Source organism: Blastopirellula marina, from assembly GCF_002967765.1.
Lineage (GTDB): Bacteria > Planctomycetota > Planctomycetia > Pirellulales > Pirellulaceae > Bremerella > Bremerella marina_A.
The window spans coordinates 346,029-576,714 of record NZ_PUHY01000004.1 but is presented as its reverse complement, the minus strand read 5'-3'; the positions used below and the strand labels follow the sequence as shown (position 1 = coordinate 576,714).

The 230,686-nt window shown below is 53.9% G+C and carries 178 protein-coding genes and 1 tRNA gene (1 of these 179 running past the window's edge); 94 read left to right on the top strand and 85 right to left on the bottom strand.

What is annotated here, in order from left to right; translation table 11 throughout:
- Positions 1-245 precede the first annotated feature (245 nt).
- The 7 genes from C5Y83_RS03690 to C5Y83_RS03660 all read right to left on the bottom strand — a co-directional run bounded on the left by C5Y83_RS03690 (position 246) and on the right by C5Y83_RS03660 (position 5,845).
- Positions 246-1,949 (bottom strand): leucine-rich repeat domain-containing protein, encoded by a 1,704-nt coding sequence (locus C5Y83_RS03690; RefSeq protein WP_105328290.1) that lies wholly within the window; start codon positions 1,947-1,949, stop codon positions 246-248.
- A gap of 80 nt (positions 1,950-2,029) precedes the next feature.
- A complete protein-coding gene (locus C5Y83_RS03685; protein WP_105328289.1) occupies positions 2,030-2,446 on the bottom strand; it encodes a DoxX family protein in 417 nt (138 codons plus the stop codon).
- Between the two features lie 102 nt (positions 2,447-2,548).
- A complete protein-coding gene (locus C5Y83_RS03680) occupies positions 2,549-3,118 on the bottom strand; it encodes an SRPBCC family protein (protein WP_105328288.1) in 570 nt (189 codons plus the stop codon).
- Positions 3,119-3,148: 30 nt separating this feature from the next.
- Entirely contained in the window at positions 3,149-3,631 is a 483-nt protein-coding gene (locus C5Y83_RS03675; protein ID WP_105328287.1) for a DUF1579 domain-containing protein, read from the bottom strand.
- A 38-nt stretch (positions 3,632-3,669) separates the two neighbouring features.
- Entirely contained in the window at positions 3,670-4,071 is a 402-nt protein-coding gene (locus C5Y83_RS03670; RefSeq protein ID WP_105328286.1) for a YciI family protein, read from the bottom strand.
- A 104-nt stretch (positions 4,072-4,175) separates the two neighbouring features.
- Positions 4,176-5,426: an RNA polymerase sigma factor gene (locus C5Y83_RS03665; RefSeq protein WP_105328285.1), complete on the bottom strand. Its 1,251-nt coding sequence runs from the start codon at positions 5,424-5,426 to the stop codon at positions 4,176-4,178.
- 50 nt (positions 5,427-5,476) lie between these two features.
- A complete protein-coding gene (locus C5Y83_RS03660) occupies positions 5,477-5,845 on the bottom strand; it encodes an STAS/SEC14 domain-containing protein (protein ID WP_105328284.1) in 369 nt (122 codons plus the stop codon).
- Between the two features lie 335 nt (positions 5,846-6,180).
- On the opposite strand from C5Y83_RS03660, the gene C5Y83_RS03655 reads away from it, so the two are divergent.
- Positions 6,181-6,897, top strand: coding sequence for a hypothetical protein (locus C5Y83_RS03655; protein WP_105328283.1), 717 nt, complete (start codon positions 6,181-6,183; stop codon positions 6,895-6,897).
- A 9-nt stretch (positions 6,898-6,906) separates the two neighbouring features.
- Here C5Y83_RS03655 and C5Y83_RS03650 read toward each other — a convergent pair whose 3' ends face one another.
- The 5 genes from C5Y83_RS03650 to C5Y83_RS03635 all read right to left on the bottom strand — a co-directional run bounded on the left by C5Y83_RS03650 (position 6,907) and on the right by C5Y83_RS03635 (position 12,058).
- Positions 6,907-9,117 (bottom strand): acetylxylan esterase, encoded by a 2,211-nt coding sequence (locus C5Y83_RS03650; RefSeq protein ID WP_105328282.1) that lies wholly within the window; start codon positions 9,115-9,117, stop codon positions 6,907-6,909.
- A gap of 84 nt (positions 9,118-9,201) precedes the next feature.
- Positions 9,202-9,372: a hypothetical protein gene (locus C5Y83_RS29550; protein ID WP_199194972.1), complete on the bottom strand. Its 171-nt coding sequence runs from the start codon at positions 9,370-9,372 to the stop codon at positions 9,202-9,204.
- Between the two features lie 43 nt (positions 9,373-9,415).
- Entirely contained in the window at positions 9,416-10,105 is a 690-nt protein-coding gene (locus tag C5Y83_RS03645) for a hypothetical protein (RefSeq protein WP_105328281.1), read from the bottom strand.
- 94 nt (positions 10,106-10,199) lie between these two features.
- Positions 10,200-10,721 (bottom strand): hypothetical protein, encoded by a 522-nt coding sequence (locus tag C5Y83_RS03640; protein ID WP_105328280.1) that lies wholly within the window; start codon positions 10,719-10,721, stop codon positions 10,200-10,202.
- A 56-nt stretch (positions 10,722-10,777) separates the two neighbouring features.
- A complete protein-coding gene (locus tag C5Y83_RS03635; RefSeq protein WP_105328279.1) occupies positions 10,778-12,058 on the bottom strand; it encodes a CCA tRNA nucleotidyltransferase in 1,281 nt (426 codons plus the stop codon).
- A 135-nt stretch (positions 12,059-12,193) separates the two neighbouring features.
- Between C5Y83_RS03635 and C5Y83_RS03630 the strand changes: the two genes are divergently transcribed.
- Complete coding sequence (locus C5Y83_RS03630) at positions 12,194-12,538, top strand: rhodanese-like domain-containing protein (protein WP_105328278.1); 345 nt, start codon at positions 12,194-12,196, stop codon at positions 12,536-12,538.
- Between the two features lie 3 nt (positions 12,539-12,541).
- Here the strand turns inward: C5Y83_RS03630 and C5Y83_RS03625 are convergent, their stop codons facing one another.
- The 3 genes from C5Y83_RS03625 to C5Y83_RS03615 all read right to left on the bottom strand — a co-directional run bounded on the left by C5Y83_RS03625 (position 12,542) and on the right by C5Y83_RS03615 (position 16,008).
- Entirely contained in the window at positions 12,542-13,438 is an 897-nt protein-coding gene (locus C5Y83_RS03625; RefSeq protein WP_199194971.1) for a ThuA domain-containing protein, read from the bottom strand.
- Positions 13,439-13,540: 102 nt separating this feature from the next.
- Positions 13,541-14,695, bottom strand: coding sequence for a DUF481 domain-containing protein (locus C5Y83_RS03620; RefSeq protein ID WP_105328277.1), 1,155 nt, complete (start codon positions 14,693-14,695; stop codon positions 13,541-13,543).
- A 284-nt stretch (positions 14,696-14,979) separates the two neighbouring features.
- Entirely contained in the window at positions 14,980-16,008 is a 1,029-nt protein-coding gene (locus tag C5Y83_RS03615) for a hypothetical protein (protein WP_105328276.1), read from the bottom strand.
- Between the two features lie 347 nt (positions 16,009-16,355).
- On the opposite strand from C5Y83_RS03615, the gene C5Y83_RS03610 reads away from it, so the two are divergent.
- The gene (locus C5Y83_RS03610) at positions 16,356-16,616 is read left to right on the top strand and encodes a hypothetical protein (protein ID WP_146117609.1); all 261 of its coding nucleotides are present in this window, start codon (positions 16,356-16,358) and stop codon (positions 16,614-16,616) included.
- A 102-nt stretch (positions 16,617-16,718) separates the two neighbouring features.
- Here C5Y83_RS03610 and C5Y83_RS03605 read toward each other — a convergent pair whose 3' ends face one another.
- From C5Y83_RS03605 to C5Y83_RS03595, 3 genes are all read right to left on the bottom strand, one after another.
- On the bottom strand, positions 16,719-17,660 hold the full coding sequence (locus C5Y83_RS03605) for a glycosyltransferase family 2 protein (RefSeq protein ID WP_105328274.1): 942 nt from the start codon (positions 17,658-17,660) through the stop codon (positions 16,719-16,721).
- Positions 17,661-17,812: 152 nt separating this feature from the next.
- The gene (gene ligA, locus C5Y83_RS03600) at positions 17,813-19,831 is read right to left on the bottom strand and encodes an NAD-dependent DNA ligase LigA (protein WP_105328273.1); all 2,019 of its coding nucleotides are present in this window, start codon (positions 19,829-19,831) and stop codon (positions 17,813-17,815) included.
- A gap of 65 nt (positions 19,832-19,896) precedes the next feature.
- Positions 19,897-20,271, bottom strand: a complete 375-nt coding sequence (locus C5Y83_RS03595) for a cupin domain-containing protein (RefSeq protein WP_105328272.1) — start codon at positions 20,269-20,271, stop codon at positions 19,897-19,899.
- A gap of 176 nt (positions 20,272-20,447) precedes the next feature.
- Here C5Y83_RS03595 and uvrA point away from each other — a divergent pair, with 176 nt between their 5' ends.
- The 7 genes from uvrA (at position 20,448) to C5Y83_RS03560 (ending at position 30,528) form a co-directional block, all read left to right on the top strand.
- On the top strand, positions 20,448-23,282 hold the full coding sequence (gene uvrA / locus C5Y83_RS03590) for an excinuclease ABC subunit UvrA (protein ID WP_105328271.1): 2,835 nt from the start codon (positions 20,448-20,450) through the stop codon (positions 23,280-23,282).
- An 11-nt stretch (positions 23,283-23,293) separates the two neighbouring features.
- Entirely contained in the window at positions 23,294-24,097 is an 804-nt protein-coding gene (locus C5Y83_RS03585; protein WP_146117608.1) for a hypothetical protein, read from the top strand.
- The gene (locus C5Y83_RS03580; protein WP_233207075.1) at positions 24,070-25,140 is read left to right on the top strand and encodes a ThiF family adenylyltransferase; all 1,071 of its coding nucleotides are present in this window, start codon (positions 24,070-24,072) and stop codon (positions 25,138-25,140) included. The genes C5Y83_RS03585 and C5Y83_RS03580 overlap by 28 nt, the downstream gene beginning before the upstream one ends.
- Before the next feature lie 120 nt (positions 25,141-25,260).
- Entirely contained in the window at positions 25,261-25,842 is a 582-nt protein-coding gene (locus C5Y83_RS03575; RefSeq protein ID WP_105328269.1) for a hypothetical protein, read from the top strand.
- Between the two features lie 141 nt (positions 25,843-25,983).
- Positions 25,984-27,042, top strand: coding sequence for an aspartyl protease family protein (locus tag C5Y83_RS03570; protein WP_105328268.1), 1,059 nt, complete (start codon positions 25,984-25,986; stop codon positions 27,040-27,042).
- Positions 27,043-27,436: 394 nt separating this feature from the next.
- A complete protein-coding gene (locus tag C5Y83_RS03565; RefSeq protein ID WP_233207074.1) occupies positions 27,437-29,155 on the top strand; it encodes a response regulator in 1,719 nt (572 codons plus the stop codon).
- 179 nt (positions 29,156-29,334) lie between these two features.
- Positions 29,335-30,528: a metallophosphoesterase gene (locus tag C5Y83_RS03560; protein WP_105328266.1), complete on the top strand. Its 1,194-nt coding sequence runs from the start codon at positions 29,335-29,337 to the stop codon at positions 30,526-30,528.
- Positions 30,529-30,547: 19 nt separating this feature from the next.
- Here C5Y83_RS03560 and C5Y83_RS03555 read toward each other — a convergent pair whose 3' ends face one another.
- The 5 genes from C5Y83_RS03555 to C5Y83_RS03535 all read right to left on the bottom strand — a co-directional run bounded on the left by C5Y83_RS03555 (position 30,548) and on the right by C5Y83_RS03535 (position 38,895).
- Positions 30,548-32,530: a vWA domain-containing protein gene (locus C5Y83_RS03555; protein WP_105328265.1), complete on the bottom strand. Its 1,983-nt coding sequence runs from the start codon at positions 32,528-32,530 to the stop codon at positions 30,548-30,550.
- A complete protein-coding gene (locus C5Y83_RS03550) occupies positions 32,527-33,429 on the bottom strand; it encodes a DUF58 domain-containing protein (RefSeq protein ID WP_233207073.1) in 903 nt (300 codons plus the stop codon). Before C5Y83_RS03550 ends, C5Y83_RS03555 begins: the two co-directional genes overlap by 4 nt.
- 45 nt (positions 33,430-33,474) lie before the next feature.
- On the bottom strand, positions 33,475-34,503 hold the full coding sequence (locus C5Y83_RS03545) for an AAA family ATPase (protein WP_105328264.1): 1,029 nt from the start codon (positions 34,501-34,503) through the stop codon (positions 33,475-33,477).
- Positions 34,504-34,618: 115 nt separating this feature from the next.
- Positions 34,619-37,717 (bottom strand): VWA domain-containing protein, encoded by a 3,099-nt coding sequence (locus C5Y83_RS03540; protein WP_105328263.1) that lies wholly within the window; start codon positions 37,715-37,717, stop codon positions 34,619-34,621.
- A 149-nt stretch (positions 37,718-37,866) separates the two neighbouring features.
- On the bottom strand, positions 37,867-38,895 hold the full coding sequence (locus C5Y83_RS03535; RefSeq protein ID WP_233207072.1) for an NHL repeat-containing protein: 1,029 nt from the start codon (positions 38,893-38,895) through the stop codon (positions 37,867-37,869).
- 87 nt (positions 38,896-38,982) lie between these two features.
- Here C5Y83_RS03535 and C5Y83_RS03530 point away from each other — a divergent pair, with 87 nt between their 5' ends.
- The 3 genes from C5Y83_RS03530 (at position 38,983) to C5Y83_RS03520 (ending at position 41,678) form a co-directional block, all read left to right on the top strand.
- Positions 38,983-40,176: an L-threonylcarbamoyladenylate synthase gene (locus C5Y83_RS03530; RefSeq protein ID WP_158262218.1), complete on the top strand. Its 1,194-nt coding sequence runs from the start codon at positions 38,983-38,985 to the stop codon at positions 40,174-40,176.
- Positions 40,177-40,253: 77 nt separating this feature from the next.
- Positions 40,254-40,712: a ribose 5-phosphate isomerase B gene (rpiB, locus tag C5Y83_RS03525; protein WP_105328261.1), complete on the top strand. Its 459-nt coding sequence runs from the start codon at positions 40,254-40,256 to the stop codon at positions 40,710-40,712.
- 396 nt (positions 40,713-41,108) lie between these two features.
- Entirely contained in the window at positions 41,109-41,678 is a 570-nt protein-coding gene (locus tag C5Y83_RS03520) for a hypothetical protein (protein ID WP_105328260.1), read from the top strand.
- A gap of 106 nt (positions 41,679-41,784) precedes the next feature.
- On the opposite strand, the gene C5Y83_RS03515 is transcribed toward C5Y83_RS03520, so the two are convergent.
- Positions 41,785-42,474: a TVP38/TMEM64 family protein gene (locus C5Y83_RS03515; RefSeq protein WP_105328259.1), complete on the bottom strand. Its 690-nt coding sequence runs from the start codon at positions 42,472-42,474 to the stop codon at positions 41,785-41,787.
- 123 nt (positions 42,475-42,597) lie between these two features.
- On the opposite strand from C5Y83_RS03515, the gene C5Y83_RS03510 reads away from it, so the two are divergent.
- From C5Y83_RS03510 to C5Y83_RS03500, 3 genes are all read left to right on the top strand, one after another.
- Positions 42,598-43,245 carry a hypothetical protein gene (locus C5Y83_RS03510; protein WP_105328258.1) on the top strand — a complete coding sequence of 216 codons (648 nt, stop codon included), beginning with the start codon at positions 42,598-42,600 and terminating at the stop codon, positions 43,243-43,245.
- Between the two features lie 73 nt (positions 43,246-43,318).
- On the top strand, positions 43,319-45,034 hold the full coding sequence (locus tag C5Y83_RS03505) for a HEAT repeat domain-containing protein (protein ID WP_158262217.1): 1,716 nt from the start codon (positions 43,319-43,321) through the stop codon (positions 45,032-45,034).
- Positions 45,035-45,249: 215 nt separating this feature from the next.
- Positions 45,250-47,886: a DUF11 domain-containing protein gene (locus tag C5Y83_RS03500; protein ID WP_158262216.1), complete on the top strand. Its 2,637-nt coding sequence runs from the start codon at positions 45,250-45,252 to the stop codon at positions 47,884-47,886.
- Between the two features lie 101 nt (positions 47,887-47,987).
- Here C5Y83_RS03500 and lipA read toward each other — a convergent pair whose 3' ends face one another.
- Positions 47,988-48,881: a lipoyl synthase gene (gene lipA / locus C5Y83_RS03495; RefSeq protein WP_233207082.1), complete on the bottom strand. Its 894-nt coding sequence runs from the start codon at positions 48,879-48,881 to the stop codon at positions 47,988-47,990.
- A 7-nt stretch (positions 48,882-48,888) separates the two neighbouring features.
- On the bottom strand, positions 48,889-49,674 hold the full coding sequence (locus C5Y83_RS03490; RefSeq protein ID WP_105328255.1) for a lipoyl(octanoyl) transferase LipB: 786 nt from the start codon (positions 49,672-49,674) through the stop codon (positions 48,889-48,891).
- 185 nt (positions 49,675-49,859) lie between these two features.
- Between C5Y83_RS03490 and smpB the strand changes: the two genes are divergently transcribed.
- From smpB to C5Y83_RS03440, 10 genes are all read left to right on the top strand, one after another.
- Positions 49,860-50,351: an SsrA-binding protein SmpB gene (gene smpB, locus C5Y83_RS03485; protein WP_105328254.1), complete on the top strand. Its 492-nt coding sequence runs from the start codon at positions 49,860-49,862 to the stop codon at positions 50,349-50,351.
- 184 nt (positions 50,352-50,535) lie between these two features.
- Positions 50,536-51,219: an ABC transporter ATP-binding protein gene (locus C5Y83_RS03480; protein WP_105328253.1), complete on the top strand. Its 684-nt coding sequence runs from the start codon at positions 50,536-50,538 to the stop codon at positions 51,217-51,219.
- Complete coding sequence (locus C5Y83_RS03475) at positions 51,216-52,649, top strand: ABC transporter permease (RefSeq protein ID WP_105328252.1); 1,434 nt, start codon at positions 51,216-51,218, stop codon at positions 52,647-52,649. The genes C5Y83_RS03480 and C5Y83_RS03475 overlap by 4 nt, the downstream gene beginning before the upstream one ends.
- Positions 52,650-52,771: 122 nt before the next feature.
- On the top strand, positions 52,772-54,301 hold the full coding sequence (locus C5Y83_RS03470) for a hypothetical protein (RefSeq protein WP_199194969.1): 1,530 nt from the start codon (positions 52,772-52,774) through the stop codon (positions 54,299-54,301).
- A gap of 40 nt (positions 54,302-54,341) precedes the next feature.
- Entirely contained in the window at positions 54,342-55,025 is a 684-nt protein-coding gene (locus C5Y83_RS03465; RefSeq protein ID WP_105328251.1) for a DUF3299 domain-containing protein, read from the top strand.
- On the top strand, positions 55,025-55,729 hold the full coding sequence (locus C5Y83_RS29740) for a DUF3299 domain-containing protein (protein WP_105328250.1): 705 nt from the start codon (positions 55,025-55,027) through the stop codon (positions 55,727-55,729). Before C5Y83_RS03465 ends, C5Y83_RS29740 begins: the two co-directional genes overlap by 1 nt.
- Before the next feature lie 41 nt (positions 55,730-55,770).
- The gene (locus tag C5Y83_RS03455) at positions 55,771-57,030 is read left to right on the top strand and encodes an MFS transporter (protein WP_105328249.1); all 1,260 of its coding nucleotides are present in this window, start codon (positions 55,771-55,773) and stop codon (positions 57,028-57,030) included.
- 39 nt (positions 57,031-57,069) lie between these two features.
- The gene (gene eboE, locus C5Y83_RS03450; protein ID WP_105328248.1) at positions 57,070-58,248 is read left to right on the top strand and encodes a metabolite traffic protein EboE; all 1,179 of its coding nucleotides are present in this window, start codon (positions 57,070-57,072) and stop codon (positions 58,246-58,248) included.
- Between the two features lie 10 nt (positions 58,249-58,258).
- The gene (locus C5Y83_RS03445; RefSeq protein ID WP_105328247.1) at positions 58,259-58,951 is read left to right on the top strand and encodes a prolyl oligopeptidase family serine peptidase; all 693 of its coding nucleotides are present in this window, start codon (positions 58,259-58,261) and stop codon (positions 58,949-58,951) included.
- A 32-nt stretch (positions 58,952-58,983) separates the two neighbouring features.
- Positions 58,984-59,769, top strand: a complete 786-nt coding sequence (locus tag C5Y83_RS03440) for a DUF4013 domain-containing protein (protein WP_105328246.1) — start codon at positions 58,984-58,986, stop codon at positions 59,767-59,769.
- 188 nt (positions 59,770-59,957) lie between these two features.
- Here C5Y83_RS03440 and C5Y83_RS03435 read toward each other — a convergent pair whose 3' ends face one another.
- Positions 59,958-60,431 carry a hypothetical protein gene (locus C5Y83_RS03435; protein WP_105328245.1) on the bottom strand — a complete coding sequence of 158 codons (474 nt, stop codon included), beginning with the start codon at positions 60,429-60,431 and terminating at the stop codon, positions 59,958-59,960.
- A gap of 181 nt (positions 60,432-60,612) precedes the next feature.
- On the opposite strand from C5Y83_RS03435, the gene C5Y83_RS03430 reads away from it, so the two are divergent.
- The 3 genes from C5Y83_RS03430 to C5Y83_RS03425 all read left to right on the top strand — a co-directional run bounded on the left by C5Y83_RS03430 (position 60,613) and on the right by C5Y83_RS03425 (position 63,456).
- Positions 60,613-61,902 (top strand): glucuronate isomerase, encoded by a 1,290-nt coding sequence (locus C5Y83_RS03430; protein WP_105328244.1) that lies wholly within the window; start codon positions 60,613-60,615, stop codon positions 61,900-61,902.
- Positions 61,903-62,364: 462 nt separating this feature from the next.
- Positions 62,365-62,667, top strand: coding sequence for a hypothetical protein (locus C5Y83_RS29055; RefSeq protein WP_146117606.1), 303 nt, complete (start codon positions 62,365-62,367; stop codon positions 62,665-62,667).
- 207 nt (positions 62,668-62,874) lie between these two features.
- On the top strand, positions 62,875-63,456 hold the full coding sequence (locus C5Y83_RS03425) for an RNA polymerase sigma factor (RefSeq protein ID WP_233207071.1): 582 nt from the start codon (positions 62,875-62,877) through the stop codon (positions 63,454-63,456).
- A gap of 145 nt (positions 63,457-63,601) precedes the next feature.
- On the opposite strand, the gene C5Y83_RS03420 is transcribed toward C5Y83_RS03425, so the two are convergent.
- From C5Y83_RS03420 to C5Y83_RS03410, 3 genes are all read right to left on the bottom strand, one after another.
- The gene (locus C5Y83_RS03420; protein ID WP_105328242.1) at positions 63,602-63,943 is read right to left on the bottom strand and encodes a zinc ribbon domain-containing protein YjdM; all 342 of its coding nucleotides are present in this window, start codon (positions 63,941-63,943) and stop codon (positions 63,602-63,604) included.
- Between the two features lie 129 nt (positions 63,944-64,072).
- Positions 64,073-64,615, bottom strand: a complete 543-nt coding sequence (locus C5Y83_RS03415; protein WP_105328241.1) for a hypothetical protein — start codon at positions 64,613-64,615, stop codon at positions 64,073-64,075.
- 6 nt (positions 64,616-64,621) lie between these two features.
- Positions 64,622-65,314, bottom strand: coding sequence for a hypothetical protein (locus tag C5Y83_RS03410; protein WP_105328240.1), 693 nt, complete (start codon positions 65,312-65,314; stop codon positions 64,622-64,624).
- A gap of 379 nt (positions 65,315-65,693) precedes the next feature.
- Between C5Y83_RS03410 and C5Y83_RS03405 the strand changes: the two genes are divergently transcribed.
- The 4 genes from C5Y83_RS03405 to rimI all read left to right on the top strand — a co-directional run bounded on the left by C5Y83_RS03405 (position 65,694) and on the right by rimI (position 77,448).
- A complete protein-coding gene (locus tag C5Y83_RS03405) occupies positions 65,694-66,473 on the top strand; it encodes an inositol monophosphatase family protein (protein ID WP_105328239.1) in 780 nt (259 codons plus the stop codon).
- 330 nt (positions 66,474-66,803) lie between these two features.
- Entirely contained in the window at positions 66,804-70,229 is a 3,426-nt protein-coding gene (locus tag C5Y83_RS03400; RefSeq protein WP_105328238.1) for a hypothetical protein, read from the top strand.
- A complete protein-coding gene (locus C5Y83_RS03395) occupies positions 70,226-76,708 on the top strand; it encodes a hypothetical protein (RefSeq protein ID WP_105328237.1) in 6,483 nt (2,160 codons plus the stop codon). Before C5Y83_RS03400 ends, C5Y83_RS03395 begins: the two co-directional genes overlap by 4 nt.
- 224 nt (positions 76,709-76,932) lie before the next feature.
- Complete coding sequence (gene rimI / locus C5Y83_RS03390) at positions 76,933-77,448, top strand: ribosomal protein S18-alanine N-acetyltransferase (protein WP_233207070.1); 516 nt, start codon at positions 76,933-76,935, stop codon at positions 77,446-77,448.
- A 55-nt stretch (positions 77,449-77,503) separates the two neighbouring features.
- Here rimI and C5Y83_RS03385 read toward each other — a convergent pair whose 3' ends face one another.
- Positions 77,504-77,986 (bottom strand): YfcE family phosphodiesterase, encoded by a 483-nt coding sequence (locus tag C5Y83_RS03385; protein WP_105328236.1) that lies wholly within the window; start codon positions 77,984-77,986, stop codon positions 77,504-77,506.
- Between the two features lie 71 nt (positions 77,987-78,057).
- Here C5Y83_RS03385 and C5Y83_RS03380 point away from each other — a divergent pair, with 71 nt between their 5' ends.
- Positions 78,058-78,837 carry a lysophospholipid acyltransferase family protein gene (locus tag C5Y83_RS03380; RefSeq protein ID WP_105328235.1) on the top strand — a complete coding sequence of 260 codons (780 nt, stop codon included), beginning with the start codon at positions 78,058-78,060 and terminating at the stop codon, positions 78,835-78,837.
- 14 nt (positions 78,838-78,851) lie between these two features.
- Here the strand turns inward: C5Y83_RS03380 and C5Y83_RS03375 are convergent, their stop codons facing one another.
- On the bottom strand, positions 78,852-79,952 hold the full coding sequence (locus tag C5Y83_RS03375) for an ATP-grasp domain-containing protein (protein WP_105328234.1): 1,101 nt from the start codon (positions 79,950-79,952) through the stop codon (positions 78,852-78,854).
- 347 nt (positions 79,953-80,299) lie between these two features.
- Between C5Y83_RS03375 and C5Y83_RS03370 the strand changes: the two genes are divergently transcribed.
- The 4 genes from C5Y83_RS03370 to C5Y83_RS03355 all read left to right on the top strand — a co-directional run bounded on the left by C5Y83_RS03370 (position 80,300) and on the right by C5Y83_RS03355 (position 84,271).
- Complete coding sequence (locus tag C5Y83_RS03370; RefSeq protein ID WP_105328233.1) at positions 80,300-82,030, top strand: VWA domain-containing protein; 1,731 nt, start codon at positions 80,300-80,302, stop codon at positions 82,028-82,030.
- 356 nt (positions 82,031-82,386) lie between these two features.
- Positions 82,387-82,884: a formaldehyde-activating enzyme gene (gene fae / locus C5Y83_RS03365; RefSeq protein ID WP_105328232.1), complete on the top strand. Its 498-nt coding sequence runs from the start codon at positions 82,387-82,389 to the stop codon at positions 82,882-82,884.
- A 108-nt stretch (positions 82,885-82,992) separates the two neighbouring features.
- Positions 82,993-83,856, top strand: a complete 864-nt coding sequence (locus C5Y83_RS03360; RefSeq protein WP_105328231.1) for a methylene-tetrahydromethanopterin dehydrogenase N-terminal domain-containing protein — start codon at positions 82,993-82,995, stop codon at positions 83,854-83,856.
- 130 nt (positions 83,857-83,986) lie between these two features.
- Positions 83,987-84,271: a hypothetical protein gene (locus C5Y83_RS03355; protein WP_105328230.1), complete on the top strand. Its 285-nt coding sequence runs from the start codon at positions 83,987-83,989 to the stop codon at positions 84,269-84,271.
- A gap of 5 nt (positions 84,272-84,276) precedes the next feature.
- On the opposite strand, the gene C5Y83_RS03350 is transcribed toward C5Y83_RS03355, so the two are convergent.
- The 11 genes from C5Y83_RS03350 to C5Y83_RS03300 all read right to left on the bottom strand — a co-directional run bounded on the left by C5Y83_RS03350 (position 84,277) and on the right by C5Y83_RS03300 (position 96,188).
- Complete coding sequence (locus C5Y83_RS03350) at positions 84,277-85,992, bottom strand: outer membrane protein assembly factor (RefSeq protein ID WP_105328229.1); 1,716 nt, start codon at positions 85,990-85,992, stop codon at positions 84,277-84,279.
- A 59-nt stretch (positions 85,993-86,051) separates the two neighbouring features.
- Positions 86,052-87,674: an outer membrane protein assembly factor gene (locus C5Y83_RS03345; RefSeq protein ID WP_158262215.1), complete on the bottom strand. Its 1,623-nt coding sequence runs from the start codon at positions 87,672-87,674 to the stop codon at positions 86,052-86,054.
- Positions 87,675-87,884: 210 nt separating this feature from the next.
- A complete protein-coding gene (locus tag C5Y83_RS03340) occupies positions 87,885-89,957 on the bottom strand; it encodes an FAD-dependent oxidoreductase (protein WP_105328227.1) in 2,073 nt (690 codons plus the stop codon).
- 138 nt (positions 89,958-90,095) lie between these two features.
- Positions 90,096-90,740, bottom strand: coding sequence for a hypothetical protein (locus tag C5Y83_RS03335; protein WP_158262214.1), 645 nt, complete (start codon positions 90,738-90,740; stop codon positions 90,096-90,098).
- A 104-nt stretch (positions 90,741-90,844) separates the two neighbouring features.
- Positions 90,845-91,555, bottom strand: a complete 711-nt coding sequence (locus C5Y83_RS03330) for an arginyltransferase (protein ID WP_158262213.1) — start codon at positions 91,553-91,555, stop codon at positions 90,845-90,847.
- Between the two features lie 122 nt (positions 91,556-91,677).
- Positions 91,678-93,123: a replicative DNA helicase gene (gene dnaB / locus C5Y83_RS03325; protein ID WP_105328224.1), complete on the bottom strand. Its 1,446-nt coding sequence runs from the start codon at positions 93,121-93,123 to the stop codon at positions 91,678-91,680.
- A 401-nt stretch (positions 93,124-93,524) separates the two neighbouring features.
- Entirely contained in the window at positions 93,525-94,049 is a 525-nt protein-coding gene (rplI, locus tag C5Y83_RS03320) for a 50S ribosomal protein L9 (RefSeq protein WP_105328223.1), read from the bottom strand.
- A 102-nt stretch (positions 94,050-94,151) separates the two neighbouring features.
- On the bottom strand, positions 94,152-94,667 hold the full coding sequence (ssb, locus tag C5Y83_RS03315) for a single-stranded DNA-binding protein (RefSeq protein WP_105328222.1): 516 nt from the start codon (positions 94,665-94,667) through the stop codon (positions 94,152-94,154).
- A 91-nt stretch (positions 94,668-94,758) separates the two neighbouring features.
- Positions 94,759-95,190 carry a 30S ribosomal protein S6 gene (gene rpsF, locus C5Y83_RS03310; RefSeq protein ID WP_105328221.1) on the bottom strand — a complete coding sequence of 144 codons (432 nt, stop codon included), beginning with the start codon at positions 95,188-95,190 and terminating at the stop codon, positions 94,759-94,761.
- A 114-nt stretch (positions 95,191-95,304) separates the two neighbouring features.
- Entirely contained in the window at positions 95,305-95,865 is a 561-nt protein-coding gene (gene pth / locus C5Y83_RS03305; RefSeq protein ID WP_105328220.1) for an aminoacyl-tRNA hydrolase, read from the bottom strand.
- A gap of 41 nt (positions 95,866-95,906) precedes the next feature.
- Positions 95,907-96,188, bottom strand: a complete 282-nt coding sequence (locus C5Y83_RS03300) for a hypothetical protein (RefSeq protein WP_105328219.1) — start codon at positions 96,186-96,188, stop codon at positions 95,907-95,909.
- 489 nt (positions 96,189-96,677) lie between these two features.
- Here C5Y83_RS03300 and C5Y83_RS03295 point away from each other — a divergent pair, with 489 nt between their 5' ends.
- Positions 96,678-97,019, top strand: a complete 342-nt coding sequence (locus C5Y83_RS03295) for a co-chaperone GroES (protein WP_105328218.1) — start codon at positions 96,678-96,680, stop codon at positions 97,017-97,019.
- Here the strand turns inward: C5Y83_RS03295 and C5Y83_RS03290 are convergent.
- Positions 97,016-97,963, bottom strand: coding sequence for a ribose-phosphate diphosphokinase (locus tag C5Y83_RS03290; RefSeq protein ID WP_409994582.1), 948 nt, complete (start codon positions 97,961-97,963; stop codon positions 97,016-97,018). The two genes, C5Y83_RS03295 and C5Y83_RS03290, sit on opposite strands and share 4 nt — an antisense overlap.
- Positions 97,964-98,058: 95 nt before the next feature.
- Positions 98,059-98,811 carry a sugar phosphate nucleotidyltransferase gene (locus tag C5Y83_RS03285; protein ID WP_105328216.1) on the bottom strand — a complete coding sequence of 251 codons (753 nt, stop codon included), beginning with the start codon at positions 98,809-98,811 and terminating at the stop codon, positions 98,059-98,061.
- Between the two features lie 393 nt (positions 98,812-99,204).
- On the opposite strand from C5Y83_RS03285, the gene C5Y83_RS03280 reads away from it, so the two are divergent.
- Complete coding sequence (locus C5Y83_RS03280; RefSeq protein ID WP_105328215.1) at positions 99,205-100,743, top strand: protein kinase domain-containing protein; 1,539 nt, start codon at positions 99,205-99,207, stop codon at positions 100,741-100,743.
- A gap of 32 nt (positions 100,744-100,775) precedes the next feature.
- Here the strand turns inward: C5Y83_RS03280 and C5Y83_RS03275 are convergent, their stop codons facing one another.
- On the bottom strand, positions 100,776-101,639 hold the full coding sequence (locus tag C5Y83_RS03275; RefSeq protein WP_105328214.1) for a uracil-DNA glycosylase family protein: 864 nt from the start codon (positions 101,637-101,639) through the stop codon (positions 100,776-100,778).
- A gap of 186 nt (positions 101,640-101,825) precedes the next feature.
- Between C5Y83_RS03275 and der the strand changes: the two genes are divergently transcribed.
- The 3 genes from der (at position 101,826) to mtnA (ending at position 105,549) form a co-directional block, all read left to right on the top strand.
- The gene (der, locus tag C5Y83_RS03270; protein WP_105328213.1) at positions 101,826-103,283 is read left to right on the top strand and encodes a ribosome biogenesis GTPase Der; all 1,458 of its coding nucleotides are present in this window, start codon (positions 101,826-101,828) and stop codon (positions 103,281-103,283) included.
- A 72-nt stretch (positions 103,284-103,355) separates the two neighbouring features.
- The gene (gene ald / locus C5Y83_RS03265) at positions 103,356-104,462 is read left to right on the top strand and encodes an alanine dehydrogenase (RefSeq protein ID WP_105328212.1); all 1,107 of its coding nucleotides are present in this window, start codon (positions 103,356-103,358) and stop codon (positions 104,460-104,462) included.
- A 4-nt stretch (positions 104,463-104,466) separates the two neighbouring features.
- On the top strand, positions 104,467-105,549 hold the full coding sequence (mtnA, locus tag C5Y83_RS03260) for an S-methyl-5-thioribose-1-phosphate isomerase (protein ID WP_105328211.1): 1,083 nt from the start codon (positions 104,467-104,469) through the stop codon (positions 105,547-105,549).
- Positions 105,550-105,606: 57 nt separating this feature from the next.
- Here mtnA and glnA read toward each other — a convergent pair whose 3' ends face one another.
- The 4 genes from glnA to C5Y83_RS03240 form a co-directional block, all read right to left on the bottom strand.
- Positions 105,607-107,019, bottom strand: a complete 1,413-nt coding sequence (gene glnA, locus C5Y83_RS03255) for a type I glutamate--ammonia ligase (RefSeq protein WP_105328210.1) — start codon at positions 107,017-107,019, stop codon at positions 105,607-105,609.
- Positions 107,020-107,211: 192 nt separating this feature from the next.
- A complete protein-coding gene (locus C5Y83_RS03250; protein WP_105328209.1) occupies positions 107,212-109,833 on the bottom strand; it encodes an MMPL family transporter in 2,622 nt (873 codons plus the stop codon).
- A 153-nt stretch (positions 109,834-109,986) separates the two neighbouring features.
- Positions 109,987-111,669 carry a S41 family peptidase gene (locus tag C5Y83_RS03245; protein ID WP_105328208.1) on the bottom strand — a complete coding sequence of 561 codons (1,683 nt, stop codon included), beginning with the start codon at positions 111,667-111,669 and terminating at the stop codon, positions 109,987-109,989.
- Between the two features lie 616 nt (positions 111,670-112,285).
- On the bottom strand, positions 112,286-114,166 hold the full coding sequence (locus C5Y83_RS03240) for a GntP family permease (RefSeq protein WP_233207068.1): 1,881 nt from the start codon (positions 114,164-114,166) through the stop codon (positions 112,286-112,288).
- A 129-nt stretch (positions 114,167-114,295) separates the two neighbouring features.
- Here C5Y83_RS03240 and C5Y83_RS03235 point away from each other — a divergent pair, with 129 nt between their 5' ends.
- Complete coding sequence (locus tag C5Y83_RS03235) at positions 114,296-115,042, top strand: SIR2 family NAD-dependent protein deacylase (protein ID WP_199194968.1); 747 nt, start codon at positions 114,296-114,298, stop codon at positions 115,040-115,042.
- Positions 115,043-115,053: 11 nt separating this feature from the next.
- On the opposite strand, the gene C5Y83_RS03230 is transcribed toward C5Y83_RS03235, so the two are convergent.
- The gene (locus tag C5Y83_RS03230) at positions 115,054-115,803 is read right to left on the bottom strand and encodes a sugar phosphate isomerase/epimerase family protein (RefSeq protein WP_233207067.1); all 750 of its coding nucleotides are present in this window, start codon (positions 115,801-115,803) and stop codon (positions 115,054-115,056) included.
- 287 nt (positions 115,804-116,090) lie between these two features.
- On the opposite strand from C5Y83_RS03230, the gene sppA reads away from it, so the two are divergent.
- Positions 116,091-117,152 carry a signal peptide peptidase SppA gene (sppA, locus tag C5Y83_RS03225; protein ID WP_105328373.1) on the top strand — a complete coding sequence of 354 codons (1,062 nt, stop codon included), beginning with the start codon at positions 116,091-116,093 and terminating at the stop codon, positions 117,150-117,152.
- 55 nt (positions 117,153-117,207) lie between these two features.
- On the opposite strand, the gene C5Y83_RS03220 is transcribed toward sppA, so the two are convergent.
- The 7 genes from C5Y83_RS03220 to tkt form a co-directional block, all read right to left on the bottom strand.
- A complete protein-coding gene (locus C5Y83_RS03220; protein ID WP_105328206.1) occupies positions 117,208-118,746 on the bottom strand; it encodes an SLC13 family permease in 1,539 nt (512 codons plus the stop codon).
- A gap of 16 nt (positions 118,747-118,762) precedes the next feature.
- Positions 118,763-119,407 (bottom strand): tetratricopeptide repeat protein, encoded by a 645-nt coding sequence (locus C5Y83_RS03215; RefSeq protein ID WP_105328205.1) that lies wholly within the window; start codon positions 119,405-119,407, stop codon positions 118,763-118,765.
- A 121-nt stretch (positions 119,408-119,528) separates the two neighbouring features.
- The gene (locus C5Y83_RS03210) at positions 119,529-121,439 is read right to left on the bottom strand and encodes a TrkH family potassium uptake protein (protein ID WP_233207065.1); all 1,911 of its coding nucleotides are present in this window, start codon (positions 121,437-121,439) and stop codon (positions 119,529-119,531) included.
- Positions 121,440-121,461: 22 nt separating this feature from the next.
- Positions 121,462-122,805, bottom strand: a complete 1,344-nt coding sequence (gene trkA / locus C5Y83_RS03205) for a Trk system potassium transporter TrkA (protein WP_105328204.1) — start codon at positions 122,803-122,805, stop codon at positions 121,462-121,464.
- Between the two features lie 12 nt (positions 122,806-122,817).
- Positions 122,818-123,198, bottom strand: a complete 381-nt coding sequence (locus tag C5Y83_RS03200) for a (2Fe-2S) ferredoxin domain-containing protein (protein WP_105328203.1) — start codon at positions 123,196-123,198, stop codon at positions 122,818-122,820.
- A gap of 149 nt (positions 123,199-123,347) precedes the next feature.
- The gene (locus C5Y83_RS03195) at positions 123,348-126,251 is read right to left on the bottom strand and encodes a hypothetical protein (protein ID WP_105328202.1); all 2,904 of its coding nucleotides are present in this window, start codon (positions 126,249-126,251) and stop codon (positions 123,348-123,350) included.
- A gap of 275 nt (positions 126,252-126,526) precedes the next feature.
- Positions 126,527-128,569: a transketolase gene (gene tkt, locus C5Y83_RS03190; RefSeq protein WP_105328201.1), complete on the bottom strand. Its 2,043-nt coding sequence runs from the start codon at positions 128,567-128,569 to the stop codon at positions 126,527-126,529.
- A gap of 334 nt (positions 128,570-128,903) precedes the next feature.
- Between tkt and C5Y83_RS29300 the strand changes: the two genes are divergently transcribed.
- On the top strand, positions 128,904-129,125 hold the full coding sequence (locus C5Y83_RS29300) for a SlyX family protein (protein ID WP_158262212.1): 222 nt from the start codon (positions 128,904-128,906) through the stop codon (positions 129,123-129,125).
- A gap of 37 nt (positions 129,126-129,162) precedes the next feature.
- On the opposite strand, the gene C5Y83_RS03180 is transcribed toward C5Y83_RS29300, so the two are convergent.
- Complete coding sequence (locus C5Y83_RS03180; RefSeq protein WP_146117603.1) at positions 129,163-130,470, bottom strand: hypothetical protein; 1,308 nt, start codon at positions 130,468-130,470, stop codon at positions 129,163-129,165.
- Positions 130,471-130,971: 501 nt separating this feature from the next.
- Between C5Y83_RS03180 and bcp the strand changes: the two genes are divergently transcribed.
- Positions 130,972-131,448 carry a thioredoxin-dependent thiol peroxidase gene (gene bcp / locus C5Y83_RS03175; protein ID WP_105328198.1) on the top strand — a complete coding sequence of 159 codons (477 nt, stop codon included), beginning with the start codon at positions 130,972-130,974 and terminating at the stop codon, positions 131,446-131,448.
- Between the two features lie 72 nt (positions 131,449-131,520).
- Here bcp and C5Y83_RS03170 read toward each other — a convergent pair.
- Positions 131,521-131,594, bottom strand: a tRNA-Val gene (locus tag C5Y83_RS03170).
- Between the two features lie 442 nt (positions 131,595-132,036).
- On the opposite strand from C5Y83_RS03170, the gene thrS reads away from it, so the two are divergent.
- The 3 genes from thrS to C5Y83_RS03150 all read left to right on the top strand — a co-directional run bounded on the left by thrS (position 132,037) and on the right by C5Y83_RS03150 (position 135,981).
- The gene (gene thrS / locus C5Y83_RS03160; RefSeq protein ID WP_105328196.1) at positions 132,037-134,043 is read left to right on the top strand and encodes a threonine--tRNA ligase; all 2,007 of its coding nucleotides are present in this window, start codon (positions 132,037-132,039) and stop codon (positions 134,041-134,043) included.
- Positions 134,044-134,337: 294 nt separating this feature from the next.
- The gene (infC, locus tag C5Y83_RS03155; protein WP_105328195.1) at positions 134,338-134,871 is read left to right on the top strand and encodes a translation initiation factor IF-3; all 534 of its coding nucleotides are present in this window, start codon (positions 134,338-134,340) and stop codon (positions 134,869-134,871) included.
- A 264-nt stretch (positions 134,872-135,135) separates the two neighbouring features.
- Positions 135,136-135,981 (top strand): glycosyltransferase, encoded by an 846-nt coding sequence (locus C5Y83_RS03150; RefSeq protein ID WP_105328194.1) that lies wholly within the window; start codon positions 135,136-135,138, stop codon positions 135,979-135,981.
- On the opposite strand, the gene C5Y83_RS03145 is transcribed toward C5Y83_RS03150, so the two are convergent.
- Together C5Y83_RS03145 and C5Y83_RS03140 are read right to left on the bottom strand one after the other, a co-directional pair.
- On the bottom strand, positions 135,978-137,327 hold the full coding sequence (locus C5Y83_RS03145; RefSeq protein WP_105328193.1) for a glycosyltransferase family 4 protein: 1,350 nt from the start codon (positions 137,325-137,327) through the stop codon (positions 135,978-135,980). The two genes, C5Y83_RS03150 and C5Y83_RS03145, sit on opposite strands and share 4 nt — an antisense overlap.
- Before the next feature lie 6 nt (positions 137,328-137,333).
- Positions 137,334-137,867, bottom strand: coding sequence for a hypothetical protein (locus C5Y83_RS03140; protein ID WP_105328192.1), 534 nt, complete (start codon positions 137,865-137,867; stop codon positions 137,334-137,336).
- 305 nt (positions 137,868-138,172) lie between these two features.
- Between C5Y83_RS03140 and rpmI the strand changes: the two genes are divergently transcribed.
- The 5 genes from rpmI (at position 138,173) to C5Y83_RS03115 (ending at position 143,726) form a co-directional block, all read left to right on the top strand.
- Positions 138,173-138,379, top strand: coding sequence for a 50S ribosomal protein L35 (gene rpmI, locus C5Y83_RS03135; RefSeq protein WP_105328371.1), 207 nt, complete (start codon positions 138,173-138,175; stop codon positions 138,377-138,379).
- A 161-nt stretch (positions 138,380-138,540) separates the two neighbouring features.
- Positions 138,541-138,897, top strand: a complete 357-nt coding sequence (rplT, locus tag C5Y83_RS03130; RefSeq protein ID WP_105328191.1) for a 50S ribosomal protein L20 — start codon at positions 138,541-138,543, stop codon at positions 138,895-138,897.
- Between the two features lie 150 nt (positions 138,898-139,047).
- Positions 139,048-140,058, top strand: a complete 1,011-nt coding sequence (pheS, locus tag C5Y83_RS03125; RefSeq protein WP_409994581.1) for a phenylalanine--tRNA ligase subunit alpha — start codon at positions 139,048-139,050, stop codon at positions 140,056-140,058.
- A gap of 73 nt (positions 140,059-140,131) precedes the next feature.
- Positions 140,132-142,147, top strand: a complete 2,016-nt coding sequence (gene pheT / locus C5Y83_RS03120; RefSeq protein WP_105328190.1) for a phenylalanine--tRNA ligase subunit beta — start codon at positions 140,132-140,134, stop codon at positions 142,145-142,147.
- Between the two features lie 58 nt (positions 142,148-142,205).
- The gene (locus C5Y83_RS03115) at positions 142,206-143,726 is read left to right on the top strand and encodes a carboxypeptidase M32 (RefSeq protein WP_105328189.1); all 1,521 of its coding nucleotides are present in this window, start codon (positions 142,206-142,208) and stop codon (positions 143,724-143,726) included.
- A gap of 21 nt (positions 143,727-143,747) precedes the next feature.
- Here C5Y83_RS03115 and C5Y83_RS03110 read toward each other — a convergent pair whose 3' ends face one another.
- Positions 143,748-144,014: a hypothetical protein gene (locus C5Y83_RS03110; RefSeq protein ID WP_105328188.1), complete on the bottom strand. Its 267-nt coding sequence runs from the start codon at positions 144,012-144,014 to the stop codon at positions 143,748-143,750.
- Positions 144,015-144,094: 80 nt separating this feature from the next.
- Between C5Y83_RS03110 and bshB1 the strand changes: the two genes are divergently transcribed.
- The 4 genes from bshB1 (at position 144,095) to xerC (ending at position 147,219) form a co-directional block, all read left to right on the top strand.
- Positions 144,095-144,799 (top strand): bacillithiol biosynthesis deacetylase BshB1, encoded by a 705-nt coding sequence (bshB1, locus tag C5Y83_RS03105; protein ID WP_105328187.1) that lies wholly within the window; start codon positions 144,095-144,097, stop codon positions 144,797-144,799.
- A gap of 187 nt (positions 144,800-144,986) precedes the next feature.
- Entirely contained in the window at positions 144,987-145,907 is a 921-nt protein-coding gene (locus C5Y83_RS03100) for a hypothetical protein (protein WP_233207063.1), read from the top strand.
- Positions 145,908-145,956: 49 nt separating this feature from the next.
- Positions 145,957-146,262: a hypothetical protein gene (locus C5Y83_RS03095; protein WP_105328186.1), complete on the top strand. Its 306-nt coding sequence runs from the start codon at positions 145,957-145,959 to the stop codon at positions 146,260-146,262.
- Positions 146,263-146,280: 18 nt separating this feature from the next.
- Positions 146,281-147,219, top strand: a complete 939-nt coding sequence (xerC, locus tag C5Y83_RS03090; protein WP_276527744.1) for a tyrosine recombinase XerC — start codon at positions 146,281-146,283, stop codon at positions 147,217-147,219.
- Positions 147,220-147,232: 13 nt separating this feature from the next.
- On the opposite strand, the gene C5Y83_RS03085 is transcribed toward xerC, so the two are convergent.
- A complete protein-coding gene (locus tag C5Y83_RS03085) occupies positions 147,233-148,024 on the bottom strand; it encodes a DUF4261 domain-containing protein (protein WP_146117602.1) in 792 nt (263 codons plus the stop codon).
- 374 nt (positions 148,025-148,398) lie between these two features.
- Between C5Y83_RS03085 and C5Y83_RS03080 the strand changes: the two genes are divergently transcribed.
- The 6 genes from C5Y83_RS03080 to C5Y83_RS03055 all read left to right on the top strand — a co-directional run bounded on the left by C5Y83_RS03080 (position 148,399) and on the right by C5Y83_RS03055 (position 153,647).
- A complete protein-coding gene (locus tag C5Y83_RS03080) occupies positions 148,399-149,379 on the top strand; it encodes an NAD(P)/FAD-dependent oxidoreductase (RefSeq protein ID WP_105328184.1) in 981 nt (326 codons plus the stop codon).
- Between the two features lie 211 nt (positions 149,380-149,590).
- Complete coding sequence (locus C5Y83_RS03075) at positions 149,591-150,097, top strand: hypothetical protein (RefSeq protein WP_105328183.1); 507 nt, start codon at positions 149,591-149,593, stop codon at positions 150,095-150,097.
- A 20-nt stretch (positions 150,098-150,117) separates the two neighbouring features.
- The gene (locus tag C5Y83_RS03070) at positions 150,118-150,717 is read left to right on the top strand and encodes a hypothetical protein (protein ID WP_105328182.1); all 600 of its coding nucleotides are present in this window, start codon (positions 150,118-150,120) and stop codon (positions 150,715-150,717) included.
- A 130-nt stretch (positions 150,718-150,847) separates the two neighbouring features.
- A complete protein-coding gene (locus C5Y83_RS03065) occupies positions 150,848-152,320 on the top strand; it encodes a potassium/proton antiporter (RefSeq protein ID WP_105328181.1) in 1,473 nt (490 codons plus the stop codon).
- Positions 152,321-152,415: 95 nt separating this feature from the next.
- Positions 152,416-152,763 (top strand): TfoX/Sxy family protein, encoded by a 348-nt coding sequence (locus C5Y83_RS03060; RefSeq protein ID WP_105328180.1) that lies wholly within the window; start codon positions 152,416-152,418, stop codon positions 152,761-152,763.
- Complete coding sequence (locus C5Y83_RS03055; protein ID WP_105328179.1) at positions 152,760-153,647, top strand: aldo/keto reductase; 888 nt, start codon at positions 152,760-152,762, stop codon at positions 153,645-153,647. Before C5Y83_RS03060 ends, C5Y83_RS03055 begins: the two co-directional genes overlap by 4 nt.
- Here C5Y83_RS03055 and C5Y83_RS03050 read toward each other — a convergent pair.
- The 7 genes from C5Y83_RS03050 to C5Y83_RS03020 form a co-directional block, all read right to left on the bottom strand.
- Positions 153,642-153,974, bottom strand: coding sequence for a cupin domain-containing protein (locus C5Y83_RS03050; RefSeq protein WP_105328178.1), 333 nt, complete (start codon positions 153,972-153,974; stop codon positions 153,642-153,644). The two genes, C5Y83_RS03055 and C5Y83_RS03050, sit on opposite strands and share 6 nt — an antisense overlap.
- Positions 153,965-154,846, bottom strand: coding sequence for a metallophosphoesterase family protein (locus tag C5Y83_RS03045; protein WP_105328177.1), 882 nt, complete (start codon positions 154,844-154,846; stop codon positions 153,965-153,967). Before C5Y83_RS03045 ends, C5Y83_RS03050 begins: the two co-directional genes overlap by 10 nt.
- Before the next feature lie 88 nt (positions 154,847-154,934).
- Positions 154,935-155,795 (bottom strand): CheR family methyltransferase, encoded by an 861-nt coding sequence (locus tag C5Y83_RS03040; protein ID WP_105328176.1) that lies wholly within the window; start codon positions 155,793-155,795, stop codon positions 154,935-154,937.
- Positions 155,786-156,868, bottom strand: coding sequence for a chemotaxis response regulator protein-glutamate methylesterase (locus C5Y83_RS03035; RefSeq protein WP_105328175.1), 1,083 nt, complete (start codon positions 156,866-156,868; stop codon positions 155,786-155,788). Before C5Y83_RS03035 ends, C5Y83_RS03040 begins: the two co-directional genes overlap by 10 nt.
- Positions 156,869-156,942: 74 nt before the next feature.
- Positions 156,943-159,111, bottom strand: a complete 2,169-nt coding sequence (locus C5Y83_RS03030; protein WP_158262211.1) for a methyl-accepting chemotaxis protein — start codon at positions 159,109-159,111, stop codon at positions 156,943-156,945.
- A gap of 105 nt (positions 159,112-159,216) precedes the next feature.
- A complete protein-coding gene (locus C5Y83_RS03025) occupies positions 159,217-159,672 on the bottom strand; it encodes a chemotaxis protein CheW (RefSeq protein ID WP_158262210.1) in 456 nt (151 codons plus the stop codon).
- Positions 159,669-162,308, bottom strand: coding sequence for a chemotaxis protein CheW (locus C5Y83_RS03020; protein WP_105328172.1), 2,640 nt, complete (start codon positions 162,306-162,308; stop codon positions 159,669-159,671). The genes C5Y83_RS03025 and C5Y83_RS03020 overlap by 4 nt, the downstream gene beginning before the upstream one ends.
- Positions 162,309-162,633: 325 nt before the next feature.
- Here C5Y83_RS03020 and C5Y83_RS03015 point away from each other — a divergent pair, with 325 nt between their 5' ends.
- The 5 genes from C5Y83_RS03015 to C5Y83_RS02995 all read left to right on the top strand — a co-directional run bounded on the left by C5Y83_RS03015 (position 162,634) and on the right by C5Y83_RS02995 (position 170,241).
- Positions 162,634-163,110 (top strand): hypothetical protein, encoded by a 477-nt coding sequence (locus C5Y83_RS03015; RefSeq protein ID WP_105328171.1) that lies wholly within the window; start codon positions 162,634-162,636, stop codon positions 163,108-163,110.
- A 164-nt stretch (positions 163,111-163,274) separates the two neighbouring features.
- On the top strand, positions 163,275-164,795 hold the full coding sequence (locus tag C5Y83_RS03010; protein WP_105328170.1) for a hypothetical protein: 1,521 nt from the start codon (positions 163,275-163,277) through the stop codon (positions 164,793-164,795).
- 40 nt (positions 164,796-164,835) lie between these two features.
- Positions 164,836-166,107 carry an efflux RND transporter periplasmic adaptor subunit gene (locus C5Y83_RS03005; RefSeq protein WP_105328169.1) on the top strand — a complete coding sequence of 424 codons (1,272 nt, stop codon included), beginning with the start codon at positions 164,836-164,838 and terminating at the stop codon, positions 166,105-166,107.
- Positions 166,108-166,143: 36 nt separating this feature from the next.
- Positions 166,144-169,476, top strand: coding sequence for an efflux RND transporter permease subunit (locus C5Y83_RS03000; RefSeq protein ID WP_105328168.1), 3,333 nt, complete (start codon positions 166,144-166,146; stop codon positions 169,474-169,476).
- 63 nt (positions 169,477-169,539) lie between these two features.
- Positions 169,540-170,241 carry a potassium channel family protein gene (locus C5Y83_RS02995; RefSeq protein ID WP_105328167.1) on the top strand — a complete coding sequence of 234 codons (702 nt, stop codon included), beginning with the start codon at positions 169,540-169,542 and terminating at the stop codon, positions 170,239-170,241.
- Here C5Y83_RS02995 and C5Y83_RS02990 read toward each other — a convergent pair.
- The gene (locus tag C5Y83_RS02990) at positions 170,181-171,047 is read right to left on the bottom strand and encodes a class I SAM-dependent methyltransferase (RefSeq protein WP_158262209.1); all 867 of its coding nucleotides are present in this window, start codon (positions 171,045-171,047) and stop codon (positions 170,181-170,183) included. The genes C5Y83_RS02995 and C5Y83_RS02990 overlap by 61 nt on opposite strands.
- Before the next feature lie 137 nt (positions 171,048-171,184).
- On the opposite strand from C5Y83_RS02990, the gene C5Y83_RS02985 reads away from it, so the two are divergent.
- Together C5Y83_RS02985 and C5Y83_RS02980 are read left to right on the top strand one after the other, a co-directional pair.
- A complete protein-coding gene (locus C5Y83_RS02985) occupies positions 171,185-172,636 on the top strand; it encodes a sulfatase (RefSeq protein ID WP_105328165.1) in 1,452 nt (483 codons plus the stop codon).
- 28 nt (positions 172,637-172,664) lie between these two features.
- Positions 172,665-174,173, top strand: a complete 1,509-nt coding sequence (locus C5Y83_RS02980; RefSeq protein WP_105328164.1) for an arylsulfatase — start codon at positions 172,665-172,667, stop codon at positions 174,171-174,173.
- 109 nt (positions 174,174-174,282) lie between these two features.
- Here the strand turns inward: C5Y83_RS02980 and C5Y83_RS02975 are convergent, their stop codons facing one another.
- Both C5Y83_RS02975 and C5Y83_RS02965 read right to left on the bottom strand, forming a co-directional pair.
- On the bottom strand, positions 174,283-175,962 hold the full coding sequence (locus C5Y83_RS02975; protein WP_146117601.1) for a mu-protocadherin- cell-suface protein: 1,680 nt from the start codon (positions 175,960-175,962) through the stop codon (positions 174,283-174,285).
- A gap of 41 nt (positions 175,963-176,003) precedes the next feature.
- A complete protein-coding gene (locus C5Y83_RS02965) occupies positions 176,004-176,966 on the bottom strand; it encodes a YybH family protein (protein ID WP_105328161.1) in 963 nt (320 codons plus the stop codon).
- Between the two features lie 262 nt (positions 176,967-177,228).
- Between C5Y83_RS02965 and C5Y83_RS02960 the strand changes: the two genes are divergently transcribed.
- The 3 genes from C5Y83_RS02960 (at position 177,229) to C5Y83_RS02950 (ending at position 182,832) form a co-directional block, all read left to right on the top strand.
- Positions 177,229-178,575 carry a sulfatase-like hydrolase/transferase gene (locus C5Y83_RS02960; protein ID WP_105328160.1) on the top strand — a complete coding sequence of 449 codons (1,347 nt, stop codon included), beginning with the start codon at positions 177,229-177,231 and terminating at the stop codon, positions 178,573-178,575.
- 171 nt (positions 178,576-178,746) lie between these two features.
- Positions 178,747-181,362, top strand: a complete 2,616-nt coding sequence (locus C5Y83_RS02955) for a DUF1592 domain-containing protein (protein WP_105328159.1) — start codon at positions 178,747-178,749, stop codon at positions 181,360-181,362.
- A gap of 39 nt (positions 181,363-181,401) precedes the next feature.
- Entirely contained in the window at positions 181,402-182,832 is a 1,431-nt protein-coding gene (locus C5Y83_RS02950) for a DUF1552 domain-containing protein (protein WP_105328158.1), read from the top strand.
- 106 nt (positions 182,833-182,938) lie between these two features.
- Here the strand turns inward: C5Y83_RS02950 and C5Y83_RS02945 are convergent, their stop codons facing one another.
- Both C5Y83_RS02945 and C5Y83_RS02940 read right to left on the bottom strand, forming a co-directional pair.
- Positions 182,939-183,394 (bottom strand): hypothetical protein, encoded by a 456-nt coding sequence (locus C5Y83_RS02945; RefSeq protein WP_105328157.1) that lies wholly within the window; start codon positions 183,392-183,394, stop codon positions 182,939-182,941.
- A gap of 62 nt (positions 183,395-183,456) precedes the next feature.
- Positions 183,457-184,491: a DUF1559 domain-containing protein gene (locus C5Y83_RS02940; protein WP_158262226.1), complete on the bottom strand. Its 1,035-nt coding sequence runs from the start codon at positions 184,489-184,491 to the stop codon at positions 183,457-183,459.
- Between the two features lie 263 nt (positions 184,492-184,754).
- On the opposite strand from C5Y83_RS02940, the gene C5Y83_RS02935 reads away from it, so the two are divergent.
- Genes C5Y83_RS02935 through C5Y83_RS02920 form a run of 4 tightly spaced genes read left to right on the top strand, consistent with a single transcriptional unit; the run spans position 184,755 to position 190,762 of the window.
- Positions 184,755-185,291, top strand: a complete 537-nt coding sequence (locus C5Y83_RS02935; RefSeq protein ID WP_105328155.1) for a sigma-70 family RNA polymerase sigma factor — start codon at positions 184,755-184,757, stop codon at positions 185,289-185,291.
- Between the two features lie 16 nt (positions 185,292-185,307).
- Complete coding sequence (locus C5Y83_RS02930) at positions 185,308-186,933, top strand: LamG-like jellyroll fold domain-containing protein (protein ID WP_158262207.1); 1,626 nt, start codon at positions 185,308-185,310, stop codon at positions 186,931-186,933.
- A 29-nt stretch (positions 186,934-186,962) separates the two neighbouring features.
- A complete protein-coding gene (locus C5Y83_RS02925; RefSeq protein WP_105328153.1) occupies positions 186,963-189,305 on the top strand; it encodes a PSD1 and planctomycete cytochrome C domain-containing protein in 2,343 nt (780 codons plus the stop codon).
- Positions 189,306-189,319: 14 nt separating this feature from the next.
- On the top strand, positions 189,320-190,762 hold the full coding sequence (locus C5Y83_RS02920; protein ID WP_105328152.1) for a DUF1501 domain-containing protein: 1,443 nt from the start codon (positions 189,320-189,322) through the stop codon (positions 190,760-190,762).
- A gap of 3 nt (positions 190,763-190,765) precedes the next feature.
- On the opposite strand, the gene C5Y83_RS02915 is transcribed toward C5Y83_RS02920, so the two are convergent.
- Entirely contained in the window at positions 190,766-196,720 is a 5,955-nt protein-coding gene (locus tag C5Y83_RS02915) for an ATP-binding protein (RefSeq protein ID WP_105328151.1), read from the bottom strand.
- Between the two features lie 405 nt (positions 196,721-197,125).
- On the opposite strand from C5Y83_RS02915, the gene C5Y83_RS02910 reads away from it, so the two are divergent.
- On the top strand, positions 197,126-198,247 hold the full coding sequence (locus tag C5Y83_RS02910; RefSeq protein WP_105328150.1) for a class I SAM-dependent methyltransferase: 1,122 nt from the start codon (positions 197,126-197,128) through the stop codon (positions 198,245-198,247).
- Between the two features lie 12 nt (positions 198,248-198,259).
- On the opposite strand, the gene C5Y83_RS02905 is transcribed toward C5Y83_RS02910, so the two are convergent.
- From C5Y83_RS02905 to C5Y83_RS02895, 3 genes are all read right to left on the bottom strand, one after another.
- Positions 198,260-199,360: an HD-GYP domain-containing protein gene (locus C5Y83_RS02905; RefSeq protein ID WP_105328149.1), complete on the bottom strand. Its 1,101-nt coding sequence runs from the start codon at positions 199,358-199,360 to the stop codon at positions 198,260-198,262.
- Positions 199,360-199,737, bottom strand: coding sequence for an Hpt domain-containing protein (locus C5Y83_RS02900; protein ID WP_105328148.1), 378 nt, complete (start codon positions 199,735-199,737; stop codon positions 199,360-199,362). The genes C5Y83_RS02905 and C5Y83_RS02900 overlap by 1 nt, the downstream gene beginning before the upstream one ends.
- A 213-nt stretch (positions 199,738-199,950) precedes the next feature.
- Entirely contained in the window at positions 199,951-201,153 is a 1,203-nt protein-coding gene (locus C5Y83_RS02895; RefSeq protein ID WP_105328147.1) for an OmpP1/FadL family transporter, read from the bottom strand.
- Between the two features lie 330 nt (positions 201,154-201,483).
- On the opposite strand from C5Y83_RS02895, the gene C5Y83_RS02890 reads away from it, so the two are divergent.
- From C5Y83_RS02890 to C5Y83_RS02880, 3 genes are all read left to right on the top strand, one after another.
- Positions 201,484-202,584, top strand: a complete 1,101-nt coding sequence (locus C5Y83_RS02890; protein WP_105328146.1) for a Gfo/Idh/MocA family protein — start codon at positions 201,484-201,486, stop codon at positions 202,582-202,584.
- Between the two features lie 63 nt (positions 202,585-202,647).
- On the top strand, positions 202,648-204,096 hold the full coding sequence (locus tag C5Y83_RS02885; protein ID WP_105328145.1) for a Gfo/Idh/MocA family protein: 1,449 nt from the start codon (positions 202,648-202,650) through the stop codon (positions 204,094-204,096).
- Between the two features lie 144 nt (positions 204,097-204,240).
- Positions 204,241-205,278 (top strand): LacI family DNA-binding transcriptional regulator, encoded by a 1,038-nt coding sequence (locus tag C5Y83_RS02880; protein WP_105328144.1) that lies wholly within the window; start codon positions 204,241-204,243, stop codon positions 205,276-205,278.
- A gap of 29 nt (positions 205,279-205,307) precedes the next feature.
- On the opposite strand, the gene C5Y83_RS02875 is transcribed toward C5Y83_RS02880, so the two are convergent.
- Positions 205,308-205,748 carry a hypothetical protein gene (locus C5Y83_RS02875; RefSeq protein WP_105328143.1) on the bottom strand — a complete coding sequence of 147 codons (441 nt, stop codon included), beginning with the start codon at positions 205,746-205,748 and terminating at the stop codon, positions 205,308-205,310.
- A 523-nt stretch (positions 205,749-206,271) separates the two neighbouring features.
- Between C5Y83_RS02875 and C5Y83_RS02865 the strand changes: the two genes are divergently transcribed.
- The 3 genes from C5Y83_RS02865 (at position 206,272) to C5Y83_RS02855 (ending at position 208,551) form a co-directional block, all read left to right on the top strand.
- On the top strand, positions 206,272-206,865 hold the full coding sequence (locus C5Y83_RS02865) for a DUF1579 family protein (protein ID WP_158262206.1): 594 nt from the start codon (positions 206,272-206,274) through the stop codon (positions 206,863-206,865).
- Positions 206,866-206,989: 124 nt separating this feature from the next.
- The gene (locus tag C5Y83_RS02860; RefSeq protein WP_158262205.1) at positions 206,990-207,886 is read left to right on the top strand and encodes a DUF4261 domain-containing protein; all 897 of its coding nucleotides are present in this window, start codon (positions 206,990-206,992) and stop codon (positions 207,884-207,886) included.
- Between the two features lie 119 nt (positions 207,887-208,005).
- Positions 208,006-208,551, top strand: a complete 546-nt coding sequence (locus C5Y83_RS02855; protein WP_105328139.1) for a carboxymuconolactone decarboxylase family protein — start codon at positions 208,006-208,008, stop codon at positions 208,549-208,551.
- Positions 208,552-208,632: 81 nt separating this feature from the next.
- Here the strand turns inward: C5Y83_RS02855 and C5Y83_RS02850 are convergent, their stop codons facing one another.
- The 4 genes from C5Y83_RS02850 to C5Y83_RS02835 form a co-directional block, all read right to left on the bottom strand.
- Positions 208,633-210,672, bottom strand: a complete 2,040-nt coding sequence (locus C5Y83_RS02850) for a right-handed parallel beta-helix repeat-containing protein (protein WP_105328138.1) — start codon at positions 210,670-210,672, stop codon at positions 208,633-208,635.
- 128 nt (positions 210,673-210,800) lie between these two features.
- Positions 210,801-212,615 (bottom strand): serine/threonine-protein kinase, encoded by a 1,815-nt coding sequence (locus tag C5Y83_RS02845; protein ID WP_158262204.1) that lies wholly within the window; start codon positions 212,613-212,615, stop codon positions 210,801-210,803.
- A 97-nt stretch (positions 212,616-212,712) separates the two neighbouring features.
- On the bottom strand, positions 212,713-214,446 hold the full coding sequence (locus tag C5Y83_RS02840) for an FMN-binding protein (protein ID WP_105328136.1): 1,734 nt from the start codon (positions 214,444-214,446) through the stop codon (positions 212,713-212,715).
- Between the two features lie 9 nt (positions 214,447-214,455).
- Positions 214,456-216,726, bottom strand: coding sequence for an FAD-dependent oxidoreductase (locus tag C5Y83_RS02835; RefSeq protein WP_105328135.1), 2,271 nt, complete (start codon positions 216,724-216,726; stop codon positions 214,456-214,458).
- A gap of 233 nt (positions 216,727-216,959) precedes the next feature.
- Between C5Y83_RS02835 and C5Y83_RS02830 the strand changes: the two genes are divergently transcribed.
- From C5Y83_RS02830 to C5Y83_RS02795, 8 genes are all read left to right on the top strand, one after another.
- Complete coding sequence (locus C5Y83_RS02830; RefSeq protein WP_105328134.1) at positions 216,960-217,442, top strand: MarR family winged helix-turn-helix transcriptional regulator; 483 nt, start codon at positions 216,960-216,962, stop codon at positions 217,440-217,442.
- Positions 217,443-217,513: 71 nt separating this feature from the next.
- A complete protein-coding gene (locus C5Y83_RS02825; protein ID WP_105328133.1) occupies positions 217,514-218,269 on the top strand; it encodes a glucose 1-dehydrogenase in 756 nt (251 codons plus the stop codon).
- Between the two features lie 12 nt (positions 218,270-218,281).
- A complete protein-coding gene (locus tag C5Y83_RS02820) occupies positions 218,282-218,980 on the top strand; it encodes a pirin family protein (RefSeq protein ID WP_105328132.1) in 699 nt (232 codons plus the stop codon).
- A 36-nt stretch (positions 218,981-219,016) separates the two neighbouring features.
- Entirely contained in the window at positions 219,017-219,445 is a 429-nt protein-coding gene (locus C5Y83_RS02815; protein WP_105328131.1) for a DoxX family protein, read from the top strand.
- Between the two features lie 169 nt (positions 219,446-219,614).
- Positions 219,615-221,036: a sulfatase-like hydrolase/transferase gene (locus tag C5Y83_RS02810; protein ID WP_233207061.1), complete on the top strand. Its 1,422-nt coding sequence runs from the start codon at positions 219,615-219,617 to the stop codon at positions 221,034-221,036.
- A gap of 226 nt (positions 221,037-221,262) precedes the next feature.
- Positions 221,263-223,140 carry a redoxin domain-containing protein gene (locus C5Y83_RS02805; RefSeq protein ID WP_233207055.1) on the top strand — a complete coding sequence of 626 codons (1,878 nt, stop codon included), beginning with the start codon at positions 221,263-221,265 and terminating at the stop codon, positions 223,138-223,140.
- A gap of 243 nt (positions 223,141-223,383) precedes the next feature.
- Positions 223,384-227,295 carry a mechanosensitive ion channel domain-containing protein gene (locus C5Y83_RS02800; protein WP_158262203.1) on the top strand — a complete coding sequence of 1,304 codons (3,912 nt, stop codon included), beginning with the start codon at positions 223,384-223,386 and terminating at the stop codon, positions 227,293-227,295.
- 206 nt (positions 227,296-227,501) lie between these two features.
- Positions 227,502-230,686, top strand: partial view of a hypothetical protein gene (locus tag C5Y83_RS02795; protein WP_105328127.1) — the 5' portion only. Its footprint extends 346 nt past the window's final position; 3,185 of the gene's 3,531 nt are visible here — the first part of the coding sequence; it begins with the start codon at positions 227,502-227,504; the stop codon falls past the right edge of the window.

The window sequence follows — 230,686 nt, the reverse complement described above, 5'->3', positions numbered from 1 at the left end:
CTTTTTGCAGAAGAATACAGACAGACCACGAGCGTTGATCACGCTCAAAGCGAAGAAGGGAAGTCGAAGCAAGATCACTTCGACGACGCTGGCAACTGTCCGTGAATCAAAAGCATGGCTGCGACGCTACCGCCTGGCAGGCAGAGAAACAACAGAAAGATGGTCTTCGATTCCACTACGAATCGCGAGAACGACCTTGAGGAAAGGATACTTCCTGGACAGAAAGGTTCGCACTCGATCAGTGATTATTGAGAATGGTCGGATAATTTGGTTGAGGATGACTCCTCAACCAACGATGCGATTCCGCCGAGATCGATCGATGGTAGTTTGTCGACGTCGATAGAATCGACTCCAGAGACAGGCGTTTTCTTACCAGTCGTGCAACTACAATTGCTGGGGAACTCGTCTTCGTGATGGTACCAAATATACCAGCCCCACTGATTCTCGATATTCGCGTGAAAGCGTTTGTTAATGCGAGCCAGGTCAGCCTCACTACCATCCGCGATGCTTGTCTTCGCAATGTAAATGTGGCGAGTGAAGGAGCCTTTGCCAATTGAATTCAAAGCCCTGTCCGTAACTGCTGTGCCCGACAAATTTACCACAAACAAGTCGTCCAGGTCGAATGATTCGACCCCAGCATCGGTAACCTTAGTTCGCTTAAGATTCAGTTGCTCCAATTTCTTAAGACGCGAGAGTTTGGCAATCGATTGATCGGTCAAGTCGGTGTATTGCAACTGCAAGTCTTTAAGGCTTTGGTGCTCGCCAAGAAACTCTCCACCAACATCTGTGATCTTGGTGTAAGGAAGGTGGAGCGTTTCAAGTCCGGGTAAGCCCGCCAGATTGATCAGTGTCGCATCGGTAATATCGGTTTCACTTAGCTTCAACGATTTCAACGCGTCAAGCTCTGACAAACCGATCAGGTTTTCGTCGATGACATTGCTTCCATTGAGATCGAGTTCTTCCAATTGGGTCAGCGACCCAAGCGATTCTGCCTGGCTCCAGTCGATCCGACAATTGTTCAGTTTCAGCTTCTGTAGTTTCGGAAGTTGGCTGATACTATGCATTAAGCTGGCGGAAACTTCCACATCTTCGAGCGACAACTCTTTCAGATCGACGAAGTGTGCCAGGGATGCAATATGCGCTAAGTCAGCCTGACAGCGACGAAACTCCAACTCTTCCAACCAAGTCCAATTCGTGATCTGCCGGATTACGAAGATCGGCACTTCCATGTTTCTAAGACTCAGCCGACGCAGTTGCGCGGGCGGTTTGTATATGTGATCGGTCGTCCAATCGACGGGACAGTCGGACAATTCCAGATGCTTAATCCGAGGCAATTCAATGAGCCGCGCGATTGCCTCCCGCGAAATCGCGAAGCCGTGCAGACGTACATGCGTTGTACAAGACACTTGAGACAATTCGTCAACGTACGCGACGTCTTTGGTATCGCTCGGTGATGCTGATGTCCCTTGAGATTCAAACGCCGAAATGGAGACTTTCTCGACGTCGTTGAAACGATCTAGGTCATCGACAACTGCTACCAAGTCGCAATGTGAAAACTCAATCGTCTTCAACTGTTCCAGTTCCGCGAGCAAATCAAGTGACTTGGGTGTGACTTTCGCGTTATAAAAATCTGTCCTTACGACGCCCCCATAGCCTTTGTTATGTCCATGAGAACTCCAATGAAAGTCCGGCATCTCACCCTGCGTGCTCCAAATGTGATAAGTCCCGGTAAAATGGACATCACCGATGCCTGTCTGAAAGATGGCCTCCGTTACGTGTTTTTCCTTTTTGTAACGTGCGTGGTTCTCGAGGTATAGTCGTCTATCCGCCTCAAACTCGCGAAACTTATTGGCACCAAAATAGCATAGTACGGCTGCCGGAATGGTGAGTAAGAGCAAGGTCCGTAGCGTAAATTGGCGGCGACGGGACGGTCTTTTGTGGTCACACATGAAGACACCCAAGGAGGAGCATCGAATACTCCTCGTAGGGTATCAGATAACCTTGACCGAAGCGAACGTGTTAACACAAACTACACGCGTCGCCAGGGGAGAAGGTCCCACAGTCGTCGGTCTCGTAGAAAGATTCCGAGCCAGACGACGACCCCAATGATAATGTTGAAGACAAAATTGTCACCGACTCGCCAGTGGGTGATGATGGTGCCGCCCATGTAGCCGGTTAACAAGATCGCTCCCAGCACAGCGGTCTGCGGGACGAAGTAGATCAGCGCGATGGTGGCTTCCAAAATGCCCAGCGGCACCATGATATCCATAGGAATACCTAGCTTTTCAACCCCTTCTTCCATCTGCGGGGAGACGAAAAACTTTCCGACCGCGCTCATGAGGAACAAAAGCGTCACCAAAACCGAAAGTACCCGACCTGTCCAAAGTACAGCCGTGGGAGGTCTTTTCGGGTCAACTACAGGAACTGGGGGAGCCAAATCGTTCATTAGGCGATCCTTGGTTGTGTGTCTTCTCAGCCGCTAATCGAGATGATATCTTCCCGCCCATCTCCGGAGAAACCCGTTGTCGAACGTGGTGACAGAATTGGTCTAAGTGGTGTCCGCAGTTGCTTGCTTTTCCGCGATTTCTTTCAACTGTGTCAGGCCATCCTGAAACTGACCACCGACCATTCGATCCATGTTGATAAACAGGTGAATTAGCTTCCCGCCGAAACCAACATTCCCGGTCATCGCCCATGTCACCGTGGTACTCTCTCCATTCGGCACGAAGGTAAATAACACATCATTCTCGCAGCCAAAAGGCTCTGTCATGGTCAACTGAATTTGAACCGACTTGTTGGGTACGCTCTGGATAATCTTGGTACTTCCCGCACCCGCCTGCGAATTTCCTTTCCACCGCATGACTGCCCCTTCCCCTTGCTCGGGGCCCTCGAAGGTCTTTTCCATCTCAGGATCGATTTGTTCGTAAGGAGACCACGCCTCCCAGGCCGACAAGCGATTGACATGTGGGAAGATCACCTCAGGCGGAGCCTCCATTTCGACCGATCGGGAGACATGAAATTCATTAGGACGTGTGGCCACAAAGATCGCACCACAGATCACCAACAGCAGCACAGCCAAGCCAATATACATACCAACCTTCAAGCGTGAGCGTTTCATTTTGAATCCTTGATTAGGAAAACTGACTGCCTATCCTTGGCGGTAGTAATGGGCCGTCATGAAGTGATGCCACACTTCGTTTTCATCGAGAACTTGCGACTTGAGGGTTCGGTGTCCATCTTCAATGATTTCGATCATATCCTGGTATCGCGCAGTCCCTTCTCCGGTAAAGCTGGGGCCGGTCGCGTCAAGAGTCAGCACTTTTCCAGCATCGTCGAGACGACCATTTTCATAGATCCACAAGTACGTCATCTTGGAACTGAGGAACGTCCCCACGAAACAGTTCTGCGACGGATCGAATCCCAACGTGAATTGCGATAATCCCATCCCGCATTCCGCCTCCTCACCCTCCCCTTCACACACGATCCAGGCCTCTCCCAAAGCGCGAACTTCTTCCGTTCCCTTGGTGATCAACTTAGGCTGTTCCGGCCCCATATCCATTTCCGCTTCCATCGTCCATTTACCGATCAGATTGGAAAGCCAGTGATGCTCTGGTCGAATGTCGATCTGCATGAGAGTGTGTCCTCGAATGAACGTCTTGGAGAGGTTGATTAAAGATTGGCGTCTTTCGCAAACTGCTCTGCCACGGCTGCGATCGCCAAGTTGGTTGCTTCGTCCGCCGGGCGAATTTCGAATGGTCCCATCTTCACGCCTGGATGTTTCGACATCAATTGAATTGCGTGATTCAAGTCGCGAGCTTCCAGTAGCAAGATGCCGCCAATCTGCTCCTTTGTTTCTACAAATGGGCCGTCGGTCACTTCCACTTGATCAGCTTGGTAGCAAAGCGTGACACCATTTTCAGGGGCATCTAGAGCCCCGCCTCCGGCGAAGTGCCCTCCCTGGCGAAGTTCGTTGTCGTAGGCAAAGCACTCCGTCATCAGCGATTCCCGCTCTTCGTCAGGCAGGCTGTTGAACTTGGCCAGATCGATATATCCCAAACAGACGAATTTCATCTGCTTTTCTCCGATTCGCGAGGATAAGTAATTAAGCTGCTTTACCCTCTAGTCGCATAGCGACCTCGTTAATCGACAGGCGTTGGAAAACTTTTCTGAGAAACCTAGGCCAGTTCCTGAATGCGCCGCTCGAGAAATCGCCTCTCAGGTTCTTGCCTGGCAAGTTCCAGTGCCTTTTCATAGGCGTGTTTGGCATCGGCTTTCCGCCCTAGTCGACGGCAAAGATCTGCCTTGGCGGCGTGAGCCAAGTGGTATTGAGAGAGCGTCCCTTGCTCGAGTATGGCTTCGATTAACGGAAGTCCCGTCTCGGGGCCATCCCGCATCGCAACGGCTACAGCTCGATTCAAATCGACGATCGGCGAAGGGCCAACAATTGCAAGAACATCATACAAGGCGATGATTTGCGTCCAATCAGTTTCCTCTGGGGACGACGCTTCGGCGTGGACGGCGGCTATGGCGGCCTGCAATGAGTAAATACCAAACCGACGTGAGGCGAGAGCCTGCTGAATCAATTCCGAGCCTTCGGCGATGTATGCTTGATTCCAGAGGGAACGATCTTGATCCTCCAACAGGACGATGTCCCCCTCCAGAGTCGTCCGCGCCGCACGACGCGACTCTTGAATCAACATAAGACCAAGCAAGCCCTTTGCTTCCGCATCAGGCAGATGCTGCACTAATAACCGCCCCAGACGGATTGCCTCTTCCGACAAGTCACGGCGGGTTACCTTGTCGCCGGAAGACGCGGAGTAGCCTTCGTTAAAGACAAGGTAGATTACCGACAGAACAGCGTCCATCCGCTGTGGCATCTGCGAGACAGTCGGAATTTCGAACGGAATGCCCGCGTCCCGAATCTTTGCTTTTCCACGAACAATTCGCTGCGCAATGGTCGGCGGTGAGGTGAGAAAGGCGCTCGCGATTTCTTCCGTACGAAGGCCACAAACTTCGCGCAAAGTCAAAGCGACTTGAGCACTCGATGCGATCGCCGGATGGCAGCACATGAAGATCAGCCTCAAGCGATCGTCCTCGATGTTTTCGTCATCGACCGGATCGTAAGTGCTGGTACCATCTCCTAATCGCTGAGCGATTTCGCCGAGCGATTGGTCAAATCGAACACGACGGCGGATGGTATCGATGGCCTTAAATCGACCGGTCGAAACTAACCAGGCACGAGGATTGTTGGGGATACCTTCCTCGTGCCACTTTTCTACTGCGGAGGTGAACGCCTCGTGCATGGCTTCTTCTGCTAGGTCGAAATCACCTAGCAGACGAACCAGCGTGGCAAAGACCCGGCGAGATTCCTGACGATAAAGTTCGTCAACCATTTGACGAACTTCTCGCGACTTTTCTTCCACCATGGCGGAAGACGCTCCGTAGTTTTAGAGAAAGCAACTGCGTTAGGAAAAGCCTACTCAGCTTCTTCCACAAGCCACTTCTTGGCATCTTCCAACTTTGTGTGATCGAAATACTTGACCTTGGCGCCCGTGAACGGTTTGCAGAAGACCGACATGCCAGCTTCCCATTTCGATTCGCCGACGATAGCCAAGCGTTTGATGTCGTTCCAATGTTTCATATCAAAGTTAATGTCATCCCAAACGGCCGCCAAAGTCCAACCATGGAAGTCGTGAAGTTCGACCAACAAACGGAGCTTACCGAATTCCTCGATCTGCTTTTCGATTTCAGGGACAAACTTCTCGTAATCTTCGGCCGTCAACTTGCCGCTGATCCGAACGATGGTCAAATCCTTTAAGTGGACGATTTCCAAATTGTCACTCATCGTTTCTAAACTCCCTAGCTGATAGGTGTGGTTGCGGCATTGTCTTAAATGCCATCGACATTCTTTCATTCTACGACACGCCAAGTGGAACGAACAATTCCCAGATGAAACAACTAAGAATCGCAACCGATCACGCAAACTGGATGTGTAAGCAGGGAAAAACAAGCGTCTGTCCATTTGCCGATCTTCGTCAGAGCCCCCAATCATCGAGTCAGAATACAAATGGAACGAGTCATCACTTTTCGCTACTCAGAATCGCAAATCTCTCTTACCATGACGATTGGTTGTTTCGCCCTGTTGGGTGATTTCCGTATCTCTTCCCGTGGGAAAACTCCATGTCTCGTTGGAAGCCGATTCGATTTCATGTTGGTTCACCCTGGGCTGGGTTTACGCTGCGTTTCTCGTTGCCTGTCCCGGCATGGAGTTGGCTGCAAATTCGCTTTAGCACGCTGCTTCTTCTCATCCTCTTGGCCTGTGTCGTCTTCGCCTGGCGCCGCGATCGTGTCCAACTTGAGGAGGAGATTATCGCCTTAAAAGTTCAAATTGCCCCCAAGCAAAAGCAGCAAGTTTCCTGGGGAGTGGAACAGGTACTAGGAGCGCCCGATACTAAAAGCTTTGGCGATCGTCGAACCGCTTGGGCTTCGGAGACGCCCGATGGACAGCAAGAGTGGATCGTGGCTCACTTCGAAAACGAAGTAATGCCGAAGGAACTTCAAATTTACGAAACCTACAATCCCGGGGCAGTCACGAAGGTCTCGCTCTTTACTTCCCTTGGAAATGAGGTAGTCGTCTGGCAAGGCAGCGACCCCACAGCAATCGGCGCAGGCGGAGGGGTCTCTAAGATTCCATTGAAGACGATCTGGCCTACCAAGAAGGTAAAAGTTTATATCGACTCTGCCAACGTTCCCGGTTGGAACGAGATCGACGCGATCGGCTTGGTCGATCTGGATAACCAGACGCAGTGGACGAGATTTGCCGAAGCATCCAGTAGCTATGGAGCCACGTACTCCAATCGCATCGTGATTCGTGGGATGCAACTCGATGTCTTCTGAAGTGAACGCTTATTGAAAGCGGCTCAGTTGACCCAACACCCAATCGATCGGAGTCACGTCGATATCTTCGGTTAAAGATAGACGATCGGCTTGATTCTTTTTCTCGTAAGCATGGCTCACCCACTTCAAGCTTTCAGCGTCTTCTCCCATCACACGCAGCGGTATCGGGGCCGCCATCGCTAAGTAGGCGGGAACATCGCCATATTTTGCTCCGCCAGGAAGCAGGTTCGGGGAACGAATCGAGTCGACTTTGCCGAATCGGAATCCGTCGGTCTTGATCGCTGCGAAATCAAACGCCTTGGAATCCTTTGCCATTACGACGGAAGCCAGCCCAGCCATTGCCGGGTCAAAGGTGATTAGGCCAACTGATTTCGGAGCTCGTTCGTGATTCCGCATGAACGTAGCCATTGCGGCGATGTCGTTGATCCGTTCCGCCGCGACCGCTCGGTTGTAACCCAGCGTATAAGCTGCTGCTTCTCGCGGGTTCTCAACCTTTGGTGCCTGCTCGAATGTTTGCTCGTTGGCGAGAAACTCGCCCTGGTAGATCAAGTCGATGCCTGCCACCGAAACACCTGAAGATACTAACTTGGCAACTTCCGATTTCAAACGCCCATTTTCGGCGAACAATCCATCTTTGCCCTTATCCGAAAGCCACAGCACGGTCTGTCCGCTCCAATTGTCTTTTGGATAAAGGAACAAAGCCGGCAACTGCGAACCATTTTGATCGTTGTGAAGTAAACCGCCAATCAAGAGATAGTCCTCTCGCTGTTCCTTAATTTTCACATCGAACTCGAGGTCGTCCATTGTTGGAGAATTTCGACCGACCATGACATCAAGTGCTGGCTCGGTAATCTCACGGAACTTCGCGAATGCGGTCTCGTCACCACTAAGGAGAGAATTGATTTGTTGCTCGGAAAGGACAGTCCATTCGGCGAGTAGGTCGCGTTCGAACTCCTCGGAATACTCAGGCTGATTCCGGCCAACCCAGACGGTCAGCTCCTTCTCGGTAAGTCTTTTGTAGGGACGTTCCTCAACCGAAGCATTGAGCCCCAACGCATCATTGAACAGTTCGTACATGGCTCGCCGAGAGACGGCATTGTAGTTGTGGCCAAACTCGGTGCGTGCCGTCAGATGAACCTTGTCTTCGGCCCCCATCAATGCATAGAGCCGCTTCAGATCGGGGAACCCTTTGGTCTCGACCTCCTTTGTCCAGTCGTCCGCTGCCGTCAGCCCTTGCGGCTTGGGAGCAAACAATGCAGCAAACTCGACATTGCCAGTTCCGACACGCAAGAGCGTGCAATTCTCGCAGGTGCAGCCTCCTTGCATGGCCGTCGAAACCATTACCGCCGGGAAGACTGCTGCGATTCGTGGATCGATAGCCCCCACGATCATGGTTTGCGTTGCCCCGCCACTGGCACCGGTAACTGCTAACCGCGACTTGTCGACACTTTCCAGCGACTCCAGGAGATCCAAACTTCGAATGCAATTCCAAATCTGCAGCCCCATGACCGATTCTAGGTGCGACTCGGCCTGGGGACTGAAGAATCCCCATCGCTGATTGGTATTCATCTCAGGACGCTGCTTTCCAAACCGATGGACCAGTTCAAAGGAAAGCTGCTGACTATCGGCATATCCCAACATGTCGACTTGCAAGACAACGCAGCCCATGCGTGCTAAATGAACGCAACGTGCCTGCATTGGATTCTTGGCCGTTTCGGCAATCGACTCGGCACCACTTTCGATCTGCTTCTTAATTTCGCCATCATTCGCTTCGTAGAAGCGGCCATTGGTCCAATGCCCATGGGGACAAAGGACGGCCGGAAATGGTCCATCTTTGCCGACTGGCTCGTAGAGGCTTCCCGTAACATAGAAGCCCGGCATGCTTTCGAAACGGACGCCGGTGACTTGGTAACGGTCGAACTTTTGCACGTTGACGCGTTCGAGATTGAGATCCGACTTCGGCGGCATCGGCCAAAGGCCGAGAGCGACCTTCAACTGCGTGCGGACTTCTTCAGCCCGCACCTGCCAAGCTTCTTTGCTTTCGGGCGGACTAAACGGAAAGTAGCCGTCCAGATCTTTCGGCGGAGCAAGCCGAGCATCATCCGGCAGTTGCCCTGCAGGTAAGATCCGAACCGGATCTTGGGCGACGGCAAACGTTGGCAGGATAAGGATGAGCAGCAAAGGCATGCTCATCTTGCGTTTGGTGAATGTCATTGGCATCGCGTAGATCGTCCAATAGGTGGGAATTGCGGGACGAGAAGTGCCTAGCAGTTTACGCCACCCAACGCCGCGATGCGAGCATTTTTAGGACGCTTTGAGCTTTTCGATCTCTTCGCGCGTCTTGACGATTTCCTGCTCGACTGCCTCGACCTCGCCTGGTTCATCGGCTTGAGCTTTGACACCGGCCAACTTCTGATTCAAGGTCTGCATCTTCTTCTGCAGAATATCAAGGCGTTTCTTTTGCTTCTTGTCCATGAAGACTCCAAGAGAGGTGGTTGAAAGAAAGGTGTCAGCCAGGCTAGCTGCTCGCAGGGGAGGCAAGAATGTCTCGCATCTTCTGGAGTGCCACCATAGCTTCAATACCCTGCAGGCCAAAGCATTCGTGCATCAGCATCAAGGCATCGTTAAATCGGTGAGCGACAAGTTCGTGCCGTATACGCATCGCTTTGACGACCACCGAGGTATCCGATTGGTAATTCTTATGAAAAGTCTGGGCCGACTTCATGCCCGAGAACGGAGATAACCCGAGGATTTGCCCAATCAAGTCACCCGCTTCGTCAACGCTACCTTGCTCGATCAGACTGACAAACCGTGCGAACGCGGGTGCTTTGGGGAGCGGCGTTCCCGGAGCTGGCAGTCCGATCAGATCAGGCCGCCCGGCTACATCGGCAACTTCTTCCTCGGGCGTGATCGCCAGAGGAAAGTGTGGCAGGCGTACCGCTTCTTTCTCACTGGGTTCGTCATAACGCTCGAAGGGGGCTTCCCTTGGCTCTTCCGGCTCGCCAGGGAGGTTGGCGATCATTTGGTTGAGGTGTCCCAACTTGTTCCCCATCCGGTCGTAGAGATTCTCGATCTCGCTCAGGAACGACTCTCCTTCCGCGTCGGCCAAGATCTCGTCCGCCTGCTCTAAGATCGCTTCGGTCATGCGAGCGAGCAGGGCATCGCGAGCTTGCTTGAGAACGGCCAAAGCCTCGTTGCGGTCGGACATAACAGGACACCTATGGAGAAGACAATCGCGGGGGGAGCAGCGTCGTGTCAGGGCACTACGCGTCTACCCATCTTAGTCGCTCTGGCCCCCGACGTTAAGAATTCTCGCTACGAGTCTCCGTAGGGGAAGCCGCTGGGGCCTTAGAATCGGCAGAACCAGCACTTTTGGGTACCCGATCGGCGATTCGCAACGAGCCGGCCATCAATACGAGAATTACCGCCAACGAGGCATTCAACTTCAGCCAGAAGCCTTCTTTCTCACGGAACTTCTCGGCGTTCTTGCTGCGTCCTGTCAGCAGACTGGCGATATACAGAATCACGAGGGCCAGCAGCAACTTTGCTCCGGCCACGCCGTGATAGTAATGCTGGGGGAATTTGTACTTCATGGCCTGATAACCAAGGGAAACAATCCCACTTAGCACCACAATCCCGGCACAAATCATCACTACTTTGGCCCATCGCGTCCGAATTGCGTTCTTCAGTTCTGGCTTTTCCGCGAACTCGGTCGCCTGCATCGCTGGGTGAAGAGCAAACACCATATACAAGGTTCCGCCCACTAAAATGATTGCTGGCAAGATGTGGGCCCATCGCAGGACCAGTTCAAACACGAATTCCATCAAAGATGTCCTTCAGTAGTCAGATTTCAAAGTTTGCTTAGTTCTAAGATATTCGTTTAGAGGTTATCCCACTGGACTTTCACAAAGTCCAATGCCTCGGCTGTTGTGGCGATCCGTTTCTCAAGTTGCTCGTCGCGAACTGCCTCCAACACGCGTTGGAATTGAGGTCCTGGTTGGTAACCTGCTTGGATAAGATCTCCCCCGTTTAGCAGCGGTGCGGGATTCAGATCTTCTTCTGGCAGCTCAATACGACTTCGGGCGTAGTCGACCCCTTCGGTTGAAATTGCCTTAGCTCGCTGAATCGCTCGTCCTGCTTCAATCAGCAGGGGCGCCGGCTCTTGGATCAACAACCGCTGGAGCTTGGGCCAGGCAACTTCGTCCGCACGACGAATCAGCCCTTCGTGACGCAAAATCCACTGAATGGTTTTGGTTTCGTCGTTGGTCAGTTTCCATCGTGCCGCGATGGCAGCAGCTGGCTCGACAGGACGATGAGGTTCTCCGTTGAGCACACTACGTTGACATGCATATCTCAGTAGTAGCGCCATAGCAGCACTAAAGTCAGCAACTTGCAGTCGTTCTAGCGATTGATACGTCTCACTCCAACGCAATGCGTGCCCCACCACCGAGTCGAGCTCTGGCAAAAGCTCGTCCATGAGTGTCAGATCCCGCAGCATGCGAACGGCGATCATGCGGTGGTTGTCGACTAACATGCGGCGCATCTCAGCGGCGATTCGCTCGGCACTGACCACGTGAATATGGCTGGCAAATTCCCGAATTGCCCGTTGCGTGGCCAATTCCAGATCAAAGGCGAACGTCGAACTGAAACGTACCGCCCGCAACATACGCAGCTTATCTTCCTCGAATCGGAGATAAGGATTTCCGATGCTACGAACCAAGCCGTTCTTTAAGTCGCGCTGTCCACCGACATAGTCAAGGACCTTTTCCTCAACAGGATCGTAGAACATGCCGTTGATCGTGAAATCGCGGCGCTGGGCATCTTCTTCGGCGCTGCTGAAGCGGACCGCATCCGGTCGACGGCCGTCGGAATAGCCCATGTCTGTCCGGAAGGTAGCTACTTCAACCTGACCCCGACGGCGTCCTCCATTGACGGTAATGACCCCGAACGAGGCACCGATCGGCAAGGTGTGATCATGACCGAAAACATCGCGAACTTCGTCCGGAGTCGCGTTTGTAGCGACGTCGAAATCCTTGGATTCTCGACCTAGTAACAAGTCGCGTACGCAGCCTCCCGCCCATAAGGCCTGAAAACCGGCTTGTTTAAGCTGTTGGACGACTTCGATGGAGAAGGCTCTGGTAGCTGCCAAATCGGGGGGCATAAAGCAATACGATTCAAATGGGTGATGTGCGGTCGAAGGCGTTCAACTTACCAGATACGTTCCTACTGGACGACGCACCGTCTGATCCGATAGATTCGACACTAAGTGAAGCCATATTTTAGAAGAGCGATTTTGATGTCAGATGAAACAAGCCTCCCGATCGAAACCACCTGCCTCGACGTTCAGGGGCTGCAAAAGCAAAGTGCTGAATTCCTTTTGCTCGATTGCCGCGAGCAGAACGAGTTCGATCTGGTGCGAATCGAAGGGGCGACCCTGATTCCGATGAGCGAAATTCAGCAACGGATTGGCGAGCTCGAACCACAGCGTCAGGGGCACATTATCGTCTATTGCCACCATGGTGGTCGCAGTATGCGAGTCACCCAGTGGCTGCGTGAACAGGGCTTCCCCAAGGTGCAAAACATGGCCGGCGGAATCCATGCTTGGGCCCAAGACATCGACCCAAGCATGCCTACCTACTAAGCGTTAAGATTTCGCCGGTTCATAAGGACGTTGCGAAGTCTTGTTGGGTTCGGGAAAATCTTCCGGAATGGGGAGTGTCACCTTTCCCGTGGCAGCCCACTCGGTGCCTCGCAGAAACGTGGCGATGAATCCGGTGCATTCCATCGAATAATCGCCGTGGCCCATCGGCGTGTGGAAAACGCGTCCTTTGTCATAGCTGACGGTCATGATCATTGGTTCGTGACGACCCGTCCCCCCCGTTGCTGGGTCGGAGTAAGCTGTGGCGAGGACTTTCATGTTCTCGGCTGGGCCACGGAGCTGATCATAGAGCTCGTCTTGTGCGTGCAACCAAGCCTTGGGCATCCCCTCAGTGATGGGATGATCGCTGTCTCGGACAACGATCTGAAATGGATGCTGCTTGCCGTGATGTCCTCCGTTGCCGGCGGACTTGTCACGAATCAGCTTTCCCTCTTTATCGAGGTAAACGTAAGGTCCGCTTTTGGCGTTGCGTCCGCCCCAGCCACCTAAGCCGATGATGCGATTGTATTCGTCCCAATCGCTGAAAGCATTGTCCGCGGCGTGAATCACCACCAAGCCTCCGCCACCACGCACGTAGTCAACGAAAGCCTGTTGTGTTTCTTTGGGCCAAGCCTGACCGTTATAGTTGCTTACGACTACGTCATAGTCGGCAAACTTGGGCGAGAAACCTTCGGTCGAGTTCTTTCCAGTCGTGGCAATATCAACGCTGAATCTACCCGTCTCTTCGAGATAAGACTTCATCATCTGCGTCGTTTTGGGCCAGATACCGTGATTGTTCTGCCCATCGATGATAAGAGCCTTCAGCTTGCCCTCATCGGCCTGGGCGATGCCCATCCAGATCAACATCAAAAGACAAGATAGGGCCAACACAGTACGACGCATGAGGTGGTCTCCTTAAGGAATATTCTGAGGGGAAGCGGTGAATCCGCTCTCGGAATTATAAACCACCCGAAAAGGCGATGCGCCACGGGATATCCATTCCGCTTAGAATTCCCACAACAGCAAGCAGGCGTAGTCCAGGTCGTTTCGCTTACGATTATTCGGCGTACTATCGTAGCGATCGTAAGCACTGATCTTCAGCGATAGGCCGTGATCCAAGGCAATCGAGTAGCTCGCTTCATTCGTGAAACGATAACCTTCATTAGCCTCGAACGCTGGGTAGAAGTCGAAATTAAACGTCAAGGTCTGCTTATCGGTAATCTTGTGTGTGAAGTCCGACCCGAATGAACCTTCCGGGATCACCCCCATCTGTGGACTGCCGAACTCCTGCGAAAAACCAGAACCAGCGGATAATGTCCAATCGGTTTTGTCGGTCTTATACGGCTTGTAGCTGAGACCACCATTGAAGACCAATCGCAAGTCAAACGCTTTGAAGGCGTCGTATTCAAGGTTGGTATTCTCATGCAAAGCCCACCGCTCGTGCAATTTTAACGGCCATTCCAAGCGATGCTTGAAGAATGCATTGTCTTGGGTCAAACCGTCCTTGTCGCTGGTCCGCAGGTGTTTGAATTCGGAGGTAAAGATCGTCCTTATCCCTTCACGGCGAATTTTTCCGCCGACACGCAAACTGTTGGAGATCGTGTTACCTGTCTGACCGTTGAATCCAAGCTCCGCACTTTTCTTCCACTTCGCTTCGCCGAACCAGTAGTCGACGTGGCCATACTGTCCGTAAGGGACGTAGTCGAGATAGCCATAGCTTCGTTCCTCTTCCAAATCTTCAATCTCGACCTCTGGCAGTTTTCCAGGTGTCTTTTCCGATTCGGCAGGCTTCTCTTCCTTTGGTTCCTTCTTTTCGGGAGGAGGAACTTCTTCAGCCGGCTTGGCGTCTTTCGGCGCGGTTTCTGTTGGTGTGTCCGAAGGAGATGGCTGATTGGTCGCTTCGGTAGTAGCCGGTTTCGGGGCAGGCAACTCTGGTAGCGGCGGCAATCGCATTATATCGCTGAGCGATGACTGTAGATCGGCCTCAGGTTCCAGATAGTGGACGAACTCCGCCGTATCGGACTCACCTACCGGAGACTCGAAGTAACTTCGTCCAATTTCGCTGTACGCATATTGATCGTCGCCGTGCACAAGCGGGGCTAGTGCCGAGAGAACGATGAAACTCAATACAAATGTGGTTCGAAGGGAGAACCATCCCATGCGGGAACTTCCTAACTGCGGCGTCCGGGGGTTGAAAACGCGAGGACGTCATATAGGAAATTTCCGAGTCATGGCCAAGGTCAATCGTTAGCGCCAAGGACGATCTTTGGTGATAGCAGACGACAGCAGTGCCAGCCAAGAAGCAAAAAAAGAGCGTCCCGTGTTGCGAACAACGCGAGACGCTCTCAATGCTGGCGTACATGGACTTATGACCTCCGTGCCGCCGTATCAAACTGCAATTGTGCGATGGGGTGTTGGCTCGACTTAGCGGCCAAACAATCGTCTTAGCGGACCTCGGCAGCAGTTGGTGCGACAAGGTCGGCAACGTACTGGGGTGCACCCTGACTCAAATGATCCGCAAGACGATGCAGTTCCGAGGAACTCATCGGGAGCAGTCGCTTCGGCGCCATCTGTGCTGCCAGCGTCTGCAACGCGTGCCACGGACTTGCGAGTGAGGACGGAGACGAACTGGGCTTCAGGTTTTGCTCCTGAGCCAGCAGCTCCCCCACGAGGGACTGACCGTCCTCCATGGTGCGTCCCGCACGATTCAATTTTCTTTGCATCGTCAGAAGTTGGTCCAAAGATTGAACCGCAAATTGGGAATCTTCGGTCTGGCAGATTAAATCGGTTTCGATTTGGATCATGTTGTTCGCCACACGTCGTGCTTTTTCCGCGAGATGTTGACCGTCGATCAGATCATCTTGCATGGCAAAAACATTTTTTAAAACCATATCCGCCAAGCGTGCATCTTCGGCCTGCTGCACAATTCGCTGCTGCAAATGCAACAGGTCCGACAACGAAGAACTGGCAAGGCGGCTGTCTTTTTGTGACAGCAAGACTTGCGATTGCAAGTTCACTAACTGGTTGAACGCTTGTTCGGCTTGAATAGCGATCGGGTACTGATCAGAAACGCGGGTGTGCAAGCTGGCGATACGATCCAAAGCGACCTGAGCTTCGTGGATATCGGCATTCATTGTCGAAAGCCGGCTGAACTGAGCTTTGAGCTTTTCGTTCATATCGGCCACGACTTGGACCTGCTCGGTCAATTCTTTCTGCTTGGCCAGTTGCGACAAGAGGTCGACCGTCCCATCAACAGTTTCTTTCGCCTTCGTTAGCTTTTCGACCGTACGATCGAGACGTGAGACGCGAATATTGAGCTCGTGCAGGTGCTCTTCAGAAGGACGCACTGCAAAGACATATACCAAGATCACGCCCAGCATGATCCCAAATGCGAACGAACCCCAGCTGTATGGTTCGTAGCCTTGTTCTTCCCCGTCATATCCTTGGGAATTTCTGCGATATCCGTCCGTCATCTTCCACCTGCCTCCTGCGGCGAGCACGAAATCTGATTGCTACCGTATCCTTACGACAGCACTCGTTATCGTCAGCGTTTGTGCAGGCATAAAGCTCTTTCTAGACTGCCTATTCTAAAATGCGGGGCATCCGTTCCGGTTGTGCCGAACATGCGTGTTGTTCAATGATCGCATTACACATTGGCATTACGGCTCAACTTGCTAGTGATCCGAACGAGGTGATAGCACGTTCTGAAACTAGCGATGTCGCAACGGTTGTTTACTGAATTGCCCTGGACCGGCTATCCGTTACCTGATACCGTCCCACGCCAATCCAAGTTATGGGCGGTTTGCATAAAGGTACGGAAATGAGCAACTTCAATTTCTTTGAATGGATGCGTAACGGGGTTAAATCAGCAGTCCTGTTGGGCGTATCCGATGCCGTGGAAGAAATCGGCATGCCCACCGAAGCCGAGGGCACTGACAACAACGTGCTCGGCTTCCTTCAAAACGCCAAGTCGCAGCAGAAGCTCAGCAATTCGAGCAGTTCCAGCGGCAGCACCCGATCGGGTAGCCGTAAGCGTCTAGGCCGTTCGCTGAAAGATATCGAACCAACATCGTCGAAGTAGTTCGCGACGCCAGATCAATCGCAAGAAAAATGCAAGGCCATCCAATTCAAACGATTTGGATGGCCTTGTTGTCTTCTTGTTCGGGACGAAAGCCGCTTTACGTTACGCCGCTTTGGCCGAGGTAACCGACTTGATCGAAACGCTGGAAGCTTCGGTCTTAGCCGGCTGATGGTCGACCTGCGGTCTTTTAGGATCGAAGATCTGAGGAAACGCTTTTCGCAGACGCCCTCGCCACCAGACCTTGTTCCGCCACAGCGGGACGTGTTGAAAAGTAGGCGTTTCCCAATCCTTGGCGGCAATTCGATCCTGCATCAGTGCTGGATGCGAGCCACCGTAAGGAACACAAGCCTGCATGTCGTAGATATACTCTCCGACCTCTTTCAGCGGATTGTCATTCCGCTGCATGACTTGCTTGCCCTGCTTATCGAATAGGTAAAACTGCTGAAATTGTGCCGTCTTCTCGGCCATCGCCTTGGGAGGCCGGACGTAACCGTAGTGAAACACACGAGCACGAATCGAACTTGAAAAGAGTCGGCGACCGTTCTTTCCAAAGCCGCAGGCATCTCCCACGCTACGAATCTGCCGATCGTTACGCACGATGCGAATCTGGCGTCGGTAGCCAAGCGGATCGCGAATGCTGTAATCGCCACGGAAGTGCAAATAGCGGAAACGTAGTCCTTCAATCCACGGTCGATGCCAGTTGGTTTCCATGGCTCGGCGAATAACCGGGTAATCCGCCTCGTGAATGACTTCGTCTGCTTGAATGTAGAAGCACCAATCGGCATCAGCACAGCGATCCAAGGCCAGATTGGTCTGGTAGGCGAGAACTTCGCCCGCCTTGCGCATCTCGGGATCCCATGGAGTGATTTCGATTTCTATCTTTGGATCGGCAATTGCCTGGAGCACTTCTAAGGAGTTATCCGAGCAATCCCCGACCTGAACGACGAATCGATCAACCAACGGGAGAACCGACTTGATACTCTCGACAAACGGGTATCCAAAACGAACCCCGTCTCGCAATATCGTGAATCCACAAACTTGCATCTATCGCATTCCTTGCGACATTTTGTCAGCGTAACAGGCGCACGCATTTACTCCCGACGGCGCATTCTTCCGTCAAACCGGGGAAGACAGTACCAGATTTGTCAGTTCGGCACTAACCCAATTCGCGCAGGCCCCGGTCATTAGCATGAAAACTAAATGCCTGCGTCGAGCTCTGCTAGCAGTTCCTCGAACTGGGTTTCCGTAAGGATAGGCACTCCCAAAGACTCAGCTTTCGCGAGCTTGCTACCCGCCTTTTCCCCAGCAACCAGATAGTTGGTCTTCTTTGAGACGCTACCCGAAGCTTTACCGCCTCGAGCCCGGATTAGCTCTTCGATTTCGTCCCGGGTGAACTTCGAGAGGGTCCCGGTCACCACAAATGACATTCCATCTAATACGGTCGGTCCACTCTCCGTAGTACGCTTCGTCGCCTCGGTCGAAACGCCGACACCACGCAAGTCGTCGATCGTCTCTTTCCCAAATTCGCTTTGAAAGAACTCCCGCACGGAAGCGGCGATTACATCGCCAATATCTTCGATTTCGGCGATTTCCTCCTGAGACGCATTCATTAATGCTTCTACGGTACCGAAATGCAGCGCCAATCGCTCAGCTCCGCGAGCACCAACGTGCCGGATCGATAGAGCGTTGAGCAGGCGAGCCAGGCCGCGCGACTTGCTATCTTCGGCCGCAGTAACTAGTTTCTCGCCCGACTTCTTCCCCATTCTCGGCAGGGCAGCGATCTGATCCGCGGTTAGCCGGTATAGATCGCCATAGGTATGAACGAGCTTTTCGTCGACCAACATATCGACGAGCTTGTCTCCCAAACCTTCGATGTCCATCGCGTTGCGAGTTGCATAATAGCGAATTCGCTCTTTGATCTGGGCCGGACAACCTTGCCAGTTAGGGCAGCGAATGTAGACGCCTCCTTCGTCTTTCACGACCGTGGTCCCACACGACGGGCACTCTGTTGGAAAGGGAAATGGCGGTAGCTCTTTCTTGCGTTCGTGCTTTTCGGTACGAACGATGTGCGGAATGATCTTCCCAGCTTTCTCCACAACAACCACGTCACCGATACGAACATCCTTCCGCACAATCTCCTCGGCATTGTGCAAACTCGCCCGAGAGACGGTTGTCTCGGCCAGTTCGACCGGTTCGAGGATGGCAACTGGCGTGATCGCGCCCGTCTTGCCGACCTGGACCTCGATGTTGTTGACCGTCGTCGTCGCTTCGTATTTTTCAAACTTGTAAGCAATCAGCCAACGCGGGCTCTTCGCAGTTGAACCGAGCTTATCTCGCTGCTCAAATCGATCGACTTTGAGCACTAACCCATCGACCTCGAACTCCAGTTCGTGCAACGATTCGATAAGTTCCTGGCAATGTTCAATTGCCGAATCGAAGTCGACAAACGATTTCACAAAGGGTGTCGCTGGTAGACCGTAGGAATTCAATTCCTTCAGGAATTCGGTATGCGAAGTTGCCTTCATCCCTTCGACGAAGCCGACGCCATGACAGAACAAGCGTAAATTGCGCTCCGCACAGATACGCGGATCTAAGAGACGGATCGTACCAGCGGTCACGTTCCGGGTGTTTTTATACGCCGGCAGACCTGCCTCGGCCTGTTTTTCGTTGAGTTTGACTAAGTCGGCATTGGTCATATAGATTTCCCCCCGCACTTCCAATTGCGGCGGAATATCCTTCCCATGAATCCGTAATGGTACATCAGCAATCGTACGAACGTTGTGGGTAATATCGTCCCCAACCGTGCCGTTACCACGGGTAAGTGCTCGCGTGAGAACACCGTTTTCGTACAGAATCGAAACTGCGACACCGTCGATCTTCAATTCGACGACCCAAGCGATCTTTTCTTCGGGCAAGAGCTTGGTGATCCGCTCGCCGTACTTCTTCAACTCCTCTAAGCTGTATGTATTATCGATCGAAAGCATCGGCACACGGTGGGCATGCTGATCGAGATGAGGCACAGGGGCATCGCCGACTCGCTGAGTCGGACTGTCCGGCGTGATCAAATCAGGATGCTTCGCTTCGAGCTCCTTCAGCTTGTTGATCAGCTTGTCGTAGTCGAGGTCGGATATCTCCGGAGTTGCCTCAACGTAATACTTCCGATCGTGATAGCGGATCTCGTCGCGTAGCTTCTCGATATCCTGTTCAACCGACATACGATGCACCTTTCCAGGAGAATTCTCGATTCCGGGTTCGTTCGACCGAAATCGAGTGCGACCGGTTATTTCTGGCACTCAGGAGGGAACTGGGCATTATTGGCTGCGTTTGGAACTAAGCATAGAAATTTAAGCGGTGTGCTACCGGTATTACGAAACTGGTGGATCTCATCAGGTTCCACCAGGATGGCATCGCCCGCTTTGATTGGCCGAGGTGCATCGTTCTCTAAGATTACCCCTTCCCCAGAAATCACGTAAACTTCGTGTTCGTATGGGTGATGATGGTGGGGGGTGTAGCCGCCAGGAGCCACTTCAAACTGCCGCATGGCGAACATCGGGGCTCCATCTTGCTGGCTGATCAATTGCTTCACTTGGCATCCGGCAACTCCATCCATCTCGACTGGAGTCGCGTCTCCTTGGTCAATATTCTGAATCTTCACGATTGATCTCCTGAAATAATGAGTCACTCCGAACACTGAAAACTTATCGAACCCCGAAGTGCTGTACAAGCGGACAGTCATCCCCCCCGGTATTCTCACGGCCTCAATCGGGTTACCATGAAAAATTCATTTCTCGTGATGGAAAAGAATCAAGGGAACGCCGAGCCTTGTCGACCATGCAGATCGAAGCCCGAGGGGTTGAAGTTCATAACCTGAAAAAGGTGGACCTCGACATTCCACATCGCCAGTTGATCGTCTTTTGCGGAGTCAGCGGGAGTGGGAAGACGAGCATGGCCCTCGATACGCTTTACGCCGAGGGACAGCGTCGGTATATCGAGAGTTTCTCTGCCTACACACGGCAATTTCTTGATCGACTGGAGAAACCTGAAGCGGACCGGATCGACAACATCCCTCCGGCCTTAGCCGTCACCAAGGTCAACGATACCCGCTCGAGCCGCTCAACGGTCGGAACCGCGACCGAGACGACCGACTACCTGCGTCTTCTATTTAGCAAAATCGGCGTCATCATTTGCCCAAGTTGCCAACAAGAGATCACGAAGGACACCCCAGGTCGGGTCGCGGATCAAATTGTTGCCGCCGAGGGCAGTGGCCGAATGATGGTTGCATTCCCCATTATCTGCGAACCTGATGAAACGGAGGGACTGATCGAGCAACTTCGTGAAGATGGCTTTGTTCGCGCGATCTCGGATGGTCAAACGGTCTCACTGACGCCAGACCAAGATGAACCGCTTACCAAACGGCTGCAAGCTGGTGAATCGATTTCGATCGTCGTCGATCGCCTGACGCTCGATTCGCTGAAGATTGAACGGTTGCGAGAATCGCTGGAATCAGGCTTCGCCCAGGGAAACGGCGTTTGTGAAATCCTGGTTCAGCCAACCGAACGAGGGCAGCTCGCCAGCAACGGGGTCTCTGTCGAGATCGATGGTCAGCCCTGGACCAGGCTACGTTACAGTAGCCAGCTTCGCTGTGAGAAATGCAACCTCCAGTTTATCGAACCTGATCCACGCCTGTTCAACTTTAATAGTCCGCTCGGTGCCTGCCCTGACTGCGAAGGCTTTGGCAACATCATCGATATGGACATGGATCTGATTGTGCCCGATCGTCGCAAGTCGATCGCCGAAGGCGCCATCGCCCCTTGGAACACGCCGGCATACAAACACGAACTGGAAGAATTGATCGCGCTCGCTCCCGACTACGATATTCCGATCAATACGCCCTACCGTGACCTGACCGAAAAGCAGGTCAATCTGATCATTGAAGGGGTCCCGGAACGCGAATTTGGCGGGCTCAAGGGATTCTTCGCATGGCTCGAGCGACGCAAGTACAAGATGCACATGCGAGTCTTCCTCAGCCGTTGGCGGAGCTTCCGCATGTGCAAAGCCTGTCAAGGAACTCGTTTGCGGCCTGAAGCACTCGCCGTGCGGGTCGGTGGAAAGAACATCGCCGAGATCTCCTCGATGAAGATTGTCGACGCGGTCGCCCATTTTCGCCAAATCAAGCTTAGCGACTATGAAAGCGCGTTGTGTCGGCAAGTGATGCCGCAAGTACTCGCTCGGCTGGAATACCTATGCATCGTCGGTCTTGGCTATCTGGCCCTCGATCGTTCCCTACGCACGTTAAGTGGCGGTGAAGCCCAACGGGTTACGCTCACCAGCACGCTGGGATCGAGCCTGGTGAACATGCTGTACGTGCTCGACGAACCAACCGCTGGTCTCCACCCAAGCGACATCACTCGATTGAACGAGGCGATTGTCGATCTGCGAAATCGCGGTAATACGGTCGTTGTCGTCGAACACGAAGAGACGCTCATTCGCACCGCCGATCAAATTGTCGAGTTTGGTCCCGGGGCGGGCGAACGAGGCGGTGAGATTATGTTCCAAGGTTCGCCGACGGAGATCGAGGAAGACGAAGACAGCCTTACCGGCGAGTTCCTTTCTGGCCGCCGGAGCGTCGTCCGCAAGCGCGCCCGTCGCGCCACCACGCACGGTCGCGTTCGCCTTAAAGGTGCTCGTGGCAACAATCTGAAAAACCTGGAAGTGGAATTCCCGCTTGGCGTGCTTACGGTCGTTACGGGGGTATCTGGTGCTGGGAAGAGCTCGCTTGTCGATCAAACCCTCTACCCTGCCCTTTGCCGCAGAAAGCGGAAGGAAAACATCCAGAGCCTGCCATACGACGACGTATTTGGCGACGGACAGATCGACGATGTCGTGCTCGTCGACCAAGGCCCGATTGGACGGTCGCCACGCTCCAACCCCGTAACTTACATCAAAGCATTCGACGAAATCCGCAATGTTTTTGCCAGCACGGTCCAAGCACGCACCCGCAACTTGACCGCAAGCCACTTTAGCTTCAATGTTCAAGGGGGACGCTGCGAAAGCTGTAACGGCGATGGACATATCGCTATCGACATGCAGTTTATGGCCGACGTGTACGTGAAATGTCCCGAATGCAAAGGACAGCGATATAAGAAGGAAGTCCTAGAGATCACATATCGCGGTAAGAGCATTGCCGACGTATTGAACATGACCGTTCGAGAAGCGTTCGTGTTCTTCCGTGGACAACCGAAAGTTCAAGCTAAGCTGAACCTGTTGAACGAGGTCGGACTCGACTACTTGCGATTGGGTCAGCCCGCCAACACACTTTCCTCAGGGGAGGCCCAACGCTTGAAACTGGCAGGCAATTTGGCCACCACCAAAAAGGCCCGCACGCTATTCTTGATGGACGAGCCAACCACTGGCTTGCACTTTGCGGATATTGTTCAGCTACTGGATTGCTTCGCGAACCTATTGCAGATCGGACATTCTCTGATCGTTGTCGAACACAACATCCATGTGATGATGGCCGCCGACTACATCATTGATTTGGGCCCTGGCGCCGCGGATGAAGGGGGCAATATCGTCGCGATGGGAACGCCTGAAGAGATCTCGGAGAACTCCGATTCGGTCACCGGCAGGCACTTGGCCGCCGCGCTAAAACACCTGAAAGTGTGAGCTTGCACGTCATGCTTCGACAAGGGCGAACTTCCTCGCTGGAAGCCGACGTTTGGTATTTTCCGCTAGGGAATTCCGTTGACACCAAGACACTGTCGCTTTCAGGTCCTTTCAGTAAACGTGGCCGAACGCTACCCGCGACCTTCCGATTCCAGAGGACCGAACTCGCTGGTCGTGAAGCGTGGAAGACCACTATTCCCGAGCCAAGTTTGTGGACTCCTGAGTCGCCGGCCTATTATCAGCTTTCCAACTCGGATGAACTAATCGGTCTTCGCGATCTACGCATCCGTGGCGACAGCTTTTACACAGCGGATCGAAGATGGTTGATTCGCGCGGCTCAACTCTCAACGGATTCGCATTCCACTTCTAACTTGGTTCGGATTGACTCCTTTCTGACCAAAGAGGCGGCGATTACCGCGACGCAAGATGGATGCCCACGAATTATCCATAGCGAGTCTCCTACGCCGGAGTTGATAGCAACCGCCAGCGAATCGGCAGCCGTACTGATGCTGATTCTCCCGTTCGATTGCCGCGAGGATCTTGGCAAGCTCGTTCATTCCCATGTGCTAATCGGTACGCACCTTGAAGCGGGACAGCCAATCCCCGCTTGGGCGCAGTTCGTAAGCGTTTCGGAAAACCTTCTGAATACTGCGTGGAAGCCAGAAAGAAAGATCCCGGTTGTTGCCACACGTCGCGGTGAATTGGAGAATCATACTCCGGACGAACTAAGGCAAATGTGCGATCAGTTTCAAGCCGACCTCGACCACGGGGCGGATTACGCCGGATTGTGGCTCTTACCGAAGACAAGCGGATGATGACACCTGACAACGATCCCTTCGCCCGATATGCTCGGCAGATGAGCTATGCGCGCTTCGGCCGTGAGGGGCAAGAACGTCTCGCCCATGCCACGGCCCTGGTGGTTGGCGTCGGTGCATTAGGATCAGTGATCGCTAACACGCTTGCGAGAAGCGGTGTCGGCAGGCTGAGGATTGTCGATCGCGACTACATCGAATGGAATAATCTGCAAAGACAGGTCATTTACACGGAGGAAGACGTTCGGCAACGGCTTCCCAAGGCGATTGCCGCGAAGAACCATCTTTCCGCTGCGAACTCTGATATTCAGATCGAAGCCGAGATCGCGGATGTCGACCACCGCAACATCGAACGCCTTTGCCAAGGTGTCGATGTGATTGTTGACGGGACCGATAATTTTGAAGTCCGTTTTCTGCTGAACGATGCCTCGCTCAAGCTGGGCATTCCGTGGGTTTACGGTGGCTGCATTGGCGCGGAAGGGCAAACGATGACGATCATGCCTGGCGAGGGCCCCTGCCTGCGCTGCATCATTCCCGATTCGCCTCCTCCTGGAACCACACCAACTTGCGACACGGCCGGGATTCTAGCGCCGATCATTGGCGTGATCGCTTCGCTGGAAAGCATGGAGGCGTTAAAGATCCTAAGTGGCCACCAAACGCAAGTGAACCGAACGCTAACGGTTTTCGATCTTTGGGAAAATCGCATTCGCCCGGTAAAGCTTGGCAGTATTAACGATCGTAGCGGTTGTCCGGCTTGCGGTCAGCACAATCTGGAATGGCTCGCCGGTAAGCGGGGAAGCCAATCGGCGGTCCTCTGCGGTCGCAATGCCATTCAATTAAGTTTTGCCGAACAAGAGTCAGTCGATCTAACCGCCTTGGCAGAAAACCTACGCCAACATGGAACCGTGGAAGCAAATCCGTACCTTCTGCGAGCCACCATCGGCGATCACGCATTTACGCTTTTCGGGGATGGCCGTTGTATCGTCCACGGCACCGACGATCCAGCCGAAGCCAGATCGCTTCATGCTCGCTATATCGGGACATAAATGAGCCGCGTAAGTAGGCTACCCATTCTGGTTTAACGCGACGAGTCAAAGTACAATACAGGTACCCACTGTGGTCTTTATTGGCCGTGACTTTTCCCCATTGAATCGAAGGACAGTCCCGTGACGGATCAACCCCACCACACGTTCAATGAGTCCGACTATCAACATCTGTTGGATTCGATGTTCGTTCAGCAAAACGAGGCCTTGTGGGAAAAACTGCGCGATCAGATTGCCGAAGAAAATCTGGTCGACGAATTGTCCAAGGCGACTGCGATCCAGGACAAAGCTTTGATTGAGAAGCTGATCGGCCTAGGAATCAGACCACGCAATATGGCCGCGTTAACCATGTATCCGCTGATCAGCGTTGCTTATGCAGACGGCGTGCTGAACATTGAAGAGCGTGACTTGATTATGAAGATGGCGCAAGATTGGAACATGGCGCCGGGTGACCCAGCCTTCGAGGTCATGAATCACTGGCTGAAAGATGGTCCCACGGCGGAAGGACTTGCCGTTTGGAAGGAGTACATCACTGCCGTGATGTCGCAAATGACGCCAGAACAAGTCGCCGACTTGAAGCAAAGCATCATGTCTCGAGCGACTGCAGTTGCCACCGCTGTAGGTGACGTGCTGGGCCGCTTCGGCAACCGAACCACCAAGTCGGAGGATGCTCGACTTAAAGAAATCGAAGCGGTCTTCCCGTAGAATCGGGTGGATTGACGATCAACTTTATGACGATTCATTTGCAGTTTTTCTTACTTCCCTGCAAACTATAAGATTCTGGGGTGGTGCAAGGAGTTCACCTCCCCAACTCTTTTCTACTAGTCGTCAAAGCTCGAAGTGCTCATGGATCGATCGATCGCGATACGTCCTTGGCTTGCCAGCCTGCTCAGCGTCGCCCTCTTGGGCACGATCTCCAACTTCGCGAGATGCGCTGAACCTGCGGCAAATCTCGATGCACACGGATTCGAGAAATTTGGTTCGCGATGGGTGCTTCCCGAAGAAATCGGCCTCAAGCATGATCTCGATATGCTGGACGATATCGTGCGTCGCACGATCACCTTGAAACGTCAAATCTCTCTCGCGGCGGAAGAAAATCGTGAGCACTGGCAGAAACAGCAATCAGCCAACAAGCTGATCGACGAGATCGCGGCTTTGATGCGTCGAAATGCGGTCGGAACCGACGAAGAAAAGAAGGTTCAAAAGCAGATTGAGCAATTGAAGAAGGCCAGTCGTGAACTGCGCGACGGCGTTGCTCCAGATCGTCTTGGCGGGCAACCGCATATGCGGGCCATGCTGGAAGCGCTCACCTTGATGCATCAACAAGCCGCCGTGCTCACCGCTCGCATCGAGACGCGACAATCGGACATTCGTACCCAGTATCGGCAGCTGCCGCGAGAAGTGTCCAAATGGATCTCTTTGCAGCCAGAGTGCGAAGTGGGTCCGCTGTTCCGCCCTGAGCAAATCGATCAGGCACGACGCAAAGCGCAAGCATCGATCGGCATGGACGACGTTCCTTTGTTCTTACAAGGGAAACAGAAACGAGTGGGCATCGTATTAAACGATCAGTTCCCCAGTATCGTAACTGTCGAGTCTGATACCGATCGTCTTGTCGTAACCTCAAACATGGCCTTTTCGGCCGGAGTGAAGAATCTTGGGCCACTGGAATCCGTAACCCTGCCAGGAGGGTACCAAACAAAAGCCCGTTCAGGCCGTGTCCAACGCATTCGTATTGGTTCGGCAACTTTGCAGGATGTATCAGTTGTGGTTCTACAACCCTCGGATGAACATCTAGGGGGCATTCTCGGCCTCAAGGTTCTCCAAGCGTGGAAACCGCAATTTGCAGACTCGGGTATCTCACTTTCACTCGATTCCAGTAACCACGCATCTACGGCTTCGAACTAGCCGTTACGGTTGTTGTCGGAAAATCTTGGAACGGATGCGCACTCCGGTTCATCTCACTTTAGCTGGGGTTTTTCCAAGAATTCTGAGGACAAAGCTTCCATTACGATGGACAATGGTAACAATGAGAAGCTTGGGATTAGTCCCATGCCTTGAAGATCAAATTCCCTACTGGAACGCATCAATTTTCACGAATTGGGTTTTCCTCGTATCGGAATAAGCATTATGAATAGCGTCGTGGTGAGTGAATTTTGGCAAACTTTTCGTGTTGGCTAATTTTTGACCATTAGAACGCCGAATCGGTAGTTGATGGGCAGAGAATTGTTCACACCAAGTTCAAGCGTATAATTCGTACATCCGAATCACTACGTACGCGTGTTTGTTAGGGAGAATGGGGTTGGCGGCGAAACCCAAAATCCTGTGCCTGTGCGATTCAAAAAACGACTCTGAAGTCGTCGAAGAACTTCGTCAGGATTTTGAAGTCACCGAAGTGCATTCACCACTTCGCGTGCTTGCCAAGCTCCGTAGCAACCCCTACACCGGGCTCTTCATTTCGACTTCACATCAGGAAGTCTCGACCCGCATTGGAAATCTGCTCGAGAACGAGCACATTTTGGATGGCATGCCGGACGGCGTTGCCATGCTTGATCGGGACAACACCATTGTCTGGGTCAATGCTTGTTTGCAGCGTTGGGCCAATCGGGGTGACCTGGTCAACCAGAACTTCTACGCTGCACTCAACAGTCCCGAGATCCTTGGCCCTGATTACTGTCCGTTCCACACAGCGGTAACGACCGGTCAAGCCAGCGGGTCGACGTTGCGGACCGAGGACAACCGCTATTTCCATGTCCATGCCGCACCGGTCATCACGCCGACGGCTCCGCCGAATAACCTCATCGTTACCGTCCGTGACGTTACCGATGAAGTGATTCAGCGACAGAAGCTCGACGCGATTCATCGAGCTGGTATGGAACTGGCCGACCTGACGACGGAAGAGATCTTCAACATGGAGGTCTCCGAGCGTATCGAACTGCTCAAGAGTAACATCCTCCATTACACGAAAGATCTACTCAGCTTTGACGTGATCGAGATTCGCTTGCTGGATCAGCGTACTGGCGAGTTGGTCCCACTCCTTTCTGTTGGAATCGATAAAGAAGCTGCGGAACGCGAGCTATACGCTCAAAGCACCAACAATGGCGTCACGGGCTTCGTCGCATCGACCGGTAAGAGCTACCTTTGCGAAGACACCAGCAAAGACCCGCTTTACCTCGAAGGTTTCAAGGGAGCGAAAAGCTCGCTGACCGTTCCGTTATTGCTGCACGATCAAGTGATTGGCTCGTTCAACGTTGAAAGCCCCGAGCCCCGTGCATTCACCAACAGTGATCTCCAATTTTTGGAAATCTTCTGTCGTGACCTGGCAGTCGCACTGAACACCCTGGAACTACTAGTCGCGCAGCAAGCTAACACGGCCCAAGCAAGCGTCGAAGCGATCCATAGCGCCGTCGCTCTGCCGATCGACGAGATCTTGAACGACGCCGTGAGCCTGATGCAGCGATACATCGGCCATGACGAAGAAGTGGTCGGCAAGCTGAAGAACATCATTCAGAATAGCCGTGACATCAAGCGAGTGATCCAGCGAGTTGGCGAAAAGATGACGCCAGCCAAGGCAGTTCCTGCCTCCGCCAAACAAGAGCAACGTCCTTTGTTGCGTTCAGCCCGTGTTTTGGTAGCGGACGCGGACGAATCGGTCCGCAGTGCCGCCCACGCGTTGCTCGATCGATACGGCTGCGACGTCGAAACCGCCCATGACGGGGCGGAAGCCTTATGTATGGTACGAGCCGGCCTCCATTCCACCGGTTACGACGTGATCATTAGCGACGTCCATTTGCCCGACATGTCGGGCCACCAGCTGATGCTCAAACTGGGCGATATCATCTCCCCAGTTCCGATGATTCTGATGACTGGTTTTGGATACGATCCTGGTCACTCCATCGTCAAAGCGCGTCAAGCAGGGCTGTTGCCTAACGCGGTTCTCTACAAACCGTTTCGTCTCGACCAACTGGTCGAAACGGTCGAGCGGGTTATGACAGCATTCGCCGGAACGCCGTCACCGTAGCGGTTTGCCCGCGAATTGATGTGACAACCCCTCGTTCTTCTGAGCTGACGGGTTTCGCGGATTCTCCCGTCAACTAGAATTCACGTAACCAGCGACTTGAAACGAGACCCACGCTTGCCATGCCGCTCTCTCCCTCTCAGGCATGTCATACGCTTTCACCCTGAGATCAGCAACGACGAATGTATGCACTAATGGCGATCCTGATGCTTATCGCAGGCATCGGGCACTTGGCAATTTGGACTCGGCTGCACAGTGTTGTTCATGCGATGCCATACCGACAATGGCTGATCGATACGGTTGAGTTCTTTATCTACGCGATGTCTCTGCTGATCCCTGCTCTGTTTTTAATATGGTGGATTCAGCAACCACTTCATTCCACAGTTGCGCCGCACGAAATTCAGCAATACTCGCTACTGTATTACATTTGGTACGTTTACGGCGTTATGTGCGTGATCGCCTTTATCGCCGCATCGCTGCTCTGGTTGTTCTATCACTACGAATCGCAGGCATACGCTGCACATGTCGAACAGCGGCCCCTGGCACGCTACGACTTCGGTGATGTGGCGGATCAAATGCTGGGCAACACGACGGCTCGGATGGGAAGCATGATCCCAGGAAACGAAATCCTGCAATTGGAAGTGAACCGGAAAGAGATTCAGCTTCACCGATTGCCCGAGCAGCTAGATGGTTTGACTATCACGCACATCTCCGATCTGCACTTGAAGGGTCACATGACCGAAGCGTTCTACCGCAAGATCGTCGACCAAGTCAACGATTTGCAGTCAGACATGATAGTCATCGCTGGCGACGTCTTCGATCGCGACAAATGCTTTGCCTGGTCCACCGCCACGCTCGGACAGTTGACAGCTCCGTGCGGAGTTTATTTCGTGCTGGGCAATCACGAGATGCGGACATCCGATCCCAATCTGGCTCGTAAGACGCTCGTCGACGATGGCTTGATTTATCTCGGCGGACGTCACTTGACTTTGATGATTCGCGACTATCCGGTAGTTCTAGCCGGGAACGAACTGCCGTGGCACCCTCCGGCGGCCGATATGAGCACGCACGATCCGGCCAAGCATGACCAACTGCCGTTCAAACTTTTAGTCGCCCACACACCTGACCAATTCGGCTGGGCTAGGCAAAATGACTTTGACTTAATGCTCGCTGGTCATGTCCACGGCGGTCAGATCCGTTTACCCGGCATTGGCCCAATCGTGAGTCCAAGTGTGCATGGAACGCGTTATGCGTGCGGTATCTTCTATTCCACACCCACGGTGATGCACGTAAGCCGTGGGATCTCGGGCACGACTCCGCTGCGTTTAAACTGCCCGCCAGAAATCTCACAGCTGGTTCTTCGCAGCACGAAGTGACAACCGGATCGGGCGTCGCTTACACATAGACTCGGCGGTTGTAGATATACCATTCAATCAACAACACCACGAGCGCCAGGACGACAAGCCATTTCCAAAATTCGCGACGCATTGGCAGCCAAGCCGATTGCCCTTCGATTGTTTCCCACTGGGTTTCAATCTCGGCCTTCGGCTCAACATCACTTTCCTGAACATCAAAGATGTTGACAGAGAAGTATTGGGTCACATCCTTCGCATCCCCCTCGCGGACTTCATAGGTGCCCAGCAAGTCTGTCTCGCCAAACGAAAAGAGATTGTCGGCAGTTGGCACAATTGTACGCTGTCGACCTTGTGGAGGCGTAATGTGGACTTCTTTAGCAAATCCGTTCGAGCGGAAATTGAAGTTTTCGCCCGGACGGATGCTCATTTCACCTTGGCCTTGCTTGACGTCACCCAGGTATTCCACCAGATTCTTAACGAATACCGGGAAACTAAGCCGCTTGGTCCATTCGGTGTTGTAGAAGGTCTTGTCGTCCTCGGATGTGAGGAACGCGAAACCTAGCACGGCGTCTTCAAAACTTTTGCGAGGAGCAATCGCCATCAGGGCCCCTTGGTCTGACTCAATCAGCGTGGTACCGCCGGGGGGAAACTCCAAGGATGCCGATTTGTAAATCGATACATTACCCAGGTTCACGAACGACATAATCGGATGGCTTTGCGCGATGTCGATGATCTGCGGAAGTACCTTTTCTTCGGAGAATTTCCATCCATCGACCGGTGGTCGCTGACCAAAGAATACGGTATTCGACTCGGGCATTACTTCGGGCACGCAGTCGTCGTACACAATCACGTCGTAAAGACCGCTCGCCGCTTCCTTCGGATAGTCTTCTCCCTTGAGGAAGTCGGGGTCCACCAAGGTCACGTCAGCAATGCGTCGGATTTGGTCGGTTCCCAGGGCGAATTTCAAATAGTCGTTGCCAGCCGAGACGACCAATACCTTGGCCCGCTCCGGTGGATTTATCGCAGCGTAGGCGATATTGTCGGCGGGAAACAAATCCTCATGTTCGATCTCGATACGTAACTTACCGACATCCAAATTTCCGAGATCAAACTGCACGCCGCCAGTACCATCCTCGTTGTCGAGTTGAATGCGTGCGACATCGAGCAACTCCCCATTGAAGTATAAATTCGCGGTTACTTCACTTGGTTCTGGACCGAACCTCGCAATGCGGGCAAAGACCTGAAGTTCGTCTTCCTTCTCTGCATTTCGCTGCGTGCTAAACGCGAGGATACCAACATTACCGGTATTGAAACTTCCCATCGGAACGTACACCGGCTGCAAGTTACCAAACGAAAAGTCAGTAATCGTCTGAAAGCGACCATCACTTAAAATATAAGCAGTCGCCGGCTTCGCATCTGCGACTTGAACGTCCCCGTCTTCAAAAGCGGACTGCCCGGGATTCGCCAGGCCAGACGCAACACGGAGAGCCTCCATGATGTCGGTCGTATGCTCGGTTGGCTGAATCGCATTTACCTTCGAGGTCAACACACGTTGGTTGTCAGTAAATTGCTGGGTCACGCTGGCCCGATCGGAGAATGTAACGATCATCCCGACGTCGCCACTGTCCATCTGATCAATCATTTCAAGCACACGGCGTTTCGCTTCCTCTAAACGCGTGCGGTCCGACTGCTCATCTTTGGTCCCCATGCTGGCCGAGTTATCGATCAGGAAAACAAATCGATCCCCCACCAGTTGTTGCTCTCCTTCCATACCCGGCCTTAATACCGCCAGGATAAGTAGAAGGACGAATAGCAGTTGCAGGAACAGCAACAAACTTTGTCGCATCTTCTGCCACAAGCTATTCACATGCAGGTCTTCGATCGTGCGGCTCCACAGGAACGTACTGGGAACCTCCAGTGGCTGTCGACGAAGCTTTAAGAAGTAGAGAGCGACGATCGCTGGGGGCACCAGCGCCAAAAGTGTCCAACCTACAGGACCAAGCGTGTTGATAAACGAGCTCATCGCACCAGCCCTCGTTGCCGCAGGTAATTGGAAACGAGGCTGCCAACCGGCACCTCTGTGTTGGCCAGCATGTAGGCCATGCCGCGTTTGGCACAGAAGGTTCGCGCACCATCGACAAACGCGTCGAGCGTCCGCTTGTACTTGTCGAGCAAAGGACGACTAACCGTGATTTCGGCAATGTCACCATCCTCGCAATCAACCAGTTTCAAATCCCCTTTGATCTGCTCTGCGGGATTCAGTTCTACCGGGGCCAAGGTTTGAATGACATAAACATCCATTTGCTGCGTCGAAAGGAAACGCAAGGCAGGTTCGAAGCCTGACTTGTCCATCAAGTCGGTAATGAGAACCAAAATCCCCTTGCCACTGTTGCGCAGACAGAAGTTTTTCGCACCTTCCAACAGCGGTACATTCTCGCCTGGTTCAATGCCGTCTAAGTAGTCAAGCATTCGCCAAACACTTTGCCTTCCGCGTAGAACCGGGCCAGGCTTACGAGTCGACGTACCAAGTGTCTCAATCCGCACCCGGTCGGTTCGGCAGAGTCCAACAAAGCCGAGTGCGGCCGCCAATTGCTTAGCGTAGGTTAGCTTACTGGGTGTCCCAAAGTCCATCGAGGTACTGGCATCAATCAGCGTGTAGAAGTGAAGATCTTCCTCTTCTAGGAACATCTTCAAGAACAAACGATCGAGCCGGGCGTACATGTTCCAATCGATGAAACGGAGGTCGTCGCCAGCGACGTAAGGGCGAAAGTCGGCAAACTCGACACTCGTCCCTTTCCGCTTACTGCGTCGTTCCCCCTTCATCCGTCCACGAAACACCTTCCGACTGACCAGTTCCATGCGTTCTAACTGGGCCAGCAGTTCCGGAGACAAGAGATCGGAAACGATATTCGTTTTCGCCATCGAGGGCCTTACCTATCAGATGCTTGAGGGCGGCAACTTGCCAATCTATCGGGCGACACTCGCCAAGACGGTGTCATCCGCTTTTTCAGGCACCTTTTCCAGCAGTTCCAAGAGGACGTGATCAGTATCGAGTCCTTCGGCCTGGGCTTCGAAGTTCAAAATCACGCGATGCCGCATTGCCGGTAAGTAGACACGGCGAACGTCTTCGTAGCTCACATTGTAGCGACCATCGAGCAGCGCTCTCACTTTGGCGGTAAGTGCCAACGTTTGAGCACCACGCGGGCTTGAACCCCAGCGTAAATATTGATTGGTTATGGGAAGTGCCAAAGGTCCTTCTGGATGGGTCGCCAGAGTCAGGCGAACGATGTAGTCCTGAACGTGCTTCGCCAGAATCACCTCGCGAATGACTTGCTGCCATTTCAGAATTTCGGCGGCGTCCATGACCTGCTCGGTTTGAATCCTCGTTCCCTTCGTGGTTCGATCGATGATCGTTCCCAGATCCTCGGCGCTGGAATACCCGACCACCAGCTTGAACAAAAAGCGGTCGAGTTGGGCTTCCGGCAACGGATAAGTCCCTTCCTGTTCAATCGGGTTTTGCGTTGCCAACACGAAGAACGGCTTGTCAAGCACATAGCGATGACCACCAACCGTCACACAGCCTTCCTGCATGGTTTCCAGCATCGCTGACTGCGTTTTTGGCGTGGCACGATTGATTTCGTCGGCGAGACAAATCTGAGTGAAGATCGGGCCCTTCTGGAATTCAAACACCCGACGACCATCGGGCGTCTCCATCACCATGTTGGTTCCTAGAATATCGGCCGGCATTAAGTCAGGCGTGTACTGAATACGATTGAAGTCGAGGTGTAGTGCTTCAGCCAGAGTACGAACCAAAAGCGTCTTCCCCAGACCAGGGACACCTTCCAATAAACAGTGACCACCCACAAACAGACAGGTCAAAACGCCGTGCACAATATCTTCGTGCCCGACGATCACGCGTTGCACTTGTTCTTTGACGGCCGTGTAGCGACTACGAAATTCCTCCGCTTGCTGCTGCATCGATTCGGCGACACTCATGCGATTTCCTTGCTGCGACTAACTCGTTGGGTGTTGAACTGGTTGAAATTCCGACGGGGTGGCAGCAGTAAGCAGCCGAAGTCATCGTAGTACAAATTACGGATTTTGGGTTACCTTAGGTCGAACCGGGATTGTCCATCCCACCGGGCGGCTTCTTGCGAGCTCCTTTTTTAGCTTTCAACAAGCGAGATGTGTAGGAATCGTCGTCTTGCTTCCCTTCGTCCAGAGCGACCTTTTTCTTAGGTAGCCCACCGGCACTCGGCGACTTGGAAGCGAGTTCCTCGTCGACAGCCGAGCCGGTTCGCTCGGCATCATCAAGCCCGACCTCAAACCTCGCCGCCGACTTCCGTTCGTCATAGTCGGCGGTCGCGCGTTCCTTGATAACGCGCAAGCGTTCCATTCGATCTTCTTCCTCTTCCTGCTGGGGCGCGCCAAAGACCTTGGCATATAACCAACGATACGAAGTTCCAATCCATTCGGTTCCAATCGTCACGCGACGGACGAAGACATCTTCGAAGAATACGAGTCCGCATAGCACCAGCAAAATCGGCCAGACATGCTGACTACTAATTGCTTTGGGCAAGTCATGCCGAAAGGTATCGACCACTAGCAATTCATCAACGCGACCTATCGCGAAGTCGCCGGCGATGACTTGTCCCGCTTCACCACCACGTGGCTTCAACGCGGCAAGCGCATCGACCAAGGCGGAATTCAAGCGTTGCTGACGAAACTCCGCCGAGTAAGGAACGTTTGCTCCGGTGCGGATTGGTGCTTCCCCAGGTCCAGGCAAAATCGAAAGGAAATAGCTTCCTGATTTATCAGCATCGAACTCACCCACGTAACGTCCAGAGGCAATCTGGCGAAGTTGAAAGTCCTTCGATTCCATCTCAGGATCAACGGCAGTACCGGACAGTTTGAGGAAGTTCAGGTACTCATCTTTCTCATCGGTGGCAGTAACTACCACGCGTACTTTGCCATCTTTCACTTCACTGGCGACCGTGAAGTTGCCTTGATTGTCGGTTGGACGCATCATGAAACGAACAAGCTGCGAATAGAACTTGTCGTAACCTTCCCACGCCGTCCAGTTGTTGGTCCAGCGTTTACCCGCATCCGTGGTCAGCACTCCCGTTCGTCCGACACCGTAAGTCCAAGTTGCCATCAAGGTTGCATTCTCGGGATGTTCGGCCGGTACCGGTGCGATCATACCTGCGTCCACCAACGCATTGTCTTTCAAGGTCGTCATCACATAGCCATCGAACGGAGGAAAGCCTTCGATACCTTCGAGCACTTCGTGCGGATAGGTAATCGGAACCATTCCTGGATGTTCCTTCACCAATGGCTGAGCAATGCGACGAGCTTCACGCTGGTAAATTCTCGGCAAAGCTTTCGGATCGGTTACAGCGTAATACTTGCCACCAGTCTGGGATGCCAGATTTCGCAGTGGTGTACTCCCAGCAGGACCATGCGTACCGATCGCTACTGTTGTGATCTTGATGCCCGCGTTAATGTAGGCCGTGACTGTCGCCGGTAGTGGCGGCGAGGGATCACCATCGCTAATCACGATCATGTGCTTGATCGCAACGTTCGCCCCTTGCGCTTGGATTGCGTTGAAGCCAGCCAACGACATCTTCATCGCGGGATCGAACTGGGGCATGTCCCCTGGCGTCATCCGGTTAAGACGGGCCAGCATTTGATTTCGGTTCGGACCAACCGGCAACAAGCCTGTCTGTCCTCCCCACATCCATTGGTCTGTTCCACTCCAGTGGATCAAACCGCAGTAATCTTGCGGGCCTAACGCTTTGAGCGCTTCCCGGGCAACTACTTTCTGCCAGAAGTTACCTTGCGCCAGCTCAGATGCATGCATCATCATCACCAACGCCCCGACCGGGACAACCTTGGCATCCTTGATGTTGAAGTCGACCGGCATCGCTTTTTCCAGTTCAGTGTTCGACCAACCGCCAGCACCGAACGAGCGAGGTCCGCCGATCATCAGCAGCCCACACCCCATCTGCTGACTGTTACGGACCAACATTTCAATCTGCTGATCACTGAAACTGGAAATATCGCCAGCACCACCGCCGCTGGTCCGGGGAAGATCGCCCAAGATCACGCAATCAAACCGCTGCAACTCAGCCAATGAGGTGAACAACGAGTTGCTTTGCATCAACTCAACTTCAATGTTATTCGCTTTCAGTCGTTCAATAAGGTAGTCAAACTCTCCAGGATTCTCCCAGTCTTCGATCAGCAGCACACTGCCTTCCCCTCGTACATGAGCGAAGGCAGAGGCCAGATTATTTTGCGGCATCGAGTCGTCGAGACGATCATCGGGAACAAAGCGAGCTTCGTAGGTGTAAAAGTCGGATTGATCAATGGTGTGCTCGAAGGTCAGCACTTTCTTACCAGGTTCAAGCTCCATCGGCTGTTCGATAAGCACATCTTCGCGTTGCCCCTGCTTACGAACAACGATCACTTTGCCGGAGACCTTGCCGTCATCATCAGCTCCTGCTTCGGTCATGTTATTGAGCACAACATTGACTTGAACCGGCTGCCCTTTGCGAATATCGCTAGGAAGCGAGATCTTTTCGACGGCGACTTCGGCGCGGCTTGATAATTCGATCGGGACAACATCGATACCGATGCCATTCTCAGCCAATTGCCGAGCCACACTTTGAACGTCACCGACCGTTTCATTACCGTCCGTGACAATCACCACGCGTTTCGCGGAATCCTCTGAGAATGAGGCTTGAGCCAGCTTCAACGCGCCTTCTAAGTTCGTCGCGTCCGTACGAACCTGCATCATGGCTTCCAGCTTGCCTTGCTGAATGGGCAAATTGTCGTCGTAAGGAGGAACTTCGATGGCAGCTTCGCGCCCAAACACGACCACACCAGCTCGGTCACCGCGGGCTGCGTTGCGATGTTCGGCGACATCTTTCACGACATACTGCACCATCGCGGCCCGCTTCTCGCGCGGGATACTCTCCGATTGGTCCAGCACATAGATCACCGAGACGCGTTCGCTGGTATGCCGAAGTTGCATTTCTGCCAAGCAAAAGACCAGCAGCACGTAAACGAGCGAGCGGAGCCCTAACGCAAAGAACCGTCGCACGCGTCCCAAACCTGAGATGCTGCGAAAACTGAAGACCCATAACAGCGGCAGCCCTGCCAGCAACAGCAGAAACCACGGCTTGTTGAACGCAATATCAACGCCAAACATGCAGGCGGCTATCTCCTGGTGGATGTCCCAACGAAGGGCGAAAACAGAAACCCATACCGAACGGTTCGTTTATGATAAGCCCCCTCATGGTAACGAGTTTCTCAACCGATTCCCATATTTGGGAATCAGGAATTCAAAATTCCATCTCCCTACAATCGTATTCGTTGGACACGGTGATTCTCGGAGTCGATCACGTGAATTCGTCCGTATTGGTCCCGTACGAGGGCCCAAGGACTGGCCAACTGGCCTGGTTCGCGTCCTGAAACACCCCAAGTACCAAGGCTGTTCCCTTCCAGATCGAATTTCTGAACACGATGGTTGCTGTATTCGATGACGTATAAATGCCCCTCTCCATCGAGCTGCAAATCGTACGGATAGCCCATTTGCCCGGGCTCACTACCATGTTCGCCCCAAATCTTGATCAGCTTGGCCTCGTCACCACTGGCATCGAAAACCTGAATTCGGTGGTTACATGCATCAGCGACCCAGATGTGATCATTCTCGTCGACCACCATGTTTTGTGGGCGAATAAACTGCCCTGGCTCTTGCCCATGGCCACCCCACTGGAACAGAAAGGTCCCTTCACGATCAAACTTCTGTACACGATCGTGTTGGCCGTACTCTGAGATATAGTAGTTCCCCATCGAGTCCTGGACTGCGTCAGTCACAAAACCAAATTCCCCAGGTTGCGAACCCTCGATCCCGCCAATTGTTTGGTCGTCAAGCAGTTTTCCGTCCGGCGTATAAACCAACATGCGGTTGTAATGAGTATCAGCCACCAAGAGATTGCCATCGTTGTTGAACGATAGACCGGAGGGGCGGCCTTTGTAGAATTCAGGGATCTGCCAAGCACGCAGAAAGTTGCCATCAAGGTCAAAAACCTGGATCCTAGCCGTCATATCGACGATGAAGATCTCATTGTCTGGGCTGATCGCTGCGGCGCGAGGCTTCTCGAACATCCCTTCGGATACGCCACGACGCCCCCATACGACCTCAGGCTCGGTGGATGGTTCGCCTGCCGGGACGCACCCCATCCAACCAATGCAAGAAAGCCCCCAAACGAGGCTCATCACTGCCGTAGGGCGGCCAAAATAGCGTTGGAAGTCAAAAAATGTCACGATGAACGGTGTTTCAGCACAAGGGAGGAGCCGAATCCGCTTGTGAGACGTTCGACTCATTTCGTATAGTAACTTCTTTGAAAATAATAACTTCTGCGAACAATGGGAGCAAAGCAATTCGCAGTTGCTCTCTCGCTGCAGTATTTCATGTCGCGCATTTCAGGATTCGCCTTAAATGCCAGCCCCTTCGATCGGAATTCGTACGTGACCGCCAAAGTCATTGAAGTTAAAGCTGCTGATGATCGCCGTGATGTCGTTCATCGCGCCGTCCAGGCATTGGCGGAAGGAGAGATCGTCGCCTTTCCAACTGAGACCGTCTACGGGCTTGCCGTTTCTGCGCTAAATCCGAAGGCGGTGCATGCATTGCGCCATGCGAAAGGGCGACCCGAGACTAATCCCTTTAGTCTTTGCGTCCCAGGTGCGGATACATTGTGGGATTATGTCCCTACTGCTTCGCCGCTGATGTGTCGCTTGGCCCGACGCTGTTGGCCAGGACCTGTTACATTGGTCATGCCTTGCGACGAAGGATCTGTTGTATCGCGATTCAGCGACGACGTTCAACAGGCCGTCTCCCCGAGTGGATACGTTGGCCTGCGTGTTCCGGCTCATGACTTGATCTCAGAAGTCATGCAGTTTCTGCCTGGTCCATTGGCATTAACCAGTGCAAACCGGTCGGGCGAACCTGACACGATTCATGGAAAAGAGGTCGTGGAGAGGTTGGGGGATCGAGTAGGATTGATCCTGGATGACGGAAAGTGCCGATACGGTCAGCCCTCCAGTGTCGTCAAAGTGGAAGCCAATCACTTCCAGATGTTACGTCAAGGTGTTGTTTCGGAGAGTGTTTTGAATCACCTGAGCAGCTATTTCGTTCTGTTTGTCTGTACTGGAAATACGTGCCGGAGCCCGATGGCGGAAGTCATCATGCAGAAACATTTGGCCGACAAACTGGGTACAACAATCGATCAGCTTGACCAGAGGGGGATTCTCGTCGCTTCCGCCGGCATCGCCGCTTTTCCTGGCGGTCGAGCTGCTCCCGAAGCGATCAACATTTTAAGCGCTCGCAGCCTCGACCTGGCAGGGCACGCCAGCCAACCGCTGAGCGATCGCTTGGTCGAGCAAGCCGACTTGATTTTGACAATGACCTCGGGACATCGCGACGCCATCCTGGCCCGTTGGCCCGAAGCACGAGACCGCGTGCAAACGCTTAGCTGTGACGGACGTGACATTGCCGATCCGATCGGTGGCTCGGAAGATGTTTACCGTCAATGTTTGGAACAAATCGAATCGGAAATCAAACTCCGGGTGAAGGACCTGGACCTGGAAAACCTGCTCCCCTCCTAATCTTTTCCCGTTCGCAATTAACAACCTCGCTCGGTTGATGAAGGCGAACTCTCCTTGTTTGATAAAACGTAACTGCCATGAAAATCGCGATAGGAAGTGATCATCGTGGATTCGAAGTAAAAACGAAGATCATCGAGCACATAAAAAAGCTGGGACACGAGGCAATCGACTGCGGTGCCCACGACTGCGGTGCGATCGACTATCCCGATATTGCTTCAGCCGTCAGCGAGAAGATCGTTCATGGAGACGTCGACCGCGGAATCTTGATCTGTGGCTCGGGAATTGGCATGGCGATCACCGCCAACAAGTTCCCCGGCGTTCGTGCAGCAACCTGTCACGATGATTTAACCGCAGAAATGAGCCGTAGGCACAACAACGTGAATGTGATGTGCCTTTCCGCCGACCTGCTGGGCGAGCGATTAATCGATCGCATGGTCGATTTGTGGATCAACACGGCCTTTGAGAAAGGTCGCCACCAACGACGTGTCGACAAGATTTCGGAAGTTGAACGCCGGTTCTCCAAAGATAAGCCGTAACGAATCACTCAGATTCCAGACGGCTACAGGCCCCTTCGATTACCGAATTCGGGTGCGCGAACAATCGGACAGTCATCGACTCGAGATTACCGCCTGAAAGCACCGATCTTGCTAGCCCTTCCCAGCTTGAACTTTTCTATGAATTCGTAGCATAGTTTCTAGGGAAGCCGGGAGGTCTGGGAGGATTATTTCTAAAATCCTCGGCAAAGTGTTCCGTTTGTAACGATCGCACTCTCATCTGCCTTAATTCTGCATTTTTTCTCGCTTGTGGACGCGGCTCAAAATCTTGAAGCCAGATCGATTGTTGTTAGAGTCATCTAAACAGTCATCGCTACTTGGGCATGCGTGCAGCACTCGCACGCTTGCTCTGCCCCTTTTTCGGAAAGATTGTCTGGAATGGTCCGGTTTCGTCGCCCCCATCCTGAAGATGTAGAACAGCTCCTGCTCAACGCCAAGTTGCGAGATGAGCTGGAGCCGTTCTTCGACGAATCGCTGCAGATACTCGACAGCGGACGAGTACCGATTCGCGTAGAAAACGAGTTTCTTAGTGCGATTCTGGCATGGGAAAGAGCCCCCGTATTGCCACTTGCTCAGTGGTTTACCCCTACCCTAAACCCACCCCGCTTCGATCAGCTCACTGCCGATGAACTGCATGAGGTTCTCTGGGACATCATTCAGAAACTTGCTTCCCGGCGGATTTATCTCGACTTCACGGATCACCTGAGCGATGTCGAGTTGTACTGCATCGTTGTCCGCGACATCTTGCCGTCGCAGGAGAAGATGGTTGACCTGTCGAGCCACTGTATCTACTTCAATTGTGCCGAATCGGAAGCCGATCCCGACACATGGTTACGATACTACGCGTCGGAAGAAGAACGCCAAGGTTGGAGCGAAGAGACGGGCCAGCCGTTGCCGCCTGTGGAACGCTCGCCATTCCCACGAAAGCTACCTGGTCGAACCGTCTAGTTCCTTCGACCTTGACTTACATCTAAGAAGCATCAAAAAGCGACTGCGAGATCCACCGCGGGTTAACTTCCAACTCCGGGGCATGGTGGACTTCGCTTCGCTTTTTTTACGTTGGAGTTTCCTGACTTCTCGCACGGAGCCACTTTCGCGCGAGAAAGGTCAGCAGAAGCGGGAATCCAGCGGAAATAGCTAGCGCGATCACCAACCATTCGTGGTCGGCGGCAACCTGACCGAATGCGGCGTAAGCGATTGCAATACCGCCGTTGGCGAGCAGCACCGGTGGCCAAAATTTTCGCCAAGCGAGATCCTGAACCCCTAAAAGCACCACGGCTGCCTCTGCCAAAATTGGTAGTGGACGGGTAATCACCAACGTAGCCACCCCCCAAGAATCGGCGAACTGACGAAGTGTCATTGCGTCGTCATCCTGAAGCCAACGTTTTTTAATGGCGGGTCCCGCCATTTTAGCGAGGCCAAATCCCAACGCCGCCCCAGCGCAAAGTCCACCGAAACAAACCAGGCTACCAGTCAAAATGCCTAGTTTTGCACCTGCAATTGTATTCACCAAGCTGGAAGGAACCGGCAGGAATACATCGAAGGCCAAAAGTACAAATAGGACAATCGCCATAACTACTGGGCTAGACTGACTTTGCTGCCAGGCGTCGGCCGCTTCTTGCAGATCGTGCCCCCAGATAATGAACGGGATAATCGGTATCGCGAGTGCTCCTGCCACGAGTGCGAGCTTTTTGAGGAAAGTGGGCATTTGATCGATTGGTGTTTCCCCCAATTTTCGTGGCATCCGATTTTCAACTTAACTATCATTCGTACTAGGGTAGGATTACCAAAGTACAATGCATTTCCCTCGAAACCAAGGTTCCGAGGCCGGTTCACCCAATAGCTTCCTGCAAAGATGGAAAGAGTCATGGTCCCACGAATACTTCTGGCGGCGCTGGTAATGCCGCTTCTGGCAAGCTCCTGCTACGCACAATACTACGGCGGTCCTTATGGCTACGGCTATGGATACTCGTCGACGGCGGCAGAAGGTGCCGCTCATGGTTTGGCCGACGTCGTGCGCAGTGCAGGCTCCTACAATCTCGACACATCCCGAGCCGCTGTGAACGTGGAAGAAGCTCGCAAGGCTTACATCCAGAATCGCGAACTGGCTCAAGAAACATGGTTCGACATGCGTCGGCGTAACGATGCCTACCGTGCGGAAAAGCGTGGTCCGGCCCCGACCAGCGAACAAATCTTCCGCATCAACGCCCAACGCGCTCCGAGCCGTTTGAACGACGATCAAATCGATCCGGTCACCGGCGAACTGCATTGGCCGCTGCTGTTGACCTCGGCCATCTACGATCCGTACCGCAAGGTGATCGACAAGGGCTTCGAGACTCGCTCGCAGCAAGGTTCGATCAAGAGCTTCGACAAGCAGCAAGATCTTGTGAAGGCCGTCGACGCCATGTATGACGCGCTGAAGAAGCGAATTCGCGATTACGAACCCCAACAGTTTGTCGAGGCAAATCGTTTCATGGAAGCGCTGTCCTATGACGTACGCTTTCCTTCCAGCTAAGTGAACTGACGAATCCTACACCTTTGAATTGCAACGCTCACTCTTCTCTATGAATATGAAACTGGAGACGGCGATGAAAGCCCGTTACTTGCTTCTATTTGCCGCAATGTTGTTTTGCGGCACCCTCTCGGCGGCTGAGCCAGATGTCGCCAAGCTCACCACCGAACTGAAAGCTGGTGGTGATGCGTCCTACGAGGCAGCCGATGAACTCGCCGACGCCCCTGCCGACAAAGCAGTGCCAGCGCTGACCGAAGCATTGGACTCGAAGGACGTAGAACTGCAGCGGCGTGCCGCTCGTAGCCTGGCTCAGTTTGGCAAGGAAGCTGATAGTGCGGTCCCTAAACTGTCGTCCCTGCTGAAAAGCCCAGTGCCAAAACTGCGTGCTTACGCCGCTTACGCGCTCGGCAAGATCGGCGACAAAGACATGGCAGCCCTACCTCAGTTGGTCAAATTGGTGACCGACGAAGATGCCATGGTTCGCCGCAATGCATTGGAAGCCATGCTCGACTTGAATCTCGATCCTGACAAGTCGTTGCCGATCTTGGTGAACGTGTTGGAGAATGCCGATCCAGCGTTGGTCTTGCCCGTTCTCAGCGAAATGGCAGAAAAAGGTGAACAGGCCCTTCCGCGACTCCGAACGGCCTTGAAGAATGAACGTGCCGCCTACTGGGCATGTTTGATTGCAGAAGCAATGGGTCCGAAAGCTGCTCCGCTGGTTCCTGAGCTGACCGAAGTTCTCAAGAGCAGCGATCCTGGCACACGAATGCACGCCCTGATCGCCCTGGGTGAGATTGGCCCAGAAGCTAAGCCAGCAATGGAAGCGGTCATTAACGCGTTGGATACCGATACGGTTCCCGCTGTGAAGTATTCGGCTGCGTTCGCCCTGGCTTCGATGGAAGCTTCTAAGGCCACCGATGCACTTAAGAAAGCAGCTGAAGGGGAAGATGCCTTCCTGACGCTGATCAGCTACTACGCGGTCGCTAAGCTCAATCCAAACGATACCATGATGGCCCAGACGGCAGCGACCTTCCTGGTCGAAGCCATGAAAAGCGAAGACGCCAACGTCCGAGCGGCCGCTGCTCACTGCCTAGCCAACTTGGAAGCCTCGCCTGACCTGCTTCAACCGATCTTGGCAGATGCCCTCCGCGATGCGGATCCACGCGTTGTGGCAAAGATCACCGATGCCATCGTCAAGATGGGACCGCAGGCCATGCCGGAAGTTGTTAAGGGGCTTCAAGACGAAAAGCTTCGCTGGGTCTCGGTAAGCATCATTCGTCGTTGGGGTGAAGCAGCTCCAGAAGCGGTGGCCCCTCTGACCGAAGTCCTCTCGACGGACGATCCCCAATTCCAAGGCGAAGTCCTGATGGCGATTGGTGCGATCGGCGACAAGGCTGCGGGTGCCGTGGAAGCGGTTAAGCCGTTCCTTGCTGGCGAATCGCGTGGCTTGAAGCTGAACGCTTTGTACGCCTTGGGTCGCATGCACCAAGGGGCATTATCCGCCAAAGGCGATATCATGCCACTGCTTGATAGCGATGACAGCTTCACGAAGTTTGCCGCCGCTTGGGCGTTGGCTAACATCGCTCCGGAAGACGAAGAAGCGGCTGCCAAGGCAGTTCCGATTCTAACGGAATCGCTGGCTGGTACCGAAGAAGGTTACGTTCCTGGCGAAGCCGCCAAGGCCTTGTCCATGTTTGGCGAGAAAGCCAAGTCGGCGCTACCTGCTCTGAAGAAGGCCGCCGACTCTGGCAACGAAGCCGCCGCAGAAGCGATCAAAGCGATCTCGAAGTAGTTCCTTTATTCGATTACTTCTAGTGAAACATCAAAGAGGCCACCTTTCACGCAGGGTGGCCTCTCTTCTGCTAGCAACCCGTTCCCCGGTAAACATGGCCGTTAACTTGAACTGATCTTTCCTCGAATCGGGGTTTTTGCTAGTAATTCTCGGCCGACACTATTTTCTTGAGTATGGAAGCCAGAAAGAAGTTTCGCATGTTAGGCAAGGATGCCATGAAGAACATTTATTTACGTTTGGCCGTGATTGGTGGAGTGGTCGCCCTCGGCGCCACCGCAATCGGACAATCGATGATGGCATCTCGGGCCAATCCTGATCCCGAGCCAATCGAAGTTTCTCAAGTTCCCAAGCAGGAAGGCGTGCCGACCCCGGCAACCTCTCCCTTCCCTGAATCGAAGGTGATGTTGGCCTCAAACGACACGCCTACGGAAGCAACACCCACCGAGGCAACTCCACCTTCCTCGAGTGAGATTCCGAAGCCACCTGTTTCGCGTTTTCGCTTTAACGATACCGCATCTGCGGAAACTGCAACGCCAGCTGAAAATCCAGCCGCAACTTCGACCACGGCCACCGTTGGCGACGGAACGACGCCACCTAGCCGATTCAGTCAGTTCCTAAGTAACTCAGGCTCGAATCCTGCGGAAAATCCCGCCGCGACTGCCACTAGCGATAACGAAGCAGCTTCGCCTGCGAGCGATTCGGGAAGCCGCTTCAGTTCCAGCTACGAACCTGCTTCGACTCCAGCCGCCCCGCCAGTCTCGCGTTTCGGTAATCCGGCCGCTGAGTCAACTGCGTCGACGCCTCCAAGCCCCCAAAGTTTTGCCAGCGATTCGTCCGCCTCGGAAGCAGCCGCTCCGACCGAGCCAATGACGCCACCACCGGTTCGTTTCCAATCAGGAGCGACCGCGGCTGTCAACGATGCTGCGGACCAAGTCACGGCAGCAACAAGCGGCATAGCCGCCGAAGCGAATGGTGCAATCAGCGATGCAACCGCTGCGGCTCAAGGTGCCGTCGGCAATGCTGGCTCACGGTTTTCCTCCATGGTAGATTCTGCCTCGCAAGCGATCGAAGATCAGGCCGAAGCGGCGGCAAATGCGGTTCAAGACTCTATGCCCCGCACGATGCCAACGCAACCACAATACGGCGCAAGTGCCTATGGTTCATCGACCCCAGGATCGACAGCGGCAGAGAATCCTAATCGATTCTCGGCAAACGCCAATCCAGCGCCCTCAACGAGCTCAGAAGCAGCCGTTCAGCCCAGCGTCATGGGATCGAATGCCGCCTCCGATTACAACGGTACTCGCGGGTTCTCGGCCACGCCTCCCTCGCCGACACCATCCCAAGCAGAACAAACGCCCGCTCCAACCAGCCAGCCAACTAATCCAATGCGATTTGCCGATCCTCCGGCAATCGCGACTCGCTCATCGGCTCCTCCTGTCGCTGGCATGCTGGCATCAGCTCGTCCCGGAGAAGCTCGCTGGGAAGGAGACCAGACGCCAAGCATCCGCTTGGAGAAAGTCGCTCCACCTGAAGTTCAGATTGGCAAAGTCACGACCTTCGAATTGCACGTGGAAAACAATGGGCGGATCGAAGCATCGAACGTAGTGGTTCAAGACATGGTTCCAGCCGGCACGAAGTTCGTTTCGACCAGTCCTCAAGCCACACAAAGTGCCGACGGAACCCTGGTTTGGAACCTGGGAACATTGCAACCACGCGAACGCAAAACGCTCAAGCTCGAACTGCTTCCAATGGAAGAAGGCAACATTGGCAGTGTCGCGAGTGTGACATTTGCCGCGAAAGCGTCAGCTCGATCCATTGTTACTCGGCCTGACCTCAACGTATCCCAAGCCAGTGCCGCAACGGTTCTGGCTGGAAATCAGCTTGGTATCACGATCACAATTTCCAATCCAGGAACCGGCGCTGCAACTGGCGTTGTCCTGGAAGAAAACGTCCCAGCCAACTTCTCGCATCCTGCGGGTAAGGAATTGGAATTCGAAGTCGGAACCCTGCGTCCAGGTGAGTCGCGTCAACTCGACCTCGTGCTCAACGCCACCAGCGCTGGCCGTGTGCAAAACATCTTACGAGCTCGGGCCGACGGCAATCTTTCACGTGAGCATGCCCTTGAATTGGAAGTGGTCGCGCCGAAGCTGGCCGTCGCTATGACCGGCCCCAAGCTCCGTTACCTCGAACGCCCCGCCAAGTACACCGTGTCGGTAAGCAATCCTGGTACTGCCCCAGCTCATGAGATCGACCTAGTGACTTATCTTCCTAAAGGTCTGAAGTTCGTCGAAGCGAACAACGCGGGGCAATACGATTCGACTCGACATGCCGTATTCTGGAACCTACGGGAACTACCGCCGGCGGAAACCGGATCTGTCGAACTGGTTGCCTTGCCGATCGAAGCGGGCGATCAACGCCTGCGGGTCGAAGGTACCGCTAGCAAGGGTCTGACCGCGGAAGATGAATCGACGGTACACGTCGAAGGCCTGGCCGCGATCTTCTTCGAGGTCGCCGACCTGGCTGATCCTATCGAAGTTGGTAAGGAAACGACCTACGACATCAAGATCGTCAACCAAGGTTCCAAGGAAGCGACCAACGTTCAGGTCATTGCCGAGATTCCTCAAGGTATGCGTGGCATTTCTGCGAGCGGCGAATCGAACGGCGAGATCCAAGGGCAACGCGTCATGTTCCAACCAATCTCGCGAATCGATCCGAAGCAAACGGTTCGCCTGAAAATTCAGGTTCAAGGAACGATGCCTGGCAATCAGCGGATCAAAGTCCAAGTCTCCACCGATGGCATTCCGGCTCCGATTACCAAAGAAGAGAGTACAACGATCTACGCAGATCGATAAAAAAGTCGATTGGATAGACCCGATACGACAAAGAAAAAAGGGGCCCGTCGAGATATTCGACGGGCCCCTTTGATGTTTCATCAGCGAGAAGTTCTGCAGAGCTAGAAGCTCTCGGCCATATCCCGGGCGTGGTAGCTACTGCGGACAAATGGTCCGCTCGCAACTTTGACGAAGCCCATCGCTTTGGCCTGGTGTCCGAGCTCTTCGAATTCTTCGGGACGAAGGTAGCGAACCACTGGCAGGTACTTCTTTTGATCTGGCTGCAGATATTGACCAAGGGTCAGGAAGTCGACGTTGGCTTCGCGCAGATCTGCCAAAGTGTCCAGCAATTCCTCGCGTGTTTCACCCAGTCCGAGCATCAATCCACTCTTGGTCTTCGTACTAGGGGCAATCTCTTTCACGCGTCGTAGCAGTTCTAATGTCCAGCTATACTCCGACTTGGGGCCCCGGACGCGTCGATACAGACGCGGCACCGTCTCAGTGTTGTGATTGAAGACTTCCGGCTTGGCTTCCAAAACTCGAGCCAACGCTTCTCTCGATTCGATGAAGTCAGGCGTGAGGACTTCGATTGTGGCGCCGGTACGAGCCCGAACTGCCTCGATGCAGCGGAAGTAGTGATCGGCGCCACCGTCTGGCAGGTCGTCGCGGGTCACCGAGGTAATCACCACGTGCTTCAAACCTAAACGGTAGGCGGCTTCAGCCAGACGTTCTGGTTCGTCATCAGACAAAGCTTGGGGAGCACCGCGAGAAACGGAGCAGAAGCTGCATGCCCGCGTACAGATGGCCCCCAAGATCATGAAGGTCGCGGTTTGCTGCGAATAGCACTCCATCCTGTTTGGACATTTGGCTTCTTCGCAGACGGTTTCCAGACCCAACTCTTTCATGAGATGGGTTGTCTTGTGCCCAGGATCTCCCTTGGGAACATTCCGTTTCAGCCAGCGAGGCAGACGACGCCCTGAATCTGGGGCGGGAATGTCATCGGATGTATCAACTATCGGAAGTTCAACTGGCTGCTTGGCGGGTTCGATCACGTGTTTGCTTGACTATTTCGGAGAACAGAGGATGGCCCGAGTGCCAGCTTGCCTGTGCCGTCCCGAACCGTTGCGCCAAATTGTTCGCCACGCTCCGCGCGACTTCCCTTATTGTAGGGCAAGCCTCTGTTTCTTCCAGGAGACTGCTCATAGTTGGTGAGTCTCCGGGACATGCAAGCTCCGCCGGATTGGCCTCGATGCCCACCTGACTGAGGGGAGAACAGGCCACATTTAGGAATGCACCGTGACTGGTGATCCAATTTTGAACGGCAACACCGATCGCAGCCAGCATACCGCTACGTCCCCATAAGCCAAAACGTCCAGGCCGCTTATAGATGGGAACCTCATACGGGCGCACTGTGTCCAGCAAGCCATCCTGCAGGCGTTGAAGATACTGACCGACCGACCAGCCGTAGTACTTCAGGGGTACAATCGGATAAACGGCCAGCTGTCCCGGCGTATGAGCCACACAAGCACCGCCGCGACCGATCCAGCGCAGATCAAGCTTACGTCGACGCATCTCTTGTGTGGTCAAGTGGATATGTCGCCGCGATCCCGCACGGCCTATACTTATGAGCGGTGGATGCTCGCAAAGCAGACAAACAATGTGCCCATCGTCACGCCCTCCGGATTCGTAGACGAGACGTTTCTGCAGGGCAACGCACAGATCGAAATCGACAATTCCCATATGATGGAAGTCGATTTGCGTCGGCGTTTGCCGAACATTTTCAAAGGGCTCAAAGTCGAATATTTCCACGCGTTCGATATACCTAAGAGTCGTCGTTGCGAGGTCTTCGTTGGAGGGGGGAGATTAGCAGGACCCTTGGTTCGAGCCTAGGTCGAAGTTAAGAAAAACTCCCTTCCCATGCTGGCATCGCAAGTACGGGCCAACCAGCGGCCTTTAATCGCACCTTGTCACGCACCATCCGGAAAGTAGCGACAGTGGCTAAGAAGTCTAAAGCCTCGAAAAAAGAAGAAAACAAGAACGAGAAACTCATAGGTGAAAACCGTAAGGCTCGCCACGATTATGAGATTATCGATCGTCTGGAGTGCGGCATCCAGCTTGTCGGCAGCGAAGTGAAAAGCCTTCGGGATGGCAAACTGGCCATGACCGAGGCGTTTGCCAGTGTCGTCAACGGCGAGGTCTTCTTGATAAATTGCGAGATCACGCCCTATTCCAATTCAAGTGATTTCCTGAATCACGATGCCCGCCGTAAACGTAAGCTTCTGCTCCACAAGCGAGAGATCGCCAAGTTTGCGACCAAGGGGGAAGAGAAAGGCTTCACGCTTGTCCCCCTGAAGATGTATTTCAAGCAAGGTCGAGCCAAAGTCTTGCTGGGGATCGGTCGTGGTCGGCAAATGCATGATAAACGCGAGAAGCTCAAAAAGGATGTCGCGAAACGTGATATCGATCGTGCGATGAAGCGTGGCTAAACTCCTGGGAATGAACCATTTGCTAGCTGCCACGTATAAAACAAAGACGTTGGAAAGCCTCTTTCTGCAACTAACACCTACTCGCAACTCATTTGCAAATAGGGGTTGGCGCCCGTCGATTTACGTATTTCAATACACGCTCGCCTGAATCGATGTTCCCTCCTTCGATGCCCGGTTATTGGACATGCTCCACCTTGAAAATGTGAAGAAATCGTTCCGGCTTCCTACCGGCAATCGGATGCCGATCCTGGATGTACCGCGCTTCGATGTCGCCGCTGCTGAACAAATGGTGATTGTTGGGCGAAGTGGATGCGGTAAGTCAACGCTACTGCATTTGATCGCTGGCATCGGAACCCCAGATTCAGGCGTTATCGCGATCAACGGGCTCGACATTAGTCGCCTCTCCGAAGATGGACGCGATAGGTTTCGGGCCGAAGTGATGGGCTACGTCTTCCAAACGTTCAACTTACTGCAAGGCTTTACCGCCTTGGAAAACGTGATCCTGGGCATGTCGTTTTCAAAGGGACGGGTCGATCATGGCCGAGCTCACGATCTTCTCGATCGTGTGGGTCTGGGGCATCGTCTGCATTCGTACCCCCGCACCCTGTCCGTTGGGGAACAGCAACGCGTGGCGGTAGCGCGTGCCTTGGCCAATCGACCGAAACTGCTCCTCGCGGATGAGCCCACGGCGAATGTCGACCCCGCAAATCAGCAATCGATCGTCGATTTGATCCGGCAAACGTGCCAGGAAGAGGAGATTTCTCTGGTCATGGTGACCCACGCAATGGAAGTGGCGGAACAATTCCAACGCGTGGAACCGCTCGAAAAACTGAATCTGCTGGCCCAGGCGAAGAAAGCACACGCATGAGTATCTGGCATATCGCCTGGCGAAACATCCGACAACGAGCGTTGGCCTCGTCGCTTACCTCGTTTTCTATGGCTCTCGGAGTACTCTTGGTAACCGCTGTGCTGCTGGTACATGGGCTAGTTTCTAAGTCATTCAGCGACAACTCCGACCTTGGCTACAACATGATTGCCGGCGCGAAAGGTGGCAAACTACAGTTGGTGCTGAACACCACTTTCTACCTGAGCGAGCCGGTCGAGAATATTCCGTACACGTTCTATCAAGAGTTCCTCTCCAAACCGCAGCAGGAAGAGGAACTGGCATTAATGGCCCCTGGAAAGCGGGGAGACTTGAAGGATGGCACTTTCGCAAAGAATACCGAGTTCGCCATTCCCGTCTGCCTGGGAGATTATTTTCAGAATTACCGTGTGGTCGGAACGCTTCCCAAGTTCTTTGAGTCGTTCAAAGCAGAGGATGGTGAGAACCTAAAATATCAGTTTGAAGAGGGACGGAACTTTGAAACCTGGAACGACGAGCACGGTTACTTCGAGGCAGTCGTCGGCTCGGTCGTCGCTCAGCAGACCGGCCTGAAAATTGGGGATAAGATCGCAGCCTCACATGGCGGTGACCCGACCGACATCCATACTGACTCGCCGTTTACCGTGGTTGGTATTCTCGAACCCTCTGGCACGCCGAACGATCGGGCCGTGTTCATCAACATGGAAGGCTTCTATTTGATGTCGGGCCATGCCAAGGTGGAAGAGGACGAAGAAGTTGGGGCGAATGTTTCGGGAGACACGGCGTCTCGCCGTCAGCCGCTGCCGATCGACCAGCGGGAAGTGACGGCCGTCTTGATCCGCACATCGGATCCATTTTCACCGATCATCATTCGCAATCGTGTCAATGAGGGTAATGTTGCCCAGATTGTCATGCCGGTGATGGAAATTACCAGCTTGTTCGATCTGATCGTGAAGCCAATTCAGACCTTATTGCTGGTCATCACGACGCTCATTTGTTTTGTCTCCGGAATCTCGATCCTAGTCAGCATTTATAACTCGATGAATGACCGCAAACGTGACATCGCCGTGATGCGAGCTCTAGGCGCGCGGCGGGAAACGGTTATGGGGATTGTTCTCTGGGAATCAATCATCCTCTCTGTGGGAGGTGGTATTCTGGGCTGGATGGGGGCTCATGTCCTATTGTTCCTCGCCAGCCCGTCGATTGAGGCCCAAACTGGAGTCCGAATTGGGCTATTCGACCTGGCGCCGCTGCCAAGATCGCTTGAAGTTCAGATACCAGCGGTGATAATAGATAACAGCTGGCTGGGCCCTTTGTGCAGCTTAGAGTTGGTGATTGTTCCAGCTCTAATTTTATTGGCAGTGATTGTTGGTTTTCTGCCTGCGTACACGGCGTACCGAACCGACGTGGCGGAAGCTCTCAGTTCATCTCCTTAATGGGCCAGTCTAGCACTTGTTTGAGTTAGCTGGGACGCATCATTCAAAGCGTTCCCCCATGGCTCTCGTCGCGAGGATGAAGAGTCCCCGCCTGATGCCTCGAACCCAAGAGAAGATTTCTTATGCTCGGACGGCTATTAATTCTATGCGGAGCATTGGTCACCACGACCGTTTTCGTCGAAACCGTATCGGCGTGCCCATTTTGTGCAGCGGTTTCCCAGACGTTCTCGCAAGAGATCGACTCGATGGACGCAGCCGTCATCGCCAAATTGGTCGAGGTACCTGACACGACCTCGGAAGGGGCGGGTGTCGAAGCGACTTTTGAGATCGTTCAAGTTCTTAAAGGCGAAGAGCACCTCAAAGATACCAAGACGCTTAAGTCGTTGTACTATGGCGATGGGCGTAAAGGACGATTGTTCCTGATTCTTGGTACCGAACCAGAGAACATGATGTGGTCGACACCGACGCTCCTGACCGATCGCGGAGTGACCTACCTGAACGAGATCATCAAACTTCCAGCCACTGGCAACAAGCGATACGCGTTCTACCAAGAATATCTGGAAGACGAAGACGATATGCTCGCTCGGGACGCGTACGACGAATTCGCGAACGCTCCTTACAGTGCTCTGCACGAGTTGAAGCCAGAGATGAAGCACGACCAGTTGGTCAAGTGGATTAACAATCTGGACATCGCCGCCAACCGTCGTCGATTGTACTTCACCATGTTGGGTGTTTGCGGCAGCAAAGAAGATTTGCCGATGCTGGAGAAGATGCTCAACAGCGATGATAGCCGAGCCAAGCAAGGGCTCGACGCGCTAATCGGTTGCTACTTAACTTTGGCCGGTGCTGATGGCCTGCCGGAGATCGAAAAGCTTTACCTCGCCAACAAGGAAGCGGAGTACGCCGACACCTACGCCGCGATCATGGCGTTGCGATTTCATGGCACCGAAACCGATGTCATTCCGAAAGAGAAACTGCTGGAATCGCTGCATCTGATGCTCGACCGCCCTGCCCTGGCCGATCTGGTCATTGCCGACTTCGCCCGTTGGGAAGACTGGTCGGTAGCAGATCGCCTGGTGAAGCTCTTCAAGGAAGCGGACGAAGAAACCAGTTGGGTTCGCGTGCCTGTGATTCGCTATTTGATGGCCTGCCCCAAGCCAGAAGCCAAGCAGTATCTAATTGAACTCGAAAAGATCGATCCCGACGCGATGAAGCGGGCTCAAACCTTCTTCCCGTTCCAATCGCAGGCTGTTCCGGAGCGCCCTGCCGACAAACGGAAACCGTCCCAGGAAGAAGAATTGCTGGTCATGGCCGAAGTGGATGACCAGGCAATTGCTGACGAAAAACAGCTTGCTACCGAGCAAGATTCAGGGGAAAAGGTTGATACCGTAGTCGCAGCGACGACCGAGCGACCAGGCGAGCAAACCGCCATGGCCAAGCCAATCGTGACCCGCGACGAGTTGTCGACCGATGGCGATCGACTGCTGGCGGCCGCGATCACAGGAAAACAAGATCCGAACCGTGCTACCACTCCCAGCGTAGGAATTGTACAGCGTATCTTTTCGATGTCGGTTCCTATTCTAATGACTTTCGGATTGATCCTGGCCATTTCTGGAATCCTGTGGAACCCAGGAAACAAAGCATCGGTTTAGTACCGATTTAGCAACTCTTCTCTTCGTTCATAAGTTTGAAATGAGCACGACCTCCGAACCTAGTTCGCACTTCAGTGGTGATGTCGATCCGGCGATGTACGAGCAGTATCGCTCGATCAGTTCGCTGGCTGTCACCGCCCTCCTGATCGGCTTTGTTAGCTTGGTTGCGATCCTTGCATTCCCTTTGATCTTGATCTCGTTGATCGGGATTGCCTTAGGTGCCTGGGCCGCTCTTTCTGTCCGAAAGAACCGTGCCACGCAAACCGGCTTCCCGTTGGCGATCGTTGGCATCGTATTGTCGGCACTCAGCCTGACCGCCGGCACCGGACGCTATATTTACGAAGAGTACTATAACCTGCCACCTGGGTACGAAGTGGTGGCGTTTGGATTGCTGCAGAAACAGCCTGGGCAAAAGCTGCCGGTACCTGATTCGGCTCTCGAGCTCGATGGTAAGCAAGTCCTCTTGCGAGGCTACGTTTATCCGCACGCCGAACGAAAGAACCTGACCCACTTTGTGATGGTTCCCGACTTTGATACCTGCTGCTTTGGGGGGCAACCTGCTTTAACCGATATGGTCGAAGTTCGTCTAGCCGAGCCATTGAAGGTTGATTTCTCGTACAATAGACGCAAGATTGGGGGAACGTTGCGGGTTCACACCAATCTGAAGCAGATCGAGGACCTGACAGGCGTTTATTACGAACTCGAAGCCGACTTTGTCGATTGATGTATCTCACCCTCAAAACGCTCTCTTTGGCAAGTGTGCTGATTGCCCTGGCGATCAGCAGCTTAGGCTGTACTCCCAACGGAACTCCGCAGCCAACTTCTACCACCCATGATCCGATCGAGGCGGCTTCTTCGCCGCCAACCGATGTAACGGAGGATGCGGAAACGGAATCGGCTGATTCGCCTATTTCGGACAAACCTAAATCTCCCGCGAACGTGGAGGACATTGCTGAGCAAGCTGCGAGCCAGACGGATGATTCGGAGAATCTAATCGCCGCGGCCGATCCGCCGAAACCAACGGTAACCAAGAGCACCACTCCCAAGCCGCAGCCAGGCAAAACGATCGACATGACGTTCGATGACATCAAATTCGATATCGAACCTGATGCCGACTTTGAGCGAGAGATGATTCCCCAACCGATCGAAGACTTGAAGAAACAAAAGATTCGCATCGGTGGCTACATTCTGCCTGGCTTCCAAAGTCGCGACATCAAGCAGTTCGTTCTCGTGCGTGACAACATGGAATGCTGTTTCGGACCAGGAGCGGCGCTTTACGACTGCATCTTGGTCGAGATGTCCGGACGAGGCGTCGATTTCACTGTTCGTCCGGTTACCGTGGAAGGGGAATTCACGATCCAAGAGTATAAAGATGGTGACGGCAAGGTGCGTGCGATCTATCACATGCAAGGCACCAACGTCCGCTAAGCTTTCTCTCTTGCTTCTCTCGCTCCACGGAGTTTCCTGACGTGATCAAGCCTTCGGTGGAGATGCAAGAGACTTCGCGCGGAGCCAACGAAAATGCTGGCGTTTGGGCGGTTGGCAACGGTCTCGTCTCCACCACACTGGTTACCTACTTCGCCCAAAGTATTGGTGCTGGAAGTGGCGTCGTATCTTGGATTATCGCCGCGCCGAAACTAGTTGGGGTACTGCGATGGTTCGCGCCGTATCTCTTGAAGCTAGGCGGAGGCTACCGAGTCACCAGCATTGTAGCGTTTCTGCTTTCGACGCTCTTCCTGCTGCTACTACCCCTGTGCGCCCTTCCAGACATGTGGCCGTCGACGACTTGGGCGTTAACGTCACTAGTTGTCTGCTGGTGCCTCTATCATCTGGCAGAGTACTGCGGATTCGTCGTCTTCATCGCGTGGCTTGTGCAACTGGTGCCCAATCACATGCGAGGGCGGTTCTTTGGACTTCGCGAACGGTGGCTTACTGCAGGGAAGTTGTCTGGCTACCTTTTTGCCGGCATCTTGGCAGCGACGCTACGCGATGCGTTCGCAATCGATATGCGATGGATTTCGTATCCATTCCTGGCAATTTACGGTGCGATCGCAATGGCGGTCTCGGTGTTCCCTCTGAAGCGAATCCCAGAGCCCCTCTCATCGAACCAAACCCATTCGTCGTTTTTCGAAGATCTGAAGCACTGGCAAAACCCGCGTGCTTACTGGTTCTTGCTGTACGGCACTTGGTTTTCTGCAGCTAACGGTCTGTTCTCGACACTGCTATACATCTATCCCTATCGTGGCCTCGACATTTCGCTATTGCTTCCGATGCTCGTCTTAGCATTTATGCAACTGGGGCAGTCGGTGATTAGTCGCCCGGCAGGCGTTGCGATTGACCGCTTCGGCTGGCGGCCGGTCATGATTTTTGGACAGGTCCTCGTTGCCCTCGGGCCGTTACTGTTCAGCTTCGGCACGGCCGGCTATGTGGCGGGCAATCTTATTTGGATTGCCTATGCATTGATTAACGTCGCCTTGCCAATTGCCGTCGTCGATGGTCGGAGCGATTCGAGCGCGGGACCACCGCTGGCTTTGTACTTCGCGTGGACCGGGCTCGTATATGGCTTGACGGCCCTGCTGGGCTGGACGGTGGCCAACGAATTTGTGGATCCTAAGTCGCTGAACGATCCAGTTGCCTATCGCGGCTACTTCATCGCAGCGACCATGGCCCGACTATCCGCGGTGGTCCCTCTTCTTCTCCTCCCCGCTGAAAGCCGATCCGACAAGTGATAAACTCGTGGAATACCTCTCCACTTGCAAGGAATGACCATGACGATCCAATCCTGGACGGGCTATTGCACCAACGTTCACGCTGGGGCCACCCTCGAGCAAACTGAAAACAACCTGAAGACGCATGCTGCGCGGGTGCAAGAAATCCTCGGTCGAGACCAGCCCCTGGGAGTTGGACTTTGGCTTTCGGCTTCAACCGCTCAGTCGCTGATCGAACCAGGCAAGCTCGATGCTTTCGCCGAACTGCTGCGTGCGAACAAGTGGATCCCCTACACCTTTAACGGGTTCCCCTTCGGCGACTTCCACAAGTCGGTAGTGAAACATGACGTTTATTTGCCCACCTGGTGGCAGCCAGAGCGTTTGGCCTATACCAAGAACCTAGTGACGATTCTTGATCGTCTGCTTTCGCCGGGTGAAGAAGGCAGCATCTCGACGATGCCGATCGCTTGGGGCACGCCAGTGCCAACCGAAGAACAGTGGTCGCTTGCGGTCCAAAACTTGTTGAATCTGGTGGATCACCTGCACGCCTTGGAACAGCAAACGGGGCGACTGATTTATGTGTGCATCGAACCCGAGCCCGGCTGCTTACTCGATACCACGGAAGATGTCATCCAGTTGTTTCAAACGCGACTCTTCCCAGCAGGCGATCCAGAGCGTATCCGCCGCTACTTGCGTGTCTGTCACGATATCTGCCATGCCGCTGTTATGTTTGAAGATCAATCGACCGTCCTGCAAAAATATGCGGACGCCGGCATTGCGATTGGCAAGGTTCAAATTTCCTCCGCCATCGAAATCCGTTTCGCAGATCTTTCAGCAGAAGAACGTCAGGCAGTGCTTAACGAAGTTTCGCTCTTCGCCGAAGATCGATACCTCCACCAGACCACCGCGCGGGATGCCGCTGGGAATGTCCGGTTTTATGAAGATTTGCCGTACGCGTTGAACGAAGTTGCCGCCAACCCTCCGCAGGACGAAACATGGCGAATTCATTTCCATATGCCAATCTACCTCGATCAGTTTGGCCTGCTTCGCACCACGCAAGCTCGGATCTATGACTTCCTGTCCGAGATCAAGCAGTTCCCCGAAATCCGACACTTTGAAGTCGAAACCTATGCTTGGAGCGTTGTGCCAGAGGACTTGCGACAGTCGGAACTCGCCGCAGGTATCGCTCAAGAGATTCATTGGCTCCGCCAACAAATGACGCGTTCTACCCTCGCTTAAGAGAAACACCATGCCGGCTCATTCCTCGCATCAAGAAGCCCACCTGTTTGCTTGGAAAGATTCGCAAGGCAACGAGCGATCTTTTCCGTTCTGGTGCTATCTCCCCAAAAAACGACCAGAGGACGGCAAGCTTCCTTTGCTGCTCTTCCTCCACGGAGCGGGCGAACGGGGAACCAATTTAACATTGGTCACCAAGCATGGTCCTCCGAAATTGATCGAACAGGGGGAAGCGTTTCCCTTCGTCGTGATTTCTCCGCAGTGTCCGCTGGATCAGTGGTGGGCCATGCAGGAAAACGTGATTGGCCTGGCCGAGTTAGTCGAACAGGCGTACGCCGATTACCCCATCGATCCGACGCGCATGTATGCGACCGGTATGAGCATGGGTGGTTATGGCACGTGGAAGTTGGCGGCAATGTATCCCAAGCTATTCGCCGCAATCATTCCGATATGTGGGGGCGCTAATCTTTCAGAGATCGAGGCGTTGAAAGACTTGCCAATTTGGGCATTCCACGGACGCGAGGACGATGTTGTGCCTCTAATTCGGAGTCAGGAAATAATTGATCAGTTGTCGAAGATTGACAGTGACGCGAAGCTGTCCATTTATGACAATGTGCAGCACGATAGCTGGTCGGCTACCTATGCCAATCCAGAAATCTACGATTGGCTCTTAAGTCATACGACCTGCAATCCGTTTGGCTACTAATCCTCAAGAACTACAACCCAAGGTATTCGCCAATGTCATCTGACAATCCGTTTGCAGCACCTGAAGGAGGCTACAACCAGCCGAACCATAGCAGCGATGGAACGGTCCAAGCACGATCATCGATGGACTACCTCGAAGCGTTTGGTAAGGTATTTGAAAACTCGAACTGGTTTCTGAATGTCTTGATCCTTGGCCTTGTGGTCGTCATCGGTAACTACCTACTGTTCATCGGCGGGATCGTCGGAACAGGATACGGCATCACCATCCTCCACGAGAAATCGACTGGCAAAACGAACTCGTACCCCGACTTCGATCTCAACAAGTTCGGCGAATACCTGATCCGTGGTTTCTGGATGTTCTTGGTTGGGCTTGTCTTTGGTCTTTGCATGGCACCGATCGCCGTAGTACTCGTCGTTGTTCCAGCAATGTTACAAGCTACCGGTAACGACGCATTAGGGTTAATCGCTACTTTGCTTTTGTTTGTATTCATCTTTGCGTTTAGCATCATTGCCAATCTCGCCATCCTTCCGATTTTTATTCGGGCAGGTTTGACCTGTAGCTTCTCGGATGCATTCGATTTCGCATGGATTAAAGACTTCATGTCGAAGATGTGGGTCGAGCAGATTGTGGGCTTGATCGTTCTGGGAATTCTAAGTTGGTTTGTGATACTGATCGGTATGGTGGCTTTGTGTATCGGAATCATTCCAGCAGGCGGCGTCGTGTTGATTGCCTACTGGAACTTTATCACCCAGCTATATCAAGTCTTCGTCGGTCGCGGCGGACAACCGGTTCAGTACCGCGATTCCGGTTCGCTGTAAGCGGACACGAAGAATTTAACGACTCGCCAACCTCAGCCCGTCCGGCCGTCTTCGGCCAGGACGGCCGCGAAGAAAGTATCTTCTGTTTCGTCGGCCTGTGCTCGCTCTAAAAAGATCGGGCACGCCCCTTTCAGTTGGAAGACTTCGTTACTGTACCAAGCAACGACTAGGGGCCCGTTAAGTTTTACTCAAATGACAATCAAGGCCAACAACGCTATCAGCAAGCCAATGAGAGGCCAGGGCGTTTCAAGCCAGATCGCAAGGGCGACCATTCCTACGATGACCGCCAAGAGTAGCCCAATCCAGTACCACAACTGGCGACGCTTTCGGCAGCAACTTGAACAAATCGAGTAAGTGGCGATGCACCTTTTCTGCGTTAGTAGAGCGACGACAAGAAAAAGAGGCCAGGCAAGCAAGATCAAAAGCATCGTAGCCGGATGCACCCAAGTGAGCTTCTTCTTCACCCGAGCGGCCAGTTCATCCTCTTCTCGCACGACTTCACCACATGTGACGCACAGCAGAGGAAGCACAATGCTTTTGCCACCCATGATTTTCTTCTCACTGATCTGGAAATCTCCATGTTTGCCACGATGACTTTGCACCATCGATTCAGGAGAAGCGAATGGATTGATCGAATCCACCGGCGGGTCGTTCGAGGCCATGACTTGAGATACTCCGATTGGAGGAGGAATTTCCTTCGGACGTGCTGATTTTACGGCTTTTGTGAGCCATAATCGAACAAGAAGCGAGCTCATCCCGATGCATTGCCGTGGGTGATCTGTTATACCAGAGATGCCCCATTCTCAAACATTTTGAATCCCTTTCCCCAGGCAGACTCTGCCCATGTCGATCGAACTCCGTAATCGTCTTTTCGAGCAACTTGACCAACTGGTGCTGGTCGATCCGCACACCCATATCAACGCGCTCGACCCTTCTTCGCACACCTTGGCCGACATTCTGGGTTACCACTACTACACGGAATTGTCGCACTCGGCTGGCATGCCGAAAGAGTTGATTGAAGAAGAAGGGATTAGCGACAAGGAGAAGGTTGGGCGTCTGATCGAAAACTTCGGACCGATCACCAATACTATCCAATACAGCTGGTTCATTGAAATGGCCCAGAAGCTACTGGATTTCGATGGCGATTCGGTCACGTCCGATAACTGGGAATCTCTGTACGATGCGGCTGAGAAGAAGATGTCGGCCGACAGTTGGACCGAAACGGTCTTCGAGAAAAGCCGTCTGGAATCGGTCTTCCTTACCAACGACTTTGACGACCCGCTAGAAGGATTCGATACGAAGAAGTATGTCCCTTGCCTGCGAACCGATGACTTGGTCTTCCATCTGACCAATCCTCGCACCAAGGTTCGACTTCATGAAGCGACCGATACCGACGTAACCGACGTCGCTTCGGCTCGAGCTGCGATAGGCAAGCTATTTGAGCATTTCACCAGCAAGGGAGCGAAGGCGTGTGCTATCTCCCTGCCTCCTACTTTCGCGCCAGTCCATGTCTCGGACGCTCGGGCTGAAACGGCTCTTTCCGCCGTATTATCCAAAGGAGCCGACGCGGACGAAGCCGATCAACGGGCCGTCAGCAACTTTATATTCTGGACCCTCGCAGAGAATTGTCGCAGCTATAAGTTGCCGTTCGATTTGATGATCGGCGTGAACCGCAAGGTATTCCCGGCTGGCGTTTTCCAGGGGCAAGACTTGTACGATAGCCGCGTATCGCTGATCCAGTACAAAGACCTGCTGAACGCTTTCCCGGACGTCACCTTCCCCATCTCAGTGCTGGCCAGCGTCACCAACCAGGAACTGGTGAGCTACTCGTGGATTTTCCCTAACGTGGTCGCCAATGGTCACTGGTGGTATAGCAACACGCCGACCTACATCCAACAAGATTGTGCGGCCCGACTGGAAGCGATTCCGCGAACCAAGCAGATTGGTTACTACAGCGATATGTACAAAATGGAGTTCGCCCTGCCGAAGTTCGCCATGTACAAGCGAATTCTGGCCAAAGTGCTGGCTGAAAACTTCGTAATCGACCGAAGTTGGTCGGAAGAAGCCGCTGTAGAGCTAGGAACCCAACTTCTACGAGGCAATGTCGAAACGATCTTTGACGTCGGCAGATAGCCTAAATACTATCAGAGAAATAACTTAAGGCCGGTGCCGCTTGGTACCGGCTTTTCTCTTGGCCTTTCAATCGCCCCAGCCCTAGCTGAGCCCATCTGCTATCATTTTGTTTGCCTCAGGCAATCCGGCAGAGGGACGCGAACATTTTTTCGCCAATCCAACTTGCGTCGTAACCTATTTAGATGAAAGCACTTGCACATTTGTCACACAGTTCCAGTTGATCTAATTGAAATGATTCTGGACATTTTTTCGTCGGGTGGACGAACCTTTCTTTGGGGTATGGCATCTAGCTAATATCCCCGCTGACGGTTCTTTCGAATCGCACGCTGGGAGAATCTTTATTGTTGCCGAGCCGAGCTGGGCGATTTAAGATTCAAAGTCCACGCACTTGGAAGGTGCTTGGATTACTACTTCCACTTCATAGTTCTCTCACTGCGCGCAACTGCGTAGGAGGATGAAACAATGCGTTCCAACATCATCAACATTCGCGCCAATATCGCCGCCGTCGTCGCCCGCGTTAATGCGGTCGTCGTTGATGTTATTCGCAGTGCATCCGCCACCGGTTTGCGCCTCTACGGCCATACATGGCAACAGCAATATGGACCCACGTGGTTTAAACCAGCCACGTTAAAACCGTCCGATTGTGATGTGCCATGTCTTGCTCTGCGATGTCTAGGCGGCGGTCTATCAAGTACCGGCATGCCTATGTCGCTCTCGATGCGATTCCGAATTGAGGAATCGCTGGGCCAGATACCCAGAAGCTAAGGACCACCCGGTCCCGCACAATTTGCGAACGCTTCTGAGACGCTAGGCCCAAGAGTGACCGAGTTGTCTTGCTTTGTTGCGCTGCACGCTTCATTGCAAGTTTTCCAACTCGACCGCTGGGTTCCCTTTGCCGTGTGCATAGACGTCTGTCCGCGACTCCCTGCACTGATTTAGCCAGAACTGCCTTGATATATACGTCTGGAAACTATGATGAACGGAAACTTGTACAACGATGATCGCGACCGAATCGTCGAGTTGGTCGCACAGGCCCAGAAGGGTGACCGTGATGCCTTTGGCCAGTTGGTTGAAATCTTCCAGCCGGTTGTTTTCGCGATCGCTTTGAAGCGGTTGCGTCACTACTGGGAAGCTCAGGAGTTGAGCCAGGACGTCTTCATCCAGGCCATGGAAAAGCTGGACCAGTTGCGTGAACCGGCTGCTTTCCCAGGCTGGTTGCGTTCGATCGCAGCTCGGATGGCAATCAACCGGGCAGTTCGTCGGCCGAACGACTTCGCTACGGAACCAGAAGCATTGGCTTCGGTTTGCGTAGAGAACGAAACCCCGCTGCACGCAATTTTGGAAGTCGAACGTCGGGATAACCTGGCGGTCGGTATCAGCCGCCTTGGCGAGATGGACCGGGATACGCTCCAGGCCTTCTACGTCGACGGACATTCCTTGCGTGAAATGAGCGACGAGTTCGAGGCTCCGATCGGAACGATCAAGCGTCGTTTGCACGTCGCCCGTAAGCGACTGGCCAAGGAGATGGAAGAATTGGAGGCGGTCGCCGTCTAGGCGACCCCCACCCAACTTCCTGACCATAACCTAAGAGTTGACCGCGCCCCCAGTGCTCATTCCGAGCCTGGGGGCGTTTTAATGCACAGTAACCCGCGAAGCGTCTTAAATACCGATTTTCCGCGATGCGCGTACCCGGTCTTGGTCATACCTTTTTGACGTATTCCGACTTTAGTTGCATCGCGCCGATGCCATCGATCTTACAGTCGATATCATGATCGCCGTCGACCAAGCGAATGTTCTTCACCTTGGTGCCAACTTTCACGACCAAAGATGAACCTTTCACCTTCAGGTCTTTAATGACCGTCACGGTGTCGCCATCACTGAGTTCGTTGCCGTTGGCATCTTTGACGACAGGCTCGCCTAACTCTTCCTCGTTACTATCCGCCTTGCTCCACTCGTGACCACACGAAGGACAAACTAACATGTCTCGATCTTCGTAGGTATACTCCGAGTCACACTCTGGACAGTTCGGCAAATCGCTCATTTCAACTCCGCCTCTAATTCACACAAATAAATGCCAAATCAATCTCTGGCATCTGTTTCCTTTGAAAATAACCTTTCACCGCGCACTCTCGGTCGACGGCGCTGGTGTCAAGCGATTTAGCCTGCCTGATTAGTCACGCTCCGCCGCCATCCAATCGGAGTAATACATGAGTGTCTCTTTCAGCGGTGCCCAACGCCGACCACCAAGGAGCCGCAGATCAGCGACAGATTCTTGCTTGTTCGTGGATGTGACGATCATTTTGTCGCGTGGGGCAAAACGAACGTTGATAATTTCATTCCAAGGCATGGTCCGCAAGACCCATGCACCGTCATCCTCGAACTTGGCTTGAATCCCGTCGTCATCGATCATCAACGGAAAACGTTGTTGGGCTCGCTTCGCGCGCGTCCAATGATTAATCGTCGTGGCGATACAGCTCAACGTCATGAAAGTCAGAATACCAAGTGTGATCATCGCCCCGCCAAAACTCACGAGGCCAACCGCGATGACAAACTGAACCGTCGCGAGTCCCAACATCACAGAAAGTACAGCCGCGATGCCAGCCTGAAAGTTCTCCTTCGCAACGATCTCGCGATCGGTAACATGGAACACGAGACGTTCGGACCGCGATACATCAGCGGGAGAGGCGAACGGGTTCTCGTTAGGATCAGCCACTCAAATTCACGTCGTCAGCGGGACTTCTGATTCGCAGAAGGCACGATACTTGTCGGCCAATTGCTGCATCGCGTCTTTTCCTTCAGCCCTAACAAAGCGGACTCGGGAACGGCGAATGACCCCTTTTTCCAGATGCACGGTGAATAGCGGCAGCGTCACCTCAACGGCTTCTTCACTGGTGCGTTGGACCTGCATCGCTTCGCAGTCACCAGGATAGACGAATAAGCCATACTGCACGGCATCGAGACAGCCAACCACAGCTGCCATCGGGTTGATCAGGTCGGCACGATCGGTCGGCCCCAGCCCTGGCGGGTTCCAGTCACCGTCCGCGTTCATGGTGCTGATCGAGTTGGCATCCTCGAAGTAAAACTTCAACGACAACCCAGGATCAGAATCCAACAGCGAAGTTTGCCGGGACAGGATCATTTCGACTCCGTCTCGCCCTGGCAAAACACGGTTGTAGATCTCGGTCGAAAGATCATCGACCGTATAGCGTTCGACCAAGTCATCGCCACGGACATAGAAATCGTCTCGTGTTCCAATTCCCGCCAATTCCCACTGGACTACCTGCCAGTTTCTCGGCAAAGAGTGAAACTTGGCGTTCATCCTGTTGGGGAACGCCGCAATAGATAGCTGAAACGTTTCCGTGTTGCAGCGGTGAATGACGTCGTAATCGGAGATCCAGATCGAGTTGCTCATGGGTATGATTTTCGCCAATCCACGAGAAACGGAAACCCCGGCAAGAAATAAAAAAACCCCGTCGCTCACCAAGGCAAGTCGACGGGGCCGGAACAGAGAAGAGGCCGAAATTGTGGCACCGAAGCCGAAAAACTGCGATGCGGAATGATAAAGTAATTACCGCTGTTCCAGGGATGATGTAGTAGATGATACCAAAAATCGGAAGGGTGTCCACAATAAATTGACAAGAATTTAGGAATCCAGTCGCCGAATTTAGCCGGCTTTACGTTACAGCTAGATACCCCTGGATAGGCAAGTATCTCGGTGTCCGAAATCATGGTAAAAACGACCTACGGTACCGGTATTTATTACACGCCTCACCTGGCAAGAAAGAAACGTAATGTCTTCTTACTTAACAAGTTGCGAAAAGGCGGCCCGGGCTGCCGGCGAGGTCCTCAACCACTGGCGGGGCAAATTCAAGGTCCGTGAAAAGGGGCGAGCGGACCTAGTGACCGACGCCGACGTTGCCGCCCAGAAAGCGATCGAAGAGATCCTCATAGGTGACTTCCCAGACTTCGAGTTCCTCGGAGAAGAAGGACCGGCAGGCGTTTCCCGCAAAACAGGCAGTCCATTCTGCTGGATTGTCGATCCACTGGACGGCACAACCAATTACGTGCATGGATTGCCGAATTATTCCGTATCGATTGGCTTAGCAGAGGCCGGAACTGTAATCGCAGGTGTAGTTTACGATCCGGTGTTCGATCGCTGCTTCAAGGCCGAAAAGGGCCAAGGAGCTTTCCTGAACGATGAAAAAATCGAGGTTAGTTCGGCCCAATCCTTGGATGAAGCGCTGATCGCGGCTAGTTTCGCGGCGAGCATCCAGAAAGGATCGTCGGAAATTGATGATTTCGTCAACGTGTTGACACAATCGCGTGGAATCCGCCGCCTGGGCTCCGCAGCGCTTAACCTCGCCTATGTGGCCAGTGGATGCCTTGATGGCTACTGGGCTGGTTCCAACAAGCCTTGGGATGTCGCCGCTGGGGTAATTTTGGTCCAGGAAGCAGGGGGAATCGTTCAAGGCTATAACAATCAACCGTTCGATATTCAGCAGCCAAAGATTGTTGCAACAGCGACGCCGGAACTTCAGGCTGCGATGCAAAAGGAAATCTCGAGTTCTTAGCCGTCGGAGCCAGATTTGCCCTTCTGAGGACTATTCCACGAGTTGTGGGTGCTATAATTGGTGCGACTGGTATTTTTTTCGTAGTTTTCGCAAGCCAGCATGCTCAACCGTTTTCGGCATGTGGAGGCGACTGAATAAACTGGAATAACACGCCAAGTAGTGATTCGCTATCGCGGAAAGTGGGAAGCGTATTTCGACCGGGAACGTAATTAGCCTGCGTTCCACCTCTCGATACACGACAACTCCGCCCCATCGTTCACTCATGGCGACCACCTGCTCATCTTTGGGTGGCTCATCCGACTCCTCGTTGATCAGAAGTTCCCCGACTCCATGATTGTCGCGTGCCGCGAACACCGTTCCGCACAATTGAGGCACAGTCTCTGTGGCTGGGTACGCATTCTGTGCGTTCTGTCGCTCGCAATCACGCTGACATCATTCGCGGAAGCCCAGGTCACCGCTCCAATTCGCGTGGAAGAACGAGAACTCCCGATCTTCCTGCTTCCCGTCAAGGACGGCGTGATTACCGAGGGTGCCCAGTTAGAGCGAGTGCTCGACTTCCCCGCCGAAGCATTTCGAACTTGGTTCAAAGATGTCTACCTAAACCGCAACCCGAAGGGCCTTCCGAAATACTCGTTCGAAGGCGTTACAGCGGACATCTCCGTCGATGGTGAAAATGCCCTGATCAACGCCACGTACGAAATCGTGCCGCGTGTCAGTGGATGGATCCGTGTTCCGATCGGTTTACGGAACGCGGTCTTTCGCTCCGAGATCGTCACGACCCCTGAAATTCAAGTATTCGTCGATCCACCCGCTGACAACACGGTCGACGACGGCTATGCCCTGTGGTGTGAGATTCCCGCCGCAGCAGGCGCACCGTTGGCTCCTCTGAAACGTGAAGCCATTAAGCTTGAAGTCACCGCACTCGTTGCATTATCGACACGAGGTGATGAAACAGCTCTTGATACAAATCTTCCCGCCGACACTAAATGTCTTGTGAAAATCGACATACCAAAGTCAGGTGCAACGTTCTCGCATCACGGCAGCATGGTCGTCAAATCACTGACCGATCCACCGCCGCCGGAACACAGTGTGCAGCTCTTGGAATTCGCCGGAGGACCGTTAGGTCTCCACTGGCGATTCGATGAACAGTCCACGATGGAACGATCGGTTCAGCTTGAGGTGAAGGGCGCTCTCCGTGCATCGGTCGATGTCGAAAGCACGATTGTCACCGAAGCAAAGTTGGTTGTCTCAAGCAAGACAATCGAATTCGATTCGTTCGAGGTTCAAATCGACGACAGTGCGGAATTCGTGCCCTCTACGACGCCTGCATCGGGCTACACGATACGACCTCTCGATAGCCAAGGTCAGCGATTTGGAAATCGGCTATTGGTCGAACTCGCCGAGCCCACCAAAGAGCCTGTCACCGTCTCGATTACCACCAGACAAACTGAGCCGGTTCCCAGCGAACGTGGAAAACGTCAGTTTTCGATTGGCCAGTTCGACGTCGTCGGAAGCGATTTCCAGGAAGGCGTGCTCAACATCGTTGCGGCGAACAACGTCCACGTAATGTGGGACACGCCGACGTCGATGCGCGAGCAGTCAATTCGCACTGGTGACATCCCTAACATTCGCGCTTCGTATTCGTACGACCATCAGCCGGCTACGTTGATTGTGAACACTCAGCCGATTCAGTCGACCGCCCGGGTAAAGTCGGAATATGAACTCCGCGTCGGGGCGTTGGACTCAGAACTGGATGGCCGTCTGACATACCGATTGCCACGTACGTATCACGACGATCTCGTGATCGATATGAAAGGGTGGACAATTCACGGAGTCGACACGCAAGGGGCCGCGCAGTGGCAGCCGTCCGATGACGACAGTGGTCAGCTTATCCTTCCCCTGGCTGGCGAGACCGGTGCTGACACGATGTCGGTCGCCCCTTATCGGACCATTGAACTCACCATTCATGCTCGGCTGGATCATCCGATGCGTAATCCGGCCGATATTCAATTACCTTGGCCTATTCCCAGAGCCGAACCGTGGGGGACAGCCACGGTTAAGGTTATTCAAACCGATGATATCGACATTCGTTACCAATCGGAATTGAGCGATGGGTTTCAGCTCGATCGTAGCCAAAGCCAGGAAAGCGAACTATCAGGTCAGCGCGGAACGATTGTCCTTCGTGCCTCGCCGTCTCAAGAGGCCTTGAAACTTGGGCTCAGCTTAACCCCAGTCGTCCCTCGCTTGATTGTTGCGAGCAAGGCTTCCGTCGAGCTTCAGGAAGGTAATCCGCAATCTCAAATCCAACAAGAGTTTCTGTACGAACCGTTCCACTGCGTTCGCGAGAAGGCGATCCTGAATTTACCCGACGGTATCAATGTCTCAGAAGTGATGAGCGTACAGATCAACGGCGAAGCGGTTGCCGGTCAGTTGGTTGATCTTTCGACCGGTCGCACGATCGAGTATCCCTTGGGAGATGTCGCTCCGCCTTACAAGATTGAGCTGAAATATACGTCCCCTATCGAGACGATGAACGCGGACCGAAGTCAGTATCAGATTTCGTTACTAACCCCTAAGGTCGAAGACTTGGCGGCGGAGCGAATCGATGTCGACTTCAAGCCGTTCGAATTGACATTCCAAACACCCTACGAAGTCGATGTTCTTTCGCCCACGGAAGACTGGCAATCGTTTGGCACGGCGCTGACACCCAATACGGTCCAGATACCTGGCAACCAGTTTCAACAGGTTGAGTTCTCCGCTCCGTTTCTAACCCCTAAGTCTGACGACCGTGTGGTGGTCGACTTCCATTGGCTTCAGGTTGCGTTGACCGCGGACGAACGTCGTGATCGGGCAACTTACACGCTACGAACAACGGCGCCGAAGTTAACCGTCAGCTTGCCTGAGAAAGTCGACTACGCCGAAGTCTACTGGAATGGTACCGAGCAGGAATTTACCCAAGAGAAAAATCAAATCACGTTCAATATCACCGAGCACAATGAATCGGGCGGAGATCGTCTGGAGATCTGGTATAAATTCCCTCCTGGTGTCGGTATCCAGTCTTCAATGAACGTCGACTCGCCCGTGATCGAGAACGCGATTATCGGGAGTGGCCAACCAGGCAAAGAAACAGGGTACAGCTACCTACAGATTGTATCTCCTGGCAATTGGTTGATCCTCTCAGCTTCCGAAATGTCGGAAGAGATGGAATGGATGTGGAACCGAGGTCGATATCGACGAACGCCTCGTCTGAATCAGGATCAGCTCGAAAAACTCGCTAAGATCCATAAACAATCACAATTCCCGCAGGGAATGGACCGCTCTCTTTACAGCACCATTGGTCCGATAAAAGGGGTCCGAATAACGGCGGCCAAGACAAGTTACTTGATGCTAATGTTCTCTGGCATCGCTCTCGCAAGCTTAATGTTCCTGTTCTATGTACCACAGTCGCGGCATGCGGTCGTCTTCGGAGCAGTCGCGATTGCGGTTACCGGACTGGCGATGGCGTTCCCTGACTTTGCCGTATTGATTGGGCAGATGTCGGTTCTGGGGATGATGCTGGGGATTTTGGGAATCATGCTGTACCACATGTTTTCGTATCGTGCTCCGGTGAAGTCTGCCGTTCGGGCACGCTCGTCAAGCGACAGCCAAGCATCCGTTCCCGCGACAACGCAACCAACTTCGAATTCAGCCGGCCACTCCGCCGTCTCAACAACCTCGTTGCCCGCGACCGTTCCTTCCAGCGGCCAATCGCGATGATCGCACGCAAGCTCTTGAACCATATGACCTGCTTATTGCAGATCGGCCTGACGATCATGCTGTGGGCATGTTACGTACCGGCGTCCCAGGCACAAACAAAGCCTGAACAACCGCAGGTCCTCGAGTTTCAGCGGGTCTATGTCCCTGAAAACCGCTCGCAAGAATGGCCTCGTTCTGGGTTCGAGTTCGCTCCGCAGATGAAGCTGACCGACTTCGAGCAACTAGTGACCGAATTCACGCAGCAACAGGAACGTCAGCAGCAAGACTTGCCTGCCAATAAAATCACCTATCGCGCCTCTCTCAACGAAAGAACTCTCGAAGGGACTGCGGAATTCGCTCTCAGCGGTCAAGAGGAAGATAATCCGCGATTTGTTTCGTTGGCGGGTTCTAATCTCTTCTACTTCGATCAAAACGAACGTCTCGAAGCGATGCGATCGTTTTGGGTTGGCGGCGCCGGCAAACGTCAAGGCGTATTCCTGCGCGACGCACGGAACGACTTCAGCTTAGACTGGTCGTATTATGTCTCATCGCCATCAAATGACGAAACCAGAGTCGATCTAAACCTCGCCTTCGCCCCGCAAGTCGACTTCTACCTGACGCTTCCCGAGCGATACAAAGTCCTGCTCCATGATGGAATCCAGCTTGAACCGCCAAAGAGCGATCAAGCTGAAGTAATGCCAACACAGACTTGGCACTTTTGTCCACAGTGGCAAGGAAAGCTATCGTTTTCGTTAGTAACCAGCGACCGCGAATTCAAGCTCAATGAAGCCACAGCTACGCAGGCTTCCCGCTACCATGTGCAGAACAACGCTTGCGAGGTTAGCTCGGAGATAACCCTTCATCAACCGCCGCAGGGAGCGCTCGATCTAACAATCCCCAGCAGCTTGGTGGTATCGCGTATTTCGGTCAACGGTAGCGAGATTGATAATCTCGATATCCAGGAAACCGCGGGCCAGGACCAACAGCTTCGACTCCCTCAGTCCCTATTTTCCATGGGCGAGACCGCCAAGGTCGTCCTGCAGGGCTCTGCCCCGCTTACCATTACAAACTACTCGAAGATCGACTTGCCGCTGGTCTTCGTTTCTTCGCAGCCAACCGAATCGCATGTGGTGGCGGTGGAACTCGATGATGGAATCAACCTTTCGTATTGCATGCTGAAGAATGCTCAACAGGTCGCATTTCTACCCCACAATTCCCTCGGCCGTTCCAACCTCCAGTTTCGCCTGTTTGACGACACGGCCAAAATCGGTCTGCAACTCTTTCGCCCCGAGCACCAAATTCGATTTATCTTGGTCCACAAAGCCACCGTCGACGACCTAACGATACGGTCGGAAAGCGTTGTGCAAGTGGTCGACGGAGGAGATGCCGCGGAACATATCGAGCTACAACTGCTGCCCGGCTGGCACACCGAGTCGGTCGCCCTACGCAGCAACAACAACGACGTCCGCTGGGAGGAGACCACACGAGACGATCAACGTGTACTTCGAATAGAAAACACGTCCGATGCATCCAGCTTTAGGATCATGTTGCGTCGCACGCGGGAAAATGACTTTGGCAATTTGAAACTTGAAGACTTCCGTCCTTTCGCGCTAGTACCTGGGACTGGCAACCAAGAGTGGGTTTCGGTGAAACCGGAATCTGGATTCGAGCTCCAATTGGAACCGGAAGGTCTGGTCGCGCGTCGTGGCCGATCTGATGTTCCCCCAGAAATTGACGAAATATTTGGGGCGCAGTGGAAGACGCCAGCGTTCGAGATTCAAGGACGTTCTGACTTACGGCATCTGCTGCGAGTTAACCGTACTCGCGCGACCTATAAGGCCGTCGTCGATATCCAAACGCATATTCAGGAAACGTCGTACCAATCTTTGGCAGAGATTCGCTTGGAAGGCAACGGGCTGCTGCCGGAAACTCTTCTGATTTCGTCGACCAAACCGTGGCCAGCGAATACTAAGTGGACGACGCCTGAGCTGGAGACCGTTCCCTGGACCGCCGTCACAACCACAACCGGTGGTTCGGACGATCCAACACATCGTGAACTTTCCTACATCTACGAACTAAAGCCGCCATCGGAGAGTACATTTCCGCTGATTCTCCGCGGCCAGTTCCCTTCCGAAGACAAGGCATTTCAAACGCCGCTATTGTTGTCGGTTAGCTCGGCTGAAACGGGCACGCTGACATTAATTGCCTCGCGGCGCTGTCAAATTACAGCAGATCCTGTTTTGCTCCGTAAGGTTTACCTAGCCAATCCAACAAGTCCAGCCAATACGAACATCGTACGCTTTGAGTATCGCCCTAGCGAACTGCGAAGATTGGCAGCTTCGCTCGATACGCTTATCAATTGCCAATGGGATGAAGCCAGGCCTCTTCCACCAATTTTCGCGTCGCAGGCACTGCATGCCGTCAGCGTTGAAAACGATGGTCAACGTCGCATGACTTCCACTTGGCAAGTCGTTACAAGCCCAGACACCTTGGCCAGTTTTACGCTACCCCAAGGCTCGCAATTGACCTTGGTTCAATGGCAAGGCTCACCATGGTCGCGTTGGCAAGAACGGAACGGGCAAATCGAAGTCGAACTACCTGAGTCTGCTACGGCCGTCGACCTGGAACTTCAGTATGCCATGGATGACGGACCGATTCGGTTCGTGCAGGCGGTAACGCCGCAGTTTGCCTCGGCAGAGTTCCCGACCTCGACACACGAATATCGATTCGCACTAGGCAATCACCTGCAACACATCGTGTTGCCTCAAATGAGGTGGAATCAATTCGGCGAACATCTACGAAAGTGCCTCTGGACCGGAATCTGGCAATCTAGTTTTTTCGCCCCGGGTTCCCATGATTCGATTACGGACAACGATCTACATCGCTGGTCGGGGCAATCGATTTGGGTCGTGCATCAGGGGTCAGTGCTGGTGCTAAGCATAGCAACACTACTGACCTGCCTGCTAGTCGGCTGGCATTTCTATCCGCTTGCTACGCGAGGCATGACCGCGTTGCTTCTGGTCTTAGTCGCTGTTGCACCATGGCTACCAGAAGTTCTCTCCCCAATTTCTTCTGCTGCCTTCCTAGGAATTACCCTCGGGGGGATCGGTGGATTCTTGATGCTGCCATCGAACCGTATTGCGGACGCGTATCCCACTGGTTCTACGATTAAGGCAACCCGTTCCACAATTGCGACCAACAGCCTATTGCTTGCCGTCGTTTTGGGACTTGGCTTCGAGGGCATCTCGCAGATTCAAGCGGAAGATGCACCCGCTACCGGAAAACCGGCGCCTTATCCAGTTCTGATCCCGATCGACAACGATCGTAAGCCAATTGGTCAGGCCTATCTTCCCCAAGCATTTTACGAACGTTTGATTGCTTCGACTCAGCAGTCCGATAGCGAACTTCCGCGTGACATCGTCGAGGGAATTCGCTACGAGATATCCACCATCGATTCCGTACAGCCGGCGTCGGAAATCGCGATCACGACGTACATTGAAATCTTTGCGACAAGTACCAGCCTTTCAGCGAACGACGTTAGAATCCCATTCGATCCGCAACTAGGCGAGACCATCGAAACGGCGTTGCACAACGATAGCCTCCTGATCAACGCGTTTGACGAGGATACGGCTGAGTTGGTGATCCCGATCAAGGAATCAGGTGCACATTCGATCAAGATTCAAAGTACGCTTCCCGTTGCCGCGGAAGACGATGCCCCGCTGGAACTTCACTTGGACACGCCTTCCGATATCAGCACGGCAGTTACTATTGCCGACTCGATGAAAATGGGATCGCCCACGATCGCCTTTGGCGACCGAGAAGTTAGCGTCGAAGCCTCCAATATTCGCCAGACGATTCCTCTGGGGCCCGTTTCTGGTTTCGATCTGACATGGGATTCGCCCGCCCTACAATCGACGTTTGAATTCCAGGAATATGACTTACTCGAGTACTTAGAAGACGATGTCCAGTTGCGGATGCGTCTAAAACTAACCAATCGCCCTCAAATGTTGGGACCGATTTTGCTGAGCGTTGATTCGCGTCTGACGCTTAACATGCAGCAGTCGCTCGATTGGACGGCTGAGGTCAAGTCAAGCAGCGTAGCTTCGTCCACTCGTACCTATTCCATCAATCTTCTGGAAGGATTAACTCAGGACGACGAAATCGAACTGCGATTCACTTTGGAAGAGGCGCAGCAAGTCGGTCAGCTTCGGTTTCCGAATATCCGCGTTCTCAACGGCAGTTTACAGCGTCGCTGGGTCGCTGTAGCTGCGACGAGCCAGCTTCAAGTCCAGAGCCAGGCTCAATCACGAGTGACGGTTTTGTCGCAAGACGAGTTCCTCCGTGAATGGAATGAACCGGTCCCCGATTTTCGATTTGCCGTCAGTGTGGCAACCGTGGAATCGCTGGACTGGCTGATCTCAACACGACCGATTGCCACGCGGGGGAATGCGGATCTGAGATATCGAATCGACCTCGATGCCGACGGATACGACTTCAATATCAAAGCCCAAATCGAAACCTACTCCGGTCAGCCGCATCAATACGTAGTCGAAATATCGCCAGATTGCCAAGTCGATTCCGTGCAGTATCTGGTCGATGGATTGCTGCGACCAATCCAATGGCACTACGACACCAAGTCGGGCGAACTTGGAATCATGCTGCTAACAAATATCAGCGGACTACAAGAACTGTCGATTCAAGGACGCAAATGGCTCGCAGCCGATCAAAAGAATCTGGTCGTTTCGCCGATCAAGATCCGCGAGGTCCATACGGAGAATAGTCGTGTCCAGCTTTACCGTGATCATACGGTACTAGTTCGATCGTCGATTAATCCAAACCTGATTCCGATTCAGGAAGAGTCGATCGACGTGACCGATCTTAACAACGTCCCAGTTGGTTATTGGCAAGTGGCAGATGCCTCGAAGCCGGTTGTCTGGCAAGTCCTGCCCAATCAGGTCAATATCCGCGGCGACATTTTGACAGTCGTCAATCGTGTTGGCGGTGTTTGGACCATGCAGTGGATCGGGAAGCTAGATATCCGAAGTGGAAGCGTCGGCTATCTGCAATGGCTCGTTCCACCTGATATCACAATTGATACCGATTCGGTACAAGGATTCGAAGTTACCTCGTGGCCATTGCCTGACAAATCAGCCACGGTCTACCAGATGATTCCTCGAACTAGTGGTCCGCTGAAGTTCGAGTGGCGCGGCAAGCTTGAACCCACTCCTGGCAAGAGAGTTTCGTTCTCACCACTTCGCCTGGTCGGGCAACCGTACATCAGCCAATGGGTGGCAATCCCTCGCCAGATTGATCAGCAAGAGGTTTATGGGATCTCGCAGGAACTGCGGGGAACCGTCATTGCCGGTCTCTGGCTAACTGCGAACACGCCGCCCAGTTACCAATTACTCCAAGCAACGCGACCAGAATATCACTGCGAGATCATCCAGCGTACACACCCTACCGGGCAGCCAGTCGTCAGCTCCATTGAAACAACGCTGCACATTGATTCGCATAGCGACGCCTACGGCGTGATGCAAGCGACGGTGGTGCCGCAAGGCAACGGCGAGGTTGCTATAGATCTTGATCCTGAGATAGATGTTCTGGCCGCATCGGTCGACTTCGAGCGCCAGTGGCAATTGGAACGCTCTTCGTCCGAATCCGTTATCCTGCCACTTAAATCGAACAGTTTGCCACAAGTTGTCGAGATCGCGTTTCGCTCGCATCTCACTGCTGGTCAGCGTCCGCAACTTCAAGATGTTCCTCGCCCAAGATTCGCGTTCCCAGTGCGTGTTCAGGAGAAGCTACGGGTTTCACTTCCCCCCGACTGGGAAGTTGAAAACATGTCCAAGATCGATCAGTTGGCATGGAATCAGAATCTGGTCACGACTGCGTTTGCGATGAAGGATGCCTCGCGCGAAACGCAATCCGCGATCAATGCAAACGAGATTGCGCATTGGAATGATCTACGCATGGAACAAGCGTTTACCGCACTCAAGCAGTTCCAGGATCTTCTCCGTGCTCGTGGAGAAACGCCTGAGAACACCCATCAAATCATCACTGATCTCTTAGGCAGCAACACCGCTGAAGTCGAAGCATGGCCGGTCTCCGGCAAGACCAATTTACGGATCGCAAACGATTCGCTTTCTGCGGCAAGCACCAGGACGGACGAGAGATTCTCGTATTTCTCTCGGAAGGATATCGATCAGCCGATCCCAATTCGAGAGGCCATGGTGCATCGTGGCTCCCGCTGGCCCATGATTATCAGCAGTCTTTCATCCGTAATGATAATCGGTCTGATGTTCAGCAATTCGCCCATTCTCGTAAGCATTGGCAAACATACACGAGATTGGATGGGTCGCAATCCACAGATCTGTGGGATTCTATTGGGACTTTTCTGGTGGCAGTTTCTACCCCCTAATTTCGTTGGTCTGTTGCTGATTGTGGCCGTGGTTTGGGTATCAATTCCCTGGCGAACAAGTTCTCTATTCGGACGTGCTTAACATCGCACCGCCGCTAGCGTCCCAAAGCTGGTTTACCTGCGTAAAGCCGCGAGCTTTCGACTTGGCACATTTCCGGGATTCTGATAACTTACCTCTTCCTCAGCCCGAGAAAAGAACCTCATCGTAACGCTGTGGCTCATCTACGAAGACGAGATAGCCTGCATCTACCGATGATCATTGATCTCGAATTATTTCCGCTTTGGCTAATTCGGAAGGAGTCCGGCATGAGTCAAGTCAGTCAACGAACTTTACCTGTTCATATCCGTTGGATGATTCGCCGTGATATGCAGGAGGTTCTAGATATCGAAAGCCTCAGCTTCGAGTATGCCTGGTCGGAAGAAGAATTTGTCAAATGCCTTCGCGAACGCAACTGCATCGGCATGGTGGCAGAGCACGACGATCGCATCGCGGGCTACATGATTTACGAAATCTTGAACACCCGACTGCACTTGCTGAACCTAGCTGTCGCTCCTTCCATGCGTCGCGCCGGTGTCGGACGTCAAATGATCGGCAAGCTGATCTCAAAATTGACTCACCGTCGCCGTCGTCAGATTTTGCTCGAAGTTCGAGAGACCAATTTGGGTGCTCAGAAGTTCTTCCGCAATCTCGATTTCAAGGCGATCTCGTTGCTGCGTGATTTCTACGAAGATACCACGGAAGACGCCTATTTGATGCAGTTCAAGCAACAAGAAGCGGGCGGCTTCAGCCCGGTGAATCGCATTGCTCGATTGGCTAGTTAAGGCCATATTCGCGAGCGGATATTCGTCGCCACGCACGTAGGATGAACTTCGTGCGTTAGACGCCGACGATCTCGTGCTGCATGTTTTCGAGATTGACGATTGCCACTGTATGCTGGGTGGCTCGGAAGAGAGCGCCAGGATTCAACACTAACGTTGGACCTTCCTGTCGCGTCATTTTTTGATGCGTATGTCCTGAACAGACCATCGCATATTTATGCGATCGAATCATTCGCGTCAGAAGCGCGACATCGTCTCCGTGTGTCATGCCAATTCGGCGATCGGCCAACTCGAAGTCGGCCATGGTACCGTGGCATAGACCTCCGGATGTTTCAATTGCTTCACGCAGTACTTCTCGAGCATCATCTGTGTTGCCGAAGACATAATGCGTCGGCCATTTCGAGAAAATCTCGACGATCCCAGTGCTCCCAATATCGCCGCAATGCAAAACCTGTTCTACTGAGAACGACTCCAAGGTATACGCTGCTGCTTGTGCAAAAGTTGTTTGCCCGTGCGTATCGCTTACAATTCCTATTTGCACTTTCTTTCCCTCAATCTGCCTCGAAACTTCAGAAGCTCGAACCAAGTCTGAGTAGGCCGGCCAGACATCCTATGAATGTTATGTATGTCCTGGGTTGGATCGCCATCGTCACTGCAGGCTTAGCCGCCTGGGTAGTGATACTAAAACGGCGAACTGAATACACCCTTGTACAATTCTTTCTCGATCGCATCGTTTTTATCTTATTGCAGTTCCTCTGGCGAACGAAGACCCCTGCCGAACTTCCTTTGGCACGCGATAAAGGGGGCGTGATCATCGCCAATCATCGAAGCAGCGCCGATCCGTTCTTCATTCACCGCGCAGCGCGGCGTCGCGTTCGCTGGATGGTCGCGCGAGAATATTGCGACCGAAAAGTGATGGGATGGTTCTTGGAAGAATTCGGGGCGATTCCTACTCGACGTGGCGGCATTGATAACGCATCGGTTCGTGAGGCGGTCCATCTGCTGCAGAAAGGCCAGTGGGTGGGCGTTTTGCCAGAAGGACGAATCAACATGACGGACGAATTCATGTTGCCGGTCCGACCTGGTGCTGCCCTCTTAGCAAGAAGAGCAGGCGTTCCGATCGTTCCTGTCTATATCGAAGGGGCTCCCTTCAACGAAACGCCGATCAGCCCCTTCTTGATGTCCGCCCAAGTCACGATTTATGTAGGCGAACCCATTCATCCCGAAGCGTTTGAATCGGACGAAATGATGATCTTGGCTGCCGTCAAAGAGATTGCCAACCTGGCCGGTCACCCTGAATTCCAACCTCAACTCGCCGGCAAGAACTGGAAACCCACACAAGAGGAAGTGGAACAGGCCATCGCCAAAGCTAAAGAAAAAAGTCGCTCGTGAGAACACGACGATCTTCAATTCGTATTGCTTTGATTGAAAACCATGTGGACGTGGGCAACTCGTTCTTCAAGCAACTTCTCGACCTCGTTCTCATTCGCTCCGTCCGCGTAGATCGAACAGATTGGATGCCCCTTCTCGATGCGTGTCCCAACGTTGGGAATATCCGCCAACGTTGGTTTACCGAGAATTGAATCTCGCGACAGATTCCACTCGGCCGATAAGTACGACAAATGCTCGACGCTGAACTCAAAGGAGCAACTGGCATAGACAATCCTAAGGCCGCTTGTACCAGACCATTCCGTCAGATCGCCTGACAAACACTGATCTCGACAGGCATCGACATGCGATGCCATGAGACTCCTCTCCATGCGTCGTTCATAAAGAGGCATCGTCGCGGTCCAACGCGGATTGATTTCTAAGAGCACCGGCCGATCCGCCAACACGAAGTCCATTCCCCAGAGCCCCACCAAGTTTGTATCTGTGTGAATTACCTCAACCATTTTCTGAAGTTCATCAAAACCTGGCAGATCAGCGATCGGAACAGATGTTGCGCCAGCGAAGACAAACTCGCAAGCTGCACCATATTCAAGACCAACACGAAGTCGGCTCGCGCCCAAAATCTTAAAGTCGGTGGACGTCGACAAGACAGCGAGAGACATCACGGTTCCAGGAATCTCACGCTGAAAGTAGCGACTCTGATGCGAGCGATGAGAATCTGTGTAACGCTCAATTTGTAGCCCGCCCGCCGAACGCTTTGGCTTGATCAGCCAGTCCTTACCGAGAGGCTGTCTGGGCGAACGAGTCGTCTCTGGGTATTGAAACCCATGCTTTTCTGCCAGCCTACTGAGATAGATAGGATCGCGCACCAATTGCAAGACTTGGGCAGAATTCCCCAACAAAGGTCGCAGCTTTGACAAGCGTGTAATGAGGCGAGGATAGTTCTCCAAGCCACCGGTGTAGCACCATGCTTCCGCTTGGGATTCCATCAGCCAAGAATACGCAGACCAAGGGTAGTTGCTTAACGGAAGAGCATGGGCGATTCGCTGCGTGTCGATATCCGCAAACATGTCGGCAACTTCGACCGAAATGCCGATGCGGCATAATGATGCAGCCATGGCGCGGCATGAAGCTCCTACCAGCCCAATTGCTTTCACCGACTACTTCTCCTGTCTCAGGTTACATTCGCGCAAAAGCAAAGAAATTCTCCACCTGCCTGACACTTGTGACCTACGTTTTTAATTAGCAAGGACACTCATCCACTCTCTTCTCGGAGAGGTTTCTCGCTTGAAACCGACGAACGAAATGTTTCGTAAAAGCAACATCTCGCGGTTCACGCGTACTCCCTAATCTCGTTTCGGAACCTTTTTGAATATTTGCATCGCCGCAGGTCGGCCTTCTGCCAAACGCCCCAACCGTTCTGCCGCGACCAGACCCAACAACTTCCCATTCCAGGAGAGAGTCAATGTCTCGCCAAACTAATTCCACCGAAGAGGAGATGTCCCGCGTACGTACCGGCAGGAAACGCGGGATCATCGTTATCTTGGCCGCTGCCATGATGATCGTCATGATGGCGATGCTCGCATTCAGCATCGACGTTGGTTACATGTACACCATGCAGTCACAACTGCAGCGAAGCGTTGATGCCGCTACCCTTGCCGCAGCCGGTTCGCTGATCAACGGGCAGGATGCTGCCGACGACGCAATCCACGAATACCTGGTTCGTAACCCAGTCGGTACGCAATGGAAAGAATACGACAACAAGCCCATTGCCGATAGTGTCTCGCACTTTATGACCAACTACTCCCAGGGGCTTGATGTCACGTATGGCGATTGGGACTCGGCATCCCAACAGATCATCCCCAGTACGCGACCGCCCTCCACGGTTAAAGTGCAGATGCGATACGACAATATGCCGTTCTTCTTCGGGCATCTGCTCGGTCGCGACACGTTTAGCGTCTCGGCTGAAAGTGCCGCCGCTTACCAGCCACGCGACATCATGGTGGTGCTCGATCTTTCTGGTTCGATGAACGACGACAGCGAGTTTAGCGCTTTCGGCAAACTAGGTGTCGACTCCGTGACGGCCAACCAACTGCAGATTTACCAGGATCTAGGCTCGCCCGTGTACGGCAACCTGCAGTTCACACCTCAATGGGCAGTCGCGAAGGGACCAGCGCCTCAAACGACCGAACAAGCCCAGGTCACCGCCGAGTACCAATACTCGACCGTGGTTGTTGGATCGGATAAATCGTTCGACCGTGTTCGAGTGCGTCGCTCGGATGGAAACATTGTGACCTACTACCCGAGTACCAATTCCGGCAGTTTCACTCCTGGTGGTCAGGTGCGTGAGGTCTGGGCATACAGTGGCAAGAATGGTGATGGCTCGACCCAGGTTCACTATTTCAACTTCACCTCCCGCGATACTTTTGCAGCAGCATTAGGCCTCGATTCGGTTAGCTATCCGTACGGTGGCAACTGGAGTGCATACCTCGACTACTGCATGGCCAGCAACAATCAGAATAATAATGCTGGTTTCCGGTACAAGTTTGGCTATCAGAACCTGATCGTCTTCTGGCTTGAAAAACGATCACTCAACAGTCAGATGCCTGATATGTGGAAGGGAAGTGCTCAGCCGATCACGGCGGTGAAGAACTCTGTCGACCTATTCGTCCACTTCATCTCGGAATCGCAATCAGACGACCAGATGGGGCTTGCGACTTACAATGGTCCCGACGGCGAGAGCGTGCTGGAGTCGACGCTGACTAATAACTACAGCTTCATCAATACCCAGTCGAATCGTCGCCAGGCGGGTCACTATCACAACTACACGAACATCTCAGCCGGGATGAAGGAAGCCCGCGAAGAACTCGATGTTCGAGCTCGTCCTGGAGCATTCAAGATGATCGTCCTGCTGACTGATGGTGTCGCCAACTGGAATAACGGAGGCTACAACATCTCGGCTGCTCGTGATGCTGTGATTCACGAAGCCCATCTGGCAGCCGACCGCAAGTATGCCATTGTGACCATCAGCCTAGGAGCTGGTGCCGACAAAGACTTGATGCAACAGGTTGCCGACATCACAACAGGTTCTCACTTCAACATTCCTGGTGGCCAATCGGTGGAAGAGTACGCCGAAGACCTAACTGAAGTGTTCCAGAAGATCGCCGCACATCGCCCGCTGCGTTTGGTTCAATAACCACCCAGCAGGCCAATCGTTCTCTTCCCGCCAGAGGCCATCGTACATTTGCTGCCCGTGCGATGGCCTCTTCTTTTTCTTGACCGCGGTTTTCATACTCAAATGAAGCCAGGAAACTTGGGACTGCTCAGCTTGTTGCAAGGATTACTCACTACTTGCAATTCGGGCACAGTCTGCTATCGTTTTCGCTGTAGGTGCGCGAAATCTCCTGGTTGGTCCCGGGTTACGGGGCTTTCTACCGGCGTGCCGCCTCGCTACATTGAACAGTCACCCACGGCCTAACCGCGTCACACTTCCTTTCCTGAAAGCGGTAGGTCTCACCCCGTAACTTCCAGTTTACGTACGGAGAAACCCGGATGTCGATGTATATCGGAGAAGCCCTCGCTGGGGATGGCAACGAAGTCGCGCACATCGATCTTATGATTGGTTCCAAAGATGGGCCGGTCGGACATGCTTTCGCTTCGGCTCTGGCGAATCAAACTGCCGGTCACTCCAACCTGCTGGCTGTGTTGGAACCGAACTTGGCCGTTAAGCCTTCGACGGTGACAATCACCAAGGTCACGATCAAGAACTCGAAGCAAGCCGTGCAGATGTTTGGCCCTGCCCAGGCCGCCGTTGCCAAGGCAGTCGCAGACGCCGTCGAGCAAGGCGTGATCCCGAAGGATCAATGCGAAGATCTGGTTATCGTTTGTGGCGTCTTCATCCACTGGGAAGCCCAAGACGACAAGAAGATCTACGACTACAACTACCAGGCCACTTTGGACTCGATCAAGAACGCTATGGGCAGCAAGCCATCAGTTGACGAAGTCGTCGCTGGCAAGGATAAGGCCGCTCACCCATTCCGCGGCTTCTAAGGCAGCCTTTGCTTTCGATTTGAAATCTCGAATCCCGCGTGGTTGCTTATCAACCCCGCGGGATTTTTCGTATCTTCATCCGCGCCGCTTGTTACCGAGTACACAGCCATGAAGAACCTTCTTCTGCAACTCGATACCGATACCCAACCAAGCACCTTCGATTCTGTGGTTGCCATCGACTCTGGTGCTGACGTCATGTTTCGCCATGGTGGCGTGACGACCGATCAAGTCGAAGGGCTAGTTCATGGCCTGATTTTCACCCGCGCTCCGAGCAAGTTGAAGCATTCGGCAATCTATGTTGGCGGTTCGAACGTAGATGCTGCCGAAGAACTCCTTAACGCAGTTAAGAAGACCTTCTTTGGCCCAATGCGTGTCTCGGTGATGATGGATGGCAATGGAGCCAACACCACGGCGGCCGCAGCGGTTATCTGCGGTGGTCGGCACTTGGACCTGAAAGCAACTCAGGCACTTGTTCTCGGTGGAACCGGCCCCGTCGGACAACGAGCAGCGCGACTGCTAATTCGGGCAGGAGCAAGCGTTCGGCTCGCCTCTCGCTCGCTGGACAAGGCTCAGAAGGCTTGCCAGCAGATCGCGGAAGACCTGCAGATGGAAGGTCCCCAGCCGGTTGCAGCCAGTGATCCCACCTCCGTCGAAGCCGCTCTCCAGGGCGTTCAACTATTGATTGCCGCGGGGGCAGCCGGGGTCACGCTCGTCCCTCAAGCGATTCGACAAAACGCACAAGATCTGAAAGTTGCGATCGACCTCAACGCGGTCCCGCCGGTTGGCTTGGAAGGAGTCGATTCGTTCGAAAAAGCAGTCGAAAAGGATGGCCAAATCTGTTACGGAGCGATCGGGGTTGGTGGAACCAAAATGGCGATCCACCGCGCCGCGATTGAGCGTCTGTTTCAGCAGAATGACTTGGTCCTGAACGCTGAAGAGATCTACGAATTGGGAACCGAGCTCGAAGGCTAGCGTATGTACGTCGGGTAAAAGCTCTTCGCATCTTTGACAACCGTCAAAGCTTAACCGGGATTACCAGCATAAGCCGCACACTCAGCAAAGTTACCTAGGTGCTGTCACCCTCGATTGACCGAAAACAGAAATGTCGAATGACTTTTCCGATTTCTCGCGAGGTACTTTTCCCATGCGAATCTTGCTGCTCGCCATCATCATTCTTATTGGGTCCAACTACGCGGCTTCCGCAGAAGCAGCTGGACCAGAGCAGTACTGGATTATCGCGCCGATCGATCCTACACAATCGGTAATGGTTCCTCGCCCCAAAAAGCCGTATGCCTACGGCTGGTTTGGTGTCACCCAAACCCATTGCAAAGGAACCTGGGACAAGGGTTACTATAAACCCTCGTTCATTGACTGGACGTTCCGTTAAGCGAACTAGCGAGCAGCACCTACGAAGAAGCTGAAGACTTGGGTTTCATCCGTATCGGCGTGATTGACAGGGAAAGCGAAGTCGAGCGCGATCGGAGCTTGTCCCAATGCAGGAACCGAAATTCGCAGACCGAAACCAGGTGAGACATCGAAGTCTTCCCAGACAATCTTCGTCGACTCTTCCACGGTACCGACGTCCGTGAATATCACACCCTTAACCATGTCATCAGCCGTGATCGGGAACATGTACTCAACCGATCCTAGCACACGAAATGGACCACCGGTGTAAACGTCGTTCTCGATCGGACCGGTACGACGGAAGCGGAAACCACGCAACGTCGAGAAACCACCTGCGAAGAAGTTCTCGAAGATCGGGGTGTCTTTGCCCGAGAAACCCGCCTTGGCCGAAAAACCCAACGTGTGTCGACCGGAACCGTCCGGACGCTCTGCCAAGAGGAAGTACTGTCGGAAGTCTACTTCTGCTCGCGAGTAGCTGTACTGACCAAAAGCTTGCTCGAGATTGATCTGGAACATGTGACCTTCCGTCGGAGCAAACGCAACGTCACGTGTATCATGCACGATGCTCCAACTTCCAGTGTATAGATCGTTGCTACCGATGACGCTATCGAGTTGAGCCACACCATTCACACGCGGGTCGTAAACGTCGACATCTTCCATTCGTAAGCTGACCGAAGTCGAAAGGTCAGGCGTCAGTCGATACCCAAGTCCGACTCGTCCACCAATGCGTTGTTCGTCCCAGTCACGATAGATTCGATTGAATAGATAGGCACTCAGGTTCATGCTGACGCGAGTGTTGAACAAGTACGGATCGCTGAAGCTCGCCATGTAACGCTGCACTTGGGTACCGGGCATTGCCTCAATTCGGAACCCCTGCCCTGCCCCACGCCAAGCCCGACCATTCCAAATATCATCCGGACTAGTCGGAAAGCGTTTCCAGTCGAAGTTTCGTTCATCGATCACCACCGAACCGGTGACACCTGCATCCGAATTCACACCCACACCAAACTGGAAACGTCCGGTTTGGGCTTCTTCAGCACGAATCGTCAGATCGGCCGTACGTGCGGGATCCATGTAAGGATTCGGCGTGATGAACGCATCGGGACCAAGCGGTGGATTAAAAATCGGAGCACCACCCATTGGGCGACCTGTGTTATCCATTCCAGGTGGCGGTACGTACCCAGGCGGATAATTCGGAACCGGCGGCGCGGTGAAACTGTTTACCAGCGGTCGACCATAGCCATCGGTTTGCGGATAAGTCTGATATTGAACCTCCGACTGCGGTACATACTCGGCCTGAGGCTGAGCATACTGCTGCGTGGGCTGCGAATTGTACTGGGGCGTCGGCTGCGGCGGCGGAACCGGCTGGGCATATTGAACCTGTTGAACCGGCTGCTGGGGATAGCCTTGTTGCGGCTGATAGGCGTTGTTCGGTGGAATAGGTGCTCCGGAAGCCTGCATTCCAGTTCGATACTGATTCGGATTACCTGGCGAAGTCGCCTGCATGGGGCGACTGTAACCCTGTTGGTACTGGGCGCCGTTCGGGTAAGCCTGATTGGTCGGTGCCTGATTGTTCCATTGCGTCTGTGCAGCTTGGCTGGTTTGGCCCCAGTTTTGAGCGAGGGCAGTCTTCCATCCAGTGCACACCATGGCGGCGAAACCAAGAGCGATGGTAATCTTCAGCAGTTGTCCGCTTCTGTCCACCTAATGTGTCCTCTTTCGTCGATACGGCTCGGGGGGGAAATCGAGCTGAGTCAGGCTTCTTAGTTGTTAGGCACGGATGAATATCGCGATGTCGGCCAGGCAGTTGGCTGCGTTGAGACCGGCTGATGATAAACGGGATGCGAATATCGGCTCGCTGGTGCTTGAGGCGGAGCCTGATAATGAGGCTGCTGGCCTTGCGGCGGCATCGCTTGATATTGCTGGGTCGGGTTTTGTGGCTGCTGGTACTGCACCGGCTGTGCCTGCGGCTGTCCCATTGGGTAGAACCGTGGCTCGTAGTTCGGTCTTGGACTCTGACCGCGATAAGTACCATCGCCGTTGCGAGAAGCGATTGATTCCACCTCGCTCAACTCGGGCGGCGCGACCGTGATGGTTGGCGTCACGCCTCGATGAGGTTCGTTGACAAACAACTGCGAGGCTTTAATACGCCGTTCATCGTCACGGATCTTCGTGATATCGATAATGTCACCTGGCTGAAGCGACAGGCGATTCAAAATCACGGCTTGCTTGGTGTGCGGCATGTCGCCGTTAATTTCGACGTTAATGTTGCCCACACGGTACTGATCCCCTTCCCGGATGTCGTACACCAAGTCGAGTGTTCCTGGTTCTTCCAGGAAGCGAGGCTCGGCTTTAATGTCAGCGTGGATGTAACCTTGCGAACCGTACAAGTCGGAGATCGCAGCTCGGTCGGCGGTCATCTTTTTTTGATCGAAGTATTCACCCTGGCTCATTTTCAGCTGGCTGGCAAGCTGCTCTTGGGAAAAGCGAGTCTGCCCAATAAACGAAATGTTGCGGACTTCATAACGCGGACCTTCATCAATGACAAAGGTCACGTTAGCCCACTTGCCGTTTTCGCTATATTCCAAGATGCGATTGACTTGAGCTTTGAAGAATCCAAGGGATCGATAGTACGAGGTCAACGTGTCAACATCTTGCTCAAGCTTCGACTTATCCAGCTCTCCTTGAAAGACATAAAACCAGCCCGGCTTGGTGCTGATCTGTGTCTTCAAGCGAGCGGAAGTAGCAATCGAGTTTCCAACAAACGAAGTGCTGCCAACGCGGGCCAGAGGGCCTTCGTGGATCATAAAGACCACGCCTTTGTCCTCTGCCTTCAAACCTTCCACCACGCTAACGGTGGCCTTACCATGGCCGCGGGTATGGTAGTAGTCCTCTAGCTTTAAACGGGCTTCTTCAATGACGTATTTATTCAGCGTGCCGTCCATCTTCATCTCCGACTTCTTCAGCAGCGTTTTATCGCGTACCGATTCGTTGCCGAGAAACTTGATGTAAGCAATTCGCGGGCGTTCTTCCAGTTGAAAGGTGACATAGATCCCTTCCGCTGAATCGTCGGTCAGAATCTGCACATCACGAAAGAGCCCCGAGGCGGCGAGACGGCGGACGTCCGACTGGATGACTTCCGCGTCGAACTCACGTCCAACGCGCGTCTTAATCATCGAACGGACGCGAGTTTCGTCGGTTTGTGTGTTTCCGAGCAGTCGGATTCCTGTCACCACAGGCCGAGTTGGAACCGGTCGCGGGACGGAAGTTGGGTCGTTCAACGGAGGCACGATATCCTGTGCCAACGTCGAAGATGCGACGAAGCCTAGGCATAGCAAGGCGGTTGAAACGAAGGCTTTCCTTAGCCCGTGGCAAGTCCACTGCATTCGCTGAATCCCTATATCAACAAGCTGGCTGGCTTCCATGCCCACCAAAAGCGTGCCTCGGCGCGAAGCCTTGGGACGCAATGTGGAGAAATACTGAAACGCACTGCTCCTGGCAAGACGAATATCGCCCTAGAGTTACGATGCCTAGGGATACGCATCGAAAAACTCTTCGGTTCGGCCGATTCAGAACGCTAGCGATACTGCCAACTGCTAAGGCAGCACTGGCAAAAGCTGCAATGCATCCAGGATCACGAAACCGTCGGTGTCCTCGTTTCGGATCGTGATTACCGTTCTGCTATCGGCTGACAACTCGACCTCGCCAATCTGGCGAAACGGATTGCTGGTCGGAAGTGGTTTCGTTTGATCTACCAACCACTTCACCTTTTTTCCGTCATTTTGAATTTCAACCGGGACGCTTTTAGCTCGGGTAGGATGAGCCGAGTAAGCCATCATCACGTAGTACTTCCCCGATTTGGACACCGTCACCTCGAATTTCGCAATCGATTCCCCACTTCCAGAGGCCTCATCGTGAAGATAGCCCTGCTCGATGTGCGGCTTGAAGTTCGTCGAGCGAGACCAATCGCCGCTTAGCTTCGCATCGGTATCGTCAAGGATGATCCCTGGGAGCGACTTCTTAGGAATGCCAACCACCGCCGATGGCTGAGGTAAACTGGCCAGCGTTGGCAACTCAAGCACTTGTCCTTGCTCAAGCAATTGCTTTTTGAGTAGCGGGTACGGTAAGTCCTGAACCTTGACTCCTTCCTTGGCCGCAAGTGCCGCCGCGATGCCAGCACTTTGTCCGATGATCATCCAGGTCGGTTCCACCCGAATCGATGAGATCCCCACATGCGTACAGGACATGGCTACGGGAACGAGCAGATTGTCACAGTCGCCTTTCTTAGGGACGATCGATCGATACGGAATGTGATAGGGAAAACCGTGCCGACGACCAGGCATTCGGACGGGAAAGATAGTTCCTTCATCCGCAACGGTTCCGTCTTCAAATGCGACCCGCTGGCAGTCGTGTGAATCGATTGGGAACGACGAGACCGCAATCGGGTCTTCCTTCTCTGGATTCTTAAGAATGTCATCCTGACTCACCACGTGCATTCCCTGCATTCGGCGACCCTCTCGCACATAAAGTTGCGGCGGCCAGTGATTCGTTTCGGTGAATTCGTCGCGGCAAAGCCCCAAAGCCGCGTACTTTTCTCGCGTCGCTTGAGGGACCGACGGATCGGTGGTTAGGAAGTGATAGAACTCGATTGTGTACTGTCGATGTGCTTCGAAGATCTCAGCCCGTTCTTGAGCGTCTCCTTCACTCCAACCATTGCAGGCCCCGACCAGTCCGAGCGAGAATTGCCCGCCGATCGAATTATTTCCATCGAATTTGTTGCCGGGGAGCGGATAGAGGTCGATCCCGAAACTCTTACCGCCTGATTTGGCATATCGTCGTACCGCTTCGAACCGTGCCGGGTCGTAATTGTCTGGCTTCGGGAAGGGAACGCGGTTGGCCGGATCGCTGGTCAGGCAAAGACGAAAACTGTAAACCATCACCCGATCGTCTCCGGCATGCTCGTCCCCGGGATCGGCGGTGGTGACCAGTGGCAACAACTTCCCTTGATCATCGAAACCAGAGATTTTCATCTTTCCTTTGGGATAACGCTTGCCTGCTAATGATTCGCCGAATGCCGCTTGCCCTTCGCGTCCAATTGTCCATGAGACATCTGCGGCGGCCAATAAGTCACCTTCGTAGGTTGCGTCGACAAAGGTCTTCCCTTGAAACGTTCCCGTCGTTGTTTCGATCTCGACAATGGTTGCATCCTGCTTTTTGACTCTTGTGAATTCGCAGTTGGTTCTTACCTCAACGCCAGCTTCCTTGAGCATGGCCGACGTGACTCGCATCGCGACGTGCGGCTCGTAGGTCCAGACGGAGTTATCTTTGACACGGACATCGTAGGGCAGCTTCACGCCTCGCGATCGATAGTCGGCTGCGATCCGACGATGCCATTCGTCAAACAGTCCCATTACGGTCGAGCGTACTGTTTGATTGGAATCGCTGAAGCTGAGCCCGCCCGTATTTACGCCACCGACATGACTGGTCGGCTCCAGCAAGATCACCGACACACCTTCCCGAGCTGCGGCAATGGCCGCGCAAAACCCTCCTGGAGTCGCTCCATACACGACCACGTCCGCCGACTTCGTATCGGCCAGCACAGTACGTTGTGGAAGCAAGCAAACAGCTAGTAAAAAGAGGGCGGCGCAGCAACGGCGAGTAGAATTCATGAGGCGAGCATTCTGAGGAAGGAGGGGGCAATGAAGAATCCCTGATTCTAGTCTGCTGTACCAGGCAACTTCAAATCAGGTGCACGGGAGTCCGTCTACGATTCCCCCCTAATCTGCGATCTGCATGACCTGTCGATGTCAGAGAGACAAAGCGTAAATCCAATGCCATGAAAACATCACCAGAGTCGCCACTCCCGTCCAATGAAGCCAACCTCGGGATGAACCTTGCACAATATCGACCAATGCAATCAACAGCACATAAAACCATGTGAGGTTATGGACAAAAAGACTAGTGGGTATTGGTCCAAGAATCACCTCAGGAATTAGGCCGGGAAAAATTACCTCGAATAAGACGAACAGATTCTGAAGAACCAACGCTACAAATCCAAATCGCCAAAGCAGTGTGGTTTTCGGTCGTATCATCCATATCAAGAAAAGGCATAGGCCAAGACCATGCTGCGCTAGTGCCATGTATCGATAAATATCCTGCGTCATTTCATCGCGGGTGATTCCCGAGTCAGAAATCGCGAGATCAATTGCCACGGCGCAAATGCGAATAAACTCATAAATCCCTAGGTAAACCAAGATCTCATCACCTGGCTGCCACTCGTAGCGAATACCTTGCCACTTCCAATTGGCCAACAAGGCGATGCCGGTCAGCCCGGTTCCCAGAACCACTGAATTCGTGGCATAAAAACAAATCGACCACCAACCGATTCCTTCAGCCCAACCGACTCCATGAACACTTAGCAGTGTGATCCATATCCCCATTGAAACCGACAACAGGGTGAGCCAGAGAAACACGTATTTAAGTTGGAGATGAGGAGAGTGACTCCTGCCCGCCTCGAAATTCACAATATCTGCGTCGAAAGAATTCTTTACACTCATTACGTATCGAATCGAATCCACTCACCATCAATCCGCCGTTCGTGCGGGAGATAGTTCGCTTTGTAGCGCATGTGTTCATTGCCAGCGACGTAGAAGCCAAGGTAGAGATATTTCAGCCCCCACTCGCGGCACGCTTCGATTTGTTTGAGGACAGAAAAATTGCCGATCCCTAAGTCACCGCACTTAGAATCGAAATAGCAGTAAACAGCCGACATGGCTTCTTGGCCAACATCCGCAATCGCAACACCGACCAGTTCTTCACCGCGGTAATAACGAAACTCACGGCTATCGCAGCACGTGATTCCAAGAAACTCTTTCAACGACCGCAGATCGATCTCCGAGCCTGGTTCTCCCAATCCGCGTCCCATTTTATGACGGTTGTAGAGATCGAGTCGCTGGCGATCGACCACAGGCTCACCGATCACGACTCGGAGTTCGGCTTCTCCTTTTTTCAGCACTCGGCGATGTCGACGACGTGGCTGAAAGTCGTCGACCGGAATTCGAATCGGCTCACACGCATTGCAGCCGGGGCAGTCGGTATGGTAGATGAAAATCCCAGAACGGCGGACGCCTTCCGAGAGTGCCTCGTCGAACGAAGCAGGATCTGCTCGGAAGTCCGTTAGATAGAACGGCAGCACTGCCAGCCGGTCTGGCAAATAGGGGCAGGACTCTTCGACATCGATAAATTTCGAACCGTAGCGTTGGCTCATCCAGGCACTTTTTAATGTCGGTTTCTCAATCGCAGCCGAAACCAGCGTTGCCCGGCCGATAGGAAGCATTATAGCCCCAAACAAGCTGAGCATTCAAATTTTGGCATTAATGAAAAAGGAGGCTAGAAGCCTCCCTCGCCTTGATTGAACGCCGAGAAATCGTCCGGTTCGCGATCGAATGCGTTCTCGAAACGGGTGAAGTCTTTGAGCCAAGTCAGCTTGACTTCACCAACCGGGCCTGCACGCTGCTTGCCAATGATAATCTCGGCCTGACCGGTGTACTGATCGCGTTCTTCGCCGCTGTGGTAATACTCCTCGCGATGGACAAACATCACCACGTCGGCATCCTGCTCGATGGCCCCTGATTCTCGCAGGTGGCTCAGCTTCGGCTTATTGTCTTTCGAAGCTTCAGCCTGACGATTGAGCTGGGCCAAGCACAAGATCGGCACGTTCATTTCACGGGCCAAACCTTTCAAACGTCGGGCGATCTTGGCGACCTGTTCCTGACGTGGATCGTTGGCATTATCAGGCTCGATGAGTTGCAAATAGTCGATGACGATCAAGCCTAAGCGGCGTTCGTTACGCATGATCCGCCGGGCCGAAGCCGCGATTTCTGCGACCGTTCGACTTGGCGAGTCATCCACAAAGAGCGGTGCCTCTGCGACGAGCGAAGAACGCTCGATCAGCTTGGCTCGATCTTCGTTACTGAGTGTTCCATTTCGCAGACGGTGACCATTAACTTTAGCGACGCTACAAAGCAGACGATCACAAAGTTCGACCGATCCCATTTCTAAGCTGACAAAAAGCACTGGGATCTTGTCGTGTACCGCGATATTCTCGGCAATGTTCATGGCGAAGGCCGTTTTGCCCATCGCCGGGCGAGCGGCCAAAATGAGGAGCTGGCTGCCATGAAATCCACTCGTCATCTCATCGATGTCGGTGAAGCCGGTCAATACACCGTTGGATGTTTCACCACGGAGACGGGCATCGATTCGTTCCATGGCCTCGGTCACGATCTCACGCATGCTGGCCATGCTGCGATTGTCGCGTCCATCGAGAATGGAGAAGATCTTTTGCTCCGCTCGCCCAACAAGTTCTTCCGGTTTTCCGGCTTCTTGGTAGGCGTCTTGTAGAATATCGGTCGCGGCGAGAATCAGATTTCGGCTCGTCGCCTTTTTACGAACGATCTCGGCGTAACTGACCGCGTGCGCCGCATGAGGCACACTGCGAGCCACTTTCGCCAAGTAAGCTGTCCCACCAATGAATTCCCAGTCGCCGGCATTTCGAAGATGCTCAGTCAGAAGCGTGGTGTCGATCTTTCGGCCGCTGTTGTGCAGATCGACCATGTGCTCAAAAAGCTTCTTGTTCGCTTCGTCGTAAAAATCCTCGGGCCGGACAACCATGATGACGTCGTCCAAGACGTCCGGCAAAAGAATGATACTTCCCAGCACGCACTGCTCGGCTTCAACGCTACACGGCGGCTGCTTGTCGAAGAGATTGGTGGCGACTTCCTCCCGGTCGTCAAATCGCCGCTGCTTCGATTGCTTTGATTTACCGCCTGTTGCCACGTTGGTGCTCCGTGCGCCGCTACAAAAAGTTGGTGTGATTGCTGGTCGACAACCATCCTACCGCACGAATGGGTCAGGACAATGCGATTGCTAGATTTAGGGGCCCGGCCAGTTTGCATCACAAAATGGAATGGGAACTGAGGGCATAAAAAAACTCCTCGGGGAGGCCGAGGAGTTTTTTTCGGATCCGCGAGCGGAACAATCAAGGTCAGGTGTTTCGCCAACCACCGTGACCGAGTTCTCGCTATCGAGCGGACTAAAAAGGGAGTGCGACTTACTAAGACCGGCGTGGCTCGAACCGATTAGGGGCTCAAGAGCCAAGCCGTAGCGTGCTATTAGCATGGTGCTATTTGGCACGGATAAACTCAGTGCGAACTTCGCACGGGACCATCTGGTTGATACTACTCACCAGAAACGGTCGGAACAACCCAAACCTTCAATTCCGATTCAATTTCGGCATGAAGGTGAATCTTGACGGTATACAAACCGAGTTCCTTCAGCGGACCCTGCAGGCGAACCTGATCTGGAGTAACGGTGAAGTTCTGCTCTTTCAACGCGTGAACGATCTCGACCTGACCGACGCTTCCGTACAGGTGACCTTCGTCGTTGGCGTTGGCTTCGATCGTAACGCTTTGGCGATTCAACAAGTCGGCGATCGCACGGAGACCAGCCAAACGCGACTTCTCGATCTCGACCAACTTGGCCTTGTGCTTTTCGACCATCCGCTTGTGATGGCTTGTGGCGATCGTCGCCAAGCCTTGCGGGATCAGGTAATTATTGGCGTAACCAGGACGCACTTCCACGACATCGCCCGGCTTGCCGAGGTGGTCAACCGACTGGATCAACAGCAGTTCGATACCGCCGTTCTTGCCTTTTGGCAATCGCTTCCAGGGACGTGCTTTGTGCTTTTCAGATCGAGTTGGCATGGTGTTTGTCTATTCCAATAGTTGCCAGTGATTTGGCGTTTGCTCTTGGTTGATTCAGTCAACCGTTCGCGTGATGCCGGGCGGGCTTCGCCAGACTTTTCATTAGAACGGAATATCATCGTCGGCTGCTCCCTGGGAACCTGCTCCCCCAAAGCTGCCGTCATCGTACGAGTCATAGTCGGATCCAGACGATTGGTCATAACCACCGCGACCGCCGCCTTGTGGTTGGGATTGTCGAGCTGGTCGGGAAGGCCCGCCGCTTCGACCACCGCCGCCACCGCCTCCGTCGCGGCCGCCGAGCATTTGCATCTTCTCGCCAACCACGCGAAGCTTGGATCGCTTCTGACCGTCTGTTTCCCACGTGTCAAGCTTGAGCCGTCCTTCGATCAATACGGACGAGCCCTTGCTTAAGTATTCACTGGCGATTTCCGCAGTACGTCCCCACAAGGTTACGTCTACGAAGGTCGTTTCATCGACCCATTCGCCCGATTGTGTCTTACGTCGATCGTTAACCGCCAGACCCAGCTCAGTAACGGCTGTTCCACCACCGGAGACATATCGCAAATCGATATCCCGCGTCAGGTTCCCGACCAGAATAACTCGGTTGAAACTTGCCATGGGAAACGCTCCTTCAGGGGAAAATCGAATCGACTTCAGTACTTACCAAGGATGATTGTACGTGCCAAAGACGTAAAAACCGGGCTGCAGCCTAGTCGGCAGCTTCCACGGTTTCTTCTTCGTCTTCGTTCGACGAATCATCATCGTTGTCGCTGTCGTTGTCGGAATCCGAGTCTTCTTCGCCGGCGATCTCGTGACCTTCAGCGTGGGCGACCAGCATGTCGACGATTCGTGGATCGTGCTTGATGAACAGGAACCGCAGCATGTCATCATTGATGTTGCATGCGTAGTTCAACTCGTCCACTTTTAAGCTGTCCAAGCGGAAGTAGGTCAGCCAGTAGGTACCTCGGCGATGCCCGTTGATTGGGTACGCCAGGCGCTGTTCGGCCCACATACGGCTCACCAGGATTTCGCCACCCAATTGCTGCACGAGAGCATCAATTTTGCCGGCGACCCCACTGGGATCCTTTCCATACCGGTTGGAGTCCAGAATGAACATCCCCTCGTAAACGTAAGCCGCCAAGGTTTCTACTCCTCGAATTTCGACGTCAAAATGATCGGTTCAGGGTCGGTCGCTGCTTGCTGGGCAGTGCGATCGGCCAACTTGGTAATTGAACGTTGTGCGCGACACGAGTGCCTACGCGTTGTATTGGTTCATTGCGTACGTCAGCCCCTGGGAAGCCCAGTCCTCGACTACCGAAGCAGCCTGCTCAACGCACAAATCCATCTCGGGCTTTTCCGCCTTGGCAAAGTTGCTCAAGACATAGCCAGCCACGTCGGCCCCTTCTCGTGGTGCTCCGATACCGATACGGAGTCGAGGCACCTCATTCGAGCCGAGCTTTTGAATCACATCGGCTAATCCGTTTTGACCACCTGCTGAGCCCTTCCCTTTCAGCCGTAGTTTGGCCAATGGAAGGTTAAAGTCATCGCAAACAATCAAAACATCCTCCAGCGTTAACTTGTAAAAGTCGAACGCCGGACGAACACTGTTCCCACTTTTGTTCATATAGGTGAGCGGGCTAAGCAACATCAGCTTCTCACCGCGAACACCAATCTCGGTCAGTTGACCGTTAAACTTCGATTTCGGAACGGGCGCCGCGTGTCGCTTGGCCAACGCTTGAAGTACCTCGAAACCGACGTTATGCCGCGTTCCCTCGTACTTTTTTCCTGGATTTCCGAGCCCGACAACGAGTTTCATCACATCCAGTCATTCAGCACGATCCGCGGCGACTTAACGACCTAGTTACCTGGTCGATAGAAGTCGACGTGGAGAACTTCTGTCCCGAAAGTATCCCATTGGACCTCTCGCATGACAACGCTCTCGGACACGTCACCTTCCAAAGTAATATTCTTGGCACCGTGACGGACGACGGCACTGAACTGCTCAGCACACAAAGCCAAGTTGATCACGTCCTTGCCGTCTCCATAAAGCACTGCCGGAATCTTACCTTCCAGGCGCAGCTTTCGATTGGCAATCTTACCGGTCTTTTCTCGCTTCGTGGCTTTGAGTGTTTCGGCCATGAAAACTATTCCGCAGTCAGGTGGTGAAATCTAAAGGCGACCGGGCAAGGTTGCTTATCACGCAAATTTTGCGTCGGGTCGAATCGTATTTATTTCAAAAGTCGGGACTCGCGTGGAGTCACTATTCCCTAAGGACCAACTTCGCAATTTGGGAAACTGGTTATTTTGCCAAACAATCTCGCGTTGACAAGTCCAAACCGAGCCTCCTAGCGGAATTCGTGTCAAGAGAAATCATGATCTGACGAGTGTGGGGCTTTAGGGAATCCAGGCGTTTGCTGCTGACACACCCGCCCTCGCCCTTTCTATGGCAGCGTAAGCTGCACAGGGTTCAATGCTTAGGGAACAGCTACAACCGATTCTCTTGTCCCGCAAGATTGGCATTCCGAGCGTACGGACAGGTCTCGGCAGGGGATTGCGATTCCGATATCTTTAAGAACAATTGGACGAGAGATATCCAGAACGCTTTGCGAACCCTGTAAATGGACCCCCATGGCGAAATCAGCCCGCAGTAAGACGATTGAGTATGTTGAACCGATTGGAGCACGCGTGCTTGTCCGCAAGGACGAACCAAAGCGAACCACCAAGGGAGGGATCGCGTTACCCGATCAGGCGGAAATCCCGACGATCACCGGTCGCATCGTAGCGATATCGACGCAGATCGAGAACGATGACGATTTCCCATTGCGACAGTACGACAAGATCTTATTCCACCCAAAAGAGGCAATTCCTGTCGATTTCGAGACAGATAACCAACTCTTCGTTATTCCTGTGGAAGACGTGGTTGCGGTTTTCCGCCGTGATAAAGCCCCTCCACCACCGAAGGAAGATTAGCCAACGTGCTCTCGAAAGAGGGCGCTAATGGATTCATCGTTGTGAATCCGTTTGATCGCCTCACCCAAGAGCGGGGCAACCGACAGGACCCGCATATTCTTCAGCAGGTCCTGGGACTTCTGAGGAATGGTGTCGGTCAGAATGATTTCCTTAATTGGAGCCGCCTGAAGTCGAGCAACCGCAGGTCCACACAAGACACCATGGGTGGCCGCCAAGTAAATCTCTTTCGCGCCCGCTTTGTGAACGACCTTCGCCGCACCGCAAATTGAACCAGCGGTGCTGATCATGTCGTCGAATATCACCGCTACCTTGCCGTCGACAGGGCCACCGATAATGTTCTTGGTGGTCGTCTCATGGGCACTCGTACGTCGCTTGTCCACAATCGCTAACTCACCGTTCAAGCGGCGATGATGCGTGACCGCTCGCTTAATGCTTCCAGCATCAGGGCTGACAACACATAGGTTCTCCGTCGGCACGCCCAAGCTCAAAAAGTAATGATTGAGCACTGGCGAGGCGTTCAAGTGATCGACCGGAACATTAAAGAACCCCTGAATCTGAGCGGCATGCAGATCCATCGTCAGCACGCGGTCTGCCCCGGCGCTGGTAATCAGATCAGCGACCAACTTGGCCGTGATGGGAACACGACCTTCGTCTTTGCGGTCTTGGCGAGCATAGCCATAGTAAGGAATAACGGCCGTAATTCGCTCGGCACTGGCCCGTCGACAACTGTCGATCATGACCAACAATTCAATCAAATTGTTATTCACCGGCGGACAAGTTGGCTGCACCAGAAAGACATCACGCCCGCGGACATCTTCTTCGATCTTGCACTGAATTTCGCCGTCGGGGAATTCGCCCAGCGAGACGCGCCCGAGTTTCAGATGCAGAAAATTGCAAACGTCTTCGGCAAGTTTGGGATTAGCGCGACCGCTGAAGATTTTAATCTCACGCATGACGTAAACTGGGCAACCGACTTGAAGTTATCGAAAAAGACGCCGCGAACCAAGAAAGAGGCGGTAAACCCCTTCGTCCAATTTCATCAATTCTTATTGTAACCAATTTCGGTCATCACACGCTCTACCTCAGCCAATTGCTCGCGAGAATTGATGCTATGAGCTTCGCAAGCTTTGAGAACTGGCAATGCGTCGACCTTATATCCCATACCTTTGAGAATCTGCGGACAATCCGTCAGGTAATACTCGCCCTGAGCGTTATCGTTCGTGAGCCGCGACAGGGCGTCCACCAATCGTGGGGCATCGAAAACGTAGGTGCTCATGTTCACTTCCGTAATCTCGCGTTGTTCGGGCGTGGCATCCTTTTGCTCAACGATTCCCTCGAAGGTACCGTCCGCATCACGCACAATTCGGCCCAAGCCAGTGGGGTCGTCACGCTTCAGGGTTCCCAGAAGGCAAGCATGTCCCTCCGACTCAAAGGCTTCGAACAACTCGGTCAGGGACGAAGATTGCACCAGTGGCGAGTCACCGGCGAGGACAACCACCGATCCATCGATTGAATTTAGTTCATTCAGGCACATCTGAACGGCATGCCCCGTGCCAAGCTGTTCGGTCTGCTCGACAAAAACAAGATCTTCCGCGCCACTTAGTGCGGACTTCACGTCATCCGAGCGATAGCCGACCACGCAGATGATCTTCTCGACACCCACCTCACGTAGGGCATCCAGGACGTACTCGATCATTGGTCGACCTAGTACCGGAAAAAGCACCTTGGGCATCTCCGATTGCATTCGGGTCCCTTTGCCTGCCGCCAGGACCACCGCAATACGTTTTCCCATTCTGACTATCCCTCTCTGCGCTCGCCAGAGCGAAGCGTTGTTTCGATTGTCGTAGCTAGGAACTTGATGTTGGGGCGTATCTTGGCATCTTTTACCAACGATTTCCAGGGGCTTTCCCGAATCCCCTTATGACCCAAGCGATTCACAAACCAATTCTGGAACACGACTTACGACTAATTACACCAAGTTTAACGACTACAGAGATCAAACGGATTGAAGATGATCTCCACCTCGCATGCCAAGGGTGTTTTTCCGATTTCTCAATTTGCTTTGGCCCTAGAAGTCGAATACCATGACTTACGGAACAGGCCCATCTTATCCCCACGATCTTACCTAGACTGAAGAGGTGCGCTGATCGCTGCTGGACGGTCACGCACGGATAGAACTTGATTTATGGCTGATCTTACCGCCGACGAATTTGCGCAGCGCGTTATCGACTTCAAACTCCTTGAACACTATCAGGTCGATCAAATCTGGAGTGAGTTAGGATCTCGTGAAGTTTCCCTGGGCGAATTTCAGAACATCCTCTTGCGTAAAGAATTGCTGACCAATTACCAGGTCGAGCGAATTGTTAAAGGATTGCGCACTGGGTACTTTTATGGGGACTACAAAGCCCTCTACATGATCGGAACCGGAACGTTCGCTCGTGTGTTCCGAACCGTCCATAAGGACACCGGCAAGGTGGTTGCCGCCAAGGTTCTGCGGCGTCGCTTCAGCGAAGATCCCAAGCGTGCTCTTCAGTTCATGACGGAAGGAGAGCTCGGCAAAGGCCTGCGACATCCCAATATCTGCCCGATCTATGAAGTTCACTCCGAAACCTCGATGTACCAACAGGGCACCAATTACTTCCTTATTATTGAGTTCATCGAAGGCCAAAACCTGCGTGATCTGCTGCGAATCCGAGGCAAATTCAGCCCGAAAGAAGCAACGCAGCTGATGATCGACATCACGTCCGGGCTGGCCTACGCCGCTGAGCGCGGGCTTACTCACCGTGACTTAAAGACGTCGAACGTGCTCATCTCGGCCCGAGGCCGCGCGAAATTGGTCGACTTTGGTTTGGCCGCCTTCGCGGAACAGGTCAGCGAAGATGGGCAGGCGTCCAACCCGCGAACCGTTGACTATGCCGGTTTGGAAATTGCGACCAACGCTCCCCGAGACGATAGCCGTAGCGATATCTTCTTCGCGGGTTCGATCTTCTATCACATGCTTTCCGGCGTACTGCCTCTAAACGAAACGCGTGATCGATCGGAACGTCTCTCCGCGGGGCGTTACCTAAACGTGAAATCGATCGCCCAGGTCGCGCCTGACCTTCCTCGCTCGGTTGCCAGTGTGGTCGCCAAAGCGATGGAAACCAACCCCGATCGACGTTACCAATCGCCAGGCCAGATGCTAATGGACCTCAAAATGGCGGCTAAACGATTGGAAATGGGGGACGAATCGGCTGCCGGTGAAATCCGCGGTAAGATCGAGGCTCAAAACGAAGCGCGTATTGCGAAGCAGTTCGAGGGTTACAACAAGACGATCATGATCGTCGAATCGAACATGGACATGCAGAACGTGCTGCGTGACCGCTTGAAGAAATACGGCTACCGAGTGCTTGTGATCAGTGATCCGCAGCGGGCATTGCTCCGCTACGCTGAAGATGCCTCTCCCGCAGATATTGTCGTCTTCAGTGCGATCGACATGGGAGAGCCAGCAGTTGAGGCGTTCAATCAATTTGGTTCTGACGCCGAAACCAAGGACAAGCCAGCTGTGCTCATTATCAAGGAACGTCAAAAGGCGATCCGCGAAGCAGCCGAGCTAGGCGAGAACCGGGCAATCATGACCATGCCAGTCAAAGTCCGCGAACTTCGTAAGTTGATCCACGAACTACTGAAGGATCCGCTGAGCGAAGAAGACGAAGATGCGGAAGCAGAAGCTGAGACCGCTTAACAGTCCGCGGTCTCGTTCAGTAGCCAAGCAAACTATTGTTTCTTAGGCTTGGGAATCGGCACGCCCATATCGCTGAGCATCATCTTCATATCGTCCCAAACATCCTTCTTGGCGGAAGGATTACGCAGTAGATAGGCCGGGTGATAGGTAACAACCACCTTGCTACCGCGGTAGGGATGAAACTTCCCGCGTAACTTGCCAATCGGTTCAACCGTTTCCAGTAAGTTGTTGATGGCAAATCGCCCGAGGCAGACGATGTACTCTGGCTGGATAATCTCTAACTGTCGCTCGAAATAGGGTCGACAGTTTTCATTTTCCTCGGTGGTCGGATTTCGATTTCCTGGCGGCCGACATTTGAGCGTGTTGAGGATGTAGACGTCGCCTCGTTGAAAACCGCACGCTTCGATGATTTGGGTAAGCAGTTTTCCTGCCCGGCCCACGAACGGTTCCCCCTGCTTATCCTCGTCTGCTCCAGGAGCTTCCCCGAAAAAGGCGATCCGTGCAGTTGCTTTTCCGACACCAAACACAGTTTGGATGCGAGTTCGGGCCAATTCCGCACAAAGTGTGCAGCCCGCGACTGCCTCGCGTAATTGATCGAGCCGCTCCTGCCGCTGATCCTGTGTTAGCTTGGCCAGTTCAGCAGGCCAAGGCTCGCTGGCAGAGCTCGGTTTTCGGGAAACTTCGATCGGCTTGGCAGCCGTGGCAGCAGGTTGCTTCTTCGCTTTGGGCATTTCGCTCGGTCCTTGCGAGACGGTCGTTTCCGGCTGGGTGGGGTGCGGCGGAGAGTCCACCTGGGGTAGAGAGAATCCCTCCTGCTTATGTAGATATTGGACGCCGGACGCCTGCCAGCCTTCGGCTTGTTGCAGTAAGATGCGGCGGATACGGCTGACGTCCATGTCGGATCACTAAGCGGAGACGAGGAATTCTCGTGCGTTTGGGATGATCTTTCGAGTAAGGAGTTTGACTTTTCCCTTACTCTGGCGAGACCTAGCACGTAAAATGAAGTTGAACCATATTAGGGTAAGTAATTCCAGCTTTCCTGTCATCCATACACGCTCCCCACTGAGACTGAATTCTGCCCTATGGCGGTACCGCAAGTAGTTATTATTGGTCGTCCCAACGTCGGTAAATCCAGCATCTTCAATTGGCTGGCCGGTCGGCGTCTGGCCATCGTCGATGACGTCGCAGGCGTCACTCGCGATCGCATGGTCCATCTGCAAAAGTGGAACGATCGTTTCTTCGAGATCGTCGACACCGGTGGGATCGGCGTGAACGACGTCGACAACCTGACCGACGAAATTGAACGCCAGATTCAAATCGCCATCGATTCGGCCGACATCATTCTGTTCGTCGTGGATGTTCGCAGTGGGATGCTTCCCTTGGATCAAGCGGTCGCCCAGCGTCTGCGAAAGATCGACAAACCGGTCGTGCTGGTCGCCAACAAGGCAGACTCGCCCCACATGGATGTTGAAGCGGATCAATTCTATCGCCTCGGTCGTGGCAAGCTGGTCTCGGTCAGCACGCTGCAAAACCGAAACAAGAGTGACTTGCTCGATATCATCGTTGACCGCCTCCCTGATCCCGATGCGAACAGCAACGAAGAGACCGCGACAGAAATGAAGGTCGCGATCGTCGGCCGCCGTAACGTGGGCAAGAGCACGTTCGTGAACTCGCTCGCTCAATCGGAACGAATGATCGTCAGCGAAGTGGCAGGCACCACGCGTGATAGTGTCGACGTCCGTTTTGAGATGGACGGCAAGTCATTCGTTGCGATCGACACGCCCGGCCTTCGGCGCCGCGTGAGCGTGAAGACCGATATCGACTATTACAGTACGCACCGCGCCGAACGAAGTATCCGTCACGCTGACGTGGTTTTGATGTTCTTCGACGCCTCGCAGCAGATCAGCAAGGTCGACAAACAGCTTGTCCGCTACATCAGCGACGAGTTCAAGCCGTGCATCTTCGTAGTCAACAAGTGGGACCTATACCACACCCAAATGCCTACCGACCGCTGGGCGACCTACTTGCACGAAACCTTCCCAATGATGTCGCACGTTCCCATTGCGTTCATCACCGGGAAGACTGGTAAGAATGTCAAAACGCTGCTGAACCACACCCAAATGCTGTATAAGCAGTCCCTCTCACGGATTAGTACGGGCGAGTTGAACCGTATCTTGAAAGAGATCGTTGCCCATCATCCGCCTCCGTTGCACAAGAATCGCAAGCCGAAGATTTACTACGCGACCCAAGTCGGCGAACAACCACCGACGTTTGTGTTGATGGTGAACATGCCCAAAGCGTTTTCGCCCAGCTACCAACGTTACCTGATTTCTTCGTTCCGAGACGCGGTCCCCTTCCCTGAAGTTCCGATCAAGCTCTACCTCAAGAAACGCGAATCAAGCGACAATAAGGACGAGTTCGGCAAGATTGGAAAACCGGAGTTTGAGGAAGAAATAGAAAACGATTTCGAAGAAGAAACAGCTAACATGGACGAGGCTGTGGAAGACCAAGAATTCGACGATATCAACGAGGAAGCCTGATAGTAATTTTCGGCTTCCTCCTTCACAATGACTGATTCTCTTGCTTGAAATATCCTTAGGAGAGTCAGCTCAATGATCGTCGGTATCCCGAAAGAAGTGAAGCGCGATGAATACCGCGTCGCCATCTTGCCCGTCGGTGCGGAAGAGTTCGTCCGTGCTGGTCATCAAGTGATTATCGAGAAGGATTCGGGAATCGGTTCAGGGCTGACTAACGAGCAGTACGTCGAAGCAGGAGCGACACTCGTCGACTCGGCTGAGGAAGTATTCGCTCAGGCCGATATGATCCTGAAGGTCAAAGAGCCGCAGCCGGAAGAGTACGCGTTGATTCGCAAGGGACAAATCGTCTTCACGTACTTCCACTTTGCGGCCAGCGTACAGTTGACACAAGGAATGATCGACTCTGGCGCGATATGCTTGGCTTACGAGACGCTGCGTGACCAACGCGGCACCCTGCCCTTGCTGACTCCAATGAGCGAAGTCGCAGGGCGTATGAGCATCCAGGAAGGTGCCAAATACCTTGAAAAGCCACAGATGGGACAAGGCATCTTACTTGGTGGTGTCCCTGGGGTTGCTCCGGCCCACATCACGATCCTGGGTGGCGGTATCGTCGGTGCTAATGCCGCGAAGATTGCCGCCGGTTTCAATGCGGACGTGAACATCCTTGATATCAGCATGGATCGCCTTCGTTATCTCGACGATGTCATGCCACCCAACGTCAATGTACTGTTCAGCGATCGCCACGTGATTCGTCACCAACTTCAACTGGCCGACTTGGTTGTCGGGGCTGTGCTGATTCCTGGTGCCAAAGCACCGATGCTCGTTTCTCGTGAAGACTTGAAGTTGATGAAACCGGGTAGCGTCATCATTGACGTCGCCGTGGACCAAGGTGGCTGCATCGAAACTTCGCACCCAACGACACATAGCGATCCTACCTATTTGATCGACGACGTGCTGCATTACTGCGTGGCCAACATGCCGGGTGCGGTGGGGCGAACAAGCACGTTTGCCCTGTGTAATGTCACGCTGCCATGGGCACTGCGAGTTGCCAAGAACGGTATCGATGCCTCCTTGGCCAGTTCGCCAGAATTGCAGACGGCCTTGAACATCCACACCGGGCGTGTTACCAACAAGCCGGTTGCTGATACCTTCGACCTTCCCTACGAACCTCTCTCGATTTGAACTTATGACGATTGCCGATAGCCAACCACAAGCGGCCCCAGATCCAATTCGCTACGAAGGGGAAACGGATGGGCATCTCGTTTTGATCGACCAGACCCGTTTGCCAGTCGAGCTCGTTTACCTCGACTGCAAAGATGTCGAAACGGTCTGGGAAGCCATCAAGATGCTGCGCGTCCGCGGGGCACCAGCAATCGGCATCGCGGCGGCGTACGGCGTGATCGTCGGCTTGCAAACGGCTACCGACAAATCGGCAGAAGAATTTGAGGCACGCTTCCACGAGGTGGTTGAATACCTCGCTGGAAGTCGTCCCACGGCAGTCAATTTGTTTTGGGCACTCGATCGCTTGAAGGCCAAGTATGTAGCCGAGAAGGAAGCAGGGAAGTCCCCGGCTGAAATCCACGAAGCTTTACTGGCGGAAGCTCGTTATATCCATGACGACGACCGAAAAGTTTGCCGCGCCATTGGGAAGCATGGCGCCGAACTGATTCAGCCTGGCTTCGGCATCCTAACGCACTGCAACGCAGGCGGGCTCGCGACGGCCGACTACGGCACCGCGTTGGCCGTGATGTTTACCTGCCATGATCAAGGCAAAGACATCCATGTCTTTGTCGACGAGACGCGTCCACTCTTACAGGGATCCCGATTGACCGCCTGGGAATTGCTACAACGCGATATTCCGGCAACGCTGATCTGCGATAACATGGCCGCCCAGGTCATGAAAGAAGGCCGCATCAGCGCCGTCATCACCGGTGCTGATCGAATCGCCGCCAATGGAGATTCGGCCAATAAGATCGGAACCTATGGCGTGGCTGTACTGGCAAAAGCTCACGGAATTCCGTTTTACATCGCGGCTCCGATCAGCACGTTCGATCTCTCTTTGCCAACGGGTGAAGGGATTCCCATCGAACAACGCGACCCGGTCGAAATCATCAACGGAATGGGCAAGCAGACCGCCCCTGACAAGGTTCAGGTCTATAACCCAGCTTTCGACGTTACGCCTGCCGAATTGATCGCAGGTATTATCACCGAGAAAGGGGTGATCTCGCCCGTAACCCCTGAGAACGTCGCTCAAGTCGTTGCTGGCTAGATAAGCTCGCGTTCCCTCTTTCTCACCTCTGAAGAGGGAACGTGCCACCAGCGTTTCTTAGATGTCGTAGTACAAGCAGAACTCGTAAGGATGCGGTCGCAAGCGAATCGCGTCCGCTTCATTCTTTCGCTTGTACTCAATCCATGTCTCGACGACATCCTTGGTGAAGACATCGCCCCGCAGCAGGAACTCGTGATCTGCGGCCAAGCAGTCAAGTGCTTCGTCCAGCGAGCCTGGTGTCTTGGGCACAGCCGCAGCTTCTTCGGCAGGGAGATCGTAGATGTCTTTGTCGAGCGGTTGGCCTGGGTCGATTTTGTTTTGAATCCCGTCGATTGCCGCCATCGTAATCGCCGCGAACGCCAAGTAAGGATTACAGGTCGGATCAGGACAACGGAATTCGACTCGTTTCGCTTTTGGGCTCGGGCTGTACATCGGAATGCGGCACGATGCCGATCGATTCCGTTGCGAGTAGGCCAAATTGACCGGGGCTTCGTAGCCAGGAACCAAACGTTTGTAGCTATTCGTGGTTGGGTTCGTGAATGCCAGGACCGAAGGAGCATGCTTCAGTAAACCGCCAATCGCATAGAGCGCGGTTTCACTTAGCCCTGCATAGCCACTGCCTGCGAACAGTGGTTCGTTTTCTTTCCAAAATGAGAAGTGCGTGTGCATGCCGGACCCGTTATCGCCAAACACTGGCTTGGGCATGAACGTCGCCGTGCGGTTGTTACGTTTCGCGACGTTCTTCACGACGTACTTGTAGATCAACAAGTCATCGGCCATCTTGACCATCTCGTTGAATCGCAAGTCTATCTCGCACTGACCAGCCGTCGATACTTCGTGATGCTGTGCCTCGACATTCAAGCCACACTCGATCATGGTCTGCATCATTTCGTTCCGCAGATCCATCAACGAATCGGCAGGCGGAACCGGGAAGTACCCTTCTTTGTGACGCAGCTTGTAGCCAAGATTGGGGCCTTCGTCCCGCCCTCGATTCCACTCCCCTTCCACGCTATCGATGTGATAGAAACCGTGTTGGGCTCGTTGATCGAAACGAACGTCATCGAACACAAAGAACTCTGCCTCAGGTCCGATGAAGCAGGTATCTGCGATACCCGTGCTCTTTAGATAGTTAGCCGCCTTGCGACAAACATTCCTCGGATCGCGTGAGTAATCTTCCCGCGTGATCGGATCTTGAATGTTGCAAATCAGAACGAGGGTTGGCAGTTGTGTGAAAGGATCGACGAACGCCGTATCTGGCTGAGGCACCACCAGCATGTCGCTTTCGTTGATCGACTGCCAGCCACGAATACTCGAACCATCGAAACCGAGTCCATCTTCAAACGTATCTTCGCTGAGGTGACTGACCGGAATTGTGAAATGCTGCCAAAGGCCGGGAAAATCCATAAACCGAAAATCGACCGCTTTCACGTCGTTTTCGCGGCAGAGGGCTAAGACTTCTTTGGGCGTCATGCTGGGGGCTCCCTTTTTAAACTTTCATCTGGCAGAACACGCGTTTTCGGGGCAAGAAACGGTAGAACCGAGCACCGCTTGACGACCACACCTTATGAGAGATCTCGCAGTAATCCGATTCCTGGGCGAATTCACAATATGGCGCCTACGCGGCCTTGCTTCAATCATCCTTGGCGAAATTATCGTGGCACATTAGGCATCAATCGTGTCATCTTCGGGCGATTGCGCATATCGATTCATGAGTGCCAGGAAACACGGAAGCATGATCGTTCGTACGACGAAGGTGTCTAAGAGCACGCCAACCGTCAATGCAAACCCAATTTCGATCACGCCAAGCAGTGTTCCCATACACATCGATGCGAACGTACCTGCCATCACTAACCCGCAACTGGTGATGATGCCACCGGTTGTCGTAATACCTCGCATCAAACCTTGAATCGGGCCAAGGCGTTTCTGTTCTTCGAAAACCCGAGTCGCAAGGTAAACGTTGTAGTCTTGTCCAATTGCCGCCAGGATCACGAACAAGAACAACGGCACCTTCCAATCCAAGGCCTGATAGCTGTCGGCGTAAACCGTCCGGAAAAACATCTCCGTGATTCCCAGGGTGACGTAATAACTAAATAGCACCGAGAGAATCATGTACGCACAGACAAACGGCCGTCGCAGGATCACCAATAGCACAAAGAAGACAGCCACGATCACACCAAACTCAATCCGCTTTTGATCGCTTTGCGTCACAGTCCGCAAGTCACGAATTGAAGGAGTTGTCCCCTGGATAAAGATCTTCGTTTCATTCCAGGGAGGAGGCAACGTATCGATCTTCGCGTGCAGATCGTGTTCGATCTTACCCAACAACTCGATCGCACCGTTGGAGAATGGATTTCGATCAACAATTACCCGCAACAGCGCGATCTCACCACGCAGCTTAGGCTCTTGCGCCAAAAAGAACTCTTTCGTACGGCGATGATTCCTCAGCAGCATCACCTGTCGACCGCGACCTGAAAAAGAAAAGCCTGCCGGTTTATCCCCAAGTGGCTGTTCGCTAGTAAAGACCTGCTCCACATCATCGCTCGTAGCAAACAGCGTGTTGGAGAGATCCAAAATGATCGACCGCCCTTCCCTTTCACCGAACTGACCACTTTGGTTCACGGCCAGAATGGTCAGTGGTCCGCTTTCTCCAAGCGGGAAATGTTCGCGCAATCGCAAAGCCGTTTGTTTGGCCATCCGGTCGTTGTCGAGATCGCCAAAGAGATCGTACGAGACTTCGACCGCCTCGCCGGTTCGTATTCGATTCCACATGCTGGGAAAGCCAACCATTCCGAGCAGTAACACTACGACGGTCAGCGTCATCCCTGGCCAGCGGCAAATCCAGCTGGATATCTGTTCCCACCAGGCGGTCGAAACGGGTCGACTCTTCTCAACAAATTGCTTCGAGTCTCCCCACGGCCAAAAAAGAAGTGGCCCGAGGAAACGCATAATCGCTGGAGCTAACGTCAAACAAGTAAATAGCGTGACTAACAAGCAAAGCCCAATCGCGGGTCCGCTGTTTCGATATTTTTCAAAGTCGGCGAAGAACATCATGCCTAGCCCAACGACCGTCGTCATCGCGCTGGCCGTCAGCGCTTCGCCCACGCCAGCCAAGGCCTGGGCAATCGCCCATTGATGATCGCGACAGCGTGCAAGCTCTTCTCGGTATCGCCCAATCAGAAACAAGCAAAAATCAGTCCCGGCCCCAAACAAGATCACCACGATAAAGATGCGGGACGTCTTGAAGACTTTGAAATCGACCCACTCCAGGCCTGGCAGATAATGCACCTGCGTCAGCAAGGCGACCAACCAGGACGAAATGATAAAGGAAACGGCGATCGACAAGAGCGGCACCGTCAGCATCATGGGCGTGCGGTAAATAACCAACAGAATCAGCACGACTAACAGAATGGTGTAGAGCTCGGTATTGGCAATACTTTCCTTCGCCGCCAAGAGCATCTCGCCACCAATCGCGGCATTTCCTGTTACGCCTATCTCGAGATGGGACAGCCCTTCCTCGTCGGCCTTCTTACGCCAAGCTTCAACGTACTGAGTTGCCTCTTGGAGCACACGAATGTTGTCGGTCGCCATAAACTCGTTTCGCGACTCGACCACGACCAACACGGCATGCCCATCAGGGCTGGCCAGCATATCGCCACGAACCATCGTATGGCGAGTTAGCACATCGAATTGATTCCAATCGAATGGTTCGGACGGAACCAGTTCCAAGGTTTCCTTGGTAAGTTCCGGTCGTAGCGCAATCGCTAGTTGGCGATATTGTTCTTTCTCATCAGATTTGCCAAGTTGCCCGCATACGAACGCCATGTTCCACAGAGGATGCCAGTTCCGGGGATCGAGCAACGCCGATTCTTCCCAAGCTTCCATCGCGTACTGAATGGGACCGGCGTCTTCGCCTTCTTCATTGGTCGGATCAACTTCCGCAGTCCCCTGCTCCGCCGAGCGATAAAGAAAGATTCCCTGAGTGTTTTGCAGCGGCGACGCCATGCGATCCGCAAATCGCAGATCCTCTTCCGTCAACGTCGAGTCCTCGCGAGAGACCGCAAAGACGATTTGGCTTTTGGCTTGCCGCTGTGGGAATGCACGGCGAAAGAGGTCATCCGCTTCGACGCTTGGCATATTCTTGGGTAAGAAGGCCAAATCACCGTCGAGCGTAACGTCGTTCCAATGGGGCGGCAATGCGATTGCCAAAGCAGCGAATATCACCCAGAAGGCGATAATCGCCAGCGGATACTGGACGACAAACTTTCCCAGCTTTTGGAAAAACAAGATGCGAGGCCTTCGCCACGAGGAAACGGTTTGGGCGATAGATCGCGACTTTGCGCGGTTTATCCAATCCGTTCAATCGTACCGCTTGCCTCAGAGGCCGCCAACCAGAGGGGAGCTGGTTAAGAAGCGTGCCAAGCCCCCCTGCTCGGTTATTTAACGCTGTGCTTGCGTGCGGTTCGTCAGTCCACCTGGGGCACCCAGCAGTTGTCGTGCGGCAACAAGACCAGCATCCATGACCGGATCATGCTGCGGTGCTGTGTCACCGACGTAGTGAGTACCATCCATGGCAGGCTTGGCCGTCACTCGCACGTTCACGTCTGGAATCACGCCGTTGCGGCTGATCGCTCGCCCACTGGGCGAAAAGAATTTGGCTGTCGTCAAGCGGAGCCCTGTTCCGGCGGTTTCGAGCGGGAAGATCCCCTGCACCGAACCTTTACCGTAGCTACGCTGACCCACGACTGTTCCGCGTCCATGATCACGAATTGCACCGGCAAAGATTTCGCTGGCACTGGCCGAGTTCGCATCGATCAGCACGACCAACGGCACTCTCCAGGTGCCTGGCATGTGAGCCGTGTAGTCAAAGTCTTCGCGAGCGTTGCGACCGCGAGTCGAGACGATCGTTCCCTGCTCGACGAACAAGTCGACCATATCAACCGAGGCCCGCAACAGTCCACCTGGGTTGCCACGCAGATCGATCACTAATGCTCGCATGCCATCGCGATGTAGCTTCCACAACGCCTGACTCAAATCCGCGGGGGTGTTTTCCTGGAAGCTGGTAATCTTCAGGTAGCCGACCTTCGATTCCGCATCCATGATGTGGATATTGTCGACGCTAGGGACTTCAACCCGATCGCGTCGCACGTTCAACTCACGAGCCGGTTGGTTCGGCGAAACGACCGTCACGCGAACCATCGAACCGATCTCACCCTTGAGCATGTCGGCAGCTTTGTTGGTGCTGATTACTTCGCAGCGTTGTCCGTCGACTGCGACAATGCGGTCGCCACCACGAATGCCCGCTTGATGAGCTGGGCTACCGGTGATCGAGTTGACGATCAAAAGCGAATTTTCATCTGCTTTCAATTCCACGCCCAAGCCAACGAAGTTACCTTTGATTTGGGAGAAAACTTCGTTCAGCTGATCTTGGGTGAGGAAGCTGGTATATGGATCGAGCGAAGCAGCCGTTCCGCAAGCGAATTCCAAAATCGTGGCCGTGGGAATTACGCCTAGATTTTGCCACATCAGTTCTGCGGCATAGTTCGCCATTTCCACGGCTTGCTGTGGTGAACCAACGTTCTGCCAGTTGACGTTCTCGTTCAACATTTGGCGAACGCGAGTGATTTGATCAGGACTAACGTTCTTAAGATTCTTATTCGCGAAGATCTCTTCTTTCAGTGCGACGTCCAACTGCTTTAGACCTTCACGAGCAACGTCACTCCAACGAGGTGCGTCGACGTAGCTGGTCTGCACCTTTCGCAAGACTTCGTCATAAAGGTGAAGCGCATCTTCCCGGCTCATCGTGTCGACCGAGCGGATGAAGCTTTGGTCGGCATAGCGACGGCCAACATCATAGTGCAGACGAGCCAGGTTCGCTTTACGCTGAACACTGGCGTCGAAACCATTCAAACGCAGGGCGTCTTCGTAGAAGGTTAATGCCTCGCCCCAACGTCCTTGACGCTCGAGCTGCTCGCCGTTGGCCAAAACCTCACGAACCGCAGTTTCGTCAATCCGCGCTTCATCAGGAATCCGAACCTGACCGTAAGAAGTCGCAGGAACGAGTGAGACCAGGGCGAGAAGGAGAGCAATCGCCCACTTATATGGTGTCGTTGTTTTGTGCATAGTCCGTCGCAGCGTCCAGTTTCCATTGCTGCCAGCGGCGACGCGAACTAAACAGGCCCGGGAGAGAAGGGGGCACTGAAAACGTGTCGAAAGTACCGGCAACTGGGGGGAGTAAATCTCGTGAAGGACGGGCCGTTATTTCGACCCAGTCCACTATAGATCACGATTTTGCCCTGGTCAAAAAATCGACGACTGTTTTTGGGGGGATATCTTCCCTAGAAACGCTACAGCCCGAATTCCGAGTTCCGGTGGAACGGGTTAAGCCATATCCCAAGTCTTACGTCGATCGCGCGTCCTGGCGCTGCGGTACTTCCTGAACCGATCCTACATCGGGCTTCCTTTCGCAATGTATTGTATGCGGAAGGTACCGATTTGGTTCGTTTTTAGAACGAAATGCCGCGAAAATGCCCTGAAATGCCAGCACTAGTGGCACTCAGTCGGTGATCTGCGCGATGAACAGTCTATTGATTTTCTACTTCGTTAGCGAGTCATTGAGATTGGGGCGAGGACAAGGCGTGAGTCCGCAGGCATATCCACTAGATATGTCGAGGAATTCACAACGCCGCAATCGCCCCTATCTCAATGATGTAGCCGATCAGAGAAATTCAACAGGCTGCTAAGCCAACGGCATCACAGCCGCCATTAGCAGCGCGACCAGAAAGCTCGTTGTGCCCAACACCAAGAGCAGGGTAGTCCAGGTTTTCAAAGCTTCGACTTCGGTCAATCCGCTCATCTTGGCAAAGATCCAGAAACCACTGTCGTTCATCCAAGACCCGATCAGCGATCCGGCTCCGATACTTGCCGCCAAGTAGACCGGGTGGCAGCCGAGTGTCTCGGGAGAAGCCAGGCTCACGAGCATCCCGCTCGAGGTGATCATCGCCACCGTGCTGGATCCTTGAGCGATCTTCAGCACGGCCGAGATACCAAAACCGAGGAACAGAATTAACAGCTTGGCCGATGAGGCATCTGAGCCAATTGGGAACATGTTTTGAATCGCATCGCCGACGTTCGCCACCGTCAGCATCGCACCGAATGCGCCCCCAGCAGCCGTGATCAAGATAATCAAGCCACCACTCATCAACGACACCTCAACTGACGAAGCAAGTTCTTTCAGCGAGTATTGTCGTTGTACTGCCAACGTCCACATGGCAATTACCGCGGAAATCAGCAGCGCGAAGTTCGCGTCTCCCAGCATCGACGTGATGTTCGCCAAATCACGCTTTCGCGTATCCCAAACATGTCGCTTGAGAACTTCCGGGCCGTACACCGATTCCAAAGTCTCACGATTCATACGTTCCGCTTCGACGGGACTCATCCGAGCAACCGGCTTCCGCGAAAGGCTGAGTGCCGTACTCGACAGCCGCGATCCCAAAAACGCATCGGGGTTCTTAGGAAAGCTTTTGTCAACCAGCAAGTATTGATTAAGTCGATCGAGTGCGACTTCCTTCTGTCCATCGTTCAACGAACCATCTTGCAGAAGTAACGATGCCAACTCCTCTCGTTCCGCATTCGAGCCATCTCCACGAATTGTCGAGATCACATGCTTCCCAAAATTCGTTCCGTCTCCTTCGGCGGCGACACCATCTTTTATGCGCTGTCGGAACGTACTCCAGTCAGCGATATCACCGGGGCGAAGTTGCGCGGCACGTTCGGCATCGGCCATCGTCGTAAGAATGGTGTTTGTTGAGATCAAAATCACTGGCAAAAGGACCGGTGCAAGCGAGACCCACAACGAAGGTAGTTTGTCGTCGGGGATCGCTTCCGGTTCAGGCTCGGCACCAAGGGGTCGCATCGGGAGCGGCATCCAGCGATTCATGAGCGACGAAAACCACAACCCCATACAGGCTGCCGGGAAAGCGATTGCCGCGCCGATCAGAATCATCAATCCTTTGTCGACGTTTAACTGATCTGCCACGACGAGCGGACCTGGGGTTGGTGGAACCAACGTATGCGTGATCGCGCCACCGGTGGCGATGGCCATGACGTACAGAAGGTAATTCTTCTGCGTCTTACGAAACAGCGAACGTCCAAGCGGAACGAGCAAGTAGAATACGGTATCGAAAAAGACCGGTACCGCGAGAACAAACCCGCTGCCCATTAAGGCAAGCGGTGAACGTTTCTCACCGAAAATCGACATGAACGCCCGAACCACACGATCGGCGGCGCCACTATCCAACATGCATTTTCCAATGATCGCCGCCAAAGCGATCACGATACCGACACCTCCAGCCGTTCCACCGAACGAGGAAGCGACACGAGAAAACTTGTCTTGAATCGGGCCGTCCGCCATTAGGCTGACCACCATGGCCGCTGCGATGAGTGCCAGAAACGCATTAGCACGGACGACAATGATCAAACCGAGCACGGTTGCCATGCCGACGAGCAGGCAAAGCAAAGCGTATTGGTCCGCGGTCAGCAGGGAATCACCAAGCAAGCAGATATCAAACGGAATCATTCCCGAGAACTCGAACAGAGGGGGCAGGGGAGGGGGGGTCACTGGAAAAGCATTCTTTTCTTGAAGAAAGATGGGTTGAAGATGCCATAACTCTATGGCAAATACAAGTCTTGCCCTGCGTTTCCACTATGCAGGGCAGTAAATGAAGCTGATTTTTTAGGGATAATTCACGTGTCGTCCGGAATCAAACTCGTTGCCTTGTGGCTGAGCAAGGCCAAGTCGGCGGTCGTTTTCACGGGGGCTGGCATCAGTACCGAAAGCGGAATCCCCGATTTTCGTTCACCAGGGGGCGTTTGGACGAAGTATCGAACCGTTTACTTCGACGAGTTCTGCCGCTCTGCCGAAGCCCGCCACGAGTACTGGAATCAAAAGACGGAAGCGCACACCGCTTTCGCTGCCGCTTCGCCCAACATCGGACATCAGACGATTGCCAAGTGGGAGCAGTCAGGGCGAGTGCGTGGCGTCATCACGCAGAATATTGATGGCCTGCACCAAATTAGTGGGAGCAAGGACGTTCTTGAATTGCATGGAACGGCCCGCGAAGCTTACTGCCTCGATTGCGACGCCCGGTTCTCCATTGATCCACTCGTCGAGCACTTCCGCCAAACTAATGAAGTGCCCCTATGCGCTGATTGTGGTGAAGGTCGGCTCAAACATGCGACCGTCTCGTTCGGGCAGATGCTTCCGGAGAAGACGCTCGAGCGGGCCTATCAATGGTGTCAGGAAGCTGACTTGGTGATTTCGGTCGGCTCGTCTTTGGTGGTCCACCCGGCTGCAGGCTTGCCCGAATTGGCCAAGCGTTCTGGTGCCAAGCTGGTGATTATCAACCGCGACGAAACCGGCCTCGATTCGATGGCCGATATGCTGATCGACGGAAGTTGTGGCGAAGCGTTGGCGGCCATTGATGCCGCGTTATGAGCGATTGCTTCTTAGAGCAAGCTTTCCAGCAGAAGACGAATCTTCCGCATTTCGGCCATCTGGTCTGTGTCAGGCAGGGGAGGCATGTGAACGGTCAGAGCTCGGTTGTAGCCTGACTGTTCCAACTGCGTGATCAAGCGACCGTACTCGACTTCCCCTTGACCAACGCGTACATGCATCGCGTCTTGGCGTGTGTCCCGCAAATAAATATGGGCCACGTACTTTAAGACCTTGTCGTAGCTCTTAGGGCCATCTTCGCGGCAGATGAAATGGCTGGGGTCGAGCGTGATGCCGAGGCCTTTAACGTTGTCGCAAAGCACCTGAATAGTATCGCAGTCCTGCGACAAGCAGCCGACATGCGTGTGCATGCTGGTCACAATCCCTTCTGCAGCGGAGATCGCAACCATCTCGCGGAGGTGCTCGACCTCTTCATTGAATGGCGTTCCGAACTCACCACTCGGAATGGTGATCGACGAAACCTTTACCGCTTTCGCCAGGCGGCAGATCTCTTCGTACTCGCGGTAGCGATCGTCCCCTTGGGCGGTACTCAGCAGACGAAAGTTCGAGATGACCAACCGCTGCGTATCGTGACAAATATCGATCGCACGTTGTAGGTTATCGCGAACATCGGAAGGTCGCAGATGGTCGCCGTTTTCATCCAGCGTCATATCGACGGCGCTAAATTCCAAGTCGACCAGCTTTTCCATGCAATCACGCAAGGGTAAGTCGGGAAAACACTCGGTCGAAGCGGAAACAAACACGGCTCGACTCCTTCACCTGCCATAGGATGTTCTAGAAATACTAATTATCACGATTGGATAATCCGGCGTAGCTTACCGGGATTGGGCATGTTTTGACAACACCAGAGTGGAAACCTCTCATAAATTGGCTGAATTGCCAGGCAAGCCGCTTCGCCAAATTGCCACTCCCTGGCTGGAACGTAGAATAACGGAAACTACGTACCCCCACTGCGGCTTAGTTTGAATACGAAATTCCTTTTTTTTGCAGGCAGGACCCTCGAATTATGGCCAATCAGGATCCCTCGGACATGGTCCAACCGCTTTCCAATTCCCCCCAAGCACCGCCTCCTCAGCAAATCATCATCCAGAACGGCTCGCGTGGCAGTATCCTCTGGCGAATCCTAGCAGTCTTTGGCTGGCTAGGTGTCATGTTCTGCGTACCGATCATCTTGGCGCAAGCCATCAGTTCGGCAAGCTACTACAACACCACCGAAGGTGTGTCCGAGAAATACTTCTCCGGCGATAAGTCCGCCGACGACAAGATTGCCGTGATCAACATCACCGGCGTCATCATGTCAGGCGAAGGCTACATCCGCAAGCAAATCGATCTCGTTCGCGAGGACAAAGATGTCAAGGCAGTCGTCGTCCGTGTCGACTCGCCCGGCGGCACCGTAACCGGATCGGACTATATCCTGCATCATCTGAAGAAGCTGAAGGAAGAACGGGACATTCCGTTGGTCGTCAGCATGGGCGCCATGGCGACTTCGGGCGGTTACTACGTGTCGATGGCGGTGGAGGACGAAAAGGATTCGATCTTCGCCGAACCGACCACCACCACGGGTTCGATTGGTGTAATCATTCCGCACTACAACGTCTCGGGACTGATGAAGGAATATCACGTTGAAGACGACTCAATCATGAGTCACCCGCGCAAGCAGATGCTGACTATGACCCGTGAAATGTCGGAAGAGAATCGCGAAATCTTGCAGGAATACGTCAACCAGGCGTTTGGGCGATTCAAAGACATCGTCAAGGAAGGACGCCCTCAGTTCGCGGCCGATCCTGAAAAGCTTGATGTGCTGGCGACCGGCGAGATCTTCACGGCAAATCAAGCACTGGACTCCGGTTTGGTCGATAAGATTGGTTTCATTGAAGAAGCCGTTGCGCGGGCTGCCGAGTTGGCCAACATCGAAGTGGGTTCGACCCGCGTGGTAACTTACACGCAACCAACCTCGCTATTCGACATAGGCCTATCGCAAAGCAAAGCGATGAACTGGGATAAAATGCTCGAGCTCTCGGCTCCGAAAGCATATTACATTTCCAGCTATCTGCCGCCGATCGTCAGTTCGTTCCCCCTGGGTGCGAACTAGTCCGGTTTGGTTCCGCATGCCAATTCGAAGGAGGTCTGATATCAGGCCTCCTTTTTTAGGCGCTGCCGATCAGGATTCGTCCCAGCACCAGGACGGTGGTCGAAACCAGAATGATCGAGATGATGTTAAGCACGATTCCCGCTTTCACCATCTTACCAATCGGCACGCGGCCAGAACCGTACACGATGGCATTCGGCGGTGTGGCCACTGGCATCATGAAGGCGCAGCTTGCGGCCAATGTTGCCGGGACCAACAGCAACAAGGGAGGCACACCGAGCTCCTGCGATGCACTGCCTAGCACAGGATTGAACGTCTGCACACTCGCCAAGTTCGAGGTGAACTCCGTCAACCAGATCATCCCCGTGGCCGTCACCACGACCATCGCAGAATGCGACATATCACTCATCAGGCTCGCCATGTGCGATCCCAGATAGAGATCGAATTCGGAAGCCTTGACCGCTTTGGCTAATGCGGTGCCTCCACCGAAAAGCAGCAACACGCCCCAAGGAACCTTCACGGTCACATCCCAATTGAGCAGCGGCTGACGAGGCTCGCTCTGGCCACCTCGGGGAATTAGAAAACAGAGCACGGCCATGGCGATCGCCGTCGTCGCGTCACTCACGTACTGCTTGCCATCTTCGGTGACGAACGCCATTCCCCAGCCCCAACCTTCGACCGGCTCGCGCAAGATCCACAGCAATGCGGTCGCAAAAAAGACGGCACCGACGCGCCACTCTGCGGCGGACAAAGGCCCTAACTTGTGAAGCTCGTCCAAAATCACCGCGCGACCACCAAGCGATTCTTTGCTGCTTACGGGATACAACAAATATCCCAGAACCGCCCAAGCAACAAACAGGAACACCGCAGAGAAGGGGAGGGCCATCAACATCCAAGCCAGGAACGAAACGTTCGGCTCGTTGGGAAACGTATCGCGATAAAACGACGCGAAGGCGATGTTCGGCGGCGTTCCGACAAGGGTGGCCACACCACCAATACTGGCTGAATACGCGATACCCAGCATCAATCCAATTCCCAGGTTCTTCCGCGACGATTCGTTGATCAGTTTCAAGTCGGCAACTGCCAGAATGCTCGTAGCGATCGGCAACATCAGCAGCGTGGTCGCGGTATTCGAGATCCACATCGACATGAGCGCTGTCGCCAGCATGAACCCCAACAGCAGCCGGGCCGGATTATCCCCCATTATGTAGACGATCGTTAGCGCGAGTCGCTTATGCAGACCAGCTTGTTCAATCGCCAGGGCAATCAGAAAGCCGCCCAGGAAGAGGAAGATGTTGTGATCGCCGTACGCAGCGGCAACCTCTTTGACTGGCTGAATTTCAAGCAGCGGAAACAGGACTAATGGCAACAACGAGGTCGCTGCCAAAGGAATGGCTTCGGTTAACCACCAAATCGCCATCCAGGCAAACGCGCCTGCCATGGCGTTAAGCGGTTGATCGACCGGCTTGAGTTGAAGATCAACCGCCAACCAAGAACCAACCGTGGGCATGCTCCACAAGACGATCGCGGCCAACGGGCCGAGCCACAAACCAATCCTGGCCGCGAGGGTTGGCGGCTCTTTTGTCGCTTCGGCCAAGTGACTGCATCCTTGCTTAGAAGTTGCCAGTAATCTCTACACGAATCGATCCGCGATTGTCATCGTTGTAGATATCGTGCATCTTCAACAACAAGCGGCCAGTCTGTGGCATGCCCATTTGCTTTTGGGTGCCGATCGTGAATGGAACGGTATCCTTATCTGGAACAGCCGACTTGGCCACAACGCCGATCAGCGAACCAAGACGATAGTCTCGCATTTCACGTGGAATTTCTAAACCGTTGGCGTCCCCGATGTGGGCGAACATCCATTCCCCTTCGGTTCGAAACGTAATCGGCGTTCCCGCGACGACATCGATCCCGGTATCTTGCCAGCCTTCGCGAGCTTCAACCGTAACGATCTTCTTGTTGGCGGTCGACAGCTCGCCGTTGATCACTTTCATCTTCTCGACGGCTGGCTTGTAATTGGGAACCAGTTTCAAGATCTCTGTGAAGGCAACGCGGGCCTTCTCCCAATCTTTCTTGCGAGCATACTCATCACCAAGCTTTTCCGCTTTGCTGACAAACTCACGATGAATTTCAACCAACCGTGGATCGGCTGGCAACGAAAGGGGTTCTTCTTTAGGCTGCTGACGGCGCTGCGCGTAAGCGTCCGTCTGCAAAAATCCAGCGGTCAAGAACAGACAGAAAATAGCAAATCGCATTTGAGGGGAATTCTCCTAAGAGAAGCGCGCGGAGGTTAATCTCTATTAAAGTTCTAGCACGCGTAGCTTGCAAGCACGTGGCAATCAATGAGGCGTTTGCGCATCATTTTGACCGAATTGCCTATCGCGACCGCCAGAATCGTGGCATCAAGAGCACCAAAACGGCGAAAATCTCGAGTCGCCCGATCATCATCAACGCAGTAAAGAGCAGCTTCGTCCACCAACTGAAATTGGCGTAGTTCTGCGTGGCGCCAATGATCCCGAGGCCTGGACCGACATTGTTAAGTGTCGCCGCGACGGCGGTGGCACTATCGATTAACTTGTGTTCGATATGCTCGTCGGTCGTTCCCCATGTCGCATCGGGTTCAAGCGTAACGATCGACAACCAACCGAACACGAACAGAACGAGAATCAAGCTGAAGTAGATCAAAATATTGGTTTGCAAATCAGGGTCATCGACCGGCTTGCCACCCAAACGTAACGGACGCACAACCGACGGATGGTACGACTTTTCTAGCTGCAAAAACAAAATCTTGTGGAAGAGGATGTGGCGAATCACCTTCAATCCACCCCCTGTACTACCAGCACAACCACCAACAAACATCAGCAAAAACAGCACACCGCGGCCAAAACTGTTCCACTTATCAAAGTCATGCGTACCGTAACCGGTTGTCGTGATAATCGACACCACTTGGAACAATCCGTTGCGCAGCGCCAGTTGGGCTTCGGTAAAGAACGACGTGTTGGGATCGATGATGAAGTCATCGTAAACCATTCCGAAGCAGACAACACAAATCGTCACGCCGACAATGATGCCCATGTAGTATCGCCACTCGATATCACCGATCAATCGATAAGCCTGACCGATCATCAAGAAGTAAAGCAACGTGAAGTTCGATCCGGCAAGCACCATGAAGACGATAACGACGTATTCAATCCAAGCGCCGCTTGTATGATCGACTTGATAGAAGTGACCAAGGCTCGCATTGTATGTACTAAAACCGCCCGTTGCTAACGTACCAAATGCGTGGCAAATCGCATCGAAGAAGTTCATCCCCAACACCCACAATAGTGCCGTCAGAATCACATTTAAGCCGCAATACAGCCCGGCGAACATCCAGGCTGTATGCTGCATACGAGAGTGAGATCCTTCCTTGCTTGGGCCAGGGATTTCATTCCGCATGAGCGCTTTACCCGCGGAGCCTTGCCCTAGGATCACCACGAATAGCACGATGATCCCTAAACCGCCGAGAAAGTGCGTACTGCTTCGCCAGAATAAGACGCAGTGCGGCAGACTGATCGGATCTTCCAGATCCGCGATTACGGTGGCCCCAGTCGTACTGAAACCTGATTGCGATTCAAAGATGGCGTCGGCGATGTTCATGCGAACGCTACGAATGCGATAGTGCTCGGATCGATCGAGCGGACTATCGGGATCTTGCCCAGGACGAATCAGCACGCCTCGCCAATGGGGCACCTCACTTAGTTCGTCAAAAACGTTTTTGAAGTCCTGAGTCGGCTGATCACCTGGCTCGTAATGCTTCATCTTGGCATCGTACTGTTCCGCCAATCGCTGTGGCGAAAGCCCTTTGGCGCCTGCCGACACCAACGAATGCACCAACGCAAACTGTTCTTTGTTTAGCGGCGAGACCGGGTCGCCATAGACTTGGGGTGCAAGCTCGTACGAATCGAACAATCGCACGGCCAACTTGTTGCACGATCCGCTAAGAATATACGGCATCGCTCCCAAAATGGTCGCCACAAGCCAACTCAGCCCAACGACCGCCATTGCTTCGCGGCGATACAAATCTCCCTGAGCATGACGACCAATTCGCCAGAACACGGCCCAACTAATAATGCTTAGCAAAATCGAATAGATCAGGCCAAGGAAGCCGTACGTTTCAAATTGCTGGAAGTCTTCGCCGGTGCGGTGCCCCAACTGCGGCCAAGCCCAAGGCAGGCTGAACACCATCGTCACGCCAATAATCAGGCAGACGATCGAAAGCAGTCGACACACCAAGCGATAGTTCATGATGCCCTAAGATTAAGTGCAATTAGGAAGTTTCGTCGAACAACTTCACGACGGGATCCAACGAAGCTTCGTCCACTAGCACGATTACCGTGTCGCCAGGCGTCAGACGATCGTCGGCGGAAGCCACACGAACGTAGTCGGAACTGAGGATCGCCGCGATCAGACAGTGAGTCGGCAGTTTAAGATTAGCGATGACATGTTGCGTCGCTTTGACGCCAGGCATGACCTCGAACTCGACGATGGCGATCCCGCCTCCAGGCAAGTTCTTCTTGGAAATGATCGGGCCACTATTAAGCAGTCCTAACACTTGCCGGGCAACCACATTTCGCGGGCTAACCGCCAAGTTAATACCCAGCTTCTCGACCACGTTGGCGTAGTCTGGCCGCTGTACAATCGCCATACATTCAGGCGCGCCGATTTCGCGAGCCTCGACGCAGGACATGATGTTGTTTTCATCGTCGCCGGTGCACGCGACAAAGACGTCGGTCTTGCCAACACGCTCTTCTTCGAGGATCGCCTTTCGGGTCGCATCGGCATGCACGACCGTCGTGTGTTCCAGCAAGCGTGCCAGGAACTCGCAGCGTTCCATGTTCTCTTCCATCATCGTCACGTGGTATCGCTGGCCTTCCAACATACGAGCCAAAGCGAGCCCCGTTTCACCGCCGCCAGCAATCACCACCGAGCGAACCGGTGATGACTTCACCTCAAACTTTGATTTGACGTTGTCGATTTCTTCGCGGGTTCCAATCAGCGTGATGTGATCGCCCAATTGAATCGAGTCACCAGCCCCTGCAATCCAGGTCTTGCCTTGCCGTTGAATCGTTCCAACACGCACCCCCTTGGGCAGGCCCACTTCCTTGAGCGGCTTGCCAGTAGCCGGTGCGGGATCGTCGCAGATGATCTCTTGAACTTCCAGTTCGCCGCGGGCAAAGTTCTCGAGCACCGCGCTACCAGGCGAACGGATCGCACGGACGAATTCGACCGCGGAAAGATGCTCAAGACTCAGAAAGCGGTCGATCCGAAAATGTCGCTGATAATCAAACGTGCTCAGGTCACGGAAAACCCGTCCGTAGACACGTGCCACGCTACGCCGAGCTCCCATCGCTTTCGCCATGCTGGCTGCGACAATGTTCACTTCGTCGTCGCCGGTCAACGCCAGGCAAAGGTCGCAGCCAATGATGCCCGCTTGGAACAAGATCGCCGATTCGGACGCGGAACCATGTATGGCGCGGATATCGAGTTCGGCATTGATCGCGCGGACGTGATCTTGATTGCTTTCAACCACGGTGACGCTGTGATTGTTTCGGCACAGCAGGTCCGCGATCCACGTTCCGACGGTCCCAGCTCCTAGAATGACGATTCGCATGAACGTGAGCCCTTAGTCTCCCTGCGTCGGTTCAGCCGCGGTCGATTTGTCTTTCTTCGCCGCTTTGCCGCATCTTAGTAGTTCGTCGGGAATCCGTAAGTCTTCTAAGATATTTCCGGCCAGAATTGTCTCGTGAATGATGCGTTCGGCATCCTCCACGCCAACTCCGCCATACCAGATCGCTTGCGGATAGATCACAACGACCTGACCGTCGTCGCATTGGTCTAAACAACCGGAATCGTTGGCACGCACGTCCGCTTTGATCCCAAGCCGCTTGATTTCCTTTTTCAAGGCAGCGCGTAACTTACCAGGATCATGCGAATCGGCCTTTGGACGCCGCTTGGACGGCTTGCATTTGCCGCAGACAAAGATGTGGTGCGTGAACTTCGACATGCTGTTAGTCGTAGTCCGTCGGGTCATTGGCCCGTCGGATGGTCCTAATTGCGAACAGAAAGCCTACCATCCTACGATTTCAGGCCACCGATACTAGCCCATCTCAATTAAGCGTACCCACCACCCGAGGGTCAATCATCAAGCTGCGGTTAGGAATCCCCCTCTTTAAGCCCAAGACGGGACAGCCAATTCCCCTTGGCTGGCTTTTCCTGACCCGGCTTTGCAGGGGCCGCTTTGGACAGTCGAGCTTTTTCTGTTTCCAATTGAGCGATCTTTTCTTCCAATTCGGCTCGATCACGAGCAATCTTGGCGCGCTCGACCGAAATGTCGACTTCTGCTTTTCGCAGCTTCTCTTTCCATTGACCTTGTAGCGTTTTCAAGTTCTCGCGTTCTTGAGCAATGAGCTCGTCTTGATCGAGCATCTGCGCGATCGCATGAGCACCATGTGCGACGCCTCCTTCATTAGCATTCGCCTCGACTTGCTCGAGTTGTTCGCGCAGCTCTTCGATCTCCCGTTCCTTGGCGGCAACCGCTTGCTGACCGTTATCGATGGCTTCCTGAATGGAAAGCTTCTCAGCGGCTTCATCTGGATCGTCGTCGTTGTATTCCGCTTCCAACTGGGCCAGCATACGACGCTTCGTCGCCTCCCAGTCGCTGCCACCGTCGTCGACGACCGCACCACCCGACTTGCGAGCGTTTTCCAAATCTTTCGCGAGCTTGGCGTTCTCTTTCTTGAGATCTTTCAAGTCGTCCAAGGTTAGCTGCAAACGGCTTTCCAAAGATTGGACACGTTCGTCATCGGGAACTCCGCCTCCTTCGATTTGATCCTTAAGATCGGCGATCTTCTCTAACAGCGAATCACGTTCTTGACGCAGGTGTGCGAAATCTTCGTTGGTGACTTCGCCGCCACCCGCCTGCAGCGACTCGTTCTCTTCCCGCAGCTTGGCTGCTTCTTCCTGAAGGGTCTCCAGCTGACGTCGCAGACTGCTGACTTGTTCGCGACTTTGTTCATGGTCGCCGCGGGCCTGGGAAAGAGCGACCTGTGACGCCGCCAACTGGCTTTCCAACTCGCCGTTGGCTTCTTCGATTTGCTTTTTGAGCGATTCGTTCTCGAAGCGAAGCTTGTCTTGCGAATCATTCAGATCGCCATGCTCGGCATCTCGTTTCTCCAGACGAGCCAACAAGTCATCTCGTTCACCTTTGAGATGATCCAACTCTTGTTCCAATTGCGAGATCGCGTCGTAAGCCTGACTTGCTTCGCCCATGTTCTGCTGAGCTTCGTCACGCTGCTTTTCAGCTGCTTCCAATTGGGTACGAAGTTGAGCGAGCTCTTCTTCTTTCGCAGCAAGTGTCGATTGATGCTCGGCGGCCAAAGAATCGAGCTGTGACTTGTCAACGCTACCTGACTGAAGCGACTCGAGCTCTTGCTTGAGTCGTTCGACTTCATCGTTCGCTGCTGCTGCCTGGGCAAGTTGCTCGCGAAGCTGGGTGAGCTCTCCCTCTTTGGCTGCCAAGGCATTTTGATGCTCGGCTGCTTGCGAATCGAACTGAGATTTGTCGACGGTGCTCGCCTTGAGCTGCTCCAGTTCTTGCTGAAGTCGACCGACCGCTTCGTTTCCTTTTTGTGCCTCTTCCAGCTGACCACGCAGCTGCGTCAGCTCTTGATCCTTCGCGGCCAGGGTGTTCTGATGCTCTGCCACTTGCGAGTCGAACTGCGAACGATCGACCGTGCTGCTCTTAAGGTGCTCTAGCTCTTGCTGGAGTGGCCCAACTTGCGACGCGACTTGTTCTGCTTCGCTCAGCTTGGCTTGAAGATCGGAAACTTCCTGCTGCAGCGAAGCCACTGCCTCGCCAGCTTGGTTAGCCTGATCGAGATTCTGCTGTAGCTGTCCGCGTTCCTGCTCGGCCGCTTCCAGCTTGGCTTGCAGTTGCGAGAGTTCGTCGTCCTTCGCGGATAGCGTATGTTGGTGGTCAGCCGACTGAGATTCTAGCTGCGATTTGATTTGATCGATCTCGCCGCCGAGTCGCTGCCTCTCCGATTCCAGTCCTTGCACCGTGCCCTGAGCGGCTTGCAGCTGCGATTGCAGCTCGGCAATCTGTTGCTCGGCTTCCGAGCCGTTTTGAGAGAGACGCGAATTCACTTCGTCGCGTTGCTGTTCCGCCAGTTGCAGCTTTCCAGCGAGATCGTCGGCTAGAAGCTTTTGCTCTTGCAGGCTACCTTCGAGCTCGGCGTTTTGCGATCGGGTATCGGCCAGTTGCTGCTCGATCCCTTGCTTTTCACCCTGCAAGGAGCCGAGTTCGTTTTGAACCCCTGATACTTGCTCTTGAAGTTGATTGACTTGTTTTTGGAATTCGTCGGAGCGATTTTGCTCGCTAGTGAGTGCCTGCTCCAGATCAGATACATGGGAGGCCCGATCGTCGGCAGCTTTGCGAGCCAGCTCAAGTACCGAGTTGGCTTCGTCACGCTGGCTGGTTACTTGTCCGAGTTGCGACTCCAGTTCCGCAATCCGAGCATTCAGTTGGTTCTGTAGCTCTTCCGCAGCTTGGCCATTTTGCTGGGCAGCCTGAAGGTTCTTGAGCGCTTCGCTATGCTTGGCCTGTTGGTCGAGGATCTCCTGCTGCAGGCTGGCCTTCGCATCGTTGACCGACTTCAGATCAGCATGTAAACGATCGCGTGCGGAGATGAGCTCGTTACGTTCGGCTTCCCACTGCGCACGCGTCCCTTTTTCTGCCTCGAATTGCTGTAGCTGGGCTTCGAGTGCAGCTTCGCGTGCTTGCAGCGCATCGATCGACGCGGCCAGCTCATTTGACTGGCGCTCGAGGTCTTCGGAGGAAGCCTCGGCGGCGGAATCACGCTCGTTGAGATGGCCTTCCTTCTCAACCAGTTTTTGCGATATCTGCTGCAGTTGCTGCGAGATACGCTGCTCAATTTCGCTGACGCCCTGACGATGACGTTCCAGAAACTCGCGCGCACGCTCCCGCTGCAAAGTGGCTTTGCTCGCAATCTCTTCCAAGTTCGCGATGTCGTAAGTATGGGGATCTACGCCGTCCATGTCTTGGTCGTTTTCGTTAAATGAGACGTGTCCATTACTTCATGTGTTTTCTCATGGCGTACCGCCGCCAAGTTCAGTGGCGCGGAACGGCCTACTGTTCTATAGGTTAGGACATGTGACCGGTCAAAAATGGGTTTCGGTCAGAATCGAAGTGAGAGACACACGCTAAAACAATCGTGCGGGAAGTACCGGATAGGCCGATTCTGACAGCGCAATAAAAAACCCCCTCCGCACTGGAAGGGGGTTTTGCTGATTCGATTACGACAATCGTGCAATTAGCTACCGATCGACTTCTTCGCAGCTTCCACAACGTGGTCAGCCGTGATACCGAAGTAGGGGAATAGCTCGTCCGCCGGGGCACTCGCTCCAAAGCTGCTCATGCCCACAAACTTCCCTTGGAATCCGAGCACGCGATCCCACGGCTGCTGAATACCTGCTTCGACGGCAACACGAGCGGTCACCTCGCAAGGCATGACTTCCTTCTGGTAAGCGGCGTCCTGTTCGTAGAACAATTCCAAGCAAGGAACGCTGATCGCACGGGCTTTCACCCCTTCGGCGGTCAGTTTCTCGTAAGCCTGGATCACCAGCGATAGCTCGCTACCGGTACCCATCAGCAGGACTTCCGGAGTTCCGTCGCAATCGGCGATCACGTAAGCTCCCTTGGCCGAGTTGCCCGAGCAAGCGTACTTTTCACGATCAAGCGTCGGCAGGTTCTGACGAGTCAGCACCATGACCGAAGGACGATCGGTCAGTTCGATCGCGGCTTTGTAGCAAGCACCGACTTCGTTCGAATCGCCAGGACGGAAGACGGCAACATTCGGAATCGCGCGAATTGCAGCCAAGTGCTCAACCGGTTGGTGGGTTGGACCATCTTCGCCAACGCCGATCGAATCGTGCGTAAAGATGTAGAGGACCGGTGCCTTCATGATCGCCGACAAGCGGAGCGAAGGACGCAGGTAATCGCTGAACACGAAGAAGGTAGAAACGTACGGACGCAAACCGGAAAGTGCCATACCGTTGCCGATCGCGGCCATGGCATGTTCGCGAATACCGAAGTGGAAGTTACGACCACAGTAGGTCCCCGGCTCGAAATCGCCTGCCCCTTCGAACGTTAGACCGGTCTTGGTTGATGGTTCCAAGTCGGCTGAACCGCCGAGCAAACCAGGCAACTTGGCAGCAATCGCATTGAGGACCTTACCACCAGAAGCACGCGTGGCGACACCCTTGGCGTCAGCTGGGAAAGTCGGAATATCTTTGTCCCAACCTTCTGGCAATTCGCCTGAAATGATCGACGACCAAGTCGCGGCAGCTTCGGCATTCTCCTTTTTGTACTTAGCAAAGTCCGCTTCCCACTTCGACTTGGCTTCCGCGCCACGTGCACCCAGGTTGGCGTTGAAATCTTCGTAGACCTCCGCTGGGACCTCAAACTTGTCGTAAGTCCAGCCGTATGCCTTCTTGGTGGCGGCGATTTCGTCGTCGCCCAGTGGAGCACCGTGAGCTCCGTGCGTGTTAGCCTTGGTCGGTGCGCCCCAAGCAATGATGCTTTTCACGACGATCAAGGTCGGCTTGTCGGTCGTCTTCTTGAACTCGGTAAACGCCGCATCCAATGCTTCCAGGTCGTTCGCATCTTCGACTTCGACCACGTGCCAACCCAACGCACGGAACTTGCCAGGCATATCTTCGGTGAACGCCAGATCGGTGTCACCTTCGATGGTGATCTTGTTGTCGTCGTAGATCCAGCACAGGTTCGACAGCTTCAAGTGACCGGCAGTCGAAGCGGCTTCGGTCGAAATGCCTTCCATCAAGTCGCCGTCGCTGCACAAAGCGTAAACATCGAAACCGAACAGGTCGTATCCTGGCTTATCGAAGCGAGCGGCCTGCCACTTCCCAGCGATCGCCATACCGACACTGTTCGCGACACCCTGACCCAGTGGACCGGTAGTGGTTTCGATACCAGCAGCTTCGTGAACTTCCGGGTGACCAGCACACGGGCTGTGCAGTTGGCGGAAGTTACGGATGTTGTCGATCGTGATCGAAGGCTCGCTGGCCCCGTCTGCTTTTTTAACGCCGGCGACGTGCAGCGTGCTGTACAGCAACATCGAAGCATGACCGCACGATAGGACAAAACGATCTCGCGATGGCCAGCTTGGATTCGCCGGATCGTACTTCAGGTGCTTGTTCCACAGGGTGTAGACGATCGGGGCCAATGCCATTGGCGTTCCGGGATGGCCGCTATTGGCCTGCTGGACCGCATCCATGGACAGCGTTCGGATGGCATTGATTGACAGTTGCTCAATACTGGTCGTGGAAATAGACATATTTCGTTCGGAACTCACTAGCCAACGTAGAAAACCAAGTCGTGATAAGCCCCAGACAGAGGATTGGACCCGGTTATGGAAATGGATTCGCCCTGGCGAATCAGTCGTGATTTGGACACATTAAGTCAAGCATTTTAAGTCCAAAAGAACAGAGAAGTCAACGCAACCGCCGCGCTGCATTGGCCTTATGCTCCTCTCCAGCCGGCTATCTTCTGTCGGTCAATTCGGTTTCAATGAAATTTCCGAGAAGCCAGCCCTCGCCTGGACGTCGACAGACCACACTAACCGTGCCTTTACGAACAAAAAAACGCCCCATACTCAAATCGATCATCCCATGACCGAAAAAAGCGATGTCGAAAGAATTACAACGCTTGAAGAAAAATACGCCCATCTCGAGCGAATTGCGGCTGACTTGAACGATGTGATCATCGATCAACAGAAGCGGATCATAAAATTAGAAACGCTTCTACATCGAGCCGACGAGAAAATCGATCAGCTTCATGCGGCTTTAGATCAACCACGTTCCGCAGTCGACGAGCGACCACCGCACTATTAATAGCGTAAGACCCCGGAAATGCCCATGAGTCGGCAGTTTATTCGCCCGACACGAGGGCGTCTTCCAGCATGCCCTGGACGGCTGTCATCACCTCTGAGACATAAGCAGTGATGTAGCCAGAGAACTGATCGAACTCTTGCAATGTGTCGATCAGTTCACCATCAAAGATCAGTTCAATCTCGGTTTCGTAAAGCTCTTCATCCTCAAGAACGATCGTCAGCAGTACTTCGGCGTCGTCCTCAGGATTCGCCCCTTCACTGATCGAGGCACTTCCGGTCAGGCGATTAATCTGTACGGCCGTTTCCCAGTTCACCCCGGCGAAGACGACCTGGAAGATGTCCATCGTGCCAGGCAGAACAATGCCGGCCTGGAACTGGTCGAGCAGAAACACCGGGGGAAGAGGATCTTGCCCAGTCCCGTTACCTGGATCGTTGGGATCGTCGCCACCGCCAACAACTACGCCGCCACCGCCACCGTTGCCATTATCTTCCGGCAGGGTCCACGCATCCGGGTAATTATCTGGAAACTGGATATGCTCGTCGGTGTAATCTTTGCCGAAGTTCTGGACGAAGAACGAGAAATCGACGAGTCCTACCGCGCTAGACTTGTTGAAATCAGCAAACCACGCGTCTCCATCGCTGGGGGAATCAACCGATTGGCCGAACACTTTTGCGAAATCGGCGAAATCGGCCATCCCAATTCGCTGATCGTCATTGAGGTCGTAAATGACGGGATATAGTCCCATTTCCGGCATCGGGGAATGGGATACCGCGACGTTTGCATCTGCATTGGTTGCCGCGAGATTCGAGGTATTCAATTCCAGCGAGTAAGGCCCAACGCTTCCTGTTTCTCGATCGAGCAGAACGTTATCGCCATTCTGCGGCACGGCTTGGAAGAAGACCCGTGCAAACAGAACCCGCTCATTTGCCCCGAGCGTAAGGCCGGCGGTCGCACCGTGAATCTGATCGACACTACCACTTGCGTCGTCAATTGTGTAAGAGCCTGCTCCCTCGAAAGAGCGACCAAACTGGATCGAAGTTGCCGACGTCAAATCGGTACGATAACCGAGATCTAACCTCAGATCCTGGACATCGACTGGTGCATCTCCCTCGCCATGCACCCAGATCTCGACTGCGAACTTATCCCATTCATGGGTTCGCTCCATGCTCGGTGGAAGCATCGCCATGGCGTCACGGCCGGTATCGTCCGGAAGCGTTGCCGTGGAAACGACGGCAAAATCGACCATCACCGTCGAATCACCCGCCAGTAGATCTTTGCGCTCCAATAGCTGGAGACTCGGTCGACGCCGAGCTTGCGTATTTTGACTTGCTAGTCGAGACCTCATCCGCCTCATCTCGATAACGATCACGATCCTCAAGGCACTCTGCGAACCCTTACTACGTGCAAGGAGCAGATATGACCTGATGGAATTACGGTTGGAACTAGGAAGGGCCAGGGCTGCGCGTACCCAGACCGCAAATCGGATTGGTGAGAGTTCGGCAACGCCGAACGGCTGCAGCAGGAGACCCGCCGCAGGGTTTTTGCTCTCTGTTCCGTAAGGCACCAACCAATCCGCCTTTGGTGTCTTACGCGCAGTGTTTGTTCCAACGAAGCGAGTGCCAGGGGGTAACTGCCAACCCACAGCACCATTTGTTATATACAAGGGTTAACCCTAACAAAACCAATTTGCTTCGGAATCGCTCAAGTTTTTCCAGCAAATCACCGACATTCGGCTTGCTTGACCCGCGAGAAAGTATCGCGCGCAATCAGCAAGACAGTTAGGAGTGAAGGTTCGAGCAACTCACGGGGACATGATCCCCCATTAGACACGCAAGGAGCTACTACAATGGCAGAATGGGTTGAAGAAGGCTCTAAAGCCCCCAGTTTCACATTGACATCGGACGATGGCACCAAGGTCAAACTTGCCGATCTCAAGGGTTCGATCGTCGTCCTTTACTTTTACCCCAAAGATGACACGCCTGGCTGCACCAAGGAAGCATGTGCGTTTCGCGACCGGGAAAGCGAACTCACCAAACACGGCGTCAAAGTTCTCGGCGTCAGCCCAGACGACAAAGACAGCCATGCCGCATTCCGCGATAAGTTCAATCTCAACTTCCCCTTACTGGCCGACAAAGACCACAAAGTCGCCGAGAAGTACGGAGCGTGGCGGGAAAAGAACATGTACGGCAAGGTCAGCATGGGTATTCAGCGGAGCACGTTCCTAATTGACGCCGACGGCAAGATTGCCAAGGTATGGAAACGCGTCCAAGTTGATGGCCACGATGCCAAAGTCTTGGAGGCCGTCGCCAAGCTGAAAGGCTAGATGTAGCGTACAAGTTCTGTCGGCGCATTAAAAAAACGGAACCCGTACGAGGGTTCCGTTTTTACGATTAAGTGGGCGATACAGGATTCGAACCTGTGACCCCTACCATGTCAAGGTAGTGCTCTAACCAACTGAGCCAATCGCCCTAGACTGAGATGCTTGCTACAAGCATATATCATTATTTGGCCCCCGAAGGGTTTAACCAAAGACGTAGTTTGCCTTCAACACGGCCAACCCGTCAAGGGGCTGAGAGGAAAAACAGGATTTTGCTTCCTCTGCCGGGCTGTGTGACTCGGCAAAAACGTTACTTTTGAACTTGCCGCCGAAAAACCTGCACTTTCGCTCTTACGTAACTTCAGGCAATCTATACACTTCTCACGGCGAACCTTGCCTCATGCGGAATCGTCCTGCTTCACTAGAAAGGTGGAGCCAATGCATTGGCAGAAGGTTCGCCCTGGCGTTCCATTCGATCGCTTCGTATCGAATCCACAGAACGCTGTTCCCGATTTCGCGGTTTTAGTGACATCCTTTGTTTCGATGTCCTCGCAGGATCGGACTTGGTCATTTTGAAATGAAAACGCACGCATCATGCTCGAGGTCATTCTTCCCGACGGATCCAAGAAAGAATTCGATCACGCAGTCACTCCCATGGAGATCGCTGCCGACATTGGCCCTGGTTTGGCCAAGGCAACTCTAGCGGGTGAAATCGACGGCAAAGTCGTCGGATTCGATACCAAGCTGCCCGAGGAAGGCACCGTCAATCTCCGGTTGCTCACTAAGAAAGACGAAGAAGCCCTTGGGGTCATGCGGCACAGTTGTGCCCACATTATGGCCCGCGCCGTAATGCGGCTGTTCGATGGCGTTCAGTTGGCCTTCGGCCCGACCATCGAAGGAGGCTTCTACTACGACTTCGATTTGGAACACAAGCTGTCCGAAGAAGACTTCCCGGCCATCGAAGCCGAGATGAAGAAGATCATCAAACAGGACGAGCCATTCGAACGTATCGAACGTAATCGTGACGAGTCGCTGAAAGTCGTCAAAGACCTCGGCCAGCAATACAAGATCGAGCACATCGAAACGGGTCTGAAAGATCACGCTTCGATGTCGTTTTACCAGCAGGGCGAATTCGTCGATTTGTGCCGCGGCCCGCACGTTCCTCGCCCCAAATCGATCGGTGCTTTCAAGATACTTTCCGTAGCAGGTGCCTATTGGAAAGGTGATTCCAACAATCGCCAGCTACAACGTTTGTACGCGACCGCCTTCTTTAACAAGGAAGACTTGGAAGCTCACTTGGCGAAGATCGAGGAAGCTAAACGCCGTGATCACCGCGTGCTCGGCAAGCAGTTGGACCTGTTCTCGATCAATCCGCTGGTCGGTCAAGGGCTGATTCTGTGGTCGCCTAAGGGAACCATCATTCGCAACTTGCTGACCGAGTTCGTTTCGGAACAGCTTAAGAAGTTCGAGTACCTGCCGGTCGTCACTCCCAATATTGGCAAGGTCGATCTTTACAAGATCTCGGGGCACTATCCGTATTACAAGGACAGCCAATTCGCTCCGATTCATCAGGCCGAGGACGAAGAATACCTCCTCAAGCCGATGAACTGTCCACATCACATCATGATTTATAAGTCGCGGCCACGAAGTTATCGTGAGCTGCCATATCGCTTGTCGGAATTCGGCACCGTTTATCGCTACGAGCAGTCAGGCGAGCTCAACGGGATGACCCGCGTGCGTGGTTTTACCCAGGACGACGCTCACATTTTTTGCACCGACGATCAAGTCGAAGACGAGTTCCGGAAGTGCATCCAGATGACTCAGTACGTGCTGAGCAGCTTGGGCCTATCCGATTACCGTGTTCGCCTCGGTTTCCGAGATCCTGATAGCGGCAAGTACGTCGGCAAGGAAAAGGTCTGGGACCAGGCCGAAGCCGCCTTGGTGAAAGTCTGTAAGAACATGGGCATCACCGCGACTGCGGAAGCGGGTGAAGCGGCGTTTTACGGACCGAAAGCCGACTTTGTGGTAAACGATTGCCTGGGTCGCGAATGGCAGCTCGGTACCGTTCAGCTCGATTATAATCTGCCCAGTGCCGAACGTTTTGACCTCGAGTACATTGGCCCAGACAACCAACCTCATCGGCCGGTGATGATTCACCGCGCTCCGTTCGGTTCGCTGGAACGCTTTATGGGTGTGCTCATCGAGCACTTTGCCGGCGCCTTCCCCTTGTGGTTGGCCCCTGAGCAAGTTCGCATTTTGGTCGTCAGCCAGAAATTCGAGGATTACGCCCGGAAGGTCGAAAAAGAGCTACAATTAGCTGGCTTCCGCGTCAGTGGTGACTATCGACCAGAGAAGATCGGTGCCAAGATTCGGGCAGCCCAACTGGAATTGATCCCCTATATGTTCATTATTGGGGGACGAGAAATGGAAGAAGAAGCGGTTGCCGTCCGAGACCGCATCGAAGGCGATCTCGGCTCGATGAAAATCCAGCAGGCAATCGATAAGCTGAAGGAAGAAGTCGAAAATCGCGTAGTCCGGCAGGTCTTCCGCGGGTCAGCTGGCCTCGGCACTTCCGCAGCCAGTTCAAGCGAAGACTACTGATTCGCCCCAAAAGAAACTTAGCCACCCCCTCATAACGAGGGCGTGGCTCGTCCGTGATCCATTCGCATTCATCGATCCGCGCAAGCGGGGTGGCTGCGAGGGAAGATTCCGAGCCATTACCACCCGGAAAGGTGGCAAAATTTGGTGAATCTGATTTTCACGCGTTAACGCGGACGAAACTTGACGATAAAATGACGGCAATGTGGTACGATTTTACGGGTTGTCCACATCTCACCTAAACATTTACCCGTTTCCCAAGACAAGTAAGGATCACAAGCCATCGCCCTGCGTAATATGTCTCGCGATCGCGATCGCGACCAGAATCGCGACCAAACTCGAATCAACGAGAAAATCCGTGTATCCCCGATTCGAGTAATTGCTGCCGACGGAGAACAATTAGGCGTTCTGCCTACCGACGAAGCCATGTCGATTGCCCGAGAATCCGGATTGGATCTCGTGGTGGTTGCCCCAGCGGCTAAACCGCCGGTGTGCCGAATCATGGATTACGGCAAGTACAAATATCAGCAAAGCAAGAAGCAACACAAAAACCAGTCGCACCACACCAAGACGAAGGAAATTCGTCTGCGACCCAAGACCGGTGACCACGATATCGAATTCAAGGTCAAACAAGCGATTGGATTTCTGAAGCACAAAGACAAGGTTCAGATCTCCATTCAATTCAAAGGGCGCGAAATGGCGCACGTCGAAGAGGGACATCGCGTGATGGCGCAAGTCATCGAATTGCTGTCCGAAGTCGGCAAGCCAGAATCTCCGCCGAAGCAGATGGGACGTCGCATCATGGCGACCGTTTCCCCGAAAGCCGGCTAATCAGCAGCCGAACAACCATCGCTTGTTTTGAAGCACGTGGATAATGATTCACGATGGCCGTACCGATCTGTACGGCCATCTTCTTGCTAGCAGCATGTCGACTACCCTTCACTCGACGAACTGATCTTGCTGCTGAGACGTTGACCGTGGTAACGTCTCGCCTCGCTATTCGCGTGAACGCATCCCCTGCGCACTAGGCGTATTCACGGCTGGATCGTTCTCGAGCGTTAAAGGACGCATCGCCAGACCCCCTGAGGCGCCCCAATGAAAACGTCGGTCATCATCACCACGCACAATCGCTCGTACTACCTGGAAAAGGTGCTGTACGGCTATCTGCACCAGCAGGTCCAACCGGACGAAGTGGTCATTGCGGACGATGGCTCAACCGACGAAACCCCTGAAATCATCCGTAAATACCAGAAAGAAGCCTCGTTCCCGATCATTCACGCTTGGAGCCCGTTTGGTGGTGTGCCACAGATCGCGAAAGCACGTAACCGCGCGACACGCGAGTGCAGCGGCGACTATCTCATCTACACCGACGGCGACTGCATCCCTGGTCCGATGTTCTTGGCTGACCATTTACAGATGGCTCGTCCTGGCTATTTCATCCAAGGTCGACGAAATTTTCTGCGCTTCTCCGCCTTCGAAAAATTCACCGGGGCAGAAACCCCGTGGCAGCAGCTTCAATTCTGGCTGCGTGGTGGACTGACTCGCTTGGACCTGATGATCCGCATCCCTGGATTCACGATTCCCAGCTATGGGATTCATGGCATTCGCAGCTGCAATATTGGCACCTTCCGACGCGATGTGATCGCGATCAACGGCTGGAACGAACATTTCGTCGGCTACTGGCGAGAAGACAGCGAATTCGCCACGCGGCTGATGCGTTCTGGGATTAAACGCCGCAACGCACTCTACTCCGCTATTTTGTTCCACATGGAACACGAAAAGGTCTTCAACCAGGAAGACTTCGACCGCAACAACGCCCTCCTGGAAGCATCCAAGACCGGCCCGATCTTCATCGAAAACGGGCTGATGCCGCCTCCTAAACCGCAACCGATTGAACTTCCGCCGGTCACGCACTCAAGCGTTTCGCTGAAAGCGGGTTAACGCACTCCCTGGGAAACAAGTTGCTGATAAAGCTCGGCCGTCTTGGCCGCAGCAACTTGCGCGTTGAAATGGGTCCGCACCGTTTCCGAAGCGGAGACTCCCAACTGCTTGGCTCCCTCGCGATCGCTGAGCACTTCGGCCAGTTTTTCGGCCAGCGAGATCGGGTCGTGGGGCGGCACCAGGTGCCCACCTTGGGTCGCTTCGATCAGTTCCGGAAACGCACCATGACTCGGCTGTACCACGGGGACGCCGGCGGCCATTGCTTCAAGCACGAACAACCCTTTCGGCTCACGGTAAGTGGTTGGCACGGAAAGGACATCGATCGACTTCAGGAACTCTAATTTCTGATTCCGGTCGACGGTCCCTAGGTACTCGCATCCTTCGAAGTGTCCAGCAGCTTTCAATTTTTCAAACTGTTCGTCCAAATAAGGTTGCTGCTGCGGCCCAGCCCAACCAGCGACCTTTAGCCGGGCGTTCTCCATCCCTGGCGTCGCCCGCAAGTGGAGGAAAGCATCGATCAACAGGTGCAGTCCTTTTTCGGGTGCCATGCGTGCAAGATAGCCAATCGTCGGATGCCGGTCGGTCGCCAGGTCCTCGGTCGCGGAAGTAGGAGCATCCGGTAAATCGGAGAGATCGATCCCCAGCGGAACAAGATGAAACTTCTCTTCGGGAATTCCAAAGTAGTCTGCCATGTAGTCCGCGTAGTAGCGGCTGAAAACGACGAACTTGTCGATACTGGGAACCAACTTGCTGATCTGCTGAAAACACTTGCTGCGATACGGCTCTGGCAGTTCATCCATAAAGACATCGTCCCCTTGCAGGGTCACGACGATCGGGCAATCGATCTTCTCCTTCACCAGGGGAGCCGAGCCGGCGATCAACATGTTTGAATAGTTGACGACCTGCGGCTTGATCGAACCGGCAACCCAATCGACTAGGCGAATCGCTTCCTTTCGCTGTTTGCCCGCGGTTCCTTGAAGCACAGAGAGCGTCAGGGCCCCTAGCTGCTTCGCGTTCGTTTCAATTCCTCGCGAGGTGGCCCACCGAATAATCCAGGCCTGATCGAGCCAACGCGTTAAGAAGTTAGGTAAAAAACGGTAGCCAGGGACGTTTTGCTCCATATAGACGTTGATACCGCCGTAGAACAAGGTTTGCTCGCTGACATTCTCTTCATCAACTCGAATTGGCGTGTACATCGGGATCAAATGGACATCGTGCCCTTGATGATGCATGGCCCTGGCAACCGTGTTGTCCCGCATGCAACTTCCGCAGAACATGCCGGCCCCGCCTGCGGTAATGTAGGCGACAGTGATCGGATCGATGGAGTTGGGGGAGGATTGATGCATGCTTCTTTATGGATCGCTCGTTTCGGCCAGCGTACGAGCTGGCTTGTTTACGAAATGAAGGGTCAGCCATGTCGTCACCAGGACACCAAATCCCATGATTCCGCCAATCCGGAGTCCCCCTTCCTTAAACACCACTAATCCGTTGAAGGCGATAAAAAGAAAGAAGCCGACGATGATTTGCTCCCAAATTGGGCCTCGCTGGCCATACGAAACCGGTGCCAGCCACCACCACAACACGTCGCTCACCCACACGATCGCCATCAAGTGGTTCACGTAGATCCCACCTCCAAAGGGAATCCCCAGCGTATCGCACGTTTGCTGAGCCGTCGCTTCGTACGCGAGACTATGGTCCCAATGATGATAAAAGTGCATCCCAGCGGCGATATGTGCCAGAAACACTAGGCATCCGGCCGTCCAGACAGCTCGTCGGGTCGCATCCGAAACCGACCACCATGGCTCTGCCATTCGCAGCAGCAAACTAGCCAACAGCGCGAGCAGGGCGATACGTATCGTCCAAGCGGTGATCAGAGGACCATCCATCAAGCAATTGGCCGCGCGAGCAAGGAAAGTGGGTGGGGCAAGCCTTATTCTAGACGGCATGCCCGCTCGATTCGACCGTTAAACTTCGAGATCGCGGCGGAAACTGTATCGGTAAAACCAATTGGAGCAATAGGTTACGCCGATTACACGCATTGCCGACTCCTTTTTCGAAATCCGTTACGTCCCCCTACCGCCCAAAGGGATTTCTCCCTAGAATATTGGGTTTCCATGAGTCCGAAGTATGTCCGTAATGGACACGACCGCCCAAAACACACAATTGGGCCGCATATTCATTGGGGATTGGCATCATGCCTAAGATGAAAACCCACAAGGGTACCAAGAAACGCTTCCGCATCACCGGCAACGGCAAGATCAAGCACCGTCAGTGCGGTACGAGCCACTTGGCTAACCGTATGAGCCACAAGCGTAAGCGTAACCTCCGCGGTACGACCGTTCTGGCCGAAGCTGAATCGGTTGCTCTGCGTGAAGCCCTCGGCAAGTACAGCTACTAACGTCGGCTGGTACTTTCGCTGATTGGCGAAGTTATTTTTCCCGTACGTTGGCAGGTCGAATTGGTCGACCCAAACCAAGTGCGATTTTTCAGTACGCGGGCACCTAACATCTGTTTTCCAATAGAAAGCAGGGGCCCTGTGGACGAAGGTAAGGTAGATCGATGAGAACCACTTACGGCAAGGCACGCCATAAGTCCAAGAAACGTCTCTTTAAGAAGGCTCGGGGTAATCGCGGTGGACGTGGTAATCTGCTGCGTACCGTCAAGGAAACCTTGGTCCGAGCTGGCGTCTATGCCTATCGCGACCGTAAGGTCCGCAAACGTGAGTTCCGCAAGCTGTGGATCATCCGTTTGAACGCCGCCGCTCGTGAACGTGGTTTGCGTTACAGCGAATTCATCAACGGCCTGAAGAAGGCTGGCATCACCCTCGATCGTAAGGTTCTGTCTGAAATGGCGATCCACGATCCAGGTGCATTCGACGCGGTGACCGAAGAAGTGAAGGCCGCCCTGGCTGCCTAGTCGCCACGAAGCTGGCCCCCACCGAGTGCGATAACACCGTGGATGGGCAGCCCGTCATTCAAATGCAATAATACAAGCCGCCGAGCTATCCTCGGCGGCTTGTTTCATGAAGGCATCTCACCAACAGGCATCATGTCACTCAACGATTTCATCAAGCAGTTGGACGATCTGGTCGAATCCGCCTCCAAGCGTTTCGAGGACGCCATCAATCAGACCGATCACCAGGTTCTGGAAGAGACTCGCGTCGAATTCCTGGGAGCCAAAAGTGGCAAGCTCAAGGAAGCCCAAAAGGGTCTCGGCAAAGTCGCCAAGGAAGACAAGCCCGCCGCCGGCAAACGCTTCAACGAAGTGAAAACCCGACTGGAAGAGCTTTTCCAATCGGCTGCCGATGTGATAACCGGTGGCGGGAAAAAGGGCAAAGTCGAAGCACTCGATGTGACGCTGCCCGGCATTCGACCACGCCTGGGACACGTCCATCCGATCACCCAGACGATCGACGAGCTGAAAGACATCATGGGCCGGCTCGGTTTCTCCGCCGTGGAAGGACCGGAAATCGAAGATGACTGGCACAACTTCGAAGCCTTGAATATCCCCCTCGAGCATCCAGCTCGCGATCCGCTGGACAACTTCTATCTGAATATCGCCGCAGCCAGCCACGGTGGCGGCAATCAACTGCTGCGAAGCCAGACGTCGACCGTCCAGATCCGCGTGATGGAAGACAACGAGCCGCCGATCCGCATCGTTTCCCTTGGTCGCGTCTATCGTCCCGACGAAATCGATGCGACTCACTACGCCATGTTCCATCAGATCGAAGGACTGCTAGTCGATACCAACGTCACCATGGCCGACCTGAAATATGTCCTGCGGCTGTTCGCGTCCAGCTACTTAGGCGGCGACGTGGAAATCCGCTTCCGTCCTTCCTTCTTCCCCTTCACCGAACCGAGTGTGGAAGTCGACATGCGTTGGCAAGATACCTGGCTCGAATTCGGCGGGGCAGGGATGGTCGACCCCAACGTCCTGAAGGCGGTCGGCTACGATCCAGAGAAGGTTACCGGATTCGCATTCGGACTGGGTGTCGAGCGTCTTTGCATGCGACGTCACGGCATCAATGACATCCGCTATTTGTACGACAGCAACACGAAGTTCCTGGCTCAGTTCTAAAGCCGGACACGTTTCGCTCTTTGTGAATCCTCACAATCACCTCGAACTCGCACACGCACAGAATCGACAAATCATGCTAGTTTCCTGGGAATGGCTGAAGCAGTATCTCGACCTCAACCTCAGCGAAGCAGAGGTCTGCGATCGCTTGACGTTGGCTGGGCTAAATTTCGATGGCGCTTCCACCGTTGCTAACGATCGCTGCTTGGACTTGGAAGTCACCAGCAACCGTCCCGACTGGCTCGGTCATGTTGGCATCGCTCGCGAGATCGGCGTGTTGTTCGACCTGGAATTGAAGGTTCCTCAAGCCGATATCGCGGCCACGTCGACCGGCGGTGCTTGTCCGAAGATCGTGCAGATCGAAGACGAAGACTTCTGCCCTCGCTACATCGCCCGCAGCGTAACTGGGGTGACGATTGGCCCCAGTCCAGCCTGGCTGACCAATCGCTTGGAAACGGTCGGTGTTGCCGTGATCAACAACGTAGTCGACGTCACCAATTACGTGTTGATGGAGATCGGTCAGCCGTTACACGCGTTTGATCTCGACAAAATCACGGGCGATACAATCACGGTCCGCCGAGCGAAAACCAGCGAAAAGTTCACCGCGATCGATCATCGTGACTACGAACTGCACAGCGACGACTACGTGATCGCCGACAGCAGCGGGGCAATTGCGTTGGCTGGTGTGATGGGTGGCAAGCTGACGGAAGTAGGCGAGATGACCTCGAGCCTGCTGATCGAAGCAGCCGACTTCGCCGCTTTGCCAGTTCGCACGACTTCGCGACGGCTCAAACTAAAGAGTGATTCCTCCTACCGGTTTGAACGGGGTGTCGATCCCGAGATGATCGATTGGGCTAGTCGCCGCTGCTGCGAACTGATCGTCGAAACGGCTGGCGGCGAAATCTGCGAAGGAAGTGTCTTCGCCGGTTCGTCCGCACCTGCCCGCAAGCCGGTAACCCTCCGCTTTTCTCAGTTGATGCGTGTCTTGGGCATCGATGTCCCGGCGGACGAAGTCCATCGCATCTTGGAAAAGCTCGGCAATCCAGTTCAAAAACAAACCAATGAGAGCATCACCGTCATCCCAGCTAGTTGGCGTCGTGACATCACGCGCGAAATCGACCTTGTCGAAGAAGTCGCGCGGATCCACGGCTACGACCAAATCCCGGAGCGTGCTGGTGTCTCACTGAGTGCTTCCCACCAAAGTGACCTGGACCGTGTGCGTAACAAGGTGCGGTCGGCGATGCTTGGCATGGGTTTCGATGAAACACTAACTCGCAGCGTTGTGAGCGACGTCTGGGCCAAGACCTTCCAAGGTTGGTCTCTCAGCGAGCCGCTTGCCACCAGCATGCCGATGGTGAAAGGGGAAGATCGTCTTCGCATCAGCCTGCTGCCAAGCTTGCTGGGTGCTCGTCGAAATAACGAGAAATTCAGCTATACGCAAATCGACCTGTACGAGATCGCCAAGGTCTATCTCCCCAAGGCGAAAGCACTGCCCGACGAACGTTACATGGTCGGGATCACCAGTGGTAATAGCTTTTACGAGATTAAGGGCGTAGTGGAATCGCTGGTGGCGATGCTCAACCCGAAAGCCAAGCTCGAAGTCCTTCCGTTTACCGACCCGATGTTCGTAGAAGGGCAGGGGGCGCACGTCACCATCGACGGTACGACGCTCGGCTATTTCGGTATCGTGAGTCACAAGACGGCCAAAGCGTACGGACTGCAAAACGCGGCATCGGTTGCCGAGCTCGACCTGGGTGCCCTGATGAAGCTGGCCGTGTTGGTGCCACAACATCAAGACTTCAGTACACAGCCGACCATGAATCGCGACTTGAACTTGATTGTCGACGAAGAAGTGAGCTGGTCGCAGTTACAATCGATTGGCTATGACGCCGGCGGCGAACTGGTTGAAAGTGTCACCTTCCAAGAGATCTTCCGCGATCCCAAAAAGGATGGACCTGGTAAAAAGCGAGTCTTGTTCACTGTCACACTTCAAGCCTACGATCGCACCCTGAAAGGGGAAGAAGCGGACGTCACGATCGCCAAGATCTTGGCCGAATGTGAAAAACAAACCGGAGCCAAGCTGCTCGCCTAGCGTCCTGCTGAGCCAACCAACAACCCTTACGACCCACGATTACGAACAGGCGACAAACATGGCGGATCATCAACAAATCTTCGACCAGTTGTGCGACCACGTTCGCGAGACGGCCAAGCTCGAAAACATCAATGCCCTCTTAGGCTGGGACGAGCGAGTCATGCTGCCGGAACGTGGCGGTGCCTATCGAGCCGATCAGGTGACCCTCTTGGCGGGTATCATTCACGATCGTAACACCGATCCTCAACTCGGCGCTTGGTTAGAAGAACTGACTGACTCACCGCTCACGGAAGAGCCGAATAGCTTTACCGAAGCAACAATCCGCCGGATTCGCAGCGACTACTTGAAGCAGGTCAAGCTTCCCAAACGCTTGATCGAGGAATTCAGCCATTCGCGAATCATCGGCCAACAAACGTGGGTCAAAGCACGAGCCGACAACAACTTTGGAACCTTCGAGCCAATCTTGGACAAGCTGATCAGCCTCAGCCGCGAGATGGCCGAGGCGATCGGTTACGAGGGAGAGCAGTACGACGCGTTGCTCGATTTCTACGAACCAGAAGCGAAGACTGCTCAAGTTCGTCAAGTTTTGGAAACGCTGAAGTCACAACTCGTTCCATTGGTTGCTGAAATCAAGGACAGCGGCCGTCAACCAAACCTTGAAATCCTCAAGCGAAACTTCCCGATCGCGGCCCAAGAGCAGTTCGGCAAAGTCGCTGCCGCAAAGATTGGCTTTGACTTCACTTCCGGTCGGCTCGATGTGACGCACCATCCGTTCTGTTCGACCTCCGGACCGCACGATTGCCGCATCACAACCCGCTACGACGAAGACTTCTTCCCGTCGGCGTTCTTCTCGATCTTACACGAGGCAGGGCACGGTATTTACGAACAAGGTTTGCCCGAAGAATGGTTCGGCCTGCCGCCAGGTGCCGCGGCCTCCTTAGGTGTGCACGAGTCGCAATCGCGATTGTGGGAGAACATCGTTGGTCGGAGCTACGCCTTCTGGAGCCATTTTTATCCCGAAGTGAAGAAAGCCTTCCCGGCAGCACTCGGCGATGTCCCGATGAGCGACTTCCACTTCGCAATCAACGAGGTCACACCGTCGCTGATTCGTGTCGAAGCGGACGAAGCGACCTACAACCTTCACATTATTATCCGCTTCGAGCTGGAACAGGCCCTGCTTTCGGGCGATCTGCAAGTGAAAGACTTGCCAGGGGCTTGGAACGAGAAATACACCCAACAGTTAGGCATCACGCCACCCAACGACGCCGATGGCTGTCTGCAGGATGTTCACTGGAGCGCTGGGCTGATGGGTTACTTCCCGACTTACAGCCTCGGTAACATTTACTCCGCCCAATTGATGGAACAAGCTCACGAAGATCTAGGTGACTTGGAAGGCATGTTCGCTGCCGGCGAGTTCGCTCCATTGTTGGGATGGCTCCGAGAAAACGTCCATCAAGCTGGTCAATGTTATCCCGGCGATAAGCTGGTCGAGCGTGTTTGCGGCGATCCGATCGATTCGGCTCCGCTCATTCGCTACCTTCGCGCGAAACTTGGCCCGCTTTATGGCATCGAACATTAAGTTCGACCTGAAGACAACGTCTTAGCGATATCCGAGGCTACGCTCAATTTCGCGAGAACGATCAGAAAGGCCCGTCCCAGGATCGTCTGCTCGACCGTTTTTCTTGGCGAATGCGCTTGATGGTTCCGCTTCGTCTTCATCGTCCGACTTCGGTTCGGAATGCGTGAAATCGTCGACCAATGGTTCTTCTTGAACCGGAGGAGCGGACTTCCATCCCCAGCCCCACGTGCGGCAACCGGGCGTAAAGCAAGCAAGAATGAGCAGCACAACCAAAGTACGTAGCGGCATCGGACCAATCGCCTCGGACCTGAAAACTTGGTAAACGTGGCGACTTACTTAGCTGATATTCCCAATCCTCACCAGATCAAATGAAAACACCGACCCCGCTCGACGTTTTAGTTATTGCTCCCCATCCCGACGACGCCGAACTGGGCATGGGGGGGGCGATCCTTAAATTGAAGGCCGAGGGGAAAAAGGTCGGCATCTTGGATCTCACCTCCGGCGAACCAACACCGTTCGGCTCTCTGGAAAAACGCGCCGCGGAAACCGCCGCCGCGACCGAGATTCTCGGAGTCGACTGGCGAGATAACCTTGGGCTCCCCAATCGCAGCCTCGAGCCCACGCTAGCAGCCCGCGAGAATCTGGCGTCGGCGATTCGACTGCTGCGTCCTAAATGGCTATTTGCTCCCTACTGGGAAGATGCTCATCCCGATCACCTGGCCGCAACGCAACTCGTCGATGCCGCACGGTTCTGGGCAAAGCTCAGCAAGACCGACATGCCAGGCGAGCCGTTCCATCCGCAGCGGATCTACAACTACTACTGTGTTCATTTGAAGATGACTCCGCAGCCAGCGTTTGTGCTCGACATCAGCGAATACTGGGAACAGAAGTTCGAGTCGATTCGCTGCTATTACAGCCAGTTCATCGAAGGACGTCCGCAAGAGTATCCCACCTTCCTCGATAAGCTACATGACGAAGCCTCGTACTGGGGGAAGACAATCGGAACGCGCTACGGCGAGCCGTTTACCTCGCGGGAACCCATTGGCCTGGCCAGCATGGGTTCGCTGGTCTGATCCTGCGATGCCAGCAGCTAGCGGCGACAAAGTTTGCCTAATTGAAAGAATCGCTGCAATTCTGATCAAGCGCACACTTCGCCATCGTCGATGACACCGGTAACGGACGAAATGCGCCGCGAATGATTCGCGATCGCGCATCGAGCAAATCAGGGGGGCTACCTGAAATGCAACGACCGGCTTTTACGTGCGCTACTGGTTCGCCATCGCCTGTTTGTTCTTACTTTCCACCGGCTGTGCCGCCATACCCGAGGTGCGCGATAAGCCGATCTTCCACAACCCGTTTCCGCAGCTCGCGCGGGTTGCGATCATCCCCTTCAACAACCAAAGCGACGTGCCGACCCTCAACATGGACGACGTCACGCTGGCCTATTATGGGGAACTGCAATCGGTTCGTGGATTTGAAGTCGTACCGGTCGGTGTGGTCATGCGAGCCATGCAAGCAACCGGTAACGATCTGACTGACGTTCAACAAATTCGAGCGCTCGGAAAAATGTTAGGTGCCGATGCCGTCGTCGTTGGTTCGGTCACTGACTTCTCGCCGTATTATCCCAAGCGTATGACGCTGGCAGTGAATTGGTATGCCACCAACCCTGGGTTCCATCCCATTCCACCCGGTTATGGCCTGCCATGGGGAACCTCTGGCGAAGAGTTCATTCCGGAATCACACGTCTGGGAAGCCGAGTTTGCCTTAGCTCGCGAACAACTCGCAACCCAAACGCCCTCGCAAGCCGACGGCTTGGATCCCCTGGGAATTCCCGAGGAAAACGGCAAAGTCGCCGTTGATGGACTGCCGGCCGACTGGCCTGATCCTACCGGATTTATTCCTGACGGACCGAAGACCGAACACCCACCGATGATCCCACACGATGGCCCGATCATCTCGCAAATTCGGACCTATGCCGAAAACGATTCCGAAGTCACAGAACGTGCCGAACAGTATTTCTTTTTCCTGGATGATTCACGTAATGGCGGTTGGCAGGGTTTTCTCGGTCGTAGCGACGATTTCATTCGTTTCTGTTGCTACTCGCATATCAGCGAAATGCTTTCTCTTCGTGGTGGAGCAGGCGAATCTCAACTGGCGATTCGGTGGGGCAATCGCCGATAACCTTCTTTACCACGGATGAGTTTTGGAATTGTCTGGGAGGCTGCCTCACGTGACGGAAGAGATTAACGTACTAGCACTGGTCAAGGGTGAAGAACGCTACGTGTTTTTGTTCAGCGATCAACGGAGGGCGGAAGCCTTGCGAACGCTGGGACGATACGCGAGCAATCCCGAACTTAGCTTCACCTGGTATGACGCGGCTGTCTTGAGCCAGAAGATTCGAGCTCAGGTAGTCGATCAAGAAGCGGTTCCCCATAACGATCCCGCAGTGAAGCCGCGATTCGCTTTCCCTGCCAATGGGCCGATCGATATCGGAAGCCTCGATTCCGATCATCTCGACTTCGACGAATTCAGCTAATTACCGGAGCACCCCAGGGTGATAGATCGAGCTACCAGTGCATCTACCCAAGGGCTGCGGACTGTCATTGATAGCTACCTTCGCTATCTTCAGGTCGAACGTAATGCGTCCGACCTGACCATCAAAAGTTACGGCGAAGACCTCGACGCCTTGGCAGGCTACCTGGAAGAAAGCTTTGCCCTGGAACCTTCGCCTGACGAGATCACCACACTCGATCTCCGTGGTTACGTCTCGGCCGTTACCGAGGCAGGTTATTCGGGTAGTACCGTCGCGCGGCGATTAGCGTCGATGCGAAGCTTCTTCAAGTTCGCTCAGCGCCAGCAACTGGTCGACAAGAATCCGGCGAAGCCCCTTCGCAATCCGCGAAAGAGTCAGAAGCTACCGCACTTTCTAACGACCGACGAAATAGGCCGTCTGCTCAATGCCCCGCCACGTTCGACTTCGGCGGGCATCCGCGATCGAGCGATGCTCGAAACAACCTACAGCGCCGGCCTTCGTGTTAGCGAACTGGTCGGCATCAACGAGAACGATTTAGATCTGCACGATGGCTTGGTCCGCGTTCGTGGTAAGGGTCGTAAGGAACGCCTGGCCCCGCTTGGCTCGTTTGCCCTCGATGCTCTTTGCCAGTGGCTGGACGTGCGACTGCTGAGCGCCAAAAGCGAGAAATTGGCCGATCGCCCTGTGTTTCTCAATAAATTCGGCAACCGCATCACCACGCGCAGCGTTGGACGGATGCTGGAGAAATACCTAAAAGAGAGCGGCCTCGACCTGCGTACCAGTCCGCACACTTTGCGGCACAGCTTTGCCACCCACTTGCTGGACGCCGGAGCCGATATTCGGAGCGTGCAGGAACTTCTGGGACACAAGAGCTTAGTCACCACCCAGATCTACACGCACTTGAGCACGGCCTCGCTCCGCGGAATCTATGAAAAAGCTCACCCGCGGGCGAAAGGTTAGCGGCGACGGGGCGTCACTTCCAACGCGATCCGTATGACGACCAACCTGCTTCCGGCGCGAAGTCGAGTCGCATTACTGGTCGTTCGTGCCCAAACGGAGACTCGCAATAGCGAACCTGAATTCGCTTACCAGCATCTTCGCCGAGGGTGTGGCCGTCTTCAATCACCGGGCCATTTTCGACCAGGTAGTCAGCCAGACCGTAAAAGCGTTCCGACAAGTCATCGGGCGAATCGGTTGCGTTCTCGGTAACGAAGTCCATCAGATCGAACGCCCCCATCCCTTGGGTAAAGCCAACCGTTGTACCGTCGGAGTTCTTACCAAGAAACACCGAAAGCCAAAGAGGGAAGGGGACTTCCCCCGGAAGCATCCCTTCAGCCAGGTCGCAAAACATTTCGGGCGAGTTCAACAAACCGTTCTCTCCCCAGAGCACGCCAGCCGGTTTGCCGACCGTCCGCAGTAGGGAGGCCGTGACCATGGTCAGTAGCTTTGATTGCTCGACCATCGATCCTTCACCAATCGCGGTGACGATCAAATGTCCCCGATGCGATTGCAGTTGTTCCACTGCGTCAGGCCAAATCCAGGTTTGGCGTTCGGGCGTAGCCCAGTTGTCTCCAGGGATTGGGCCAGGCATCATCCCCATGGCGATACTCATCGAGCCCATATCAAAGGAAAGCGTATTCTCCTGTTTTTTGACATCCTCTGGCGTTGGTAACATCGGCCAGTGGTTAGCGAGATCGTCTCGAAGCAGCTTCCAGGTAACGCGGGAGCCACGGTTCAAAGCGATCATCGAGAGGGAGACTGCCACGACTAACTCCTATTGCATAGCACCGCGTAACGTCAACTCTCTTGGGGCGTCCTGCTTGGATTCTAAACGGTTAGGTAAGGGAAGCCAAAAGAATTCTATTGTTCGAAAGATTTAAATCACGGCGCGTGAAATTCCGATCTGAATTTCCTTGACTTCGGGTATCCGATCCGATGGGCAGGGGAGGGTGACCCTTTCCACTACCCACTTCTTCACGATAAGTTATTCAATAGTTTAGAACGTCTTCCGAAACAGTCCTCGGTAAAGCGGCATTCGCTTTGTTTGAGCTAGGATTCATTGGGAAACGGATGTTAAGAGCCGAGCCCACATTACGGTTTGCTCGGCAGATATCTTTTTGACTTTCGAAAGTGACACATATGAAACGCGTAGCCATCATCGGTGCGGGAATCTCCGGCTTGATATGCGCTCGCAGTCTCGCTGGTAAGCTCGACGTCCGTTTATTCGATAAGTCACGCGGCGTTTCAGGCCGCATGGCCACGCGTCGAGTCCCCGAAACGGGGGCTACTTTCGACCACGGTGCGCAGTACTTCACCGTCCGTAGTCCGCAAGTTCAACCACTATTGGACGAATGGGTCGACGACCACATCGTCGCGCCGTGGCGAGGAACCGTCGTCGTGCTGCGACCTGGCATCAAGACCGAACGTGATCCAACACCACGATTTGTCGCGATGCCTGGGATGAAGTCCTTGGGTAAGCACCTGGCGAAATCGCTGACCGTACGAACCAAGATGCTTGTTACCCAGGCCGAACATTCCGACGACGGTTGGCTTGTCAGCACGGACAACGGCCAGTCGTTCGGCCCCTACGATTGGGTCGTCTGCACGGCGCCTCCTGGGCAGGCCAACAACATCCTCGGTTCAGCGAACCCGTTTCATGCCACGCTTGCCGAGCAAAAATTTGATCCTTGCTGGGCAACGATGATTCACTTCGCCGAGCCCTTGCCGGTCCCCTACGATGCCGCGTTCGTCCACGAAAATCCGATTCATTGGATTTGCCGTAATAACAGCAAGCCAGGTCGCCCGTTGGACGAAGAATGCTGGGTTCTGCATGCGGATCCCACCTGGTCGACCGAAAACCTTGAACGCACTTCGGAGGAAATTACCAACGAACTGCTCGATGCGTTCGCTCAGGCCATCGGACAACCACTCGGCGAAATCCGTTACGTGACCAGTCATCGTTGGCGTTACAGCGCCCCGACTTCACCTCTGGAAGAGACTTGTCTGGTGGACGAAGCCTCGCAACTAGCCATCTGCGGCGATTGGTGCTCAGGCGCTCGCGTTGAAGGGGCGATCCTCAGCGGTTTGGGAACTGCTGAAAAGATCTTGGCAACAATCTGACAATGACCTGACAACGGCAAAACTCGCTGTCAGAGCTTCGAATGTAAACTTAAGAAAAGTTTTTTCTCGCAGCGGAAGTCTTCTATCTGTCGGCACTTACCGCTGAGGTATCGGGAAAACTTGCTCGTGGTCGCTTCAAGTTTGAAGCGCGCGTCTGGTACACCTAATCGCATCACCAGTCCCACGAGTCTTCACGAGAAAGCAACTCCCGATGCACGCCGTCACCATCACCGCCGAGCACTGGCAAGCCGCCCTCGACGTCCCCAAGCAAATCGCCCTCGACCTTTCCGCCCAGCTAAACCTCCGTCTCCAGGCTTCGCGGATGGTACAGTCGATGCTTAAGGTGCTTCTGAAACATGAGAAGGACCGCTCTGAACTCAAGCAGCTTTGCGAAAAGAACACCTCAACCCCACAGCCAGAAAAGCGAACGGGCGCCATGCCCAGGTCCGCGTGGGCATGCGCGGTAACGGCCGATACGGCGTCAAAACCAACATCCCAAGAACCATTCGTTAACAACAACGACGTCGCCCCATTACTCGCATCAACTCATCAAGAACATGTCCACGAAGGCGGGGACGTAGCACCGGCGGAAAACATGGGTACGTCCGCCGGGATGGCGAATGAAAGTCCTCCAGGTGCGTCCGAACCTAGCGAGCCCCGCACGCGGTACATTGGCCGAGTCGGACCCCGCAAGATTCGTGGCAAGAAACGGAAGTAGTCACTATTCCAAGCAGTGCGATGCCTGAGTCCGTGATCGCCAAAATCGAAACGTTTATTGTCTCGCAAACCGAGAGTGGCGAGTTTGTGTCTTTGCCTCGGGACGCTCCCTACCACGTCATCGCAGCGATGGTGAAACCGACAAAGCTGCTTTATACGACCAAGATGTCAGCCTTCCGCGGGAAACTACTTCCCGCGTTGCCGCTCGATTGCTCGTTAGTGTCCAGGTACGGACTACCCGCCTCACACGATGTTTCAATGCTAGGCCGTCTAAGTGCATCCTTGCCAATCAGCTTCCTCGGCGACCTTGATCCGGTCGATCTTTTGAACTTCGCCTGGCTGCGAGCAAAGTTTCCCGCAGGAAAAGTCCACCTATCAGGCATTCGCGACCGTTTACTGCAGGAACTCACTCCCGCTGAGAAGACTCAGTGCCTAATCGACTTCGATCCGTCCGAAGTGGACGCAATCCCCTTGCTATACGAAGTGCTCCCCGATTTAGCCGACCTGATTGGTCCCGAGAGCTACGAACTGATTAAGTCGCATCGAAAGATCGAGTTGGAAGGTCTGATCAATCTCCACGAGTGGCAACCGGATTATTTTTATCGAATATTATTCGGATAGTCTGGCTGCTATCTCATCGCGTTCGTTAATTCTGTCCGCAAAATAGTAGCAGTTTCGCGTTTCGCAGGAACCCGGTAAGTTGTGTGGGTAAATCATTCGCCGCACGAACTAACTTCATGGATGACCCTGCATGTTCTGGATTGACGACGCGATGCTGGTCGCTGGCGTCCTACTTTTATTGGGCGTAGTCACCAGTAAGATCTCGGCTCGGTATGGAATCCCGATGCTGGTTCTCTTTTTGGGACTTGGGATGCTGGCGGGGTCCGAGGGAATCGGCGGTATTGAATTCGACGATCCTATCCAGGCCCACGCGGTGGGTTCCTTGGCGCTGGCGATCATCCTTTTCCATGGCGGATTGGGGACGACCTATGCTTCGATCGCCTCGGCCTGGAAGCCTTCGCTGGTGCTGGCAACGGTCGGCGTCCTAATCACGTCGATACTTACCGGTCTGGCTGCCAGTTGGATCTTACAAACCACGCTGCTCAACGGTTTACTTCTAGGAAGTATTGTCGGATCGACCGATGCGGCGGCCGTTTTCTCGGTCTTACGCACAGGCGGATTTGCTTTGCCCCCCAAGCTGGCATCGACGCTAGAGATCGAAAGTGGTTCGAATGATCCGATGGCCATCTTTATGACGATCGGCTGCATTGAACTTCTGTTGCCGGATCCTGCGACGCCGGGGCATTTGTTGCTGATGTTTGTGAAGCAGATGGCATTCGGGATCCTCTTTGGTGTGGTCTCAGGGTACATCGCCGTGTGGATGACCAATCGAATTCGGCTCGATACGGCAGGGCTGTACCCTCTGCTGGCAACCGGTTTTTGCCTAATCACGTTCGGGATGACCGCGTACTTTGATGGAAGCGGATTCCTGGCGGTGTACATCCTGGGAATAGTCCTGGGTAACAATCGTGTCGTATTCCAGAACGGTACGCTCTTGTTTCATGATGCCTTAGCCTGGCTGGCCCAAATCATGATGTTTATCGTGCTGGGGCTGTTCTGTTTTCCGATGAAGTTATTGACGTTTACCGTACCATCGCTGGGAATCGCGTTTGTCTTGATTCTGATTGCTCGCCCCATCGCGGTGTTTGTATCGATGCTTCCGTTCCGCTTCCGCTGGCAGGAAATGTCGCTGGCAAGCTGGGGCGGGCTGAAAGGGGCCGTGCCGATTACGTTGGCAACGTTCCCGTTGGTGTACGGCTTAAGCGGGGCGGAAGAGATCTTCAACGTCGTGTTCTTCGTTGTAGTGCTTTCAGCCCTGGTGCAAGGTTGGTCGCTACCATGGGTCGCCCGGAAGTTAGGTTTGAATCTACCGATGCCACCTAACCCACCGCTGCAGCTAGAGATCAATTCGCTACAGCATGTCGACGGCGAAATCGTCGACTATACGATTACCGACAATTCGCCCGCGGTCGGTAAGATGGTACGTGATCTGGGACTACCAGAAGGAGCCACCATTGCCCTTATCGCACGCCAAGAGGAGTTCATCCCGCCGCAAGGAAAGACTATCCTACTTAGTGGCGATCACGTGGTGGTGGTGATCAAGGGCGGGGCAGGGGAGCCCGTCAATCGTGTCTTCATGCCGGAAGCCGTCGCCGAAACATAATCTGACTTGATCACCCATTTTGTGGGAGCCAAGCGGACGCCAGCGGTGTAAGCTGTCACCATTGTCAATTCCCATCTCCCGTTGAGTTCACGAAGATGACCTACAACGAAGTCTCCTCAGCCAGGGTCTATCGCCTGCTGCATCGGCGAAAGGGATTCTCTGGCAAACAGATGTTTGGTGGATTCGGATATCTGCTTAACGGCAACATGTGTTGCGGCGTGTGGAAAGATTACTTGATCTTGCGAATTGGCCCCGACGCTTACGCCGAGATGCTTACCAAGCCACACATCAAAAAGTTCGATATCACTGGCAAAGAAATGCGTGGTTGGGTGATGGTCGAACCGGAAGGGTTCGTGGACGATGCCGATCTCCGCCGCTTCGTCGGCCAGGCCGTAACGTTCACCAAATCGCTACCCACCAAAGTCAGTACCGAGGCAAAATGATCAAACGACGACTGGGCAACACCACGCTGGAAGTTACCCAACTAGGTTACGGCACAATGGGATTACGCGGACCTCGCACTTGGGGTGTCCGCGTCGTGGAAGACGACGCGGCCGACCGATTTCTCAATCTGGTGCTCGATCAGGGGATCAACTTTCTCGACACGGCCCCTGACTACGGTGCCGCGGAAAAACGAATCGGCCGCGCCCTAGCGCACCGACGTAGTGAGTTTTACCTGGCCACCAAGTGCGGCTGCGTGCCGGTTCAGCATGCCGATCACCTGGAAATCGCCCACGAGTGGAACCTCGATGTCATTCGTCGCAACCTGGAAACCAGTTTGCAGCGGATGCAGACCGACCACCTCGACCTGCTCCAGTTTCATGGCGGAGATGCCGAAACGTTGCAACAAGCTGGCCTGATCGATGCGTTGGTCAAGTTTCGTAGCGAAGGATTGATCAGGCATCTCGGCATTTCGAGCAAACTGCCTGACCTACCTGGTTTGATTGAACTGGGGGTCTTCGAGACGTTTCAAATTCCTTACTCGTGCCTCGCTCCGGAGCATCACGACCTGATCACCCAAGCTGCGGAAACGGGTGCAGGAATTATCATTCGTGGTGGAATTGCCCAAGGTGGTCCCGACGCGGAGATTCAGCGTCCGAATTTGAATGATGTATGGAACCGGGCGAAGCTCGACGAGCTGCTTACGGACGATCTCTCTCGGGCCGAGTTGATCCTGCGCTATACGCTGACCCATCCGCACTGCGATACGACGATTGTCGGAACTTGTAACGAGGCCCATTTGCGGGAAAACATCGCCTCGGCCAACAAAGGACCACTGCCGGAATCCCTGTACGAGGAGATCACCCAGCGGGTGGCAGGGTTATGATTCGCCGCCGTAGAAGACCGCTAACCATACGGTGACCTGATCCGCATCTGTCGCATCGACACGATGCTTCTGATGTGCCGGGATGTTCACAAAATCTCCCGGCGCGAGAAACCGCGCGGTCGGTTCTCCTTCCAGTTGAAGCTGGGCCGAGCCTGACAGTACGATCACGAATTCGTGTTGCGACTGATCGTACCAGAAGCCTTCCGGCGAAGCGTGCCCACGGGAGACAATCCTTTCGATCCGCACGTCTCCCTGCTGAACGAGCGTTTGAAATAGTTCGTCGGGTAGTTCGCTCGGCAGATCTTGAAAGAGATTGGTTAGCTCCACTGGTAGTCAGCCTGATCGCGGAACCCTTTGACGGTCAACACACCGCGCGGATCGATTTCGAGCAGCGAGAAACCGTTGTTGCTCGGCCCCGACTTCTCGACCATCGCTCGCATTGTGCAGTAATGAATTCCTTCGACCTCATGATAGTCGTTCGCATGGCTGTGCCCTTGGAACACCGCCCATACATTGCCAGCTTCCTGCAGTACCTTTCGCACCTCAGGGGAATTCTTAACCGCGTGGTTTCCCTCGTTGTCTAGACGCTGATGGGCAAAGACGATCGTTTTCTTCTTCGTCTCTTTCAAATCGGCGCTAAGCCACTCGAGTTCCTCCGCTGGAATATTGGCATCGGTCCAAACAAAATTCTTACGGCCGTACGGTGTACCATCGGATTTGAAGCAGGCATCCAGCACCACGAAGTGCATATCCCCCCGATCGAACGAGTAGAAGGACCTCTCCTGTTCGACACCGCCAAGGAATTCTTCCTTGGTCAACGTATCGACGCAGTGGTTACCCAGGACGTAATGCCGGTCTTTACAGATTTCGGCGAACGGCTTGGCAATTGTATTCAGATAGCCACGTTCGGTCTCGACCGAATCGGCAGCATCGATGAAATCGCCCAGTTCGACCAGGAAATCGAGCTTTTGACTACCAAGCTTCTCGGAGGCTTCGGCCAGCTTGGCCAACGTTTCGCGGTAGTAGCGTGTGCCGGCTGGGTCTTTGTCGGCATAGTGCATATCGGTCATCATACCGACGCGAAGCATGGTGGGATTCTCCTCGGCATGCAGGAAGCCGGTGGGAAAACAGGCAGCGCCCGTCAAGACAAGCGATCCTTGCTGCAGAAACGCGCGGCGGCTGTGATTGCGATTGGTCATTCAACGTCCCTCGGTAATAACGACTTGGTCTTAACGAGGGTACTCCAAGCTGCTCGCCGATGGCAAGCAGCTTGGCAGAACTTAACAATTAACGGACCAACGCATGCGGAACCGGCGCTGTCAGGTTGGGTCGATAGAACGTCCCGCGACAGTGCTGATGCGGCGTGAAATTCGGGCCGACATCGGCCAGGAACTCCTGAGCACCTACAAAGAGGTACCCATCAGGAGCCAGCGTCTGAGCGATTCGGCGGAACAAATCTTGGCGTACTTCGCGCGTGAAATAGATTGCGACGTTCCGGCAAAACACCATATCGAACCGTCCCACATGGCCAAACGGCTGCAGCAGGTTCATCTTCGCAAACGAAACCATCGAGCGAATTTCGTCGTTGATTTTCCACCCATCTCCTTCCGGGTAGAAGAAGCGACGGAGTCGTTCGGTTGAGACGCCTCGTTCGATCTCGTGCTTCGCATACACACCACGACTCGCCTTGGCGATCGCGGCGTCCGAAATATCGGTGGCCGTGATCTGGATGTCCCACTTATGCACATCGGGGATCAGCTCGGAAATGGTCATCGCCAAGCTGTACGGTTCCTGCCCGGTACTACATGCGGCCGACCAAATACGAACACGTGTGGGAAACGCGGTCTTCTCGCGAGCATCGATCAGTTCGGGCAAGGCTTTATGCCGAAACGCCTCGAACAAGTAGTTGTCGCGAAAGAAGAGTGTTTCATTCGTGGTAATGGCATCGACAAACTGATTGGTGAGCTGTTTGTCTATTCCTAGACGCACTTTGCGAACCAAGTCGGAGTAGTCTTTACAGCCATGCTTCTCGACGATCTGCCCCAATCGACTTTCGATCAAGTACGACTTGCTGGAGTCTAGGCAGATCCCACACAGGTCGTTCACTAGATCACAAACGGCGTCGATATCGCCGGTACTTAGCGGCATGTTGCTGCTCCTTTCGATCCGGCACACTGCACCACTTCGTGCAGTTGCTCGAGCGGGACGACTTTATCCGCCAGGCCAGCTGAGATCACTTGCCTGGGCATCCCAAACACAACACAACTCTTTTCATCCTGAGCCACCACCATGCAGCCGTGACGCTTCAGCAAGCGGCAACCGAGGGTTCCATCGTCTCCCATGCCGGTCATGACCACAGCCATCGCCTGGCGTCCATATTCATGGGCGATCGAACGGAACATGTAATCGACAGAAGGACGGCAACTTCGTTCAGGCGGATCATCCGTGATACGTATGACCTTCGCTCCGTTCTCTGTTGCGACCTTCATCTGTTTCCCACCAGGTGCGATGTACGCCGTACCAGACGTCACAGGTTGGCCATCCTGGGCCTCACAAACCGATATTTTGCAAGCCCGATTCAGGTCGTTTGCCAGCGACTTGGTAAACATCGGAGGCATGTGCTGCACAATCAACAGTGGCACGGACAGACTCGCTGGAAGCTTGGGCAACATCGTTGATAATGCCGCCGGTCCTCCGGTCGAAACACCGATTCCAACAACGGTAACTTGTGAAATATCGAACGGCTTTGAGCCGACAGGAGGAGTAAATGGAACATCGACTTCGTTTGGTTTCTCGCTCTTCTGCTGATTTGCTGCAGCCAAGCGATCTTGAAGAGCACGTACTTTCGGCACGAGATCGGCCCGCAACTGCTGAGCACTCTCCTCCATGTTGGCTTGACCGTGCGGCTTCAGAACAAAATCGAACGCCCCCAGACGTAAGGCTTGTGTGGTATTCAAAGCTCCATGATCGGTCAAACCGCTGAGCATGATCACCTCAGGGCGGTGCGGACGAGCATGTAATTCTCGAAGCACCTCAATTCCGTTCAGAACAGGCATTTCCACGTCGAGCGTTACCAGGTCTGGCCGGTAATGCTCGATCTTCTCGAGCGCGGATTTTCCATCCGACGCTACTGCGACGACCTCGACACCCTGACACGTGGCCAGAGCGTCGCGGACGACTTTGCGGAACAACGTCGAATCATCGACTATTAATACACGCATGACTTCGCATTCCTTCCATGTCGCTCGTCTACAATGCTTCGACTCAAGCGACCCTTACTTATTCGAATGTGGGCCTACGCACTGGTCGTAAGTTGCTCATCTCGAATCGATTTCCCCTCGCTTATCTTGAAACGCGAAACGATCTTCTGCAGTCCCTCCGACAAGCGAGCAAACTCTTCGCCTGAACGTTGCGACTGCTCAGCGTCTTTCACGGACTCGCTAAGGAGTCGATCGATTTCACAGATATTCTCGGTGATCTCACCACTGGCAATGGCTGATTCGTCGATGCCTCGCGTGACCACCTCAGCAGCCGTAGCCGTCTCAGAGATGTCATGGGCAATACTCTTCGTCGTGATGTTCTGTTCTTCGACGGCCGAAGCGATCGTTTGCGATAGTTGATTCACCGAGTCGATCACACCGCTGATCTCCGAAATCGACGCCACGGCATCGGTTGTCGAGCCTTGGATGTGCTCGATCCGTTTGCGAATATCTTCGGTAGCCGTAGCCGTTTGTTTCGCCAACTCTTTGACTTCGGTGGCCACCACGGCAAACCCTTTACCAGCCTCACCAGCCCGGGCCGCTTCGATCGTGGCATTCAGGGCAAGCAAGTTCGTTTGCTCGGCGATATCTTGAATCACTTCAATGACGCGTCCAATTTCGTTCGCCGCGTTTCCGAGGTGAGCGATTTTTTCATTGCTCACTTCCGTGATTTTCGTTGCCCGACTGGCGGCTCCAGCACTCTCTTCGGCGTGCTTGGCAATCTCAGCAATGGTCGAAGACATTTCGTCCACGGCCGAAACCACCGAGTTGATGCTGGTCGAAATCTGGGTCGAGGAAGCGGCCATCCCCTTCATATTGATCGCAAGCTCTTCCGCGGCTGAGGAAACACTCGCCGAGCGGGTCTTGGACGAATCGGCTCCGCTAGACATTTGCTGGGAGGTCGCCACCAAAGTGACAGATCCCGTCGTCAGCTGATTGGCGTCCCCGATGATTTCACCCATCATCCCCTGCAGACGACCGATGAACGTATTGAACCACTTTGCCAGTTCGCCAATCTCGTCTTTGCGAGACTGATCGAGACGCTTGGTCAAATCGCCATCCCCTTCGGCAACGTCCTTCAACATCGCAATCGTGTTATGGATTGGCTTGATGAAGCTACGTGCAAAGAAAAAGGCCGCCGTTGGAATTACCACCAAGGCGATTCCCATCAGCGCGCCCCAAGCGTAAAGAGGGCGATAGGTGGAAGCCAAGGCTTCGCTTGAAGCAACTCGCACTAACACGGACCACTTCATGCCGGGGAAGCCCAGAGCTCCACGTAGCGGCGTAAAGCCAGCGACTTGCCGGATATTCTTGCGAACGTGCAGACTATTCGAGATCCCTCCAGTTTCCCCAGCCGTAGCTCGCACGGCAGCTTCGACATTGGTATCAACCAAGTTCAGCTTGCCAATGACGCTCGGATCTCGCACCACTTCCTCGGTACCGCTGGTCGTGGGATCGAGATCGATCAGCACGTTGCCAGACTCGTCGAGCAACGTAATTTCCGCCGAAGCGAGATCGCGTGCCTTTAGGTCTTGATAGGTAGACTCGAATATTTCTTCCACTAAACTAAACTTCGCCACATTCTTCCAGATGGCAATAACGTTGCCGTCGGCATCACGAACCGGTGCCGAGAACCCAAGAGCATACCCGTCGTTTCCATAGACGTTTTTCACGTTTTCGTCGACATGAAAGTGCTCGACAACCGTGCCAGAAACGGAGCCATCTTCCGATTCGTAGAAGTTGCCTGCCAAGGCATCGCGAAACCACGGAGAACTCGTAAAGTTCTTTTCGTAGATACCGGCCGTGCCGATAGGATTCCCTTCGCTGTCGCGGCTGTTCACAGCAACGACCTTACCGTCGAGATCGACGAGCATCGTTAAGAAGTAGATGTCGTAGGTATCGACATACTTATCCATCGCTCGGACGATTTCGTTCTTGTCGGTTGGCTCGTACCAATGCTCGCGTTCCAAAACGACATGATTCAGTCCGAACGCTTGAACATCTCCGTATCGTTCAAACAGGTTTCGATCAATCTTGTCTGCAATGGTTTGAGCGGTGGTGCTGAACGAATCCTCAATACGAGTAACGGCCTCGCCGGTGGTGCTCCAGAGTAGTGCTCCAGTAATCACCAGAGGTACAAGTCCAAATAGGAGGCAGGCGATGACAACTTTTCCGGTCATCTTGATGTTGGATAGAAAGCTCATTGACATTGTTGGGGCTTACAATCTTGGCTACTGCGTTAACATAAGGTCATAAAAAAACGCCCTGAGCTTTGTCGCCGCCGGGCGTAAAACGAAGGGGTGTTTCGTCTAGTCGATCGACAGGACTTCGCCGGTATCTAGCAAGACCACGATTTCGGTTTCGGTTCGATAGATGCCCTTGAAAAAGCGTCCTTCGACTCCCGAGATATTGGCTGGGGCCGGGCCGATTTCGTCGCTGCTGACCGAGATAATATCGGCGATACGATCAACCCACAGGCCGATCGATTCGTCGCTGGAGCGAACTATCAAGTTGCGACTTTGCGGAGTTACCTCCGCAGGTGAGAACCCCAGCACACGCCGCAAATCGATCACCGTGGCCACATCACCGCGGAGATTGATCACACCGCGGACATGGGGTGGTGCGTGGGGAACTTCGGTCAGGTCCAGGTTTCGATTGATCTCTTGCACGTAGTCAATCGGCAACGCCAAGAGCAGATCGCCCACGTAAAACGTTGCTAATTGCAATTCGATCGAAGTGGCACGGGTTGCAACAGCAGCACTCATGATAGACATCCTTCGGCGACAACGGTTTGTTTTGTACGGGGACGAGCGTTCTGTGTCAGCAGACGCCAAGTGGCGGCCATGACACGTTCGCGATTCATTTTGATTTGATAGTCATCCACACCAGCTTCTCGGCCGGTTTGCTGATCTTCGTCACTAGCAAGCGACGTCAATGCAATCACCGGCAGCACCTGCAAATGCGGGTCGGTCTTGATCTTGCGAGTCAACTCGAAGCCGTTCATTCGCGGCATTTCGATGTCGGTGATCACCAGGTCAATGTGCTCTTCGCCAGAGGTAAGCAAGTCCCAACCAGCTTGTCCGTCTTCGACGTCCACAACGTGGAATCCTTCGGAGACGAGATACTCTTTGGCTTGCTTACGGAAGAAGGACGAGTCCTCGACCAACAGGATGTGGTACGGTTCCTCTTCGACGTGCACGTGGGCTTTTGGCTTGTCTTCGAACCACTTTGGATGAGAGGCCAGGGCCAGTTCGTAGAGATCGAGCACGCGGACGGTCTTTTCTTCCACCACCATCGATCCGGCAACGCCTGGTTCGCGGAACGTGTTGCCATCGATTTCGACGTAGATATCGAGGATATCGTTCAAGTCGGCAGCAATCAGGCCAATCTCACGGCCTTGAATCTGGAAGACCACAACATGGACGTGCTGTGTTTCCGGACGCGGCTGAGCTTTGATAAATTCGCCAACATCCAGCAAAGGTAAGGAAGTTCCGCGGTACTGAAGCAGTGCTTGACCACCAATCGTATCGATTTGCTCGGTGCGAATGCGTTCGATACGAGCGATCAGACTCATCGGAATCGCGAACAGATCACGCGGCGAATTGCTGAACATCAACAACGATTGACGTTCTCCCTTTTGATACGAATCTTCGCCAGACTCGGCTTTCGTCGTCTCTTGTTCGTGGGTTCGCAGATCGCTCTTGGCGGCAATTCCCGACACATCGAGAATCGGTGCCACGTGGCCATCGCCCAGAATTGTCGCTCCAGCCAAACAAGTGCACGACTTGAGGTGGCGTCCGAGCGGCTTCACAACGATTTCTTCCGAGTCGTCGATCTCGTCGACAACAAGTCCGTAGCGGAACTGTCCACTTTCGACGACAACGATTTGGCGCGCCTTGTCTCCGAAACCAAGGCCAGTCCCTGCTTGATGGAAGTTCATGACTTCGTCCAGTTCCACCAGTGGTAGCAGGGCACCTCGTAGTCGAAGAACGTGAGCCCCCTTCACTTTGCTGATGCGTTGGTTGGTCTCGCTGGCACGAACGCGAACAAGTTCCACGATATTGACCTGCGGAATCGCGAAACGTCGCATATTGCTGCGAATCAGCATCGAAGGAATGATGGCCAGTGTCAGCGGTAGCGTTATTTGAACGGTCGTTCCCGTGCCGAGCTTTGTCTCAATATCGACGGCACCACCAATCTTTTCGATATTGGTTCGCACCACGTCCATGCCGACACCACGTCCGCTGACGTCACTGATCTTCTCGGCAGTCGAGAAACCAGGATGGAATATCAGCCAGACGGCATCTCGTTCCGACATTTGAGCCGCACGTTCGGCCGTGATAATGCCTTTGCTGACCGCCTTGTTCTTGAGTCGGTTGGTATCGATCCCACCACCATCGTCACAGATATCGATGCGAACCTTACCGGCTTGATGGTAAGCACGCAGCGTAATTGTGCCGGTTGCTTCCTTACCATTCTTCATTCGCAACTCTGGCATCTCGACGCCATGATCGACCGAGTTGCGAACCATGTGGGTAAGCGGATCGCCGATGGCCTCAATGATTGTCTTGTCGACTTCGACCTCGCCACCTTCCATAACCACTTGACAATGTTTGCCCAGCTTCGCGGAAAGGTCGCGGACAACGCGTGGAAACTTGTTAAACACGTTGCCGATCGGCTGCATGCGGGTCTGCATGATCGCTTCTTGCAACTCGCTGGTCACTTGATCCATGCGTGCGGCGACCGCCTGCATGCCACTGCTCTCGACATTGCTAACCGTTTGCAACAACTGGTTACGTCCAAGAACCAATTCACCGGCCAGGTTCATCAAGCGATCTAAGACACCCACCGGCACACGAATGCTTGATTCGACATGCGGAGTTCGGCTTGGCGTGGGTGCTTCGACTGGTGCCTTCTCTTCCACGATCGGCGTGGCTTCGTGAATCGGAATATGGTCTTCCGGTTTGCTAATCGTTTCCGGAGTCGTATCAGCTTCGATGGTGACAGCTTCGCTTGGTCCGTCGTTGATCTCGTTGAGCAGCACGATATGATGGGCGACGTCGACCTCATTCGAGTTTTCGACATCGTTAATGAGCCCCGAAAGGGCATCGGCGGCCTTGAGCATCACATCGATGATGGTCGAGCTGGGCGCGAGCTCTTTGGTTCGCATTTTGCCGAGGACGTTTTCCAAGGCATGAGACAACTCGTTAATTCGAGTCAACCCCATGAAACCGGCAGCCCCTTTGATGGAGTGGATTGCACGGAAAACCTTGTTGACTAAATCGACATCGATATCCGCTCCGCCGGACTCGATTTCAAGCAATTGCCCTTCAACGTCGGCAAGATGCTCGCGTGATTCCGTCACAAACTCGGCTAATAGTGCTGGGTCGTCAAACGACATTGGTTATCTCTCCACGTACAGGTGTCGGTTTGCATAGATTTAGGTCGTGCGTAGAGGAATGCGCAGCGGATAGACGACGCAAAATACGAATTTCGGCTTAGCGCATTCTTCGAGGTCCAGCTGTATCGATTACTCTTGCCATGCCGCTTTTCGCAACAAACTCTATCGCTTATCTAATGAATCCGTTCTGCCCATATGGGGGACGCCTAAGTAGCAAGCCAGCACAGAGTTTGCATCGATCGCAAACGGCATTTCGACCCTCTGACCAAGTGGTTTACCAACGACCTCCGCTGATAGGTAAAGGGAATTTTCGTAGAATCAGACCATGGAAGAAATCAACGCCTATCACGAAGCTGGACATGCGCTTTTAGCGATTCTTGTGGGTGCCCGCGTGCGTCATGTGACCATCGAGCCTGATAAGGACGATGGTCCCGATCGCTTTGCCGAGATCCAAGTTGAATGGCCGCTCGATCTTTTCACGGGTAAAGAGATCCGCAAAAAGATGGTTCTGGTTGCTTTAGCGGGTCCCGTCGCCGAGATGATCCACACAGGCGAACCGTACCACCCAGGCTTCCAGGAAGAGTGGGCGGGCGACTGGCAAGCCGCCTGGGAGGCGGCCGAAACGATTGTCCCTGCGCCGCAAAAACGAGTCACCTACCTCGAAAGAACGACACGATCGATCTACGAGCTGTTGGATGACGATCGCCATTGGGCCGCCTTGGCTGCGATTGTCGACGACCTTCTCGCCCACGAAACCCTGGAAGGAGACCACGTGGAAGAGATAGTTCGAACCTGGCTCTAACAACGTCGCTCGTTTCGACAAGCGTCAGGGAAAACCTCGATATTCCTTCATAAGAACTGCCTTAAAATACGTAGTTTCGCGCTCTATCAGTTGTTAAACTAGGTGGGTCATGATTCGCTTAATGTGATCTTTTCCTCGATGACCCTACTGCAGGACAGACAACTATGATTCGCCCTTTTCTTTGGGTTTCCTTGGCGCTGCTTTTTTCCAGCACGCTCACTTCTCTTTCTCAGGCCCAGTTTCGCGAGTTGACCAAACGTATTCCCGACGGGGCCAATACGATCGTATTTATCGATGTCAACAAGCTGCAAAACAGCCCGCTCGGTAAGTCGGAGAATTGGCGAGCCAAGCAGGAAAAGTCATTCGAGGCAGGCCTGGAAATGGTTCCCCCCCAGGCATTGGAATTTGTCGCGGCTGCAAAGCTCGACTTGGCGAGCAAGCAAGCCGACTGGCAAGTGGGCTTGATGAAGCTGGCTTACGATCCTTCCATGGCCAAAGTTGCCGTGCGTTACCAAGGAACTACCGACATGATCGCGAATCGCTCGGTCGCCGTGATTCCAGGCGACATCTACATCGTGAAGTTTCTGGAGAACATCATTGGCTACGGCATGCCAGCCAATCGCCAAGATGCGGCTCAATGGATCAATCGCTACTACGACAATTCGCTGCGTGGTTTGAGCCCCTACCTGTCGGAAGCAGAAACATTTGCCGACAACGGCTCGCCGATCATTGTTGCTCTTGATCTGACCCATGCCGTTTCCGCAGGCCAGATTCGTCCTCGTTTGAACGAGATGGAATCGCTCAAAGGCAAAGACATTGATCTCGATAAGTTGGCCGAAGCATTGGCCAGCATCCGCGGTATCTCGTTGGGTGTGACCGTCAACCAAAACATGGTGGGTGCCGTGAAGGTCGACTTCGCCAGCGACATTAGTCTTCTGGGCGACGCCGCCAAGCCGCTGCTGTTGGAAGTTCTCGGTCGGCAAGGAATGATGATCGACGAAGTGCGTGATTGGAAGCCAAGCATCAACGGCAAGACCATCCAGTTGACCGGCACGCTTTATCCAAGTGGCTTGCGACGTATTTTGAGCCTGGTCGAAACGCCACCTTCGCTGCAAGAGGCGGTGGCCAAGACGAAGGGCGATCCTCAGGAAGCGGAAACTCAATCGGAGAAAGACTTGACGATCGCTGCCTCAAAGCTATATTACACGTCCGTCGTTTCGCTGCTGGATGAACTGCGAAGCGACAAAAAGCATCGCACCACACTTGGCCAAATCAGCGTGTGGTTCGATAAGTATGCTCGTCGAATCGATCGTTTACCGATCGCCAACGTCGATCCGGAACTGCTTGCTTACGGCAAGTATGTTTCCGACACCTTACGAGGTGGTAGCACCGACGTGACCGACGCAGCAGCTCGCAAACGCGTTCGTTCGCAACAAGTGCCCGAACAGTACGACATCTCGACTTATTCCACCCCGATCGGTGTCACGGACTGGAGTGGTGGATACAGCTGGAACGGGTGGAGTGCCACGCCAGACTGGGAACGAACGGCCAAGCTGCAATCGCAAGTTCGCACGGAAGAGAACATCAAAGGTGCTCGCTCGGCGAACGTTGTGATTAGTGAACTAGACGGGGCAACGGCAGACATTCGCCGCAAGATGACGCAAAAGTACGGCGTCGAATTCTAAAGCTTGCGGTCCCCGACGATTTCACTTGCTGAAGGACACCATGCCCTACACCGTTGATTTGCGATCCTCGGATCGTCCGTTGTTTTGTTTGGTGATGTGCTTCGCTTTGCTTGCTAGTTGGACGGCCGCCGGATGTGCGCCGTCCAACGAATTCAAAGCCCCTCCTCCGCCGGAGGTCGACGTTGCGTTACCACTGGTACGCGATGTTTCGATTTACGCGGAAGAGACCGGCACGACCGAAGCCGTTCAGCAAGTCGAAATCATGGCCCGGGTGCAAGGGATCTTGGAAGAGGTCCGCTTCGAGCCCAACGACGATGTGAAAGCAGGCGACATTCTCTTCATCATCGAGAAGGCCAAGTACCAAGCCGAATACGACCTCGCCGAAGCCGACTTGAAGCTCCGCGAGGTTGCCGAAAACAAAGCGAAGATCGAATACGATCGCCAGAAAACACTCTTCGAGAAGAAAGCCACGCCGGAAACGAACCTGGTGGCGGCGAAAGCGGAATACGACGGTTCACAAGCCGAGATCGAAGCCGCCAAAGCCCGACGCGATGAAGCGAAGCTGAACCTGGAATACACCGAGGTTCGTTCTCCTATCTCCGGTACCGTCGGCAAGACGATGGTCAAACAAGGCAATCTTGTCACGTCGAGCCCAGCATCGCATTTGACGACGGTTGTTTCGTACGACGAAATCTACGCCAACTTCTCAGTCAGTGAACGCGCGTTTCTGAAATTCATTGACCTTCAATCCTCTGAGGAACGCGAAAAGTCGAAAGACGAAGTCGTTCCCTTGTACCTCGCCCGGGCAACCGACGAAGGGTTCCCATTCTACGGAACGTTCAACTACGCGGATCTCGCAGTGGATCAAAGTACCGGGACGTATGCCGTGCGAGGTAAGTTCGCCAACCCAGATCGCAAGATCTTACCGGGCTTGTTTGTTCGCATTCGGGTGAAGACAGGCGACCTCAAAGACGCTCTCCTGATTCCGGAAAGAGCAACCGGATTCGATCAGGCGGGCACCTATGTGCTGATCGTAAACGACGAGAACAAGGTCGAGCGACGCGACATCGAACCTGGCAATAAGTTTGGATCGATGATCGTGGTACTCAATGGTTTGAAGGCGGAAGATCGCGTGATTATCGACGGGGTTCAGATGTCCCGACCCAATGCGATTGTGAATCCTGGCAAGCCGATCGAGCTGACCATCGACGATTCACTCCTGAATCCACAAGTCCCCGAACCACCCAAGTCAGACTCGAAGGACTCGCAGCCGGAACAACCCACTCCGACGCAGCCAGAATCGACTTCGTAACCCATCACTCGCTCTACTCGGGTTGGAATCGCGCGCATGTCCCGTTTCTTCATTCATCGGCCAATCTTTGCGACCGTTATCTCAATCGTAATCGTCCTCGCTGGGGCGGTTGCTCAGACAACACTTCCGGTCGCCAAGTTTCCGCAAATCACTCCCCCAACGGTTCAGGTCACCGCGTTTTACCCTGGTGCCAATCCACAGGTCATCGCGGAAACGGTCGCTTCGCCGATCGAGCAGGAAGTGAACGGCGTTGAAAACATGTTGTACATGTCGTCGACCTGTTCCGACGACGGTTCGTACACGCTGAACGTGACGTTCGCGACCGGTACTGATATGGATATGGCGACGGTGCTCGTCCAAAACCGTGTCGCGATTGCCGAGCCGAAGCTACCGGAAGATGTGCGTCGCCAAGGGGTGACGACGAAGAAGCAATCGACGCAGATCGTTCAGTTCATCACGCTCACGTCCGAGAACCCGCTGCATGATGGGCTGTTCCTCAGCAATTACGCCACCATCAACATGCGCGATGACCTGGGGCGAATCGACGGCGTTGGTTCGATCAACATCTTCGGTGCGGCCAACTACAGCATGCGAGTCTGGATCGACCCGACTCGGCTCAAAACCAGAAACCTCACGACCAGCGACGTGATTGCCGCTATCCAGGAACAAAACGTACAGGTCCCAGCGGGACGCGTGGGTGAACCGCCAACCTCAGACGACACCGCGTTTCAAATGGTGATCAACACACAGGGACGCTTGGCATCGACCAGCCAGTTTGAAGACCTGATCATCAAGACGAACGAAGGATCGGGGATCACTCGACTCCGCGATGTCGCGACGGTTGAACTTGGAGCACAGACCTACAACTATCGTGCTTATTCCAATGGAGCTCCCTGCTCGGCGATTGCCATTTATCAACTGCCAGAGGCGAACGCCCTCGACCTGGCCGTGGCAGTGAAAGCCAAGATGGAGGAGATGAAGCAGAAGTTCCCCGAAGGAATGAGCTATGATATTCCTTTCGATACCACTCGCTTTGTGGAAGCTTCCATCGAAGAGGTTTACACCACATTATTCATGGCCGTGCTGTTGGTGGTGCTGGTCATCTTTATCTTTCTCCAAGACTGGCGAGCAACGCTGGTTCCCACGGCCGCCATCCCGGTCGCGTTGATCGGAACGTTTGCCGTGATGGCCGGGCTCGGCTTCTCGATCAACATGCTGACACTGTTTGGAATTGTCCTGGCGATCGGCATCGTCGTGGACGACGCCATTGTGGTGGTGGAGAACACGGCCCGCCATTTGGATGCAGGTCTTTCGTCGAAAGAGGCCGCGGTGAAAGCGATGGACGAAATCACCGGTCCGGTGATCGCCACCACGCTGGTCTTGCTCGCCGTGTTCGTGCCGACGGCATTCATGGGTGGTATTGTCGGCCAGATGTATCAGCAATTCGCCTTGACGATCTCCGCGGCGGTGATGCTAAGTACGATCAACGCGCTTTCGCTTAGTCCAGCACTTTGTGGACTTTTACTTCGCCCCTCGGCAGAAACCGCCAAGCGAGGCGAATTTGTTCCGCGTACGGTAATCGCCTTACTCTTTGGTGCAATCGCTTGCTGGTTTGCGTATCAATACCTCACCGGCTTCGGGATGACCTCGTGGGCGGTGGCCGTCATTGCGCCGATTGTTGTTGCAATCGGTGGGTGGTTCTGTGGCTCGCTGGTCAATGGAATCTTGAAGCGATTCTTCTCCGGTTTCAATTCCGTGTTCGATTACGTAACCAAAGGCTACACCGGAATCGTCGGTGCCCTCGTCCGTCGACTCGTCGTTGCGATGGTGATCTTCTTCGCGTTATTAATCCTGACCGGAATGGGGTTACGTTCGGTCCCGAGTGGCTTCCTTCCGATCGAAGACCAAGGGTACGCGTTCGCAAATATTCAGCTTCCCGATACCGCTTCGCAGGGACGAACCGATGCGTTAATGCGGAAGGTCGACAAGATCATGTCGGAGACCGAGGGAGTGGCCGATTGGGTTTCGGTGACGGGCTATTCGATTCTTAGTGGAACTCCCGCGTCAAACAGCGGAATGGTCGCGATCGTGTTCGAACCGTGGGAAGACCGCCAAACGCAAGCCCTCAGTCAAATGGGGATCCTGAAGCGACTTCAAGTCAGCTTATCGCAATTGAAAGAAGCCCAGGTTGTGGTCTTTCCTCCGCCACCGATCGATGGTCTCGGCAACGCAAGTGGCTTCCAAATGCAGATTCAAGATGTCGGCGGGGCAGGGCTCACCTCACTGCAATCACTGGCCGATGAAATGGTCCGCGATGGTAACTCGCAATCAGGCCTCACGCGTCTAAATACGACGTTCCGCTCGAACGTTCCGCAGCTGTTTGCCGATATCGATCGCACCAAAGTAAAGAGCCTGGACGTGCCGCTCAATTCGGTCTTCAGCACCATGCAGGCGTTCATGGGCTCGGCCTATGTGAACGACTTCAATCGCTTTGGGCGAACGTGGCAGGTTCGAATTCAAGCCGCGCCCCAATACCGTATTGAAGCGGACGATCTGTTGCGGCTTGAAGTCCGAAATGCCGAGGGGAACATGATCCCATTGGGCAGCTTCACGACCGTGGAGAAGACCGTCGGTCCGCAGATTATCCAGCGTTACAATCTGTTTCCTAGTGCACAAGTCAACGGCGAACCTGCCCCCGGACATAGTTCCGGCCAGGCACTTCAGTTGATGGAAGAGATGGCTGCCGAGAAATTTCCCCGTAGCGTTTCCTTCCAGTGGACCGGGATGTCGTATCAGGAAAAGCTGCTCAGCGAATCGACCTCGCTCACAGAAAACCCAACTTTCATTTTGATTCTTTCCATCGCATTGGTTTTCTTGGTGCTGGCTGCTCAGTATGAAAGCTGGACCAGTCCGATGGCGGTGATCGCGGTGGTTCCGTTGTCGGCATTGGGCGTGGTATTGGCGTTGTTATCACGCGGGGCGGACAACAATGTGTACACGCAAATTGGTTTGGTCTTGCTCGTTGCCTTAGCCAGTAAGAATGCCATCTTAATTGTCGAATTCGCCGCCGAACAACGTCGCGATGGCAAAGGTTTATTGGAATCGGCCATCAATGCGGCAACACTCCGCTTCCGCGCGATTCTGATGACGGCGTTCTCCTCGATCCTTGGCTTCCTACCGCTGCTGGTGGCTTCGGGGGCCGGTGCGGCGAGTCGTCAGGCGGTGGGCAATGCGGTGGTTGGCGGGATGATGGCCGCGACACTTTTCTCGCTGCTCTTCGTGCCGTCGTTCTTCGTTATCTTCCGTGGACTGGGAGAGATGTTCGATAGCAAACCGAAGAACCAGACGACGGCCGAAAACACGACTTGATCTGCGTGTTACAATCGGGAACGTCGGTGAATCGCTCGTTCTTCATCTCCGAGAGACCTCCTCGTGTCCAGTAAGCATCAACCATTTGTTCGGAGCAATCGCCTTCGCTTCTCGCTGTTGCTCTTATCACTGATCGCCGCCGTGGTCGTTGGCCCGCTGTTCGAGAATGCGGCGTTCGGTCAGTACCTTCAATTGGCCTTCTTGACACTCGTGTTCGCTTCGTCCGTTTATACAAACTGGAATCGCCACGTCATGGTGTGGGTGATTTTGACGGTGGCTATAATCGGCTTGTCATTACACTGGGCATCCCTGTTCTATCCCGGCGGCGGTGTATCGATCGCGAAGTTCATTGGCGGCTTCGTTTTTCTAGGAATGACAGCGTTTCTGCTGTTGAAGTCAATTTTCGTCGAGTTTCAAGCCAAGCCAGACGCATTGCTGGGCGCGGTTTGCGTTTACTTACTGCTCGGTTTTATGTGGGCTTTGGGTTATTCGGCGTTGATTTACATCGAAGAAACACCGTTTTATTTTCCCGATATCGATCTAGCAGCAGACGATCATCCCCATCTGTCGACGTTCCTGTACTTCAGTTTCGTCACGATGTCGACACTGGGCTATGGCGACATCCTTCCGACAAGCGATCTTTCGCGGACCTTGGCCTGGCTGCAATCGGTTACCGGACAGTTCTATTTGGCCGTGCTGGTTGCCTACTTGGTAAATATGTTGCCCAACTCACCGGGCGGCTCGCCCGCGGAACCAAAGCCATAACGAAGTAGTTGCCCCATCCGGCGCAAGCTGGCAATTTTCTGCGAGAGACGATATCCGTATCGCATCCAAGCAGAGGCACGGCGGATCTGCTGCTGAGGGGCTCCGTCGTGCTCTTCGATGAGCTTTAATCCGGGCACGCTAGTCTCGAGCGACCTGGGATCGTTCAGCGCGAATTTCAACCTGGCATCTCCGAGACGCAGCGAAGGGAGTCGATTCAAGTACGAAATTCCCCAGCGATTGTAGGCATCGAAGAGGACCTCGCCTGCGGGGAACTTCCTTACTAAATCGTTTAGCACCTGCGTGACTTCGCGGGATGCAAAGTAAGCTAAGATCCCTTCCGCTACGACCACCACTGGACCAGTAGATTTAATCGCATCGAGCCAACCTGGCTGTAAGATCGAGGCCTCCAGAAAGTGACATCCTTCCCGTTCTGGAAAAAGTGATCGTCGCAAGCGAATGACTTCCGGGAAGTCGACTTCCCACCAGCACACTTCCGGCGGCGGATCAATACGGAAGATGCGACTATCGAGTCCACACCCCAAGTGAATGACCGTCGGAGATTCGTGGGCGACAAGAAAATCACGAATCCAATCGTCGAGCGTATGCGCCCGTACGGCTAACGCGACAAGTCCATCGTGCGAAAGCCGGATCTTGGAGAAATCGAAATCGATCTGTTCTTTCGCCTCTGCCGCGAAGTGATCTTGCAGCAGCGAATCGGCCAACCGGCTTTCATCTGCCCGACCACCCAATGTGATCAGCAGCGTCTGCTGGAGGCTGTTTAATTCGACCGGGATCTTTCGCTTCACTGACAACGGTTGGGTGTTGATTCGTTTTCAATTAGGATGAACGCATCACCTACCTTAAACTATTTGCGGGAATTCGTTGTCAGTTTCCGCTCATCCCCTCCCCGAAAACTCTCACTTCTCTGCGATAAGGTCGACTCATGCCCCGATCCCGCTCTTGGCTACCGCTTTTGGCACTTTTGCTGCTCCCTCTTCTGTCGGCGATTGCTACCGCCGCGGACGATACACGTCCCAACATTTTGTTCCTGTTCACCGACGACCAAGCCCCCTGGGCGCTGAATGCCTCCGGCTACGACCAAGCGCATACGCCTGTGCTCGATTCGCTCGTAAAGGAAGGCGTTTATTTAACCAACGCGTTTACGGTAACGCCCGTTTGCAGTCCTTCGCGGGCGTCGCTAATGACCAGCCAGTACGGGAGCGAACTGGGAATCACGGATTGGCTTCATCCTCAGCGTGAACCAGAGGCTGGCCTGAAGCCTGGAACGCTGACATGGGCCAAGGTATTGCAAGACGCCGGGTACCGTACCGGATTGGTTGGCAAGTGGCATCTGGGGCTAACCGATGCGATGCATCCCACCAAGTTTGGCTACGACTACTTTATGGGTTTCCGAGGTGGTGGCAACTCGCCCAAAAACCCCACCCTGGAAAAGAACGGCGAGACAAAGAAGTTCGAAGGTCTGACGCCTGATATTCTGACCAATCATGCGCTCGAATTTCTGAACGTCGATTCGGACAAGCCGTTCTGTTTGTCGGTTCATTACCGCGCCCCACACGCTGCCTGGCTTCCGGTGGCGGACGAAGATTGGGCTCCGTTCAAGGATCTCGACCCGATGATCCCCAACCCAGATTACCCGAAATTAAACGTCGACCGCGTGAAGAAGATGACCCGCGAATACCTGGCCAGCGTTGCCAGTGTCGATCGTAACGTTGGTCGTATTTTGAATCTCCTGAAAGAGAAGAACCTGGACGACAACACGATTGTCATCTTCTCCAGCGATCATGGGTACAACATGGGACACAACGGCATTTGGCACAAAGGAAACGGGCACTGGGTACTGACCGAGAACCCGCCGTTCACCAAAAACATTCCCAAAGGCCAGCGACCGAACATGTATGACAATTCGATTCGGGTTCCGACGATGATTCGTTGGCCTGGTGTCGTGCAGGCAGGGAGCACGATCGATAAGACCGTTTCCAATCTCGATTGGTTTCCGACCCTTCTGGAAATGGCCGGTGCCGAGTTGCCTGCCGATGCTAAGATCCACGGCAACAGTTTTGTGCCCCTGCTAAAAGGTGACGATGCCAAATGGGATAACGACTTTTACGCCGAGTACAGTACGAAGCATCAATCGCACACGCACATGCGGATGATCCGTACATCGGAGTGGAAACTGATTCGTGACTTCTTGAATGAAGGACGTGACGAGCTTTATCACCTGACCGAAGATCCAGCGGAAGCGAATAACTTGATCGCCTCGAATTCGCCAGAAGTCCAAAGCGTGATCAAGCAATTGGATGCCAAGATCTTAGCCAACATGCAGGCCATCAACGATCCGGTTTTGAAAGAAGCCAAAGCGAAGTCCTCCAACTAGCTCATATCCCCATCCCCGAGAGAGTCTCATGCGTTCGATCATCATTATTTGCTTATCCGTTGGATTGGCGGTATCCGCTTGTACCAATTCGTTTGCCGAGGAAGACAGTCGGCCTAACATCGTACTGATTATGTGCGATGACATGGGGTTTTCTGACATCGGCTGCTATGGCGGCGAGATTGATACCCCGAACATTAATCGTCTGGCCGAAGAAGGAATGCGGTTTCGCACTTTCTATAACAACGCCAAGTGCGAACATACGCGTGCTTCGCTTTTGACCGGTCGCTGGTGGCATCATGTGGGTGCGTCCGCCAATGTTGTTTACAGCGCGCCAACGTTTGGCGAACGCATGCGTGATGCAGGCTATCGCACATTGATGGTCGGTAAATGGCATGCGGGACAAACACCGTACCAACGAGGTTTCGATCGATACTACGGACTGACCGATGGTTGCTGCAACTTCTGGAACCCTGGGCATGCCCGACCTGATGAAGCAGAACCAGCCAAGAAGAAGGTTCGTCGCTGGGCGATCGACGATCAAGAATTCTTACCCTACACGCCGGAGTCGAAAGAGTTCTACACGACCGACGCATTCACGGATTACGCCGTGGATTACCTGGAACAATACCAAGAGGAGACCAAGCCGTTTTTGTTGTACGTAGCCTATACGGCCCCGCATTATCCGATGCATGCGAGTGAAGAAGATATCGCTAAGTATCGCGGTCAGTATGGGAAGATTGGTTGGGATAAGCTGCGTGAACAACGCTTTGCTAAGCAGCAGAAGCTCGGTGTGTTGCCGCCCAATGCGGTTCTTTCACCACGTGATTCGGGACTCCCGGCATGGGATTCGATTGCCCAAGAGGATCGCGATTGGTGGGACCTCCGCATGGCGACTTACGCGGCGATGATCGATCGCATGGATCGCAATATCGGCCGCATTTTGACGAAGCTGAAAGAGACGGGCAAAGCCGACAATACGATCATCTTCTTTCTATCGGACAATGGCGCCTGCGAAGACTCGTCTGACCGTTCAACCGTGAAAGGATCGCTGCCGTGGGAAGTGACCAGCTATTTAACGCAGGGAAGAACATGGGCCAACGCTTCCAACACCCCGTATCGAAAGTACAAGACGACCGATTACGAAGGAGGAACGCGGACGCCCATGATTGCCTGGTGGCCGAAGAAAATCGCGGCAGGAAGTCTGACCGATCAAGCGGGTCACTTGGTCGACTTCATGCCCACGATGCTTGAACTAGCGGGGCAACAGGTGACACCGGAGTTAGCCGGACATTCGCTCGTGCCAACGGTCACCGGTAAGGAGGATACTCGCCCTTGGCCAATTTATTGGCAATTCGGAAAGGCACAAGCGATTCGTGACCGAGACTGGAAGTTGGTCAAACTTGGCAAGGGTGATTGGGAGCTGTACAACCTGGCGAACGATCCGACCGAACTTCATGACCTGGCGAAAGAGCAGCCAGAGAAAGTAGATGCCCTGTCGAAGCAGTGGAATGCGTGGTGGAAGGACAAGCAGAAATAAGTCCGGCTTGCTACAACTCCTTGTCGATATTCGATGAAAAGAAAAGCCGCACGATTCGCTGAGCAGATCGTGCGGCTTTATTATTTCTTAAAGCAAGGTAAGCGTCGGATTACTGAGGCGTCTCTGCTGCGTCTTCCGATTTATCTTGCTCTGGTTCCGGCAGTCGAACCATCAACCAGGTTTGCGTCTGGTCTTTGCCGAAGTGCACCAATGCGGTCGCTTCGTCCTGGGTCAGGTTATAAATCCCGGTTTCCATGACAATATCTTCGTCCTTGCCATCGGCAAACTTCCAAGCTGCCCGCTGAGTCTTTTGATCGACCATCCCTTCCAGCGGTCGGTCGGAACCGGTGATGTCGTTGTAGAACGTTCCAGCGATGATCCCTTCCTTGCTGACGGCCAGCTGAATCATCAACCCCGTATCGGTGGCCGTTTCTTCCGAAATGGCAAACACGCCCAGCGGCATCCATTCGACCTTGGCGTCGTCGACATTCTCGGGAACACTATCCGCGATATTCACCGCCTGGTTGTAGTACTGGTCGGCTGAAGCGTACTGCTTGTTGTCAACGTAAACATAGTTGTCACGATAAACAACGGTCGAACCATAGTCGTACGCGTACGGCTGCGTCCAGGCACCCCACGTGAACCAAGATCCGAATGCTACCCACGTTGCGGGTCGCCAGCACCATCCTGCCGGATAGTGATTCCAGTGATTGTGCCAGTGCCAATGGGGATTGTTGTGATACCGGTTACCGTCCCACCAGTTGGGATTGAACGGGCGATTCCCGGGAGGACGGTTCACCCACTTGTTGCGAATGTTGTTGATGTTCTTATCGCGATCAATGTTGATGTTGATATTGTTGCGATCGCCATTACCGATGTTCGGACGATCTGGTCGATTGGGACGGTCACCGATACCAGGGCGGTCACCGATGCCAGGGCGATCACCGATGCCAGGGCGATCACCGATGCCAGGGCGATCACCGATACCAGGGCGATCACCGATACCAGGGCGGTCACCGATACCAGGGCGATCACCAATACCAGGGCGGTCACCGATACCAGGTCGATCACCAATACCAGGGCGGTCACCAATACCAGGGCGGTCACCGATACCAGGGCGGTCACCGATACCAGGGCGGTCACCGATACCAGGGCGGTTGCCACCACTACCGGGGCGTGTTGCCGGCCGGGTGGAAGGACGATTCGAAGGAATGGTACCTGGTAGGTTCAGGAAATCCTTCAGGTCGTTGTTGCTAGGACGCGCAAATCCTGGATCGGAAAACGCAGGACGATCGAAGCCTGGGTTAGGCTTGATGTTGGGGCGCGAGAAGTCAGGGCGATTTCCATCCTTAATCCCAGGAATGTTCACGCCAGGTCGTGTTGGTTTGTCAAAGGTTGGTCGATTCGTATTGGGCCGCTCGATGTTAGGCCGACTAATGTTGGGGCGCTGGGGCGTCGGCAGATTCATGTTCGGCCTTGATGCCGACGGACGCGAGAACGATGGCTTGTCTCCCGTTGCAGGTCGGCTGAACGTCGGGCGACTCGAAGTGGGACGGCTGATGGAATTTCCCCCGGTTGCCGGTCGGGTGACGGCCGGGCGACTCGGAGAGGGGCGGCTCATTGAAGGGGCGCGCGAGCTAATATTAGGCCGAGAACCGCCCACACCACTTATGCGACCACCGCCGCCTCCGCCACCACCTCCGCCGCGGCCACCGCGGGCAGAAACGTCGGATACGACCAAGGCACCGATTACCATCGCGACCAGCAGGGTCGTCAGTTTTGTCTTCATGGATTGGAATCCTTCTGATTTGGGGCTATCGCGTGGGGGCGTTATTCGGAGCGAATGATCGTCAACGTGTCGATGCTCGGCAACAGGTCGCCATCAACCTGGCGACCGATCGAATGGAATTCGATCGTGTTTTCATCCATCAGGTCGTAGATATTCGTTGACGAAGCTCGACGACCGTCGGGCAGCACGTTCAAGGTTTGAACGCTCCAGCGATTGCCGTTGTTGGACCACAGACCGGCACCGAAGCCGCCATCGGAATCGAATGTCCAAGACCGAATTGCATTGTTGCTCGGGTCCCAACCAATGACCTGAGTTCCCTCGAAATCGACGCGATCTTGAATGTAGACGCGGAACGTGCGAACAATGAAGTTCTGATTGGTTGTCCAGCGACCGGTCGTTTCGATCGAAGCGTTGTCCCCTTCACTATCGACCCAAGTCCCAATCATCCAATCCAGGGCTTGAAGTTGCTCGTAATGTGTCGGAGCGGGTTCCGGTGCGGCTTCCTCTTTAATCGTATCAATTCGCCAGCCTTCGGCCGTTTTTACATGGATGGCTTCGTAGGTTGTTTCGCTCGGATCTTGATCGGCGACCATCACCACGGCGATCCCTGTTTCCGAGGCGACCCGCGGCGAGACCATTTTGACCTGCGTGTCGCGCAGTTCTAGCTTGGCACCGGGCGACTGTTTGAAATACTCGGCGAACTCCGTTTCCATCGCCGACTTGCCTTTCGAGACCTTGCCTGAGGGTGCGACATACTCGCCATCCTCGGTCCAATGCTCGGCCAATGCCTTGGCGTCTCCTTTATTGAACGCGGCGGTGTAGGAATCGATGGCCTTGAAGATGGCCGACTCGTCCTCGGTCAGGGCAATCTCTTCGGTAGAAGCTTCTTCCGTGGAAGTTTCCTTTTCCGCAGGAGGCATCGGAGCTTCTTTCTCCGCTTCCTGAGACCATGCAATCCCAGCTACGAAAAATGTCAGCAGCAAGCCGAATCCAATGTTTTTCATGGGGCACCTGAACAAGTAAGATGGTAATGCCGTGTCGCCTACCGAATTCTGTGGTTGGGGCTATCCGTCGGACGAGCAATTAGCTCAGTCTCAACTGTCAACATACCTCTCTGAAAATAGGAAGGCCACCTGCGCCGGTCATTTAGCGCAGTTTTCATCCATCCATGCCCCTAAATGGTTAATGCAGCCCAGACGTAGACAATCCGCCCAATCGCGCCAAATCGCACAAAGCATACGCCTCGTTCCGTGAGATTAATGTTCTATGAATCGCTTTCAAACTCTTTGCGTTGCCCTCTCTGTCACCCTTTCCCTTGGCGTCATCAACGACCTGGTAATCGCCGCGGAATCGGATCCGGCAAGAACGGGGAAGCCAAATATTGTGCTTCTCTTCTCGGACGACGCTGGCTATCACGAGTTCTCGTTGCATGGTGCCGATCGATTCCCAACGCCACGGATTGATTCAATCGCACAAAACGGAGTGATGTTCACCAACGGTTACGTTTCTGGAACCGTTTGCAGTCCCTCGCGGGCCGGGCTGCTAACGGGACGATATCAGAATCGCTTTGGGCACGAGTTCAATATCCCTCCGGTCTACAGCGAGACGAACGGCTTACATCTGGACGAGACGCTTTTGCCCGCCGTTTTGAAGGAAGCCGGATACCGGACGATCGCCTTAGGGAAATGGCACTTGGGCTACGCTCCGCAGTTTCATCCCATGTCGCGTGGCTTCACGGACTACTACGGATTCCTGCAAGGAGCTCGTAGCTACTTTCCTTTGAAGAAGCCAACACGATTGAATCAATTGCTGCGGGATCGCGATCCAGTGCGGCCTGAGAAGTTCGAGTACATGACCGACGAGTTGGCCGACGCGGCTGCCAAGTACATCGCCGACTCAAAGGACCAGCCGTTCTTCATGTATGTCGCGTTCAATGCGATTCACACACCCAACCACGTTTTGCAAAAAGATCTGGACGCTCTCGGAGATGACCAAAAGGACGCTAAGCACCGAGCGATGACGATTGCTCTTGATCGAGCGGTCGGTGTTATTCTGGACGAACTCGATCAGCAAGGACTCACCGACAACACGCTGGTGATCTTCCTGAACGACAACGGCGGCGCACAAGGTCACGACAATTCGCCACTACGGGGCCGCAAGGGAAGCACATGGGAGGGTGGAATTCGCGTTCCGTTTGCTATTCAATGGCCGGGCGTTTTGCCTGCCGGGAAAAAAGTCGATGAACCGGTCATCGCGCTCGATGTGTTTCCCACCGTGATGCACGCTGCCGGGATTAAGCAAACGCCAGGCAAACCTCTCGACGGCGTCGATCTGCTCCCCTTCTTAACGGGTAATTCACCGACGCTACCGCATGACACGCTGTATTGGAAAAGCGGATTCAACTGGGCAGTTCGCGAAGGGGATCTGAAACTAGTGATGAGCAACGGTGGCTCTGGCAAGCCAGAGCTGTACGATCTGGTTAACGACAAAGAAGAACAAACTAATCTCGCTGCTCAACACCCAGATAAAGTTAGCCAGTTAAAAGCCAAATACGATGCGTGGAAGAAGGACTTTCCAAAGCCCACATGGGGAGGAGGAGGCAAGAAGAAGTAAGCATGCGAATTAAGTAGACATGTTTCGAGCCGATGGAATTCCGACCGAAAATTTGACAGCATGACGCCGCTCGCTTAGAAATCTAATTACCCCACATTGAACGATTTCTTCCTTGACACGCGTTCGGCGTCGGCAGATCGCCCTACGGTCTCTTTCTGACGGCTAACCAGCATGACGAGACGATCGGCCTTTTTTCCTATTCGGGGGCTATTTCTTGCCAGTTTGGCATTATTGGCTTTGCTGCCCTTCCGCCAAGTTGTCGCCCAGGACAATCAAGAGACCGCCCGGCTGTTCGAGACGGAAGTCGCGCCGATCTTAGCGAAGCATTGTCTGGAATGCCATTCTTCTGCGAAAGCAGAGGGGAACTTAAATCTCGCCCGACAATCGTCCGCCCGGGAAGGGGGCGAAAGCGGTCCTGCGTGGAAGCCGGGCGACGCCGAGGAAAGCCTACTTTGGCAATTGATCGAAGCGGACGAGATGCCGCAAAATCGCCCGCCACTGAGCGCCCAAGAGAAACAGTCGCTCAAACGGTGGCTCGACGCAGGTGCCCTCTGGACACTACGTGAGATCGATCCTGCGTCCCATCTGCTGGCGCGCAAAGCAGAGAACTGGGTCCAACGACTCACGCAACAGGAATATATCGAAACCGTTCGCCAAACGTTTGGAATCAACATCGAGCTCGACGCTCAGAAAATTCTTCCCCCAGACGTTCGCGCGGATGGATTCTCGAACACTGCCTACGGGCAGACCATCGATTTAGAACATGTCGAAGCGTATGCCAAGCTGGCCGAATTGGTCGTCTCACGAATCGATCCGGTTCGATTTGCCAGCCAATTCAGTAAGCGAAAGAGTCTCGCCGACAAGGACATGCGGGAGCTGATCTCGAAGATGGGACGCCGCGTGCTACGGGGGCCGCTTACCGACCGAGAAGTTAAGATCTATCTGCAAATTCCACAAGTTATCGGCCGTGAGAAGGGAACGTACGCCGAAGCCGTTCGTTACCTACTAACGGCCATGCTTCAGTCGCCGCGATTTATCTATCGTTTGGAACAACAAACAGGCGAAGGACCGACGATTCGCCCCAACCAGTTTGAGTTGGCGAATCGGCTCAGCTATATCGTTTGGGGAGGGCCGCCAGACGAAACACTTTTGGCATTGGCTTCCACCGACAAGTTGCAGGGCAGGGAGCTCGAGCATCAGGTCGACCGGATGCTGAGCGATCCGCGAGCCGTCGATCAATCGATTCGTTTTGTTCAGCAGTGGCTCGATCTGGGTAGGCTAAAAAGTCTACGTCCAAACGAAAAGCATTTTCCCAACTGGGATGCGGCACTCGCCGAAGACATGCAGGACGAGACACTCGCGTTCTTTCGCGAAGTCGCCTGGCAGCAGAAACGGCCATTAGCGGACTTAATGAATGCCCAAGTCACGGTTGTTTCGCCTCGCTTAGCTCGTTTTTACCAGCTTGGGCAAGGGGAAGCAGGCGGCAACATCGCAACCAATACTTCCGATGGACTGCTCGCTCTTTATAACTTTGAATCGGGTTCCGGTGATCGGATTCGCGAATCGTTAACCGCCGATGCTTCGTTGGGATTACGAATCTTCAGCCCTGCCAATGTGCAGTGGACCACGGATGGCCTGGAGGTTCTTCAACCAACACGAATCGCCACGGAGAAGCCACCACAGCGTTTAGTGCGAGCGATTCAAAAGTCGAATGAGATGACGATCGAAGCCTGGCTGACTCCGGCGGACGATCAACAGGAAGGCCCCGCCCGTATCGTTTCGATTTCCAATAATCCCAGCCAACGCAACTTCACCCTGGGACAGGACAAAGACAAGTTTGACTTCCGCCTACGTGCGAAAGGGACCGATCGCAACGGTATTCCTTCGGTGAGTAGTAAGCCGAAGTCTGCTCGTAGCGAAAAGACGCACGTTGTCTTCACCTGCGATACCAAGGGCACATCGCGTCTGTACATCAACGGCAAGTTAGAAGGGGAACGTAAGAACATTGGCCCGATCGTCGGCTGGGATGGCAGCTATCAATTGGTCTTGGCGAACGAAGCGACCAACGATCGTCCTTGGCTGGGAACGCTTCATCGCGTGGCGATTTACGATCGAGCCCTGAGCGAGTCTGAAATCCTCGCACAAAGTCAGCCGATCAAAAAGTACGATCTGACCGAGATTCCCCACCGCGGTGGTCTGCTTACGCAAGGAAGTACCCTGACCATGGGAGGCGATCACGCTTCGATGGTGACACGTGGACTTTTCATTTTGCACGAGCTGCTTTACAGCCGTGTCGGTCAACCGCCACCGTGCGTAGACACAACACCGATTCCCACGAAGCCAGGACTTACGAAACGGGATGTCGCGCTGCAGCGTATTAACAACAATGCTTGCGGCGGTTGCCATTCCCGCTTCGAGCCGCTCGCATTCGGTCTCGAGCGGTTCGATGGGATTGGTGTGTATCACGAGCAAGACGAACATGGCAATGCCCTGCGTGACGATGGCGAGATTATCTTGCCTGGCGCAGAGAAACCTGTCTCGTACCAATCATCCAAGGAACTAATGGATATCCTTGCTTCGAGCGAACGTGTGCGCATGGGCATCACTCGCAAGATCACACAATTTGCCCTGGGACGACCCCTTGTTCAGGAGGACGAAACGTACCTCAACCCCATCCACCAGCAAGCTCAGCAACAAGGCGGTACCTACGCCGCGTTGGTGAAAGCAATCGTCCTCAGCGACTTGGTTCAAACCACACGTGTCGTCCAGCCTGACGACGCGAATTAATCCCACCTTCCTGCTACCCTTCCTATCGGATTGCTCCCCATGATGAAGTCACGTATCAACCGCCGCACGCTCTTGAAAGGGCTTGGCTCGGTGACGATTGGTTTGCCCCTTCTGGAAGAAATGCTCGTCGCGCCTACCCAGGCCGCCAGCGAGAAGGCCATCCCGGTCCGCGCGTTCAACGTCTTCTTCGGTCTCGGCATTCCGGCACCGTTGCAAGCGGAAGGCTACGATGGTGTCTTGGAACCGCTCAAGCCGCTGAAAGAGAAACTTCTATTGATGCAGAATGTCGATCATGTTCGCTGCGACATGCCTGGCATCAATGCTCATTACGATGGATCGGCCGCCGCGTTCGTCGCCATGCCCGCCGATGGAACGGCGAAAGCCGGAGGCCCTTCGATCGACCAAATGGTTCGAGCCGAGCATTACGCCGACGGACTACCACCCGGGATGATTTCGACATTGGTCGCTGGTACGTTCTTCCGGCGCAATGATCGCGTGGTGCGATACATCCACAGCTTTACTCAAGATGGAACGCCTGCCGCTTCGATTCAAGAGAAGCCGCGCGAACTATTCACACGGATCTTTGGCAAGGAAGCGGCCGAGGCTGATCCACGTCAACAACGTATCACCAAGAGCGTACTCGATAGCGTCGTCGATCAAGCGAAGTTCTACACAGGGCAGAATTCGCCTTTGGGTGATGTTTCAAAAGCCCGATTGGCCGATCATTTGGATCGTATTCGCGAGTTCGAGCAGCGAACATTGAAACACGACCAAGAATCTCGCGAGCGGAGAGCAGCCCGAGAGATGCCTGCTCCATCTCGCATTATTCACGGTATCGAAGCCGATCCAGGCGGGCAGGGGATCGATATTACGCTCGACGAATTGACCGAGGAATGGCGTTTGATGGCCGATTTGTACGCCCTGGCAATTCAAACCGATCGTACCCGTTTCGGTTCGCTCACCTTCTTATCCGCCGGCGAGCGAATTCGCTTGACGGGCAAGTACGAATACGAAGGGAAACAACGCTTCGTGTTCGACGACGCCAAGCAACACAACGCGACCGGCGATCAAGGTTGCAGCCATGAATGGTGGCACAAGTTCAACGAGAAGAAAAAGAACGAACAACTGCGTGCTCATGTTCACATGAAAATGCGAGAGATTGCCTACTTCCTGAAACTACTTGACGGCGAAGACGCGGTAGAAGGGAACGGGAAGACGATTCTCGAGAACTCCTTGATCACCATTTCTACCGAATCGGGGGATGGTCGCCACAACAACGTGAAACGAGAACTCTCCGGCGTTTTCCATGCGATCACCGGGGCCAATGGCCGATTCAAGACCGGGCAACAAATGAACGTCGCCGCGGAAGGACTCGATACTTACAACACTATTTTGCAAGGTATGGGCGTCTCGCAACGAATGGGCCCGCAGAAGAGAGAATTTCACTCGGCCGATACCATCCGTGCTTAAGAAGGGCAGGGGAGTAGACCACGGTCGAAGTTTCACACAAATAGGCCAGCGTTATGTTAAATAACGCTGGCCTATTTTCTTGGCTTTGAATGGAGAATTGAGCGAGTTACTTTAAGTCAATATCGAACGAATTTTCACCCTCTTTGACTTCGTATTCCAATCCGCTCGTCGAAAGTTGCCGATACTTGAACGCGAATTCCGCTGCGGTCTTCTTCGGTTTGTTGATGTTTGGATTGTCGAGCAATTCTTCGGCCGACGGCTCCTCGTCTTCCGCCCCGAGCTGCGATGCCGGGGGTTGGATCATCACGCGGTAAAGACCAACCGGCAAGTTGCCGTCGTTGTAGGAATCGATTTTGTACGCTCCATCTTCCAGCGTGCTTCCAAAAGCCGCAACGCCGCTACTGGTATGCATGAAGACTACCTTCGTGTCGGAGGAAAGTATCTTCCCTTTATTGGTCAACTTTCCATCGACCGTTCCGGTTGGGCCCGAATCGCTTCCAGAAAAACAACCCGATAGTAGCAACGTACCAACCAGCAAACTCAATGATACAAATCGTCGCATTACCAAACTCGCTCACATGAATCACGTGTGAAACTGAAAATACGCAAACCGCCCGGTTCAGCCTAATTGTTTGCTGCCACCCGACCGTCGTCGCGAGTTGCCATCTGCTTGAGTGTTTCGAGGTTAACTGTTTCCGGCAGAAAGTGAATCGAACCATCCGCATGACAAACCATCACACCGCCAGGATGTCGCGAGGTCAGCGGATTGTTGGCTCCAACGTTACTGGCCATCCCAGGGAACACCTGAAATGCGAACGGTTCTTGGTTGGGAGAATAGCGAATCGTATTGATGTTGAAGCAGCGTTGGTCGCTATTGGAACCGTTGTCGAGATTCGGTGGATAACCCGTTACGCGGTTCCCCATGGGCCAACCATGGGTTGTTCCCGAAGCGGAAAGCTCGGAATAGCTACCATCGAGTCGCTTCAGAGCCCCGGAAAGCTCGCCCAAGATCAGCGTGTTCGACGAACCATCGGTGCACGACTTGAACCCGGTCGAGTAGTTCGGCAACATCATTCCACCGCCAGATAGCAATGTCGGTTGACCAGAGACCGTAACCGTGGAAATTCGGTTTTCGGTGAAGGTAGTTGGCTCGGCACATCCGGAGATGCCAGCGTAATGGGCCATTGGAGCGTAAGAACTCGCGCTTTGGATCGGACCAGTCGACGAAGGACATCGCATCACATCGATAGCACCGGCAGCCAGAATGTACTGGCGGTTGAAATCGCCCGCACTACCAGAACCTTCGTTGATGTACCCAGGAGACTCACCGACGAAGGTCATACTGTCGTACAACGGGCCTTGTTCGATGAAGGGAAGCATCAAGCCGTAGAAACTAAAACCAAAGCTATTCCCACTCCCTCCCCCATTTCGCGGGACCGTTGAACTAACCGATCCTGGAGGGAAACCTAAAAACTGATCGTGGTAGGTATGCAGGGCAATACCAAGCTGCTTCATATTGTTTGTGCACTGCATCCGCCTTGCAGCTTCCCGGGCTTGTTGTACCGCTGGCAGCAACAGCGAAACGAGCACACCGATGATGGCGATGACGACCAACAGTTCCACTAAAGTGAAACCACGTAGAGAGTTATGCGATTTCATACCGCATGGCCCTTTCGGATAAGGTTCGTAGAGACCAGGCAAAATTCGGAAAGAGATTAACAACGAGATCTTCTGTCGCAGGTATTCTTCCGCGAAAATCTCGATTCCCCAATTTTTTTTCAACCTTTCTCGCTTTTCTCTATTTCCCCTCTGAAGTATCACGAAATAGACCATCTGACTAATTTATCCGGGGAATTTGAGCTCCTCCGGTAGAATAGAAGTAGCCCCGTACCGAAACCGTTTTTCATCGTTACTACTCGCGAATGCTTGAGCCTGGTGAAACTAGGAGCAATCGATCACCTTTTGTCGAGTTGATCGTGAAGTCCGAGCGTCCTTTGATGCGCTATATTCGCACGCTGGTACCCAAACTGGATGACGCGGAAGAGGTATGGCAGGCGACGGCCATCTTGTTATGGGAGAAGTTCGACGAATACGATCCCGAGCGGGAATTCATCCCCTGGGCGCAGCGATTCGCTTACTTTGAAACCCTTCGATTCCGCCGTAGGATCGCGCGGGACCGCATGGTCTTTTCCGAGAACGTCATGCAAACCTTGGCGGAGACGCACGAAGCATCTCGCGAGAAACTTGACGCGAGATGCCAAGCACTCCAGAAGTGCCTTGACCAACTCATTCCCCGTGATTTGGCCCTGTTGCGATCTCGCTACGAATCTGACACCACCATCAACGATTTAGCACAGACACTCAACACAACCTCGAAGACGCTCTATCGGCGTCTTGACCGAATCCGTGATCGACTCGCCCAATGTGTGCGGCGGAGGGTTGCGTTGTCTGATGAATAGCCCCCAAAGTCACTCCATGCCCACTTCCCCGTCCAATAAACTCGAACAAGAGGCTCGTTTGGCGTTCGATCGCGTTGCTCAATCGCAGATCACGCCAGAGCAACTTGCCGAATTGGAACATCGACTGCTAAGCGATGCCCAGTTTCGACAAGCCTATGTCGAACAGGCAGAGCTAGAAGCACAACTGGAACACCAACTCCTCTCGGCACCAGCGATCCCGATTCACTCGAGTCAAACCGACGCTCGACGCTGGCCCATGATAGTTGCGATCGCGCTAAGCTTGCTTGTGCTCGTCGGCCTATCCAGTGTGATCTTTGTCGAACCGGTACGCGTGGCGGTGTTCGGCAAGCCAATGGTCGATTACACCGAGTCGAAATTGAGTGGTCCGCGGCCGATCGCGATTGTTGTCTCCAAGAGCGAACTAAGCGATGGCGATACCTATGCCAAGACACTTTCAGTAGGCGACCGCGTGAAGCCCGGCATGCTCCGCTTGAATCGAGGCCGGATCCAATTGGAATTCGTTTCCGGCGTGCGGGTTCAGGTCACCGGGCCTGCTGAATTGCACCTGATTTCCGAAATGGAAGCGACCTTGGTAAGTGGCCAAACATCGGTCCTTACCCCTCCGGAAACCAGACACTTTTATCTCAACGGTCCGGTGTCGGCGATCGCGAATGGATCGAGTGAATTCGTTTACCGTGTCGATCCCGATGACTCGGGGCATATCGATGTTTACCATGGCGATGTGATGGCTTCGATGTTAGGGGACAACGGCGATACTCTTTTGAACGAGCTTGTTTCTGCCGACCATACCGCCATTTTTCAGGGCACGAAGCTTGAAGTTATTTCGGCAGCCTTCAACGAGGCATCACGCACCGCAGTGATGCCGGTCGACGATGTTTCGCTCTACCCTTCGACTCGTTACGCCGCGATGATCAAGCAAGAGAAGCCGATCGTTTATTGGCGTTTTGAGGATGGCGATATCGAAGGAGACTTAGTCCGTAATCACATGTCGGATCGGTACGCCGGTCAACTTCATCTCGCGAGTGATAACTCGCTGATGATGGGGCAGGGAACCTTGGAGTTCAAACGCAGCCGAGAACGACGCTACTTGAAGTTGAGCGAACCGATCGAAGGGATGAACAAGGGCTCGTTCACCCTCGAGTTCTGGGTTCGGGCTCACCGGATGCACTGGGGGACTTTCCTGGGTGTTCTGCCTGTGGAACAAGAAGACCCAGAACGACAGACTCACCTATGTTTATTGGAATATGCGAATCGCACCAACCTCGTCCATCGTCCCGCCACAGTGCGGATGCTTTACCGCTATCCTGCCAAGACTTACGCTGGCGGTTTGAACTCGTTCAGCCCGAATTCGTGCATTCCTGGTTTATGGACGCATGTTGTGGCCGTGAAGACGAATGAAGGAACACACCTCTACGTCAACGGTCAGCATAAAGGCATCTCCGACGCGTTGAGCTTCAACGATGACTTGGCCTACACTGTGGTCGTAGGCCAGATCGATTCGTCTCGTACTTTTCGACAATTTGAAGGGCAGATCGACGAGATCGCCATCTATGATAAGGCCTTAGCGCCAGAACAAGTGAAGCGTCATTACGAAGCAATGACGAGCTCCCCCGAAACCTAATCTCACCGATAACAAAGCAATACCCGCATATGTGTAGGCACACCCTATCTACGTTTTCGTGGACTACCGGCATCCTGTTGCTGGTTTCCAGCCCCGCCTGGGGAGAGAAGCCGCTCGACTACAATCGTGACGTACGGCCGATCCTTTCCGAGAATTGTTTTTATTGCCACGGCCCTGATCCGGATCACCGTGAGGCCGACTTACGTCTGGACGACCAGAAGAGCGCGACCGAAAGCGTGATCGTTCCTGGCGACGTCGACTCAAGTGAATTCTTTGCCCGTATCGTTGCCGACGAAGACATGCGGATGCCACCAGTCGAATCGGGCAAGAAACTTACGCCTGAGCAAGTCGCCACGCTACGGCGTTGGATTGAAGAAGGTGCCCCGTTTGAACAACATTGGGCGTACGTTCCTCCCAAGTCGACGCCCGTTCCAGAAGTTGCGCATCAAGATTGGGCAAAGAGCGAGATCGATCGATATCTACTCGCTCAAATGGAGGCAGAAGGGTTTGCTCCCTCGCCCAAAGCGGACAAGGTTACCTTAATTCGTCGAGTGACCTTCGACCTGACGGGGCTTCCCCCAACGGCGGAAGAGGTCGAAGCGTTTGTTAATGACGAGTCGCCGGAAGCATTCGAGAAGGTGGTAGATCGCCTGCTCGCTTCCGATCGTTACGGCGAACGGATGGCTGCTTACTGGCTGGACTTGGTTCGCTTTGCAGACACGGTCGGTTACCACGGTGACCAAGATCACAACATTTCCCCCTACCGCGACTACGTTCTTGATGCCTTTAACGACAACAAGCCGTTCGATCAGTTCACGCGAGAGCAGCTTGCTGGCGACCTGATTCCTAATAGCTCGATCGATCAAAAAATCGCCTCCGGTTACAACCGCTTGTTGCAGACCACGCACGAAGGTGGACTTCAAGAGAAAGAATACCTGGCGATTTATGCCGCCGACCGGGTTCGTAACGTCTCGCAAGTTTGGATGGGCGCCACCGTCGGTTGCGCGCAATGCCACTCGCACAAGTACGATCCTTACACCATCACCGATTTCTATTCGCTGGCCGCATTCTTTGCGGATGTGGATGAAGCGAAGCACTTCAAAGTGGGAACCAACGCGTTACCCACGAAGCGTCCTCCCGAAATCAAGGTTTTGTCCAAGCGAGAGCGGGCCGAACTGACTCGCCTTCAAGCGGAACTCGATCAGATGCCAGAAGGGTCTGCCACGGACGAGGTAAAACGCTTGCAAGAGCAGATCGACGCGTTGAACGCGTCGGCCCGGCTGACGATGGTGACGGAATCGATCGAACCACGAACGATGCGTGTTCTACCACGTGGCAATTGGCTCGATGAAACGGGTGCTGTTGTTACCCCGGCGGTCCCTGTGTTCCTTGGTTCAATTAACACCAACGACAAGCGTGCTTCACGGCTCGATCTCGCGAATTGGCTGGTCGATACCAAGCAAGGTTCCGGTGCATTGACTTCACGTGTCTTCGTGAACCGCTTGTGGTATTTGTTCTACGGCATAGGTTTATCTTCGAGCCTGGGCGACTTCGGTGGCCAAGGCGAACCACCGGTCCATCCCGAACTGCTTGATCATCTGGCGATCGATTTCTACGAGCATGGCTGGGATATGAAGCGCATGGTCAAGGAGATGGTGATGACGGCCGCCTATCAGCAGTCATCGCAGGCCAGCGCCGAGGCCCGAGAGAAAGATCCTTACAACCGACTTTACACCCATCAGCTTCGCCATCGGCTATCAGCGGAAATGATCCGAGATAATGCCCTCGCGGTGAGCGGACTGCTGAACCTGGAATACGGCGGCCCCAGTGCCAAGCCATACCAGCCGACGGGATATTACCGCAACTTAAACTTTCCACAACGGACCTACCATGCGGACGAGAACGAACAGCAGTGGCGGCGAGGCGTCTATGTTCATTGGCAACGCCAGTTTGTTCACCCAAGCTTGATGGCCTTCGATGCTCCGACGCGCGAAGAATGCACGGTCCAACGTCCGACATCAAACACGCCGCTCGCCGCGTTGGCGCTGCTGAACGATCCGACGTACATCGAGGCGGCCCGCGAGTTTGCCTCGCGAATCTTGACCCAGGCCGATACCAACGACCAATCTCGCTTCGACGTCGCTTACAAACTGGCTCTTTCCCGAGAACCAGACGAAGCGGAGAAGCAAATCCTGACACAAATCTTGAATGAGAACCGCCAGATTTATGAGAAAGATCCGGCGGCGGCTGCCAAGTTACTTGCGATCGGTTTGAAACCAACCGACGACACCTTGGAACTTGCCGAACTCGCTGCCTGGACTCAGGTGGCGCGTGTCATCTTCAATCTCGACGAATTCATCACTCGCAATTAAGAAACGGGGCAGACATGTCTAACTTTCATCCGATGCAACTTAATCGTCGCACGTTTCTCACCCGATCCGGCGTTGGACTTGGCTCGGCTGCGTTGTCCTCTCTTTTAGCAAGTGACGGACAAGCGGCCAAAACGGGCGACCAACCTCGAGGCGTGCCAGGTCAGCCTCAATTTCCCGACCTGCCCCAGAAGGTCAAGCGTGTCATCTTCCTGTGCATGGCAGGTGGCCCGTCCCATTTGGAGACTTTCGACAACAAACCAATCTTGTCGAAGATGGATGGCAAGCCAGTTCCGTCCTCGTATACCGATGGGCAGCCGATCGCGCAGCTTCAAGGCAAGGAATTGAAGTGCCTAGGATCGATTACCAAGTTCAAGAAGTATGGCCAAAGTGGCCAAGAGATCAGTGACTACTTGCCGTGGCACGCGAAGATGGCGGACGACATCTGCATCGTTCGTTCGCTTGTTACCGAGCAGATCAATCATGACCCGGCTCACACGTTCATGAACACGGGCACGGTGATTAGCGGTCGCCCGTCGATGGGTGCCTGGGTGAACTATGGCATCGGCAGCGAAACCGATGAACTACCAGGCTTCGTGGTCCTATCGAGCGTAGGTGGTCGAAACCCTCAACCGATCGCCGCCCGACAATGGGGAAGTGGATTCCTGCCGAGTCGCTATCAAGGCGTGCAGTTCAGCTCGACCGGTGATCCCGTGAACTACGTTCGCAGCCCGAACGGTGTTGGTGTTGGTCAGCAGCGTCACTTGGTTGATGCAATCGGCGATTTGAACCGTCATCATCAGAATGCGATTGGCGATCCAGAAATTGCGAACCGAATAGCCGCTTACGAGATGGCTTTCCGTATGCAGATGTCGGTGCCAGAGCTGACCGATATGTCGGACGAACCTCAGCATATTCTCGATATGTACGGAGCCAAGCCAGGAGACGGATCGTATGCCTCGAACTGCTTGCTTGCTCGACGACTTGCTGAACGTGGCGTTCGCTTCATTCACCTCTATCATCGCGGCTGGGATCACCACAACGGTTTAGCACAGTACATGGACGTCTGTTGCAACCTGACCGACAAGCCGACGTATGCCTTACTGACTGACTTGAAACAACGTGGAATGTTGGAAGACACCCTGATCATTTGGGGTGGTGAGTTCGGTCGTACACCGATGTCGCAGTCGAATAAAGGGAACGTCGGTCGCGATCACCATATCAAGGGTTTCAGCATGTGGCTCGCTGGTGGTCCGGTGAAAGGTGGCCTCACCTATGGAGCGACCGACGACCTGGGTTACAACTCGGTCGAGAATGTTGTTCACGTCCGAGATCTTCACGCGACCATGCTGCATATGCTGGGCATTAGTCCCGAGCATCTGAGCGTGAAGTTTCAGGGACTCGACATGCGACTGACCGGTGTCGAGCCTGCTCGCGTAGTCAAGGAAATCATGACGTAAGAATCACGAAGCTGTCCAAACCGAATTCGACGACGAAACATCGTCCAGCAGTTGCTTGAGTAACTCTGGCTGGATCGGTTTGCACAAGTAGTGATCCATCCCAGCCGCCAAACACTGTTCGCGCACGCCACTGATTGCGTGGGCGGTCATGGCGACAATGGGTGTTCGGCGTCCGTTTTCTTCTTCCCATTTTCGGATAGCGTAGGTTGCCTGGGTACCGTCCATTTCAGGCATTTCCAAGTCCATCAGCACGACGTCGAACGCGCCTTGCTGATAGAGATCGAGGGCTTCTTTGCCGGTTCCTGCTACCTGACAGGTATGACCGAACAGCTCCAGAATGCCCTTGGCCACTTCCTGGTTAACTGGGGCATCGTCGGCCAGCAAGACATGCAATGCCCGCTGATCGGCAGCCTCTTTTAGCAACTGTTCGGCTGGATCATCGGTGACGGTTTCATAGACGGCGCAGATCGCGTCAATCAACTCGGAGTTGGACGCAGGTTTGGTAAGCGTGGATGGTGTCCCCACCTCGATGCCAGCAGGTGTGCCGATGGCCGGGAGTAAAATCACGTGTGGAGCACGTTGTAGGTCTTCAACGTTTCCTTCTGCAAACCAGCGTGGCAATTGGATCGAATCGATCTCCCAATCGATCAACAAAAGAGGACGATCCTCCTGCTTGGTATGAGCCAACTGGCCGAGCGACGCGGTCGCTTGCTCTAGAGTGACACACTCGCACTGAGCACCAGCATTCTCGACGATCTCTTGGTAGAGGTATCGCGAAGACTCACGCTCGGTCACTAATTGAATGCGTCGTCCTGCGAGTGGCTCTGCCGTCGCTTCGTCGGTTAACAGCTCTTGCGATTTCAAGGGCACCGTGAAATGGAAGGTGCTTCCCTGGTCGACTTGACTTTCCACCCACAAGCGACCTTCCATTAGGGCTACGATCTGAGTCGAAATCGCAAGACCTAATCCGGTTCCACCGTAACGCCGTGTGGTCGAGCTATCGCTTTGCTCAAACGACTCGAATATCGCTGCTTGCTTTCCTTCAGGTATGCCTGGTCCCGTATCGCGAATAGCAACATGAAGCTGTGGTCCGTCCACCGTTCGCTCGAACGACATGTCGACAAACACTTCTCCTTGCTCCGTGAATTTGATCGCATTCCCGACCAGATTCATCACCACTTGCCGCATGCGGCACGGGTCACTGTGAATCTGAGCAGGCACGTTTTTATCGATCCGATACAGAAGTTCGATTCCCTTATTCGCAGCGTTGACTGCCAACAATCGGACAGCGGAACCAATCACGGCCTGGGGCGCCATGCTGATGCATTCGAGCTGCATCTTGCCAGCCTCGATCTTTGAGATATCGAGAATATCGTTCAACAGCCCCAATAACCCTTCGCCCGATTGATTGATAACTGTCAAGCAGTTCCGCTGTTGCGAGGTCAACTCTGTCCGTAGAGCAAGTTCGGTCATGCCGAGAATTCCGTTAAGCGGCGTCCGAATTTCGTGGCTCATGGTTGCCAGGAAGCGGCTCTTCGCTTCGTTGGCCGTTTCCGCGGTCACCTTCGCCACACGTAATTGCTCTTCGGTCGAGCGTAGTTCTTTGGCCGTTCGCTCCAATTCCATGTTAGAACGAGCCAAGTCGGTTGCGCGCGACTCGGCGGCAGCCGTTCGTTCTGCAATACGCTGCTCAAGCGTTGTATTGAGCTGGGTAAGTTCCAAGAAACCTTGAGCGTTTTCAAGGGCTGCCCCAGCAATCGTTCCCACGAAGTCAGCAAGTCGCTCTTCGTCCTTCCCAAACAATCCAACGAGTTGAGAATGAGTCACATAGATGCATGCGGTCAGGCGATTACGCACGGAAATTGGAATGTAAATCGCGGATCGAGGCGTGCCGGCGTCATGCGTCAAGCTGTTTCCACTGCCGACCTCCAGGAACGACATCGCTCGTCCGGCTTGGGTTGCTCGCCGCATGTTGGTTTCGTCGAAGGTAATGTCACTTGGCCCGACAATCACCGTCGGTGATGCATCTTCTTCATTTCGATCGAACTCGAGTAACCAACTATTCTCGCCGCGTAGTAACCGACTCGCCCCCGCGCATGATTCTTCGTAGATCTTGTCCGTTGAGAGTGCTCCAGCAATCTTTCGACCGACGTGCAGGATCGTATCGAAACGATCGACGAGAGAGAGCGTGCCGAGTTGACCTTCCTGGGAATTTCCACGAGATTCTTCATCGATCGTCAACTCATCCATTAATCGACGTGACTTGCGTTCGTCTGCTTCGACATCCGGCCAATTCGCACAGATACCCACTTGGGATCGATGCTGGAGTGTTAATGCTTGCTCGAAAATATCATGGAGCTTTTCGGCAGACTCCAAGCTTCTGTCGAACCATTTGCGAGCCACTGGATAGCTACCCTGCATTGCAGCGACCAGGGCGAGTTCGCGATACGATCTCGAGCGATCATGCGGGCTGACCGCGGAAACTCGAATTGCCTTCTTGGCGGTCCGTTCCGCGGCTTGCAGTAGCTTTTCACGTTGCAGAGGTGCGTGCAGTGGCGTAGCTTCTGCTTGTTTGCGATAGGCGGTCGCAAGCCAAGTCAAAGGGGGAACCGTGTACGAATTATTGATCCCGGCTATTCTTGCCTGTTCGACCGCTTGCTGCAGGTTTTCGACGGCCGACTCTATCTTGCCTTGATATAAGTCTCGAACACCGACGGCAAACAAGATTTGCGTTTTTCCTTGGGCGTCTTGTCGATCACGCTTGAGTTCTCGTTCCAGAATCTGATCAGGGATTGCCCCTTGAGTCGCGCGAACCCAAACATCGAGGTTGATTCCGGATGCCTGTTCGTCACCTAGTTCGATCCCAGAGCGATGGTTGATTCGGGCCTCGGCTAAGGCACCCTTAAAGTCGCCGAGGTGATACATCGATGCCGCGACCTGATACCGAGCAATATGGACCATCCAGTAGTCACCGGTCCGTTCCAATAGCCGAACGGCCTCACGTCCTTTTTCGATGCATTCGCGATATTTACCCGCGGCATAAAGGGCACAGCTGTAATAGCTTAACGATTGACCTTGTCCCCACACATCGTTGAAACCACGACGTAGCTCCAGCGAGCGATGCGAATAGTCAATTGCCCGCTCGAACATAGGAATCAAACACGCAACCGGCGCGTGTTCCGAATAAGCCTGAGCCAGTTCGGGACTAGGACTAAATCGCTCCGCTAAGTTCAATGCGCAAAGATGCGCCAGCAAACATTCCAGCTTGCTTCGACAATACCAACAGCCGTGCGTCAACAAACTGTATAAGCTAATGGCGAGGCGTTCCGATTCACTCGGCGGACGCCCTTGCCGATGCATGAAGGTTTTTGGAAAACAGGTATGGAGGACTTGTTTCCACGCTTCCCAAATCAACAAGATGACCTGCATCACGCGATTGCTCGGAAAGGTGCAACCCAGCGTCCTTAGAGCCGTTTCGTACTCGTTGGTCGCTTGCTCCATGTCGCCACGTTTAAAAAGTAACTCAGCGACCTTGCTTTGGATCTTCGCGCGATCCAAATCTCCCTCCGCAAGCTCGGCTGCTTCAGCAAATTGCGGTGCAGCTTCTGCGTATTGCCCTCGGAGCATCAACGAGTCGCCTAATCCCTCGGCAATCCGAAAGCGAATCGCTTTGGATTGACGAACGGCACCGCGCTGAGCAATGCGGTATTGTCGTTCGGCAACTTCTAATGAGAATTGTCGGCGAGCTTGTTCGGCGGCCTGCAGTGCGTAGCCCATCGCGGTTTCTGCGGCACCGGCTTCGTCCAGGTGATACGCTATCTCCGAAACGCGGGCCGGGCTGTGTTCCTGCAAATGCAGAGCGGCACGCAAGTGCAATTCTTTCTGCTCTTCACGATCTAGTCGATCGAGCAGCGAACTGCGGATTTTGTCGTGCACAAAGACGAACTGCCCCCCATTGGCACGCTCCCAAATTAAACTGCGATCACGAGCATGCAGGAGTGCCGACACCGCTTCGGATATCGACATGCTGGTCAACGAGGCCGCGATATCGAGGCTAAATTCCTTGCCAATCAGCGCGCCCACAGAAAGAAGATTGAGCGTATCTTCCGGCAGCATCTCAATACGCCGCGTCAGGAAGGAAGCCGCCTCTTGCGACGACTGAAGATCCCCCATCGATTGAGGATCGACTTGCCAAGCTCCGTCAACAACTTCCAATGCGCCAGATTCAACAAGCCCCCGTAAGACCGCCGAGGCCATGAAAGGACTACCGCCAGCCAGACGGGTCACGACTTCGATTGCTTCGCCAGGAAGCGTACCCGCCATCGATTCGGCGAGTTGGCGAATCTCGTCGGTCCGCATCGGATTTAGACGGATGCTCGAACAGTTCGGAATCGCTCGCAGTGCGTGGTGTTCCTCAACCTCTTCCGAACGAAACGAACAGGTAATGGTCGAGTAGCGTTTGAAGTCGCGCGGTTGCGTATGCCATCGGCGAATGAGCGTGTACGTCAGGGTATCGGCCCATTGGCAGTCGTCTAGAATCACAAGGGCAGGGCGTTCAGGACTTCCCAGTGCACCGAGGAAGCGAATTAACGATTCGATCGTCCGGTTTTCGCCGAATGCGGCCGGCGATTGCTCGATCATGCCTTGAGTCGTGCCGATCGCGCCGCTCAGCGTTGGCAACGCAGCAATCAGGGCGTCGGCCATATCTCCGACACGTTCTTTGACGCGTTCGGCCAGTTCCGTGTCTTTTTGAACGACCGAGAGGAATCCATCGACAATCCCCTCCAGCATTCGGAAAGGCCGCTGACCGACATTGGTCGTTGCCTGCCCACGCAACACCCAAATTCCGTTCCGACGAGCTTGGCGGACCGATTCGACCAGAAGCCGACTTTTACCGCTACCTGACTCCCCTTCGACAAGCATGACACTGCCATGCCCCAGGCGGGCCTCTAGCACGAAGTTGTTGAGTTCGGCCAACTCCGCGTCACGCGCCACGAACGCGGGTTCGGTCAGGGTACATCGTCGGTCGGTTGCACCAATCGCGACGTGCTTCCCGGTCGCGCCGGACTCAAGCGTCTCTTCTATGGCGAGCAAGTCTTCGACGACCGCGCTGGCCAATTGATAGCGATCGTGGGGATCTTTCCGCAATAGACGTTGCACCAGCTCGTCCAGTTCCAACCCGACTTCAGGATTGATACTAGGTAGTTCGGGAACAGGTGCTGTAAGGTGCTCGAACAGAATCGCTCCAGCACCTTGTCCTTGAAATGGTAGTCGCCCCGCCAGGCAACGAAACAGAACGATGCCGGCAGCGTACAAGTCGGAGGGAGGGCCGACGTCGGTGTCGATCGAACCAGCTTCTTCCGGCGACATATACGACACCGTTTCGCACTCGCGTTCGCCGAACAACTGATCGGGGTGGAAGCGTTTGATCGTTCCAAATCCGCCGAGGACTGCCCCAGTCACTCGATTGTGATCGGTACTGGCCGTTTTAACGTACAGATTGGACGGAATCACATCGCGATGAAGGGCGCCACGACGATGCATCCAATCAAGCGCCGTAAACAGGTCCTTGCCAAGCTTGATCGTCTCAGGAATTGAGAGTGGCTTGTCGGTAAGCAGCTGACTGAGCGTGGCTTCTTTCATCCACGGCATAACAATGAAGAACTCTTCATCCGAGCGGGCAAACTTCCGCACGGGAGTGAGTTGGTCGTTCCAGTGCTCTTCTCGGACGCTGGCCTCGAACTCCATGCGTGCATTGGCCCCACGCGTGACCGAATCGAGACGAATCGCTTTGATCACTACGGCTTCATCGCTGGTCCGATCGACACCCCACAGCGTACGCTCGAAGGCTGAGTCCTCGCTCGACGCTGTAATCTCGTATTGTTGCTGCAGTTCGACCGCCAGATGATGCCCAGACTGTGAGAGCGTCTTCTCTGTGTCGACTATTTTCTTGACCATGGCCAGTTATGGAGTTCTTTCTTGGGCTCCCAATCAAGTCGATTCTTGATTCAAAGCCCAACCGCGCCGCGCTGCACTAACTAGTTTTTTTGGTGACGAAGTTGCTGCCCTCGGTGGCAATCTGCGGACAATTCGGAGATGCACCTCGGCACAAAACCATAGCTCTCAGAGTGCAAATTTGCGGAACGCCCGAAGGGATACGCGCAAAACGCGCAAACCCCTCGGGCCGTAAGGGGGACTTAATCGCCCCTTCTTACGCACACCTTACCCCCCTTATGTTTATTTGAAGGCATTTACTGTTGATTTCAGACGCTGTGCCAATTCTGATGAATATCCCAGTTGCGCCGTCGGATTTCCGATCAGGCGAAATCTCTTCCGTGAAACGCCTAAAGTTCAGGTATTGCCATGATTCAGTCGAACGACTCGACCACCTCGAAACTACCGGCTGTGCTCGAGTTCTTTTCACAGGATGTGGCGGAATTCAAGAAGCAGCTTGCTCAACTTGAAAGTGAAATAGACAAGGATGCGACCGCCGTACCCAATAGCGACTTGCACAAACGGACCATTGCGGCATTAGAGCAATCCGTGATCGCATGTCGAAAATTTGAAGATGAACACGAAGACAACCCAGAGTTGATTAAGGAAGTGCAAGCCCGGTTTCGTGAAGAAACCGCCCCTTGGCTAGAGCAAAGTTGGTTCGCCAATCGCGCTCACACCAAACCCAGCGGCTTCGCTGGAGACTATGAAATGCTGGTCAAAATCTACGAGGGGGCAACGCCTGCGCGTGGATTGGGGGCCTACCTCGACCTTTGTTTCATGGATATCCCGCTGGCCAATGCGGTCCGCGGCCGCAAAGACATGGTCCGTGAATATCTCGAGAAGGATATCGCGAACCGCACTGGTGATATTCGAATACTTGATATTGCCTGTGGTCCTTGTCGAGAATTCCTCGATTGGCCTGAATTTGCTGGGCGTTCCATCGAAGTGATCGCTATGGATAACGATCCGGTCGCCCTTGAATACATCGAAGCAACGGTCGCCACACAATTGCCGAAAGGAACCACTCTGATCCCAACGCGTTACAACGCGATGCGAGCCAAGAAGTCGGAAGCCACCATTAAGAAGTTCGGCAAGTTCGACATCATCTATAGTGTTGGCCTGGCTGATTATCTAACCGATGAGCAACTTGTCGGTATCTTCAGCGGATTGGGCGAAACACTCAACGAAGGTGGTGCGTTGGTAATCGCATTTAAGGACACGGAACGCTACGACGAGACACCATATCAGTGGCATCTCGATTGGTTCTTCTATCAGCGAACCGTGGAAGATGTCTTGCACATCTTTGAAGAAGCTGGCTTCAACACCGAGAAAATGGATCTGACACGTGATCGCTCTGGCATCATCGTGAACTATGTCAGCCATCAGTCGCCAGGATGTATTCGCCGAATCGATTCGGCCGAACTATCTCGTTCGGCACGCGCCAAGCGAAAATCGACAAGCTCGGTCGATTCACAACAACAAGACTAGGCGACAATCACGCTAGTTTTGCGCAAGGTTTCCAGCGGGGATGGCCAAACCGTTTGCCATTCCCGCGATGTCAGGATAGGCCAGCATGTCATTGAGCCGCTGATTGATGTCGACGATCTCGTCCTCGCGATTGAAAAAGGCGTCGACAATGTCAGGATCGAAGTGCTTTCCGGCACCTTCGCGAATGATCGAACGTGCTTTTTCGTGGCTGAATGCTTCTTTGTAGACGCGGGCCGTGGTCAAAGCATCGTAGACGTCTGCCACAGCCACGATCCGTCCACAAAGTGGGATCTCTTCGCCAGCTAGTCCATACGGATAGCCAGTGCCATCCCATTTTTCATGATGCGAACCGGCAATGTCCCGAGCAAATCGCAAGTAAGCAGCTTCAGGTTGTTCGCGTAATGCGGCATCCAAAGTGTAATACCCGACAAGCGTGTGCTGCTTCATGATCTCGAATTCATCCGGGGTCAACCTACCCGGTTTGAGCAATACATGATCAGGGATGCCAACCTTGCCAATGTCGTGCAAGGGACTTGTGAGGTAGATTGTGCGGACGTAGTCAGCATCGACGATATCGGCGTACTTTGGTTGTCGCGAGAGATCATCGGCCAACAATCGCGAGTATTCCCGCATTCGTTCGAGGTGGGCACCCGTTTCGGGATCGCGCGACTCGGCCAGCTTCGCCAAGGCAAAGATAATGACGTTCCGACTCTCTAACGAGACGATGCGATTGGCGGCACGGAGGCGAATGTGAAGTTCTTCCGGGTCGAATGGCTTGGTTATGAAGTCGTCCGCACCGGCTCTTAAGCCACTTACCAAATTGTGTTGTCGGTCGAGCGAAGTCAGTAGGATGAAATAGACATAACCGCTTAAGGGACGCTGGCGAACGCGTCGGCAAAGCTCGACACCCGACATCCCAGGCATCTGCCAGTCAGACAGCACAATCCGGAAGTCTCCTTTGTAGATCATCTCGAGCGCTTCCTTGCCGTCGCGTGCGGTCTCTACCGGAATTCCCAAAGCGCCTAGTACATCGCTTAGCATTCCCAAGCAAGCTGGATCGTCGTCTACCAGCAGAATCGGTGCCTGAGTGGTGTCTCGTTCGTGAATTATCATTACGGCGTCGACTCCTCACGATGCTGCGTGATGATCTCGCTCAGACGGCAACATTCATCTCGGATTTCCAAAAGCGAGTCCTCAACATCGGTAAGACTCTCTTCTGCTTTACGCTCTAGACTCAGTGCGAATCCTGCCAGGCGATCAGCAGAGACAGTCAGCGACGTCCCTTTGATCCGATGGGCAATGCGGGCGATATCCGCGGAATCGTTTCTCTCGGTGGCGTGCTGGAGCTCCTGTATATCCTCTTCCAATGAGCCCTGAAATCGGGCCAGGGCCTTTTGAACGAGGTCGACTCGACCAATGCATCGAGCCTTAAGAGTTTCCCAATTGATAGATTGCTCACCTGGCGGCGCATGCGTCGACTGCAAACTCATCCATTGCCTCCCCGGTGTGAAACGAACGGCGCGAGATATCAACAGACACTCCCAAAAACGGGAGATCTTCCGAAAGATAGGTTACATTTCTCCCACGGTCAAAAAGCCATGGGAGAGCATGGTTTATAATCGGAAACACGCGCCAAATGCGCAAGCATCTAGGCAACAGACCGCACAAAACGGGCGAGGCAGCGGTAACTGAATACTGCCTTATTAGTAGTTGATACGCAAACCAAGCACCAAAGAATGCGCACTAATCTCGTGCGTGAGGGTATCGCCGGGCGAGAACGGAGGGGAGGGCAGGGGACCAGTCAGGCTGTTATTCACCAGGTAAACGTAAGCCAGGTTCAATTCCACCCCGTCGGTCAGCATACAACCAAGACCAGCTGCAATATTGTGCTGCTGAATCAATGGAGTCGAAAGATTCGCGAAAGCGGCATTCGGCGAGATTGGATTCTCATTGAAGTTGTAGCCGCCTCGGAAAGTCCAGAGTTCGTTCATACGGTACTGGGCACCGACCGCCATCGAAAAGACGCTATCCCAGTGCAGCGCTTTGAATCCCTGGGTGTTGGCGAAATCGAAATATCGGAAATCTGCCGCAAAGACCCAACGTTCAAAGCCGTAGTAGGCCAAGCCACCGGAGAGGATCATTGGATAGTCGAGATCAAATCCGACAACCCCCGATGGCGTAAAGAAGCGAAACTCCTCGAACCATTGTGGGCTTTTGATGGTGAAACCGGCTCGCCAGCAATAAGGGCTCGCGTAATAGATTCCCCCTTGGACGCCACCACCCCAGTGAACACGATTACCCGAGCCGGGCGTTGACGTCGGAATCACCGCCGACGGACCAAGCGGATCAAACTGCATTCGCGCGGCGGAGATCGTCGGGGAGACACCAATCGACCAGTTGTCGTTAATCCGATACGAGACCGTTGGAGTGATCTGCATCATTTCGGTATCCGCAAACACGGGGCTGCTGGCCAGCAAAGGATTGCTCGCGTCGGCAGGCATGTTGTTGCGAAAGCCAGCCACACCGTAAACGCCCATACCGATGGTTAGGTTGGTGCCTTCCAGGTGATCGACCCAGCCGACCGATGGCACGATCGCCACACCAGGTTCGCCGCTGGTGGTATTCGTGCCCAGGCCGGCGACATCCGATGTCAGGCTAACATCCGCCAGTAGCCCTTCCATCCCGAAGGAGACTTCCGACTTCTCCAAATAGCTGATGGAAGCTGGGTTCCAGTGCAGTGCCCCGATCGCATCCAAAGGAGCAGCCGTGCCCGCACCAGCCATACCTCGATTCACGGGACCAACGCCAGTAACCGACATGCCTTGCCCCATGACCGACGCGTTTGTGAAAACTACGAGAGCCAGGAAAGCCAAACCAAAAACGAATGGACGGTGACGATGGGTCATTGGGCACGTACTTGGGCTTATGAATCACAAGGAAGAGCGATGCAATCTGCACATTTTCTGCCCATCGACGTGCCAGGAAGGCGTTCCGCAACGAAACTCCCATCTCCAGAGTGGAAAACGAGTTAATGACAAGCGACTTTACCGATCCAGATGACCTGATAATGTTGATCGCATGACGGCATTGCTATCAGCGTCATCCTTTTGGGGTAATTGATCCCTAGGTCACTGGAACTACCGCAAAGGTAACCATTTATCGATAGATCAGCACACCTGGTACTCCTCCAGGAAGAGGTAGATTAGTTCGCTTCTCGTGGCGATCGTTTTCAGGAAATGCTTTACTCGATTGATGTCACGTGGTATCATGCGACCACCAAAGATGTCAGCCTGCCAATTTCGCGATTGATCTTACTTCCTTACCACCGAACTACCTTTGAAGGTCTCGCCGTGAAAACCACACAGACACTGCTTACCACCGCGCTGTTCCTCGTTTTGAGCCTCACGGCCGCCTCAAGGATCCATGCGGCCGAACCGCTACTGATTGGATTGATCGGCCTGGATAGCTCGCACGCAGTGGCATTCACCAAAGCGATTAATGCAGAGAATCCGCGGCCGGAACTTGCCGATGCCAAAGTGGTAGCTGCTTATCCCGGCGGAAGCCCAGATATCTCGGCCAGCACAGATCGAATCGAAGGCTTCACCAAGCAGATCTCTGAAATGGGTATCGAGATCGTTCCGTCGATCGACGCCCTGATCAAGAAGGTGGATGCCGTCATCATGAACAGCGTTGACGGCAGGGTACATCTCGAACAGGTCAAACCAGTTCTCAAAGCTGGGATACCGGTCTTTGTCGACAAGCCGATCACGGCCTCCATGAAAGATGCCCAGGAGTTGTTCGCCCTCTCGAAGTCGACTGGCACACCTTGCTTCTCCTCCTCAACGCTTCGTTTCTGCAACGAAGTGATCGAACTACAGAAAGAGAACCAAGCGGGCAACATCACCGGTTGCGTTGCTTACAGTCCCTGCAAGCTTGATCCGACCCATCCTGATCTGTTCTGGTACGGCATTCACGGTGTCGAAACCTTATTCACGGTGATGGGACCTGGCTGCGTGAGTGTTCAACGCACTAAGACCGAAGGTGCCGATATTGTCACCGGCGTATGGAAAGATGGACGCGTCGGTACATTCCGCGGAATCCGTGATGGTGCGGCCGGTTACGGGGTGATGGTGTTCGGCAAGAAAGACATCGAACTGGTTAAGATCCGGGCAAGCTATGACATCCTGGTGAACGAGATCGTTCAGTTCTTCCGTACTGGCAAGCCACCCGTCAGCCCAGAAGAAACGCTGGAGATCGTCGCTTTCATGACGGCTGCCGATGTCAGCCGAGATTCCGATGGCCAGTCGGTCACACTCGAAAGTGTGATGAAAGACTAAGCCACTCCGGTAACTCCGTTTCGCCATTATTATCCAAGTCATATTCGTTTTCAGGTAGCTCACATGATCTCAATTAGCCGTCGACAATTTCTCGCTGCCGCTTCGGCCACCGCTGTGACTTCGATGACTTCGCCCTCGTTTGCGGCGAGTGCCAACGACGAGTTGCGTGTTGTCGTGATCGGCGTGAATAGCATTGGCAACACGCACTTGAATGGCTTCCCCAAGGTACCTGGGGTAAAGGTGGTCGGTGCTTGTGATGTCGACAGTGCTGCACTCGGCAAACGAGCAGAAGAGTTCGAGAAGAAGTTCGGCTACACGCTAAAGAAGTATGACGATTTGCGACGTGTTTACGACGATCCCAATGTCGATGCCGTTGTGCTCGCCGTACCGAATCACTGGCATGGCTTGGGAACCGTGTGGGGTTGCCAGGCCGGGAAGGATGTCTATACCGAGAAACCTTGCTCGCACAACATCTGGGAAGCAGGCCAAATGGAGAAGGCCGCCAAGAAGTATGATCGGATTGTTCAGATTGGTATCCAGCGCCGAAGCTTCACACACCTGCAAGAATTCTTCAAAGAAGTTCAAGATGGCGTTCTCGGAAAAGTGATGCATGTGAAAGGACTTTACCTGACACGTCGCGATTCGATCGGCCGCCCAACATCGCCGCCCAAACCGCTTCCAACGGTCAATCACGATTTGTGGTGCGGCCCAGCCCCGACCAAGTTGGAACGTGCCAAGTATCACTACGACTGGCATTGGTTCTGGGACTACGGCAATGCCGAGTTGGGAAATAACGGCCCGCATATCCTCGATTTGTGTCGCTGGTCAATCGGGGCCGAAGAATTCCCCACCAGTGTCAGCAGCATCGGTGGTCGATACGCTTGGGACGATAACGGGCAGACGCCGAACACGCATATCTTGCGTTATGAATACGCGACCGCTCCCATTACTTTCGAGATCCGCGATCTGCCAACGGAAACCGGAAAGAAAGATACCTGCAAGTACATGGGCCTCAGCTACGGCATCGTCGTCGAAGGCGAAGACGCCACTTACGTTGGCTTCGACACGGGGAAAGTGATCGACAAGTCTGGCAAGACGATTCGCGAGATATCAGGCAACACCGGCACCGACGGCGGTCGCCAACTTCATCGTGAAAACTTCGCCAAAGCGGTCCGCTCACGCAAGACAAGCGATCTCAATTGCAGTGTGAAAACCGGTCACCTTTCGACGGCATTATGCCATCTTGGCAACATATCGCATCGGGTTGGCAAGCCAATTGGTTTGAACTCGCTGTCGGAACAAGTTGCCCAGCAGCCACTGCTGACGGATGCTGCAGGCCGCATGCTCGAACATCTCTCGGCCAATGGTGTTGATCTTCCATCGGCCAGCGTTCAAATGGGCGAAACACTGGCAATTAACCCAAAAACCGAGACATTCGTCAGCAGCGAACAGGCCAACCAGCTTCTTCGACGTGAGTATCGAGCCCCCTACGTCGTGCCAGAGAATGTCTAAAAACAAAGGCCATCGGCATTTGGCGGCCTTGATTCCATAAGGTTAGATTCCGTATTCTGAAGGACTGCTATTGAAAAACCAGGCTGAATTACGTCATGGAGGCCCGTGACGTCTTTCGGCCAATAGAAAGTCCCCAGAATTCGCATGGCCGAGGAAGCACGTAAGGTTCGCCTTCTGGATATCGCCAATAAGGCCGGTGTTTCGCGCGCCGCCGTGGGGCACATTCTTAACAACTCTGGTGCGGACTGTGTTCGCGTGTCAGAAGCTACCCGCGAGAAGGTCTTGAAGATCGCCGCGGAGATGGACTATCGTCCGAATCGTGCCGCCCAGCGGCTGCGAGGTATGCCCACGAAAATCATCGGTGTCGTTCTCGACACGGTGAACATGGCCGTGTTCTCCGCGCGATTGGCAGCGATCGAAGAAGAATCTCGCAAACGTGGCTACCGCTTAATGGTCGGACAGGTGCATCACGATCCGGACGAGATCAAGACTTATCTCGACGACTTCACCGATCATGGCATGGATGCGATCCTCTGCATGTTCGACGTGATGCATGATATTCGACCGAAACTGAAGAAGGTGTTCCGCGGACGCGATAACATCATCCTACACTCTTCACCCATTATCAAAACGCAGCCATGCGTTCGAGTCGAAACATCGTCGGCGATTGAACAGTTAGTTGATCACCTGGTCGAGCGTGGACGAAAACGAATCGCGATTCAGCTGTGGTCTTCCTCGGACCACTTGATGTCGATCCGCTGCGATGCATGGAAAGACAACGTCAAGCGGCACAAGCTTCCTTCGACCAATTCCTTGGTTTGGACGAACCCAGAAGCTACGCAGAAACCATCGCGAGAAGCAATTGACGATTGCATTCAGAAACTCGTCATCAAGAACGAGGCGGACGCCATCATTGCCTCGAACGATGAATGGGCGGTCCGCATCATGCAAGGATTACAGCGACATGGCTATTCCGTGCCGGGCGACTTGGCGGTTACCGGTTACGACAACCTCGACATCGCCGATGTTATTGAGCCAGGCCTGACGACGATTGACCAATGTCACGCCGATTATGCCAAGCAAGCGTTAGATCTCGTGGAAGAGTCGTTGGCCGGAACGCTCAACGCATCAGATCGCTTGCGTGTTATCCGGCCCAAACTAATCGTCCGTGAATCGACCTAGTTGATTCCGCGATTACGTCGGCAAGAAGCCTAATCGCCCACGCCGATGTCGTCGTCGAGCGCCTTCTGTACGATGGCGTTCTCATGGTGTTCATGGTTCAGATAGCGAGTTGTGAAGTCGCGAAATCGAACATGAAACGTTCCGAGCGATTCTTCCGGACTATGGCTCAGATCGTCGAGCATCGCATCAATGTCGCTCAACAACAATCGATGTTCATGCCGCAGTTGTTCGCATTCCGTTGAAAAACGGGGCGCGATCGAGACGGTTTCTTGAAGGTAACCACCGTATTCTTCGCGAGCGAACTGATCGTGCATCATGTCGCGAAGCTCTTGCAGACCGAGGATCAAAGCATCCGCAGTGTCATCTTCAATACTGATACGATCCGCTTCCACCAACAACTCGTGCAGCAATGCATGCTCGGAGAGTAGTTTGTGAACAGCGGCTTCCGTGAGTCGTTGCAGGTCGGGCATAGCATCCTCCAAGGCAATAAGAGGAAAAGAAAAGCGATAACCCCTTCGCTACGATAATTTGCAACTCCTGCAATCCGTTCGCATCCCTTCATTTGTTTTTGTATGCCGGAAAATAGGCATCGTCAATTCAATCTTTTCGCGTTTGGTTCAAAAAGACCGAGATGGTTTCGTCGATCCAGAAACACGGGCCTATTCAAATAGCCAGTATCTTGCCGTTGAAATAAGCAACGGAAAAGTCACGCTGCACCGACACCTGAGCGAGCAGGAAAACCAGGCAACTTTTACTGCCGGTTCAGAGCGAAACGTGGACAAATGATATCCGCAAGGGACCCAATCGTAATAACCTTAGCCTTCGGTTTGGACTATGAATCAACATCTGCGAATCGGTATCACGAAACGTGCCGACGTTCCCGTTTCCATCTTGGGGCCAGTAGCTGCGATTTCTTTTGCCATAATGAATGGTTCGGGGCAAATCGATATCCAAATTTCCAAACCCCAACCACCTTCACGAGGAGATACTCGGATGCGACCTCTCACTTTGCCAGCAGCTTTCTTTTTCTTGGCTGCGGTCATGACAATTGTGTTCGCTCAACAGACAGAAGAGAAAACGCCCGAGATCGACCCTGCAGCCCTTGCTCAAATGATGACCAAGATGGCAACACCAGGAGAGGCCCACGAGCACTTGCAGTCCATGGTTGGCAAATACAAGACGCTGTCGAAATGGTACTTCCCTGGCTTACCAGAGCCGACCATGGCTGATGAAGGGACCGCCGAGTTCAAATCGATTCTGGGTGGACGCTACGTAACGCAGGAATTCCACAGCCGAATCAACGGCGAACCGATGGAAGGCTTCGGCATCCTTGGGTTTGACAACGCGATCGACAAGTTCGTCGGTGTCTGGGTCGACAACATGTCGACCACCATCTTGGAAACGGAAGGAAAACTCGACGAGAAGAGCGGAGTACTTAAGGAAACTGGCACGTGCAACTCGCCGCTCGGCAAGATGCATTACCGAATGACGACGACGCCGACGAAAAATGGGTTTGTCTTCGTACTGAGCCAAGTCGAGGGAAACAAGGAAACTCCGCTCGGCCAAATCGAATATATCAAGCAGTAACCACACTGGGCGACGATGAACTATACTAGGTAGCACCCTCTTGAAGAGGGTGCTCGTCCTCGGCGACAGCCGTCGAATGGGTAGATCAACCGCTTACCGATTTTCAACCTGGCAAGGATTCCGAGTGCTCGACGACAACGAAAACTCGCGTGATTACCGCGTTCGACTGTTTTACAAGCAGAAGCCGGAAGTCTCTAAAGCGGCGATCCTCGACAAGATGGACGTCCGAAGTCCTGGATTCGCGCCGCGTGACGGGAAACGAGATTCCAATCGCCTCGACTTCCGCCATCCCGATTACGTTACCAACATCGGCGGCAAGTCGGTCGGGGCAACGTGGAGCATTCGCGATGAAGAGATCGAATACCCAGGCGATCTGACCCCGTATCTGCCAGCGCTCGAACAATCGTGGCTCTGGGACGATGCAGAAGGTCCGGTTGGTGACTCAGAACACCAACTGGTAATCCTGGATCAAACGGCGTCGAACATGCGACCGCTAGAACGATTGAAGATGATGCAGGCGGTCGTTGCCAGTGTGGTCGAGACACATCCATGCGAGGCGATTTACTGGGAAGCTACCGAGCAGTTCCTTGAACCGAAGAAGTTTATCGAAGGGCTGAAAGAATTCGCTGCGAAACCCTGGAAGGCTCCCGGTGCCTTCAACGTTCGCGTCTCGCGCGTCATCGGTTACGGAGAACGACGCGACGACGATTCACGTGATATGCTCGTCGATAGCTTGGGACTTGGTATCTTGGGCTGGCCTGACTACCAGTGTCATTTTCGAGGTCTCGACTGGAAAGAGATTCAGCAAATCATCTACGAAAAGGCGCTCGACGTTTTCGAGAAGGGGCCAAAGCTGCAAGATGGTCAGGCATTTCCTGGAATCAATGCCACCCAGGTTTGGAAGTGCCGATACGAAGAAGCCATTCTTGGGCCACCTCGTAAAGTCATTGATATCGATCCAGGCATTCCGTACTGCGCTGGCCTACGATATGCCGTCACTGCCGGCGTCTATGTGAAGTAGGTTACGCCCGCACGAGAAATTCTGATTCGATGCTCATTCGCGTGTAACTTTCGCGTCGCACGAGAATCTCACATGTCAGTTACGCCAGTTCATGGCATCCCTGACACAAGGAGAGACTCATGCCTCGCTTACAACCACATGCAATCGAAAACACTTCTGGCCACACCCGCGAAATGGTCGATGCCGCCAAGAAGAAACTTGGCAAGCATTTGAACATCATTGCCACGATGGCCAACTCGCCAGCAGTCTTGGAATCGTACCTCAGCTTCTCGGGAGCGATGGGCAAATCGAAGCTCTCAGCTCAAGCTCGCGAAGCGGTTTCGCTCGTAATTGGCGAGAAGAATCATTGCCAATACTGCGTTTCGGCACACACCACCGTTGGCAAGATGGTCGGATTCACGGAAGACGAAACGGTCCGAATTCGCCAAGGCATTGCCTCCGATACGAAGGTGCAAGCGGTAATTGACTTGGCCGTGGCGATTGCGGATACAAAAGGTCTGATCAGCGACCAAGATTTCGCAGACGCTCAAAACGCTGGTCTCAGCGATGAAGAGATCACGGAAGTAGTCGGGCTCGTAGCTCTCAACACCTTCACCAACTACTTCAACCACGTCGCCGGTACAGAAGTTGACTTCCCAAAGGTAGAACTGTTTGCGGCGGTATGAGGCCAATCAACCTGAATTATCAAGGTGGATTACTTCGCGGAAGTAAGGCCACCTTGATCCATGCGCAAAGCCCCTTCTTCGTCACTCGGACCGAACTGGCCGATACTTGGCATTCTTCGCCTTGCTAACCCAAGCCGCATCACCGTAGACGCCAACATCATCTATCTCGAACGGCTGAAAGCCAAGTTTGATCGCCGGCGAATCTTTGGTCAGCGTAAAATCGAACTGCTCAGGATCGGTAAACTTCGGATCGGCTACCATCGAACCTTGCTCATGTCCGGCGGCTTGCCACTCTGAGAGACTCTTTCCTTTGAACGTGACCTCCTGACCAGATGCATTGAAGTAACAATTGCGGGAGCTATCAAACTTTACCCGTTCCCAATTTCCATGTAAGAGTTCGCCCTGGTCGTAGTAGATGATATTGTTTTCGAGCACGAACGATCGATGCGATTCCACACGCGTCGCCTGTAATTGGTACAGCAAGCCGAAGGCCAAGATATTATTGCGAACGATATTGTCCTTACCGTAGTGCTGATGAAATCCACCCGTCTTGGTGCGATAGACCAAGTTGTTCTCGAACAAGATGTCGCTACTTCCTTCGTCGGTGTAAAGCCCCCAGCCACCATAGCTGTAGGCATGAATATCGTGGAAGATGTTTCCCCGGACGACGGTCCCCTCGGATGGCCCCAGCGTATAAATCCCACCCATATCGCTCAGCACGCCATATCCGAGATGATGGACATGGTTCTTAGAAATCGTATTTCGCTTGGCCAAACTTTCGTCATAGCCCCATCGCCAACCAACCGAAATTCCGGTGTAGAAGTAATCGGCGATTTCGTTGTGGCTGAGCGTGTTGTCGCCACTTTGTCCGATCCATGCTCCGACCGCACATGGAAAAATGCTACCTCCGTGAGTCAAGATATTGTTGTCGACGGCAATGTGATGGGTTCGCTGGTTTTCGTCGCGACGAATCGACGTCTCGCCAATGCGGACACCGCCAGCTCCCGTATCGTGGACCCAAGTTCGCTCCAACCGGCAATGCTGACACCCTTGTCGAAACCACACGCCATATATTCCGACGTGCCCGACTTCACAATCTCGGACGGTCACATGACGGGCGAAGTCGATTTGCATGGCCGCTTCGATCGGCGAAGCAGCCTGACTTGGCTCGACGCCTTGCCGCGGTGTCGTCCAGCGACTATGCCGAAAGTGAAGGCCACGTAGCTCAACATGGTGAAGCGGTTTGCTCGCCGTTCCCTTAAGTACCACCAACTTTTCGAGCCGCGGGACGACGGCCCTTTGCTGAGAGATCTGTTCGCCCGGATTGGGGATATAACTCAACTTCCCCTTGGTATCGGCAAACCACTCTCCAGGCGAATCGAGTGCGGCGGCGAAGTTCTCCACACGATACTGTGATTTGCCATCCATTGGATTCCATGATTTCATCTTCCGACCATGGGTGACGACGGCATGTTCCTCGAAGACAATCTCATCCAAATGGCGACGCGTGTTGTCCCACTTATGGAATGCTAACAATTGAACGCGAGCAAGCTCGTTCGCCCCAAGCAATCCTAAGGTGGCAAAGAAATCGGTCGACTTCAGCTCGATTGTTTGCTTCGCCGAACCATCGGCCTGGGCGTCTTCCTTGACGGCAGCCATGGTGAAAAGTCCATCGTCAGGTTCCCGGGCGAGCGTTGCGGTGGCATCACCGACGAACAACTGCTCCGGCATTGGCGACTGTAATGGCTCCGGTAGTGTCGTGGTCCAGCGATCGCCTTCTTGTTTCCATGCTGGGAGAATCGTCCCTCCTGAGAAGACTGGCGTCGCCCCGTCCATCGCGCGATAAACAATCGGGTACTTCTCAGAACCACTATCGTCGCTTGTCAGTATAAATGTTTCCTCAAGCACGTAATTGCCGTCAGCGACCCACACCGTATGAGCTTGATTCTTGTCTGATGCACGAATAGCATTCCGAGCTTGAGAGAGCGAAGCGAAGGGAGCATCTGCCGTTCCTGGTGCTCGATCATTACCGCGAGGGGAAACATACCATTCGGCGGCAAACAGTGAAGGATTCGATACAGCGAGCAGTATCGCGACGCGCGCGAGGAGATGCAGATTCATGGCGAGGGCGGGTAAAGTAGGCAGGCATTAGGTAGGACGAACTGCTCAACGGATGGGAGCAGTTCTGTTTTTCTATTCTAGATCCGCGAAGGCGATACGCCAAATGCGCGGGCGCGGTGTCGACGATGTTATCGACGCAGTGACTCGAGGCCGCTTTCCGCTTCCGCAGCCAAATTGCTGCCCCAAGTACGATCTTCGAGCAGCAGCAACACGCCGCGATAGATTTGGCGGGCTCTCTCTGGGTCGTCAGGTGCAAGGCGTTTGGCCTGATCGAGTCGTTCGCGAATCGAAGCCGCTTGCTGATTGGTTTGCGCTACTAACACACCATTGAGTTGCTTTAAGCGTCGCTCAGCCAAGGTCAAGCATCGGCCTAAGTCTCCTGTCTGTCCATCAGCTGGTCCATACGTCATCAAAATTCCCTGCAATCGTCGCCGCGTAGCATACGGATCGGTGTCGTATGTCTTCAACGCTTCCAGGTAAAGCTGCTCCGCCGGCAATAGCTTTTGCTGCGAATTGCCTAGCATCGCGGTCATTTGATACTGTCTCTCGCGTCGCCGCAGATTCAATTCCTCTTTTAGTTCCGCCACGTACGACGAGCGCGAATCATCCGGAAAGCGATCGAGGAAGTCGTCCATCTGCGCGTCAACCGCTCCGAGATTGCCATCCTTCACGCTGGTTTCAATCGTGTGATACAGCATGTCCGCATCGGGCTTACGGGGCGCGATCATCATTACCGCGACAACAACCCCCAATGCTAAAAGCAGTCCGCCAATCTGAAGGTAGTTAATCCATGCGCTGCTCTTCTCGCGGCGTTGTTCTTCTTCAGTAGTTTTCTTTCGCTGCTCGGCAACCGTGGTAAAGCGGGTCTTGGGTGAGTCTTTGTCATCTGGTCGGTTGGTGACGATGGTCGCTGGAGCCTCAGTTTTTCCTCGCACGCTGCCAGGTGCGCTGGCCCCCGATTTTCCGTCCCCGGTGAGATTCATCGTTGGGGCCTCGGCCATCTGACGAACCTCAGGATCGAGTGTCGGAGCGTCGTCCTCATTGGACTTGAGCTGATACTCATCGGCTGGTGACGAGGGAACACGCGTCGAATAATCGGCCATGTTCATCTCGAAGTCGGTGTCCTCAGGTGTCTCGAGCAATGCCTCCAAACGACGACACAAGACACGAGCTGTTGGGACACGCTGGTCAGGATTCTTTTCCAGAAGCTGCGTGACTAATTGAGCCAGATCGTTGGGAATCGTCTCGACAAGACGATCGATTGGGATTGGATCGGAATAACGAAGCTTATCGAGGATTTCGGTTACGGTGCTGCCACGGAAAGGAGGTTGCCGCGCTAACATGGCATAAAGTACGGCGCCCAAGCTGTAGAGATCGGCCTTCGGAGTCACCCCTTCACCGAACGCTTGCTCGGGCGCCATGTAGTCGGCCGTGCCGACGATGCCGCCTGCCATGGTGACACCGGTGGCCCCGAACAATCGGGCGATGCCAAAGTCGAGGATCTTTATCTTGTTGCTCTTAGTGACCAGGATATTGGCCGGCTTAATATCTCGGTGCACGATTCCCATATCGTGCGCTTGCCGCAGACCGTAAGCGATTTCCAAGCTGTACTTAACGGCCGTTCGCCAATTCTTGATTGGCTTCTTCACGATTACTTCGGCCAAGCTTTTTCCGTCGACCAATTCCATCGCATAGAAAAGTTCCCCCTCTTCCTCGCCAAAACCATACAAGCGGACGATGTTCGGGTGACGCAACTGAAGCAACGTTTCAATTTCTCGCTGAAATCGTTCCCGCAGCCCTTCGTTGTGCGACATACCGCTGGGCAGGACTTTAATCGCCGCTTTATCGCCGGTACGTTCGTCGATGCCACGATAGACCGTTCCCATACCGCCACTGCCAATGGTTGCTTCCAGCCGATAGGGTCCCATCTTCTTTTCGGTCATAAGGCAGCCGTTCTCGTCTCGCGGAGTTGCGGGGAAAGAAAAGAATCGTTCGATCCTTTTCATTATAAGGACGATTCTCCAGAACTTCGACGTCCGACTACCACCAGAAGCAAATCACCGCCAAACCAAGCAGTAGTGTCGCCGCACTATCACGAATCGACCAGCGATCGCTCGAGGCATTCCAGCGAACATGCGAGATCACGGCACCAGTCGGGCAACCAAAACGACAAAACCCCATCGGGACGAATGCCGAAAAAATCAGGCCACCGATCGCAATCGAGAGCGAAGCCCACCCGGCAATCGAGGGGACGTAGGCGTCAAATGGCTCTAAAGCAGCTAAATTGCCATCAATGATAGAGAAGGCTATGAAAATCACGACCGCCAGAAGGAGCGCCGGAATCGCCGACAACACGGGTCGCAATTTCTTGGGAATCGTCCAGTGCCACTTCTTGGTCAAGCGCAGAATCATCATCTGCGCCGCCCCATGGGGGCAAAGGTGATTGCAGTAAACCTGTTTCTTGCTGAACAGCGGAACGGCAAAAGCGGCGAATCCGACCGCCACCAAGCCAATACATTTCCCCCACGCGATAGGGTGACCTGCCCAACCGACCAGCAACGCCATCGAAAGAATATCGCCGGCGAAGAACCCCAGGTAACCTATTACGATCGCCCCGAAGCCGTACTGAACCCACTTCTTCCCACGCAGGTTCGAGAATGCAATTACCAATGCCAAACCGATCACAACCAGCGTCGCTCCGTCGCGCCAACTGAAAATAATAGGACTGGTTGTCGGCTTTGCGACGTCAGCTATTTCCATCGTGCGTTGGACCTCAGCTGCCGCGATGCCAACTGCTTGGGTTGCAGCTTGGCTGGTCATCGTGGCGCCAGATACCCCTTCGATCTGCGCCTGTTCGATATCGAGCTCGGCTAATTGCGACAGGTCATAACCGGCAAGATATTCAGGGAAGGACCAGTCTTCGCGAACATAGCGCACATAAGGTTCGTTGTCGTAGCTCGATCGCAAAGCGACTGCCTTCAACTTGCCGTCAACATCCATAACGACCAGTACATCAGTTGGGCCTTGATACCCGACATGATTGTCCGCGGCAGGGCTCGTTCGCCAAGCAGTACCAATCGTTTTTCCAGCCGCATCGATGACATCCCACCAGCCACGTGGTGACTTCCGAGCTTCGAGTTTTTTTGCGTCCGGAAGAATCTCGGCTACCTCCATCAAAGTGATCTCTTTCGGAAAGCGATAGTTTGGAGGATCGCTTCCTAGCGATTTGGTTACCGATTCGATGATTGCCAGACTCGTCAGCGTTGCTCCCGAAACAGCATCAAGCTTAACCTCGCTAGCGAGATCATCGGGAGTCTTGCCAGCGAACTGATGGACAAACGACTCTGATTCGCGCACCGCGGCAACATGTTCTGGAGTATCCTTGCTTGAAAGGATTTCGATTCCACAGATTGCGTTATGACGATCGACGACCACCAATGTGTTCGTCGGACCAGAGAAACCGATTACATTCCGCGCGCCAGGCAATGTGGTGATAGCCCATCCGACGCGTTTTCCGTCAGAGTCTTCGATGTAGACTCCATTCCGGTCGGCGGCAGTTGTCACCGATGCCGCCTCCGGCAGAAGAGATTGAACCTGTGAGAGCGAGACTTCGACAGGTCCTTGCTGGATGGGATTATCCGCTGCGACATGCCAACGTACGAGCAGCGCGACCGCCACAATCACGGCGAAACGATAACCGTGCAGCAAGAAATGCCGGCTATTGAGTCGCCGCGGATTTGACGTGGCGGAAATCTGCGGAAGTTCGTCCGTCATACGGGCGGGCTATTTGGCCTCGACAGGAATGAGTTGAACGGCATCTGCATGTACATTGCCGTTTCCACTACCTTCCACTTCGACATAAGCGGTTTCGCCGGCCGTGAACGAGAACGTCCCCAGTGAGATGAAACCGCCGTCGATGGGCGGCTGCTCTTGCATGTTGATACGCTTCATCCCTTTGGCCTGCTTGCCGGAGACCGACACGCTTACGCTTGGGCTTCGATTCTCGTGCGGAAGGTAAGCCAGACGAACTTCATAATCGCCAGCTTTCTCGATTTTCACTGGGAAGCGAACCTTGGCTCCCTTTTGGCCAGCATAAAGATAGCCGTGACCAACGTAGCCCTTGAGCCCGGTTCCTTCGGTCCAGTTGCCACTCTTTTCGGCTTGGCGATCATCCACAACGATGCCTGCCATCTTCGCTGGATTGAGCCCGGTTGGAGGACCGTAACTGGAAGCCGGCAGCAAGACATCGGGCATTTCGATTTTCGCCGTGACCGTTTCGCGGCGAGCTTGGCCAGGCAGTTTAAGCAGCTCGTCCATTTCGCTCCAGTGATCTTCGTAAACCTCACGCGGCGAGCAGTCATGGATCTTGCAAACCGAAACAGCCTTCCCCACAACTTCCCCCATCATGCCGCAGGTCTTCATCACGCGAACGGTACCAAGTGCTTCGTGGGTCACGCTAATGCAGCGGCCAGCCATGAAGAGATTCGGAATGTTCTTCGAGTAAAAACAGCGGTAAGGAACGGGATAACCGTAGGCTCGGTCGACACGTTGATCGTGAACCGCGATCGAAATGAATGGGTTCTCGGGGAACTTGTCGGCGAATTCCTTTTTGGGATAGTGGAGGTCGATCGACCAGGTGCTCGGAACGCAACCGTCAGAAAATTCTCGTTTGTCGACGATGTCATCCTGAGTCAGCACCACGTCACCAATTAAGCGTCGCGACTCGCGGGGACCGCCGATATAAGCCAGCCAGGTCAGTTCTGCGTTCTTATGTTTCGACGCGCCCTCACGATTCTTCATGGCGTTAAACGCACCATACACCGCACGTAAGTTCCAATCGCGAATGGCTTCCGCTCCATGCAGGGGATCCTTATCAAACCCACTTTCCCAAAACCATTGCCCGTGATGATCGCGCGGATAAGGGAAGTCCTTCATCGTCAGATCAAGCGCCCATGGCGTTTCTGGGAAGGTTGTTTCGTGGTCGGCTTCGTCCCACCGCCACATGTTGCTCATTCCCATCCGTCCCTTGTCGGTCTGATCGTAAAGGGCTCCGGCGAGTGCTCCGATCGAACCATGTCCAGTCGCATCGCAGAAGAACGTTCCTTCAAACTTTCGCACTTGACTGGTGCGGGTATCGAAAGCCGTGACTGAGGCGATCTCGCCATTTTTCATTTCTAGTTGATTGGCGTGATGATTCAGGAATAGGTCGATGTTGGGTTCCGCTCGAACGATTGCCTCTTTTTGCTCATCGCCGAATTCTTCGTAGGTACCTGGCGACTTCTTCGCACGATCGGCGAACTCTTCGATGATCTCACCGATGCGTGGGTACTTACCGCGACGGATTAAGCCCATCGCCCAGACACGCACTTCACTGCTTCCGTTTCCACCGAGAACCGGGCGATCTTGAATAAGAGCCACTTTGCAGCCCATACGAGCCGCGCTGATCGCCGCTCCCATTCCGGAATAGCCACCGCCGATCACAACTAAGTCATACGGACCTTCGGTTTTAATGTCTTCAACAATACCCAGTTGCTGCTTCCGCCACTTCGCCAGCTGAGAACCACTCGTCGGCGGCTTGGCGTTCAAATCGGTGGTGAAGTAGATAGCGTCGCATCGACCGTCGAAACCCGTCTGGTCTTTCAAGCTGAGTGTGACGTCGGTTTCTTCGATATCAACCACACCGCCGTCATGCCAAAACCAGTCGGCACTTTCGGTTCCGAAGGTTTCTTGGAGCGGCTTACCGTCGATCGCCACCTGAAATTTGCCCGGAGCGCCTTTCGCATCCCACTGGGCAACCCAGTCCTTCGTGCGAACAAAAACGCGGTACTTACCTGGGGCGGGAAAGCTCACCTTCGTCTTGGCGTCCTGGCAGGGTTTGCCAAGCCCATGAGCCAACAGATAGGGGGACCCCATTTCGGAGATAAACTGGGTGTCGAGTTGCCAGCCACCATGATCGGTGAAACTTTCTGCCTCAACCAGAAGCTCGGAACCGGAGACCGGAGAGGCGAACAGGTAAGCAATTGTCGCCAGGACGGCGCAGGTTAACCATTTCATAGGGGATTCGGTTTGGGAGATGAGGTGAAGGTAGGAATAAGGAAATCCGAAAAGGATCTCTATCAAGCTTCATAGTTTAACACATTACCCCCTCGATCATACAATTAATGGAAAACCAGATTTTTTGGGATACCCCCACAGAGGTGCTTTCTGAGATAATATTCGCCATGTGAATGAAATCGTATTGCCTCGCACATTGTTTACATGTAAAGTAAAAGGAGATGGAGACCTAAATGACCCCACCAGGCTTACAAGACGAACTCAAGAAACGGGATCCGTTCGAGTCGAAAGAACAGGAAGCAATCCTCAACATATTGCGGACAAGCGATCTGTTTCACAATCGATTAGGTCGCTTGCTTCGTGAGTACAGCCTGACCGGTTCGCAGTACAACGTCTTGCGGATCTTACGGGGTGAGGGAAAGCCGTTGCCTTCGTTGGAAATTGCCAGTCGCTTGATTCAGGTTGTGCCTGCGATCACAGGCCTGATCGATCGATTGGAGAAACAAGAGTTGGTCAGCCGCGTGCGGTGCGAGAAGGATCGCCGTGTCGTTTACGTGGAGATCACCGATAAAGCTTTGGAAGTTCTGAGCAAGATCGATCAACCGTTGATGACGATGCACAAGCACCTGATTGGTCACCTGAGCGCAGAAGAACTACAGCAATTGATTAATCTGTTAGAAAAATCACGCCAAGGTGTAACCGACGAAGATTCCTGACATCTGTTTTTTTAAGCATTTAGTTTACATATCAATAGTCACTATCGAATCTATCTCAGGAAAAACAACGAATGAGCTTTCAAAACAAGGTCGTACTGATCACCGGTGGCACTTCAGGAATCGGCAAAGCCACCGCGCTGCAGTTCGCCACGCATGGGGCAAAGGTCGTTATCGCCGGGCGAAGAGACGAACATGGTCATCGAGTCGTTCAGGAAATTTCTGAGAGGGGCGGCACCGCGACGTTCGTGAAGACCGATGTGGCGAACGAAGTAGACGTGAGAAACCTGATCGCCGAAACGGTCAAGCAATATGGTCGCGTTGACATCGCGTTCAATAACGCGGGCGTAGAACACACTGGACCGGTTGCCGAATTCACCACCGATGCCTATCGCCACGTGTTCGATATTAATGTCCTCGGGGTGTTCCTAAGCATGAAATACGAGATCCAGCAAATGCTGGAGCACGGGGGCGGAGTGATCATTAACACGTCCAGCATCCTCGGGCACATCGCCATGCCGGGAGCCAGCATTTACAACGCCTCGAAGCATGCCGTGGAGGGAGCGACGAAGACAGCCGCCTTGGAATATGCCCAGCAGAACATTCGCATCAACGCCGTGGCTCCTGCCGCGACGGCGACGGACATGATCGATCGTTTCGCCGGCAAGGAAGGTGCCGAGAATCGGGCCCAACTCGCCTCATTACATCCAATGAATCGGCTAGCCACGGCAGATGAAATAGCTGCGGCCGTGCTTTACCTGGCCTCGGACGCAGCTTCGTTTACTACCGGCATTTCGCTACCGGTAGATGGTGGTTTCCTCGCTCAATAAGGAGTCAACGTCATGATCCAAGTCCGCAAATCTGCCGACCGTGGGCACGCGAACCATGGTTGGCTCGACACATACCACACGTTCTCGTTCTCAACGTACCAAGACCGAAATCATGTTCACTTTCGGGCACTACGGGTCATGAACGAAGATCGTGTCGCCCCCGGGCAAGGTTTTGGTACGCATCCGCACAACGACATGGAGATTGTCACCTATGTGCTGGAAGGAGCATTGGAACATAAAGACTCGATGGGAAATGGCGAGGTCCTTCGCCCAGGCGAATTCCAACGGATGACAGCCGGCACCGGTATCACCCACAGCGAATTCAACCCATCGAGCACTGAACCAGTCCACCTGTACCAAATCTGGCTATTTCCTGATCAAAAGGGTCACACGCCTAGTTACGAACAGAAGCGATTTCCCGACGACCAGTTGCACAACCGGTTGAGGGTGGTCGCTTCACCGGATGCCGAGGAAGGTTCGTTGGCAATCCATCAAGACGCCAAGATCTACCTCAGCAAGCTCGACAAAGGAGCCAGTATCGAGCAGTCAATCGCCGAGTCACGTCATGCATGGCTGCAAGTGTTGCGAGGAAGCGTTCTCCTCAATGGAACCCCACTGGCAACAAGTGACGGCGCGGCAGTCAGCGAGGAACGACTGCTGAAGATCGAAGCGAGCGAAGCTGCTGAGATCATGCTGTTCGATTTGTCGTAAACAATCATCCTTAACGTATGTCAGAAGAGATCCACCATGAATCCAGTTGTCCAAGGCATTTTGACCGTCATCGGTCGTGTGTTTATCGTCACGATCTTCCTGCTGAGTGCGGTAGCAAACAAAATCCCGCAGTTTGAAGGGGTGTCCCAATACATGGCTTCCGAAGGTGTGCCGGCTCCACAGTTCATGCTGACGGGTGCGATTCTATTTCTAATCGCCGGCAGCTTGTCGATTGTCTTGGGGTTTAAAGCCCGTATCGGTGCTGGTCTGCTGCTAACGTTTTTGGTCTTAGCGACTTACTTCTTCCACGACTTTTGGACGTTTGAAGGCGAGGCAGCCCAGATGCAAACGATACAGTTCATGAAGAATCTCTCGATGATGGGCACCATGCTGTTCCTCATTGCCAATGGATCGGGCAAATGGAGCCTGGATGATCGTCTAGCCAGCGGAGGTGAGGCTACCTGAGATCCTCCCCCAAGACTTTTTTGAGGTAGCAGCTCTCCCTCCAGCAGAAGCACGTCCAGATCGCACGGGACGTGCTTTTGTTTGCGCGTGGAACGAGCCTCGTGGGTCAGGTATGCTGGTAGGCACTGCTACTCTACCTCATCCTTCCATCCCCCCTGGGAGATTTGCCGTGATCCGCATCTTCTCGCTCGTTCCCCTTGTCGTTGCCGCTTTGGTTACCTTCGCGGAAGCGGCCGATAGCAAACAACCGAACATTCTCTTCATCTTCGCGGACGATCAAAGCTACGAAACGACCGGCTATCGCGGGATGACTCAGGTCAAGACGCCCCATATCGATCAGTTGGCAAAGCAGTCTCTTTCGTTCAATCGAGCCTACAATCAAGGTTCGTGGAGTGGAGCGGTTTGCGTCGCCAGCCGCACCATGCTGAACACGGGGCGATTCGTGTGGCATGCCAACGATGTCTACAACACCACCGAAAAGGAACGCCAGGAAGGTCGCCTCTGGTCCGAACACTTGAAAAAGGCCGGCTACCAAACCTACATGACCGGCAAGTGGCATATTAAAGCCAACGCCCAAAAGGCCTTTGATGTCACCGGTCATGTTCGGGGAGGCATGCCACAACAAACGCCAGAAGGTTACGATCGTCCGAAAAGCAAGGACGATAAGACATGGCAACCATGGGACAAGAAGTTTGGAGGTTTCTGGGAAGGTGGCAAACATTGGAGCGAAGTTGTTGGAGACGAAGCGGTCAGCTTCCTCGAAACCGCTGCCAAGGATGACAAACCGTTCTTCATGTATATCGCATTCAACGCGCCGCACGATCCCCGACAATCGCCCAAAGAATTTGTCGACATGTATCCTGCGGAAGAAGTTGAGGTCCCCGAGGATTTTCTGCCAGTCTATCCCGAGAATAAAGAGATCGGTTGTGCTCCCACACTACGCGATGAACACTTGGCCCCATTTCCTCGCACTAAGTACGCGGTGCAGGTGAATCGCCAGGAGTACTTCGCGATCATCACCCACATGGATCAACAAATCGGTCGCATCTTGGAGGCGCTCGAGCAAACAGGGAAAGCGGACAACACGTATGTCTTCTTCACCGCCGATCACGGTCTGGCATGCGGCCACCATGGCTTGATGGGCAAGCAAAACTCGTACGATCACAGCATTCGCGTACCGCTGTTAATCTCAGGACCTCAAATCAAACCCGGCGAGAACGAGGCGGCCGTTTACTTGCAGGACATCATGCCGACGACTTTGGAACTGGCCGGAATCAGTAAGCCAGACCACGTCGAGTTCGAAAGTCTGCTGCCGGTGGCACTTGGCGAAAAGGAAACATCTTACGACGCGATCTACAACGCATATCTCAACTTGCAGCGAAGCATTACCGAAGATGGCTTCAAGCTGATGATCTATCCGAAAGCAAACACAATCAAATTGTTTAACTTGACGGAGGATCCGCACGAGATGAAAAACCTGGCCGACGATCCGAAATATGCCTCTAGGAAGAAGGAACTTTTCGCCACCTTTCAGATGTGGCAAGAAAAGGTGGGCGACAAGCTGAAAATTGATCCCACGCTGGTCGATTAGTGCACCACTAACGGGTGCTCGAGGGGCGATTTCTATCGGTTCGTCCGATGAAGAGCAAATATATCGATCGCAGCGAAACTATCTCGTTAGCAAGCTAGTATTTTTCTCGAGGACCTAGAAACCTACTTCGACCGGCAGGTTTCGACGTATTTGGCCGTTGACGTCTGGAAGGATTGCGTGCCAAACTCATTTGATACCTTGCGATCTCGACATGGAGTCCCCCCTCGTGAAGTCTTTCGTTCCGCTGCTTTCCGTTGGTCTGGCATTACTGATTGGCGTTCCAGCTTCCCTCGCTGAGGAACCGGCGCCAACGCAAGTTAGTGCCTTTCAGGCCAATTTGACGCGTCAAGATCACACCGGATCGGTACACGAACTCGCCCCGCATTCGCGGAAAGCGGTTCGCGTTTTGGTTTTCATGACCGGCGAGTGCCCCGTCTCGAAAAGCTATTTCCCGGTACTTAACGACCTCTATGCCAAGTGGGGGAAGAACAAGGAAGCCGTTCAACTATTGGGTGTTTGGGCAGACATTACGCAAACCCCACAGCAAGTTGCTGAGTATGCGCAAGAATACGAGATCGCCTTTCCCATTCTGCTCGATCGTGACGCTAGCGTGGGCAAAGCACTGCAACCAACAAACATTCCCGAGGTCTACGTCTTGGATCATGAAGGGAACGTTGCCTATCGCGGCCGAATTGATGACCGCTTCTTACAGCTAGGTCGAAGCAAGCCAGAGCCAACCGAGAAGACATTAGAACTTGCGGTCATATCGTTGGTTTCTGGGTTGGAAATTGCCGTTCCTTATCAGGAACCGATCGGCTGCTATTACGAATTACCTCCAACGCCCAGCCCAACCGAAGCGCAATTGACATTCAATAAGGACATCGCGCCGATCTTGAACGCCAATTGCGTCGTATGTCATCGCGAAGGCGAAGTCGGTCCCTTCCCACTTACCAGCTACATGGATGCGGCCAAGCGTGCTCGTCAGATCGCTCGAGTTGTCGACTTGAAACTGATGCCCCCATGGAAAGCTGCCCAAACGCATGGCGAATTCGAAGGGCAACGAACATTAACGGATCACGAAATTGCAACGCTTAAGGCCTGGGCGAAAACCGACCGAGCTGAAGGAGCCCCCGAGGATTTACCTCCCCAGCCGACCTTTGCTGCCGACTGGCACTTGGGAACGCCTGATTTGATTCTGGAAATGGAAGCGGACTTCGAAGTCCCAGCTGGCGGAGCCGATATCTTCCAGAACTTCGTGATCCCGTACGACATCCCTGAGGACAAGCTGGTAGCGACCGTCGAATTCAAACCGGGCGATGCCAGCGTCGTTCATCACTCGCTGCTCTACCTGGATAGCAGTGGCAAGGCTCGCCAGAAAGATGCCGCAACACCGGAGCCAGGTTACTCCACCTTTGGCGGACCTGGCTTTATTCCGTCGGGCTCGATCGGTGGCTGGTCGCCTGGCAAGACGCCTCGTCCACTTCCGGATGGCTTAGGACGTAAGATGGGGAAGTCGTCCGATCTGGTGATGCAGATTCACTATCATCCAAGCGGCAAAGCAACGAAGGATCGTTCGAAAGTCGGCATCTACTTTGTTGACAAACCAAAGAACGAAGCCTTCGCAGTTTGGACCTCTTCATTCGATTTGGACATTCCGCCGGATGAAGCAAACTACGAAGCGAAGGCTTCCTACAAGTTGCCAACCGAACTGACCATGCTAAGTTGCATTCCTCACATGCACTTGCTGGGTCAAGAAATGACGGTGACAGCAAAGCTGCCAGATGGTAGCACCAAGCAACTCATCCATGTTCCCCAGTGGGACTTCAACTGGCAGGACGAGTACATGTACTCTGAGCCGTTTACGCTCCCTGCTGGCACGGTACTAAATGTTGTCGCGCGTTACGACAACTCGACGAATAATCCATCAAACCCGAGCTATCCTCCAGAGCGAGTGACGTTCGGCGAGCAGACGACTGACGAGATGCTATACTGCTTCTTTCTTGTGGCCGTGGACGATCCAAAATTGGTTCCCGTTGTCGCTGGTGATTCGTTGACCCACGAAGCAATCCGTCGCGCGGCGCACCGGCTCAAAGGGGGCCGATAAGCCACCCTAGGGCGTTTTTTGGCCGTGCTAGGAGCCGCTAGCACGGCTGGGTCCATTCTTCTCTCGAATCCGGTCTGATCTCGATTGACCGGTCGGTAGGCAACCTCTATCGTATCGCGCCCGTTGTAGTTTGGCTTCCGCCGCGCGAAGCTGACGCAACGAGAATTACGGATAATTGCGACGTTATGACCACCGTTCTTTGGACGATGGTCGTCGGGCGAACGGGAAGAAATTATGATGCGAATGACGCGCTTGTCGATGGGCGCTTTCTTAGGTTTGGTTGGTCTGCTGGCGATTGCATGCCCCACTTGGGCACAGCAGAACTCAGGCCCCATCCCCATCACATTGGATGGTGGCGATGCGCCTGTTCAGCCGTACCGCGGTCCCGTGCCAATTCAATACAATCCCGGCCCGGAACAACAGCGTATGGCGCAACAGCCTTCGCAGTATTCGCAACCGATGAGTCAGCCGCAGTATCAACAGCAACCTCAGCAGCAGCAACCATCGCAGTTCACTAATCCACAAAATATCCCGCAGCAAAACGCGGCGGCCCAACAAGCCCCTTACCAACCAAGCTTCGGGCCGAATTCGGTGCCGCAGAACAGCACATTCACCACCCAGGCTCCTGCACCAACACCTCAGCCGGCCGGACAGGCACCACCAGGGATCGGTTCTCCCGAAGAAGAGCTTACACTTGAAAAGATCGAATTGCAGCGTAAGGAAGCAGAAGAAGCAACTGATCTGAGCGAGGACAACAAAAAGCGAATCGCCGAGTTGTATCGCAATGCTGCGGCGAAGCTGAAGGAAGCTCAAGACCTCGCTGCCAAGGTCTCCGCCTTCAGCAACGATGCCAAGCCGGAACTGCTTCAACAAACGCTGGATGCCAAGAAGCAGCAGTTGGCCGAGCTTCAAAAATTGAAGCCTGAGACATTTGCGGAAGTCCCCTTGGCGGAACTTGAACAGCGAATGGCCAAACTGGAACTCGACAGTACGGTGCTTCGAAAAGATAAGATAACCGCGGAGAACGAACCCAAGCGTCGCTCGGATCAGCGGAAGACCATCCGACAACAAATGATCGAGTTGCCCAACAAAGCGGGCGAACTCCGCCAAAAACTGGAAGCACTGTCACCGGACGAAGTTCCGCTAGTTGCCAAGGCAATCAAGACCGACCTTCTGGCCCGCCGTATTGCTCTCTTTGAACAATATCGTGCGATGGAAGCAGAACTTCTGAAGTACGACGCGGAAGACGCGGTCGACTTAGTACGTGTCGAGCGAGACCTTGCGGCCCAGAAACTCGCCTTCGCTGACCAAACCTCCAAGGCAATGGCCGATCAAATCAAGATCAAGCGTGCCCAGGCTGCGGACGAAGCGGTTCGCCAAGCTCGCCAGCAACTGATCATGGTTCAACCGGTGCTGCGTACCTACGCGGAACGCAACCAAGAACTTGCGGAAACGAACCAAGAGGTAACCAAAAGCCTCGCCGACGCCGAGAAAGCTTACAACGAAGCGCGCGACGAATTGGTTACCCTCCGAGATCAGTTCAACAAGACCAAGAAAAAGGTAGAGCAGTTAGGTCTAACCAATGCAATCGGCGTGCTGCTGCGAAAGCAACGTACCGAGCTACTTGAGAAAGCACCATGGCGTGCCGAAGCGACCGCAAGCCAAACACGAATCGACGAGGCGCAGTTCAAGCAGTTCGAGTACGACGACGACCGTAAAGAACTCGGCAACATTGAAACACTTGTCCAACAAGTGATGGATGAATCGAGTGAGGAAGATGTCGCCAAACGCAACCAACTGGAAGCCGCCGCTCGCGACCTATTCGAAAAACAGCAGAGCCTGCTCAGCGATCTCAATAACAACAACCAGAAGTACATCGATAAGATGATCGAGCTGAACGTCACCGAAGACGAGACGAACAGCCTGATTGCAAAGTACCAAGCCTTCATCGACGAACGCGTGTTGTGGATTCGTAGCGGTAATGTTCTGGCCACCGAACTTCAACTCGATGACTCCGACCGAGAAGCGTTGTCGCCGGCAGCCTGGATCGGTGTGGGGCAATCGCTGTGGTCCGACTTGAAACGGAACATGCTACTGTACGTAGTGATCGTGTCGACGTTCCTTGGCTTTGTCATCAAACGAGGACGCTTAAAGAATGATCTCCGCGAACTGGGCGAACTGGCTCAGAAGCCGGGGTTCTTTGGCTTCCTGCCGACCGTCCGGGCAATTTTGTATTCGCTGCTATTATCGGCTATCAATCCAGCGTTCATGGCGTTTATCGCTTGGCGACTGATGGAGTCCGGCAGCGAGAACAGCTTCTCGAACGCGGTGGGCAACGGTTTGTTCTGGACCGCGGTGATGTGGTTCCCGCTCGAATTGATTCGCAACATTTGTCGTGGCAAGGGACTCGGCGAGTCGCACTTTAAGTGGCCAGAATCATCGCTCCGACTTCTCGGCCGCAGCATGGCCTGGCTCACGCCGGCGGTCCTTCCATTGACCTTCATCACGGCTGCCTTCTACGCGAGCGATCCAACGCACGGACACGACGCCTTCGAGCGTATCTGCTTCATTTTGCAGATGATTGTCATGGCGGTATTCCTAGGTCGGATCTTGCATCCAACTGGGGTTTTCCAAGAGTACATTGCCTACAACCAAGGTGGTTGGTTCGATCGCTTGAAGTACGTCTGGTACTGGTGTGCGGTTGTTTCGCCGCTGGCTTTGGCAGGGCTTGCCTTCTGGGGATATTACTACACAGCGCAAGTTCTCTCCTGGCGACTATTCGCAACACTTTGCTGCATTCTGGCACTCATGCTGGTTCGTGCGTCGGTCATGCGGTGGATCATGCTGGCTCGTCGTAAGCTGAGCATCGCCCAGGCCCGCGAACGTGCTGCAGCGGCCGCGGCCCAATCTGGCGAATCGGCAGCGGCTTCGCTCTCGAACTCCATCATTGCGGAACAAGCCAAGACGGAACTTTCGGCTCATAGTGCCCAGACTCAACGATTACTGACGACCGGCATGTTCACAGCCGCGCTTGTCGGGATGTGGCTTATCTGGAGTCAGGTCATGCCGGCCCTCAGTATGCTGGATGATTACTCTTACACGATTGAAACGGGCGAACAAGTCGCCGACGCGTCTGGCGGATCAGATGATGCAACGGCCGCGATGACTGGCATGCCGAAGACCGACAGCAAGGGAGACGAAGGGAAAGACGGCGAGTCGCAAGACGCCAAGTCAACGACAGCCGATACCGATACATTCGCCACTGAGAATAAGAACGTCCGTAAGATTACGATCTTAACGATCGCCTTCGCAGCATTGATCTTAGTGCTGACCTTAGTATTCGCGCGCGACGTACCTGGTGTGATGGAGATGGCCATCTTACAACGATTGCCGCTCGAACCCTCGGTACGTTATGCAATAACCTCGCTAACGAGCTACGGCATCGTAATGCTTGGCATCGTGTGGGCCTTTTCGACGCTCGGCCTGCAGTGGTCTCAAATTCAATGGTTGGCTACCGCATTGACATTCGGTTTGGCGTTCGGCTTACAGGAAATGTTTGCCAACTTTGTTGCTGGGATCATCATCCTGTTCGAGCGACCAATTCGTGTCGGTGATATCGTGACCATTCACGATGTGACAGGCGTTGTCTCTCGAATCCGCATTCGAGCCACCTCGATCACGAACTGGGATCGCAAAGAATACGTCGTGCCGAACAAGGAATTTATCACCGGTCGTCTGCTGAACTGGACGTTGTCTGACACGGTAAATCGCGTGGTTATCAATGTTGGTGTTGCCTACGGGACAAACACCGAAGACGCGCGACGTATCTTGCTTGAGATTGCCGAGAAGAATCAGTACCTCATGAAAGACCCCGGCCCATCGGCTGCATTTGAAGGATTTGGTGACAGCACCCTCAATCTGGTACTTCGCGCCTACTTGCCGAATCTCGAAAACCGTATTCAGGTCATCACCGATCTGCATACTCAAATCGATATGGCATTCCGCGACGCCAAGATCGAAATTGCCTTCCCACAACGCGATCTACACATCCGCACGGCTCCTGGAGTCGCTGCGGCATTGGGTGTGCCGGAAGCTAAGTCGAAAGCAAATGAGGTCATTAGCGAACAAAAAGAGGCTAAACGGGGAGCCGCCTAACCGCTGCCCTTAACCTTTAGCGACAACGCTCGATGTTCTCGCTAAAGGTTAAACGGCTTCCCGTTTTATCACGACCTTTGGCAGCATCTTCTCGGTGGTCCGCAATCGGACGCTAGCAGGCAAGTCGCTCTGGCTTGAAATATCAGGATGCGATACAACTCGCTCGGGAATATGCGCGCACGGTTCCGCGAATCAAGGTGAGAGCGATGAAGAAACGACCCAAGGATGGGGATTTCACGAGCGAAACAGGGTCCAGCAACCTAGGCAGTGCCTGGTCGAAATGGCGTCCACTGGTTGTCGTTGCCGGCTTGGTTTTGCTGGTACTTATGCTCCCTTCAATTGCTGCACGCACGCCAATGCTTAGCTGGGGCATCGCTCAGGCAACCTCCGGCCTCAACGCGCAAGTCCGTGTCGACTCGGCTTCACTCGGTTGGTTTTCGCCGGTCATCCTGCATGATGTGCACGTTGTCGATTTGGACGGGGAACCGATCGCAGAAATTCCTTCGATTCGCATTAGCAAGTCGCTGCTTGGACTCATCAGCAACACTAGCGACCTTGGAACGATTGAAATCAATCGCGCGACAGCTCATGTTGTCGTTCATCAAGGGACAAGCAATATTGAGAAGCTTTTTCCCGAAGCCAGCGAAGCGCCGATCGATGCCGATTCAAGTGGCGGCCCCTCGACGCCCCGCAAGTTTCGTCTTGTGGTGCGCGAAGCAACGGTCCATCTGGCCGATGGCAACTCGTCGCGAAACTGGACGCTCGAAGATGTTTCGACCGATGTTGACTGGCGAGATCCGACCGTGCCTGCCTCGTGTACGTTTTCGGCGAATCTTCGCGATCGACAGCAGATGGGTATCTTGCAGGGAAAAGGCACCCTGCCTGGTGTGGCAGGCGACACACAGTTCACCTTGGCAACGAAGGGACTGCCTCTAGGAGTGATGGAACTGTTGGCCAGCCGTATCGGCGAACCATGTATCACCCAAGGTGAGTTGAATGGTCAAATCGAATTAGTCTCGTCCCATGCCGGCCCGGCGCTACGATGTAATTTAGAAGCGTCGCAAATCGCGGTTCGAATGCTGCAGTCCGAACGTGGCAACGGTTGGAATAACGGCACCCTGCGAGCCACCGGTGAAATTGCCTTAGCAGGCAATCAAATTATCGCTCGCCAATTCACCGTGACCACGGACTGGGGTCAAGTACTTGCCGACGGTATTATTCCCGCTGGGCTGACTTCGGCCACAGCGCCGAATGCTTCGCCACAAAACCTATTGGGCAACCAGCCATGGGAACTACGCGGCACCGCGGATTTAGCCCGCTTAGCGAATGCTTTTCCCGATCTCCTTCAGATTCGACAAGGGGTCGAACTCAACGAAGGCCGCATCTCGATCAACTTAGCGAACGCCCTCGATACCGGCGAACCGATGGTGAAGGGCGGGGCAGTGATATCCGATATCGTGGCCACTGTGAATGGGCGGAGTGCCAAGTGGCAACAACCGCTCGAAACCTCGTTCGCGCTGACGATGCCGGAGGGGGAACTCCATCTCGATACCATCGCCTGCCGCTCGTCTTTCCTTACCGCGGAAGGTCAGACCAACGGCCCTGAGACAAACATCAACTTCCAACTGGATGCGAATCGTCTGGTGACTGACCTTTCCCAGTTCGTCGACCTGAATGGTAATCAGTTCGCAGGGACATTCGATGGATCGCTCCAGATCCAAAATCAGGGAGCAGGACGCATAGTTCTCGCCGCCCAAGCGAACGGAGCCGATGCCCTGTGGTCGCAAGGCCCGCAAACGCTGCTCTCAGAAAAGAGCATTCAAACACAGATTCAAAGCACGTTGATTTGCGGCGACGGACAAGTACAGCAAATCGAATCGGCGATCGCCATGCTGAAGACAGGGCAGACAGCCCTCAGCGTTCAAACCTCCAGCGGCATCACGTTAGGAGAAAAGGCGACTTGGCCCATCAAAGTGCAACTTCAAGGTCCGATCGATCCCGTCTGGGCGCAGCTTAAAGCTGCCTTGGGGATGGACGATTTCCATATCGGAGGCAATGGGTATGTGCTCGCCAAACTTAACCTGGCACCAAATCAGTGGGACCTGGAAGGCGTCAATATCGATGTCAACGACTTCGCGTTGGTAGGACCGCTGACACAGATTCACGAAAACAAGTTGAAAGTCGAAGGGAGCGCGAAGATTGACTGGGACGCTCAGCATTTTTCAGCGCCTCAATTTGTCGTCGTAGGAACCACGGTTTCGGCTCGCGCCACGAAGTTGGCCGTGCCGCTGGGCGCAACAGGAACCGCTTCCGGGCAGTTAGCTTATCGCGTCGATCTGAGCCGGGGTATTCATTGGGTGTTACCTCCCCAGTGGTTGGGCCAAACTCAGGTTGCCGGCGAAATGGCAGGGACAATGACCTTGGCCAAAGATGATCAAGGAATCGTCCTGCAAAACAATGGACAGATCGCAAATTGGGAAGTTCGCGTTCCCACGACAGCTCAGCCAACTCAACTAGTCCAAGTGCAACCGGCTGCGGCCATTCAGCAGTCGGTCCGCTGGCACGAACCAAACTTAGCCTACATGCAATCGGTCAGCTTAAACCCCCAAGAAGACTCGTTAGCGATTCATGATTGTCAGGTTCAATCGTCCGCGCTAAGTCTTTCGATTAAGGGAGGCGTCAGCCATCTTTCAACCGATGGTAACCTCTCAATCAACGGTCAAGCGAATTACGACTGGAGCAAGCTATCGCCAATCCTCGCCGCATTCATGGGACCGCAGGTTTCAATCCAAGGCCAACAGGCGTCTAACTTCCAATGGGCGGGACCAATCTGGCCAACAGGCGAATCGGTAGGAGCCAATTATGTCATAGCGCCGACCTGGGAAGCCGGAGGCGAACTCGCATGGAAGCAAGCCAATATCTACGGGATCCCAACGGGTGAGACCACGATGAATACTCAACTGCGACAAGGCGTGTTGCAGTTAACGGCGAACAGCCCCGAGGTGAGCGGTGGCCAACTGGCATTCCGTAGCCAGTTGCACTTAAACGCTACGCCGATGCAGTGGCACCTGCCGCGTGGTCGAATGATTGAAAGCGTCGCGATCACACCTCAGATGTGCCAAGGCTGGCTTCGCTATGTCGCTCCAATATTGGCCGACGCTACACGCGTGGAAGGCAAGTTCTCACTTGATATTGAAGCGGGACGATTCCCTGTGTTCGATCCTATGCAAGGAGAAGCGAGTGGAGTGCTAAGCATTCAAGGAGCCGAGGTTCGTTCCGGACCATTGGCACAAGGATACGTTGCCTTGGGACGTAATGTCGAAGCGCTAGTGAAAGGGAAACCGGCGTCGGCGATCGATCAAGGTTCCGCCTCTTTGTTGACATTGCCCCC

Excerpts from the sequence above, each read along its gene's own strand:
- C5Y83_RS03690 (WP_105328290.1), bottom strand. The coding sequence starts at position 1,949 with ATGTGTGACCACAAAAGACCGTCCCGTCGCCGCCAATTTACGCTACGG.
- C5Y83_RS03685 (WP_105328289.1), bottom strand. The coding sequence starts at position 2,446 with ATGAACGATTTGGCTCCCCCAGTTCCTGTAGTTGACCCGAAAAGACCT.
- C5Y83_RS03680 (WP_105328288.1), bottom strand. The coding sequence starts at position 3,118 with ATGAAACGCTCACGCTTGAAGGTTGGTATGTATATTGGCTTGGCTGTG.
- C5Y83_RS03675 (WP_105328287.1), bottom strand. The coding sequence starts at position 3,631 with ATGCAGATCGACATTCGACCAGAGCATCACTGGCTTTCCAATCTGATC.
- C5Y83_RS03670 (WP_105328286.1), bottom strand. The coding sequence starts at position 4,071 with ATGAAATTCGTCTGTTTGGGATATATCGATCTGGCCAAGTTCAACAGC.
- C5Y83_RS03665 (WP_105328285.1), bottom strand. The coding sequence starts at position 5,426 with ATGGTGGAAGAAAAGTCGCGAGAAGTTCGTCAAATGGTTGACGAACTT.
- C5Y83_RS03660 (WP_105328284.1), bottom strand. The coding sequence starts at position 5,845 with ATGAGTGACAATTTGGAAATCGTCCACTTAAAGGATTTGACCATCGTT.
- C5Y83_RS03655 (WP_105328283.1), top strand. The coding sequence starts at position 6,181 with ATGTCTCGTTGGAAGCCGATTCGATTTCATGTTGGTTCACCCTGGGCT.
- C5Y83_RS03650 (WP_105328282.1), bottom strand. The coding sequence starts at position 9,117 with ATGCCAATGACATTCACCAAACGCAAGATGAGCATGCCTTTGCTGCTC.
- C5Y83_RS29550 (WP_199194972.1), bottom strand. The coding sequence starts at position 9,372 with ATGGACAAGAAGCAAAAGAAACGCCTTGATATTCTGCAGAAGAAGATG.
- C5Y83_RS03645 (WP_105328281.1), bottom strand. The coding sequence starts at position 10,105 with ATGTCCGACCGCAACGAGGCTTTGGCCGTTCTCAAGCAAGCTCGCGAT.
- C5Y83_RS03640 (WP_105328280.1), bottom strand. The coding sequence starts at position 10,721 with ATGGAATTCGTGTTTGAACTGGTCCTGCGATGGGCCCACATCTTGCCA.
- C5Y83_RS03635 (WP_105328279.1), bottom strand. The coding sequence starts at position 12,058 with ATGCCCCCCGATTTGGCAGCTACCAGAGCCTTCTCCATCGAAGTCGTC.
- C5Y83_RS03630 (WP_105328278.1), top strand. The coding sequence starts at position 12,194 with ATGTCAGATGAAACAAGCCTCCCGATCGAAACCACCTGCCTCGACGTT.
- C5Y83_RS03625 (WP_199194971.1), bottom strand. The coding sequence starts at position 13,438 with ATGCGTCGTACTGTGTTGGCCCTATCTTGTCTTTTGATGTTGATCTGG.
- C5Y83_RS03620 (WP_105328277.1), bottom strand. The coding sequence starts at position 14,695 with ATGGGATGGTTCTCCCTTCGAACCACATTTGTATTGAGTTTCATCGTT.
- C5Y83_RS03615 (WP_105328276.1), bottom strand. The coding sequence starts at position 16,008 with ATGACGGACGGATATCGCAGAAATTCCCAAGGATATGACGGGGAAGAA.
- C5Y83_RS03610 (WP_146117609.1), top strand. The coding sequence starts at position 16,356 with ATGAGCAACTTCAATTTCTTTGAATGGATGCGTAACGGGGTTAAATCA.
- C5Y83_RS03605 (WP_105328274.1), bottom strand. The coding sequence starts at position 17,660 with ATGCAAGTTTGTGGATTCACGATATTGCGAGACGGGGTTCGTTTTGGA.
- ligA (WP_105328273.1), bottom strand. The coding sequence starts at position 19,831 with ATGTCGGTTGAACAGGATATCGAGAAGCTACGCGACGAGATCCGCTAT.
- uvrA (WP_105328271.1), top strand. The coding sequence starts at position 20,448 with ATGCAGATCGAAGCCCGAGGGGTTGAAGTTCATAACCTGAAAAAGGTG.
- C5Y83_RS03585 (WP_146117608.1), top strand. The coding sequence starts at position 23,294 with ATGCTTCGACAAGGGCGAACTTCCTCGCTGGAAGCCGACGTTTGGTAT.
- C5Y83_RS03570 (WP_105328268.1), top strand. The coding sequence starts at position 25,984 with ATGGATCGATCGATCGCGATACGTCCTTGGCTTGCCAGCCTGCTCAGC.
- C5Y83_RS03560 (WP_105328266.1), top strand. The coding sequence starts at position 29,335 with ATGTATGCACTAATGGCGATCCTGATGCTTATCGCAGGCATCGGGCAC.
- C5Y83_RS03555 (WP_105328265.1), bottom strand. The coding sequence starts at position 32,530 with ATGAGCTCGTTTATCAACACGCTTGGTCCTGTAGGTTGGACACTTTTG.
- C5Y83_RS03550 (WP_233207073.1), bottom strand. The coding sequence starts at position 33,429 with ATGGCGAAAACGAATATCGTTTCCGATCTCTTGTCTCCGGAACTGCTG.
- C5Y83_RS03545 (WP_105328264.1), bottom strand. The coding sequence starts at position 34,503 with ATGAGTGTCGCCGAATCGATGCAGCAGCAAGCGGAGGAATTTCGTAGT.
- C5Y83_RS03540 (WP_105328263.1), bottom strand. The coding sequence starts at position 37,717 with ATGTTTGGCGTTGATATTGCGTTCAACAAGCCGTGGTTTCTGCTGTTG.
- C5Y83_RS03535 (WP_233207072.1), bottom strand. The coding sequence starts at position 38,895 with ATGAGTCGAACGTCTCACAAGCGGATTCGGCTCCTCCCTTGTGCTGAA.
- C5Y83_RS03530 (WP_158262218.1), top strand. The coding sequence starts at position 38,983 with ATGTCGCGCATTTCAGGATTCGCCTTAAATGCCAGCCCCTTCGATCGG.
- rpiB (WP_105328261.1), top strand. The coding sequence starts at position 40,254 with ATGAAAATCGCGATAGGAAGTGATCATCGTGGATTCGAAGTAAAAACG.
- C5Y83_RS03520 (WP_105328260.1), top strand. The coding sequence starts at position 41,109 with ATGGTCCGGTTTCGTCGCCCCCATCCTGAAGATGTAGAACAGCTCCTG.
- C5Y83_RS03515 (WP_105328259.1), bottom strand. The coding sequence starts at position 42,474 with ATGCCACGAAAATTGGGGGAAACACCAATCGATCAAATGCCCACTTTC.
- C5Y83_RS03510 (WP_105328258.1), top strand. The coding sequence starts at position 42,598 with ATGGTCCCACGAATACTTCTGGCGGCGCTGGTAATGCCGCTTCTGGCA.
- C5Y83_RS03505 (WP_158262217.1), top strand. The coding sequence starts at position 43,319 with ATGAAAGCCCGTTACTTGCTTCTATTTGCCGCAATGTTGTTTTGCGGC.
- C5Y83_RS03500 (WP_158262216.1), top strand. The coding sequence starts at position 45,250 with ATGAAGAACATTTATTTACGTTTGGCCGTGATTGGTGGAGTGGTCGCC.
- C5Y83_RS03480 (WP_105328253.1), top strand. The coding sequence starts at position 50,536 with ATGCTCCACCTTGAAAATGTGAAGAAATCGTTCCGGCTTCCTACCGGC.
- C5Y83_RS03475 (WP_105328252.1), top strand. The coding sequence starts at position 51,216 with ATGAGTATCTGGCATATCGCCTGGCGAAACATCCGACAACGAGCGTTG.
- C5Y83_RS03470 (WP_199194969.1), top strand. The coding sequence starts at position 52,772 with ATGCTCGGACGGCTATTAATTCTATGCGGAGCATTGGTCACCACGACC.
- C5Y83_RS03465 (WP_105328251.1), top strand. The coding sequence starts at position 54,342 with ATGAGCACGACCTCCGAACCTAGTTCGCACTTCAGTGGTGATGTCGAT.
- C5Y83_RS29740 (WP_105328250.1), top strand. The coding sequence starts at position 55,025 with ATGTATCTCACCCTCAAAACGCTCTCTTTGGCAAGTGTGCTGATTGCC.
- eboE (WP_105328248.1), top strand. The coding sequence starts at position 57,070 with ATGACGATCCAATCCTGGACGGGCTATTGCACCAACGTTCACGCTGGG.
- C5Y83_RS03445 (WP_105328247.1), top strand. The coding sequence starts at position 58,259 with ATGCCGGCTCATTCCTCGCATCAAGAAGCCCACCTGTTTGCTTGGAAA.
- C5Y83_RS03440 (WP_105328246.1), top strand. The coding sequence starts at position 58,984 with ATGTCATCTGACAATCCGTTTGCAGCACCTGAAGGAGGCTACAACCAG.
- C5Y83_RS03435 (WP_105328245.1), bottom strand. The coding sequence starts at position 60,431 with ATGGCCTCGAACGACCCGCCGGTGGATTCGATCAATCCATTCGCTTCT.
- C5Y83_RS03430 (WP_105328244.1), top strand. The coding sequence starts at position 60,613 with ATGTCGATCGAACTCCGTAATCGTCTTTTCGAGCAACTTGACCAACTG.
- C5Y83_RS29055 (WP_146117606.1), top strand. The coding sequence starts at position 62,365 with ATGCGTTCCAACATCATCAACATTCGCGCCAATATCGCCGCCGTCGTC.
- C5Y83_RS03425 (WP_233207071.1), top strand. The coding sequence starts at position 62,875 with ATGATGAACGGAAACTTGTACAACGATGATCGCGACCGAATCGTCGAG.
- C5Y83_RS03420 (WP_105328242.1), bottom strand. The coding sequence starts at position 63,943 with ATGAGCGATTTGCCGAACTGTCCAGAGTGTGACTCGGAGTATACCTAC.
- C5Y83_RS03410 (WP_105328240.1), bottom strand. The coding sequence starts at position 65,314 with ATGAGCAACTCGATCTGGATCTCCGATTACGACGTCATTCACCGCTGC.
- C5Y83_RS03405 (WP_105328239.1), top strand. The coding sequence starts at position 65,694 with ATGTCTTCTTACTTAACAAGTTGCGAAAAGGCGGCCCGGGCTGCCGGC.
- C5Y83_RS03400 (WP_105328238.1), top strand. The coding sequence starts at position 66,804 with ATGATTGTCGCGTGCCGCGAACACCGTTCCGCACAATTGAGGCACAGT.
- C5Y83_RS03395 (WP_105328237.1), top strand. The coding sequence starts at position 70,226 with ATGATCGCACGCAAGCTCTTGAACCATATGACCTGCTTATTGCAGATC.
- rimI (WP_233207070.1), top strand. The coding sequence starts at position 76,933 with ATGAGTCAAGTCAGTCAACGAACTTTACCTGTTCATATCCGTTGGATG.
- C5Y83_RS03380 (WP_105328235.1), top strand. The coding sequence starts at position 78,058 with ATGAATGTTATGTATGTCCTGGGTTGGATCGCCATCGTCACTGCAGGC.
- C5Y83_RS03375 (WP_105328234.1), bottom strand. The coding sequence starts at position 79,952 with ATGGCTGCATCATTATGCCGCATCGGCATTTCGGTCGAAGTTGCCGAC.
- C5Y83_RS03370 (WP_105328233.1), top strand. The coding sequence starts at position 80,300 with ATGTCTCGCCAAACTAATTCCACCGAAGAGGAGATGTCCCGCGTACGT.
- fae (WP_105328232.1), top strand. The coding sequence starts at position 82,387 with ATGTCGATGTATATCGGAGAAGCCCTCGCTGGGGATGGCAACGAAGTC.
- C5Y83_RS03360 (WP_105328231.1), top strand. The coding sequence starts at position 82,993 with ATGAAGAACCTTCTTCTGCAACTCGATACCGATACCCAACCAAGCACC.
- C5Y83_RS03355 (WP_105328230.1), top strand. The coding sequence starts at position 83,987 with ATGTCGAATGACTTTTCCGATTTCTCGCGAGGTACTTTTCCCATGCGA.
- C5Y83_RS03345 (WP_158262215.1), bottom strand. The coding sequence starts at position 87,674 with ATGCAGTGGACTTGCCACGGGCTAAGGAAAGCCTTCGTTTCAACCGCC.
- C5Y83_RS03340 (WP_105328227.1), bottom strand. The coding sequence starts at position 89,957 with ATGAATTCTACTCGCCGTTGCTGCGCCGCCCTCTTTTTACTAGCTGTT.
- C5Y83_RS03330 (WP_158262213.1), bottom strand. The coding sequence starts at position 91,555 with ATGAGCCAACGCTACGGTTCGAAATTTATCGATGTCGAAGAGTCCTGC.
- rplI (WP_105328223.1), bottom strand. The coding sequence starts at position 94,049 with ATGCCAACTCGATCTGAAAAGCACAAAGCACGTCCCTGGAAGCGATTG.
- ssb (WP_105328222.1), bottom strand. The coding sequence starts at position 94,667 with ATGGCAAGTTTCAACCGAGTTATTCTGGTCGGGAACCTGACGCGGGAT.
- pth (WP_105328220.1), bottom strand. The coding sequence starts at position 95,865 with ATGAAACTCGTTGTCGGGCTCGGAAATCCAGGAAAAAAGTACGAGGGA.
- C5Y83_RS03300 (WP_105328219.1), bottom strand. The coding sequence starts at position 96,188 with ATGGCCGAAACACTCAAAGCCACGAAGCGAGAAAAGACCGGTAAGATT.
- C5Y83_RS03295 (WP_105328218.1), top strand. The coding sequence starts at position 96,678 with ATGGCGAAATCAGCCCGCAGTAAGACGATTGAGTATGTTGAACCGATT.
- C5Y83_RS03285 (WP_105328216.1), bottom strand. The coding sequence starts at position 98,811 with ATGGGAAAACGTATTGCGGTGGTCCTGGCGGCAGGCAAAGGGACCCGA.
- C5Y83_RS03280 (WP_105328215.1), top strand. The coding sequence starts at position 99,205 with ATGGCTGATCTTACCGCCGACGAATTTGCGCAGCGCGTTATCGACTTC.
- C5Y83_RS03275 (WP_105328214.1), bottom strand. The coding sequence starts at position 101,639 with ATGGACGTCAGCCGTATCCGCCGCATCTTACTGCAACAAGCCGAAGGC.
- der (WP_105328213.1), top strand. The coding sequence starts at position 101,826 with ATGGCGGTACCGCAAGTAGTTATTATTGGTCGTCCCAACGTCGGTAAA.
- ald (WP_105328212.1), top strand. The coding sequence starts at position 103,356 with ATGATCGTCGGTATCCCGAAAGAAGTGAAGCGCGATGAATACCGCGTC.
- mtnA (WP_105328211.1), top strand. The coding sequence starts at position 104,467 with ATGACGATTGCCGATAGCCAACCACAAGCGGCCCCAGATCCAATTCGC.
- glnA (WP_105328210.1), bottom strand. The coding sequence starts at position 107,019 with ATGACGCCCAAAGAAGTCTTAGCCCTCTGCCGCGAAAACGACGTGAAA.
- C5Y83_RS03245 (WP_105328208.1), bottom strand. The coding sequence starts at position 111,669 with ATGCACAAAACAACGACACCATATAAGTGGGCGATTGCTCTCCTTCTC.
- sppA (WP_105328373.1), top strand. The coding sequence starts at position 116,091 with ATGGTCCAACCGCTTTCCAATTCCCCCCAAGCACCGCCTCCTCAGCAA.
- C5Y83_RS03215 (WP_105328205.1), bottom strand. The coding sequence starts at position 119,407 with ATGCGATTTGCTATTTTCTGTCTGTTCTTGACCGCTGGATTTTTGCAG.
- C5Y83_RS03210 (WP_233207065.1), bottom strand. The coding sequence starts at position 121,439 with ATGAACTATCGCTTGGTGTGTCGACTGCTTTCGATCGTCTGCCTGATT.
- trkA (WP_105328204.1), bottom strand. The coding sequence starts at position 122,805 with ATGCGAATCGTCATTCTAGGAGCTGGGACCGTCGGAACGTGGATCGCG.
- C5Y83_RS03200 (WP_105328203.1), bottom strand. The coding sequence starts at position 123,198 with ATGTCGAAGTTCACGCACCACATCTTTGTCTGCGGCAAATGCAAGCCG.
- C5Y83_RS03195 (WP_105328202.1), bottom strand. The coding sequence starts at position 126,251 with ATGGACGGCGTAGATCCCCATACTTACGACATCGCGAACTTGGAAGAG.
- tkt (WP_105328201.1), bottom strand. The coding sequence starts at position 128,569 with ATGTCTATTTCCACGACCAGTATTGAGCAACTGTCAATCAATGCCATC.
- C5Y83_RS29300 (WP_158262212.1), top strand. The coding sequence starts at position 128,904 with ATGACCGAAAAAAGCGATGTCGAAAGAATTACAACGCTTGAAGAAAAA.
- C5Y83_RS03180 (WP_146117603.1), bottom strand. The coding sequence starts at position 130,470 with ATGAGGTCTCGACTAGCAAGTCAAAATACGCAAGCTCGGCGTCGACCG.
- bcp (WP_105328198.1), top strand. The coding sequence starts at position 130,972 with ATGGCAGAATGGGTTGAAGAAGGCTCTAAAGCCCCCAGTTTCACATTG.
- thrS (WP_105328196.1), top strand. The coding sequence starts at position 132,037 with ATGCTCGAGGTCATTCTTCCCGACGGATCCAAGAAAGAATTCGATCAC.
- infC (WP_105328195.1), top strand. The coding sequence starts at position 134,338 with ATGTCTCGCGATCGCGATCGCGACCAGAATCGCGACCAAACTCGAATC.
- C5Y83_RS03150 (WP_105328194.1), top strand. The coding sequence starts at position 135,136 with ATGAAAACGTCGGTCATCATCACCACGCACAATCGCTCGTACTACCTG.
- C5Y83_RS03145 (WP_105328193.1), bottom strand. The coding sequence starts at position 137,327 with ATGCATCAATCCTCCCCCAACTCCATCGATCCGATCACTGTCGCCTAC.
- C5Y83_RS03140 (WP_105328192.1), bottom strand. The coding sequence starts at position 137,867 with ATGGATGGTCCTCTGATCACCGCTTGGACGATACGTATCGCCCTGCTC.
- rplT (WP_105328191.1), top strand. The coding sequence starts at position 138,541 with ATGAGAACCACTTACGGCAAGGCACGCCATAAGTCCAAGAAACGTCTC.
- pheT (WP_105328190.1), top strand. The coding sequence starts at position 140,132 with ATGCTAGTTTCCTGGGAATGGCTGAAGCAGTATCTCGACCTCAACCTC.
- C5Y83_RS03115 (WP_105328189.1), top strand. The coding sequence starts at position 142,206 with ATGGCGGATCATCAACAAATCTTCGACCAGTTGTGCGACCACGTTCGC.
- C5Y83_RS03110 (WP_105328188.1), bottom strand. The coding sequence starts at position 144,014 with ATGCCGCTACGTACTTTGGTTGTGCTGCTCATTCTTGCTTGCTTTACG.
- bshB1 (WP_105328187.1), top strand. The coding sequence starts at position 144,095 with ATGAAAACACCGACCCCGCTCGACGTTTTAGTTATTGCTCCCCATCCC.
- C5Y83_RS03080 (WP_105328184.1), top strand. The coding sequence starts at position 148,399 with ATGAAACGCGTAGCCATCATCGGTGCGGGAATCTCCGGCTTGATATGC.
- C5Y83_RS03075 (WP_105328183.1), top strand. The coding sequence starts at position 149,591 with ATGCACGCCGTCACCATCACCGCCGAGCACTGGCAAGCCGCCCTCGAC.
- C5Y83_RS03070 (WP_105328182.1), top strand. The coding sequence starts at position 150,118 with ATGCCTGAGTCCGTGATCGCCAAAATCGAAACGTTTATTGTCTCGCAA.
- C5Y83_RS03065 (WP_105328181.1), top strand. The coding sequence starts at position 150,848 with ATGTTCTGGATTGACGACGCGATGCTGGTCGCTGGCGTCCTACTTTTA.
- C5Y83_RS03060 (WP_105328180.1), top strand. The coding sequence starts at position 152,416 with ATGACCTACAACGAAGTCTCCTCAGCCAGGGTCTATCGCCTGCTGCAT.
- C5Y83_RS03055 (WP_105328179.1), top strand. The coding sequence starts at position 152,760 with ATGATCAAACGACGACTGGGCAACACCACGCTGGAAGTTACCCAACTA.
- C5Y83_RS03045 (WP_105328177.1), bottom strand. The coding sequence starts at position 154,846 with ATGACCAATCGCAATCACAGCCGCCGCGCGTTTCTGCAGCAAGGATCG.
- C5Y83_RS03040 (WP_105328176.1), bottom strand. The coding sequence starts at position 155,795 with ATGCCGCTAAGTACCGGCGATATCGACGCCGTTTGTGATCTAGTGAAC.
- C5Y83_RS03035 (WP_105328175.1), bottom strand. The coding sequence starts at position 156,868 with ATGCGTGTATTAATAGTCGATGATTCGACGTTGTTCCGCAAAGTCGTC.
- C5Y83_RS03030 (WP_158262211.1), bottom strand. The coding sequence starts at position 159,111 with ATGAGCTTTCTATCCAACATCAAGATGACCGGAAAAGTTGTCATCGCC.
- C5Y83_RS03025 (WP_158262210.1), bottom strand. The coding sequence starts at position 159,672 with ATGAGTGCTGCTGTTGCAACCCGTGCCACTTCGATCGAATTGCAATTA.
- C5Y83_RS03020 (WP_105328172.1), bottom strand. The coding sequence starts at position 162,308 with ATGTCGTTTGACGACCCAGCACTATTAGCCGAGTTTGTGACGGAATCA.
- C5Y83_RS03015 (WP_105328171.1), top strand. The coding sequence starts at position 162,634 with ATGGAAGAAATCAACGCCTATCACGAAGCTGGACATGCGCTTTTAGCG.
- C5Y83_RS03010 (WP_105328170.1), top strand. The coding sequence starts at position 163,275 with ATGATTCGCCCTTTTCTTTGGGTTTCCTTGGCGCTGCTTTTTTCCAGC.
- C5Y83_RS03005 (WP_105328169.1), top strand. The coding sequence starts at position 164,836 with ATGCCCTACACCGTTGATTTGCGATCCTCGGATCGTCCGTTGTTTTGT.
- C5Y83_RS03000 (WP_105328168.1), top strand. The coding sequence starts at position 166,144 with ATGTCCCGTTTCTTCATTCATCGGCCAATCTTTGCGACCGTTATCTCA.
- C5Y83_RS02985 (WP_105328165.1), top strand. The coding sequence starts at position 171,185 with ATGCCCCGATCCCGCTCTTGGCTACCGCTTTTGGCACTTTTGCTGCTC.
- C5Y83_RS02980 (WP_105328164.1), top strand. The coding sequence starts at position 172,665 with ATGCGTTCGATCATCATTATTTGCTTATCCGTTGGATTGGCGGTATCC.
- C5Y83_RS02975 (WP_146117601.1), bottom strand. The coding sequence starts at position 175,962 with ATGAAGACAAAACTGACGACCCTGCTGGTCGCGATGGTAATCGGTGCC.
- C5Y83_RS02965 (WP_105328161.1), bottom strand. The coding sequence starts at position 176,966 with ATGAAAAACATTGGATTCGGCTTGCTGCTGACATTTTTCGTAGCTGGG.
- C5Y83_RS02960 (WP_105328160.1), top strand. The coding sequence starts at position 177,229 with ATGAATCGCTTTCAAACTCTTTGCGTTGCCCTCTCTGTCACCCTTTCC.
- C5Y83_RS02955 (WP_105328159.1), top strand. The coding sequence starts at position 178,747 with ATGACGAGACGATCGGCCTTTTTTCCTATTCGGGGGCTATTTCTTGCC.
- C5Y83_RS02950 (WP_105328158.1), top strand. The coding sequence starts at position 181,402 with ATGATGAAGTCACGTATCAACCGCCGCACGCTCTTGAAAGGGCTTGGC.
- C5Y83_RS02945 (WP_105328157.1), bottom strand. The coding sequence starts at position 183,394 with ATGCGACGATTTGTATCATTGAGTTTGCTGGTTGGTACGTTGCTACTA.
- C5Y83_RS02940 (WP_158262226.1), bottom strand. The coding sequence starts at position 184,491 with ATGAAATCGCATAACTCTCTACGTGGTTTCACTTTAGTGGAACTGTTG.
- C5Y83_RS02935 (WP_105328155.1), top strand. The coding sequence starts at position 184,755 with ATGCTTGAGCCTGGTGAAACTAGGAGCAATCGATCACCTTTTGTCGAG.
- C5Y83_RS02930 (WP_158262207.1), top strand. The coding sequence starts at position 185,308 with ATGCCCACTTCCCCGTCCAATAAACTCGAACAAGAGGCTCGTTTGGCG.
- C5Y83_RS02925 (WP_105328153.1), top strand. The coding sequence starts at position 186,963 with ATGTGTAGGCACACCCTATCTACGTTTTCGTGGACTACCGGCATCCTG.
- C5Y83_RS02920 (WP_105328152.1), top strand. The coding sequence starts at position 189,320 with ATGTCTAACTTTCATCCGATGCAACTTAATCGTCGCACGTTTCTCACC.
- C5Y83_RS02915 (WP_105328151.1), bottom strand. The coding sequence starts at position 196,720 with ATGGTCAAGAAAATAGTCGACACAGAGAAGACGCTCTCACAGTCTGGG.
- C5Y83_RS02910 (WP_105328150.1), top strand. The coding sequence starts at position 197,126 with ATGATTCAGTCGAACGACTCGACCACCTCGAAACTACCGGCTGTGCTC.
- C5Y83_RS02905 (WP_105328149.1), bottom strand. The coding sequence starts at position 199,360 with ATGATAATTCACGAACGAGACACCACTCAGGCACCGATTCTGCTGGTA.
- C5Y83_RS02900 (WP_105328148.1), bottom strand. The coding sequence starts at position 199,737 with ATGAGTTTGCAGTCGACGCATGCGCCGCCAGGTGAGCAATCTATCAAT.
- C5Y83_RS02895 (WP_105328147.1), bottom strand. The coding sequence starts at position 201,153 with ATGACCCATCGTCACCGTCCATTCGTTTTTGGTTTGGCTTTCCTGGCT.
- C5Y83_RS02890 (WP_105328146.1), top strand. The coding sequence starts at position 201,484 with ATGCTTTACTCGATTGATGTCACGTGGTATCATGCGACCACCAAAGAT.
- C5Y83_RS02885 (WP_105328145.1), top strand. The coding sequence starts at position 202,648 with ATGATCTCAATTAGCCGTCGACAATTTCTCGCTGCCGCTTCGGCCACC.
- C5Y83_RS02880 (WP_105328144.1), top strand. The coding sequence starts at position 204,241 with ATGGCCGAGGAAGCACGTAAGGTTCGCCTTCTGGATATCGCCAATAAG.
- C5Y83_RS02875 (WP_105328143.1), bottom strand. The coding sequence starts at position 205,748 with ATGCCCGACCTGCAACGACTCACGGAAGCCGCTGTTCACAAACTACTC.
- C5Y83_RS02865 (WP_158262206.1), top strand. The coding sequence starts at position 206,272 with ATGCGACCTCTCACTTTGCCAGCAGCTTTCTTTTTCTTGGCTGCGGTC.
- C5Y83_RS02855 (WP_105328139.1), top strand. The coding sequence starts at position 208,006 with ATGCCTCGCTTACAACCACATGCAATCGAAAACACTTCTGGCCACACC.
- C5Y83_RS02850 (WP_105328138.1), bottom strand. The coding sequence starts at position 210,672 with ATGAATCTGCATCTCCTCGCGCGCGTCGCGATACTGCTCGCTGTATCG.
- C5Y83_RS02845 (WP_158262204.1), bottom strand. The coding sequence starts at position 212,615 with ATGACCGAAAAGAAGATGGGACCCTATCGGCTGGAAGCAACCATTGGC.
- C5Y83_RS02840 (WP_105328136.1), bottom strand. The coding sequence starts at position 214,446 with ATGACGGACGAACTTCCGCAGATTTCCGCCACGTCAAATCCGCGGCGA.
- C5Y83_RS02835 (WP_105328135.1), bottom strand. The coding sequence starts at position 216,726 with ATGAAATGGTTAACCTGCGCCGTCCTGGCGACAATTGCTTACCTGTTC.
- C5Y83_RS02830 (WP_105328134.1), top strand. The coding sequence starts at position 216,960 with ATGACCCCACCAGGCTTACAAGACGAACTCAAGAAACGGGATCCGTTC.
- C5Y83_RS02825 (WP_105328133.1), top strand. The coding sequence starts at position 217,514 with ATGAGCTTTCAAAACAAGGTCGTACTGATCACCGGTGGCACTTCAGGA.
- C5Y83_RS02820 (WP_105328132.1), top strand. The coding sequence starts at position 218,282 with ATGATCCAAGTCCGCAAATCTGCCGACCGTGGGCACGCGAACCATGGT.
- C5Y83_RS02815 (WP_105328131.1), top strand. The coding sequence starts at position 219,017 with ATGAATCCAGTTGTCCAAGGCATTTTGACCGTCATCGGTCGTGTGTTT.
- C5Y83_RS02800 (WP_158262203.1), top strand. The coding sequence starts at position 223,384 with ATGACGCGCTTGTCGATGGGCGCTTTCTTAGGTTTGGTTGGTCTGCTG.